This is a genomic window from Limisalsivibrio acetivorans (assembly GCF_000421105.1).
GTDB lineage: Bacteria > Chrysiogenota > Deferribacteres > Deferribacterales > Geovibrionaceae > Limisalsivibrio > Limisalsivibrio acetivorans.
This window is the reverse complement of sequence record NZ_ATWF01000001.1, coordinates 115,344-346,029: the sequence shown is the minus strand read 5'-3', so window position 1 is coordinate 346,029 and position 230,686 is coordinate 115,344. Positions and strand designations below refer to the sequence as shown.

The following is a 230,686-nucleotide window of genomic DNA, read 5'->3' as shown; positions in this document are numbered from 1 at the left end:
AAAAGATCAAGAAAGTCAGCTCTACTAAGAAGGATATAAAGGAGAATCTCTGGTCGAAATGCTCCCATTGCGGCGAGATTAGCTACTGCCAGGAGATTGAAGACAACTTTCAGTGCTGTCCAAAATGCGATTTTCATTTTCCCGTCTCAGCATTACAGAAGATCGGATTCATAACCGATGAGAATACATTCACGGAGTTTGACTCCGGCATCCGCTCACTGGATCCGCTGAAATTCCGTGATTCAAAGAAGTACCCCGACCGGATCAAGGCGGCTGTCAGAAAAACCGGAATAAACGATGCATTCATCTCCGGCGTTGGAGCTGTTAACGGGCGTGAGGTTAATATCGGCGCCTTCGAATTCGCCTTCCTTGGCGGAAGTATGGGAAGCGTTGTGGGTGAGAAGATAACCCGCCTTGTGGAGAACGGCATCCACCATGGAAGACACGTTGTAACCATAAGCTGTTCCGGCGGTGCTAGGATGCAGGAGAGTATACTCTCCCTCATGCAGATGGCAAAAACCTCCGCCGCCCTCACTAAGCTTAAGAAAGAAGGACTAGGTCATATATCACTGCTGACAGACCCCACCACCGGCGGAGTTACCGCAAGCTATGCGATGCTTGGGGATATTATTATTGCTGAGCCCGGCTCACTCATTTGCTTCGCAGGACCCAGAGTTATCGAACAAACCATACGCCAGAAGCTCCCCGAGGGCTTCCAGCGTGCAGAGTTCCTGCAGGAACACGGTATGGTGGACTTTGTCTCCCATAGAAGGGACTGGAAAAACAACATACACACCGTGCTGGATTTCTTCGGAAAACAGTAATTGAGTTCCGAAACACTCTTCGGTGAACATTACAGAGTAACAGGGGAGTTCAAAAACCTTGAGCTCACCCTCGGGCGCATTGAGACTGTGCTGGATATTCTCGGATTTGAGGAATCTTCTCTGGGTCATGTTATCCATGTAGCCGGCACAAACGGCAAAGGCTCCACATGCTCCTTCATCCGTGATATCCTTGAGGAACAGGGGTATAAAACCGCCCTATTCTCCTCACCACATATAGAAACGGTCCGTGAGAGAATTGTTCTGGATTACGATCTGATCTCAGTGGATGATTTCGACAGGATATTCAGCGGCATCAAAGACCTCTGCACAGAACACAACCTAAGCTATTTCGAGGCTTTAACCGTATGCGCCCTGCTCTATTTTGCGGAGAACTCCCCCGATTACACCATCCTCGAAACAGGACTCGGCGGAAGGTTCGACGCCACCAACATTATAGAAAACAAGACCCCGGTAATAACAACCATAGCCTACGACCACGCCGCATATCTGGGGAATACCATATTCAAGATAGCGTGGGAGAAGCTAGCCATAGTCAAAAAGAACTCACCCGTTTTCGTCGGCGCAAACACCGGTGATGTGGCTGATTTAATCCGCGTAAAGCTCCGGGATAAAGCTATCTTCATCAAGCCGTTCTCCGAAAACGAGAGACTTCCAAGACCCTATGATGCAAACCTCAGGCTTGCCGAGGCTGTCTGCTCACACCTGCTGAAAGAAGATGTCCTCTGCGAAGACCCCATACTCCCCATGTGCAGAATGGAGAGAATAGGCAACATAATACTGGATGGTGCCCATAACCCCAACGGACTTCTTAGCCTGCTCACCGGCATGGGTCCTCCTCCAGCCGTTATCGTTCTTTCTTCCACCGAAGAGCGGGATATTCTAAAGATGACAGCCATCGCAGAGCGATACTGCCGAAAGGTTATCCTCACCGAAATACCGGATAACGAGAGGAGCGTAAATCTCTCCAAACTCCCGTCGGGACCTTACACATTGATACCCGACTGCTCTAAAGCCCTTAATAAAGCGGTTGAAGTCGCGGGAAATGCTGATATACTTGTTTCCGGATCGCTCTATCTATGTGCTGCGGCTCGTAAACTTCTCTGGGAAAACGGCATTTAAATGAGACCCTTACTTCTATTCTCTCTACTCTTTCTGTTCGCTATATCTGCTTATGCAGAAAGCGTTACCCTTACGGCGGATACCATAACCAGCCCGGACAACAAAACCTTCAACGCCGAGGGGAATGTTGTGATCCTGCGGGACAACGCCACAATGAAAGCGGACAGGGTTAGATACAACAAGGAAACGGGCCTGCTCGAAGCCTTCGGTTCTGTAAGGGTTCTTGAGGGAAACAACCAGTTTACCTGCAACCGTCTCAAATACGATACAAACACAGAGAAAGGCACATTCTACGATGCTGAAGGGTTCGTTGAACCATTCCACAGGTTTCAGGCAGAGAAGCTGGAAAGAACGGGGGATGTTACCTACATACTCAACAAAAGCAGATTCTCCACCTGCTCCGGTCCTGTCCCCGATTGGTCCTTCACCTCCTCCTATGCAAGGATGGATATCGGTAAATACATAAAGGCAAACCACGCCGCCATGCGTATAAAGGATGTACCCATAGCCTACACCCCCTACTTCGTCTACCCAATTAAGAAAGAGCGTGAGAGCGGCCTGCTTATCCCGAAGATAGGTAGCTCTTCAAAGCGGGGAAGCTATCTGGGGCTTAAATACTTCCATGATATCGATGTAAACAAGGACTTCACCATCGGTCTGACCCCATACACCAGCGGACTTTATCAGATGATCGGCGAATACAGGCATGTGATAACGGAGAACGAGCGTGTATACCTGTACGGCGAATATATGGACGACTGGATGAGCGAATCCGATGAGCAGGACCGCTGGATGCTGTTTCAGGATACAAACCTTAAAACTTCCAAAAATACAGAGCTTTACCTTGATGTTAACTACGTCTCCGACTTCCGTTATCTGCGTGACCTTGGCGATCTTGAGATGCTTCAGAGCCAGACCCAATACGACAACCCGGATAACAAATTCTACGCCGAGGCAAAGTTTATCGGCAGATGGAAATACGCCGATGCCGCAGTTCGCCTCAAGAACGACATGCAGTATCGGGATTACGACGACAGCTACAAACGCACCGATGTATACCGCTCACCCAACCTCTACGTTAAGAAGAACCTCCGGTTCACAAACTTCGGTATCAACTACAGGGCAGACTTCGACCGTGTGCGCTATTCCGAATACCGCTACTATATGGATACAGAGAATTCACGCTCCATACAGCAGAAATACACCCGACTGCACGCCTCAACGGAGTTTTATGTTCCCATCAACATGCAGATCGCCACATTACGCCCTTCTATTACCGTTTACGCCACACACTGGAGCGACTTTGACAAAGAAGTGAGCGTAAAGGAGACTGGAGACCACTTCTACGCAGAGATCGAAGAGGATGGCGGGGTAATAAACCGCAGGCTATACAAAGGAGCGTGGCAGATTTCACTAAACGAGATTTACAGAAAATACGACAGCTTCAAACACTCCATATACAACACATTCCGCTACGAGGAGATACCCGAGCTAAACCATTCCGGCATACCGGATAGAATCCCCTATGACGAAATTGAGAAGAGAAAGCTATACACCTATACACTCAAAAACTACCTCAAAGGGGATGACTGGACCTTCAAAGGGGGCTTCGATCAGGGTTATGACCTCCACGAGGATCAGTCCCGGTTCACACCTCTCACAACAACAGCGGAAATGGAGTACGGCGAGGATATATACATCTACGCCAGGCACAAATACGACTACTACAGCAACGATACCGATTATCTGAACGAAAGGGTAGAATTCAGGCACGGCCTCTTCTTCGTCTCCGAGGAGTACACCTACGACAACAAAGAGGATGATGACGACTACGAGGAGGGGGATGAGAACACCTCCCTTGAATACTCCCTCGGTGTTACACTCCCGAAGCTTGATCTGAGGCTTTCCGCCAAGACCTCCGGATATAACAGGAACCTGAGCATCGGAGATCTGGACACAAAGACATACACCGTGGACGCCATATATAAATCCGACTGCTGGAATGCCGGGTTCACATTCATATCAAAGGACTATAACCCGCTGGATAAGGATGGACAGCGCTCCAGCACAGAACAGATTATTTATCTTACAATAACATTGAGGGGTCTGGGAACCTTCCGGAGCCCGGTTTCAACCATACGGAGCACAGATGAAGTTGACAACTTGGACTAATAAGGTTAAAGATAGCCGGATGAAAAACTGGACAGCTATTATGCTCCTCTTTCTGCTGATGAGCGTTTCCACTGCCCTTGCGGTAGAGATAGAGGGGACGGGCATCGCCGTTATCGAAGACGGCAACGTTAAAAAAGCAGAGGATGAGGCTTTCAACAAAGCCCTTAAAAATACACTCAACCGATTCTTCAACTCATCAAACAGGCCTGCGGGTGAGAATATCCCGGAGATAACCGAAGAGTTCTACCGCTTCATAACAAGCTACAGGATCCTTGAGCGAAAGGCGGAAGAAACAGAGGTGACCTACCGGATCATGGCGGATATCGACGATATCGCCATAAACAATATCAACTACTACATACGTGAGGCCACCAACAGCGCCGTATTTGAGATAACCGGCCTACCCGAGAACGAAGAGATGAAGGAGAGGCTCCTCTCTACAGCGAAAGAGCTCTTCGAGCAGAGACGCTTCACCACGAAGTATAACGACGACTTCCTTTCAGGGCTGCCCGATGTACCAAGCCCCGCAGACGTTATAGCCGCCTACTCCGCATCCCTCGCCCAGTATCTTTTTATGCTCAGCGTTAACACTTCCTTTGAAGAAACCGGAGATCTTGTGTACTGTACGGTAGAGCTTTTCACAAAGCCCTACTCAAGAAAAAAAGAGTTCAACACCATAAAGGTCGTCAGCAAGGCCGTTAATGAAAGCAGAATCTCCTGCGCCAACGAGGCGTTCCGCTCCTCGGCAGGGAAAACACTGGATTATGTTAGAAGGGAGCTAATCAAGGCTCCCGGTGTTAAAACAACGGACAGCAACTATGAAATCAGGGCTGTAAACTTCGGGAAATTCATACGGGTTAAGACCTTCATGGATTTCCTCAAGCGGAGGGAGATCATCTCGGACTATAAGATTCACACATTCTCCATAGATGAGGTCTCCTTTGAGGTGAAAAGCTTTTTCGACAGACCCCAGTTCATAAAGAACATCAGGGATCTACAAGAGAAACACAACTACTCCCTTGAAGATACCGAAGGGGAGTTCCTTCTCGACTTCACCTACCGCATTGAATAAGTGGGAAACCTATGATTGAACAGATTCTGGAAGATATCAAACCGTACCGCAAGGTTCTGATTCTAACGCACAACAACCCCGACCCGGATACCATATCCGCAGCGGCCGGCCTTAAGATGCTCCTTTACAAAAAGCTGCAGAAGCGATGTACCATAGCCTACCACGGCATTATCGGGCGTGCGGAAAACAGGGAACTCATAAAAACGTGCAAGATAGATATGCACCCATCATCCAAGCTGAACTTTGCCAGGTACGATTATTTCATCGTCGTAGACACCCAGCCCACCGCCGGCAACGTCATGATCCCAAAAGGCTATTTCCCAAACGTTGTCATCGATCACCATAACTTCCGTGCCCAGACCAAGCGCACCAAGATATATGACATCCGCCCGAAAACAGGGAGCACGTGCACCATCGTCACTGAATATATGAAGAAGCTGGACGTTATCCCCGATGCAAATATTGCAACAGCACTGTATTACGGCATGAAAACCGACACCTTCGGTTCCGGAAGAAGCAATACACAGCACGATATGGATATGATGGCCTATGTATTTCCCCACATATCCATAAAAAAACTCACCAAAATCGAGAACCCCGAACTCCCGAAATACTATTTCAAGACGATGAAGAAAGCGATCGAAGAAGCTGAGATACTTGACGACCTTGTATTCTGTAACCTTGGCGATGTTCGCAACGCTGATCTCATAGCGGAAACAAGCGACTTTGTTCTCAGAATGCGGGATGTTAAGTGGTCCTTTGTCATCGGAAGGATAGATGACTACTGCTTCTTCTCCCTTCGATGTAAATCCTCACGCCGCCTTGTAGGGCGTATAGCCACAAGTATCGTGAGAGGGCTCGGAACTGGCGGCGGACATATGAAATCCGCCGGAGGGCAGATAAGTCTCGAAAAAAGAACCTACGAAGAAGCGGTTACAGAAATAAAGAAGAGGCTCCTTAAAAGAATCGGCATTACGGGTACTGAACCTAAAAGGATTTGACTTGTCGCATTTAAAGGATATATTTTAATAGAGATTCCAGTTAAGGAGGAAGCAATGAAATACGTATGCAATGTTTGCGGATGGATCTACGACCCCGAAAAAGGCGATCCGGACGGCGGTGTTGAGCCAGGTACCAAGTTCGAAGATATACCCGAAGACTGGGTATGTCCCGAGTGCGGAGTAGGCAAAGACAACTTCGACCCGATGGACTAATCAGTAAAGAAATCCCAAGGCCGCTGTTAAGGCGGCCTTTTTTAATACCCACATACATGAATATACGTTATTAAACCTAATGGCGGACACGAATCATCTTTTTTTAAATTGAACATATGGATAAAAAATATTATTGTGTTCAGATAAGATAATAAGAACAGTTCAGAATATAGAAATCAGGAGGACTTTATATGGAGTCATTTAAGATTAAGGAAGATGTTTACTGGGTGGGGGTACGAGACCCTGAGCTCGAGGTTTTCGATGTTGTAATCCCCACCGAGCATGGAACCACCTATAACAGCTACCTTGTAGTGGGCACTGAAAAGAAGGCACTAATCGAGGCAAACAAGCTCGACTTCAAAGATAAATATATTCAGGCCATCGAAGAGATCTGCCCAGTTACGGATATCGACTATATAATCCTCAACCACAACGAGCCGGACCATTCCGGTTGCCTCCCCGTTCTCATAGAGAAAAACCCTGATATAGAGGTTATATACTCCAAAACGGCAAAAACCTTCGTCGAAAACATCGTAAATGATGAATTCAACGGCAGGGCTGTTGGTGATGAGGACGTTATTGATCTTGGCGGAAAAACGCTCAGGTTCTTCCACACACCATTCCTCCACTGGCCGGACACCATGTTCACCTACCTCGTGGAGGAGGAGATACTCTTCCCCTGCGACTTCCTCGGCGCACACTACAGTTGCGAAGAGCTTTTCAATGATAAGCTCAAGAATAAGGAAGAAGCGATGGAGGCCTTCAAGTTCTACTACTCCATGATCATGCGCCCCTATAAGGAGCATATCCTTAAAGCACTCAAGAAGATAGAGGATATAAAGATTGATATGGTATGCCCCTCCCACGGCCCCATTATCCGTGAGGATGCGTCAAAGTACATCGAATGGTACAGAGAACAGGCAAACCGCTACTACAAGAACATGGAGCAAAGGCAGGTTGCAGTGGTTTATGCCACGGCCTACGGCAACACAAAGAAGCTTGCCGAGGAGATCAAATCCGGTATTGAGGAAACTGGCCTTAAAGCAGTTATGCTTGATGCGGCGGCACTCCCTGTGGAAAAGATTATCGATGAGATTGAAATATCCCACGGTGTTCTCATCGGCACGCCTACGCTTAATGCAAAGGCTCCCAAACCTATCCTAAACCTCATCGCATATTTCGTTGTGCTCAACCTTGTAAACCGTCTTGCCGGAGCCTTCGGTTCCTATGGATGGAGCGGTGAAGGCGTTAAGGTGACAGAAGATATCATGAAAACCATGCGGATGAAGATACCCCAGGCCGCTTTCAAAACGAAGATGACCCCCTCCGAAGAGGAGCTAAAGGAGGCATACTCATGGGGACGTGATTTCGGTATGGCCGTTCTAGAAAACTGATAGATTAATAACCAAAGGCCCTTCGTTATGGCGGAGGGTCTTTTTTTCTTTTCAAATACACCGGAAGGAATTACATTATTATAGAATCCATCTGGAGGTTTGTACCTTGAAAAGATTACTGTTTATTATCGTTATGTTCATCGCCCTCCCCCTTTTCGCCGAGGAGGATGTTGTTATCGAATCCACCTACGATGTATACTCAGATAATGTGCATCTCGGCTCATTCACCTTCAAGCGCTCCAGAGAAGATGGCATAGTCCGTCACGAAAAAGTAATAAACGTAAAAAAGAAGGATATGTTCAACGAGATCAGCTTCTTCCTTGAGGAGAAAAGCGTCTTCGATGAAAACGGTCTTCTCCGCTACAGCGGAAGCCTCAGGCTGGATGGTGATGAACGCTCTGTTACAGCAGAACGTGAGGGCGCAAACTACTTGGTTCAGTCCAATCCGGGCGGTTCAAAGACACTCAAGCCCGATGAATACGACAGCCTCAGTGTGGGTACACCCGGCAGTGAACTATGCGGAACGGGCAAAGCAAAGGACTACAGAATATTCAAGCTCGAAGAGTTTAAATTACTAAACTACACATTCAAACATATCAAAAACGAGTCTGGCCGACTAGGATCCGATTTCACAACTGTCTGCATGCTCACATTTATCAGTGAGGTAAACAAGGGCGCTATCTGGATAGCAGAGGATGAGCTGGGTTTTGTGCCAATCCGCCAGAATGTTACTGATGAGCAAGGACGTTTCTCAGCCGTGCTGAGGGACTACAGCAGACGGCAGACAGGGGATTGATATATTTTATGCTTATAATCTAACTCAGACGCTAGTTTTTGTATTTCATATTCGATAATGAAAATTAACGAAGGGTAATCTTCAGAGAAAACTTCCCCTTAGTCTTATTCTTTACATCGTCGAATACGAAATAATTCACAGATTAATGTTTTCCGCTAAAACACGCCATATCTTTAAGCGCAATTTATTCCTAATAAGGGTTTTTGAGGGGTGCGGGTAACTTTGTTCCCTAAAAAGTTCCCTGCGTTTTTTTGCTTTCATACTAATATTCGAAATAAGTCACATATTTATGTGTTTCGTGCTAAAGCACGCCATACTTTTGTCGCAAAAGTATGCAAAACTATTCCCTCAGGGTTTTCCAGCCCCCATTGTTACTCATTTATATTCATAAATTCGTAAGTGATGGCGGTGCCCTCATTTCACTCTTTTTCCACCTGAAGTTTTGCTGATGCTGAGGAGTGTAAACGCATATCATTCATGAATGTATTCAATATTTAAGATTACCTCGTCTGTCACGTGCGGCCAAAACTTCCGGGCGGTTCCAAAAGAGCTTATTCGGCTGTAAAACATTCGGGGAAGATTAAGAGGGTTATTAGCTAAACAGATTATTGGCTACTAGTCACCTGCTTAACGAAAAACCGCTTCACGTCTCACGTTGTTTTCTCTCAAGTGTAAACGTTATAGCTACCGATTAAATCTATGGAATTTCCCAGATTAATTAAGTCCAACACGGATGTTGGCTCTGTAGGCGAAAGGAAGAACAGCTCTGCTGATCTGACGCAGCCGGAAGTGCGAGAGGGCAGGGTTTCCCTGCCCGAACAACAATGGGATTTCCATGGATGGTAAACTCCATAGATAAAATTAAGACTAAGGGGAAATTTTTAGGGAAAACTTTCCCCTTAGGAACCCCTTAAAAACCCATTTAGAAAAAAAATTTGAGGTTGATGTATAAAAGGCTCCCATGGATGGGAGCCCTGAAATATATTTTATTAAGCTCCGCTTCATAAAATATATGGAAGTAAGCGAAGCGAAGGCTTTGCCAAGCGTAGCAGCAGGGAAATTCTCAGGATGATGAATTTCCCAGATAAATCAAAGGCTTCCATGGATGGAATTTTTCCCAAATCATATTAAAAGCTAGGCGGCGTACCCACCCAAAAAGCCTTTGCGGGCTTATCATTCCGGTTTCTTATCCTATGAGGAAGGTTTGAACTGAAGTATATGGACTCACCCTGTTTGAGGTTATGCTCCTCGTTGCCGATAACAACACTCATCTCACCCTCAAGCACGTAGCCGAATTCTTCACCGATGTGCTGATAGCTCTCTGAGCCTGTTTCGCTGTAGGGGTCGAGCTCGATAATAATCGGCTCAAGCTTCCTGTTAACCAGCTTGGATGCGGGGAAGGTCATAGTTATACTTTTGTTTTTAAGTACGTTATAGTCCTCGTACTTAAAGATGTTAACAATATTTCGTTCGTCTTCGAAGAGCTCGCTTATGGTTGTGCCGAGTGCATAGCATATTTTTTTAAGGGATGCGATAGAGGGGGAGTTCTTTCCATTCTCAATCTGGCTTATAAAGCTCTTGGTAAAGCCGGTTTTCTGGGAAATATCCTCGAGTGTCATCCCCAGCTTCTTACGAATCTCCCTGAGTTTTGTTCCATAGCCCATTTGCTTCCTCGCTATATTCATTTTTCTTAATTTATATTATATATTAAAACATCGTGATAAAGTCAAGTTTTTCGTTAATTAAATGCAAACTTTAATAATGAGGATACTAAATGCTTTACAATGATTATTACTTTAACAGATGGACTATTTTGTATAGTGTGTTATTTTAATTGAGATAATTCATTTATGAGAATGCGTTAATAACGCATACATGCTAGGAGGTTAAGTGATGGATAACATCATCAGGAGACTTGATAAGGGGCCCGAATACGGCGAACGTGTTTTTGTTGCTGACAATGCCGTTGTCATTGGAGATGTGGAATTAGGGGACGACAGCAGTGTATGGTACAGCGTGGTTATCCGGGGTGATGTGGAGAAGATCTCCATCGGGAAGTGCTCCAATGTACAGGACGGTTCTGTGATCCATGTCACGAAGGATACCTACCCCACAGTATTGAAGGATTTTGTAACCATAGGCCACTCCGTAACCCTTCACGGATGCACCATTGAGAACAACGTCCTAGTGGGCATCGGCTCCGTTGTTATGGATGACGCCGTTATCGGCGAAAACAGCATAGTTGCCGCAGGCAGTCTTGTCCCTCCGGGAAAGAAATATCCCGCAGGTTCGCTGATAATGGGTAGCCCGGCCAAGGTTGTTAAGGAGCTGAGTGCGGAGGATATAAAGGGGATTCGTGACTACGCCGACAGGTACGTTATGTATAAGAACATATATCTCGACCGCCGGAAATAATTATACCTTAAGAGCGTTAATAACCTTCCATGAGAGAACATAGCGGTTCTCTTCCCCGATGAGGGAGAAGAACTTGTCGTAATCCGCTGAATCACGGAAGAGATAGCGGTAGAAACAGTCCGAGGAGAAAAGGGCCATGACCTCACCAGGGTCGGTGTCCATGATAACCTCTTCCTGCTTCACGTTAACAAAGAGGTTTGAGATCGTGTTAAATACGGTTTTGTGCCATCTAGATAGCTTCTCTGCGACAGGGATACCTGAGCCGGCGCTATATGCCGCAAGCATATCCTTACCTTTCATGTTGTAGAGACCGGGATAAACCGCTATAAGCACCCTCCCCCCAACGGAGAGGCAGCCATGGATTGAGTACATAACGTCGTGTATCGGCTGGAACCGGAAGGAACCGCCCAGGGATACTATGGTGTCTGCCCGCATCCTCCTGATAGTGTAGGAGAGGTTCCTATCTATACGAACAGCTTCTATGCCGGGATAACAGATAACCTTCATGTCCGATACCGATCGGACCTCATGAACCCCTCTGTTGTCGACCATGTGCCGTGCTGTCACAAAATCATTGAATGAAAGATCAAGAACCTTCCCCGAACCGATATTGAGCAGGCTTTCAAGGCCATCCATCAGTTTGTAGTATGTAAGGTGTGCGTCTTCCATGCTAGTGTAGCTCAACCTTGTCTCCTCGCCCTACTTTTGCTTTACACAGAACAAGTAATAATATATTCTGAGAACGTCTTTTCGGGCAGACTTCATCAATAAACTGTAAACTGTCATATTTAGGATAGTAGCATAAGCCCGAAATTTCAACTCAAGAGGGAAAGCTAAAAGAGCATGATCTTGGAAAATGTCTTAAAAATGGTTGAAAACCAGAGGGATGAGGTGGAGAAGGAGCTTCTTGCCAACCTTGACTCCGATGTTCCGATGGTTAATGAAGTAGCGTCATACGTATTCGAGAGCGGCGGTAAGCGTCTTCGCCCCGTTTTTCTCGTTTTATCGTCCCTCCTCTGCGGGTATAATGGACCCCGTTCCATAGTGCTCAGCGGCGTAGTGGAATATATCCATACCGCAACCCTTCTCCATGACGATGTTATCGACGGTGCGAAATACCGCCGCGGGAGAAAGAGTGCAAACAACGTCTTCGGAAATGACATAACGGTTCTCTGCGGGGATTTTCTCTATTCCAGAGCTTTCATGAACCTTGTTAAGGATGGCAGCCCTGAGGTGCAGATGATTCTGGCAGTTGCCGCCAGAACCATGAGCGAGGGGGAGGTCTTCCAGCTTGTAAAAACCGCAGATATAAAGATAACCCTTGATGACTATCTTAAGATAATAAACAGCAAAACCGCCATACTCTTCTCCAGCTGTTGCGAGATCGGAGCGATACTTGGCGAGGCTGGCAACGATAAACAGGTCGCACTCAGAGAGTTCGGCAAGAATCTGGGGATAGCCTTCCAGATGAGTGACGACATCCTAGACTACCTTGGTGATGAGAGTAAAACAGGTAAAAAGCCCGGAACGGATCTGAACGAAGGGAAGATAACCCTCCCCGTAATCCTTCTTATTGAATCTGCCACAGAGGCAGAGAAAAAAGAGATAAGAAGTATAATTGTTTCGGACAAAACCACCGATGAAAACCTTGACTACATCACGTCACTGATGAAAAAATACGATGTAAAGAAGAAGTCGGAAGAGGTTGTGGACAGGTATACTGCCCTCGCCAAACAGAATCTGGACATGTTCCCCGAGAGCGAATACCGCAGGGCCCTTGAATGCCTTGCGGATCACATGATAAAAAGGGAAGAATAATGAATATCGAGGCTCGCTGGTATGAAAAGCGGGCCGACGGCAAGGTTGAATGCGGCCTTTGCCCGCACCGCTGTGTTATTAGCCCCGGTAACGGCGGTATATGCCGCATACGTAAAAATATAGACGGCCAGTTTATGCAGACCGCCTACGCCGAAGTTGCAGGCGCCGGCGTTGACCCCATTGAAAAGAAGCCGCTCTATCACTTCCACCCCGGCTCGCAGATCCTTAGTGTTGGAACAAACGGGTGTAACCTCACCTGCCCCTTCTGCCAGAACTGGAACATAAGCACATCAGAAACTGAGCGGAACGAAACCTCTGCGGACTATCTTGTTAAAACAGCCAAACGTGAAAACAGTATAGGTGCAGCGTACACTTACAACGAACCGCTTGTGTGGTACGAGTTTGTATACGACTGCTCTGTGCGCTTTCGTGAAGCTGGTCTTAAGAATATCATCGTAAGCAACGGTTTTATCAATGAGGAGCCTATGAGGGAGCTTGCCCCTCTTATCGATGCAGCAAATATTGATCTTAAGGGCTACACAGAGGATTTCTACAAAGGGATCTCCGGCAGGCTCGAGGACGTTAAACGAACCATCAGGATCCTGCACAGCTGCGGGGTACACCTTGAGTTGACAAACCTTGTCATTCCCGGGCTTAACGATGATATGGCAACATTCACACAGATGATCGATTTCATAGCCGGAATAGACAAAAGGATTCCCCTGCACCTGTCCAGATACTTCCCGAACCACAAATCTAAAGAGCCCGCAACACCGACAGAAACTTTGCAGACCATGAAGGACAAGGCCCTGAAAAAGCTTCACTACGTATACCTGGGCAATGTTCCGGGAAATCAGGATACCTTCTGCCCCTCCTGCTCAAGGATACTTGTTAACCGTTCAGGCTACCGCACACAATCATACATCGGAGAGAATATATGCCCGCATTGCTCGGCAGAACTCTACTTCTCCTTCTAATAAGCATAACGATATTATCCTGCGCAGATGAACCGGAGAAAAGGATCTTTTATGCTCTCGGAACACTGGTTGAGATCCGCTCGGAAAATGGGATGCAGGATGCCGTCAAGGCAGCCGCAGACACTGTTAACACCCTTGAGAATCGAATAACATCCTTTGAGGACAATTACACAGTTGCAGAGGACGGCGCTTTCATAGAAACCTCTGAGAACTGGCGCATCCTATTCGACTACGCCGCAGAACTGAGCAAGCTTTCAGGCGGCAGGTTCGATATATCCACCGGCGGACTTGTTAAGTTATACGGATTCCCGGAGGGTCCCTACCGTGTTCCATCGGAGAATGAGATTGAGCACGCACTCACAAAAACGGGGATAAAAGCGGAGCTGCTCACAAGGGATAGGATTGTAAAGGTCAGCGAAACAACCATAGATACAGGGGCATACTCCAAGGGCTTCATTGTGGATAAAGCAGCAGAAGCAATGATGGAAGCTGGAGAAACCGCAGGGATTGTAAATGCCGGCGGTGATCTATACGCCTTCGGCGAGAAGAATAGCGGCAAATGGCGCATAGCTGTCAAACACCCCGACGATCCGGAAAACATCCTTACCACTGTTCTTCTCAAGGACAAAGCCATAGCCACCAGCGGCGATTACGAACGTTTCTTCGAGCGTGACGGAGTAATATACCACCACATCCTCAATGCTAAAACGGGAAAACCTGCCAGGCTTTATAAAAGTGTCAGCGTGATTGCAGAGAGCTGTATGGAGGCGGATGGCCTTGCAACGGTGTATTTCCTTCTCCCCCCCGAAGAGGTTGAAATCCTTTGTGAGAAGCTGGATACCCCGGTAATGCTTTACAAGCATGATAGAACCGCAATTAAGCTCTGCGGCTGGGGGAGATTTGAAACCTAGGATAGCCGATGCCCTGGTTATAGCGATCCTTCTTATATTCGCCATATCCCTGCGAGGCATCTTCACAGGTGATGGAGCCCCCAGCATCATTTTAGTCACAGAGAAAGATAAACGCACCCTCCCCTTTCATGACAGTACGTATGACCTGACCGATGAAATCGGAAATCATGTTATCCTGGAGGTCAATAACTCCAGAGTTCGCTTCATAGAATCGGACTGCAATGCGAAGGTCTGCATACGCACAGGGTGGATAAGCGGATGCGGTGAGGCGGCGGTCTGCGCACCGAACAAGGTTGCTGTCTATATAGAGTGCAGTGACGGGGCAGAGGCTGATGCAGTATCAAGATAGGATCGCCCGCATAGGTGTTTACGCTGCCCTGACGCTCGTTCTGGGTGTTGTGGAAAACATGATCCCCCTGCCGTTACCCGGTGTAAGGTTGGGGCTTTCAAATATAGGCATAATGCTCGCCATCTGGGTTCTTGATGCTCCGGCAGCCTTCACAGTGGCTCTGATAAAGAGCGTTCTGGTCCCCCTGCTCACAGGGAATATGATAGTGAAACTCTCCATAGGTCTCCCCGCCACAATGGCGGCGGCTTTTTTCATGCTGACATATCACAAATTTTGCGTTAAATACATAAGTCCGGTAAGCATGGGAGCACTGGGCGGATTTGTCCATATCTGCATACAGTTTGTTATGGTGAATACGCTCTATATCAGGAGCCATGCACTCTACGCTCTGCTTCCGTGGTTTGCCGTTATTGCAGTGCTGACCGGAACCGTCACAGGTTACCTGACTCTCAAACTGCTCGAACACGCAGAAAATTCTACCGAGGTTGCCTAATATGTATCAATCAATAATTCTCGCCAGCGGCTCCCCCAGAAGAAGGGAACTCATGAGCAGGCTGAATATCAACTTCCAGTACGTAACAAGCGATGTGAAGGAAGAATTTAACGATAGTGACCCCTTCGGAGATCAGGCAATGAAGGTTGCCGCCATGAAGGCCTACAACGTAAGCAACCTTTATGACGATGCCTTTATCATAGCCGCAGATACCATCGTAATTCATGAGGGTATTATGTACGGAAAGCCCAAAAGTGGCGATGATGTACGTAATACTCTGCGCAAGCTTAGCGGCAACGAACATGAGGTTATCACAGGCGTTGCCCTTATAAACAAGCGTGAGGGATTCTGCGAACGCTTCTACGAATCCACAAAGGTATTCTTCAGGGATTTCACCGATGACTTTATAGACTGGTATATCGAAACCGAAGAGCCCTTCGATAAGGCCGGCTCCTATGCCATACAGGGTAAGGGATGCCTTATGGTCAAACGTATAGAGGGGGACTACGACAACGTTGTGGGCCTTCCTGTAAGCGAACTGTTCCAGAGGATGCTGAAGCTGGGGGTTCGTCCCGGAGGTCTCCATGAGTTTTGAAAACCTGCCTAATATTCTCTTCTCAAACGCTTCGAAAAGAGGAGGGAAGCCCTTCCTGCGATATGAAGGTGAAAAATACACCTACGATCAGATAAACAAGCTTACCAACCGCATAGCATCAGCCCTTATGACTAAAGGTGTTTCAAAGGGGGACAGGGTATGCTGTCTCCTTGAAAACTCGCCGGAGTTTATCATAAGCCTCTTCGCTGTAACTAAATGCGGAGCGGTATTCGTACCCGTAAACACCTTCCTTAAGAGGGATGAGGTGGCATACATCCTCAACGACAGCGGTGCGAAATACCTTATAACATCACCCGCCTTCCACGAGGCCGCCTCAGGCATCGAAAAAGAGGCTGAGAACCTCAAGGGTATAATGAGCTATGAGGAGACCGGCTTCCGTTCGGAGAACCTCTACACCCTGTCTGCGGATTTCTCCGATAACGATGTGGAAACGGGGCTATCGGGTGACGATACGGCGGTTATCATCTATTCCTCTGGAACAACAGGACACCCCAAGGGGGCTGTACTCAGCCACAGCAACCTTGTGTCCAATGCGGATGCTTGTCTTAAGCGATTCAAGGTAAAGCGAAACGACAGGTTCCTACTGTTTCTTCCGGCGTTTCACTCCTATGCACTCATGACATGCGTAATCCTCCCCCCCTACTGCGGAGCATCGATTATTATACTTAAAGGGGTTCAGGAGCTTAAGAAGAAGAGCTTCAAGAAGGTTCTCATATTCCAGCGGCCCACCTTCTTCCTCGGCATTCCCCAGGTGTATATCGCACTTAACAAATCGAGCATGCCCGCATGGTTCAGGAAGTTCGTTTACCCTATCCGCCTCCATGTAAGCGGCGGTGCCCCACTGCCCGAGGAGATCATAGAAGGCTTCAGCGAAAAGTTCGGTAAGCCTATCATCGAAGGCTACGGCCTTTCAGAGGCTTCCCCCGTTGTTTCCGTAAACTTCACAAAGAAGCAGAAGCCCCTCTCCGTTGGTCCTGCACTAGACGGCGTTGAGGTTAAGGTTGTGGATGAGAGAGAGATGGAGCTCCCCTTGGGCGAGGTTGGCGAGCTTATCGTGCGGGGTCCGAACGTGATGAAGGGTTACTGGAACATGCCCGGCCTCACCAACGAAACCATCCGCAACGGCTGGCTCTTCACGGGCGATCTTGCAAAGATCGATGAAGAGGGCTTCATCTATATCGTGGACCGGAAAAAGGATCTCATCCTTGTTAAGGGTATGAACGTTTACCCCAGAGAGATAGAAGAGGTTCTGCACCGCTATGAGGGTGTGGAGGCGGCAGCTGTCATAGGCATACCAGACAGACACAGCGGAGAGGTCCCCGAAGCATACATAAAGCCGAAGGAGGATGCTGAACTAGATCCTTCCGCCATTAAGAAGTTCCTCAGGGAGCGTCTGGCGAACTACAAGATACCCAAACATGTAATAATAAAAGAGGATCTCCCCCTCACTGCCACAGGAAAGATCCTGAAACGTGAGCTAAAGGCTGAGGTTCTCGAAAAGATAAGAAACAAAAAAAACGAAAACCAGTAATGACCTATTACGATGTACTCATCCCCGTACCCCTTAGCGGTACTTTCACCTATGTCAGCACCACCCCACTGAAACGGGGGATGCGGATTAAGGTTCCTCTGGGCAGGCGTGTTCTGCCGGGTATTGTTCTCCGGGAGAACAAAGAGCCTAAAGAGGGGATTAAGTACAAAGAACCCATAGAGATATACGACAACGAGCCCGTTTTTAATGACGGGCTTTTAACCCTCTTTGAAAGGATGGGTGAGTACTACGCCTCCTCCCCGGGGCTTGTCATGCAGGGATGCATATCAAAGAATATAATCACCTCCCCCATAAGCCCTCAGATTCCGCAGCCCGTTGATGTGGAATGCGAGCTGGAGCTGAACGAGGAACAGCAGAGGATATACGATGATATCTCTGCTGATATGGATTGCTACAGTGCCCACCTTGTCCACGGTGTAACCGGAAGCGGCAAAACAGAGGTCTTCATTGAGCTCGCCAAAAAGGTCATGGCGGAGGGGAAGAAGGTTATCTACCTTGTGCCGGAGATCTCCCTCACACCCCAAATGGTAAGCCGTATATCTGCCAGGCTCGGATTCAAGGTACTTTCATATCACAGCAAGCTTACCCCCAAACAGAGGCGCGAGTCATTCTGGAGCTTCGCCAAAGGCACATTCAAATTCCTCATAGGGGCGAGAAGTGCCCTCTTCGTTCCGGCGGAGGATATAGGCCTCATCATCGTGGATGAGGAGCACGAAACCAGCTATAAGCAGGAGGAAGCCCCCGCCCACAACACAAGGGACATGGCTGTTCTTTATGCCAGCATCCTTAAGGTTCCCGTGGTGCTGGGGAGTGCCACCCCCTCCCTTGAAAGCATGCACAACGTGAAAGAAGGCCGATACAAGCTCCACAGACTCAGGCTCCGCCATGCGGCAGAGATGCCGCAAATCGAAATCGTAGACCTTAAGGAGAGCGACCTTATAGACAACATCATCTCCGAGCGGCTCTACGATGAACTCTCCGCAACTCTGGAGCGTGGGGAGCAGGCGATCCTGCTTATAAACCGTAAAGGCTACTCCCACACCCTTTACTGCCGCAACTGCGGCAATATTGTCCACTGCCCCAACTGCTCCGTGGCGCTTACATGGTACAAATCCCGCAACAAGTGCAAGTGTCATTATTGCGCCGAGGAGTTCTTCCGTCCGGTTTGCACATCATGCGGAGACAGCGACGTTACAGACTACGGAGCCGGCACAGAGAGAATAAAGGAGATCCTTGAGGAACTTCTGGGTGAAAAGGTTCTGCAGATGGATACAGACAGTGTCACCTCCCTGAGCAAGCTGGATAAGATGCTGGACAGCTTCGGCAAGGGGGAATACAGGGTTCTTGTGGGAACACAGATAGTGGCAAAGGGTCTGCACTTCCCGAATGTAACCCTTGCCGGTGTACTTAATCTGGACAACGTTTTCTCCCTCCCCGACTTCAGAGCGTATGAGAGGGCCTTTCAGCTCCTTACCCAGCTTTCCGGCAGATCCGGAAGGGGTGCGGGGAAAAACGGCAAGGTTATAATACAGACAAACAATCCGGAACTGGATCTGTTCCGCATTGTACGAGATGACCCGGACTCATTCTACGACAAGGAACTCGCCAAACGTGAGGCCTTCGGATATCCTCCATTCACTAAGGTAGCAAGGCTTATCTTCTCCCATACCGATGAGGGGAAGACAGCAAGAATGGCAGACATTATCAGAAACGAGATAGGGGGTAAACTATCGAACCTGAAGGTTCTGGGACCCTCCCCTGCTCCGGTAAGCAAGATTAAAAATAAGTACAGGTACACCATTCTCATCAAGCACCATGATGGGGCAAGCCTTAATAGTATTCTCAAAAGAGCCATAGTGGCCTTCATGGAAAAAAAGACAGAAAGCACGATGATCATGAAGGTAGATAGGGATCCGGTCTTCTTTATGTAGCTTTTTTTCTCAGATCACGAAAAAAATCCTTCATCATCCCCCGAATCTCCTCAGCGAACAAGCCGTAGCGGTAGTTAACCCTGTGGTTAAGCCCCTCTATGTCGAAGGTGTTGGCAAGGGTCACAACCCCGCCGAATTTTGGCTCCGATGCTCCAAATACAACGTTTCGTATCCTCGAATGTATGATGGCGCCGGCACACATGAGGCAGGGCTCTATGGTTACATACAACGAACAACCGTCCAGCCGCCAATCGCCGTTGTGTTTGGAGGCGTCCTCAATGGCAAGGATCTCCGCATGGCTGGTGGCGGTTTTTGCAACCCATTTGGAGTTGCGCCCACGTCCGATGATATCACCATCCTGCACCACGACAGCACCGATGGGTACCTCACCCTCCAGAGCTGCCTCCCTTCCAAGCTCGATGGCCTTCTCCATAAAGAAGCGATCCTCCATTGAAAACTCGAAGCTCATTCCAGCTCCATCCTCACCAGACCGGTGAATACAACGGCGGCGGTCTCCGCCTTAAGGATAGGCTTAAAGGGGGATACGGATCGAAAACCCTTCCCCTTAAGCATTTCCGCCTCCTCAGGTTCAAAGCCCCCTTCCGGACCGATAATCATGGCCACATCGCGGGATGTAAGCCCGAGCCCCCTGCTCTCCCCTTCCCTTTCATAGAAGAGGAGCCTGTCTGCATTATCCGCTTCGATATCTTCGATACGGCACGGCTCATGGATTACGGGGAGGTGCTCGTTCTCACTCTGCAAAACGGCCTTAAGGCTTATATCACCGAAACGTGCGAGGGTTTTATCCTTTAGCTCCCGAAGGCTTCGTGAGCTGTAAACTGGAATAATCTCCGTTGCTCCCAGCTCCGCATACTTCTCAACGGCGAAATCCATATACTCCCGCTTAAGGGCGCATTGATATACAGATAAACGGTATCCAGGCTTAACTACTGGGCGTTTAGAGGTTATCGATATGAAGGATTTACGGTTCTCCATACGCTCAAGCACACCCTCGCAGAAACTGGTAGGGGTAAGTATGCCAAGGGGCTCCCCCTCCTTTGCTCTAAGAACATTCTTAAGGTAGTGGTGTATATCATCGGGGAGCTGGACGCTTCCCGAAGGATCTTCATCAATGTATATCCTTTTCATTCCCTGTTTCTCACACTCATGAATTCATAATCACCCTCATCATCTATGAGGGCAGCCGAAAGAGAATAGCCGTAAACACACCCTGTATCAAGGTTTATGGAGCATATTTCTCCGCAATCGTTAATGTTTGTGTACGGGGTGAATGGGTCAACCCCTGTGCCCAGTTTGAGTACGGGCGTGTGGCCGTGCACGAGGGTATAGCCGAAATATGGGGTTTTACGGCTGTCCGTGTTCCTTGACCATATGAAGGCAAAATGATCGATGTTTGAATACTCCTCCACCCGGTGGTTATAACCGTTTCCGTCACCGATGCCAGCATGGCTGAAATGGTAGTTCCGCCTGGGAAACTCATACCCCGTGCTTATTATGCACCCTTCGAGGAAGTCCATATAGGGCTCGAAATAGGGACGTACGGACTCCCGCACATCCTTCCCCATGGCAAGATCCATGTCGAACTTTCCCCCTGTGAAGGAGGAGATAGTCGTTTTGCCGCCGTTTGCCATATACTGTCCCGGCGGATACATCCAGCCACCGTTAAGCCAGTCAAGAAGCATATCCTCATGGTTACCTCTAGTTACGCTCACCCTTCTGTACCTCTGCATCTCCATGACGAAGTCGACAGTTTCTTTATCGCCGGGCCCTCTGTCCATGAGATCACCAAGGAATATGTACTCATCAGCACCATGACGCTTCTCAATATCGTTTACGAGGGAATCCAGTGTACGGATGCAGCCGTGGACATCGCCGATTACTGCGAGCATAGCCTGAACCTCGCTCCGGTCCATTCGTTGATGGTAACCCGCTCCTCCAGCTCATATCCAGAAAGATCCGCCTTTGAAAGAAACTCCTCCATCTCGGATACAAGGATGCCCGAATATATTATAAACTCAGGCTTACGTGAGGTTATCTCATCGTTGATGCTCAAAAGGACAGAGCTTATGATGTTTGCGATAATAACATCGGCCTCCCCTCTAAACCCCTCTAAGGTTCCGGCCCACACCTCGGAGTTTTTAACACCGTTTCTCTCGATATTCTCAAGGGCGTTCGGTATCGCCTGGGGATCGATATCAAAGGCGTACACCTTATCCGCACCGCAGATCGAAGCGGCTATGGCGAGAATCCCGCTTCCGCATCCTGCATCCAGAACGGTTTTCCCCTTCACAACAGGCTCCGCAAGGCTTGCAGCTATGCGTGTTGTAGGATGGGTTCCCGTACCGAAAGCGAGTGCCGGATTTATCAGTATACCAAGCCCCTCCGGTCTGTCCTTCTCATCGAAGTAATAGCCTATACTCTCCGTGAGCATACCGGGACGGAGATACTCCTTCCACTTCTCGTCCCAGCCGGTGTCATCCACATCCTTCGCCTCGTAACGGGCTCCGAAACGTTCAAAAACGGCGGAGAGATCCTTCCCTGCATAAACGACAAAACTGCGTCCATCCTTGAAGTCCTCCTCAATAACCGCCAGACCGTCATCCTCCAGAAGGTTGACAAGCTCTTCATTATCATCGAAAAATCTGTATTCATTCATGTTATTACTATAACATAAAGCGTATGATTATTAATAGAGGGCAGATGTGAGACTATCCGCAAAATGTGCAGAGCTCTTCGATTTCTCCCGCCGGAGGGGAAAGGAGTTCATCAAAGAGGGGAAGATTTCCGTTAACGGGAAGACCGTAAGAAAGGATATCGAGATAGAAGGGGATGAGGATATCCGGGCAGAGCTCGACTATCGCAGTGAAGGAAACCCCGCAGGGGAGTTCATCATTAAGCAGAATGAGCAGACGCTCTTCCTCTATAAGCCACCATTCATGCACACAGAAAGACATACCCCGGAGGATCCTCCGGTTCTGGAGGATCTGGTCCCTGAGGGATACACGCTCATCAGTAGACTCGATTACGAAACGGACGGAGTCATAGCCGCAGTCAGAAGCGGCCTGAGCCCGAAACATATCCATAAGAGATACATAGCCTTCGTAGGAGGAAGCTTCCCAACCTCACTGGTTATGGAAAACAGGATCGATGCCCGTAAGCGAAGGAAGGTAAAGGTCCTTGATGAGAACGGGGGGAACAGAACGTTTTTCTCGTTGAAAGACTCCCATGATGGCTTCTCACTAATCAGTGCAGAGCTTGCCCACGCCTCGAGGCATCAACTGAGAGCCTATCTCGCCCATGTGGGCTTCCCCATACTTGGTGATAAGCTCTACGGCGGCGCAGATTTTCCCCGTATGATGCTCCACTGCGCATACACAGAGATAGACAGAGATTGTGCAGACTCGTCAAAAGAAGCTGATTTTATTGAATATTTCAAAACCAGAGCTATGATTTAAGTATAGATGCTGGAAATGCCCCAAAGGCAAGGAGGAACGATGTTTAAGCCCAAGAATATTATAGTACCTACAGATTTTTCCGAATGCTCCGTCAATGCCCTCCGTCAGGCGAAGGAGTTTGTTGAGCAGTTCGATTCGGAGATTACCCTGCTTTATGTAAAGTCCAAAGAAGCTAGCGAGCTCCCCCTCTACTTTCTTGATGACGACAAGGTGGATGAGATCAACAAGCATATGGACGAGCATATAGAGCACGAGCTTGTACGAATAGCAAAAGAGGTTTTCGGTGAGAATGGCTACAAACCGAAGCTTGAAGTCGCCCACGGGGTATCTTACGAGGAGATTATCAAGTATGCGGACAAAACTAAGGCTGATCTCATCGTTATATCGTCCAAGGGTAAAAGCGCCATCGAAGGCTTCTTTTACGGCAGCACTACGGAAAAAGTTGTCAGAAAGGCTCATTGTTCAGTTTTTATAGTGCGAAAAGTGCTCGACTAACACAAGGTTTTAATCACCGGGTTAACATACTATAAACCACAGTTATAAAAAGACAAAGTTCACAAACAAGCCCATCATATATTACTGATATGGTGGGTTTTTTAATGTATTGATCAAATTTTTTAACTAATATAGTTATTGTAAATATCGTTCTGTTATGATAACTTTTTGACATAATTCAATCTAGGAGGACAGTTATGTTTAAAAGGTTTTTTACAGCGGCTGTTATGATTGCTGCGCTCTGCACAGCACTTGTTGCGGTACCTCAGGTTTCTTCTGCTGCGGTTTACAAGTTTTCCGGAGGTCCCTCCGGCGGTACTTTCATGTACTATGCAAACGGTATTTCCCAGTATGCCAAGAACATGGGCTTCAAAGTACTTGCGAGCGCATCCAACGGTTCCGTTGAGAATGTGAGGCTTGTTAACGGAAACAGGGCTCAGTTCGCTGTTGCATACTCCGGCGATACATACCTTGCCAGAAACGGCAAACTTAAGGGTGATAACTCCAAATACGAAGATGTTATGGCTCTCGGATACTTCTACGGCGCACCCGCCCATCTTATCGTAAGAGCCAATTCCGATATAAATACTCCCCAGGATCTTGAAGGCAAGAGAGTTGGTGTCGGCGGTGCAGGATCCGGTGCTGCGGCTAACGCTGAGCGTTTCTTCGGCGTTCTCGGACTCTGGGACAAGATGAAGCCCCAGTTCATCGGCTACCGCAACGCTGCGGCTGCTTTCAAAAACAAGCAGCTCGACGCTTTCTGGGTTTTCGCCGGATATCCCAACTCCTCCGTTATAGAAGCGGCTCTTCAAACCAAGGTAAAAATCCTTGACATCTATGACGTAGCACAGAGTGGCGGCGTTCTTGACGAGTACCCTTTCCTTGCAAAGGTTACCATCCCCGCAGGAACCTACAAAGGCCAGACAGAGCCCGTTCAGACCTTCCAGGGTAACGCAATCTGGATAGCCAACAAAGACGTTCCCGCAGATGTTGTATACGACATGGTTAAGGCCGTTTACAGCGAGAAGGGAATGGAGCACATGATCTCCATCCACAAGTCCGCTAAGGCTATGAGCGTTGAAGGCGGTCTTACAGGTATAGTTACCCCCCTTCACCCCGGTGCTGAGAAGTTCTGGAAAGAAGTGGGCGTACTTAAGTAAGAGAAATAGAACGAATTTCAAATAGTGTTATGGCGGCAGGGCTTCTCTGCCGCCTTTTTGGTGCATAACTGCCTTTTTGCTGGAGGAACATGTGTACAATAATCTAAACAAAATCGAAAAGATTATTTTTGATGCCGCTTCGCTATTTCTTGTAATATTCTATTCCTATTCTGCGCTCATTAGTCCGGCGGCAACCCAATATCATAGAGGTGTGTACGTATTCGTTACCTACATACTCGTTTTTCTAATGTATAAATCAAAAAACAGGATCATGCGTGTTTTCGATTACGTTCTCATAGCCGGCTCCATGGGCTCCATAGGCTACTGGATGGCAAACTTCGAGGCGCTGAACTACCGTGCGGGCTCGGAGACAGCAGCGGACTTATGGATATCTGTTCTCGGCGTTCTCATCGGTATCGAGGTAGCCAGACGTGCTGTGGGTTTTGTCTTTGTAATCATCGGAACATTCATGCTTATATACGGCGTTTTCGGGGCATACTTTCCAGGCGATCTCGCCCATCCAGGGGGGGATTTCCTCTACATATGCTCCATTGCGTTCCTTAAGAACGACGGGGTTTTCGGCATCATGGCAAACGTTCTTGCCACCTATGTTCTCCTCTTCGTAATCTTCGGTGCCTTCCTTGAGCGTTCGGGGGCACAAAAATTCTTCATCGATCTCCCCCTTGCGGCTGTGGGGCATAAAACGGGTGGACCCGCCAAGGTTGCCGTTGTTGCCAGCGCACTCTTCGGTTCCATATCGGGCAGCGCCATCGCAAACACCGTGTCAACGGGTGCCTTCACCATCCCTCTTATGAAAAGGGCAGGATTCAAGCCCCATGTGGCCGGTGCTGTGGAGCCTGCGGCTTCCATCGGCGGGATGTTCATGCCTCCTATTATGGGTGCCGGCGGCTTCATCATGTCCGAGTTAACCCAGATCCCCTATCAGAAGATCATGCTTGTGGCGATATTCCCCGCAATGATGTATTTCTTCAGCGTTTTCGTCATGGTGCATTTCGAAGCTAAAGTACAGAATATCAAGGGTGAAAAGACTGCCGAGACACCGTGGTCTATTATAAAAACAGGTTGGTACTACGCCCTCCCCCTCGTGATAATAACCGTCCTTATGATAATCGGCTACGATGCCGGCTTCGCCGCCGTTGTGGGTATAGGCACATGTATCGTGATAAGCTGGTTCGACCGTGAAACGAGGATAGACCATGTCGGCTTCCTACAGGCTTCAAGAAGGGGAACGGAATCGAGCCTCAAGATCGGTGCAACCGTGGGGATTATCGGCATAATCATCTCCATGCTCACTTTCAGCGGCCTTATCCTCACCTTTGCTGATATTGTTATCAAGCTGGCAGGGGGAAGCCTGTTCCTTACAATACTGCTTATCGCTCTGGCATCCCTTGTTCTCGGCATGGGTGTACCCGTTACAGCGGCGTATCTCATCACAGCGGTGGTGGCTGTGCCTGCGCTAACCCATCTGGGCGTTAATCTTATTGCCGCTCATATGATCGTGTATTGGCTGAGTCAGGACAGCAATATTACGCCCCCTGTTTGTATCGCAGCCTTTGCAGGGGCGACAATTGCTGAGGCCCATATGTGGAAGACAGCCTTTAACGCCTTCAAATTTGCAAAGTTCCTCTATCTGGCCCCCTTCCTCTTCGGCTATGTTCCGGAATTCACCCTGAACGGCTCAACGATGGATATAGTTAAGGTATTTATTGTTATCGCAATAGGTACATTCCTCTATTCATACTTCCTGAGCTTTGCATGGTATTCCCAGATCAGAAACAAGTTCTCCAAAGCCTAATAATCAACCGGCCGGGAAAATTTCCCGGCCTTTTTTTATCTTTGTTGATCCGCATCAATTAAAATACTTGATTTCAAGATATATTTAGTCTCAGATTAAACGAAACGGAGATGAGACTATGAACTTCAGAACAAAAACAGTTAAAGAAATAATAGATATCTTCCCAGAAACCAGAGAGGTTTTCGTGTCAAACGGGTTCCCTCAGTTTACAGAGGATGCAAAGCTTGAGAGTTTTGGTAAGTTCCTCAAACTCGAGACAGCCCTCAAAACCAAGGGCTACGATATCGATACCTTTGAGAACCTTCTTCTCGAAAGGATTGAGGAGATCAGAAACGTCGCAGACGTTACCCTTAAAGAGGCTCGTACAGGGGGAAGCTACAACCTGAGCGGTCTTCTCCCCTGCCCTGTCCGCATTCCTGTACTTGAGAAGCTGGACGCCTTCCTTGAGGAATCGGATGTGAAGGTGGACTACAAGCTTGAGGCGGCCTCCGTTGGTGCGGACTGGATGGCAGAGGATATAAGAAAAGCCGACTCGGCTGATGAGCTGAGCGATGTTTACCTCTCCGCCGGATTCGAGCTATTCTTCGGCAGAAGGTTCCGCAACCTCGTCAAGGATGACTATAGAAACCTTACAGATAAGCCGATGAACTCTGATTTTGATGGGCTCGGGCTGGAGGATCCCGAGGGTGTATTCTCCATGGTCTCCGTGGTTCCCGCAGTTTTCATGCTTAACCTTGAAGAGCAAAATGGGCTTCCCGAACCAAAAAGATGGAGCGATCTCCTTAAGCCCGAATACGAAGGGAAGGTTTCACTCCCCGTTGGTGACTTCGACCTGTTCAACGCCATCCTGCTCAACATATACAAGGAGCACGGCGAAGAAGGGGTACACGCCCTCGGTAGAAGCATGGTTAGCTCCATGCACCCGGCGGAGATGGTCAAAAATGCCGGCAGAAAGACAGAGGAGAAGCCCTTTATCACAATCATGCCCTATTTCTTCACCAAGATGCTCATGGGCGTTAAATCGAAGAAGGTTGTTTTCCCCGAAGACGGCGCAATCGTAAGCCCCATCTTTATGCTCACAAGGGATAAAGAGGACCTTAAGCCCTTGGCAGATGCAGTATTCAGCAAAGAGATCGGGGAGATCCTCTCCCACAGGGGCCTCTTCCCCTCGCTGAGTGAAGAGGTTGACAACCGCCTCCCCGAGGATGCACGATTTAAGTGGATCGGCTGGGACTACATACTCGAAAACGACACCGATGCAGTAATCGACAGGGCTATGGAAGCCTTCAACCGAACAGTAGGAGCAGCATAATGAGATTTATAACCGTATCAGGCCCCCCTTCCTCGGGCAAGACATCGATTATCCTGAAGACCATCGATGCACTGCAGGACAGGGGGATAAAGACAGGCGTTGTTAAGTTCGACTGCCTCGCCACCGATGATGACCTGCTTTATGAAAAGAAGGGGATCCCTGTACGCAAGGGGCTCTCCGGCGCACTCTGCCCCGACCATTTCTTCGTAAGCAACGTTGAAGAATGCGTCCAGTGGGGGATAAAGCAGGGGGTAGACCTCCTTGTAAGCGAGAGTGCAGGGCTATGCAACCGATGCTCCCCCCATATCAAGGAGATCACAGCCGTTTGCGTTATCGACAACCTAAGCGGGGTAAATACCCCCAAGAAGATCGGGCCGATGCTGAAATCCGCAGATATCGTCTTAATAACCAAGGGGGACATAGTTTCCCAGGCTGAGCGTGAAGTTTTCGCTTCAAGGGTTAAAACAGTTAACCCCTCCGCTACCATAATGCATGTCAACGGAATCACCGGGCAGGGCTCCTTCGAGCTCTCCACCCTCTTCACAGGGGGGGAGGACATCGAAACCCTCAAGGGTAAGATGCTACGGTTCTCTATGCCCTCTGCACTCTGCTCATACTGCCTCGGTGAGCGCAGAATCGGCGACAGCTACCAGATGGGCAACGTAAGAAAGATGGATATGGAGAAATAGATATGAATGCAGAACGACTTAATATAAATGAACACCCATATATAGCAGACTTCCTCGAAGGGTTCGGTCTGCGGATAGAGGATAAGGATACCACAGCAGAGGAGATCTTCAACGCCCTCACAGAGCAGGAACTTGAGGATCTCGGTCTTGAGCAGGAGAGCTTCTTCGCATCCCTTAACGAATATGTAAAGGATATCGAGGAATTGAGCAGGGATGAGGGTTTCCGTGTGGACAGCATCACCCTTATCGGCGGCCACGACAAGAGCGGAACGCCGGAGGATGTTAACCTAACCATAAATAAAGGGGAGATCATCTGCATCGTCGGCCCCACAGGATCCGGAAAGAGCCGCCTCCTCGCAGATATAGAATGGCTTGCGGACAGCGACACCCCCACAGGAAGAGGCATCCTTGTTAACGGTGAAAAACCGGATAAGTCCCTCCGCTTCTCCCTTGAGCATAAACTTGTGGCCCAACTGTCCCAGAACATGAACTTCGTCATGGACCTTACCGCAGAGGAGTTCGTGCAGATGCATGCAGAGAGCCGCCTGGTAGAGAACCCGGCGGAGAAAACAGCATATATTATTGAGAAGGCAAACGAACTTGCGGGTGAAACCTTTACACCGGACACCCCCGTAACCTCACTCAGCGGCGGACAGTCCAGAGCCCTCATGATAGCAGATACTGCCTTTCTCAGCCTCTCCCCCGTTGTTCTCATTGACGAGATCGAGAATGCAGGCATCGACCGCAAAAAGGCTATGGATCTCCTTGTTCAGGAGGAAAAGATCGTTCTAATGGCCACCCACGACCCGATCCTTGCACTCATGGGCTCAAAACGGATCGTTATCCGTAACGGAGGTATAGCCGAGGTGATTGAAACCACCGATGAGGAGCTGGAGAGCCTAACATACCTCAGAAAATTGGATGACCTTCTCCTGGAGATGAGAAACACCCTCAGAACGGGGGGCAAACTCAAACCCAGTAAAGAATCATTCTCCATTGACATATAGTAATACTTGTTGAGTCCGCTTTCTGCTGTTATATTGATCATATAAACAAAGGAAAAATACTATGTATTCAGCAGGAAACACCCATTTTGCTTCACCAGACCGAAGCACGAAGCAGGAAATCGAGAAGAGCTTTAATCAGATAATGGAGATGCCTTTCTTCCGAGAGCTGATGGATAATCTGTCCGAAACTGTTGTTATCCTTGACGAAAACAGACAGATAGTCTTTGCAAATAAACAGCTTCTGCGTCTGCTCGGGTTCGAAACCCATAACCTTATCCTGGGGATGCGCCCGGGCGAGGCTCTGGAGTGCAGGAACGCCGTTGACGACAAGGACAACCCATGCTGCGGAACAACGGAGCGGTGCAAGGAGTGCGGCGCAGTTAAGGCTATACTCACAGCCCAGACAGGGGCTTACGGTAACGAGGAATGCCGTATACTCACAGAGAAGGGAACGGCTATGGATCTCCTCATAACCACCAAGCCCCTTAACGTTAATGACCGCTACTACACATTCTTCACAGCAACTGACATCAGCGATAAAAAACGCAAAGCGGTTCTTGAGCGCATGTTCTTCCATGATGCTATTAACCTGGCCGGCGTTGTCCTCGGAATGAGCGAGCTGCTTAAGGATGATGAAGAGATTAAAGACGGTGAGTTGGTAAGTATTATATACGACTCCGCAAACGCCCTTGTGGATGAGATAAACAGCTATAAACTACTGACACGTGCTGAAAACAATGATCTGGATCTTAATATCAGCGAGCTGAACTCCTTTGATGTGATAAGAGAGCTCGCCTCCTTCTATTCGAAACACAAGGTATGCTTCAATAAGCGGCTCAACCTGGATCTTTCCTCCGAGCAGATTATACTTGAGAGTGATAAGACCATTTTAAGGCGGATACTCGGCAATATGATAAAGAATGCCCTCGAAGCAAGCCTCGAAGGCGAAGATGTAAGCATCTGCTCCTCCCTTGGCGAGGACGGAAAGAGCGTCATATTCTCTGTACATAACAAAGGAGTCATCCCCAAAAAGGCCCAAACTCAGATATTTCAACGCTCCTTCACCACTAAAGGGAATGGACGTGGTGTTGGTACTTACAGTATGAAACTTCTAACGGAGAAGTATCTCAAAGGAAGGGTCAGCTTCACATCAGGCGAAGACAACGGAACCACCTTCTATGCGGAGTTCCCCATACAAAACACCTGCACCCTCCAAAAGCGTTCCTGAAACTTCTCTGCGGGAATAACCTTGTGACAGAAGCCCTTTTCGAACAATAGGATAAAACAGAATATATATAAAAAAAGGCGGACCCGAAGGTCCGCCTTTATAGTTTTATAAACGCTTATTAAGCGGTTTATTTGTCTTCTACGGAGCAGTCCATCTTCTCAGCAAGCTGTCTGTGGATGCTCATCCTTCTCTTAAGCTTCTTCGCTGCAATCTTGGCAAGCTCTTCAGCCTTTTCAGGATACATCTTCTTAACAACCTTGAATCGGTTCTCGGAGTTCATGAACTCCTCAAGCTCGATTGTGGGCTCCTTACTGTCGATGGTAAGCGGGTTCTCGCCAGCCTCAAGCTTCAGAGGATCGAAGCGGTAGAGGGGCCAGTAGCCTGCGTTAACAGCTCTCTTCTGAGCATCTACACCGGAGGTCATATCGATACCATGGGCGATACAGTGGCTGTATGCGATGATAACGGAAGGACCGTCGTACTTCTCTGCCTCGATGAATGCCTTGATACACTGGGCGGGGTTCGCAAGGGATACCTTGGCGACATAGATATGACCGTAGGTCATGGTGATCATGCCGAGGTCCTTCTTCTCGGGAACCTTACCGGAGAAGGCAAACTTAGCCGCAGCACCGATGGGGGTAGACTTGGAAGCCTGACCGCCGGTGTTGGAGTACACCTCTGTATCAAGAACGAGAACGTTTATGTTCTCTGTGGTAGCGAGTACGTGGTCAAGACCGCCGTAACCGATATCGTATGCCCATCCGTCACCGCCGAGTATCCATACGGACTTGGCAACGAGGTAGTCTGCAAGGCTCTCAAGGTTTCTTGCATCCTCGGAATCGATGGACTTAAGGATATCCTTAAGCTTTTCAACCCTTGCTCTCTGGGCCTCAATCTGAGCCTGCTCAACCTGCTCGGCGTTGAGAATCTCGTCGATGAGTGCGGCATCAAGCTGGTCCTTCATCTTTTCGATGAGCTCAACAGCGTTCTCCTTGAACTTGTCCACGGCGAGTCTCATACCATAGCCGAACTCTGCGTTATCCTCGAAGAGGGAGTTTGACCAGGTAGGTCCTCTGCCGTCATCCCTTACAGTGTAGGGCGTTGTGGGGAGGTTACCGCCGTAGATGGAGGAACATCCTGTGGCGTTTGCGATATAAGCCCTGTCACCGAAGAGCTGGGAAAGGAGCTTAACATAGGGGGTCTCACCGCAACCAGCACAAGCGCCGGAGAATTCAAAGAGATGGGGCGCAAACTGGCTACCCTTAAGGGTGGTAAGCTTGTATTTATCGAGGGGGAGCTCAGGGATGGTAAGGAAGAAGTCGAAGTTCTTCTTCTCTCTTTCTCTGATGTCCGCCTGATGTACCATGTTGATCGCCTTAACGCTGGGGTCTGTCTTACTCTTAGCGGGGCAGTTGTAAACACAAGCGCCGCAACCTGTACAGTCTTCGGGAGCGAGCTGTACGGTGAACTTCATGCCCTTGTACTCTTTGCCTCTGGCGTCGGAGGACTTGAACTCTGCAGGGGCCTTATCAAGAACAGCGGGATCGTAGATCTTGGTTCTGATAGAGGCGTGGGGGCATACGAAGGAACATATACCGCACTGGATACAGAGCTCTTCAACCCATTCGGGGGCGTTGATGGCGATGTTACGCTTCTCGTACTTCGCAGTGTCCGTGGGGAACGTGCCATCCACGGGGAGTTTGGAGACAGGCACTTCGTCACCTCTGTTGGCAACGAGAACGCTTGTAACCTCTTTAACGAAGTTTGAAGCATCGGGGTTGGTGGTGCACTCGTTCACAAGGGGGAAGGGAATGCAGTCATTCTCTTTAACGCCCATTGCGCCGACACCTGCGTAGTCAACCTCCTCAAGGAGAGTTTCACCAGCCTCAACAGCCTTAAGGTTCATGTTAACAACCTTGTCGCCATATCTGCCGTAGGACTTATGGATAGCGTCCTCAATGGCTTTTTTGGCTTCTGCAAAGGGGAGAATCTCAGACTCTTTGAAGAAAGCAGTCTGGAGGATAACGTTATATCTGGGTCCGAGGCCGATCTCGTTAGCCGCTTTAACAGCGTTGATAACAAGAACCTTGGCCTTCTTGCTTATTATCTGCTTCTGAACTACTTCGGGGATGTGCTCCCAAACCTCATCCTTGCCGTATTCGCTGTTGATGAGGAAGGTTCCGCCCACCTTGAGGAACTTGAGCATGTCGTACTTCTCAAGGAAGGAGAAGTTGTGGCATGCAACGAAGTCCGCTTCCTGGATAAGATAGGAGCTCTTGATGTCCTTCTTGCCGAAACGGAGGTGAGAGGTTGTCATGGAGCCTGCCTTCTTGGAGTCGTATACGAAGTAGGCCTGAACGTTGTTCTCTGTATTCTCGCCGATGATCTTGGCGGAGTTCTTGTTTGCACCAACCGTACCGTCGGAGCCGAGGCCGAAGAACATAGCATTGTAAACTTCGTCCTGGGGTGTGAGCCAGTTGGCGTCGTAGTCGAGACTGGTCTTGTTGAGATCGTCCTCAATACCTACGCTGAACTGGTTCATGGGCTCGTCTTTGTCGAGGTTGTCGAAACATGCCTTAACCATAGCGGGGGTGAACTCTTTGGAACCGAGACCGTAGCGGCCGCCAACGATTACAGGATAGCCGTCGAACTTGAATGTACCCTTCTGCATAGCTTCGCCTATGGCTGTACGAACATCGAGGTACATGGGCTCGCCAATGGAGCCGGGCTCTTTGGTTCTGTCGAGAACACACATCTTTTTAACTGTTTTGGGAAGAGCATCGATGAAAGCATCAAGGGGGAAGGGTCTGTAAAGCCTTACTTTAAGGATACCTACCTTCTCGCCCTGGGAAGTCATATGCTCAACCGCTTCCTCAGCAACATCCGCTCCTGAACCCATGATGATGACAACCTTCTCGGCATCAGGTGCACCAACATAGTCCATAAGCTTGTACTGCCTTCCTGTAAGTCCGGCGAATTTATCCATCTGCTCTTGTATTATGGCGGGGAAATCTGCGTAGTATTTGTTTACTGTCTCGCGGCTCTGGAAAAATACGTCCGGGTTTTGAGCAGTACCTTTGATGGTGGGGTGGTCAGGACTGAGAGATCTCTCTCTGTGCTTGCGCACAAGCTCGTCGTTAACCATGAACCTCATGTCTTCAATGGTAAGCTCTTCTGAAGTGCGTACTTCGTGGGATGTTCTGAAACCGTCGAAGTAATGGAGAACGGGGATCCTTCCCTCAAGCGTAGCGGCCTGGGAGATAAGAGCGAAGTCCATAACTTCCTGGGGGTTGTTGGAGCAGAGCATGCTCCAGCCAGTCTGACGGCACGCCATAACGTCTGAATGATCTCCGAAGATGGAAAGAGCGTGGGAAGCAAGCGCCCTCGCACTCACATGGAATACTGTGGGTGTAAGCTCACCAGCGATCTTGTACATATTGGGGATCATGAGAAGAAGTCCCTGAGATGCTGTGAAGGTGGTTGTGAGTGCGCCTGCGCTCAGAGCACCGTGTACAGCACCGGAAGCTCCGCCCTCGGACTGAAGCTCAACTACCTTGGGGATGGAGCCCCAGATATTGGCCTCGCCTTTAGCGGTTTTCTCATCCGCAATCTCTCCCATTACAGAGGAAGGTGTGATGGGATAGATCGCAATGACCTCATTCGTGGCGTGTGCAACATGAGCGGCGGCTGTGTTGCCGTCAATGTTGACCTTTCTGCGTGTAGCCATTATTCCTCCTTTAAAGAATGTTATACGGCATCTGCGACAATCTGAAATGAAACCCGGAATAGCAATTTTTGAAAATATCTAACTTTATAACAACTATTCTAAAACACGTCAACGCTTTTATATGGCGGACTCCAGTTAATTAAACGTATACATATTAACGCCTTATTAACCGTAACTAACGTTATAATTGATTTTACGCACAGTTGACGTATAATCCGAATATGGAAAATATCATCAGAAGCTTGGGGCGTTTCTTAATAAACATCGCAACCTTCTTTTATGACTACACCAAATTTACAACCAATGTTCTAAAGGTGGCATTGAAGCTGAAAATATTCAATCCTGCCATCAGTTTGGTGTTCATTCGACAGATATACTTCACCGGAGTGCAGATCCTGCCGATGTATTCCATCGTCTCCCTAGTTTTTGGAGTAATCCTCGTAGGCGGACTTACGCAGGGGATGGACATACTCGGTGCACCTGATCAGGTGAGCCGTATCATGGTGATCATAGTTCTTAAGGAGCTTGCACCCCTTGTCACCGGCATACTTCTGGCTCTGCGTTCCTCAACGGCTGTCATAGCCGAAATATCATTAATGAAGGTTCACAGGCAGATAGACACCCTCGAATCGCTGCGGATAGACCCCTACGAGTACCTCTATCTCCCCAGAATTGCATCCGGTCTGGTGAGCATGGTGATCCTTTCGACCTTCTTTGTGTGCATCACGGTTGTGGGTGGCTACCTTATCCTGAGCATCACTCAGGAGCTGTCCTTCGACTACATGATAACAAACATTTACGACAACCTCGATTTCAGAGATATGGTGGTATTCCTCATTAAGGTTTTTGTCATCGGCTACGTTATAATGTCCGTGCCCATCTTTACAGCCACACAGGTTAAAAACGCCATAACCGAGATTCCGGTAGCTCTTCTTCGGGGCATGATGCGCCTTTTTTATGCACTTATTATGGTTGAGCTCCTCGGGCTCCTTGCGGGGATATATCTATGAAGCCGAATACACTCATATTCTACGAAAGTATCGAAGAACGGGACAGGTGGCTCCATACCCTTGAGGAAAAGGCAGAGAATGTCCGTATCGGCATCGTTACAAACCACCTCCCACTTGTGGGCAACCTCTCGGTTTTTGAAAACGTGATCCTCCCCTCAAGCTATCATTTCGGCCTGAGCCAGAAGGAGGGGCGTAAGATGATAGATAGCGATCTGAGAAGGCTCGGCATCGAACACACCCTGGACCACCGCCCCGATCAGCTTGATGACTATCAGCGTTTCCTTGTGAAATATCTACAGGTGCGCTACCTGAGGCCCAGCTGGATTATTATCATAAGCCCCCGCAGGATGTACGCTGCTGAATACGAGGATAGGTTCAGAGAATTTTTACGTTGTGAAGAGCTTGATAATGCTGTTATTATTGATCATGTCAGTCACAGGGAGCTCTTTGACGAGCTTCTGCAATATAAGGAATCAGGATTTGATGAATGGCTCAAGGTAAATTTAGGCACCTAGAATTCAAGGTGGGCATATTTGTGCTTACGGCGTTGCTGCTTATAACAGTACTGCTTGTCACCTTCTTTATTAAGAAGCGCATCTTCGTGCCTAAGATAGAAGTGTATATAATGTCCGAATCGGGTGAAGGGGTCTCCAAGAGCATGCCCATCAAGTACGCCGGCTTTAATATATCAAAGGTATATGATGTTGAACTGCGGGATGACGGCATGGTTGTTCTGCACACCCGCATACCCAAGAAATACACCAAATGGATCAAGAAGGACTCCGAAGCAAAACTGACAAGCCAGAACGTTATCGGAAGCAACTACATTGTCTTCACAGGCGGCTCCGGCAAATATGGAGATATCGAAGAGGGGGAAACCTTCCACCTCATACGTGAAGGGGGCTTTCAGGAGATAGCGGAGCAGGCAAAGCCCGTTATTGAAGACCTTAAGAAGATCGTTGCCAATATCGCCAGCATCACCGAAACTGTAGAGAAACAGAACCAAAACCTCGAAAAATTCTTCGGCGGCCTCGGGGATGTAGGGGATGATCTCCACAATAAAACCGGCTCCGTAGGCTACCTTGTGCGAAGCGACTACCTCAAGAACGAGGTTACCGCAGTCATGAACCGTGTGGAGGATCTCCAGGAGAACATCCACGAGATATCACTTAAGCTCGATAAAACTGTTAGCGATGCAAACTCCACCGTAAGCAACGTGAACAGCAAGGTAAGCCGTACAGATGAAACCATAACACTGCTGAACAACGCTGTGGAATCGTTCCGTAAAGGTGTGGAGGCTATCCACGCCGCTGTGGAGAGTGCCCAGCCTGCCATAAACAATACAAACGAAGTTACCGGCGACATCGCCGAGAGTACCGATAACCTCACCGCTATCAGAGCCGAGGCGGACGAGATACTTCGCTCCACAAATATAATGCTGAATAACCTTCAGCAGAGATGGCCCTTTGATGACGGATCAAAGCCCGAAACCGATAAGAAGCTGAGGCTGCCGTGAAAAAACTGCTTGTCATATCCGCTGCTCTTTTTTTAATCGCATGCTCGGGCAAGAAGACATCACCCGAATACAACAGCGCCGTACATGAGTACAGCAGCTTTGTGGAACGCTATTTGAGAGGTAGCTTTAAGGCTGCGGACTTCGCTTTCTATAAATCGGTAGATGCCTTTGTCAGGCTCGATTCATTCTGCAACGCATCCAGAGTATATATAGGACGCTACGTCATAGAGGCGAAACGGGGTAAGGATGAGCTGCTCAATTCAGCGTCAAAGTATGCATCCCTCGACAACTGCACAGTGGAGGAGAGAATAATATCCTTCCTCTCCGGGGATAATGTAACCGGAGAGCTCCCCCAGCCCTACTCCGGCATAAAGGATCTTCATGCATCGAATCCCTCCCCTTTAGAGAGTTACGCATCCAAAGAGGACACCCCGCCGGAATCGGCGAGCAGAATATACAGAATGCTCGCCCGGCATTACACCGGTAAAGACACCAAAAAGGCAGAGGAGATGCTTGAATCAGCCCGCCGTATCGACAGCTACAACGGCTGGACATTGAACCTTTTTAGGGATAACATTCTATTGGCTGATATCTATGAGAAGGCAGGCAGGGATAATAAACACCTCCTCGAAAGAGCAAGGCTGCTGGAACTGAAACTGGATAATAATTAACCACCTACTGATTAATTATTAACCATCACACCTCCTCTTTTATAAACGGAGCAGCAGTTTTTTTCAGCTGTCTTCAGCCTGCATGACAGCCATTTCAGGCCGCATTTTTTTATGAACAGCTCATAAAAACGGCATTTCAGGTATAAACCGCAGTACCAGGGTGTATAAAGATAACGCTTAAGCGCCCTGCGGTTATGGAAAAACATATTTTGGCATTATGTTTGCATTAGTGTGTGAAGCGGAGGTAGACGTTGAAAAAAATCGAAGCAATCATCAAACCGTTCAAACTGGACGATGTTAAGGAAAAGCTTACCGAAGTCGGAATCCGGGGTATTACTATCTCCGAGGTTAAGGGTTTCGGACGGCAGAAAGGACACACAGAGCTCTACCGTGGAGCAGAGTACGTTATTGACTTCATACCCAAAATAAAGATCGAAGTCGTACTCCCCGATGAAATGGTGAGCCAGGCTGTGGATATTATTATGGAAACCGCAAAAACAGGCAGGATCGGCGACGGTAAAATATTCATAATGCCCATCGATGAGATTATCAGAATCAGAACAGGAGAAACGGGTGAAGAGGCTCTGTAATGAGCTTTTCCCCCAGAAATACACAGGAGGACTGAATGACCGCTAAAGAACTTATGCAGCTTGTTAAGGACCAGGGAATCAAGCTTATTGACCTTAGATTTGTAGATTTCCTCGGTACGTGGCAGCACACCACTGTACCCCAGCATCAGATCGATGAGGAAACAATAGAGGAAGGATTCGGATTTGACGGATCCTCAATCAGAGGATGGCAGCAGATCAACAATTCCGATATGATCCTGCTCCCCGATCCCGACTCAGCTTTTGTAGATCCTTACGCTGACATCCCCACACTCGCTATCATGTGTAATATCTACGACCCCATAAGCAAAGAGCCCTACACCAAAGACCCCAGAAACGTTGCTAAGAAAGCAATCGCATACCTTAACAGCACTGGTATCGCCGATACAGCATTCTTCGGCCCCGAAGCTGAGTTCTTTGTTTTCGACAACATACAGTACGACTACAGAAAGAACGAAGGTTTCTTCTTCTTCGACTCCGTAGAAGGCGACTGGAATACAGGTGCAGACGAAGGCCCCAACCTTGGCTACAAAGTTAGACCCAAGGAAGGATACTTCCCCTGCCCCCCCACTGATACACTTTACAACCTCCGTGGCGAGATGGTTATGATCATGGAAGAGCTTGGTCTCACCATCGAAAACAGCCACCACGAAGTTGCCTCCGGCGGACAGTGCGAGATCGATATGAGGTTCGCTCCCCTCGTAGAGCAGGCGGACAACCTTATGAAGTACAAGTACGTTGTTAAGAACACTGCCCGTGCATACGGCAAGGCTGCAACATTCATGCCCAAGCCCATGTTCGGCGACAACGGTACTGGAATGCACGTTCACCAGTCACTCTGGAAGGACGGACAGCCCCTCTTCGCTGGTGATGAGTACGCTGGCCTTAGTGAAATGGCTCTCTATTACATCGGCGGTATCATCAAGCACGCTCCCTCTATCGCAGCCTTCACAAACGCTGCCACTAACTCCTACAAGCGTCTTGTACCCGGTTTCGAAGCACCCGTTAGCCTTGCTTACAGCTCCAGAAACAGAAGTGCGTCCATCAGAATCCCGATGTACTCATCTTCCCCCAAGGCAAAGCGTGTTGAAATCCGCTTCCCCGACCCCGCTTGTAACCCCTACCTCGCCTTCACCGTTATGATGATGGCTGGTCTTGACGGAATCCAGAATAAGATCGATCCCGGCGAGCCCATGGACAAAAACCTCTATGACCTCGACCCCATCGAGCTTGCTAGCATTCCTCAGATGCCTACATCACTTAAGGAAGCTATCAACGCACTCGAAAAGGACCACGAATTCCTTCTTAAGGGCGACGTTTTCACTGAAGACGTTATCTCAAGCTGGATCGAGTGGAAGAGAGAAGAGGAGATCGCTCAGGTGGATATGAGACCTCACCCCTACGAGTTCCTTCTCTACTTCGATTCCTAAGCATAGGATTAATCAAAACAGTTCAAAGGGTGTCCTTCGGGGCACCCTTTTTTATTTGATAATACCTGCAGTGCGGGCTAAAATTCAGTATGATAAGAATAACAATTATATGCGATAACTATGTCGATATGCTTGGCCTCACAGCGGAGCACGGCTTTGCGGCCCTTGTGGAGAAGGACGGGCACTCCCTTCTTTTTGACACAGGACAGGGTAAAACCCTCCAGAACAACCTCTCGGAACTCGGCTTTGAGGGCAGAGTGTTCGACTCAGCGGTTATAACACACGGTCACTACGATCATGCAGGCGGTCTTGTTGAGGCTCTCAGGCAGGGTAAACCTCTGGCAAAAACCTTATACGCCCACGAGTATATATTCGATAACCACTGCCGAACAGAAAAAGATGGAAGCACAACCTTCATAGGTTTCGACAGCACACCCGAAGAGGTATCTAAGCTTTACCGTCTCTCACTTAACAGTGAAAAGACCGAGATCGCACCCGGATTCTACCTCTGCGGACAGATCCCCAGATACTACGATTTCGATGCGGATAAGCGACTGATTGCAGAGATAGACGGCGAAACCGTCAAAGACCCCTTCAGGGATGAACAGTTTCTTGCAGTTGAAGACAAAGGAAGGCTCGTTATCCTCACAGGATGCACCCACTCCGGCGTAATGAACCTTGTGGACCATGCACAGAAGCTCTTCCCCGGGAAAAGAATAACAAGCATCATAGGCGGCCTGCACCTCTTTAAAGCCAACGACGAGCAGATATCAGAGGCAATAGACTACCTCAAAGGGGAAGATATTGGCACAATACTCACCGGACATTGTACCGGTATTCCGGCCTATGCTAAGCTTAAACAGACCTTCTCAGATCGAGTTGAGATGACAAAGGTTGGGCTGGTGGCGGAGTTCTGATTTAATCTATGGGATTTACCATTAAATTTGGGAAATTCATCATCCTGAGAATTTCCCTGCCGCTTCGCTCGGCAAAGCCTTCGCTTCGCTTACTTCCGGCTTCGTCAGACCAGCAAAGCTGTTCTTCCTTTCGCCTACAGGGCTTCCATCCTTGGAAGCCAGACTGTTCCTATCCATGTATTTGGGAAATTCATCATCCTGAGAATTTCCCTGTCGCTTCGCTTACTTCCGGCTTCGTCAGACCAGCAAAGCTGTTCTTCCTTTCGCCTACAGGGCTTCCATCCATGGAAGCCTGTTGCGTATCAACCTTAATAATTATCTTTCAAATGGGTTTTTGAGGGGTGCGGGGAACTTTGTTCCCTAAAAAGTTCCCTGCGATCTTTTCCTTTCATGCTCTAATTAGAAATTAGCCACTAATTTATGTGTTTCGTGCTAAAGCACGCCATACTTTTGGCGCAAAAGTATGCAAAACCTTTCCCTCAAGGTTTTCCAGCCCCCATTGTTACTCATTTATATTCATAAATTCGTAAGTGATGGCGGTGCCCTCATTTCGCTCTTTTTCCACCTGAAGTTTTGCTGATGCTGAGGAGCGTAACCGCATATCATTCATGAATGTATTCAATATTTAAGATTACCTCGTCTATCACGTACGGCCAAAACTTCCGGGCGGTTCCAAATTTAATCTATGGAATTTACCATCCATGGAAATTCCATTGCCGCTTCGCTCAGCAAAGCCTTCGCTCCGCTTACTTCCGGCTTCGTGAATTGTGCAAAGCTCAATTCAGCTACGCCTACAGGGCTTTCATCCATGAAAGCCTGTTGAGTAGCAACCTTAATAGTTATCTAAAATGTGAGTTTTTGAGGGGTGCGGGGAACTTTGTTCCCTAAAAAGTTCCTTGCGATCTTTTCCTTCCATGCTCTAATTAGAAATAAGCCACTAATTTATGTGTTTCGTGCTAAAGCACGCCATACTTTTGGCGCAAAAGTATGCAAAACCTTTCCCTCAAGGTTTTCCAGCCCCCATTGTTACTCATTTATATTCATAAATTCGTAAGTGATGGCGGTGCCCTCATTTCACTCTTTTTCCACCTGAAGTTTTGCTGATGCTGAGGAGTGTAACCGCACTTCATACATTAAAGTGTTCGACATTTAATATTAACTCATCTGTCATATGCGGCCAAAACTTCCGGGCGGTTCCAAAAGAGTTCATTCGGCTGTAAAACATTCGGGGAAGATTAAGAGGGTTATTAGCTAAACAGAATATTGGCTACTAGTCACCTGCTTAACGAAAAACCGCTTCACGTCTCACGTTGTTTTCTCTTACGTGTAAACGTTGAAGCTACCGATTAAATCTATGGAATTTCCCGTCCATGGAAATTCCATTGTTGTTCGAGCTGGGGAACCCCGCTCTCTCGTACTTCCGGCTACATCAGATCAGCAGAGCTGTTCTTCCTTTCGCCTACAGGGCTTCCATCCTTGGAAGCCTGTTGCTTATCAACCTTAATAATTATCTTTCAAATGGGTTTTTGAGGGGTGCGGGGAACTTTGTTCCCTAAAAAGTTCCCTGCGATCTTAGCTTTACTAATCTATGGAATTTCCATGGATGGTAAATTACATAGATATATTAGAAATAAACTTTACCCACACCTTCCGGTTGCGTGGACCATCAAACTCGCAGAAGAAGATTCCTTGCCATGTTCCAAGGAGCATCTTTCCATCCTCGACCATTATAGTCTCACTGCAACCCACAAGGCTTGATTTAATGTGTGCATCGGAGTTCCCTTCCATGTGCGAAAAGCCCCAGTTTTTCGGGATCTTATTATTCAGGAAAGATGTTATATCGGCGGGCACATCGGGATCCGCATTCTCATTAACGGTGATCGCCGCTGTGGTGTGCGGTGTCCAGACGGCCAAAAGGCCGTCCTTCCACTCATTCTTTCTTATCAAACGCTTAAGCTCTTTTGTTATATCAATGAGCTGAGAGCGTGAGGATGTTTGAACTATTATTTCTGTCAAAACTTAACAACCTTCGCTTCCACGATTCCATCAACATCAATAAGATCCTTCAGGGCTTCATTGCTGACCTCGTTGTCAACAGATACGAATGATACAGCCATTCCCCCCTTCATACGGGAGAGCTCGAAGCCTGCGATGTTTATGCTGTGTTCGCCGAGAACGGTACCAACCCTTCCGACGATGCCGGGCTTGTCGTGGTTTTTGAAGTATATGTATGTACCTTCGGATACCATATCAAGGTAGAACTCATCGAAGACAACCACACGGCCGAGACCGTCGGGGAATACCGTTCCTCCGACAACCTTCTCCTCTTTGTCTGTGGTGGCCTTTATAACGAGAAGATCGTTGAACTTGCCGTAGCTGGATGTTCTTGTCTCCACAACATCAATGTTCCTGTCCTTCGCTATGAAGGATGCGTTTATGTATGAGACTGTCTCACGAACACTGTGCTCAAGGTATCCCCTTAGTGCGGCAACGGTGAAGGGCTGATAGTTGAAGGGGATATCGAAGGTACGTTCGAAAAAGTCCTCCTCGAACTTGGAGCCGACCATGGTGACCTCGATCTTCTCCACCCTTCCCTTGATAACCTGTGCAACAAGGTGCCCCATGTGCTCTATCATCTCGAAGTATTTCTGCATCTCTATGCTGAGCTGGGACTTCATAAAAGGTATGTTAACGGCATTCTCATAGGAACGTCCGTGCAGGGCGTTATCGATCTGCTCGCAGATAAGTATGGCAACATCCCGCTGACCTTCGCTTGTGTTTGCACCGATATGGGGGGTAACAAATATGTTATCAAGCTCAAGAAGTTTATGATCGCCAAGGGGCTCATTCATAAACACATCCACAGCAGCAGAAAAAACCTTGCCCGATTTAACAGAATCGTAGAGATCGTCCTCGTTAACAATCCCCCCTCTGGCGCAGTTAACGATAACGACATCATCCTTCATCTTGTCGATATGCTCTTTTGTGATCATGTTTTTGGTTTCGTCGGTGAGCGGAGTGTGGAAGGTGATAACATCCGCCTGCTCAAGGACTTCATCCAGGCTCTCACAAAGGGTAACCCCAAGGCCTTCCGCCCTGCTCTTCTTGATGTAGGGGTCAAAGGCGACGACCTTCATGCCGAAACTCTTGGAGCGGATAGCAACGTTTCCGCCTATCCTTCCGAGGCCGACAATACCGAGGGTTCTTCCGTAGAGCTGGATACCCATAAATTTTTTGCGGTTCCATTCCTTGTGCTTAACGGAGTTGTTTGCAGCCGGAATCTTACGCACAGCGGCGAGCATCATGCCCATTGTAAGCTCTGTGGCGGCGAGGGTATTTCCTGTGGGGGCATTCATTACAATGATCCCCTTCTTGCTTGCCGCCTCAATATCAACGTTGTCAAGACCCACACCAGCACGCCCGATTATCTTGAGCTTTCCGGGATTCTCAAGCAGATCCTCGGTAACTGTGGTTCCGCTGCGTGTTATAACTGCATCGTAGTTGCCGATAATCTGCTTAAGATCCTCGGCGTTGATGTCCGCTTTGATATCTACATTGATATCGCCGCTCTCCTCAAGGATTCGCACACCCTGTTCGGATATGTGTGCGGTGATGAGAACATCGAAATTTGCCATCTAGTTTTCTCTCCTCTGAGTTAAAAATGTTAAGAAAGTTTCCTTTTCCCCGCAAAAATACTGAAAGTAAGTGGACAGATTATCAAAACTGCTGGTAGTAAGCAATAGTATCCTTGAAAATCCGCAGGAACAATCTATAATACTGGGACAAATTTATTTTCGGAGTAATCAGATGGCATTTAACGATCTTCTAATAAGAACACTCGAAGGACAAAACAGCGGCAGACCCCCCATATGGCTCATGAGACAAGCTGGCAGATATATGGCGGAATACCGTGAGATAAGAAGCAGGGTAAGCTTCCTTGAGCTCTGCAAAACCCCCGAACTAGCCTGCGAGGTAACACTCCAGCCCATCGAGGCCTTCGGCCTTGATTCAGCCATCCTCTTTTCGGACATCCTCGTACCCATCGAACCGATGGGTGTGAACCTCGATTTCAAGCCCGCACCCTACATAGCAGACCCCGTCCGCACCCTTGCGGATGCCGAGCGCATGAAGGTTGTTAACCCGGCGGAGGATCTCAAGTTTATCATGGATGCCATCAAGCTTATGGTGAGCAAGCTGAACGTTCCGCTCATAGGCTTCTCCGGCGCACCCTTCACCCTTGCATGCTATATGATCGAAGGTGAAGGCTCCAAGAACTTCCTCGAAGTTAAAAAGATGATGCACAATGAGGAGAAGGCTTTCCGCATGCTCATGGAGAAGCTCGCCGAAAGCACAGCCGCATACCTTCAGGAGCAAGTCAAGAACGGCTGCCCCGTTGTTCAGATGTTCGACACATGGGCGGGAATCGTATCCCCCTATGAGTACGAGGAATTCATATACCCCTATGTTAAGCAGGTCGTGGACTCCGTAGAAGGGGCACATTTCATATACTTCGCCAAGGACAGCTCCTCATTCTACCCCGTTATCAAACAGCTTAACTGCTCCGCCCTCGGAGTGGACTGGAAGATAACCCTTGAGCAGGCGGACAAGGCTCTGGACAGCAAATTCACGCTCCAGGGGAACATGGATCCCGCCCTCCTCTTTGCGGACAAGGCGACGATCACGAAATACGCAGAAAAGATCCTCGCAGAGGGCAAAAACATCAAAGGGCATGTCTTCAACCTCGGCCACGGCATTATGCCGAAAACACCCGTTGAGAATGTTAAGCACCTTGTGGATCTTGTAAAATCCTCTGATTGACAATGAAGGATCTTCTATTTGCCATGTATATGGGAGGGCCGGACAGCATAGAGGCTATCCGCCCCTTCCTTAAAAACCTCTTTTCAGACCGGACTATCATCGACTTCAAGATCGGAACCGTCCCCCAGAATATCCTTGCGGGGATAATCGCAAAGAGCCGCTCCAGAAAGGTGGCCCCCCTTTACGAAAAGATGGGTGGTTCCTCCCCTCAGCTTAGGCATATGGACTCCGTTCTTAATAAGCTGAAGGAGCTGTATGCAAATACCAAGGGGCAAGAACTCGATGTTGAGATAGGGATGTGCTACTACCACCCCTATATAGAGGAGTCTCTGGAGAAACTGAACGGCAGGGAATACAACCGTGTATACCTGATGACCATGTATCCCCAGGCCTCCTATACAACCAGCGGCCTCTGTTTCAAGCGCTTCGATGAACACCTTCCAAAGGTTAACCTCAAAGGAAACTTTAAACGGATAGACCACTGGCATCTAAACAGGGATTACAACATCTGCCTTGTCAAACGCATAGAGGAAGCAGCCGAAAGACTGGGCAAGCCTGTACAGGAGTGCCACATACTCTTCTCCGCACACTCACTCCCCGAATACACTGTTAAGAAGGGGGATGTCTATACACGCCATTTGCGTGAGCAGATAGAATATATCACAGGGCTTCTTAAGACGGAGAAATACTCCGCCGCATTCCAGAGCAGAACCGGCCCCGTCAAGTGGCTGGGACCGGAGACGGACAAGGAGCTGGAAAGGATCTACGAGCTTAATATCGACAATATAATCGTGGTTCCCATATCTTTCGTTTCGGACCATATCGAAACTCTCATCGAGCTGGACGAAGAATACCTTGCAGACTTCAAAAACCGTGGTATGAATATTGTTCGAACGGAGAGCCTCAACGATTCGGATGATTTCGCCGAAGCTCTCCTGAGCGTTTTAGAAAACGTATAGGGAGACCTATGGAAAAACTGAAAACATTTCTGAACATGATAAAGGTGGAGCATACGCTCTTCGCCCTCCCCTTCGCCTTTACAGGGATGCTCCTTGCTGCGGACGGGCTCCCATCTGTAATGACCGTTGTATGGATATGCGTAGCCGTTCTCGGTGCACGCTCCGGCGCCATGGGCTTTAACAGGATTGCAGATGCCAAAATAGACGCCAAGAATCCCCGTACAGCTGGACGTGATATACCTTCGGGAAAGATAAGCATGGGTGAGGCAACGCTCTATACGGTGATAAGCTTCGGTGTATACCTCTTTGCCGCCTGGATGCTGAACCCGCTCTGTCTGATACTCTCACCCATACCGTTGTTGATATTTATCCTGTATTCCTACACAAAGAGGTTCACCGCCCTCTGCCACATCGTCCTAGGCGTCGCCCTCGGCATTGCTCCCATTGGTGCATGGGTCGCTGTTCGCGGTGATGTTAGCTTCGGAATAGTACTTTTGGGGCTTGGTGTAATGGCATGGGTGGCTGGCTTCGATATCATCTACGCATGTCAGGACATCGATTTTGATCGTAAAGAGGGACTCCACTCGATCCCACGCTATCTGGGCATTGAGGGTTCGCTTATCCTTGCCCGCATAATGCATATGGCGGCCTTTCTCCTCTTTCTTTATACAAAGTATTACTTCGGCCTTGGTTGGCTATATTTTGCGGGGATCCTCATATCCGGCGCCATCATGGTATACGAACACAGGCTCCTGAAACCTGAAGATCTTTCCAAACTCGGTATGGCTTTCTTCAACCTTAACGCTTACATTAGTCTTACAGTGTTCATCTTTACGGCACTGGACGTATTCTTCATATCCGGAGGTTAGGTTTTGCGAAAGGTTTTTCTCGGAATAACCGGAGCGAGCGGTGCGCTTTACGGCCTCAAAACCGCCGAGGAGCTCTCCCGCAGGGATGATACAGAGCTTCATGTCTGCGTAACACCGGACGGGTATACAAACATACGCCTCGAGACCGGTGAGGATGCCTCCGAAGAATGGCTTAAAAACCGTTTTGATGCAGAGATTTATGACTATCGTGACTTCGCCGCCAGCGTCTCAAGCGGCTCCTTCAAGGTTGATCATTACGTCATAGCACCCGCCAGCATGGGATCTGTGGGGCGTATCGCCTCGGGGGTCAGTTCAAACCTTATAGAGAGATGTGCGGATGTGGCCATGAAGGAGCGGCGTGATCTTGTCGTAATGTTCCGGGAAACCCCTTTGAACGATATACACCTAGAAAACCTGCTTAAACTTTCCAGAGCCGGAGCGGTTGTAATGCCCGCCGCACCGGGGTTTTATCATAATCCCCAAAATTTAGATGACCTCGCCTCCTTTATGACAGGGAAATTATTTGATATACTCAATATAGAACATGAGCTTTTTGACAGATGGGAAGGATAAAGGCTGTCTGCAAACACTGCGGCATAGACCTTTATGTCATTTTGGGCAGAAAGGCCGCCTGCCCGGGGTGCAAAAGACCCTACACCATGAGAAAGGATGATATTCGAACAGCCGGAGGACTGGTTATAAGCGATCTGGCGGTTGAGGATGTCAAACTCGGGGTGAAAAAGGGGCGGTTCCTGTCAGGGGATAGTATATGCTCACGCTATACGCCTTGGATGAGGATAGATGATACGCCTTTTGCACCGGGTAAAAGAGAAGAAAAGAGGGCAAAGCCCCCCGTTTGGATGTATACTGCTCTTGTGCTTTCGATACTTATAAACCTTGTGCTGTTTGGGATCATTTACTTTCAGCACATGAGAATAGAAACAATTACCCGCTGATAATTCAGGAGGAATGCTATGGACAACGAAAAAAAGAATGAAGAGAACGTTCAGAAAGAGGAACAGAAGCCGGAAGAAGCTGTAATAGATGAAGATGAGATAAGAGCGGATGAAGAGGGCATGCACATGCCCGAGGATAATATAGCAGACAAAGATAAGGAGGATTCCGCAGAGGAGACCTCCGAAGAGGATAAAAAGGAGGACGGGGATTCAGCAGCATCCAAAGCCGCCGCAGCCGGTGAAAAGGTTGGCGACTGGTTCATGGACAGCCTCGGCAAAGGTAAGGAAGAGATCTTCCGATTCGCCAAGGTAACCCGGGTTAAGCTTGAGGTTGTCTCACTCCGCAAGAAGAAAGAGGAAAGGGTTAAACTCCTCGGCAACCGTGTCCTTGAACTCATTAAGGACGGAAAGCTGGATGCAGACCTTGTGGAGCCTGAATTCACCATGATAACCTCCATAGACAAAGAGATCGAAGACAAAAACAGCGAAATAGAAGAGTTGAAAGCAACACTTGGGGATATACCCGCACCCGGAGAGGAGCTAAATAAGCAGAAGGCTCTCTCAGCGGATTCAATACCCCTCGAAAAGAACGAAGAGGAAGAGGAAGAAAACAAACCGGAGAAGCCTTGATGGTTACAGACAGCGACACACTGAAAAAGATACTGGATTCGATTAGGGATTTCCCCCCTATCCCGCAGACTGCATTCAAGGTTATCCAGATCCTCAAGGATCAGGAGTTCCATGTAACAGACCTTGTGCACTGCATATCAAAGGATATGGGGCTCACAACGGAGATCCTGAGGCTTGCAAACTCCGGCCTCTACAATCCTTCGAACCAGATAACAACGCTCAAACAGGCTATAACCTATCTGGGAATGAACACAGTTAAAGACCTTGTTATATCCCTCAGCTCAAAGAGCCTCTACGGCTCCGGAAACCTGCGTCTTCTCGAGCAGAAGCTTTGGGAGCATTCACTCACAACGGCTATCACCGCCAGACTCACTGCTCTCAGAGTTGATAAAAAACTTGCCGAGCAGTGCTTCATACTCGGCCTGCTCCACGATCTCGGGCAGCTTATACTGGGCAAAGAGGTTCAGGAGTACGAGAGCATTGTGGCAGAGGCCTACAACAAAGAGCTTGATCTGCGTGAGCTTGAGAGTGAAAAACTCGGCTTCGACCATACAGAGGTGGGCGGTCTCGCCCTTGAGAAATGGGAAATGCCCGCTGTTTTTGTGGACGTTGTACGGTGGCACCATGAGCCGGAAAAAAGCTCCAACGAAACACTGGCACATCTGATTTGCTTCGCAAACAACCTTATAAAGTCTAAGCATATCGGAATCAACAACCATTACGATGAAGAGAAGTTTAACCGCTCCATGGAGCACCTTGATCTGACAGAGGAGGACGCAGATGAAATCGAATCAACACTGCTCGATATTTTCGAAAAGGAGAAAGAGCTTTTTAAGGTTTAGTCTCCTTGCAGTGATGCTCCTTGTAATCAGCGGATGCATCGGTGAGAAGTTCGATTTTCGCACCGGCAATCAGCTTAATGAGGACTATACATACTCCGTAAGGGATGAGTATTTCAGGCTTTTTTACAACGTGGCTAAGGTAGGGGATTCCACCGTTATCATGGCCAGCGTAAAGAACGTGGGAAGGGTGTATATGAACAACCTCTCCTTTGAGGTCACCGAGTGCTGCGACCTTGGCAGGTTCAGCAAAAAGTCCCACAAATACGTTAACCTGGGAAGCCTTAAGATGATGCGTGTGAAGGAATTCCGCCTGACTATACCGGATCAGCAGACCAAGCGTATAGTCCTCAAATATGATTTCACACCATCCGATGAACAGCGTTTTCTTAATCCGGAAACGAACACGGCAACCCCCCCTCCCCCACGGGAAAACATAAGTGGAGAAATAACCCTCTTACTTGGCAAATAGATTTCATAGACCATAATTATAAATCGGCAGGCGGCTTCTCAGGGAGCCGCTTTTTCTTTTCCCTCCTCTCGAATGTATGCCTATTCAATTAACCAAATAATAATCACGATTTACCGGGCATTATCCGATATCAAGTGATAAGATTAGTATTATACGATAACAGGGGCAAAAAACTGACACCAGCTGCTCAACCTCCTCTATTAGCATGGGAGGGGAAAGTTGCTACAGCGAAACACTTTCACCCGTGGTTCACACTCCTGAGCCCCCTGTTCTTCAGACCACCGTCCTGGATAGGCTTTATGCATATCTTAAAATGTTTACTTTACATTGATACCAGATATGCTGACCGATCACCATTCTGGACTCCTGCTCACTGCGTTTCTCCTCCTCTGACTAACAGACAGCATAAGCAACAGTAATATAACCCGTAAACATATGGCATAGTTGTTATAATCGGCCTCATAGAACATATTTATATTTTCACTGGATACTGTATACAGTATTCGCTTTTCACAGGAGTGGAGATGAATGAATGAGCCGTATTTTGATCCGGGGTTAATATATAAGATCTCTTGTTAACCCGACACATTTTTAACGTCAGCTCGTTTCCTATAGCTTCATAAGCGGCTATGTAAAAAGTAAAAATTATCCAAATACCTTTGTATCCAGATTTTCAGATCCCTTACAAAATTTAATATAATGTCAAATACAGAATATATACTGTTAAATTCAAACCCCCTATTGATTAGGAATTAAATTTTCTTAAACTTTTTATTCCATCAATAAAAGAGAACACATTATTGATTTTATGAGGGTTTGAGACACATAACCAACAAGATTGTATACAAAACCCCCGCCAAATGCGATTTATTGCAGTTGACAATTATAAAACGGTATACTATTATTCATTTCAAGAAAGCAGTTAACCGAGAATTTATAAGTTAACTGATCAAGGTAGTAAACACTATAAGGAGGTTACTATGGCAGAGAAGGAAAAGATTTTGGATGTTTCTTTCTTCAGTCCCAAAAGGGCGCACGTTAAGGCGGAGGTAAAAGCAGCCACCATCGTTATCGTGCTTTGGGCATTCGTATGGATGACAACACCCTTTCTTATTAAGCTTACCGGCGATGAGAGAGGTATCGGCCCCCTCACAGAAGCTTCGTTCCTCGGCTTCCCTCTTCACTACTGGCTTGTGGCTCAGGGAACCACTATAGGATTCGTTCTTCTTTGTGGTCTTTTTGTAATTCTTTTTAACAAGTTCACCAAAGCTGCCCATTAAGGAGATGTCTATGAGAAAGTTTTTTATCCCTACTCTTATACTGGCTCTTATGGCGGTTACGGGCACTGCTTTAGCAGCAGGTGAAGAGCTTTTCGAGCTTGAGAAAGGCTTCAAACTCGTTCCCGCAATCATCATGGTTGCCTTCATCGGCCTCTACCTCACAGTAGGCTGGATGATGAAGGTTAAAACAACAGAAGGTTACTGGGTGGCCGAAAGAAACATCGGCTCTGTTGGTAACGGAATGGCTATCGCTTCCGACTGGATGAGTGCCGCGTCTTTCATGGGCGTTGCCGGTCTTCTTTATCTTAAGGGCTTTTTTGGCCTCGGCTACATCATCGGTTGGACAGGCGGATACGTTCTGCTGCTCTGTCTTACAGCTACCCAGCTCCGCAGATTCGGTAAGTTCACCATCCCCGAGTTCCTCGGCGACAGATACAACTCACACGGTATCCGTCTTATCACTGCGGTTGTAACCGTTATCATCGCTATCACATACTCCACTGCACAGTTCAAGGGTATCGCACTCATCTCCGGATGGATATTCGGTATGGGTTATGTGGGTTCAGTTTTCTTTGCAGCCGGTATCGTACTTGTCTACATGCTTATGTCCGGCCAGAAAGGTGTTACCAAGAACCAGCAGATCCAGTACGTGGTACTTATTACAGGTTTCCTTCTTCCGCTTTTCATCATCTTCAACAAGATTGGCGGCGAGATAGGCTCCCCCGGAATCCTCCCCCAGATCGAATACGGCCAGATCATCACCGGCGGCCTTATTCAGGGTCAGGGCGGCGGCGGAGAGTGGGCTCAGAACTACACCACTCCCTGGCACCACGGAACTTTCTATCAGTTCTTCGCACTCGCATTCACCCTTATGGTTGGTACAGCAGGCCTTCCCCACATCCTCGTACGTTTCTACACAGTTACTGACGAAGAGGTGGCAAGAAAGTCAGTTGTATGGGGACTTTTCTTCATCGGTATCCTGTACTGGTCATCCCCCGCATATGCGGCGCTTGGTCAGTTCTTCAACCCCGCCGGCGGTAAGCCCGTTGCAGACGTTATCATCCTCTCCGCACCTGAGCGTGCAGGGCTTGGTCTCTTCTTCATGGGTTATCTCGCATCGGGTGCCCTTGCGGCAGGTCTCTCTACGGTTGCAGGTCTTATGGTTGCAGGTGCGGCGGCTATCGCCCACGACTGGTACGCTACCATCTTCAGACCCGATTCCTCCGAGAAAGAGAAGCTCCTTGCAGCTCGTGTTTTCACAGCTGTACTCGTATGCTGTGTTATTATCACAGCCCTTAAACCACCAGCCCTTATCGCACAGATAGTTGCAATGGCCTTCGCCATCGCAGGCTCCTCGATATTCCCCGCCATCGTTCTTGGTGTTTGGTATGGTAAGTCCACCAAGTACGGCGCAATGGCAGGTATGCTTGTGGGTCTCATCGGTGCAGTTGTTGCAATGATCGGCTGGATCAACGAAGTGCCCTTCTTCAGCTCCACGGGAATTATGCCTGCGACAAGTTCGGCACTCATACTCGCACCCCTTAACTTCATCACGAATATCATCGTCTCCAACGCTACGGCGGGCATGGTAACGGATGAAGACATAGCTTCCGGAAACGAAGTTATCAGGGCTATGCACAGTATTAAAGATTAACCACCCTTCTCTTAAATGAGCGTTTGGAGGGGGAGCTTGCTCCCCCTCTTTTTTAATCTCAATTAATGTTGCTAAAATAGCGTTTTACATTATCATTAGTTAAATACGGAGGTGCCATAATGGATACCGCAAAGATTGAAAAGTCTATAAAAATCAGGAAAATACTCGGCAACCTCGCTGTGGGCCTAGCTCTCATGTGTATGCTGGCAGATATACTCACCACCAGAAACATCTTCACCCACGTCGGCGAGCTGATGCTTATAAGCCTCCTCTCCTTCGGATTTGCCATATTCATGGACTATCAGGTAAAACGCCTGAAAAGACAGCTTAAAGAAGTTACTGCATGCTGAACAAAGAGATTATCGATCTCTTACAGAATTTCTTCCTCTTTCGGGGTGTGGACCTCGAAAGGCTTGAGATGGTCACAGGAAACTCCCAGCTTATAGCTCTGGAGAGCGGTGACGTTATCTTCCATAAGAACGAAGCCTATCAAAAAGGTCTTTATATGCTTGCCGAAGGGAAGGTGAGCCTTGCCGCAGACTATGAACATGGCGAGGTTACCCTCTCCCCCGGCGATTTTATCGGACTATCCACCTTTCTTGCTAAATCAAGATACACAGTAACTGCCAAATGCGTTGATGATTCAACGCTTATCTTCTTCCCCGAAGTCTGCATATATAAGCTTATGAGCGATTACGAAGACTTCAAGGAGAAGCTCCAACAGCTTATCATAGACCGGCTCAACAATCTCAGCGGACACAAAACGGATTCGATACTACATTCAACCTACAAGTCCGTAGGAACATACATGACATCACCTGTTATGAAGGTGAACTGCTCCACAACCATAGTGGACGCATGTCAGGTTATGTCAAACCACAGGATAGGCTCCCTCGTCGCAGTGGATGACAGAAACAAGATTGCAGGGATACTCACATCTAAAAACGTTATACATAAGTTTTTCAACAACTTCGAAGAGAGCCTGAACAGACCGGAGCTTGAGCGGTACGTGAATGACGACCCGGTGGCTGTACCTCCGGAATTTCCACTCGTATCAACCCTTCACGAGATGCGCAAGAAGAATCAGGACTACGCCGTGGCTGTTAAAAACGATGAACCCATAGGCATCATCTCAAGTAAGGATATCCTCAGGATACTTTTCAGCGATTCATCCATATACGCCACCAGTATAGATGAAGCCGAAAGCGTTGACGATCTAAGGGAGAACTTCCGTTCGCTCTATAGAACAGCAGAAAGCCTCATGAACAGCTCCAAGATGACATCAGAGATACTCCCCATCATCTCGTCCATGCACATAAACATCATGAAAAAACTATACGATGTCACTGCGGAGCAGTTCCTCGAAAAAACGGGCAAGGATATCCGCACAATTAAGCACGCTATTATCGTAATGGGGAGTGCCGCCAGAAAGGAGGCTATGCTCGATCCCGATCAGGATAACGGATACGTTTTCCCCGACAGCATAAGCGAAGAGGATAGAGCTTCTCTCAATGAGTTCGCAGTTCATTTCTCCGACAACCTTGACTACGTTGGCTATGAGTACTGCAAAGGCGGTATTATGGTCACAAACGAAGAGATGGCCAACACCCTCAGCGAATGGAAGGAGCTCATAGGTGACTGGATAGACAACCCCGGCGAAAAGGGTATACGATGGTCGTCCATTATATTCGACCTCACAACGCTGGTGGGTGAAGACAGGCTGGTTTGGGAGCTGAGACAGTTTATCCTCGACAAGATATCAAAGAAGCCCGCCTTCCTCCTCCAGATGCTCCAAAGCGACGCAGGGCTTAAGATACCCCGCTCCATCTTCGGCAAATTCATCGTAGAGAAGGAGGGTGAGCATAAGGGGATGATAAACCTTAAGCGTGCTGCCCTCTCCTTCATTGTAGATGTAACAAGGGCGTTCAGCCTCTTTAAAGGTCAGCAGGATCTTAACACCATCGAAAGGATGGAACACCTAGCAAGGGCCCATGTCCTCAGCGAAGAGACCCACGACAATATCCAGAACGCATACGAGGTTGTTACCGATATACTCCTGAGCAACCAGATTGAGATGGCCAAGGAGGGGAAACAGCCGGATAAATTCGTGGACCCCCATAAACTGTCGTTATATAATCAGGAAAAGCTCAAAAACGCACTATCGCAAATATCTAAATTCCTCTCCACTGGTCTCCGTTATTTCAGCGGCTCCCCCTTTTAGTATCAAGGCTTTATAATTTACCCTTTTCCTGTTGCCCTACGTTAAACAATCGTGTTATTTTATTAACATCCTACAGAGGTGAATCATGGTGCTCGACAATAGACTATATGAGGTTTGCAAGAATTTTCCCCGTGAAGCCATAACAAAGGATGAGTATGACAGGCTTCTTGAGCTATCAAAGGATCACGAGGCTGTGCATAAATACATAGCTGAAAATTATCTCCTTTGGGAAGAGAACTTTACCAAAACATTCTCCGGCAGTGGGAACAATTTCAGGTTCTACGAAGGGGGTAAGCTCTACCCGGTAAAGAATATTCTCCGCAAGCATCTGGGCACAACCAAGATGAATAAGGCGGCTCTTATCTGGAAAGGTGCGGACCACTCTCAGATGGTTTATACCTACCAGTCACTTTATACAGAGGTGGTAAAATTAGCCTCCGCCCTTCGCAAGCTGGGTGTTAAGAAGGGGGACAGGGTTCTTCTGCATCTACCTAACATACCAGAACTAATTATAGCAATGCTCGCCTGTGTGAAGCTCGGCGCTGTTCATATCGTCTACCACATCAGCTACTCCACCGATTCCCTCGCAGACAGGATAAAGGACTGTGAACCCAAGATAATTTTCACCTCGGACGGAGCCCTCACAGGGAACGAACAGAAGCTTAAAAACAAGCTCGATTCGGCTCTCGAGATAACAGGGTATGAACCTAGACACTGTATAGTTGTAGAGCGTGTTTCCAAACGTGTTCACATGAAGCCTATACGAGATATCTGGTTCCACGATCTCATCAGCCATGAGCATTTTTCCGATGCAAAGCGTATGGATTTTGAAATTCTGGACGCTGAGGATCCGATGTTCATGCTCTATACATCCACAAACCTAAAGGAACCCAAGGCCCTGGTGTTCCCCGTTGCCGGCTTCCTCCTCTGGGCATACTACACATACCTTCTCCTGTTCGATGCCAAGGATACGGACACCTTCTGGTGTACTGCAGATATAGCATGGATCACAGGGCACTCCTATGTGGTCTATGGCCCTCTGATGGCTGGAGATACCGTTCTCATATTCGAAGACACTATCGACATGGATAATGCCGAGCGCTTCTATGATGTATGTGACAAGTTCTCTGTAAATAAGATATACACACGCCCGTCCATCCTGAAAACGCTCATGAACGCCGCCCAGAAAAAGAAGAAATTCCGCAAGCTGGACACCCTTGAGCTTATCGCAACGGGTGGTGAAAGGATGGATGACGATCTGCGTGAATGGTCAGCTAAGAATCTCGCATCATACAGGGCTGTAATGTTCGATATATACTCCATAACAGAGGCTGGCGGTGCACTCTCTTCCGCACTGCCCGGCTTTATATGTGCAAAAACCGGAACAGTGGCCCAGCCTATTCCCGGTGTTCCCATTAAGCTGGTCAACAGCACCACAGGGAACACGGTTGAGGAACCAAACACCCAGGGAGCTCTGATGATGGACAAACCCTTCCCTCCACTCTGCCGCACAATATACGGTGACAAGAACACCTATAAAAAAATCTACTGGAAAACCCATAATGATGTTACATACTTTAAAACAGGTGACGGCGCAGAGCTTGATGAGGAAGGAAACCTCACACTCAAAGGGCGGCTGGACGATGTACTCCATGTGGATGGCAAGCGTTTAAGCCTTATTGAGATTGAGGAGGCGATCAAAACCCATGAAAACGTCAACGACTGCGCCGTTGTAAGCATTCCCGATGAAAAAAGGGGGGATGCGCTTATAGTTTTCTCTGTCCTCAAGAAGGAGGTGGACGAAAGCTACCATGACACCACAGTGCGAGAGCTCAGGGAGAGGATAATCGAAGAGATCGGGGAGGTTGCACTCCCCAGCGAAATAAGATTTACAAGAACTCTTCCCAAATCACCCGATGGTGTGATATTAAGAGACCTGTTGAAAGACATAGCCATGCAGATGTAGCTGGAAAAGGAGCGAAACAAAGTGAAGATCAAAGAGATTATGACCACCGGAGTTGTCACAGCCAAGCCGGAGGAAACCATAAAACAGGTTATCCTCAGGATCAGAAGCAAGAACATATCCGGTTTGCCTATAGTTAATTCAAACGGCAAGGTTATCGGGGTTTTTAGTGAAACAGATGTAATGAAGGCTCTGCCCGATATTCTTAACGATGCAGAGGCGATCCCGATGATCGATGTTAAGGAAATCTCCGATCATCACGTACGCATGCTTATGTCCGAACCCCTCTACACCCTCACACCTGAGGATGAGGTTAAGGAAGCGGCAACAATAATGCTCGAAAAATACGTACACCGTGTACCGATTATTGAGAACGGAAAGCTCGTGGGGATCGTATCCCTCGGGGATATCCTCAAAGCATATACAGGAAACTAGCCGAACATTCTGTTCAGCCCCTCGCTAAAGGGGGGCTTTAGTATACCCTTCTCGGTTATTATCCCTGTTATGAGCTCCGCCGGAGTAACATCAAAGGCGGGGTTGCGAACCTTTACACCCTCGGGTGCTGTCCTGCGCTCACCGAAGCTTGTAACCTCCTCATCCCCGCGCTCTTCGATCACAATGGACTCACCATCCGGCGTTTCCATATCTATGGTTGATGAAGGGCAGGCGACATAGAAGGGTATCCCAAAATGCTTCGCTAAAACAGCAACGCCCAGCGTCCCTATCTTGTTAGCCACATCACCGTTTGCAGCAACCCTGTCGGTTCCCACGATAACCAGATCAATCTCACCGCTGTTCATCATGAAGGCGGCCATATTATCCGTTATAAGCGTGACATCAAGACCAGCCTGCTGAAGCTCCCACGATGTCAACCTTGCACCCTGGAGAAGCGGACGTGTCTCATCGGCAAAGACACGGAAGCTAATGCCGTTGGAATGCGCTGTATACATCGGGGATGTTGCCGTACCGAACTCGCTGGTCGCCAGTGCGCCTGCGTTGCAGTGGGTCAGAACACCCATACCGTTTCGGATAAGCCCTGCCCCATGCTCCCCTATGGAGCGGCAGATGCTCTTATCCTCCTCGTGAATATAAACAGCCTCCCTCTCAATAAGGCGGAAAAGATCTTCGCCGCTGGACTCCCCTGCACTCTCAGCACAGCGAACCAGTCTTTTGAGTGCCCAGCTGAGATTAACAGCAGTGGGGCGGGAGCTGTTAAGATATTCTGCATTATCCCTAAGCTTGCCCATAAAGTCTTCAAAGGAGTATCCTTTTTTATCCCGCATAGATACAACAAGACCGTACGCACCAGCTATACCTATGGCGGGAGCTCCCCGCACTTTAAGTCTTTTTATGGAGTCGTAGACCTGTTCAATACCTGTCTGCTCCTCCTGTTTAACCTCAATGGGGAGAAGTGTCTGGTCGAGAAAGAATAACCGTCCGCCATCATAGGTTACGGTTCTAGGCAGTTCCTCGGCACTCATGGAAATCACCTCTGTGGATATTTATAAATCAGTGAACACTATATCATCAGATGGTAAGCATCTCTATCTTTTCTCTGCATTCTGCGGATAAATCCTCCAGGAGTACACCCGCATGGGCTCCATCCGCCCAAACCACGAGACCTGAGATAGGGCCTATATCAAGTGTATCAAACCTTGCCACACGCCCTGCACTGCTCTTGCTCTCGTCATCGATATTGTCATAGGATGCAACTGAGATCCTCATTCCCGGAGAGAGCAGTCCCTTATCCCTCAAACGAAGACCTTTGGAAGATATATCAACCGCCCTCATCGGTGTGTACATCTCCTCACTGTCCTCTTTTTTCACAAAAAGCTCTATGCGTATCTCCGTACGTGCAGAGTCTCTTCTTTCCTTGTCAGGGCTCAAAATCACTCCATTAAAAAAAATATTATTCAGCATACCCGCTGGTAAAACGATATATGCATATCGCATACTGTCAATAGCATCGGAATTTTCCAGCGTATCGGGAAACCGCACCTTGTATATCCTTCATGAGTATAATACCAGCAATTCCTCTGTTTGTCCTGCGACATTAAGTGCCTATATTCCGGGCAGTGCCGCATAAAGGGTCATATGCTATTATTGATATTATATCTCAGTTTACACAATAAGGAAGGGGGTTTAGAATATAATATCATTCTAAGAAGCGAACAACCTTATCGAAGATGCCGTGGGCATTGTTTCGTGGGGCTAAACCTGCGTCCAGTATTGTTAACTCTGTCCGTAACAACATATCCCTACCAATCGGCAGTCTTAAGTAATTATTCTTATGAATTTTTTACCACACGTTGATCTTTTTTTAATCAGCTAGTGCTTAAATTTTACTTATCATTGATAAAACTATGATTTATAGAGATTAATAAAATATTGACAGATTCCAGATTTATCCGGTATCTTTTAACTGTGCTTAAATTATTATTTTTTTATGGAGGATCGTATGAAAAGAATCGGTATTATCACACTCGCACTTCTTTTTGCTCTTGCCGTAACTCCTATTGTTCAGGCAAGGACATTCGTAACCATCGGTACAGGCGGCGTTACAGGCGTTTATTACCCCACCGGCGGTGCAATCAGCCGTATCATCAACAAGAAGTCCAAAGAGTACGGAATCAAGGCCACCGTTGAATCAACGGGCGGGTCTGTTTATAACATCAACGCAGTTCTCACCGGCGACCTTGAGTTCGGTATCGCTCAGTCCGACAGACAGTATCAGGCTGTTCACGGTACTGCAGAGTGGCAGAACCGCGGTGCTCAGGAGAAGCTTCGCTCTGTATTCTCCATCCATCCCGAATCCATCACTCTTATAGCTGCAGCAGACAGTGGAGTAACCGATGTTAAAAGCCTCAAGGGCAAAAGAGTAAATATCGGTAACCCCGGTTCCGGTCAGCTCCAGAACTCTAAAGACGTTCTCGGCGCCTTCGGTCTTTCAGAAGAAAGCGTAGATGCAGAGTATGTTAAGGCTGTTGAAGCTCCCGGTCTCCTTCAGGACGAAAGACTCGACGCTTTCTTCTACACAGTGGGCCACCCCAACGGTAATATCAGCGAAGCTACTTCCGGCAGGATTAAGGTTTCCCTTATCCCCATAGTAGGCTCCCCCGTTGATGAACTTATCGCAAAGCACCCCTACTACGCTAAGTCTGTAATCGACATAAAGAACTACCCCACAGCGATCAACGAAAAAGACGTTGAGAGTGTCGGCGTTAAGGCTACCCTCGTAACCTCCGCAGACGTTTCCGATGATGTTGTTTACGCTATCACAAAAGAAGTTTTCGAAAACTTTGAAGAATTCAAGAAGCTCCACCCCGCTTACTCCGTACTTACGAAGAAAGACATGCTCGCCGGTATGTCCGCACCCGTACACCCCGGTGCTCTTAAGTACTACAAGGAATCCGGTCTCGTTGAGTATGTCAACAAAGACCTCATAAAGTAAGCTTATTTAATTAATCCAACGAAAGGGGGCTCCGATGGGGGCCCTCTATTTTTTTAAGGGGATGATATGAGCAGGAAGATTAAATCAGCAGAGGAGATTCTTAAGGAAGAATCGGGGGAACTGAGGTCGCTCCGCAACCATGAGAAACTGATAATTGGAGTTATCGCAGCATCATGGGCAATATTCCAGCTTTCCCTTGCTAGCTGGCTAATTCTTGACAGCACAAAAACACGGGCAATCCACCTCGCTTTCGCTTTAGCTCTGCTTTTTCTTAACGTACCACTACTGAAAAGACCACGTAAAGGTCTTAAGTTTTTATCGACATTGGACAAAATACCTGTGATAGATTACCTTTTCGCCATCGCAGGCGTACTCGCCTCCCTCTATATCGTTTTCGACTGGGAAGGTCTGGCCATGCGTCAGGGTATGCCGATTCAGCGTGACATCATCATAGGTCTGGCATTGATAGTTCTACTCCTCGAAGCAACAAGACGCTCCATAGGGCCGGCTCTTACGATAATCGCACTTATTTTCACAGCCTATGCCTTCGCAGGGCCTCATATGCCCGGCGTCCTTGCCTTCAAAGGGGTTTCGCTCACTAAATACCTGAACCAGATATCCCTTTCTACCGAAGGAATATACGGAATACCCCTCGGTGTATCCGCATCCATCGTTTACCTATTCGTTCTACTCGGCGCCATGCTGGACAAGGCCGGAGCAGGTAAATTCTTCATAGACCTTGCGCTGTCACTCCTCGGTAAATACAAAGGAGGACCAGCAAAGGCGGCCATCGTATCGAGCGGATTCACCGGCCTCGTATCCGGTTCCAGTATCGCAAATATCGTAACAACGGGAACCTTCACAATCCCTCTCATGAAAAAGGTGGGCTATCCGGCTAAGAAGGCCGCGGCAACCGAGGTTGCGGCGAGTACCGATGGACAGCTGATGCCCCCTATCATGGGTGCAGCGGCTTTCATCATCGCAGAGTACGTGAACGTCCCATACATTCAGGTTGTTAAGGCGGCGGCAGTTCCCGCATTTGTCTCGTATATTGCACTCTTCTACGTTACACACCTGGAAGCAAGCAAACTCGGGATGAAGGGGCTCCCCCCGGAGGATGTACCCAGCTTCAAAGGCACACTAAAGAACGGTTTCCACTATCTGCTCCCCATAGGCATGCTGGTCTATGAGCTTGTCGTACTGAGACATTCGCCTGAAAAAGCAGCCTATAACGCTATCCTCGTTCTTATCCTGATCATCTTCGCACAAGAGGTTAGAAAACAGTTCCTCGTCGGTGACAAAAACGTTGCACAGGCTCTTAAGACAGGACTTGCTATAGTATTCAAGGGCTTCATAGCAGGCAGCCGTAACATGGTCTCCGTTGCACTGGCAACGGCCTCTGCGGGTATCATCGTGGGTATTGTGAACATGGGTATCGGAGGAATGATCACCATGATCGTTGAAACCCTCTCACAGGGCAACGTTTTCCTCCTTCTGCTTATCACAGCCATCGCCAGTTTGATGCTCGGTATGGGTCTTCCCACAACGGCAACGTATATAGTTATGGCATCGCTAACAGCGCCAATCATCGTACAGCTAGGCGGGCTATACGGCCTTATGGTCCCCCTTATGGCGGCGCACCTCTTCTGCTTCTACTTCGGTATCCTTGCGGATGATACGCCACCAGTGGGGCTTGCCTCCTATGCGGCGGCGGCCATTGCGGACTCGGAACCGATCCCCACAGGTCTGCAGGGTTTTGCATACGACATGAGAACGGCGGTCATCCCCTTCATGTTCGTTTTCAACCCCGACCTTATCCTGCACAACATATACAGCTGGCCCCAGGGTATATTGATCTTCCTTATGGCTGTGGGTGGAGCCTTTGCCTTCACCAGCGCCGTACAGGGATGGTTCATAATCAGGAACAGATGGTATGATATACCTCTGCTCCTCTTTGCATCCCTCATCCTCTACCACCCGGGATCGCTGATAAGCATATTCAACAAGCTGAATATAAACTTCTTCGGCTTCGATGATTCCCAAAGATACTATATGTACCCAGTTGGTCTCGCAATTATACTTCTTGTATACCTTATCCAGAGGGTCAGGATGAAGAGCGAACCGCAGTTAGCATAATTGATATGGGCGGGTGGTTCACCCGCCCTTTTTAGTTACATGATTATTGACTAATCAAGCTGTTGGGAATATCTAAGAACTTAACTAAACTATGAGGAAAGACATGAATACCAATCAACAACCGGACATCCATCTTAACCTTAACGTCAGAGGCCTCCCCGTTTCTGCCACACTTGCCATAAACGAACGAAGTAACGAACTGCTCAAGGAGGGGCGTCAGGTATATAAACTTGGCCTCGGCCAATCCCCCTTCCCCGTCCCCCAGCCCGTTGTGGATATGCTTAAGGTAAACGCCCACCAGAAGGACTACCTCCCCGTTAAGGGGCTTATGGAGCTTCGCAACACCGTTGCGGACTACTATAGACGTACTCAGGGTCTGGATTATTCCGGCGAGGATATCATAATCGGCCCCGGTTCGAAGGAGCTCATGTTCATCGTTCAGCTCGTATACTACGGCGATCTTATGATCCCCACACCCAGCTGGGTATCCTATGCACCCCAGGCACAGATTATCGGCCGTCAGGTGAAATGGATAGATACCACCGAGAGTAACAAATGGCTCATCACCCCCGAAGAGATCGATAAGGAGTGCAGTAAAGACCCCAGCAGACCAAGGATCCTGATACTTAACTACCCCAATAACCCCACAGGCTATACCTACGGTCCCGAGCAACTGGAGGCTTTGGCAGAGGTCGCCAGAAAATACAAGATCGTAGTCCTCTCCGATGAGATTTACGGTGAACTCCACCATGAAGGCAAGCATATCTCCATAGCACGCTACTACCCCGAAGGGACTATCATCTCCAGCGGTCTCAGCAAATGGTGCGGTGCGGGTGGATGGAGGCTTGGAACCTTCGCCATACCCAGAACACTTCGCTGGCTTCTGGATAAGATGTCCGTTGTGGCTAGTGAAACCTATACAGCCACAAGTGCACCGATACAGTATGCTGCTGTCAGCGCATTCAAAGGTGGACTTGCGATAGAGAACTACCTTTGGCAGTCACGCCGTATCGTAAAGGCTCTTGGAACATGGTGCGCCGATATGCTTATCGAAAAGGGTGTTGGCGTGGAAAGACCTATGGGTGGTTTTTACCTGTTCCCCGACTTCGAGCCGCTCAGAGAAAAGCTTGAGAAGAAGGGTATCTATACTTCATCTGAACTGTGCGAAACGATACTTAATGAGGCAGGGGTTGCTATGCTTCCCGGCTCCGAGTTTGGCAGACCGGAAAAGGAGCTCACAGTAAGGCTTGCCTATGTGGACTTCGATGGAGCAAGGGCAATAACCGCTGCAGAACAGATACCCTCAGAGGAAGAGCTGAACGGCGAATACCTGAGAACCTATTGCGGCAACGTTGTTAAGGCGATCGAGAAGGTCTGTGACTGGATAGGGTAAGGGTTATGTGGATAAGCTTTCATGGACGAAAGCTCGCTTGTGTAAGTGAGAAGGAAGTCTCTTTCTTCGAACGGCAGAAAAATTTCCATGGATGGAAAATTATTCAGATAGATAAAGGAGTTTTTGAGGGGTGCGGGGAACTTTGTTCCCGAAAAAGTCCCCTGCAATCTTTCCTGGATTCAATAATTAAGTGCAACTTTTAAGTAGTGGTCAAAAGAGGTCAGGTGCGTTAGCATCGTAGCTCTTTAACCACCACGTCAAAGGAGCACCGAATGAAGAACTATACACACCTGACCCGTGAACAAAGGTACCAGATTTATGTGCTGAGGAAAACCGGACATTCTCAGACGGACATAGCTGATTTGCTTAAAGTACATAAATCTACCATCAGCCGAGAGTTACGCAGAAACACAGGAGGTCGTGGTTATCGCCCAAAGCAAGCTCATCGCAAAGCTATTGAACGAAGAATGGACAAGGTCCCAAGACGGATTGCACAAACTGAATGGTATTTTGTTGAACGTCTTCTGCGTGAAGACTGGAGCCCTGAGCAGGTGAGCAATTGGCTAAATCAAAATTATGGAATAAACGTAAGTCATGAGCGTATCTACCAGCACATTCTTGAAGATAAAAGTCATGGTGGAACACTTTATACTCACCTGCGTTGCCGAAGAAAACGCAGGAAGCGATATGGTGTTTATGAACGCAGAGGAGAGATACATGGCAAGTTAAGCATTGAGCAGCGTCCAAGTATTGTAGAAGAGAAAGCGAGATTCGGAGACTGGGAAGTGGATACAGTTATAGGAAAAGGGAACAAGCAGGCGATTGTTTCTCTTATTGAGCGGAAGTCTTATCTGACACTTATACGCAAGGTAGAAAGAAAGACTGCTGTACTGGTGACAAAAGCGGTTATAGAAATGTTGAAACCGATATCACACCTAGTCCATACAATCACTTCCGATAACGGGAAAGAGTTTGCAGGACATGCCGAAATATCTGAGATACTAGGGGCTGAATTCTACTTTGCTCATCCATATGCTTCGTGGGAACGCGGAATAAACGAAAATACAAACGGACTCATTAGGCAGTATGTACCAAAGAGTAGGATGCTTGAAAGTGTTGATGATATAGAGATTCAGAATATTATGCAGAAACTAAACAACAGACCAAGAAAAGCAACTGGATATAAAACTCCTAACCAGATACTATTCTCTATAGACCCCGTTGCACTTGCTAGTTGAATTCAGGTTTTGCTTTCATACTTAAATTAGAAATAAGTCACTTATTTATGTGTTTCGTGCTAAAGCACGCCATACTTTTGGCGCAAAAGTATGCAAAACTATTACCTCAGGGTTTTCCAGCCCCCATTATTACTCATTTATTATCATAAATTCGTAAGTGATGGGGGTACCCTCATTTCGCTCTTTTTCCACCTGAAGTTTTGCTGATGCTGAGGAGTGTAACCGCACTTCATACATTAAAGTGTTCGACATTTAATATTAACTCATCTGTCATATGCGGCCAAAACTTCCGGGCGGTTCCAAAAGAGTTCATTCGGCTGTAAAACATTCGGGGAAGATTAAGAGGGTTATTAGCTAAACAGAATATTGGCTACTAGTCACCTGTTTAACTAAAAACCGCTTCACGTCTCACGTTGTTTTCTCTTTAGTGTAAACGTTATAGCTACCGAATTTAATCTATGGAATTTCCCATCCATGGAAATTCCATTGTTGTTCGAGCGGGGGAACCCCACTCTCTCGTACTTCCGGCTACGTCAGACCAGCAAAGCTGTTCTTCCTTTCGCCTTCAGGGCTTCCATCCCTGGAAGCCTGTTGAGTAGCAACCTTAATATTTCCCTCAAAATGGGTTTTTGAGGGGATTCTAAGGGGAAAGTTTTCCCTAAAAATTTCCCCTTAGTCTTAATTTATCTGGGAAATTCATCATCCTGAGAATTTCCCTGCCGCTACACTTGGCAAAGCCTTCGCTCCGCTTACTTCCGACTACGTGAATTGAGCAAAGCCCAATTCAGCTTCGCTTTCAGGGCTTCCATCCATGGAAGCCTGTTACGTAACAACCTCAAATGTATGATTAGCATAAGCTTTCATGGACGAAAGCTCGCTTGCGTAAGTGAGAAGGAAGTCTCTTTCTTCGAACGGCAGAATAATTTCCATGGATGGAAAATTATTCAGATAGATAAAGGAGTTTTTGAGGGGTGCGGGGAACTTTGTTCCCGAAAAAGTTCCCTGCAATCTTTTGCTTTCATACTAATATTCGAAATAAGTTTCTAACCCCTATGTCTTGCGCTTATGCGCCACATACTTTTTAGAAAATATGCAAAGCTATCATCAGGCGTTGCTTCTTTTCGGCATAATTAATGCCCTGAAAATCGCTATGATAAAAAGACACAGAATCGCAGTGCCCACGAGGAAAAAACTCTCCCTTGGTGTAGTAAGCCCTGTAAAACTTCCGATAAAGTCCACTGCTATGGGTGAAAGGAACTGTCCCAGAAACAGCATACATGTTACTAGTGACATAGCCGTAACGCTTCGCCCTTTTCCGGCGGCGTTCTGAGCATTCAGATATATGAAAGGCATCGTCAGCCCCATCCCTGTTCCGGTGAATATCACGGACAAAAATACATAGTATACCGCCGGAGCAAATGTTAGCCCATAGACACCGGTTACCATTATTATCAGAATGAACGGCGCAAAGAATCTGCCGAATTTCCAAAATATCTTCTTAAAAAGCATACTCGCTATAAAAGCCGAAAAGAGTGCAAAGGATATGAGGAAACCCGTTATGGATGCATTACCGAATCCGTTTTCCGACATATATATCGAAATATTAGTAGGTATAGTATAAAAAGCGAGCATCTGGCCGAATGCTGCTACCGCCCATAGATAGACCTTAACAGGGATACGCTCTTTCTGCCTCTGCCCGGTCTCAACCTTCGGTGGTTCATGGAGAAACAGGATGACAAGGATAAGTATAACAATGGAAAGCCCGTATACACCGAAGGAATGCCTCCAGCTTATCATAGCCAGAAAGCCTGCGCTGAATGTAGCCAATACCCCGCCCAGGTTTGATGCGGCGGCTGAGTTTCCGAGCATCTGTGCCTTTTCATCGCCATCAAAGAAATCACCGATGAGCCCTGTGGAAAGGGGCATGAGAAGTCCCACAGCGATACCCAGAAGGCTCCTGAAGAAATGAAGTACATGGATGGACTGGGCAAAGCCGCCGCCAACACCGCCAATGGCATACAAGGACAGGCTCACTATCAGCATCCACTTCTTCGAAAAACGTCTGCTCAATCTGCCTGAAAAGAGTGAAAAAGGAATAATGAACACTGCGGGAATGGTAAGCACAAGCTTTACCGTGGTCTCCGATGCATCGGGAAACGCAGCGGCAATATTAGCAATTGCAGGGGCAACGGCAGCTCCTGCCATGATTGTAAGCAGTGACAGAGAAAGAAGGGTCAGTTTAAGCATTAACTATCTCTTATGCTCATTTTTCGCACTCTCCCCAACCTTGTGCAGAAGCCTGATCAGCTCGTCCCGTTCGTCCGGGGAGAGGCTTTCAGCGAGAATCTCCGTCCAGCCGTGGAGAACCTCCATGACCTGCGGAAGTATCTGCTCCCCCTCCTCCGAAAGGTAGACACGCTTAATACGCCTGTCCTCCTTATCCGCCTTGCGCTCAATATATCCAAGGGATTCAAGCTTTGCGAGGGAGCGTGTTATCGTTGTTTTATCAAGCATAAGGTGCTTGGCCAGCTCATCCTGGGAGAGGCCCCCCATATGAGAAAGCTCAGCAAGATAAACAGCCTGCCCGGAACCGATACCGAGCCTTTCCATCTCCCGGACATAGTATGCCTGGGAATACCTGTGAATTAAGCCTACCCATCTTCCGATGGAGCGTGAGGGTTCTATCTTTTCCATATAAGAATTATACACAGAACAGTTGTATGAGCAACAATATAATTATTAAATCAAAAAAAAAGGCTTCTTGTAACTGGAAGCCTTTGACATTAATTATTCATCCTTCGGGAGTTTTGTTACGTGGACACTTATGGGGGAGTTCCGAAGCATCTTCTCCGCCGTACTTCCGTACAGGAAGCGTTTCATCCCCCTGTCTCCGTGGGAACCTATCACAAGGAGGTCATATCCCCCCTCTTCTATCTCAAAGAGTCCTTCTATGTACGGTGTACCCCTTCTTATGGCTGATTCCCAGTCTACCTCTTTAAGGGATGGTATCCTTTCCTCGAGGGCTGTAAAACCAGCTTCTATCTCTTCATCTATCCTTTTGCGTATGTTAGAATACTCATCTTCATTTACATATAGCTCCATATGCGACTCGTCATGGGCTATATGAAGCACCTTAAGCTTAGCACCAAACTTTGCGGCAAGCTTAGCCGCAGTGTCCACAGCCTCGTCTGAATCGGGTGAGAAATCCGCCATGACGAGCAGGCTATTGTAGTCCATGTCCATCCCCCTTATATCTCGGAAAATACCTTGAAAAAAATGGTAAGTCCGCTTTTTCTTATTTAAGAGAATTATAACAAAAACAACGTTTCAATGTCCATGAAAGATGCTGGACAAAAGGTCATACCTTGTACTATTCTGTAGGGTGTTTATTTATTGAAGCTATTATTATAAAGTCAGAGGTGGTTTATGAAAAGCGTTTATGTGGTTGAAGCTCTGAGAACGCCATTTGGTTCATACGGTGGTGTTCTTGCAGGCGAATCCGCACCCAAGCTCGCATCCGCTGTTATGGCTGAGATCCTCAAGCGTACTGGTCTTCCTGGTGAGGCTGTGGATGAGGTTATCATTGGCCAGGTTATCCTCGGCGGAGCGGGACAGGCTCCCGCAAGGCAGGCTATGAGAGGGGCAGGAATCCCAGATTCCGCCCATGCCATGACCATTAACAAGGTATGTGGAAGCGGTCTTAAGTCTGCCATGCTCGGTGCAGGTCAAATTATGCTCGGCGAGGCAGAGATAGCTGTAACCGGCGGTATGGAAAACATGTCAAAAGCACCCTATGCCCTTGATAAGGCAAGGTTTGGCTATCGGATGGGGAATGCTCCCATGCTGGATCTCATGATCCATGACGCACTGGGCGATCCCTACACAGGCAAGCTCATGGGCGAGATTACAGAAAAAGTTATCGAAGACAGGAAGATCACCCGTGAGGAGCAGGACGAATACGCTCTGCGCTCCTATAAGCTCTCACAGAAAGCAGTTGAGGAAGGGATCTTCGATGATGAGATAGTTCCCTACACTATCTCCGGCAAGAAGGGTGACACCGTTGTGGATAAGGACGAAGAACCCTTTAATGTTAAATTCGAAAAGGTTCCCCAGCTTCGCCCCGTATTTGCGAAAGACGGAACCATAACAGCGGCAAACGCATCCACTATCAGCGATGGCGCCGCTATACTCCTGCTCGCCTCCGAGGAGGCTGTCAAGAAATACAACCTTAAGCCCAAGGCAAAGGTTGTTTCCTATGCCACAAACTCGATCCATCCGGACCGCTTCCCCGAAGCACCCGTGGGCGCCATTGAAAAGGCTGTTAAACAGGCTGGTCTTACCTATGACGATATAGATCTCTACGAGATAAACGAGGCCTTCGCAGCTGTTCCGCTTATGGCGATAAACGATCTCGGACTTGATCCTGAGAAGGTGAACGTGAACGGCGGCGCTGTTTCAATCGGTCACCCCGTCGGCTCAAGCGGCGGCAGGATTGCTGCAACTGTTATCAGAGAAATGAAGGCAAAGGACCTTAAATACGGACTGGCAACACTCTGCATCGGCGGCGGTGAAGGTGTTGCGATGATATTTGAGAACGTTAAATAACTTACTTCGGAGTAATACACTATGAACAAGATCTATCCCGATGCTAAATCAGCACTCGAAGGACTTATTGACGACAACATTACCCTCGCTGCAGGCGGATTCGGCCTCTGCGGCATCCCTGAGAACCTTATCAACGCCCTCGTTGAAACGGGCAAAAAAGGCTTTACAATCGTGTCTAACAACGCAGGCGTTGATGATTTCGGTCTCGGCCTTCTGCTCAAAACACGCCAGACGAAGAAGATGATCTCCTCGTACGTGGGTGAGAACGCAACCTTCGAAAAGCAGTTCCTTGACGGTGAGCTTGAGCTTGAGCTAACACCACAGGGAACACTTGCCGAAAAGCTTCGTGCAGGCGGCGCAGGCATCCCCGCTTTCTTCACCAGAACAGGATACGGAACCAACCTCACAGAAGGTAAAGAGGTTCGTACGTTCGGCGACAGAGAGTATGTTATGGAAGAGAGCATCACCGTTGATGTTGCCCTCGTTAAGGCATGGAAGGCGGATAAGAAGGGTAACCTCATCTACCGCAAAACCGCTCAGAACTTCAACCCTATGTGCGCAAAGGCCGCTAAGGTGACCGTTGCCGAGGTTGAGGAATTTGTGGAAGTGGGCGAGATCGATCCCCACGATGTCCACACACCCGGCATATATGTAGACAGGGTTATCAAAGGCCCCAGCTACGAAAAGCCCATCGAGCAGAAGACCGTCGCAGGCTCAACCACCGTTAAGGGATTCAACGAGAAACGTGAGTGGATGGCCAAGCGCATCGCAAAAGAGATCGAGGACGGTTACTACATGAACCTCGGTATCGGAATGCCCACGCTCATCGCAAACTACGTTCCCGAAGATATTGACGTAACACTCCATGCGGAAAACGGTCTTCTCGGCATCGGACCCTTCCCCACTGAGGACAACCTCGATGCAGACCTCATCAACGCCGGCAAGCAGACGATCACAGCCGTTAAGGGTGCAAGCTACTTCGATTCATCCGAATCCTTCGGTATGGTAAGAGGCGGTCACATCGACCTTTCCGTACTCGGCGGCATGCAGGTTTCCCGCTTCGGTGACCTTGCAAACTGGATGATCCCCGGCAAGATGGTTAAGGGACCCGGAGGCGCCATGGACCTCGTTTCCGGCGTTAAGAAGATCATCGTTATGATGGAGCACACCTCCAAGAACGGCGATCCCAAGATACTCAACGAATGCGACCTCCCTGTAACAGGAAAGAACTGCGTTGACATGATCGTTACCGATCTCGGCGTGTTCACCGTGGATGCTGAGAAGGGTATTACCCTTGTAGAGCTTTCACCCTGGTCCAGCGTTGAGGAAGTTAAGGAGAAAACAGGCTGCGAAGTAACTATTGCAGTTTGATTTTTTCATAGACAGCAGGATAGCGTAAAGGGGAGCTGAGGCTCCCCTTTTTTTATTTATCCTTTTTAAACAGGTTCTGTATCTTCTGGGAGTATTTCTTTTCTATGGCGTGTCGTTTCTTCTTCAGGGTGTTGGTAAGCTCTTCCCCCTGCTCAAAGTCCTTCTCAAGGAAAAGGATGCTCTGTATCTTCTCGTAGGGTTTAAAGCCCTTCTTCGGGTGCAGCAACTTATTCATCTCACGCTTAGCGGCCTCTATAAGGTGCGCATCCCTGAGGCTTTCGGTCATATCATTCTTAAACTCGCCTATGGATGAGAAGTGCTCCTTTATCTTCTCCATATCGGGGATAACAAGTGCGCCGAGACCCTTTCTATCCTGCCCCACAAGTACGGCATCCTTTATAAACGGTAGCTTCGTAATTGTGGATTCGATACGGCTTGGGTCGATATTCTCTCCGCTCGCAAGGACGATAATCTCCTTGATGCGCCCGGTAATAACAAGCTCCCCTGTAAGAGTGAGCTTACCCAGATCACCCGTACGGAAATAGCCATCCTCAGTAAAGGACTTCTCGTTCTCCTCATCGTTGTTGTAGTAGCCGGGGAAAACCTGATCACCCTTAACCTGTATCTCACCCTCTTCACCATTCGGGAGGGTGTTCCCTTCCTCGTCCACAATACGAAGCTGGGTATCGTGCACAGGGGGTCCGAGGGTTCCGAATACCTCACAGTTAAGCGCACGCCCTGCAATGGCAGGTGCGCACTCTGTCATCCCGTATGCGTTGATAATCCTGATGCCAAGGGCATCGATCCACTCATCAAGGTATGGGGGGAGACTTCCACCGCCGCTGATGGCAAGACGCATCCTCCCGCCGAACTTGTCCTGAACGGCGGAGAGCTTCTTTGAGGCAAGCTTATTAGGTAAATACAGACCCATGAGGGTGAAACGTGCCTTGAGCCTTTCCTTAAAACGTTCAAACGCACCCTTCTCCTCAAATACGGGGAGATGGTTTTTAAGAAGCCTTGAGTTCCTCTTGTATGTGGAAGAGACGTTTACCAGGGTATCAAAGATACGCTTCTTCTTTTCACCCTGCTTCTCGATGGCGTTGTTCACCTTTATATACAGCGATTCCCAGAGGCGGGGCACCGTTGCTACGATTGTTGGTCTGTACTGCTCCAAGTCCTGGGAGAATGTTTTTATAGTGGAGTAAACCGTACAACATCCGCCGGTTAAGGCCAGATATTCCGCCGCTCTCTCAAAGATGTGCCACGTGGGCAGGATGGAGAGCCAGATATCATCGGAGCGAAGATCGATTATCTCCGGCAGATTCTCAATATTATACAGAAAGTTCTTGTGGGTCAGGATAACACCCTTGGGCGTTCCTGTTGTTCCGGAGGTGTAGATGAGAGTGAAAACATCATCAACGGTAAGCTCCTCCCTTTTGGAACGGAAGTGCTCAATATCCTGATCGCTTATCCCCCGTTCTGTTAGGATATCGTTATAGGCGTAAACCTTTGTAAAGAGCTTATGAGCCTTCTCGGACTCGATGATAAAGATCGACTTAATTTCCTTGTTGCCGGAAACAACAGCATCCTTGTGCATCTCGTAGAGTTTTTCGGTCTCAAAGATAAGGTATTCGCATTCAGAATGCTCAACGATGTACTCAAGCTCCTGGGTCGGTGTATCGCTCCCCCTCGGCACGCTCACAGCTCCGAGGGATACAAGGGCGAGATCGGTAACGATCCATGCGTAGCGGTTATCCGAAAGCAGAAGGACCTTGGAGCCCTTCTTCATCTTCTTATCCTCGAACGCTTTAGAGAGTATCAGCACATCATAGAAAAGCTTCTCGTAGCTGACCCTGTGTTCCCCTTCGGCTGAGCGGTATACGAAGGCTGTGTTGTCCTTGTTTTTATCAACTGACTTAAGAAATGCATCAAATACGCTGGTGGCAGACATCTATATCACACCTTGATTATTTTTGACTCATAGGAGGCGAATTATAGTGTTTTTCGATGAGAATGGGAAGAAAAAAAGGAGCCCGAAGGCTCCTTTTCGTTGAAGATTATATAGACTGAACTTCTTTAATTTCAGGGATCTGCTCTTTGATCCTTCCCTCAACGGCGTGCTTAAGGGTCATGGTGCTAAAGGGGCAGCTTCCGCATGCGCCTGTAAGCTGGACCTTAACGATGCCGTCATCTGTAACGCCGAGAAGATCAATATCTCCGCCGTCAGCCTGAAGAGCGGGTCTAACCTGCTCAAGAACTTCAGCAACTTTTTCTTGAAGTGTCATTTAGTTTCCTCCCTCGGGATTATCCTTCTTTATATTTTCCTTCATTTTATCTACGATTGAAGGGTCTTCGCCTTTTCTTTCATAGTAGTCCTTAAGTGCAGCCTCAATAGCCTCTTCCGCCATAACGGAGCAGTGTATCTTCGCAGGGGGAAGACCGCCGAGTGATTCCACGATGGACTGGTTTGTAAGGGCGAGAACCTCTTCCACCCTTTTACCCTTGATAAGCTCGGTTGCCATTGAGCTGGATGCGATAGCCGCACCGCAACCGAAGGTCTTGAACTTAACCTCTGTTACGATACCGTCATCGTCGATATCAAGGAATATCTTCATAACATCGCCGCATGCGGGGTTTCCCACCTCGCCCACAGCGTTAGCAGATTCTATCTCCCCCATGTTTCTGGGGTTCATGAAATGATCCATTACCTTTTCGCTATATGGTCCTTTAGACATAGTGTCCTCCTAATCATTCCTGTTGTAAGCGGGCGACATCTCGCAAAGCTTCTTTACGATGCCGGGGAGTTCATCGATAACCTTATCCACCTCTTCCTCTGTCGTATACTTCGACATGGTGAAGGTTATGGAGCCGGCGCAAACATCATCCGGTACGCCCACCGCTGTAAGCACGGGTGAGGCCACCAAATCCTCCTCATCCTCAGCGAGGATATTGGAGGAGCAGGCGGAACCGCTCGCCGCATATATACCTTTAAGGGAGAGCCACATAAGCAGTGATTCACCCTCTATATACTCAATCCAGAAGCTCACATGCCCCGGAAGTCTCCGGTCAGGATGCCCTGTAAAGTGTAAAAAGTCAAACATATTTGAAAGTGCTTCCCAGAGCTTCTTCTGGAGCCTTTTCATCTCTGGAACGTAGTCATCCATCTCTTCTCTGGCGATGCGGGCGGCTTCCCCCATCCCTACGATGGCGGCGACGTTCTCCGAACCGCTTCTGAGACCGTTCTCCTGATGCCCGCCTTGAAGGACTGAGACAAGCTTGACACCTTCACGTACATACAGGGCGGCCGCACCTCTGGGACCGTAGAAGTTCTGGGCCGCTATGCTGAGGAGATCGCAGTTAAGCTCGTTTACATCGATCTTAACATGACCCGCTCCGTCAACAGCATCTATATGATAGAGAACACCTTTCTCACGGCATACCTTGCCGATCTCATCACTGTACTGCATCGTACCGATCTCGGGATTGCCGAACATGATAGATACGAGTGCGGTGTCCTCACGGATAACGCTTTTAAGTTCTTCGATGTTGATAAGACCCGTTTCATCCACCTTAAGCTTGGTTATCTCATACCCCTTGTTGAGATAGTCTATAAGGGGGTTTTGGATGGAGAAATGCTCCACCTCGCTGATAACTACATGCTTCTTGTCCTTGCGGGAGGGATGATTAAGCGCACCCTTAAGAGCGAGGTTATTCGACTCCGTGCCGCAGGAGGTAAAGACAATCTCATCCTCCTTAGCGCCAAGAAACTCCGCCACCTGCTGTCTTGCAAGTGCCACAGCCTCAAAGGATTCCCTGCCGAGGGGGTAGAAATGTGCACTCGGGTTACCGTACTGCTCCTTAATAAAGGGGAGCATCTTTTCAACAACTCTTTCGTCCGGCCTGGTTCCGGCTGCATTGTCCAGGAATGCCATAATCTAAACTCCTGTAGCTTCTTTCACACCTGCAGCGGCCTGAACCGCCACAACTTTAATGTAATCGCCGATAAGGGTAACCTTCCCTTCGGCTGTTTTAATCATACCGATGCCTTCGCTTTCTGCCGCCTCGGCAATGCTTTCACCCTTAAACTGGTAAAAATCCTCACCGGGCTCAAAGTAGCTCTCTCCAACAGTGACAAGATCCGCCATGAAAATGGTGGATACGGGGAGTATTCTCGCATCAACGTACATCCCCGTTCTCTCGCTCATGCTCTTAACATAACCGGATAAAAGCCCTTTGCCTTGACCCGGATCAACTATAACGTTGAAGGCGAGCCTTTCATCAAACACCTTCGACTTATGCTGGGTGAAGGAGAAGAGCTCCCTTGTCTGGCTGAGAAGATCATCTATGCCGTTCTTGCCGAAGGCCGCCGCCGGAAGGGACACGCTCATAAAAGCGGAGCGCCTGTCACCCTTAACGTGGTAGGCGACATACTGCAGTGGCTCACGTATTATATAAACATCGTCGTCATCGCCATCGAAGATCCCTGTGAAATCAACGATGGAGGCATCCAGTTTAGCTATCGTCTTCTTGGCTGAGCCGGGGTCGCTGAGAACAACCATTATATCCTCATCGGAAAGCTCATCTATGCTCTTGGCAGAGATCTCCGGCCTGTCCGAAGCGATAAGGGGGAGATACTCCGGCATACTGTACACCGTGTACCTGAAAAGGGGGAATTCGTCCTCAAGCTTGTCAAGAACCTCCCCGAGCAATAAGGAATCATTGGCGAAAACCGCCACTGAGAAATCTGTCATAATTCACACCGTAAATGTCTCTTTAAAAATAGAATTGAGTTGAACAAAACGCAAGAACTAATTCAATTTTTCGTACACAAGCTTACCTTCATCGTTAACAGTAAACCTGAGATCCTTGGCAGGTTTGCGGAATCCGCCAAGACCGCGGATGTCTCTGCTTTTATGGCTAACGGTAACAACGGAGGCGTTACCCACATCCATGACGAAATATTCATTAAAAGTAACTACTCTGTCGGAGTTCTTTTCTGCTATGAAGTCGTACTCCTCTGCGCCGTCGACATCCATATGAACCCAGCAGGTATCTGCAAAACGGAGTACAACCTTGTTTCCACTCAAAGCCGCCTTTTCTTCATCATCAAGCGCTTCCGGGGCCTCGGGGGGAGTCTCCTGAACTGTATCTTCAGGCTCAGCCTCAGCGGTTTCCTCCACCACAGGCTCAGCCTCTTCAACCGTTTCAGTTGCCTGTACCTGCTCATCAGCCAGCTCGGTCCCCTCGGAGGCGCTCTCGTTGTCTGCCATGACTGCAGATTCTCCAGACTCCGGCTTGGGCTCCGGTTCGGCATCCTCTTCCACCGGACCGCCGGCATTTGAGCCAACGGGAGCCTGCTGGGAGGATTGAACCTCGGAATCGCCGTTCTTAACGATGGAGATATAGAGATAAGCACCCGTAATTCCGAGTATAAGCACGACTATAAGGGGGATAACAATACGCAGACTGCTTCTTCTTGGAACCTCTTCCTGTGTTACTGGGGATGTAACGCAGCTGAAGCCTCTGCTGAAGTCATCACGGCAGCATTCTGCATGGAAGAGGTCGTCAACGATCTCCGCATCGATACCAAGATACTTTGCATAGGTACGGACAAAGTTATGGGCGTGTATATAGGAGGGCATATCGCAGTACTTCCCCTCTTCCAACATCTTCAGAATGTCTTCGCTTATGCGGGTATCCTGCGTTATTCTGTCGTAGGTAACCCCGCCTTGCTCTCTTGTGGTACTAAGTAGTTCGCCTAGTTTACTCATTTATCAACCCGAGTTTCCTCATAAGCTCCTCTGCTCTATCGGCCTCTTCGGAGGTCGGAGCCTCTTTGATAACCTCTTTAAGAACGGGAACCGCTTTTGCGTATTTTCCTCTTTCAAAATAAAACTCACCAAGGCGCATCTTGAATTCAAGGCTTTCGGGGATCATCTCCACTGCCTTTTCAAGGGTTTCTGCGGCCTTGTCATAGTTAGAATCCATGGCATAGGACTTAAACAGAAGCTCGTATGCGTTTGCATACCTTCTGTTTATCCTGAGTGCCTTGTTAAGATACTCCGGCACCTCATCGTATCTCTCTGCGTTGTAAAGCGCATTTGCAGCATTTGTAAGTGCCACTATCTGATAGGGATAGCCGGGATCGTTAATAACCCTATCCCATTTTTTTAAGGCTTCGTCAAGCTGTCCTCTGCTGGCGAGGGCTGTGGCAAGGGCATTAAGGTATTCGCTCTCTCCCGGATTATGGTCCAGTGCTTTACGGACATAAACCTCCGCCTCGCCGTATCTTCCACGTTTAAGGAAGAAGAGCCCGAGGGCGTAGAGGTAACGGTCATCGTCGGGAACAAGCTCCACCGCTTTTTTAAGCTCACGGTAGGCGTTGTGATCAGCCAGCGTGTTGAGGTAAGCTATACCCATTTTGTAGTGGGATTCCGCCTGGGCGTATACCTCATCGGGAACACTTGTTTTAGCCTTGCCCTCCTCCGGGGAAGGAGCTTCCTTGCCTGCGCATCCGCCAAGGATGAGTGCTGCTGAAATTACAAAAAGACTAACTATTTTTTTCATATATCAGCCTCAGACCGAGCAGAGTAAGCTCGGATTCGTATCTGTTTATGTATTTCGAACCCTCCATGAAAACACTTCCAAGGCCGCCAGTGGCAACAACGGGAACATCCGCCCCGCCGAAGGCTTCGTCTCTGACCCTTTCCAGAATGCCGTCCAGCATGGAAAGGTATCCGTAATATATTCCCGACTGCATCGAATGTATAGTGTTATTTCCTACCACCTTTTCAGGTTTTTCTATTTCAACCTCCGGCAGTTTGGCCGTTTTCGCATGGAGAATATTAGCCGAAAGCTTAACACCGGGACAGATTATTCCACCGATGTACTCCCCTTTTTCGCTGATAACATCAAAGGTGGTCGCTGTACCGAAATCCACAACGATAACTGGCGCACCATACTTTTCCCTGGCGGCAACGGCGTTTACGATCCTGTCCGCACCAACCTCCTTAGGGTTCTCCATCTTAATAGGGACGCCGGTTTTTATCCCGGAGGCTACCACCATAGGCTCAACGTTGAAATACTTCGTAGAGAGCTTGGAGAATGTGTATATAAGCTGGGGAACAACACTTGCTATGATAACCCCTTTCAGCTTATTCCTGTCCACCTTGCGGGTATCCATGAGTAGCATGATGGTGGAGGCATACTCATCAGTTGTTTTCAGAGAATCGGTTTGTAGGCGGAAGTTGCAGCAGAGCTCATTACCGTCATATATGCCGAGAACAATGTTGGTGTTTCCTATATCAATCGCTAAAATCATATCCAATATCACCAGTCACTATTTCCGAGACTCCCCCGGAATCATCCCTCACCCGAAGAAAACCAGCAGGCGCAAGCCCCAGCTCGGTGAAGGTTTCACGTTTTCCATTTTTGTGCACAGTTATTCTTTTGTCAAGATTGGCTGAGTATTCTTTCCATTTTGTTTCGATATCGAGCCTTCCATTGGTAAAATCCTCCCAAATGCGCTCCATATTCTTCATAAAGAGGGCAAGTAGCTTTTCCCTGCTGAAGCTTCTTCCTGTAAGTATAAAGAGAGAGGTTGCCGTCTCGGTTATATCCTCTGGAAAAACCTGCATGTTAACGTTTATGCCAATCCCGAGTATAAGCTTATCAAGCCTCGCACCCGTAACCGAGGTTTCCATGAGCATCCCCGCAACCTTTCTTCCATGCACCGTTATATCATTCGGCCATTTCACCTTTGCAGGAACCACAGTGGAGAGTGTATCCGAAAGGGCAAATCCGGCGGCGATATTCAGGGGGAGTATCTTTGATACATCTATGGGGGGAAGGTTCAGGCTGAAATATAGATTTCCCGAATCGTCCGAGTGCCATGTTCTACCGCTGCGCCCCCTGCCCGCTGTCTGCCGCTCGGCTGTGACGCAGGTGTATATATCCGGATCGTTATCGAGGATATACTGGGTGGTGGAGTCCGTCTCCCCGAGGAAGACAGCATTCCTTCCGAAGCGCTCCGTCTGCAGATTTTCGAGATAGGTCTTCTCAGACAGCATCCAGAAGCCTCTCCGCCCTGTTCATAAGCTCATCCACATCGGTACTCTTGAAAACGACATCAACATTCATGAAATCATCGGTATCAAAGAGCATATCGGGATTTGCGGTATATATAATTATAGGAACATCGGGGGATTCCGCCTTAAGCCGCTGGAGAACCTCTTCCCCGAGGATTTTCGGTATGTTCAGATCAAGCACAACGATATCCACATCAGCCTCGTTGAAGCTGACAAGCCCCTCTTCACCGTCCGATGCGGTTATAACGTTGAAGTTTCTGTCGCAAAACTCATCCCGCAGCAGAAGTCTCAGGCTTTCATCGTCGTCAATAACAAGCACTGTTTTCAAATCTTACTCCTAAACACGTTTATATATCTCTTTTTCTATGAAAAAATCTACAATCTTAGGGTCTAGCCCCCCCTCTGCGGCGTTGCTCCTCATAACCTCTACGGCATCCTCGGGCATCATCGCCTCCCTGTAGGGGATGGTATCGTTTGTAAGAAAATCATAGGCATCGGCAACGCCCATAACCCTGCTGAATATATGGATCTCCCCACCCTCCCTGCCGAAGGGATAGCCGTTGCCGTCCATCCTTTCGTGGTGGGAGCAGGCGACTACTGGAACATCCCGGAGTTCTTTTGTCCATGGAATCTTATTCAGTATATCAAATCCGTTTTTAACATGCCCCTTTATCATATCCAGCTCACCCTCCGTATGTACACCCTCCTCAACACAGAGGCACTCGTACTCATAGGGTGTGAGCAGGGGGAGCTCGTTTCCATCCGCATCGGCGAAATAGAAGTTTGAGCAGTAGTCAATGGCCTGTTTGATGGACTCACTCAGCTTACCTGGCTTGTTCGCCTTGATAACAGCCTCTTCCAGAGCGTTTATCTCCTCATACCGCTCATCCTTGTTGAGCATCAGGCATGCCTTGGCGAGGGATAGACGTGTTTTTACTGCGCTGAACTGTTCGGAGGAGAGCTTCTCCATCCGGTTAAGCACAGATTCGCGGACACTGAGCTTGCCGAAATCGTGGAGATAGCATGCGTAACGGAGGATCTTCTCCTTGAGGCGGTTCATGAAGAAATCGGGGAACTCATCGAGATCCTTGTGCATCTCCTGGGCGAGGAGTGATGTTATGGAGAATACCCTCGCCGTATGCCCGGCTGTGCAGGAGTTTCTATTGTCAATGGCTGTGGAGGTAGCTTTGATAAATCCCTCAAGCATCCTTTCGATGTTGTCGTAGAGAAGGCCGTTCTCTAGGGCGAGGCTCACTATACCGGTAAGGGAGCCTGCGATCTTCTCGTCGTTTTCATTGAAGGGGAGAACGATTCTTCCAACGTTTTCAAGTGTCAGCGGAACCTCGTATCTCTTTTTATTTATGAACTGCAGAACTCCGGTGAGCTGATCGTTCAGGTCTGTTATGGGGTATACGATCATGGATTTGGTACGGTAGCCGGACATCTTGTCGAAGCTTACATTGAAGTGGAAGGGGTATTCATCCTCCAGATGATAAACATCCTTAAGCCTGAGTATCTCCCTTGTTTTTGCCACATAGCCGGCAATACTTGTTTCGTCGGCGGCTATGGAGAATTCCTTGAAGGGGAGATAAACCGAATCGTTCTGGGTATATTTGAATATAAGCTCGTTTGTATCCTCATCATATATAAAGATGCTTCCCGCATCCGCACCGAGCATCCCCCGGAGCCTTTTGAGAATAGTTTCAAGCAGAACATCCAGATCCCTTATCCGGACAAGGGTATACGCCAGTTCGAGAAAGCTTTCGTTGGTCATTTACGCATCCTTTTACTTTGGGTCTTATAAATTAAGGAAGTATAGCAGTTTTAAGCGGATATCAAAACAGAACTTATACAAAAAATAACGCAAAAAATCCATAAAAAGAATGAGTTTCACAACTATCCTCTGAAACCCTATTACCCCTTGCGGTGAGGGGAATTTATATGATATTTTCGTCACTTGACTATTAAAAGAGTACCTATCGGAGGATTTAATGAAATACAACCCCGCTGATATCGAAAAGAAGTGGCAGGAGAAATGGGAGAACGAGAAGGTTTTCCGTGTTGAGGCAGACAGCAGCCGAGAGAAGTTCTACTGCCTTGAGATGTTCCCCTACCCTTCGGGCAAGATACATATGGGGCATGTACGCAACTACGCCATCGGTGATGTTATATCACGCTATATGTTCATGAAAGGGAAGAACGTTATCCACCCCATGGGCTGGGATGCCTTCGGTCTACCCGCAGAGAACGCCGCCATTGAAAACAAGGTTCACCCCGATAAATGGACCAAATCAAATATAGATTACATGAGAGCCCAGCTTAAAAAACTCGGCCTCTCCTACGACTGGGACCGTGAGATAGCCACATGCGACCCCGAATACTACCGCTGGGAACAGCTTATCTTCATAAAGATGTACGAGAAGGGGCTTGTTTACAAGAAAACCTCCCTCCTCAACTGGTGCGATTCCTGCAACACCGTCCTTGCCAACGAACAGGTGGAGGAAGGGCTCTGCTGGAGATGCAGCAGCGAGGTGGAGAAGAAAGAGCTCCCCGGATGGTACTTCAAGATTACTGACTACGCCGATGAACTCCTCGACTGCACAAACGAGATGGACGGATGGCCCAAGAAGGTTCTCACAATGCAGCAGAACTGGATAGGCAAGTCCTACGGTGCGGAGATCGACTTCAAGGTGGAGGACTTCGATGAGACCATAAACGTCTTCACCACACGCCCCGACACACTCTTCGGCGCAACCTTCATGTCCCTCGCCCCGGAGCACCCCATGACAAGGAAACTCCTCGCAGGAACCGAACAGGAGGAGGGGGGAATCGCCTTCATCAATGAGATCCTCAAAGAGGACAAGATAAGCCGTATGGCGGATGACAAAGAGAAGAAGGGCTACTTCACGGGACGATACGCAATCAACCCGCTAAACGGCACCAGAATGCCCGTATACATAGCCAATTTCGTACTGATGGACTATGGAACTGGTGCCGTAATGGCCGTTCCCGCCCATGACCAGCGTGATTTCGACTTCGCAAAGGTTTATGACCTCAACATCAAGGTAGTTATCATGCCCGAGGAAGGGATCGACGCAGATAATATGGAAGAGGCATACACAGGCCCCGGAAAGCTCGTTAACTCCGGCGATTTCAACGGAATGGAGAATGAGGACGCCAAGAAGGCGATAGTAGACTATCTGGACAACAACAAGATAGGTAAGAGCACGGTAAACTACCGCCTCAAGGACTGGCAGATATCCAGACAACGCTACTGGGGAGCACCGATCCCCTTCATAAACTGCGAAAAGTGCGGCTCTGTCCCCGTACCGGAGGACCAGCTTCCCGTTAAGCTCCCCACGGATATGGACTTCAGCGGTCACGGCAATCCCCTTAAGAGCATGGAGAGCTTCTGGAAAACAACATGCCCGAAATGCGGCGGCGAGGCTGAGCGTGAGACAGACACCATGGATACCTTCGTGGAATCCTCATGGTACTTCCTCCGCTACTGCTCACCCCAATGCGATACCGCACCCTTCAAGAGTGATGAGGCAAATTACTGGATGCCAGTGGATCAGTACATCGGCGGAATCGAACACGCCATCCTCCACCTCCTCTATTCCAGATTCTTCACAAAGGTTCTAAGAGACCTCGGATACATAAACTTCGATGAACCCTTTGACAGACTCCTTACACAGGGGATGGTCTGCAAGGAGACCTATAGATGCGAGGAACACGGCTGGCTGTTCCCCGAAGAGGCGGAGGACGGAAAATGTTCCCACTGCGACAGCCCTGTAACCGTTGGCCGTGTGGAGAAGATGTCGAAATCCAAGAAAAACGTTGTGGACCCCAATAAGCTCATTGAGCAGTACGGTGCAGACACGGCGAGGCTCTTCATTATCTTCGCCGCACCCCCGGAGAATGAGCTCGAATGGAGCGATCAGGGTGTTGAAGGATGCTTCCGTTTCCTCGGAAGAGCCTGGAGACTGGTGCAGAACAATATCGGGCTGTTCAAGGAAGAGCTCGAGGATTACAAGGTGGAGGGGCTCGTTAAGGAGATTCTCTTCCACACCCATGTAACCATAAAGAAGGTGACCTCTGACATAGAGAAATACCACCTTAACACAGCCGTTGCCGCTCTCATGGAGCTGGTGAACAACCTCTACAAGATAGAGCCTAAACTGAGTAGCTCTGCTGAGAAGAAGGCGTTCCGTGAGGCTATCGAGGCCCTTGCCGCCATGCTCGCCCCCTTCACCCCCCACACAGCTGAGGAGATATGGACGCAGATGGGGAACGATGTACTCCTCTCCGCCTCCGACTGGCCGGCATACGTTGAGGAATACACCAGACAGGATGAAATAACCGTTGTCGTTCAGGTGAACGGCAAGGTAAGGGCACAGCTAAGCCTCCCCCGGGATGTGGACAAGGAAACAGCCTTCGAAGCCGCCTTTGCCGATGAGAAGATACAGAGCTACACCGAAGGAAAGAATATCGTTAAGCAGATCTTCGTTCCCAACAAGCTGGTAAACCTGGTGGTTAAATGATAAAACGCCTTAGGGGTGCAGGGCTTCTGCTCTGCATCCTTATAATCCTCTCCTCCTGCGGATACCGTATCGCCGGCCTTGGTTCCGGCACATCCAAGTATGCCTACACGCTGGCAGCTGTGAATAACCGCACCGCAGAGCCGGATCTTGAGAGGATTATAGAAGATAAAGCGGTAAGCTTCTTCAGTGCCAGAGGAGCCCTCGGCGGCAAGGACCGAAAACGCTTCAACATGGAGATAAGCCTAGACCGCCTGAGCTCATCCTCCAACATCGTCACCGAAACAGGACAGACAGGCACTTCCTCCATGGCTGCCCTCATCGAGATCAAGCTGAGCGACGGGGAAGAGGTTGTTTACATTGAGGATTATTCCGCAAAAACCACCTATGACATAACCTCAAGCATCAGTGAGAACAGAATAAGACGTGAAGCCGCCATTGAAGAGGTTATCGGAGAGGCACTCCAGGATTTCTACGATGAGTACGAATCAAAATAACGCAAAGCTAATATTCATTGGCTCGGACGACTTCATAGAGAATAGTGTCCAAAGCCATATCGCAAAGCTGGAGGACCCCGATGAGGAGGTCTACTTTGCCGATGAAATGGATATAGAGGAGTTCTTCGCCTACGTATCCACCCCTTCCCTGTTTAACCCCACAAAGGCCGCTGTTGTGCATTCTGTCCATAAGCTCAAGAACCCTAAAGAGTTCATTGAGCAGTGTACACGGGCTATCGAGACCTGCATACTCCTCACAGCGCCCATTGATGCGGCGAAAAAGATAGAGAAGATAGCCGGTGAATTCAAGATTAGCGTCGAAAAGAAGATGAACAGAGAGGCGCTCACACTCCAAACCCAAAAGATCTTCGAGGATAAAGGGCTCCCCTGTGACTACGCCTCGGCGGAGGAGATCCAGATAATCTTTGGCGGCGACATGAAACAGGTGCGAAGCGAAGCGGAGAAGCTCTCACTGTACTTCGCTTACAAAAAGCCGAAGGACAGCCGGGACCTCCTCGCCCTTATCACATCCGAGAAACAGGAGAACGTATTTGCATTCATGGATTACTTCGCCCAGCGGAACAAGAAAGGGTGCCTGCGAACATTGGAGAACCTGTTTAAAGGGGACGAGAACCTGAACATCCTGTATGTCCTTTTGGGACGAAGGATGAAGCAGGTCTATCTGGAAAAGAAGCTCCCCGGCACAGTTAAGGTGCAATATTTTATCCTGAAGAAGCTGAAGGCGGATACAGCACGCTGGAAGACGGAGGAGCTCTCAAAGATGGCCGGCACCATCGCAGAATACGATTACAAGATAAAAACGGGGCAGCTCGAGATTAAAGCCGCCCTCATCCAGCTTACACACCGGCTCTGAGAAGCCCTTTATCAAGAGGAAGAAGCCTTACCGAACGTTTCTCTTTGTCGAAATCCGTCCTGTAACACAAAGCCTTAACACCGTGGTCCAGTGCTTTCTCGAAGGTTCGGCAGTAATCCGGATCGATATCCGATGCACAGCGGAAGTACGGCCTGTCCGCCTGACAGGTATATAGGATATACGCCTCATAGCCCTCATCCACAGCCTTCATTAATACCTCAAGATGCTTCTTTCCCCGTGTTGTGACAGCATCGGGAAACATACATGCATCATCATCGAAATAAGTGGAGTTTTTCACCTCCACCAGTGCCTTCCCCCGTTCGTTCTCCACGAGGAAATCGATGCGCCCCTCTTTGTACGTAAACTCCCTGCGGACTTTTAGCACATCCCCCAGTTCGGAAATCTCGCCATCATTGATGGATGCCTCCACGATACGGTTCGCAAGATGGGTATTCACAAGGACCCAGTCGCCGGATATGTTGATTGCCTCCAGCGTGCAGGGGAGCTTCCTCTTCTTATTCTCGGATACCGTATAAAGAACAGGGCTTCCTTCGATTTGAAGGTTTTTCATTGACCCTGTGTTCGGATTATGGACGGCAAAGACCTCTTCTCCTGTGTCCACATCAACGAAGAACCTTTTATACCTGCGGATAAATTTTGCTTCATACATAAAAGGATAAATATACATGGAAAAAATTTTGCCGTTTTTTCTCTTGCATTGCAAGGCTTTTTCGAATAGAGTGTTTTTTCCCCTTTACACATCCCCTCTCATGGATTAACTTTTCCAACGTTATGAAAAATGATATAATAGTACAAAGCCGGATATCCGGCGGACAAAACCTTTTTGTAAAAGCGGAGACAGCTTTGAGACCACTGGCATATACCATTACGGTACTGCTTGCAACATTTATGCTCCTCAACGCCGGTTTCAGCTATTATGTCAGCAGTTCGGTTACCGAACTCGATGAAGAAGCTCAATACCTTAACACCATCATCAACGCTAAGGAGCTTCAGCTTGAAACGGAGAAACAAAAGGCAGCTTTCTCAGCCAAGGTGCTGGACATCCATGCGATTCTGTCCAACTTCCCTGTAAACTACAGCAAGATAGGCCTTATGGACTTCGCATACCTCATCGCCTCCGAGGCAGAAAAGCACGATATTGACCCCTATCTTATCCTTGCGCTCATCAAAACCGAAAGCTCGTTCAACAAGCGTGTCATATCCCATAAGGGTGCTGTGGGCCTTATGCAGCTCCTCCCCGGCACAGCATTTTACATCTCCAACAAAACCGAAGGGCTCACCCTGAACAAGGCAAAGGAGCTTTTTGATCCGGAGATGAACGTTAAGCTGGGGGTAAGCTACTTCTCGTACCTGATAAACAAGTACAACAATGTGAAATACGCCATTATTGCCTACAACTTCGGCCCCGGCAACATGACCAGAAGGCTCCGCTCCGGCTCACCTCTCCCCAGCTTCTATTACAACAAGGTGATGAAGAACTACCGCCTTATGATGAGCTACAGCAGCAGAGCATAAGACCGGAATATGCCCGAATCCCCCTTTGAAAACATCCGCATCCTACTCTCCGAAACCGAAGGTCCGGTTAATCTCGGTATGACAGCCCGTGCCATGGCAAACACGGGCTTTAATAACCTTCGTTTCAGCGGCTCCCTTGGCGGCGATGAGGAGGATGTGCGCAGATACTCGCTCCACGCCTATCACCTTATAGAATCAGCCTCCAAATGCTCATCCTTCGAAGAGCTTATCCAGGGCTCCGACGTTCTTATAGCTCTTACTCCCAGAAATCCCTGGAATGACGGGCACAGCATAGGTATTGATGAATTCCCCCATATTGTGTACAGGTGCACACAGAAAGGACAAACCGTGGGGCTGCTATTTGGCAATGAGGCAACGGGACTTCTTAATGACGAAGTGGCAATCTGCCGATACCGCCTCCCCCTCCCCTCCTCAAAGGATTACGAAAGCCTTAACCTTGCGCAGGCTGTGCTCGTTGTTCTATGGGAGCTTCGCAGAAAACTTACCGATAGAATAAACATTGATTCAACCGAACAGAAACTTGCGGGTGGCGATGAGAAGCGTGTTTTCCTTAATAAACTTAGAACTCTGCTCCTTGAATCGGAATATCTGGACGGGCAGAACCCGGAGATGCGCTGGCGTGAGATAAACCTGATATTCGAATCAAGGGATTTCACCGAAAGGGAGATGAGCCTGCTCACCTCCTTCACAAATAAGGTGCTCAAGGAGCACAGAGCGGCGAAAAAGGACTAAGATCCCTTCTTCTCACACTCCTCAATAAAGATTCCAAGATCCACAACCTCCCCCTTTCTCTTCATATAATCGTTAAAGGCGGCAATCCTAGTGATAACCTCTTTATCCATTATATGCTCCATACGGCAGGCGTTGTCCTCCGCCTTATCGGGATCTATTCCGAGGGTCTTTTCCAGAAACTCGGTAAGGGTTGTGTGGCGGAAATGGATCTCCTCCGCATAGCTCTCACCCTTTTCTGTAAGGGTAATATAACTGTAGCGGTCGTAGTTTATATACCCCTTCTCCGAAAGCTGCTTAAGGGCGTTTGTAACGGAGGACATCTTAACATCCAGCTTCTCGGATATCTCTTTGGCTCTGGCAACCTTTGCCTGGCTGTTCTCATTCTGGAGAACGAGGATAGCCTCCAGATAATCCTCCATACTGCCCGATAGTTGTCTGCTTTTCATATTATATGCTCCAAAAAAACTTAGCCTTTCTATACTTTCATCTAACAAAGTTTATTACATCTTCTGGAAATATAAAAGTGAAAATTATATCCTGAGCGAACACCACTGCAAAGAGGATGCAGTATTTGACATTTATTTGACATATAAATCACATGGTTATCACAGTGGTGGAATATCGTATGCTGAGCAAAGGGGAGGTGATCCGCAGTGCTTCATGCACAAATATTGCTTTTTTCTGTACACTTCTTAACACACCCCTTCTCTGCGAACCCCGCAGTAAATACAGCTATGCCCCGACATAAACAGAATTCTACCGCAAACATACATACTAAAACGAAGGAATCTGGACATCCCCCCTTCTTCCCGAGACAGCTATGTGGCATAGCCCCTTTTAATTCTTCCAATAACAGTTCCTTCGGTGCTAAAATGAATCTAGATGCACCGAAAGGTAACTAATGATGCAAGGGATCGGTGAACAGCGGGAGGAAGGTGACTTGAGTTCATCCAGTGTTATTCTGAGCGTAAAGAATCTGGAGTTTTATTACGGCGATAAAAAGGTTTTAAAAAAAATATCCATGGAGATAAACCGCAACAGCGTAACGGCTCTCATAGGCCCCTCCGGTTGCGGAAAAACCACGTATCTCCGTTGTTTCAACAGGATGCACGACCTTTACCCGAACACATCCTACGGCGGGAGCATACAGTTTAATGGTAAGAACCTCTTCGGGGAGGCTTTTGAGCTCACTAACCTAAGAAACCTTATAGGGATGGTTTTCCAGAAGCCGGCACCCTTCCCCATGAGCATTATAGAGAATATCGCCTACGGCCTTCGGCTTAAAGGGATCGAAAACATGACAGAGATACAGGACAGAGCGGAAAAATCCCTCAAACAGGCCGCCCTTTGGGATGAGGTTAAGGACAGGCTAGAGGAGAACTCATCCAGCTTGTCCGGCGGACAGCAGCAAAGGCTTGTTATCGCAAGGGCACTCGCCGTTGAGCCTGAGGTTCTGCTTTTTGATGAGCCCACCTCCGCTCTGGATCCAAGCTCCACATCGAAGGTGGAGGAGCTACTGGGGGAGCTTAAAGAGGACGTTACAATAATCATCGTCACCCATAACATGCAGCAGGCCGCCAGAACAGCGGATTACACTGCCTTCATGTACGAAGGGGAACTGATAGAATACAATAAGACCGACAGTATATTTAATACGCCCGAAAACAGTCTCACCGAGGACTACATATCGGGCAGGTTCGGCTAGGAGTTTTTAATATGTCACAACACGAAATCGACAACATTCAACTTAAATCTCTCATAGCAGAGATGGCGAAGGTTACAACGGAAATGATCCAGAATTCCATCAAAAGCCTTGTGGAAAGGGATTCTGAGCTTGCAAAAAAGACTATAAACATGGACGAAAAGGTGGACCAGCTTGATATAGATATCGATGCCATATGCCAGAGGATCCTCGCCCTTTATGAGCCTAAGGCCATGGATCTTCGCTTCGTGCTCACAGCTTCAAGGATCATAGTAGATCTCGAGCGTGTGGGGGATTACTGCGTGGATATATGCTGTGACATCATCCGTATAAACGAGATCCCCCAGATCAAGCCCTATATCGACCTACCGAAGATGGGCGAGGAATCTATTGAAATGCTGAACGATGCAGTTAACGCCTATTTCAACAGGGATGTGAAATCCGCCTTTGATGTTATCAAGCGGGATGATTATATAGACAGCCTCCATGCACAGATTCTGCGTGAGCTACTCACCTATCTGGCTGAAGATATGAGAAAAACAACCGGTATTGTGTCTCTTATGCAGATAACCAAAAGCTTCGAGCGCATAGCCGATCATGCCACAAATATATGTGAACTTGTATACTTCATGGTGGAGGGCAAGATTGTCCGACACCAGAGAATTGAGGAAGGGGAATGATAAAAATACTTGTTATCGAAGACCATGAGGAAATGAGCGACCTGATCAAGTTCAACATGGAGCAGAAAAACTATGAGGTAATCTGCTCCGCCGATGCAAACGACGGGCTTATCCATATGGAAAACTCGAACCCGGAGGTTATCCTTCTGGACCTTATGCTTCCCGGGCTTAAGGGTATGGATTTTCTTGGGATTGTCCGCAACAATCAAAAGTATGCCCACATACCGATAATCATCATCTCCGCAAAGAATACGGAGAACGATATTATCAAGGGTCTTGAGTCGGGTGCGGATGACTATCTGACCAAGCCCTTCAGCATGAATATTCTGGCGGCAAAGATCAAGGCTATACTCCGCAGAAGCCCCGCCATTGAAAACAAGGTTATCTCCGAGGCGGGTATCATCATAGACACCGTAAACTACACCGTTCGGGTGGATGATGAGGAGATTACGCTCACAAATAAGGAATACGAGCTCCTTGTAACCTTTCTCCGCAACCCGAAGAGGGTTTTCACGAGGAACCAGCTCCTCAATGCTGTCTGGGGTTATGACTCCGATGTGTATTCCAGAACGGTGGATACCCACATTTCCTCCCTGCGCAAGAAGCTGGGGGATAAGGGGAAGATAATAAAATCCGTTCCGAAGATAGGGTACCGCGCTGATACATGAAATCGTTTGTTAACGTATTTCTTATCATATTTTTGCCCATTGCGCTGATACTCCTGCTAACCTTCCATTTCTCCAGCAATTCAGCTATGGAGAGTGCGGAGAGACAGCTGCTGATGGAGATGCAGAGTAAATGGAATATACTTGCCACAAAGCAGTTCGATTCGAAGTTCGACCGCTACACAGTGGCGCACATTCAGGAGATCAGCAAGAATACCCAGCTTCGCATAACCTTTATAAGTAACGGTGGAGACGTCCTATACGACTCCCGTACAGGTAAAAACGGCTCATACATTAACCCCTTATCACAGCCGGAGATAGAGGGCGCCGAAGATGGGGATTTCGCCTACGACATACGTGAGATTCCCGGCAGTCACAAGAAAACATTCTATCTGGCAAAGCGGTATAGTGACGAAATGTACCTGCGCATCGCCTACCCCATGACATATCTCGAAGCCCTGCAGTCAGAAACCCTCGCCCAGAATGTGCGTATATTCCTGTTTGCATTCATTATTGTGGCCGGAATAACCCTCTTTATGGCGAGGCGTGTCTCCGTTCCCATGAGCAAGCTGAGCTACATTGCGGACTGCGTTGAGGCTGGCGAGAAGGATATCGACTTTCCCGTTTTCAAAGACAAAACCATGTCCAAGGTAGCTGCGATTTTTGCAAGGCTCTACAACTCCATGGAGAAAGAGCAGACCCTCCTTGAGAATGAGCGTTCCAAGCTGAACCACATCTTCTCCATACTGGACGAGGGGATCATCCTTCTGGATCTGAACAACAGCATAAAGCACTATAACACTCAGGTGGAGCATCAGCTGGGGTGTGTACTTGAGATAGACAAAAACATTCTAAGCGTTGTTAACGACTTCGATGTTATCAACTTCATCAGCGAGGTGATAAACATCAAGGAGGATACGAGGCTTCAGACCACCTTTCGCAAGTCCACCTATGAGGTTTTCATAAAGATCCTTGAGGACGAAAAGCTCATTGTTCTCTATAATATAGACGAGCGTAACAAGTATGAAACATTCAAGGCGGAGCTCATCGGCAACATAACCCACGAGCTCAAGACACCCCTCTCCATGATTATGGGATACGCCGAAACGCTCCGGAATAATGTAGATATAGACAAGAAGAATCTTGAGAAGTTTCTCGGGGTTATCCACGGCAACTCAAAGAGGCTGAACAACCTTATCAATGATATTTTGGAGCTCCACAGGCTTGAGCAGACGGGTGATCATATCCTCTCCGAGCCGATGGATGTAAAAGCTGTTTTCGAGGAGCTGGAGGAGCGTTACAGCCATTACACAGTAAAAACGGTTTTCACCACCACAGTGGAGGAGATCGGCATAATCCGTGAACATTTTATAACCGTTGCCACGAACCTTGCGGACAATGCGCACAAGTATTCTAGCAGTGAAACCATTGAGGTAAGCGTTGAGCGGATCGGTGACGAGGTTGAGCTGAGGGTTATAGATGAGGGCCCCGCCATCCCGCCGGAAGAGAAAACACGCATATTCGAAAGGTTTTACACGGTCAACAAATCCAAAAACCGCAATCAGACAGGAACGGGGCTCGGTCTGAGCATAGTTAAACACATAGCAACTATCTACGGCGGCTCCGTAACCCTCGCCTCCAACTCCAAGGGGGGCAACACCTTCCTTGTGACACTTTTCGAAAGGGAGGTCGCACAAATCGAGGAGGAGTAGTGCTAACTATTAATCAACCTGTCAAGACCCTCTATAAGTACATTAAAGCTTTTTGACCTATTTGAACCGTCAAGTTTTAAAAATCTACTAATTTCACGTGAGCCTTGTATTTTTTGATAGGATTGATTTGTTATTCTTTTCAATATAACACTTGGTTTTTCTATAATATCAGGATTCCTGTAACTGCTTTTTGCCTGTAACTTTGATAAACCATTTATTGACAGTCCTTTTTCAACAGCTTCAAGATCTCCCAAATAGAAAGACTCAAGCTCTCTACACGCAATTCTTACAATTGAACAACTATCAAGATTATACTTTTCAAGATACTGTAAGTACTTTGACTTTAGCTCAACACAGTCATCATGATCTTTATCTCGAAACAATAAAAACAGGGTGTCAGGTTTTTTCCAATTCTTTAGTTTTCCCTCAATATTTTTATCAAAGTCACCTTTTCCTTCAAACACAATAATCTTAGGATCTACTTTTTCAGTGAACAATTTCTTAATAATACATGAAAGCATCTCTTCTGCAGACTGCTCTTCAACAAAGCATGCTAAAGTTTTCATAAAGGGTCTGCCCCTCCGAAAAAGCCCTGCTTCCACAAGTAACCCATTTTGTCACCATCATTCATATAAGCACTCACTTGCTCGTCTTCTTTCGCTCTCTTTATAGTTGTATAGCCATCCCTTTTTTCAAGCCAAAAAACTTCTTCTAACTCAGCAGCATTAAGAAAGTCTGGTGAATGGGTAGATACAAATACTTGACCACCTCTAGCTGAATATGCTCTAAATTCTTCAGCAAGCTCCATTAAAAGTTTGGGGTATAATTGATTTTCTGGTTCTTCAACACAAAGTAATGGATGAGGATTAGGGTCATAAAGTAGAGTTAGATATGCTAACATTTTAATCGTTCCATCAGAAACATATCTTGCCAAAAAAGGATCCTCAAATGATCCGTCTTGAAACTTTAAAAGTACCCTCCCTTCTTCACTGGTCTTCGATTCCACATTGCTTATTCCTGGCACTCTTTTCTTTAATAAATCAAGAATTTTATCAAAAATATTCTTATGATGATTATACAAGTACTCAATTACAAGTGAAAGGTTTTCACCCTCTCTGGATAATTGCTCTGCGTATCCCGCATCCTGCTCGGTTCTTGCACGGTTTATATGGAAATCTGACACATGCCAATTCTCAATCAAGTTACCAAGCGCAACAACTGCTGGAAACCTTTCAAATTGTGCTAACCCTTTTATTGCAAGAATGTCAGGCGATTTAAGTGACTGCTCTTCTCTTTCTAAATCATTGACATCATTAACTGATTCAAGTTCATTCGTTACAGCTCGCCCTGAACCATTTGAAAAGTCTAGAAAATGCCATGGCTGCCCACCACTCCCTCTTCTATACTTTAATATTTCTCTCTCTACAAATGCTTTACCATTTTTCTCATTAATTTGAAGAAAATATGTTGTTAGCGGCCCATCTGATTTATCACGGAATTTCAATTCTATAACAATAGGATCTTTTGTTCCTCTACTTCTAACTTCTTTAATCCCTTTACTTCCTCCAAGCTTTGAAAGTGCTGTATTAACATTGCCGTTCATAGCCTCTCTCAGAAATGCGAATACACTGAATATTGTGCTTTTTCCGCTTCCGTTAGCTCCAACTACAACACATAATCTGGGAATATGCTCCATTTTAGCGTCTTTAAATGCTTTGAAGTTTTTCAAGATTATTGACTCAATCTTCATAGTATTCTCGCCTCTAAGAATAGTATTGTTGTAACAATAATAAAATCTTATACCACTAGAATTAAAAGTTCAATAACTCTCGTTATAGCTCACATCCCGCATACCCTCGGGGCGCCATGCGGGAGATATAACCCCCGCACCACGGCGGGTGCAGTTAAGCATCGAGCCAAAAGATAACGTCTGGGAGCCGAACTTCTCGTTTATGCTGTCCATCGCATCATAGATATCCGCCCAGTTCCGCCCCTCGTCAGAAACGTTCTGGAGCGTTACGCAGTTCGTCACCAGCTTAGACAATGAAACACCCAAAAGCCTTATCGGCTCGCCGTTCCATATCTCATCAAAGACCTCCATCGCCGTCTCAAAGATATGATGCGTGGCAGACGTAAAGAAAGGGATCATGTGCATCTGCCTGTGCGTGCTCATATCCGTATAACGCACTGCAACGCTTATCGTCCGGCCGGAATATTTGTTTTTCCTCGCACGGGATGAAACCATCTCCGAAAGCTGGAGTATATAGTCAGAAGCCGCCTCACGGCTCCGTATATCCCTCGGCAGGGTCATGCTGTGCCCTATGGATTTCGCCGGCGGATCATCATCGTCTATACCCTTGGGATATTCACCATGGGCAAGACGGAAAAGGCGTGTGCCGTTTATGCCGAACATCTCCACAAGACGCTCCTCACCCAGCTCACGAAGATCCCCGGGAGTAAATATACCCATATTGGCAAACCTTTTCGACAACCTGCGACCTATCCCCCAGAAATCCTTTAGCCTGAACCCGTCCACAAAGTCCAGCACATCATCCTCCGGCACATGATAGAAACCATCCGGCTTATTAACGCCAGTGGCCATCTTTGCCACAAACTTGTTAGGACCCGAACCAACGGAACAGGTTATATCAAAGCTCCTCTTAACAAAGCTCTTTATCATATAGGCCGCATCCTCCGGCGAATAGCCCGTTCCGGTAAGATCCAGAAAAGCCTCGTCGATGGAATATGCCTCAACATCGGGGGTTATCGTCTTGAGGAAGTTATATATCTCCTTGCTGACATACGTGTATTTCCTCGTCCGACCCACAACAACCTCAAGCCATGGGCAGGCCTTCAGCGCCTCATACTTCGTCATTCCCGTTTTAACGCCGTACTCCCTCGCCTCATACGAGGAAGTGACCACAACAGTGCGCTCCTTCGAACCGATAACAGCAATCGGCTTCCCCCTGAGCTTCGGGTTCGATGCCTGCTCCACCGATGCAAAAAAAGCATCCATATCCATACAGAGTATCATTGTTCATCCATCGCCACTAAATACCAGCACATATCCATGGTGCTGAAAAGGATTTCGAAGATGTTAAAGCCGTCGCTCACAGTGAACTTATAACGCATATCACCCCCCTCTCGCTCCTTCCAGCGGTAGCAGATCTCCTTTATAAGCACCTTCTCGCCGTGCAGACCAAACCATACGGGCTTCGGCCAATGCCCCTCAAAGACAGCGCCGACACGGATCTTCTCGTTAAGGTTCAGGATCATAGCTACCCTCCACCAACCGGACTACCATAACCAAAGAACCCACTGTCTCAAACTCATCATACTCCCCCACAGGTATAGGCTCGAAATCCTCATTGGCAGGAAGAAGAAACACACCCTCGGGACCCTTGCGGAAGGTTTTCAAGGTTACTTCGCCGTTCAGACGAAATACACCTATCTTCCCGCTGTTCACCACAGGAACAGGGCGGATAAGAGCGAAATCACCATCCAAAATCCCCTTGTCCTTCATACTCTCACCCTCTACCTTCAAGAAAAAACAGTCACGATGAGCCTTGTCCTTAAGGGATATATAGCCCTCAATGTTCTCCTCCGCAGTTACAGGAACACCAGCCTGGATACGCCCCAAAACAGGAAAAGAACGACCCCGTAAAAGCTCTATGCCCCTCGCAGTTCCACTGCCCCCCCTGCGGATAAAACCACGCTCCTCCAAACGATCCAGCATCTTCTTGACGCTGGCCGTGGACGAAAGACCTAAACCGCCGGCGATCTCACGAACAGAAGGAGAATAACCGTACGTGTCGCTGAAATTCTCAATGTAATCCAAAAAACGCTTCTGCTTCTCTGTGGGCTCGCCCATATCTGCACCTCTTAATTAATTTCTAATAAAGGAAAAATCCATGGAAGGCATTTTTTCCAAATATATTAGGGGAACTTTTTGGGAACAAAGTTCCCCTAAAACCCCTCAAAAACTCATTTTTTAGTTATAAACATCTATGTACAAAACATTTATCATACCAACACAAACACATCTAAATATTCCCCCATACTGCCTAAAAACCCATTTCGCCATTTCCCACGCTTCCACGGATGGAAGCGCTGGAGGCGAAACTGAAGTGGGCTCTGCCCAATTCATGCAGCCGAAAGTACGAGAGAGCAGGGTCTCCCTGCTCGAACAGCAGGAAAAAATCCATGGATGGAATTTTTTCCACATAAAACCATACACCCCCATTCCGCCCTCACTCCCGCTTCCACGGATGGAAGCGCTGGAGGCGAAACTGAATTGGGTTCTGCCCAATTCATGCAGCCGGAAGTACGAGAGAGCAAGGTCGCCTTGCTCGAACAACAGGAAAAAATCCATGGATGGAATTTTTTCCACATAAAACCATACACCCCCATTTCGCCCTCACTCCCGCTTCCACGGATGGAAGCGCTGGAGGCGAAACTGAATTGGGCTCTGCCCAATTCATGTAGCCGAAAGTACGAGAGAGCAAGGTCGCCTTGCTCGAACAGCAGGAAAAAATCCATGGATGGAATTTTTTCCACATAAAAACACGAACGCCTGTTCGCCTACCCGTAATATATACCCCAAGACCCGCATTGTCAAAACTAAATTCGATGGACGAATAAAGACCAAAATAGTGATTTAATGAACATTTGTAAAAAATTGATAAATATTATTGATTTTTGTGATCATTGCTATTGTGTCGAAAAAAATTATCGGTATATTTAAAGGATGGAACGTATGTTTATACCTCTGAGTGAAATTGTGCTCTCCCTCTCCGGAGCTATAGATCTTATTAGCCCGGAGGTGGCGAACCACCACAAGAAGGTGGCGTATCTAGCCACAGAATTGGGCTATGAGCTCGGGTTCCGGAGTGAGCAGATCAACAACCTTATGATAGCCGGAGCTCTTCACGACATAGGCTCAATCTCACTGAGTGACAGACTGGATACCCTCAAATTCGAGCTGGACAACCCCAATGAGCATGCCGAGCTGGGCTACCACCTACTGAACACCTTCCCTCCGTTTGCTAAGATTGCCTCATTTGTGAGACACCACCACAGAACATACGAAGAGAAAGGAGACAGCGTCCCTTTAGAGAGTCATATCCTCCATCTTGCTGACAGAGTTGATGTTCTGATACGGGGGGATGAATATATCCTCAACCAGACTGACTCCATACACAGAAAAATTATGGACAGAAAGGGCACTACCTTCCACCCCGATGTAGCCGATGCATTCAACAGGATAGCCCATAAGGAATACTTCTGGCTCCATACCCAATACAGCCACATCGATATGAAGCTCAAAAAGATCGCCAGCCAATACAAGGTTGAGATGGATCTGGACGAACTTATGGGGCTTTCAAGAATGTTCAGCAAGATGATAGACTTCCGGAGCAACTTCACAGCAACCCATTCCAGCGGCGTGGCAGAAACAGCGGAGGCGATAGGCGAGGTTTGCGGGCTATCAAGAATACAGTGCAAGCTTGTGAAGATAGCGGGATACCTCCACGACATCGGCAAGGTCGCCGTTCCCCCGGAGATACTCGAGAAGCCTGAAAAGCTTACCGCAGAAGAGTTCAACATAATAAAGAGCCATACGTTCCACACCTATAATATCCTGGACCCCATAGAAGCGCTTGACGTCATAAAGCTCTGGGCATCTTTCCACCATGAAAAGAACGACGGAACGGGCTATCCCTTCCACCTTGAACGAGATGAACTCCCCCTTGGCTCAAGGATAATAAGCGTAGCCGACATTTTCACTGCCCTGGCGGAGGACAGACCTTACAGGAAAGGGATGTGTAACCTTGAGCTTCGAAATACCATGAAGGAGCTTGTGGCAGAGGGCAAGCTGGATAATCTTGTTTATCAGAGACTTGAGGAGAACTTCCACGATATAAACACACGCCGTTTTCAGGCTCAGGAAATGGCAAGAGCGGAATATGCTCAAATTACTCAGGTTAACGTGGAAAGCGCCTAGGGAAGCTCCGTACACCCGAAGTTTATAAAGGTGAACACACCCGGTTCCTTAACCTCTCTGACAATACCATATTCTGCGCCGACCTTATCCGCAGCTTCGCTAAGCTCTATCCTTCCTGCAACGTAATCGGGCAGGGTCTTTGAAAGGTATATGAGCGCATCGTAGCGATACTTCATGATCTCTTTGGCGGACTTGCTGTCAAGGGTTTCAGCTTTCATATCCCCTTTGCAGGCGTAATCGATACCGTTGAAGCTTACGGGTATGCTAAGCCCTTGAAAATGGACTGTGTTCGCCTCACCTTCGCTGAATTTTTCAACCTTGGTGAAGGAGCCGCCCCCCATAGCTTTCTGGATGTCTTCTATATCGTCCGCGTCGGTCTTTTCAAGCCCTTTGTATACAAGAAACCCTGCGATCAGGAATATAATTAATGAGAGTGCGAAGTATCTTACAGAAACCATTCAAATGCCTCTATTTGCCGTTATTTTTGAGCTTATCAAGCTCGTAGTGTTTAATCTTTCTATGGAGATAGGTCCGCTCAATATCAAGGACACGGGCGGATTGGCTGATGTTCCATGAATTCGCTTTAAGAACGTTAAGGATATAATACCTTTCGAAGTTTTCCTTTGCGTGCTTGAGGGGGTAGCTGAACTCAACGTCGTATTTTGTAACCCGCTCCCTGTCGCCGAGGAGGAAGGAGGGCGCATCCTCCACATCAAGCTCATCCCCTTCGGATAGAACCACCATACGTTCGACTATATTCTTAAGCTGGCGAACGTTGCCCGGCCATGAGAAGTTGAGGAAAACATCCATAAGGCTGTTGTTTATGACCTTCAGTTCCATACCGTTAAGCGAGCAGGCTTCCTTTATGAAAAAATCTACCAGAAACGGGATATCATCGGTTCGCTCACGCAGAGGCGGCACAACAAAGGGGACCACGTTAATCCGGTAGTAAAGATCCTCCCGGAAGTTCCCAGCTTTTATTTCCTCCTCAAGGTTCTTGTTTGTAGCGCAGATAAGGCGGAAATCGGATGTTACGAGCTCATTTCCTCCCACCCTTGTGAACTGGTTTGTTTCAAGCACACGCAGGAGTTTCGCTTGAGAGGACAGCTCCATATCACCTATCTCATCAAGGAAGACGGTTCCCCCGTCCGCTACCTCAAGCTTACCTGTGGTTCTGGCGTGGGCCCCTGTGAAGGCTCCCTTTTCATGGCCAAACATCTCGCTTTCTAGAAGATCAGAGGGGATAGCGGCGCAGTTTATCTCCACAAAATTGTTTTTGCTCCGTTTACTGAGCATATGAACAAGCCGTGCCACATGCTCCTTTCCCGTTCCGTTCTCTCCTGTGATAAGTACCCAGGCGTTTGTGGGGGCGATCTTCTCTATCTTCTTCTTAAGCTCCACCATCTCTTTGCTTGCGCCGATGATGTCGTATTTCTTAAGCAGATTAAACTTGTACTCACGCAAATCGTGCAGAAGACCCAGCTTATCCTCAAGGTGCTTAATTATGAGGATAATACGGTCAAGGGAGAGGGGTTTCTCAAGGAAATCGTAAGCACCTAGGCGTATCGCCTCCACGGCGTTTTCGATATTCCCGTGACCGCTTATCATAACAACCTCGATCTCGGGGAAATACCGCTTTATCTCCTTAAGCCCCTCAATACCGTCGTGATCGGGGAGCCATATGTCCAGAAACACAAAGTCGTACATCTGTCCTTTAAGTTTCTCAAACCCCTCTTTAAAGGTTAGAGCATAATCAACCTCGTACCCTTCATCCTCAAGGATACCTTTTATAGTAAGGCAGATATTCTTTTCATCATCAATAATTAAAGTTCGTACCATCTATGCCCCTTTCGGCAGTTCTATTATGAATCGGGTGTACTCACCCTCTTTGCTCTCTGCGGTTATCCTCCCGTTGTGCTCCTCGATAATCTTCCGCACGATGGCAAGACCGAGCCCTGTTCCATCCGGTTTTTTGCTGAAATATGGAACAAAGATCTTGGAGATGTCCTCGGACGGGATCCCCTTCCCACTATCAGTAAAGGTTATACGGTACATCCCCCCCTGCTCAGCAGAGGTTATGGTTATGCTCCCCTCCCCTTCGATGGCTTGGATGGCGTTGTTCATAAGGTTGAAGAACACACGCTTAAGCTGATTTCTATCGGCGTTCACCTTTGAAGGTGGTGCGCAGTCTATCTCAAAGCTTATATGCGTGTGGGACTGCTCGTAGAACTGGAGTATCTCATCGAAGAACCCGCAGAGGTCAAAGCTGTCCTTGGCAAGCTCGGGGAGCCTTGCAAACATATTGAACTCGTTCACCATATTCTGGAGCTCGTTAACCTCGGTTATTATAGTCTCCATACTGCTGTTTACAAGCTCCTTATCCGAATTTTCAGAAAGACTTGTGCCGAGGCGTTTTTTAACCCTCTCCGCTGTGAGCTTAATAGGAGTGAGGGGATTTTTGATCTCATGGGCGATGCGTGTGGCGATCTCCTTCCAGATAGTCATCCGCTGATAATGGACGATGTCGGTGATATCGTCCAGAACCATAACAATATTCTCTACGGAGCCGTCCTGACCGTAAAGCTTGGTGATATTGGCGGTGAAGGTTCGTATCTCTCCGTTGAGCAGAAGCTCGGTCTGATAATGATATATATGCTTATTGGAGCGGAAAAACTCCTCCATCCTGACGGCAACCTTCTGCTCGAACTCAATGGGGTTCTGCTCGATAACCATCTGGGCAAGGTCGTTTGATTTAAGCGGGTTCATGTTGCCATCATAAAGCACAATGGCGGATTTAACGTTCTTGAAGATCGTATCGATGTACTGATTGTCACGGGCGATCTGCATAAACATCTCCGCCAGTTTCTCATTCTTAAGGTTAAGCTCCTCGTTATGCTCCTTGAGCCTTTTCACCATGTCGTTGAAGGATTTGGTAAGGAAACCGATCTCGTCATCCCCCACGGATTCCAGGTTAACATCCAGATTACCCCGGGAGACGTCCAAAGAGGCCTCTGCGAGCTTTTCCAAAGGCTCAGTGATACCCCTTGAGAAGATAAGGCTACCCCATATGCCGGCGAAAACCACAAGGAGCGTCATAAGGATTAGCAGGATCTTGTATGAGTTTTTCACAGGCTCTGCGAAGAATTTAACCTGAGAGTAATTGTTATAAGAATCTAGGATCTTGGAAACCTTTTCCGCCTCGTTGGATGGCACCTTTCTATACAGGAACAGCCCACCCACAACGATGTTCTCGTTGGTTTTTGAGGAGATGGGATGTCCGACCCAGTAGATCTGGTCGTATCCAAAGAATTCGTATCTCGCCACCTGCTTCTTGCTCAGTATCTCTTCCACAACATCGTCGTTAAGGAAGGAAAAGAAGAAGAAACTCCCCTTCTCCTCGGAACTCAGCTTCACCTTCTGGTTATTGTAAACGGCGATGCCGTCAATCTGGTTCCGCTCGATGTAGTCTTTGATAAACTCCTGCAGCTCCTCCTTCTTATTGCTGAACATGAAGCCTCTGGAGGTAATGAGCTGGGAAAGTATGTCGCTCTGCTCAATAATGTCCTGCTCGAGCCTGTTCTGATACTTCTGCATAAGGTCGATGGAGCTTTTCAAAGCCTGCTCAATCTGGGCATCGAACCATTTATCGATACTGTTGTTTATGACTGTGCTTGAGAACGCAAAAACGATGAAAACAGGGATAACGGCAAGTATAACGGAGAAAATGACCAGCTTGCTCTGGAGCCTCGTCCCGAAGATATTCCGTTTTCGGTCCACAAGAAGCTTTCCGAGGTTTCGGAAAATGAGTATGAACACCACGAGCAGTAGAATGATATTAGTATTTATAAGAAGGAAAATGGAGATATTGGAATACCAGGGGAAACCGGTATTGACTATATTGGAGCCGACAAGGAGGTTCACCACAAGAAGGGCGGCAACAAGCAGAGAATACATGAGTATTCTTCTTATGGTGTATCTTCCTTTACCTGTCAAAATCTCCTCCGGGGCGGATACAGCACCCGGCTGTTACTTTTTATCGCTGTCCTCGCCAAAATCCAGATCCGAGAGGAGATCCGCCGAACCTGTGTTTTTCTCAGGCTTTACCTCCTCTTCATCTCCGGTATAGTTATCGAAGTCGAGATCGTCAATGGTGGAGGGGGAGTTTTCCTCTTCTTTCTCCTCTTCAGGCTCGGGCTCAGAGGGTTCAAGATCTCCGAACATGTCATCTATGGATGAGGATTCCTCACCCTTGTCAGAGGAGCCGAATATATCATCCTCCTCCGGTTCGTCATCGGCAGAGAGCATACCTAGGTCAAACTCTTCATCCTCGGGTATTTCAAGCACTTTGTCCTTAGGGGGCTCAGGCTTAGGTTCGGGCTTTTTCTCTTCTTCCTGAAAGGAGTCAAGATCCAGAACCTCTTCCTCAACCTCCGGCTCATCATCGCCGGCGCCGAAGGAGTCGAGCTCCAGCTCTTCCTCCGCAACGTTGGCATCGCCGTCATCGTCACTACCGAAGCTGTCCAGCTCAACCGTTCCCACCTCAACGTTTTCATCGGAAGAATCATCGCCGAAATTGTCCAGAGTCAACCCTTCGGGCTGTTCGGAGCCACCGCTGTAGCTGGACAAGGTAGATTCGAGCATCTCTCTTGTTTCGGGGTCATCCATACCTTCATCATCGTCGAAGTCGGAAATAACACCCGCCGCAGGTGCAGTATCCAGAGGCTCAGGACCGGAACTGGCCGCACCATATATCTCATCTGCGATCTTCTGCGCCTTCTCCGTTTCACCAGCCTTCTCATAGGCCTCACGGAGGATATCCATTACCTGATCCTTTATGTCGTAGGCATGGGCTTTTACGACTATTTCATATACCTTTTCCAGTATTTCATGATTCTCTATGTCGGAAGTACGTTCCACCACGGCTTTAGCAAGGTCATACTCGATATCATCCTCAGGAAGTGCCGCCACCTCTGCAGTGAGGTTCGCCACCATATCCATATCCTGATTCTCCCGTGCGATATCCAGAAGTCTGCCGTAGATGTCTGCACTCTTATACTTCTGCTTAAGGCGAACAAGGAAGGGGACGAGCTGTTCGCTGTCCACTTTTTCGCATATGAGCTCATAGAACTCTTTGTCGAACTTCTCCTCAAGCTTCTCTGCGGAGATGTCTGCAACATGGCTGAACCTGTCCGGTGCGCAGAGGATATAGTCATCTATGCGGTCTATGTAGAAGGTTCTGTCCACACCGTATTCAAGGGCCTTGTCCACGAATACAACGGGGTAGTCGCCGGTGAGCTTCTTCAGAGCAAGCGCCTTCTCGATGGCTGTTGTTATATCCTCTTTGGAGCCGGCACGTTCGATCCTGCGGAGGAGCTCAGCAACATCGGCAGGGTTCTTCATGTCGATCTCAAGCATACGGCGGAGAACACGGGAGGCCTCGGTGGGCTTGCCCTCTGACTCGTAATTAGTGGCGATATCCTCGAGCAGGTCCATCATCTCACGAACGAGTTTCTTGCGGCCGTATATCTCAGCAAGCTTCTCCCTGTACTCAACCTCTTCGGGGTAAAGCCTTATAATCTTCTTTGTCAGAGCGAGAGCTCTGTCCACAAAGCTCTCCCCTTCGAATTTTTTCAGCAGTTTGTTAAAGGTTTCCAGAGCCTTCTTCTTATCACCAAGCTTGTGGTAGGTGTCGCCCAGGAGGTTCAGAATCTCAAAGTTCTCCTTGTGAACCTTAAGAAGATTCTCGCAGATCTCGGCTGCCTGCTTGTACTTCTTCTTGTTGTACAGGTCCATTGCGTCCTGAAAGGTCTGTTCCTTTTTGCTGAAAAGTTTCATCATCTAAACCCGGCTAATTTATGAATTTGCGGCCTGTAAAGGAGAGCCGCTCCCTTTTTATACATTATAGCCTGTATTTTATCAATTGTCTTGAAATCCAGAGAGTTATCCACACTCTGCAGGAACATTCCAGTGCAGAACACCCCGCTTAGAAGTCCGGCGGCAAACTCGAAGTCCTCATCAGTATTGTTTATATCTGCTATGAGTTTAAGGTAATACAACTCGCCGGGTATCTCGTTGAGTATATCAAGGAGAGCGGGTAAACGCTCGTCCCACCCCTCTTCACATATTTTAACATCTATACTGAGCATATCAAAGAGTTCTGCCGATTCGGGGATAAGTTCATGATTAAAACCGGAGGTCTCCAGCATAAGGAGTGCGTTTTCTCTGAGGATCGAGGCTGTCTCAAAGAGGAATTCCTTCTGCTCTAGGGGTTCTCCCCCTGTGAAGGCAACGGAGTGAAACTCCCCCATCTCCCAGCGGTCCTGAACGAGCTCCGCAAGCTCGGAGGCAGAGATCGGGTTCTCCACCTCAAGACCGCCGAAGTCGAAGGTTTCCCCGGCCTCATAGTCCGTATCGCAATAGGAGCAACCCGCAGAACAGCCGGCAAAACGTATGAATATCTGCCTCGCTCCGCTGAAGAGTCCCTCACCCTGTATGGAGGCAAATACCTCTTTTATATAGCCCTTACTGCTCAAAGTATTCCGCCGCTGAGTTATCGCTCTCCCACACGACCACACGCTCCACCATACCTCCGAAGGTCTCCTTCAGCTTCATGTATATGTATCTGCACATGTTCTCGCTCGTGGGGTTAACACTCTTAAAATAATCGAGATCGTTTATGTACTGGTGGTCCAGCTCATCCAGAACATCCTTAAGACGCTTCTTGAGCACCTTGAAATCCACCAGCATACCTATATTGTCAAGCTCCTCACCCGCAAGATACGCCTCCACACGCCAGTTATGCCCATGGAGATTCTCGCAGTCACCCTCATATTCACGAAGGTTGTGGGCGGCTGAAAAACTTTTTATAACCCTTACTCTGTACATCTTATAAGCTCCTCTGTCTCGTAGTCCTTAAGCTCCCGCCATTTACCGGGCTCAAGCCCCTCAAGATCCACCGGACCGATACGGACCCGCTTAAGGCTGATAACCCTGACGCCGAAATGGCGGAACATCATCCTCACCTGACGTTTCTTACCCTCTGTGAGAACTACCCTGTATCTCCTCTCCCCGGTTCGTTTGGCACGGCAGGGGCGGTACTCCGCCTCTTCGGTCTTTAAACCCCGGCGCATCTCCTCTTCGGCCCCCTTTGGGAGCTCCTTCGTAGTGGTTACATGGTACTCCTTCTCCACCTTGAACTCCGCCCTCTGGAGGCGCAGGATAAGATCGCCGTCGTTTGTGAGTATGATAAGCCCTTCGCTGTCGTAATCAAGCCTTCCCGAATAGGGGAGCTTGTATCTTGCAAGTCGGGGCCAGTTATCGAGGGTCTTCTTCCCCCCCTGCCCTTCTCCGTAAGCTGTTAAAACACCTTCGGGCTTGTAGAAGGCGAAGTACATCTTGTCCTTTGTGACCTCTTTATAGCCCTCAACCTCGACATCGTCCTTATCGGGGTCCACCTGCAGACCCATCTCTTCGGTAACTTCCCCATTAACACGAACCTTTCCAGCGGCGATGAGCCTGTCCGCCTCACGCCTGGAACATCCGTGTCTGGAGGCAATATATTTATTAATCCTTATCATTTAACCTGCTTGAGCTCCTGCCACTCCCTGAAGGTGGGGAGTTCGGATAGATCGTTCATCCCGAAATATTCGAGGAACTGCTTTGTTGTGCTATATAAAAGGGGTCTTCCGGGGACCTCTTTTCGTCCTATTACCTTTATCATATTCCTGTCCAGCAGATAGCGAACCGTACCGGAGGAGTTAACCCCCCGTATCTCGTCTACCTCTATCCTTGTTACCGGCTGTTTATATGCGATTATTGAGAGGGTTTCGAGGGATGCCCTGCTGAATGTCTCGGTCTTTTCACCGAAGTGGGGTCGGAGCTCCTCCACCAGACTGCTCTCGGTAACCATCTGGAAGCCACCCGAAACCATGCGTATGCGCAGGCCGGTATCCAGCTCGTTGAACTCCTCGGCATACTCAAGAAGCCTGTTTTCAAGGTTCACAGGCTCCAGCATACTCCGGAAAAACCTCTTATCCAGAGGCTCACCCGAAAGGAACAATGCCGAATAGAAAAGCTTCTTCTCCTTATCCCTCTCCATCTTCTTCAACCCCCTTCTCTATGAGGATATCCCCGAAGTTCTCCTGCTGAATAGCCACGGCAACGCGCATCTTAACAAGCTCCAGAACGGCCAGAAGTGATACGGCAACCTCCTGCCTGCTATGGCAGTTCTCCAGAATATCCGTCCAGAAGAAGCGGTATTTGCTAAAAACGAGGGTGCGGATCTTCTCCACGGTATCTTCAAAGCTGATAAGACTGCGCTCCACAACCATATTTGGTTCAGTCTCTTTATTGAGAACCTCAAAGAATGCACAGGCAAGGCGGAAGGGGTCCTCCGGTTCCTGGGCCTCCTTGGGGATATATATGCTGTCGCTTCGCATGAGGCTTTTTCCCGCCTCCTGTTCCTTCTCACGGATAAGATCCGACACGTCCTTATAGAAGCTGTATTCCACAAGACGCTGGGTAAAAAGGTATTTCTCCTCCTCCGGATCCATATCCTCATCGAAGAAGCTGTCTCTGGGGAGAAGCATCCTTGATTTGAGGTAGATAAGGTAGGAGGCCATGTTGATAAACTCTGCCGCAACCTCGATGTCCAGTTTCTCCATCTCGTTGATCACGGTGATAAAACTCTCTGTTATGAACGCAATGGGGATGTCGTAGATATCCAGTTCATTCTTGTAGATAAGATGAATCAGAAGATCAAGCGGGCCCTCGAAATTGTCGAGGGAGACATCCAGCAGCTGGCTCATATACGGATGGCACTCCTCACACGCTCCATCATGGCGGCGGCTTCATCGTTCGCCCTCTTCTGGGATTCGGCGAGGAACTCATCGGCGTTGCTGATCTCCGCCTCGTAGTGCTTCCTCCTATCCTGAATAGGCTCCAGAAGCTCCATGACGTGCTTTATAAGTATTTTTTTACATTCCATACAGCCGATTCCGGCGGTGGTACACCCTTCTGTAATATACCCCCTCTCCTCCTCGGTGGAAAAGACTTTGTGATAATCGAATACGGGGCATATCTCCGGATTGCCGGGATCGGTCTTTCTCATGCGGTTCGTATCGGTTTTCATCCGCTTGAGCTTCGTTTCAACCTCTTTAAGATCCTCGGATAAGGTTATGGCGTTGCCGTAGCTTTTGGACATCTTGCGCCCATCCAGACCGGGGATCTTGGGGGTTTCGGTGAGAAGCCCCTTCGGCTCAACGAAAACATCTGTGCTGTAAAGGTGATGGAAGCGGCGCACAACCTCACGGGAGATCTCAAGGTGGGGCATCTGGTCCACGCCCACAGGAACGAAGTCAGCAGAGTACATAACGATATCCGCCGTCTGCAGAACGGGATAGCCAAGAAAGCCCAGGTTTGAAAGGTCCTTGTCCGACACCTCCTGTTTAAGCTCCTTATAGGTGGGGCACCGCTCCAGCCAGCCCACGGGGGTAATCATAGAAAGCAGGAGGTTAAGCTCTGCGTGGTAGATATTCTTCGACTGCACAAACATGGTGCATTTATCGGGTGAAAGCCCCACAGAAAGCCAATCGAGAAGGAGTTCCCTCCTGAGCTCGATGATATCCTCGGGGTTTTCGTAGTTGGTGGTTAATGCGTGCCAGTCCGCCACAAAGTAGAAGCATTCATGCTCGTCCTGGAGCTTGACCCAGTTTTTGAGGGCTCCGAAGTAGTGTCCGATATGAAGCCTTCCTGTGGGGCGCATTCCGCTGAGAACTCTTTTCATTATATATATCCTCTTTTATAGAAGTAGTTGATAGCAAAATCTTATTACCGGCAGAACCGTTCTGTCGAATACGTTTGTGAGAAATAGTGCAAGTATTATAAAGAAGCCGTACTGCTCCGTCTTTGCAAAGGCCATTGCCTTGTCCATGGGGAGAAAGTTGAACAGGATCCTTCCGCCGTCCAGCGGCAGGATCGGTATCATGTTGAATATGGCCAGCGCCACGTTTATCTGCACCGAAAGCCGGATCATTATATACAGAGGATAGATCACCTGAAACGCCGTGGAACCCTCCTGAACGGGGATAAACTCGATAAGACGAAGTAGTATAGCGGAGATAACAGCTATGATGAGATTAGAAGCAGGCCCGGCAAATGCCACAATCGCCATGCCGTATTTTTTGTTTCTCAGATTGCCGAAATTCACCGGAACGGGCTTCGCCCAGCCGAAAAGCCTTGTAATCAGCAGAAATAGGAGCCCGAATATATCTATATGGGCAAAGGGGTTAAGGGTTAGCCTTCCGGCGTTCTTTGCTGTATCGTCACCCAGACGATAAGCCACAAAACCATGAGAAAGCTCGTGCACTGTAATTGCGAAGAAGAAGGGCACAATGGCCAAAGCCATGAACCGCAGGTATTCGGTAAGGTTAAAATCCATGAGGGAGAAAATAGCAGGAAAGCGGGTTTTAGTCAATTTATATGCATCTGGTATAAAAACAGATCCCAAGCGTGTTTGACATGGGATAGCTGTCTGTTATACTTCGGCATAACAGTGAGGAGGTATTAATGATGAGGAAGTTACTTTTATTGCTGCTTGTAGCGGCTCTCCCCCTGACAGCTTTTGCCGAACCGAAGGCGGTTGTGGGCTCCAAGATAGATACCGAGGGTGCGCTTCTCGGCAACATGATTATCCTCGTTCTTGAGGAGCACGGTTTTGAAACCGTTGACAAAACCGAACTCGGTCCAACAAATATCATACGTAAGGCTATCAAGACAGGCCAGATAGATATCTACCCCGAATATACGGGCAACGGCGGATTCTTCTTCGACCATATCAATAAGAACGTCTTTAAGAATGCGGATGAAGGATACAAGGCAGTCAAAAAAGCTGATCATGAGAAAAACGGTCTGGTCTGGATGACCCCCGCTCCCGCAAACAACACATGGGCGATAGCGTCCCGCAAGGACCTTGCAGAGGAGCACAACCTTGAATCTCTGGAGGATCTTGCCAGATATATGAACAATGGCGGCGAGGTAAAGCTTGCCGCATCAGAGGAGTTCGCCAGCAGACCGGACACCCTCAAGGCCTTCCAGAAGGTGTACGGATTCGAATTCTCCGGCGATGAGCTTCTGTTACTCTCAGGCGGAAACACCGCCCAGACCGAACAGGCCGCCGCCCAGAGGATAAACGGCGTTAACCTTGCCATGGCATACGGAACCGACGGTGCACTCGCTGCACTCGGCCTTGTGGTTCTCAAGGACACGAAGGGTGTTCAGCCCGTCTACGAGCCTGCACCCGTTGCCACCGAGGAGTTCTACAAGAAATACCCCGAGGTGGAGGACTACCTCGCACCGGTATTTAAATCGCTCAACGGCGAAACCCTCCAGAGGCTGAACGCAAGCATCGCACTGGAAGGTAGAGGCTCCAAGCAGGTGGCCGAAGAGTACCTTAAGAGTAAAGGATTCATTAAGTAATGATGAAAATAGGCCTGCCGGGGGTTCTCATATCCCTGGCGGGGCTGTTCTTTTCGGGTTTTCTCAACGAGAAGCCGAACAGGCTCATGGCCGGCGAGGATGTCGGCTGGACTGAGATTGTAAACACAGCGGGGATGCTGACTGTTCCGTCTCTACTGATTCTCTCCCTTCTGATTCTTATACCTGCGAAGAGATCCCTTAGAATAATCTCAGCAATCATAGCCTCCACCGTTCTTTTCATTCTCATAAAACAGTCCGGCGACTACGCTTCAGCGGTAAGAGGTGCAAACAGCATAGCAAGGGTATCCCTCTCCGGCGGGTTCTGGTTCACCGCACTGGGGATATACATCCTGTTGCTGAGCATATACACATCTGCAGAAAGCAAAGTCGCCCGCATAGCACCCGCTCTCTTCCCACTGGCGGCCGTCATAATACCGTTGTACACAGGCTATGCGGATGATCTATCCATCATGATCGAGTTTGCCGGTCGAAAGAGCCGCTTCTACAGCGAGGTGGTGAACCACATATACCTCGCAGGGGGCTCCGTGCTCACAGCGGTTATCATAGGAATCCCCGCCGGTATAGCCGCCTTCCGGTACAAAAAAGCGGGCGAACGGATATTCGATGTGCTCAGTATAATCCAAACGATCCCCAGCCTCGCCATGTTCGGACTTCTCATCGTTCCCATGGCGTTTATCGGAAACCGTTTCCCCGAACTGGGAAAACTCGGCATATCCGGCATAGGGTGGGCCCCCGCCTCCATAGCTCTGGTGCTTTACGCCCTGCTCCCCGTTGTGCGGAATGTATATGCGGGGCTGGTGTCACTGGAAAGCGGTGTACGTGAGGCGGCCAGAGGTATGGGGATGACCCAGAAACAGATACTCATAAAGATAGAGATGCCCCTGACCCTCCCCTTGGTGATAAACGGGGCGAGGGTGGCCCTTGTGCAGTGTATCGGCAACACAGCAGTTGCCGCACTCATCGGCGCAGGGGGGCTCGGCATATTCATATTTCAGGGGCTTGGGCAGTCCGCAGTGGATCTTATCCTGCTAGGCTGTATCCCCACCATCGCCATTGCTGTTGCGGCGGATCTGATTATGCAGTTCCTAGGAAGTGCCGCAGGGAGGTTGAGAGTTGATAAAACTGAGTGAGGTGTTCAAGGACTTCGGGGAAACAAGGGCTGTGAACAGCCTTAGCCTTAATATAGAGAAGGGGGATTTCTGTGTACTCATAGGCCCCTCGGGATGTGGAAAATCCACCACACTGCGGATGATAAACCGTATAATTGAACCCAGCGGCGGAACCATCGAGCTGAACGGCGAGGATATACGCCATAAAAACCCCGTACTCCTCCGCCGTAACATAGGCTACGTAATCCAGAGTGTGGGACTGTTCCCCCACATGTCTGTGCGTGACAACGTAGCCGTTGTACCCAAACTGCTGAAAACAGCGAAGAACGAGATAGATGAACGGGCGGAATATCTAATGGGCCTTGTCGGGCTTGAGCCCTCCGAGTACCTTGATAAGTACCCCTCCCAGCTCTCCGGAGGGGAGGCGCAGAGGGTGGGCGTTGCAAGAGCCCTTGCCGCGGATCCCGAGATACTCCTTATGGACGAGCCCTTCGGAGCCCTCGACCCCATAACAAGGGAACATCTCCAGCGCAGGCTCACCAAGATACAGGAGGAGCTGAAAAAGACCATCGTCTTCGTCACCCACGACATCGACGAAGCTATTCGCCTTGCCACAAAGGTTGCGATCATGAAGGATGGAAATCTCGTTCAGTTCGACACTCCGGAGGATATACTCACCAACCCGGCAAACCGCTTCGTTAAGGAGTTCATCGGAACGGATCGAGCCCTTAAGCGTCTCACAAGGAAGAAGGTTTCTGAGTTTTCCAAGGCACCCAGAGATATCGAACGGTCGGATCGTGTGAGCGAGCTGGCGGAAAAATACCCTGAAGGAACATACCTATGGGTAACAGACAGTGAGGACAGGCTCCTCGGCTGGATGCGGATGCCAGACGAGAAAAACGGCTACACCGCCGAAGAGCTTATGACATCCGCACCAGAGAGTGAGTTTGCCGTATCGCCCGAAGACGACCTTAAAGAGGCGCTCTCAAAGATGATGTGGCACGGCGTAAAGACCCTCCCCGTTGTGGAGGGTGACAGGGTTGTGGGTGAGCTTCATCTGGGGGATGTTATATTCGATGCATAGAAACAGAATAATCGCCATAACCCTTTTTGCAGCGGCACTTATAGCATTCGCCTCGTTTCCCGAGATTCTAAGGGGATTCTTTCGTGCTGTGGAGCAGGAGAGCGAGACGATCATATACAACCGCACACCGCTTATCAAGCTGTTGTGGCAGCATATATACCTCGTCGGGATATCGAGTGCCCTTTCCGTTGTTGCTGGCGTATCGGCGGGAATATTCGTGACTAGACCCTTCGGCAGAGATTACCTCCCCATGGTAAACACCCTCGTTTCTCTCGGTCAGACATTCCCCCCAGTTGCGGTGCTGGCCGTAGCCGTTCCCTTTGTGGGCTTCGGAGCGAAACCGACCCTTATCGCACTGTTCATCTACGGCCTTTTTCCCATCGTCCGCAACACTATTGCCGGGATAAACGCCATAGAACCCGCACACCTTGATGCGGCGAAGGGGATGGGTATGAACGGTATGCAGAGGCTTTTCATGGTGGAGCTTCCCATATCTGCGGGGGTTATCATGGCGGGTGTTCGAACATCGGTAATAATAAACACGGGAACGGCAGCCATAGGAGCCACCATTGGCGCCGGCGGGCTCGGGGCACCGATCGTATCGGGATTAATCAGCGACAACTTCGCCTTTGTGATACAGGGGAGTGTCTGCGTATCCCTCCTGGCGATCATCCTCGACCGGCTGATGCTCACCTTCGAGGAGAGGTTCTAGAGCATAACCACGAAGCTGATGAACCAGTTCAGTTCGATCTTATCTATATCCTTCTGCGGGCACTTCGTTTTTAGATAATGGACAGTACGGCTGGTTGTGCATGGGTAACGATGGTTCGCCAGAATATCCTCGTATATCTTAAGAGCAGCGAATCTATCCCCCTTTCTGTCGAGATACATACCCTTGAGGAGCTTCATAGTACCTTCACGGTAGTTGTCCACCTTGAACTCAAGAGCTTTGTCAATATAATCCAGAGCTTTGTCGTACTCCTCCATAGTGGCGAGGCATACCGATGTGAAAAGCGGAAATGCGAACTCACCACCGTAATTATCCGCAAGATCCCGCATACGCTCTGCGATCCTTGAGCAGTCCCTCGTCTCGGTGTACTCATACCCAAGCTCAACATACTTTTTGGATGCATCACTCTGTTCGAACTTCGGCTTATGGATTTTGACGGGCTCTGTGCCGCCGCTGAAAAGGTCTGTAAGGCTGTATTCGTATATCTCTCCGTGGGGGGCCGGTGTTGTGCCATTACCCACGCATAAGCTGTCCGAACCGTAATCGAATACGGCGGATGATATGGTGAAGGCGTTTGATATGGTGCTCCCCGCAACGGAGCGTCTCTTCTGGCCGGCATCGTAATCATCGCCAATGATAGTGAAGGAGTTTGGTGCATCAAGCTTACGGCGGCATTTTTTGAGGAGCTCCTCAAGCCTTGTCTTTCGGTAGTAGTTGTTCTGGACCCAGGCGTAGGTTGGGACAAACTCATCCTCACGCATATTCGTCCGGCACATGTTCACATAGCCGAAGCTGTCCGCAGTAACATCCTTAAAAATACTACCTTTTCCATTCATCTCAAACAGAGCCGTTTCACTGGTCTTAGCATCGGATAGCATAATCCCCCATCCGCAGGAGGTCTTTCTGCTCTTAAGAACCTCCGCTGCCTCCTCTATGGAGGAAGCCTTGCCCAGAACCTCCGAAACAAGGCTTAGAACAGGCTCACCCTTAAGGGATACCTCACGGCTGAAAAGAACATGGAGGGAAACGGCTATCCCCGCCTCGTTTATGGATGTGAGTCCCGGAAGATACAGACCATCTGCTGTGATTGTTATGCTTGCGTATCTCTCTTTGGGCCTTGAGACAATGATGGCGTGGTCCCTCGTCCACGATTTTCCGCCGAAGAAGTCAAGGTTGCGTCCATGGAGCAGAGTTCCTTTTCTGGAGCCTTTCTCCTTTGCTGTGAAGCTGGTGCAACCCAGGTATACCTGGGGTATGCTTTTCATCATGGAGGTTCCTTTACCCACCATATAAAGCATCGTGTCGGGATAAGCGAGGCTTCGTACAGCATCCGAAGGGGAAATCCCAAGGAGATCGGCATACTCCCTCCAGAGCTCCTTGTCGAAGCTATTGAACCGGTTGCCGATAAGGCCTGAAAACTTCCTGAGAGTAAAGACACCGATACGGCCTATAACGCCTGTGCCAACAATACCCCCCAGAACACGGCGGGGGAAGTCCACAAAATAATCTAAGGTTTCTCTATGCTCGATGGAGGAGAAAAGATCCTCCGCCATCTCTTTCGGCGTACCTTGTGCATGAATAACTTTCATTCTTAGCTGAAATACTTCTCCACTAAAAAGTTCACATAATCTACATCAGAGGAATAGGTTATCTTTATGTTCTCAGGGACAGACTCCACCCACTGTACCTTCCGTCCCGCCATCTCAACGGCCTGGGCCTCATCGGTAACGGGTGTTCTGCTCCGCTTTGCGTCCATCAGTGCGGCTATGAGCATACCCTGCTCAAAGACCTGGGGGGTGTGGCTCAACATAAAACGGTTTCGATCCACCGTCCCCTGAATACCGTCCCTGCCAAGCACCTTAAGGGTATCCCTCAGCGGCACTCCGCATATGCAAGCACCCGTCTGCATAGCCTGCTCTATGGTTTTATTCACAACCTCCAGGGGCACAAAGGGGCGAACGGCGTCGTGCACTAGCACGTACTTGCTATCCGCCTCGATAACGCAGTTCAGAACAGTATCCGAACGCTCTTCCCCCCCTTTTACTACCAAGAGGTTGTCTATACCCGCTTCGGCGGCGTTTTGCTCTATGGTCTCGAAATCATCCTCACTGCCGCCGATGATAAACCTGTCGAAGCTGTATGACCTCTTTAGCATAGTGAGCGTATACCACAGGGCCGGCTTGCCATTAAAAAGGTGGAACTGCTTCTTCGTTTCGCCGCCAAAACGCTTTCCCACGCCGGCGGCGGGGATAACCGCTGTTACGCTCAATTCTTCACCTTGGTGAATATGATCCTGCCCGATTCGGTCTGCAGAAGGCTTGTAACAACAACCTGAACGGTATCGCCAATAAGCTTTCTGCCGTGGTCGACAACGACCATTGTTCCATCATCCAGATAGCCGACACCTTGGCCATGCTCCTTCCCCTCCTTCACCACGGTTATGGTAAAATCCTCACCGGGAAGGATATTCTGGCGCATCGCCATGGCAAGGGTATTCATATTGAGCACACGGATATTCTGGATCTCCGCCACCTTAAGCAGGTTGAAGTCCGTTGTGATGATCCACGCCTTCAGATTCTTCGCCAGAGCAACGAGCTTTTCATCCACAGTGCCGATGTCGGTGAAGTCGGTCTCGGTAATCTCCACCGGAACGATGCTCTGCTCCTGCAGCCTCTTAAGGACGTTAAGACCCCTTCTCCCCTTCTGTCTGCGCAGGTGGTCGTGGGAATCAGCGATGTTCTGCAGTTCCTTCAACACAAAGGTGGGGATTATAAGCCCACCCTCCATGAAGGAGGCATCAACGATATCCGCAATACGGCCATCGATGAGTGTCGAAGTATCAAGCACCTTAGGCATGGCAGGATATTTGACAATCTTAGTCTGCTTTGTGCGCATCTTAAGCGTGAGAGCCTCAAACATCCAGTGGCTCTTGAGTCCGAGGATTATACCAAGGTATAGCGTAAAGAAATAGAAACCCAGCTTGATCGCTTCGTTGGCAAACACCGTATCGAAGGTGAGGGTTATCAGATAAGCTATTCCGGTGAAAAGAACACCGCCTACAGCGGCTCCGATGAGCTTGTAGCTCTTAAAATCGTTAAAAAGACTCTCGATAAAATATATAGAAAAAATAATTACGATGGAATAGGTTATCGAATGATAGATATCGATCCCCATAGTCTCACGCAGGGCTATGAACACCCCAAGGATAAATAATGAATAAAGAAAACGAAATAACCACATAATCACCTCAGCCAATCATTTTTTGAAGGGCTTCAAAGTCCTCCTTTCTACCCAGAGCGATCAGAGTATCCTTCGCCTTGAGAACAGTATCCGATCCGGGATTATATATAAACGCTCCGTTAGCTCTTCTTACTGCTATAACAATTATACCAACGTTTCTTATCTTGGACTCGGATAATTTCTTGTTAGTCATATCCGAGTTCTCTTTCAGCACGACCTCCTCAACCTCAATCCCGTAGTTGCCGTGTCCGAGGGCCAAGTCCATGAATTCATGGACGTGGGGCTTGGTTACGCTGTTTGCGATGCTCAAACCGCCGATTATGTAAGGGGAGACGACCCTGTCCGCTCCTGCCCAGAAGAGCTTTGAGTACGCCTCCTCATCGGAGGATTTGGCCACCACATAGAGTTCCTTGGCAAGCCCCTTGGCTGTTAGAACAATATATACGTTCTTAACATCCGAATCCACCACGGTGATAAGCCCCTTGGCATCGGTTATACCTGCATCTATGAGTGAATCCTCTTTGGTGGCATCGCCGTGGATATAGAGGTATCTGTTCTCTGTCATCTCCTCTATACGATCCTCGCCGATATCGATGATAACGAAGGGCACACCTGATTTATAGAGCGATTCGCAGATGGTTTTCCCCATTCTGCCGTATCCGCAGACAATATAATGATCCTTAAGCTTAGAAATCTCAATACTCATTCTGCGCCTCACAAAAATCTTCCCCAGCTCTCCGGCAACGATATAGTCCATAATCTGGGTGGCTGTATAGGCCAGTGTACCTGTACCCAGCAGAATCAGGACTATGGTAAAGGTCTTACCTTCATTGGAGAGGGGAATTACCTCACCGTAACCGACTGTGGTTACGGTTATTATCGTCATATAAAGAGCATCAAGCGGACTGGCACCCTCCACAACGGCATAGCCCACAGTTCCTGTCAGGATAGTCCCGATCATCAGGAACGTTGCTATGTATATAAACCTTGTGGAGTCTACCTTCCGCATAGTGTCACACCAGGTGCGCCAGCCTCATCAGCATCTCACGAAGAAAATAGATTACCATTATGAGGATAATAGGGCTTATGTCGATCATCCCGAGGGGGGGTATGATCTTCCTGAAAGGCTCCATAATCGGATCTGTAACAGAGCCTATAAACTGAACAACGGGGTTAGCCGGATCAGGGCTTACCCAGGACATAAGAGCACGGAAGATGATAAGCCATACATAGATCTGCAGCATCTGCGCCAGGGAAACAAGCCCTCCCGACACAGCCGCCCTCACCGATTCCTCTATCATTACATTGCCGGACTGGGCGAAATAGAAACTGAGCTGGACGAGGCTGTCCAGAACGAGGAATGCGGCAAAAAGAAGAAGCATCGAGGGTATTATGATAAGGTTACCGGGGGTTTTAAAGAATGTTCTGGCTGTTTTAACCCAGGGGAGCGCAAGCCTGTAAAAGAATGTAGAATAAGCTGAAACGCCGAAACGGTTCACAGTGCTCCCCACAAGGAGTGCTATAAAGTAAAACAGAAGCAGAAATTTGAGCATATCATCAAAGGAATACGCCATGGTGTAGGTGAGGCTTCTCCCTGTTACACCGAGGAATATAAAACCCTGTAGAATTGTAAAACCCAATATTATCAGTGGAGTAAGCCTGTCCGACTGCTTTTTGGTCATCTTAAGCGACTTCGTAAAAACCGGATCAAGAACCGATGAGGCCGCCCTGCCGAGGGGGTTAAAATGAAGCTCCTGCCTTGTCATAACAGAATACAAAAGTACAACCGCAACTGCGATCTTTATCAGAATACTTATAAGTCCAATCATTATTTCACCTTGCTGTAGTCACGTTTTCCGAAGAGAGCCGTACCCACACGCACAAGTGTGGAGCCCTCCTCCACTGCTATCTCATAATCACCGCTCATACCCATACTAAGGATAGAGAGGCCGTAGCTATCTTTATATTTATCATAGAGTTCCCTTGTCTTTGCGAAGTGAACCCTGTTCTTTTCATGGTCATCCACAAGCGGTGGCATCATCGTAAGACCGCAGAGGTTGAGGTTCTCAGCTGCTGCGGTTTTATCGAGAAGCTCGATCAGTCCGTCGATGGATACCCCCGACTTGTCAGGATCCTCTGCAACATTCACCTGCACCAGAACATCCTGAACACGCCCCTCTTTCGCGAAATGCTTCTGCATCTCCTTGAGCAGAGACAGCCTGTCCAGCGAATGTATAAGAGCAAAATTGTCCTTAAGATATCTTACCTTATTGGTTTGCAGATGCCCAATAAAATGGAGCCGAAGCCCTTCATAATCCCTGAAATAATCCGCCTTTGCCACCGCTTCCTGTATCCGGTTTTCGCCGAATTCCCTGTGTCCTGCGGTGTAGGCTTCCTCTATCATACTCTCAGGAAAGGTTTTGCTCACAGCAAGAAGGGTAACATCATCACTTCTGCCCCCCCTTTCCCTGGCTTCCTCGATCCTTTCACGAACATACTTTACATTCTCAGCAAACAATGTTCCTCCTCATAACAACGGAAAGGAGCCTCCCTGTTCCTGCTCTATCCCTTCTATACGAATAGAGATACGGCGCAACATAGGTGCACTTGTTCACATGAACAGCACCCCATGCGTTGGCATCCTTAAGGATTGTCTCGATAACCTTTCTTATGGAGAGATTAAGTCCGCTACCCGTATCGATGATGGCGGAAGTGAACCCCTGTTCACGGAAAACCGATGCCACCTCTTCGCCAACCTCGTAATTCTCAGCAGAGATACCCGGCCCTATGACGGAGTTGATGATCCTGTCACCCCGCTCCTCGAACATACTTATGCACTTCTGCACTATGCCTGCAGCAACGCTCCTCCACCCGCAGTGAAGGTTTGCGATATGCTCCCTGCCGATGAGGTGCAGGTTATAGCAATCCGCAGTGAGTATGCCGAGGGGGATGTCCCGTTCGGATGTAATAAGGCCGTCACCCTTTGAGAACATAACATCCAGTCTGTTCCTGCCGGTAACCTCGTGGATAGTACTGCCATGAACCTGGGAAAGGGTTACAGCCTCGGGTATCCCCCATGCATCCTGCAGAAGAACACGGTTACGATAGACATCCTCCGGCTCATCACCCACATGGAAGGCTGTGTTAAAACCGGAATAGCTCCCCTTGCTGTATCCGGTGTGCCTCGTTGTTGTAAGGCTCAGAATATCTTCGGGGAGTCCGGCGGGTTTAAGCACCTGAACCCCCCTGATGCTTGAAAGCATACGCCTATCTTTCCCTCAGCTTCGCAAGGAGTCTGAGAATCTCAAGATAGAGCCATACAAGGGTAACCAGAAGGCCGAAGGCCGCATACCATTCCATATGCTTGGGTGCGCCCATCTCAACGCCGGTTTCGATGAAATCGAAATCCAGAACGAGGTTCAGTGCCGCAATGATAACTACCACCACAGAGAAACCGATGCCCATGGGCGTTGCGGCGTGGATGAAGTTCATTCCGCCGCCGAAGAATCCCATAACAAGGTTAACGAGGTACAGGATTGCGATGCCACCCGTTGCGGCGAATATCCCGAGCTTGAAGTTCTCCGTAGCCTTGATGAGCCCTGAGCTATATGCAAGCAGAAGCGCCACCAGAACAGCCACGGTGAGAAAAGCCGCCTGAATAACTATGCCGGGGTACTGTGCCTCGAATATTGCTGATACACCGCCAAGGAGAAAACCTTCAAACATCGCATAGAGCGGAGCGGTTATATGCGCTATGTTCTGCTTGAACACGGTTACAAGAGCCGTAATCAGGCCGCCGATGAGCCCAATCATTACATAACCCTGTACAGCTGCCGCATTCTCAGGACTGAAGGTTGTCCAGGGGAAATATCCCGCTATAAGGACGATTGCCACAAGTATAAAGCACTTGTTTACTGTTCCCTGCAGGCTCATTTTATCTTCTGAGGTCCTGCTTCTAGGGGTGCTAACCCCTTCGCCGGAAGCCTGCTGTGCTCCGGCTCCTCCCCTTGCTGCTGCGGCCTTCTTGAAGGCCTCTTCGGTAAGCATAGGATTCGATGTTCTACCCATTGCCATATTTATTGCCACCTCGTTTTATTTTATTTTCAGTATACGAGAATATACCTTATCCACAGTCTCTTCAAGAATAATCGAACTTAGCCTTTCCATAGAAACGTTCAGAGTATATATTTATGAAAAACAAACCAGTCAGGAGTTTTATTTATGGGCGTATTTTTAACGATTCTTGCCCTTGCCGCAGGTGCCGCTGTCATATTCTACCTTATACCCCAGAAAAGGGAAGAGTCTCCGCAAACAAATAATGCCACAGACGATAAACCTGCTGAGATTCAGAGGGAGCAGAAACTCCCTGCGGATGTTTCCGAACGTATCAAGAATACACCATTGCGAACCTGGCCCGAGGGGCACACCCCCATGGACCACAACGATGTATCCCCCGACGTTATGGCGAATATAGACACTCTCCTCGGGTCCACCACAATATCTATGAATGTGAGCACAAAGCTCATCGAACTGCTCGGAGATCAGATGTCCAGTGCAGAGAGCATAACGAAGGTAGCCTCCACCGATGCCGTATTGAGCGCAAAGATACTCGCCATAGCAAACTCCTCATACTTCAATATAAAGAACGAAGTAACCTCTCTGCACAGAGCGATACTCCTTCTCGGTTATAACAACGTGAAGAATCTTGTAGTGAGAGATCTCATCGGCGAGATTATGCCTAGCAAAGAGGAGATAGGGCTCGGTGAAAGGCTGTGGGTTCACACCATGGCCGTAAACGCATGCGCCAAATATATCACAGAGAACTATATCTCCGAACGTTCCGACGATATGACCACAGCCGCAATGATCCACGATCTCGGCAGACATTACCTGCACCTCCTCCCCCAAAGGGGCAAATGGGACCACGATGCCCCTGTGCTGATAAACGAGGAGAATGTCTATGGTATAAACCATGCTGTGCTCGGCTATCTGGTATGCCAGAAATGGAAGGTACCCGAATCAGCCGCCAAAGGTGTTCTGTACCATCACCATCCCCTCGCCGCTCCTCCAGAAAAGATTCCATACCCCGCAAGGCAGAAGGCCGCTCTGACTGCCGTCTCAGATACACTTGCCAACTTGCTGGGCTTCGGCTCTGAACCGGAGAACACATACGCAGTACGGACAGAATATCTACAGCTACTCAGACTGAACACGAACATTTACAAGCTTGTTACACCACAGCTTGTGCCTGAGATAAGAAAGTCTGTTCATGTGATCAATAGTTTTATCGAGCACAAATGAGCCGTCGGAATAGTGTTCTGTTACACTGTATTCCATTAAGGTCGACAGAAGGGCTGAACAGGTGACCAGCTTTTAGTAGCACTGCATAATTGCCGAGATAAGCTTTCCCGCAAATAGTTACCTCCAGGCATTCAATACTGTGCCAAACGAATCTAATCGAATCAATTATGGGATCGGCTTGCAGTAGTACCGCATATTTGCCGAGATAAGATAATCATTAAACCTTCAATCACAGCATATGTGGATCGTACATTACAAAACATGTTGCATATTTGTTCATATGCGCATTTACCAACTATTCATCCGTGCTATTAACCGTAATCTCTCTGTCGATAAACTGTGTAAACACCAAAGAGGCCACAGAAAGAACCACAGCTGATATAAACGGAATCCTGTAATCCAGCATCCAGAGCGCACCGCCCAGAACAGGTATGACCACGGCGGCGATGTGGTTTATAGTAAAACCAACGGCCATGCTCGGTGCGATATCCCTGCTATCCCCTATCTTATGGAAGAACGTTCTGATGGCTATATGGAAATTGAAGAATATATGATCAAGTATATACATAACCGCCACTACCATCTTGCTGTCTGTGAAGGCATAGGCGCAGAAGATCCATATCAGGCTGAAATACTCAACACTGAGAACCTTCCTTTCACCGAAACGGTTTATCGCCCTTCCTATAAGCGGGTTAGCGAAATAGTTTACGGCGTTGTTGAGCACGAAGAGAGCTGTTATCTCAAAGGCGGAGAACTCAAACTTTATGACCATAAGGAATACTGCAAAGGCTACAAATATCTGCCTTCTGGCTCCGGCAAGGAATGTCAGCAGGTAAAACAGCCAGTAACGCTTACGGAATATCATCTTTTTATGTTGAATCGGCATATCCTTGTTTGTGGGGTCGAAAAAAAGTGTGCCGAAGCCTATGAGAACTATGGGTACACCGAGGATAAGGAATATCTCACGATACTCAAATACCTTAAGCAGGCCCATGACGGCGAGCCCCACAAGTATGCTCGTTCCGGCTGCAATACCCTTAAGCCTTCCGAAAACAAGCGGAGCCTGAGCCTTATTGAAATACTGCAGGGTAAGCGACTGGTTGATGGTCTCGTAGTAATGGAAGCCGAAGGACATTATAAGCGTGGTAATTATAAGGCCGTAAAAGCTGGGGAGAAACCCTGTCAGCAACACGCCGAGACCGGACAGGATTACCGAAAGCGATGCGATACGATGCTCTGGAATAAGGCGGATAACGAAGATAACAAGCAGGGCAAGGAACCCGGGAACCTCTCTGACAGACTGGATAATCCCCATCTGATAGCCATTTATGGAGGCAACCTCCACGGCGAAATTGTTGAACATCGTCCGCCAGCCCTGAAAGACGGAGATGTTCGCAACGGTGAGGATAAAAAGGAACAGGTACATCCTGTTTTTAAGGTTCATGCCGCCGCCTCCGGAATCGATTGTATTTTATACCACGATAATACAAAGACGGCTATATACAGTTAGAAAAAATATTTAAATAACAGTTACTCGTCGGGGAACCTCTTTTTCATCTCTCGGAGAAATATCTCATAATCCTTTGAAGAATATAGGCATAGAACGATATGAGAGGGATAGTTACCCCCCTTCTCGGCATAGTCACCAACAGCAGAAACGATAATCTCAGCTGCATCCTCAAGGGGGTATCCGTATACACCTGTAGAGATTGCAGGGATCGCTATGGAGCTGACACTGTTACCGGCGGCAACATCCAGTGCCGAGGCAACGGCGGAATAGAGATTTTTAGAAGGCTCAGGGTCCTGATTATAGCGGGGGCCCACGGTGTGGATCACATACTTCGCCTTAAGGTCACCGCCCCCTGTGATAACGGCTGTTCCAAGCTCTGCACCGCCGATTTCATCACACTCCCTCTGGATGGAATCACCACCCTTCGAACGAATAGCTCCTGCCACACCAGCCCCGAGCTGTAGCTGACTGTTTGCCGCATTTACCACAGCCTCGGTACTCATCTCTGTTATGTCGTCCTGTACAACCTGAATCCTGACGCCCTTTATCTCTTTATCGAACATAAACCACCTCCGATAGTTGAGAGTACAGGCATAGCCGGATGATGGAAAACCTAGCCTGCTGTATGCTCCAGCCAACGGTTATAGAGCCTCATGAATACGGGGTGGTACTCCTCATCCTCGTTAAAAAGAAGGTAGCCGAATGTCTCCTCCAGCTTCTCCTCGGGTATGGGGGCAAACTCCCCTTTCCCTTCGGCATAAACCGTTCCCTCTGCATCAATAATCTTACCGGCTGCACCGTAGAGGATCTTCCTTCTCTCGGTGAAACGGGTAACAACACGCAGATCCGTTTCCGCAGGCGTGTTTCGCCTGTACTTTATCTCAAGGTTGCGGGTGAACAGCATATAGTCCTTGGAGCCGTATATGAAAGCCGCCCACCCCATTGTTTCATCCAACAGCGCAGTAACTATACCCCCATGGATAACATTCTTGTATCCACAGTATTTCAGGGGGATATTTATATCCGTGTAAACCGTTTCGTCCTCTGCAAAAAACCGGGTATTCAGCCCGAACCTGTTCTCTTCACCGCATATAAAGCATCCGGTGGAATGGGGTAAACTGTATCTTATGCCCATTTTATCTGATTTAACTCGAACCTCTCCTGTAAGAATTCATGCTTCGGCAGTGCAGCGAAGGCGACCTTCATCTTACCCGCTTTCTTAATAACATCCTTGGTGCTGAAGCTGTAGAGATCCCCTTCCTGGGAATCCAGCTCGAGCTCAACGAACTCAGGGTCAACAAACTCACCACTTTCACCGTCATATTCAACAAGTGCACATACCGAAATATGTTCAGAGTTGATCTTATCCGTCTTTACCTTCGCTGTAAAGTGCACATCTGCACCCATCTTCATCTCTGAGGCATCAACTGCAGTATCAACAAAGCTCAGGCTGTCCCATCCACTGAGAAGTGTATCCTTCCACTCGATGAACTTCTTAGCCTCTTCGTATTTGTTTGCCCTGAACGCACGGTTCAGTTTATGCAGTCTGGCATAGTATTTATCGGTGTAATCCATAACCATGCGTGATGTATTGAAGAATGAAGCGCAGGTCTTTATCGCCTGCTTCATCATCTTCGTCCACTCCCTGGGCACATCCGCCTTATCTCTGGAGTAGAACATGGGGATTATCTCACTCTCGAGCTTGTCGTAAAGCTCCATGCTCTCCACATGGTCCTGATAGCTCTCTTTATCGTACTGTTCGCCTGCGCCGATGGCCCAGCCGTTCTCACCGTTGTAGCCTTCGTCCCACCATCCGTCGAGGATAGAAAGATTCAGTCCGCCGTTGGCAGCGATCTTCATACCGCTAGTTCCGGATGCCTCCATCGGCCTGCGGGGGGTGTTAAGCCATATATCAACGCCGTGGGCGAGGTATCTGGCGACTTCGATGTCGTAGTCCTCGATGAACACGATCTTATCCCTGAACATCGGCTTACGGCATATGTGAAAGATCTTCTTGATGATCTCCTTGCCCCCGTTGTCCTTGGGATGAGCCTTACCGGCGATGATAATCTGCACAGGTCTGTCGGCGTTATTCAGTATCTGGTGAAGCCTCTGCTCGTCCATGAAGAGCAGATACCCCCTTTTATATGTGGCGAAACGCCTTGCGAAGCCTATGGTGAGGCAATCAGGATTAAGGACTTCATCCGCCTTAAGGAGCTCTCCGGATGTTCCTCCCCTGTGGAGTATCTGTTTTTTAAGATGCTTTCTTGCAAATACTATAAGCTTCTCACGCTGACGCTGTTTTGCGCTGAAGAGTGCGGCATCGGGTATCGTGTCCGCATTCTCCCATACGCTGAAATCGTACGGTTTGTAGTACCAGTTTTCGGAGAGGTAGCGGTTATACAGCGCCTTGAAGTCCTCTGATATAAAGGTGGGGAGGTGTATACCGTTTGTAACATGCCCCACAGGTACAGAGTTTGTGAGGGCATTGGGCCAGAGGTTTTTAAACATCTTACGCGATACATCACCGTGGAGCTTACTTACCCCGTTTCGGTAGGTACTCAGCTTAATCCCGCAGATCGCCATTGCAAAACCCTCGCTCTCGTCGAAGGGGTTCACACGGCCGAAGCCCATAAGCTGGTTAAGGTTAAAGCCCGCATCCTCGAAGAGGGGACCGAGGTAACGCTGTATCTGATCCGTTCCGAAGACGTCAAAGCCTGCGGGAACGGGTGTGTGCGTGGTAAAAAGAGTACTTTTGCGTACAACCTCCGCCGCTGTACGAAGGTCGATACCTTCACTTACATACTGACGTATACGCTCGAGGGTAAGGAAGCTGGGGTGCCCTTCGTTTATATGGTAAACCGAGGGTTTCTCACCCATAGCCCTGAGAGCTCTGTAGCCTGCAACACCGAGGATAATCTCCTGGCGAAGTCGCATGCTCGTATCGCCACCGTAGAGCTGTCCGGTAACGTGCCTGTCGTGGGGGCTGTTCCCCTCCACATCGGAATCGAGGAGGACAAGCCTGATGGTTCCAACCTTCATAACCCAGACACTCACACGCACCGTGCGGTCCTCTATCTTCACATCCACAAAAACATCTTCCCCTTCGGGGGTTTTCGCCCTTTCGAGGGGCATGTTGTAGAACTCGTTATACGGGTAGTATTCCTGCTGCCATCCGTCGGAATTGAGGTACTGATGGAAGTAGCCGTTGCGGTAGAGGAGACCCACGGCCACAAAGGGTATACCGAGGTCGCTGGCGGATTTGCAGTGATCACCTGAAAGAACGCCTAGACCTCCGGAATAGAGTTTCACGGATTCGTGTATGCCGTACTCTGCAGAGAAATAGGCAACGAGCATATCCTCGTCCTTATGCTCCTTATACTTCTGCTCGAACCACTTCGGGAGACTCATATACTCCTGAAATAGCCTGTACTGCTCCTCAAGACGGGACATAAAAACAGGATCCTGCTTAAGCTTCTCGTAGTCGTCTCGGGTAAGGCTTCCTAGTACTGTCATCGGGTTGTGCTTGGACTTCTCCCAAGCATCGGGATTTATGGTCTTAAAAAGCTCCCTTGCGTCGTGGTTCCAGCACCACCAAAGGTTGTATGCCATATCCTCGAGCGGCCTGAGCTCTTCGGGAAAATCGGGAAGTACATTGAATTCATTTATTTTCATGGATAGACCCCCATATGCGTTAGTCGGCGGGAACAATAATCAATTCATATCCGCACAAGTCTATTTTAACACAGGAGGGGAAATAATTTAACCCGTAGAGGGGGTAAATGTAGGAATCAAATAAATATTTGACTATTTCACGCCGGAGTGACCGAATCCTCCGGAGGCTCTGTCCGTATCCTCAAGGGTCTCCACATGCTCGAAAACCGCCCTCTCGGTCTTTGCAAAAACCATCTGGGCTATCCTGTCCCCCTTTTCATATACAAAAGTCTGGGCGGAATTGTTCATAAGAATTACGCCTATGTCGCCTCTGTAATCGGAGTCTATGGTTCCGGGGGAGTTCAAAACAGTTACACCGTGCTTCAAAGCAAGGCCGCTTCTGGGGCGGACCTGCCCCTCGTACCCTTTGGGTATCTCCATCTTCAACCCCGTCGAAACGAGCTTCCACTCTCCGCAGAGTATCCTCCCCTCTTCCGCTGCACGGAGATCAACACCAGCAGAGCCGCTGGTTGTGTACGAGGGTATATGCTCCTCACCTTCACTGCTTACTATTCTGACGGTAAAAGAAGACATCTGGAACCTCCATCGGCAAAAATTTGTTCAGAGAGCGAGTTTACATCATCAAGGGTTACAGATTCAATACCTTCGCGAATCTCATCCCTTGAAACAAGCCTGTTGTAGTGGAATATATGGCGGATATTGGCGAACATCCTGCTTCCGGCGGTTTCTGTGCCGGAGAAGAAGGAGTAGAGCATCTGGTTTCTGGCAAGCGTCAGCTCATCCACGGTTATACCGTTTCTTGATATCTTTTCGATCTCACGCCTTATAAGCTCATCAACCTCATCGAAACTCTCCTTTTCGCACCCACAGAAGACAGAGATTGACCCCCCTGTGGAATAGAGGCCGACATCCGATTCGATGTTGTAGCACAGCCCCCTCTTCTCCCTGATTTCCTGAAACAGACGGGAGCTCATAAGGCCTCCGAGGATCATGTTGAGTGTTCCTAGGGCGTATCTCCGACCGTCCGTTGCGGGGAAGGCGGGGTACAGATACTGGGCGTATAGATGCTCCGAGGAGCTCTTTTCAGAGTGCATGAAAGCTGTATATTTAGCCTCCGCTGGAAGGGTGTTCATCTCACCTGTGCCCGGGTCTATTCCCTTCTCTTCAAGGATACTGATTATATCACCGCTCGTCACATCACCAGCTGCACTGATTATGCAGTTTGCGGGGGTGTAATAGCTTCGATAGAAGTCTCGAAGTGTACCGGGGCTGAGGGCTGAGACCTCCTTGGCGGTGCCGGATATCGGCATTGCCAGAGGGTGGCCATTAAAAAGGAACGATTCGGATATCTCGTCCAGGTATTCCTCGGGATTGTCCTTGAGAGAGGCTATCTCGGTGAGTATAACCTTCTGTTCATGATAGAAATCCTCATCCCGCATGAGGGGATTAAAGACTATATCAAGGAGGATTCGGAGAAATTCGGGGAAGTTTTCCGAAAAACCGCTTATGTAGTATGAGGTTTGTTCCTTTGTTGTAAATGCGTTCAGGTAGCCGCCCAGCTTCTCCGTCTCACGGCTGATCTCCTCGGCACTATGGGTCGGAGTGCCCTTAAATACCATATGCTCAATAAAATGGGAAACGCCGTTGATTGAGGGTGGTTCGGATGTGCTTCCGTTTCTAAAAGTGATACAGACAGAAACAAGGCCGCCAGAGGCGACCGTTTTGTCTGTTATAATCGGGATTTTACCAAAGGATGCAAGTTCCGGCTTCATAGATAAGGATTAAAGGCACACGTTATAGTGTGCCCTTTATCACAGAAGTACCTTGCGTGAAATTTTATGTCTGCCGTTCTGGTCCTTACCCTGGTACTTAACATCCACTTCGTCGCCTACCTTGAGGTAGTCTGCGATGCTCTGGATGCGCTCATTGCTGTACTGGGAAACATGGAGAAGGGCTTCAACGCCGGGAATAAGTTCCACGAATGCGCCGTAGTCCATGATCTTCTTCACCTTTGCGGTGTAGACCTTGTCATCTTCCAGTTCCTGAACGGTTTCGTTTATGCGGGCTATGGCTGCATCGATGGACTCTTTGTCCACTGCAAATACGTTAACCACGCCTTCGTCGTCGATATCTATCTGTGCACCGGTGTCATCCACGATGGAGCGGATGTTTTTACCGCCGGGGCCGATGAGAAGACCGATCTTCTCGGGATTGATCTTCATGGAGATATATCTGGGTGCTGTTTCGGAAAGCTCTGCTCTGGGCTCTGCAAGGCATTCCTTCATCTTGGAGAGGATGTGGAGCCTTGACTCCTTCGCCTGAGAGAGTGCTTCAACAAGGAGATCCCTTGAAAGACCTTCGATCTTGATGTCCATCTGGAGTGCTGTGATACCGTCTTCGGTTCCAGCCACCTTGAAGTCCATATCGCCGAGGTGGTCCTCAGTTCCCATAATATCGCTGAGTACGGTGTGTCTGTCCCCTTCCTTGATAAGACCCATGGCAACACCTGCCACAACGCCTTTCACGGGTACACCGGCATCCATGAGGCTGAGACATCCGCCGCAGACCGAAGCCATGGAGGAGGAGCCGTTGGACTCAAGGATCTCGGAAACAACCCTGATAGAATAGGGGAATTCCTCTTCATCGGGGAGGATGGGGAGGAGTGAACGCTCAGCAAGGGCGCCGTGGCCAATCTCTCTTCTGCCGGGAGCTCTGAGGAAACCTACCTCACCCACGCAGAAGGGGGGGAAGTTGTAATGAAGCATAAAACGCTTCTTGGAGCTTCCTTCGATGTTGTCCAGCATCTGAGTATCGGTTTTAGTACCGAGGGTAGCCGTCACAAGACCCTGTGTCTCTCCTCTTGTGAAGAGTGCGGAGCCGTGGGGCATAGGGAGAAGGTCCACTTCGATATCAATGGGGCGGACATCCTTGGGTCCTCTGCCGTCGATACGCTCACCCTTACCGAGGGTGAATTCACGGAATACCTTCTTCTCCACAGAGTGCCATACCTCTTTGTAGAGGGATTTCTTCTCTGCGTACTCTTCGCCGAGGGTTTCCTCGAGCTTTTCGAAGTAGCTGTCCCTGATTTCATCAAGTGCAGCATACTTATCAAGCTTACCGGGGATAACGAGAGCATCGTGTATCTTCTGACCAAGCTCCGCTTCCGCCTCTGCGATGAGGTCCTTGGGAACGGAGAAGTCTTTGTACTCAAACTTATCCTTACCGACCTGGGAAGTAAGCTCCCTTTGAACAGCGATGATCTTCTTGATGTTTGCGTGGGCAAACTCAAGGGCTTCGATAACCTCATCTTCGGTTACCATATTCATGCCCGCTTCAACCATGTTAATGGCATCGTCATTACCGCATACGATAATGTTCATGTCGAGTTCGTCGAAGATCTCGTAGGAGGGGTCGATAATAAGCTCGCCGTCTTTCTTACCCACACGCACACCTGCGATGGGTCCGTTAAAGGGTATGTCGGAGATCATGAGAGCCGCACTGGCGGCATTGGTTGCGAGCATATCGGGCATGTTTTTACCGTCGAAGGAAACAACGGTGCAGATCACCTGGGTTTCATTCCTGAAACCGTCGGGGAACATAGGCCTGAGGGGCCTGTCGATAAGCCTTGATGTAAGAGTTTCCTTATCGGAGGGTCTGTTCTCCCTCTTGAGGAAACCGCCGGGTACCTTACCTACAGAGTAGAACTTCTCAATGTAGTTAACTGTAAGGGGGAAGAAGTCCGCAGTGTCGGAGGCTTCTTTTCTGCCGGTTGCTGTAACGAGGATAACTGTTCCGCCCTGGCGGATCCATATGCTACCGTTAGCCTGCTTAGCTTTCCAGCCTGTTTCAAATACTATCGGTTCAGCTGTTTCACTAAGCTGAACCGACACTTCATAGGTCTCTTTTTCCATAAAAATTACTTCCTGATTCCTAAGGCCTCGATCAGTGAGCGGTATCTCTTGTAGTCCTTCTTCTTCACGTAGTCGAGAAGCTGACGCCTCTGGCTAACGAGGAGAAGGAGTCCGCGTCTGGAGTGATGATCCTTGGGATTTTCTTTAAAGTGTTCAGTGAGGTAGGTTATTCTTTCCGTAAGTATAGCTACCTGCACTTCGGGTGAACCTGTATCGTTCTCGTGTGTTTTAAATTTCTCAATAATACCGTTTTTCTTTTCCTTATCAAGTGCCATTCCTTTGATACCTCCACAAGTTAAGCCTGAATATATAACAGATCGTATTTCAAAACACAAGGGTAATTCATGCTTTTAAACGAAAAAAAGGACAGTCCGCTCCCCGCTACTTCGGGGCGGATGGTCCATGAAAAACCGAATGTGCTTATTCAGTCATTCTTACCTATCACTTTTACTATCTTTAAAGGAGAATTGCCAGCATTCTTTTTCAGAGCAAAAGCGAGGATCTTTCCCGCTTCATCCTCTATAAAACAATGCTCCCCCTCGGCCAAATCCGAAGGAAATGTGCTGTAGTTCTCCTCTTTTATGGAAACCCCGTTGAGCACAAGCCTTGCAGCATAAGCATCCACAGTGGCTCTCGGCCAGTTCAGCATATCCCAGACCGGCGTAACAGCTTCCTCCGCCCTCCCCTCTTCCTTAAGCTCTTCGAGCCTTTCGAGGGTAACGGACTCCTTCGCTGTAAGCTTCCCGTTCGCTGTTCGTATCAGTCCACTCATCCTTGCATAACAGCCGAGCCGAAGACCTGCCTCGTGGATGATGCTCCTTATATAGGTACCCTTGGCGCATCGAACCCTGATAACGCATCTGGGGTAGCTGTATTCCATCAGTTCAATGGACCTAACGCCCATAACACGCCTGCCCGCATCCTCGATCTCACCCTTGCGGGCCAGCTCATAGGCACGCTTGCCGTTCAGCTTAACTGCGGAGAATGCGGGGATAGGAAGCTCCACATCACCGGTAAGCTCAGCCAGCACAGCAAGAACATCATCCTCCGACGGGACAATGCCCTTCTCCTCCGCTGTTACCTCACCCTCGGTGTCGTAGGAATCGGTGGCGAAGCCCAGCTCCATCTCACCGACATACTCCTTTTCCACATCCATAAGATAGTTTACGAACTTGGTGGCGTTGCCGATGCAGATAGGGAGAACCCCCTCTGCGAGAGGGTCGAGTGTTCCGAGGTGACCGGACTTCTTAACCTTTAATACCCTGCGGAGCCTGTCCACAGCCTTAAAGGAAGTCATCCCCTTCTCTTTGTATAGATTAACTATCCCGTTCATCGCCGGAATCATCATCCTTTATTTCACGTATAATGCCGTCAATATATTCGCCGTATTCCCCTGATTCATCGATATGAAAGGAGAGCTTGGGTATCTTCTTGAGGCGAATCTTCTTGGCAAGCCGGTGGTTTATAAAACCGGCGGAGCGCATGAGCCCGCGCAGGATACCCTTTTTGTCGTCCTTCTCAAAGGTGGTGAAGAAAACCTTCGCATAGCTTAGATCACGGCTCACATCTATGGTTGTAACAACAACACTGCGCACCTTCGGGTCCTTCACCTCAAACTGTATGATACGGGAGATCTCCTCCTTGAGGAGCTCCGAAACCCGCTCTATTCTGTGCATCTAAAATATCTCCTCGGAAATGCCCATAACCTCCACCTCAGGGTAGGATTCCACAAAATCCATAACCTTGGAGAGCTGCCTCTCCACATGGTTCCTTTTGGAGGAAAGGGTAACAATGCCGATCTCCGCTCTGTTCCAGAGATCGGCTGAACCGACTTCACTTACGGCAACATTGAACCTGTTCGATATCTTCCGTTTAAGCCCGGAGATTATCTTTCTCTTATCCTTCAGCGAGAAGGCCTGCTCCACGCCAAGGATAAATACAACGGAACCTATTACCATCCGTGTCCTTATTCGGCAGGCTTGACATCGTCAAGGGTACGCTTCTCTTCCACTACACGATAGCTTTCGAGGATATCCCCTTCCTTGATGTCGTTATATTTTTCGATACCCACACCGCACTCATAACCGGCAACAACTTCCTTCGCATCATCCTGAAAACGCTTGAGGGAGTTTATCTTGCCGTCGTATATAACGATGGAGTCCCTGATAATCCTTATGCTGGAGTTCCTTGTAATCTTACCTTCAAGAACATAGCAACCAGCGATTTTGCCCATCTTCGGAACGGAGAATACCTGACGAACCTCAACCTGACCCATGATCTCTTCCTTCGTATCGGGATCAAGGAGACCCTCAAGGGCCTGCTTAACATCGTCTATGATCTTATAGATTACAGAGTAAAGGTTAATCTCAATGCCCTCGTGCTCCGCCTTCGCCCTTGCCTTAACATCGGGACGAACGTTGAAGCCGAAGACGAGTGCGTTTGAGGCGGCAGCGAGAATGATATCGTTCTCAGATATTCCGCCAACGCCAGCATGGATGATATTAACCTTAACCTCGGGGTTAGAGAGTTTATTCAAAGATGACTCCAGAGCCGCTAGTGAACCCTGAACATCCGCCTTGATAACAAGGTTAAGCTCTTTGAGCTCACCCTCTTTAATCTTATCGAAGAGATCCGCAAGGCTCACTTTGGATTTCTCCATCACATGCTCCTCGCGGTTCTTGTCCTTACGGAATTCTGCAATCTGCTTTGCGGTTCTCTCATCGGAGGTTACCTGGAAGAGCTCGCCGGACTGGGGAACGTTGGAGAATCCCATAAGCTCAACGGGCACAGAGAGCCCCGCCTCTTTAACGGAAGCACCTTTGTAGTTGAACATAGCCCTTACCCTGCCGTACTCCTCGCCGCATACGAAGAAATCGCCCTTGTTGAGCGTACCCTTCTGGACAAGGACAGTGGCTACTGCACCCTTCTGCTTATCGAGCTTGGACTCGATGATGATACCCTCAGCGGGTCTGTCGGGGTTACCTTTAAGGTCAAGAACCTCGGCCTCAAGGAGAACCCTCTCAAGCAGGTCTTCTATGTTGATCTTCTGCTTGGCGGAGATCTCCTGGAACTGGTGCTCACCACCCCACTCCTCGGAGATGATCCCGTATTCGGAGAGCTGGTTTTTAACCATATCGGGGTTGGCGTTTTCTTTATCTATCTTGTTAACAGCCACAACCAGACGAACACCTGCCGCCTTGGAGTGGTCTATGGCCTCTTTTGTCTGGGGCATAACGCCGTCGTCCGCCGCAACAACGAGGATAACGATATCGGTAACCTGCGCACCCCTTGCCCTGAGCGACGTGAACGCCTCGTGACCGGGTGTGTCAAGGAAGGTGATGCTTCCGTTATCAAGCTCAACCTCGTAGGCACCGATGTGCTGGGTGATACCCCCAGCTTCGCCGTCTGCAACAGAGGTACTGCGCAGTGCATCGAGGAGGGATGTCTTACCGTGGTCAACGTGGCCCATAACGGTCACGATGGGTGAGCGGGGAACAAGATCCTCTTCGCTCTCCTCTACTTCGGGGAGGAAGTCCTCCTCTGTTACAACCTTTTTAACAACCTCGATGCCGTATTCCTCACCGAGGATCTGAGCCGTATCCGAATCAACAGCCTGATTAACAGCCGCCATAACTCCAAGCCCAAGGAGCTTACGTATAAGCTCTGTAGCCTTAACGCCCATCATCTTGGCAAGTTCGGAAACAACAATATTCTCGCCTATTTCAATTCTGGATGGTCTAACGATAACCTTCTCCTCTTGATCCTGTTTCTTCTTTTTACGCTTCTGATTACGCCCCTTGTTCTGCGGGGGTCTCTTGTTAAAAACTTCCTTATCCGCTGTGGGCTTTCTGGAGGCCTCCAGCTTCTTACCCTTGGAGGGAGTCGATGTTTCTGTTGTTTCCTTAGCTGTCTCCTCTTCGGTTTCAGCCTCGGGAGCAGCAGGTTCCTCAACGATACCCTTTTCCACCTCTTCCTCAAGGCTGAGTATATCGAAGCCCTCTTCAATCGTTTTATGGAACGACTTGGGCTTATCCGTTGTACCCTTCTTAGCCTTGCGCTTCGCTTCAGCCTTTTCGGGTTTATCCTTTACGGTTTTGCGCTTTTCATCCCCTTTGGCCGGTTCCACAGGTTTGGGGGAAGCTTCGGGCTTGGGCTGGGGTCTCTGGGGCCTGTCCTGAGTTCTCTCATCCCTTCTGGGGGGCCTTTCATCACGCTTTCTGTCCTCCCTGCCTGTCTGTTCCTTTGCCGGAGCCTGCTTTTTAGCAGGTTCCTTTGGTGCAGGTTTGGGCTTCTCCTTCTTTGGAGCGGGACGCTGTATCGCTTTATCATGGGAACTGAGGGGTTTACTTTTCTTCTCCTCAGGTTTTTCTACTTTTTCTGCGGGCTTCTCAGCAGGTTTTTCCGCAGGCTTTGGCTCTTCCTTTGCGGGAGTATCAGCGGGCTTTTCTGGCTGAGCGGCCTCTGTCACCTGCTCCTGCTTAACCTCAGGCTTCTGCTCTTCGACAGGTTTGGGGGTCGGCTCTTCGCGCTTGGGCTCTTCATTCTGCCTGGTGGCCGCATCCTTCTGCATCTGCTCCCTGTCCTCATCCACCTTCTGGATGGTCTTTTCAAGGGCACGCTTACGGTTCAGAAGCTCTTCACGGGAGATCTTCCTGGGCTGGGAGCTTGTATCCTGCGATTGGCTGCTACCATCCTTGTTGATCTTGACCTCCCTCGCCTTGGGGTGTCTTTTATGGCGCTCAAGCGCTTTCTGAAGGAGTTCCTGCCGTCTGTTAAGCTTAAGATGCCTGGGATCGACACCAACCGAACGAACCATCTCCTCAGAGAGATCATCCTCGGTGGTAACGCTGTGTCCATCCGCATTAAGCTTTTCAACAAGCTCTTCCTTTGAGATATTAAGTTTCTTCGCTACATCTGTTAATTTGAATCCTGACATATATTACACCCCGTTAAAGCCAGCGTTTTACTCTGCTCATCGTTTTGAGAACACCGGAAAGAGCCTCTGCAAGCCCTTCTTCCGAAACTGTGTATGCGGCTCTGAGAGGTGAATCCACCTCTTCGGCTACCTTCATCTTCTCCGGCAGCACCGCAGTTTTTACACCGGTTTTCTCTGCAAGCTTTCTGATATTTTTAACTGTGTCCTCTGATGCATCCACAGGGATGAGCAGAAGTTTTGCTTTTGCAGATTTTATTATAGTCTCGGCAGAACTGCTGCCGTCCGCTATCGATCTTCCACCCCTTGCGTTACGCATAAGGGTAAACAGATACCTCTCATGGGCATCGTATACCATCCCTAAAAGCTCCGAAGGCTCCATTCTGGGATGGGGGGATTTAAAAGCCTTGGAGAAAAGTCCCTTTCTGGCACTCTTCTCAACACACCCCTTATTTATACATACATATGCGCCTCTGCCGGGAAGCTTACTCTTAAGGTCGAAGTATACCTTCCCCTCACCATCGGAAACGAAACGGAAGAATTCTGACTTATCCCCTTCCTTTCCGCAGGCGATACAGGTGCGGTCGTTTATACTAATCCTCTTCTCCCGCTTCCTCTTCTTCGACGGAAGCATCCTCGTCATCGAGGTCTACATCTTCGGGAACTTCATCCTCAAAGATCCCCTCTTCCTCAAGTTTGGAGGCGAGGTAATCGATGGCCTTGTTGATAACCTGAACGGCCTCGTCCTCTTCCAGCTCGAGATATGCAATTATCTCATCCACGGAGGAGTTCGAAAGCTTCTCGATATCATCTATTCCGGCCTCAATGAGCTTTGATATATCCTCATCACTCAGACCTTCGAGGTTCTCAAGGTTATAAAGAACGTAGAAGTCCTTGAGCTCCTGTTCCTGGGCTGCGAGACGCTCCTTTCTGATCTCGGCGTACTCGCTCTCCTTAAGAACATCAAGCCTCCACTCGGTGAGCCTTGCGGCGAGGCGAACGTTCTGCCCCTTTTTACCGATGGCGAGGGAGAGCTGATCGTCGGGAACAACAACCTCGATGGTATTCTCGTCCTCAAAGACGTTGGTAAGAACAACATCCGCAGGGGAGATAGCATTGCACACGAACTTCACCGTATCGGGTGACCACTCCACAACGTCGATCTTCTCACCCCTGAGCTCGTTGCTGATGGAGTTGATCCTTGAACCCTTAAGGCCAATACATGCGCCTACGGGGTCGATGTTGCTGTTCTGGGTATAAACGGCAACCTTCGCCCTGTCTCCGGGCTCTCTGGATACGGACTTAACCTCGATGATACCTTCGAAGACCTCGGGTATCTCAGCCTCGAAGAGCTTCTTCATGAACTCCGGATGGGTTCGGGATAGGATGAGCTGGGGCCATCCTTTTATGGTCTTTATATCAAGGAGGAGCGCACGAACATAATCCCCTCTGTTAAAGAAATCACCGGGGATCATCTCCCTCTTGGGAAGAAGAGCCTCTGTTTTACCTATATTAATGATAAGGTTATCACGATCCGCCTTAAGGAGTACACCGTTCACAACCTCGCCTATCCTGCCCTGAAAGTCATCAAGGACAACCTGCTTCTCCGCATCACGAAGCTTTTCGAAAAGCTTCTGCTTCGCAACCAGAGCAGCCTGACGGCCAAGATCCTCAAGGGTTGCGGGTATCATAATTACATCACCAAGCTCTGCACCCTCCTTATAGGCCTGTGCATCATCGATGTGTATCTCATACCATTTGTTGTCTACCTCTTCGCAGACCTCTTTGGGAATGCTAATCTCTATGCTTCCCTTCTCAAGATCCACCTCCACATCCGGCTCAAGATATTTACCTATCTTTCTGCCTATGGCTGCGGTTACGGCCTCTTTCAGAGCCTCGGAAAGGATATCTCTGGATATTCCTTTCTCCCTTCCAAGTTCATCTGCGACTTTCGCAAGCTCCTTGATCATTGTTCCTCCTAAATCTCTATCTCTAGCCTTGCTTTGGAGATGTTGTCAATTTCAAGGGCAAACTCTTTGCTCTCCTTATCCACGTAAATAAGGACCGAACCGTTATCAACACCGTTAATCCTTCCGGTGTAGTTTTTACGGCCGGTTTCATCCTTAACCTTCATGGTTATCTTGCAGAGTTTGCCTGTGTATTTTTCGAAATCCCTTTCATTTCTGAGCGGCCGGTCCAGCCCCGGAGTGGATACCTCTAGATTATACCGCTCGTAGGGAATGATGTCTTCTTTATCTAGAATTTCGGATAGATCCCTGCTGACCAGGGCGCATTCCTCAAGCCCCGGGGTTTCATTGTCCCTGTCGATATAGATCCGGAGCACTCTCCCACCGCGTTCACTGCGGAAGGTAATGTCGAACAGCTCCACCCCGTGCCCTTCTGCAACGGACACTGCGGCGGCTCGCACTTTTTCAATAATCTCTTTATCTCTTGATACTGCCATAAATTCTCACAAAAAAATTGGTGGGTTTTCAGCCCACCGGATGAAACATTAACACAAGCACATAGGCAAAGCAAGGGTTTTTACGTATGAATTGTCCGCAGGATCCCCGTTTTCAGAGGATTAGGGGCTAGAGGGGGAAGATTGTGCCTCCGGTGCTTTGTACACCCTCCATTAAACGAAGGGGCATATCCGCATCGGAACAGCTGTGTCCGCCGAGATGGATCCCCGGCTTAATCCGGTGACCGTGGAAATCGCTTCCTGCAACGGGGAGCATACCCTTACGCACGGCAAGATCCAGGAAGTCATCGGTCTTTTCCCCATCGTGATATGATGAATACGCCTCGATCCCACGAACACCCTCAACAGCCAGCTTTGACGGCTTATCCTCAGGATACTGACCGGGGTGGGCTATGCACAGGAAGGAATCATCCCGCAGTGTTTCCACCGTCTTCATATAGTCGAGCAGAGGGGCATCAACATACGCCCTCCCCCCTCTGAAGAAGTAGTCGAAATAGAAATTCGTATAGGGGCTGTCAGAACGTTCACCCTCGAGGTAGGGCTCCAGTTTGTCATGGTTTTCAGGATACTCCGCAAGCGCCTTAAGAAAGGTTACGCCAGAGGGGGTCTTCCCCTGCGCCATCTCCATGAGCCTGTCCAGATCTATGGAGAAACCGAGGCTTCGCATCTTATCAACCCTCAGCTCCGCCTGCCTTCTCCTGTTACCTTCGAACTCCGAAAGAAGCTCAAGGAGACCGGAATGGGCCGTATCAACGCCATAGGATATAAGATGGATCTCGACATCCTCAAAGTTCGTGGAGAGCTCTATCCCGGAAACGAAGTCAATCTTACGGCATCCTTCATCACCGGCAGACTTAAGGAGATCGGTAACACCTGCTACGGTATTGTGGTCTGTTATGGAAAAATGGGAGAAATTCCTGCTGCGGAGGGCGTTAAGCACCTGGAAAGGTGACAGAACGCCGTCCGAGCTGAAATTTGTATGGATATGAAAATCGAAGTTTCTGAAATCAGCTCCCGAAGCCTGCATCGAAGGCCTTCAGGTTGAGTTCAACGGTCTTGGGCGGAACCTTTTTGCTGACAACCTCCTTCCAGACCTCCTGCTCATAATGCAGAAGGGAGGCGAGCTTGCCGAGGAGCACCATCCCCGCAACCTTTGGATTACCTATCTTCTGGGCCATCTCCATGGCGTCCATCTCGAAAACGGTGCTGAATCTATCCTTAAGATCTGCAACCTGACTCTCGGGATAGTTTTCATCACCGGAGGCCACCGAAGGGGGGTATATCTTATAACGGTTCAGTATAAGCACCGTTTCATCGTTAACATACTCGGGATAACGGAGGAACTCCATATCCTCAAATGATAGGATTATGTCTGCTCCTTTCAGCGGGAGAACGGGGGAACTTACCCTCTTGCCGATTCTCACATGGGAAACAACGCTTCCACCCCTCTGAGCCATGCCGTGTATCTCGCTCTTCTTAACATCGGAACCACCGGCAAGGGCTACCTCGCAAACAATATCGCTGGATAGAACCGTACCCTGTCCGCCGACACCGACCATAAGTATATCGTAATCTTTCATTCTATGACTCCCTCTGATGTATGGCATCGAACCTGCATACGTTGGAGCAAAGCTCGCAGCCCGTGCAGAGTGTTTCGTCTATAAATGCCTTCTTCTCATCCTTCTTCCAGAGGATTGCCGGACAGCCAAGCCTTGTGCAGGCTGTGCAGCCGCAGCAGTTGTCCTCATCCACATAGAAAGGAGGCTTCATTACGCTCCTGTCCGCAAATATGCAGGGACGGTTTGTGAGGATAACGCTCACCTCGTCCTTAGCCGTCTCCTCTTTAAGTGCATCAAGGCAGTCCTCCACATTGAAGGGGTCCACTGTACGGATGTTGTTAACCCCCATCGCCTTAAGAAGAGCGGGGAAGTTAACCTGTGGTGCAGGCTCTCCTTTAATGTTACAGCCGGAGCCGGGGTTCTGCTGGTGCCCTGTCATACCTGTAATACGGTTATCAAGGATAACCACAGTGGAACAGCCGGAGTTGTATACGGAGTTGAGAAGACCGGGGAGCCCTGTGTGGAAGAAGGTGGAATCACCAATAACAGCCACAGACTTCTTCGCAAGCTCACCCTCGGTGGCTCTGTCCATTCCATGGGCCATGGGGATGCTTGCCCCCATGCAAACGGTGGAGTTTATCGCATTAAGCGGGGGAAGAAGTCCCAGTGTGTAGCATCCGATATCACCGGCGGCGAAAAGCTTAAGCTTGCTGATCGCATAGAAAACGCCCCTGTGGGAGCATCCGGGACACATGTTCGGAGGCCTTGCGGGGAGTACTCCGGGATCGAAGGCGGGCTCGGGGCTTTCTGTGCCGAAAAGTTCCTTGACCCTGTCCGTAGAAAGCTCGCCGCAAATATCTCGTTCAAGGGGTTGAACCTCAACACCCGCCGCCTTAAGCTCTGTCTCGAGGAAGGGATCAAGCTCTTCCACAACATAGAGCTTATCAACCTTTTCTGCAAAACGCTTTATCTTCTCCATGGGCAGAGGCCACACCATCTCAAGCTTGAGGACGGAGGCCTCGGGGAGGGCTTCCTTAACGTACTGATACGTTACACCTGCGCAGACGATGCCTATCTCTTCGCTGTTCATCTCCACAGGGTTCATGCAGACCTTACCCTCATCGGCGCATCTTGCGATCTTCTCCAGACGCTTCTCAACAAACTTATGCCTCTGACGGGCGTTTGCGGGAACCATAACCCATTTCTTTATGTCGTTCTCTGGCTCAAATATGGGCGGGGTATGCCGGGGCTTTATCTGAACCACAGATTTACTGTGGCTGAGCCTCGTGCATGAACGCACAAGTACCGGAGTGCTGAATTTTTCTGAAAGCTCAAGTCCTCTGGCGATGAAATCCTTCGCCTCCTGGCTGTCTGCGGGCTCAAGCATAGGGATCTTCGCAAAACGGGCGTAATGCCTGCTGTCCTGCTCGTTCTGGGAACTGAACATGTTCGGGTCGTCCGCCACAACGATAACAAGTCCGGCATTAACACCTGTGTAAGACACGGTCATGAGCGGATCCGCCGCAACATTAAGACCCACATGCTTCATACAGGTCATCGCACGCTTGCCAGCGAGGGAGGAGCCTATGGCTACCTCAAGGGATACCTTCTCATTCGTTGACCACTCGCTGTATATCTGCTCATACTCCGCCACATGCTGGGTTATCTCCGTACTGGGAGTTCCGGGATAAGAGCTGACAACCATAACACCCGCTTCATAAGCACCGCGGGCAATAGCTTCATTTCCGCTGAGAACCTCTTTCATATTAACCTTCCCATCTATTAACCATGTCATAGAGTTTGTTTTCGGGATATTTCTCGCCAAATTCTGCCAGAAGTGCTGCCTTATCACCCTCATCCGCCTCAAGAACGGCTCTGTAGTACCAGAGGGGTTCCTGTGCTGCGCTACCGATGTAGCTGGAGGGATTTATATTTTCAGAGCCGAGATCGTAGGCGTATCCATCGGCAACACCAGCAAAATCGCCTCCAACCCTGGAAAGGGTGTTAAGAGCCTGATCTGTTCTACCAGTTATCTGATAGACTTCTGCTGCTCTCAAATATATATAGTCGCTTGCCTTCTCCTTGGAGTTTGCAAAGGCGAGGAACTCTTCCACTGTGGCCTGACCTGTTCCTGAAGTCAGTGCAAATTCAACAGCACCAATCTGCTCGTTTACCATCTGTGCCTTGCTGTCCATCATCTGCTTACCCATGTAAAAGAGAAGGAAAGCCACAAGCAGACCCCCCACAACGAGAATCACTTTCTTGTAGTTGTTCTGCAGAAACAGCTCGACCCTATCTATCGGAACCTCTTCTACTGTGTTTTTCTTGCTTTTAGCTGCCAATTGAATCCTCCAAAGCTTTTTTAAAAATCCTTTCATTATTCTTCATCACAGTGCCTGCCTCCTCAGAGGAGAGGCCAGCGCCCATGAGTATATTAAACGCCGCTTCCGGTGAAACAGAATCGCCGGGAGCATGAAAGTCGTTATTTATCACCAGACTGCATCCGTTTTCAAGAGCTGTTTTAGCCACATGTCCATTAGTTATGCTGTGCCCCCTTCTCGTGGTTATCTCAAGGTTCACACCGATTTTAGCCGCTCTTTTGACTTCCTCCGGTGATATGAGCCCGGGGTGGGCAAGGATATCAATCCCTGCATCGATAGCCGCAATGTTCGTACCCGGCTCCACCGGCTCGGTGAGAGTTTCACCATGGACGATGACAATATCCGCACCATTACGCCTTGCTGTCTGGGTGAGCCTGTCCATTGATGCGGGGAGGATATGGGTCAGCTCCACACCTGCAAGAACCTTGAACTCGGGTGATTGTGAGTTAAACTGCTCCTTAAAGCGAAGAAGATTCTCAAGGATAAACAGCAGATTGGAATCATCGGCGTGGTCTGTGAACGCAATGCCTCCGTATCCGGCTGCCCTAGCCCTTCTTGCCGATTCGGCGGGGATAAGCGACCCATCGCTGAAAACTGTATGTGTATGAAGATCAAACATCATAATATATATACCGTTCCTGCCTTATTTATCAACTATTTTGATCAAGAAACCTGCGTACTATGTCCACAACCTCAAAGGGGTCGTCCACCACAGGCACCAGATCCACATCCTGCTCAGTTATGAAGCCTTCGTCAAGCATTCTTCCCTCTATCCAGTCGCGAAGGCCCTTCCAGTAGTCGCTACCCACAAGGATCACGGGGAAAGGCTTTATCTTCCTTGTCTGGATAAGGGTTAGTGCCTCGAACATCTCATCCATGGTTCCAAAACCTCCGGGCATTATCACGAAGGCTTTGGAGTACTTAACAAGCATGACCTTACGGACAAAGAAGTAATTCAGCGAGACACTTATATTGGTATACGGATTGGGTTTCTGCTCGAAGGGGAGCTCGATATTTACACCCACAGAACGCCCTTCCTTCTCGTAGGCACCCCTGTTGGCGGCTTCCATTATACCGGGTCCGCCTCCTGTCATAACGGCTATACCCTCATCGGCAAAAAGCCTGCCCACTTTCCTCGCCAGCTCATAGTTATAATCACCCTCACGCACCCGGGCGGAGCCGAAAACGCTTACACAGGGGCCTGCCTTGGAGAGGGTTTCAAAACCATCAACAAATTCAGCGAGTATCTTAAATATTCGCCACGTATCGCCCACCTTCATCTCATCTATAAGATACTGCAGGCTGTTAAGATTCATTTGTTCGGACAAATCAGAAACTCCTAAATGTTAATGTTTGATGACAGCTTCCATACAAGATAATGAGACCAATATCATCCTTTTGTATGCCTGCTCAGAATAAATTTATATCATAGGGGTATTATAGTAAACCTTAAAGTTGAAAACAGATCACGGCAGAAAGAAAACAATATCAGACAGACTGTCTATAAACGCTAGGTCATTTTCTGACTGCTCAGTTCAATTTCCTGTTGACCACATTATTATTGGGAGTATACTTACATTCCTGAAATCTGGAGGATTCTACAGACCGCTTATTGGCTTTGTTTTTCAAAAGATAGCTTGAGAATAGGGCAAAAGGTGGTAAAAATGATTTGCAGGTCCACTTATTACTATGCGACCAGCAATGTAGCATTGCTTATTATCCAGCAGTCTTGCTTTTTCGCGGGCAGGTCTGTTTAAAATTCTTATATCTACATCGAGGAAACTATGAAGAGAACTACAGCCGTATTATTAACACTGCTTTTAGCAGTTATCTCTCTCAGCGCATTTGCAGAGGAGAAGCAGGAGCAGAAACAACAGCAGCAACAACCCCCCGCTAATGTGGTTACCGCAGTGGTGGAGAAGGGTCTGATGTCCCCCACTGGGGAGTTTGTTGGGACCGTATACTACCCCGAGCTCTCTTCCGTATCCTCCCAGAGCTCCGGCATCGCCGAGTCCATAAGCTTCAAGGAGGGGGAAGAGGTTAAGAAGGGAACCGTTATGGTGCGCCTTAATGATGATCTCCTACGTAAATCCATCGAAGTGGAGAGGGCTAATCTGGAGTATGAAAAAACCCGTCTTGAGCAGTATGAGCGGGACTTCAACAGGGTTAAGAGCCTTTATGAGCAGAACTCGGTTTCCGAGCAAACCTTCGACGATAAGAAATACGCCGCTGCCGCCCAGAAAAAGGTGGTAACCGCCAAGGAAGCCTCACTCGCAAAGCTAATGACCGAGCTTTCACAAAAGAGTATAGAGGCACCCTTCACAGGAACCGTCGTGGAGAAATCCGTGGACAGGGGTGAGTGGATAAACACTGGTAGCATGATAGGCTCCCTCGCGCGGACAGACTATGTCGATGTGATAGTAAACGTTACGGAATCCGTTGCAGGGGTTGTTCAGTCGGGCATGGGTGTTTCGCTCAGTATCGGCGGCAGAAGCTACAAAGGTGAGGTGGAAACCGTTGTTCCGAGAGGAGATGTCAAGACTCGTACATTCCCCGTTAAGATAAATGTAACCAATGACGGAACCCTCATTGAGAGCATGCAGGCAAAGGTTATACTCCCTACCGGCCCCAGTATAGAGGCGCTCATATTCCCCAGAGACGGAATCACACCCGCCTACGGCAAAACATTCGCCGTGGCCGTTGTTGACGGAGCCGCACAGCAGATGCCCATAGAGGTTGTGGGGTATAGGGATAAGATGGTTGGCGTTAAGTCACCCGCACTCCAGCCCGGCATGAGGGTTGTGATCGAAGGAAACACACGTGTGCGCAACGGTCAGCCTGTAAAGGAAAAAGACGGTAAATAATATATGGATTTAGTTAAACTTGCGATAACAAAACCGGTTATGATCACCGTCGGGGTGATCCTGATACTGATATTCGGTCTGCTCGGATTGAGCAACATGCCCTATCAGCTCAGCCCCTCGGTGGTTAAGCCGGAGATAACCGTTACAACAACATGGCAGGGTGCAACACCCTACGAGGTGGAGAGCGAGATCATCGAGGAGCAGGAGGAGACCCTCAAGGGTATCCCGGGGCTTATCGAGATGGAATCCACCGCATACAACAGTATGGGTGAGATCTCCCTTAAGTTCCGCCTTGGAACGGATCTGGACAACGCCCTTCTGCGTGTTTCAAACAAGATCAATGAGGTTCCGAGCTATCCCCAGAACGTGGACAAGCCTGTCATCAGTGCCACCGGTGCGGCGACTTCCCCAGTTATATGGATGATTCTCAAACCTCTGGAAAATGCGGAAACACAGCATATCGATACATACAGAACATTCTTTGAGGACGAGGTTAAGCAGAATCTGGAGCGTGTTACCGGAGTGGCGGATCTTTTCGTCTTCGGTGGAACGGAAACCCAGATGGAGATATCCGTCTTCCCCGAAAAACTAGCCGCATACGGACTCACCTTCGATGATGTAATACGGACCATACAGGCGGAGAACCAGAACACCTCTGCCGGTACACTCGGTTTGAGCCGTAAAAACTACAGGATCCGTACGGTTGCGGAGTATGGCTCTGTGGTGGATATAGAGAATGTTGTCCTCCTCTCCGACGGTCAACAGAGGGTTTTCCTGAAGGATGTGGCCGATGTCGCCCTCGATTACGAGATCAATGACAACGCCATGCTCCACAACGGCGAAGAGGGTATCGTAACAGGTGTTGAGCCCGAGCCGGGCACAAACGTCCTCGCCCTCACCGATAAGATGGAGGCAGTGGTAAAGGGGCTGAACGGCGGCATACTCAAAGAAAATGGTCTTTACCTCGACTGGGTTTACGATCAGCGCCCCTACATAAACAGCGCCATCGACCTTGTTAAGCAGAATATCCTCATCGGAGGTATCCTCGCTGTCATAGTACTGCTAACCTTCCTCCGAAGCCTTACTTCAACGGTTATCGTTGCCACGGCGATACCGATTTCCGTTATCGGAACATTTATGTTCATGAATTTCTTCGGAAGGAACATCAACGTTGTGAGCCTTGCGGGGATCTCTTTTGCTGTGGGCATGCTTGTGGACAACGCCATCGTTGTTCTGGAGAATATCGACCGTCACAGGAACATGGGCAAAACAGCGTTCAAAGCATCCTACGACGGAGCAAAAGAGGTTTGGGGAGCTGTTTTTGCATCCACCACAACCACCATAGCTGTTTTCCTCCCCATCGTTTTCCTCGAGGAGGAAGCGGGACAGCTTTTCAGAGATATCGCCATCGCCGTTACCTCTGCGGTTATAATCAGCTTCTTTGTTTCTGTTCTGGTTATACCGATGCTGTCGAACCTGATACTGAAACATAAGAAGATAAAAGAGAAGAAGGATAGCAAAAACCCCCTTGTTATGCTTGGCAAAGGCTTTGCATCCCTCGTACTCCCGCTGGTTAAGCTCTGCACGCTTAACTGGATGACAAGGATAGTGACAACAATCATCCTCGTGGGATTCGCATTCTCCAGTGCTTATATACTGATGCCCAAGATGGAGTACCTTCCTGAGGGTAACCGTAACCTTATTCTGAACATCTTCGTTCCACCGCCAGGGCTCTCCTACGAGCATAGATACGACATCGGTGAAGAACTTTACGAAAAGACCAAACCCCTTATGGGACAGGACCACAACGGCCTCCCCGGCGTGGAACAGCTCTTCTATGTGGGAGCGGACAGGATTATGATCACCGGTGCTGTGAGCATACATGAAGACAGAGCGGGCGAGCTTATCCCCTTCTTCCAGAAGGCGATAACGAGCTTCCCCGGAATGTACGGCGTTTCTATGCAGGCGAGCATCTTTGAGCAGGGTATCGGCGAAGGACGAAGCATAAACGTAGATATAAGCGGTGTTAACCTCCAGCAGATATCCGGTGCGGCGGGCATGATGTACGGCATGATAAGCCAGATGATCCCTGGTTCACAGATACGCCCTATCCCTTCCATCGAGCTCACCTACCCCGAGGTTCAGGTTGTTCCCGACAGGGAAAAGCTGAGAGCGGCAGGGCTTAACTCCAGCTCCCTCGGCACAATGGTCGATGTTCTTATGAACGGAAGAACCGTCGGTGACTTCAGTCGTGAGGGGAGCAAGAAGATCGATCTTGTGGTTCAGTCCGCCAATAACGTAATAGAGACTCCCGAAGATATCAAAAACAGCCTCATCGCCACTCCTGCGGGGGGTATTGTGCCTATAATGAGCGTTGCAGACTTCCAGAGCACAACGGGTATTCCGCAGATACGTCACATCGAACGAAAGCGTACCACCACCCTGCAGGTAACCCCGCCGAAGAGCATGCCCATTGAGGAAGCTATGGGGATCATCTCCCAGCAGGCTGTCCCTGCGGTTAAATCCAAGGGGATGCTGAACGGACTTGAGGTAAACCTCAGCGGTACGGCGGATAAGCTTGTGGAGACCAAAAACGCACTGCAGTGGAACTTTGTACTGGCCTCTGTGATCATCTATCTGCTTATGTCCGCACTGTTCGGTAACTTCATATATCCGCTAGTGATCATCTTCACCATCCCGCTGGCCGCTTCGGGCGGATTCATTGGGCTTAAACTGGTGAATTTAACCATGGGCTCCCAGCCGATGGATATCCTTACGATGCTGGGCTTCGTTATCCTTATAGGAGTCGTGGTGAACAACGCTATTCTCATCGTGCACCAGTCTCTTAACAACATCAGGGACCACTCCATGTACTATAAGGACGCTGTTCTTGAAGCGGTGCGCACAAGGCTCAGACCGATATACATGAGTGCATTCACCAGTATCTTCGGTATGCTTCCCCTTGTTATCAGCACTGGTTCCGGCTCGGAGCTTTACAGGGGGCTGGGAAGTGTTGTTCTTGGTGGTTTGGCACTGTCGACGGTATTGACGATATTCCTTATTCCGTCTCTACTGATGTTTGTAATCAAATTTGAAAAAACCGATAAAGAGGAAGAAAATGCGTAGAATACTCCTTAGCCTCGCCCTTGTCCCCGTTGTTGCATCGTCCGCATATGGACTAACCATCGATGAAGCGGTGGAGAAGGCACTGGCAAATAACCATGAGATCAAGGAATACAGATTCTTGAGTGAGCAGGAAAAGAACACTGTGGAGGCCAGCAGGGCTCCTTATAAGCCTGGGATAAGCGCCGGATACGGCTACTCCCGCACAAGCAGGGATGAGAAGTACGGCGAGCAGGAGAACTCCTCCGCCGATATAACCATCAGCTACAACGTATACAGCGGTGGAGCCAAGGATATAAACCTGCAGTCTGCAAAGGAGAAATACCAGGCACAGAAGCACTATGAGAAGAGTGTGGAGGCGGATCTTATCCTTGATGTAAAAACTGCCTACATCAACATCCTTAAGGCTAAGAAGGATATCGAGGTTGAGAAAGAAGCTGTACAGCTCCTTGAAAGACAGCTCAAAGATACAAGGCTCTCCTTTGAGGTTGGTGTTGTGGCAAAGAATGAGGTGCTCAAGGTAGAATCAGAGCTTGCCTCCGAGCATCAAAAGCTACTTGTGGCCGAAAGCAAGTTAAGGACTTACATGCATGAGCTTGAGTCATACATTAACGAGGATATCTCAGAGAACGACGAGTTTGTTGACATAAGCGGCGTTGAAAAGAAGAAGCTCGACGAGAAAAAGCTTTATTCAGAGCTGACAGAGAACAGGAGTGAGCTCAAGTACCTCGATGGTCTTGTGCAGTCTTCGGAACTCGGTGCAAAGTCCACCCTTGCCGGTGACCGCCCCAGAGTGGATGTATCCGGTGCATATAAGACATATGGCGATGACTTCGTCCCTGCTGACAGAGACTACACCTACGATGACGAGTTCGTAGTTTCTGCCAGCGTTTCATGGAGCATCTTCGACGGCAACAGCAGAAAGAACACCGCCGCCGCCCAGAAAGCCTATGCAAACTCTCTCCGCCAGAGACTACTTAAAACAAAGACGGATCTTAAGTATGCCCTCAACTACGCCCTTGAGCAGTATGAGCTTGCTGTGAGCAGCCTTGAGGTTTCGGAGAAAGAGGTTGAGTACGCTGAAGAGAACTACCGTATAACCGAGAACCAGTATAAGCAGAGGGTATCCACCACCACCGACCTTCTCGATGCCAGAACATACCTTACAAGGGCAAGAAACAACTACAACAAAGCGCTCTACGATATGTATAAGGCAATGGTCGAGATAAACAGAGTAGTGGAAAAGGAAGTTTTCTAAGGAACTGATATAATTAGTGATATAAACGAAGCCGGCTCATTGGGCCGGCTTTTTTATGGTTGAATTTAATAAGTATTGGTTGATGAACTTTATCCCTGATACTTAAGTTGGGATACCGGAGAAAGCCAGCAGGTTGTCACGCCATAGCCACCATCTCAGTCTACACAGACAAAGTGACCAGAGCCGCCAGAGGAATCTATGGTGTATCTCGTCCTGCACCACCAATCCAGCACCACCAGTTGCCTTAGTTGATTACATCACCAAGCTTGAAGATGGGTAGATACATGGCGATAATAACAAAGCCCACGGCTCCACCAACGAAGATCATCAGAAAAGGCTCGATGAGCTTTGTGAGACCCTCAACGGCTCTATCCACTTCGTCATCGTAGAAGTCTGCAATCTTTGTAAGCATCTGATCGAGTGAACCTGTCTCCTCACCAACTGCTATCATCTGGATAACCATAGAGGGAAACACGCCGGACTTCTCAAGGGGTTCAACGATGGTTTTACCCCCTTCGATATCCTTCTTGCTCTCAAGGAGAGCCTTTTCAATAACCTTGTTACCGCTGGTCTTCGCCACAATATCGAGCGAATCCAGAATGGACACGCCACTGTTGAGGAGCGTACCGAAGGTTCTGGAGAATTTGGCAACGGCAACCTTACGGATAAGATCCCCGATCTTAGGTATTCGAAGGAAGAACTGGTCCATCTTGTACCGCCCCTGCGGAGACCGGGAGTATATCATTTTCAATGTAATGAATGAAACTATCAGCGTGGCAAAGATCAATCCGCCCCCGTACCATTTCGAAAGGAAGTCCGAAAGGGTTATGGCAAACTGGGTAAGGGCGGGGAGCTCGCCTCCGAAATCCTCATACATCTCCTTGAACTTGGGGATGATGAAAACCATAAGACCGTAAACAACGAGAACGGCAACGACAAGAACCACCGTAGGGTACATCATTGCTGATTTTACTTTTCGTCTGAGTGAAATAGCTTTTTCGAGATAAATACCGAGACGGTCTAGGATCGTGTCAAGCAGACCACCTGCCTCACCAGCGGCAACCATGTTCACATAAAGCTCGCCGAAGTCATATTTATACTTCATGAGGGCTTTGTTGAACTCTGACCCTGTTTCGATATTACCTTTAACGTCCACGAAGATGTCCCGCATCTTCTTTTTATCTGCCTGGGTTGCGATGATGTCGAGGGCTTTAACGATGGGAAGACCCGCATCCACCATAACGCTCATCTGCCTGGTGGATATGAGAATATCGTCATCGGTTATCTTTTCGGGGAGCTTGATTTCAATCTTGCTGAAATCCTTCTTTACCTCGCTGACAGAGATCTTCCGGCTTTTGAGGATATTCTCAGCCTGCTCCTTGTTGTCCGCCTCTATTGTACTTGTAATGGGCTGTCCGTTAGTATCAACGCCTTTGTACTTAAATACGGCCATTATCTATTACCTCTTTCTCGGGCCTCTGCCGCCGCTTCTATCGATGAGTGCCCGAACCTCATCGGGATAAACAGCTCTGTTCACCGCATCATCATAGGATATATGACCTTTTGAATAGGCATCAAAAAGAGACTGGCTCATGGTCTGCATGCCGTGCTCCGCCTGACCGGACTGCATCATCGAATAAACCTGATGGAGCTTGTCCTCACGTATGAGGTTCCGGATTGCGGAGTTAGGGACCATAACCTCACAGACAAGCGCCCTTCCTTTGCCGTCCTTTTTCTGGATAAGCTGCTGGGATATAACACCTTCCAGAACAAAGGAAAGCTGTGCCCTGATCTGGGGCTGTTGGTGCGGGGGGAAAACATCAATAATACGGTTGATTGTCTGCACGGCACTGTTCGTATGGAGAGTACCGAAGGTAAGGTGTCCTGTTTCGGATATGGTAAGGGCGGCCTCAATGGTCTCAAGGTCCCTCATTTCACCGATTAGTGCAACATCGGGATCCTGACGGAGGAGATACTTAAGCGCATGTTTAAATGACTGGGTATCCGCATGGAGCTCCCTCTGGTTCACAGTGGAAGTTTTATGAACGTGCACGTATTCTATGGGGTCTTCTATGGTAATTATATGGTGTGGTTTTTCTGTGTTTATCTTATCTACCATAGAGGCAAGCGTGGTCGACTTACCGGAACCTGTGGGTCCTGTTACAAGGATGAGGCCTCGTGACTTTTCGCATAGGGAGCTTACAACCTTCGGGAGCCGGAGTTCATCAAAGGTGAGGATCTTATAGGGGATGCGGCGAAAGGCCGCGGCAACGGCGCCCCTCTGCATGAAGAAGTTTGCCCTGAAACGGGAAACACCCTTGAGCCCGAAGGAGAGATCAAGCTCCCAGTCCTCTTCAAACCTCTGTTTCTGGCTTTCCGTGAGGATACTGTAGCAGAGCTGTTTTGTTTCAGCCGGTTTGAACTGCTCCCCCTCAATACGGACAAGCTCACCGCTCACCCTGTAGGTAGGGGTTGTTCCCACGGTTATGTGCATATCACTGGCATCGATCTCTATCATCTTGCTAAGCAGTTCCTGCAGGCTGTACATAACACTCACTCCTTAAGCTTATCAGTCTTCGAAGGTAACCCTTACAACTTCCTCAACGGTGGTCATCCCCTTCTTTATCTTCTCTAGCCCGCTTCGACGGAGGGAAACCATACCCTCGGCCAATGCGGTTTTCTTTATCTCACTTGCGTTTGCTCCCCTAAGTATACAGTCTTTTATCGCTTCTGTAACTTCCATTACCTCATAAAATGCGAGACGCCCCTTGTAGCCGGTTCCGCCGCATACGTCACAACCCTTGCCCTTCTGGGGCTTAAAAGTGCCCAGTTCATCCTTTTTGAAGCCGATTCCGAGGAGGGCATCATCGGGCATATCGATCTCTTCGGCGCACTCCTTGCATAAACGTCTTGCCAGACGCTGGGCTAGGATAAGGTTTGTGGAGGAAGCAACAAGGAAGGGCTCAATACCCATGTTAAGAAGACGATTAACGGTACTTGGCGCATCGTTGGTATGGAGAGTGGAGAGAACGAGGTGACCTGTGAGGGCTGCTTTAATGGCGATCTCACCCGTTTCGTAGTCCCGTATCTCACCAACCATGATGATATCGGGGTCTTGACGGAGGAAGGAGCGAAGGGCGGCTGCGAAGTTGAGGCCGATATCCTCCTTCATCTGTACCTGGTTGATTCCGTATATGTTGTATTCCACCGGATCCTCGGCGGTCATGATATTAACGTCGTCTGTGTTAAGGCGGCTGAGTGCTGAATAGAGCGTTGTGGACTTACCGGAACCGGTGGGCCCTGTTACAAGAACCATCCCGTAGGGACTTTCGATGGCCCTGACTAGCCTTTCAAGTGATACCGCCTCGAATCCGAGCTTCTCCATGTCGAGCTGGAGATTCCCCTTATCGAGCAGACGTATAACCACTTTTTCACCAAACAGGACGGGGAGGGTCGAGACACGCATGTCCACGGTTTTCGAACCGAGCTTAAGCTTTATACGCCCGTCCTGGGGCAATCTTCGCTCCGCAATGTCCAGATCTGCGAGGATTTTTAGTCTGGAGATAACAGCATCCTTAACGCTTCTGGGAGGGCTCATGAACTCCCTGAGAACGCCGTCCACCCTGAGACGTATACGGAACTCCTTCTCGTAAGGCTCGATGTGTATATCCGATGTGCCTGTTTTTACAGCTTCGTTAAGGATATGGTTAACCAGCTTAACAATGGGGGTGTCCTCCACCTCCCTTCTGAGCTGGTCAAGGGCTACATCCGCCTCTTCGGCACTTTCGATCTCAAGATCACCCATGTCGAAGTCGGTCAGTTCATCCAGAACATCCTCGGAGCTCTCCTCCTCGTCCTTCTCCTGACGTTTCTTGATGAAGGTGTCCATGGAGGATTCCACCGTTACATATGGTTCCATATTGAAGCCGGAAACGAAACGGAGTTCCTCCAGAGCATAGGCATTAGAGGGATCTGTAATGGCGACCTTAAGGGTTTTCCCCTCCCGGGCGAAGGGTACTACGTTGTATTTTTTACAGAGATCGGTGGAAAGGGCGTCCACAGCGGACTGCTGAACCTCAACATCGGCAAGGTCAACATAGGGAACTCCGTACTGCCTGCTGAGAAGCTTTGCAATGGTGTGTTCATCAACATATCCAAGCTCGATGAGGATGGAACCAAGCCTGCCCCCTCTTCCCATTTGGCGTTCGAGGGCTTTTTCCAGCTGTTCCTCTGTGATGACATTCTCTTTAATCAGCATGCTGCCGAGTTTGGTCGGCTTTCTTCCGGGATTCAAATATCCGCTCCGGTTTTTGTTTTTAAATCGGCTAAATGTATGGGAGCATTAACGCCCGTCCATATGTAAAAGGCTCTGTGCGCCTGATGTACCAGCATAGGAAAGCCGTTAACAAGCTTGCAACCCCTCCCTTCGTATGTTTTGAGAAAGGGGGTTACCCATGGTTTATACTGAAGATCAACTGCGGCAGAGCGGCAACCTATGTTTGTCATATCAAGAAAGCTCCCTCCGTCAAGACCGAGGGATGTTGCATTTATGATAACATCAAACTCACGTTTGTTTCTCATGTAATTATAATCAGAGATTTCTGCATTGTCAAAATTAAGAGACTTCAAAACCTTATGTGCTTTTTCGAGATCCCTGTTTAGCACCGTGAGATTAACTCCCCTCTTCTTCTTAAGCGAGAGCAGAACAGCGGTAGCAGCACCGCCGCACCCGAGCATGAGCACATCTGCCCCGTCCACCGCAACATCTTCCAGTTCAAGGGTTTTATCGAATCCATAAACGTCAGTATTAAAGCCTTTGAGCGAGCCATCCTCGAAGAGAACCGTGTTAACAGCCCCTGCTTCCTCGGCCAGCGGGTCCAGGGAGTCCATGAGATCATGCACCGCAACCTTATGCGGTACAGTGACATTTACTCCACGGAAGTTTTTTGAGCGCAGGAAGGCGAAAAGCTCGGGAAGCTTGTCCGCATTCTTCTCCTCGAAGCATGTGTAGCCGCCGTTAATGCCGGAGTTATGTAGAAATGAGGTCTGTATAAGGGGTGAGAAAGAATGGGATAGAGGATACCCGACTAACCCCAGATTAGTGTACATCGATCCTTTCCACAGATACATTCTTATGTACAGGCTCTAGGAGACCGGCGGAGATAACGTACTTGATCCCCTCATCTATGGTTATATTAAGCTCAAAGACCTCTGACTCCGGAACAATAAGTATGAAACCAGAGGTAGGGTTGGGGGTTGTGGGGACAAAAACACTGTAGTTCTGCTCCCCGGTCTTCTCATTAAAGAAATCGGATGTATCCTTTGTTATGAATCCGAGGCTGTATACCCCTTTGCGAGGGTATTCAATCATAACAACTTTCTTGAAGTTGGTTCCGCTTGTGGTGGATATGGCGTCCACAATCTGGCGTATCACCCCGTACACTGTTTTAACAAAGGGGATTTTGGAAACAAGCTGTTCTATGGCTCCGAGAAGCTTTTTTCCCGCATAGTTCTTTGCGAAAAGACCTATGAACAGGATCGCTATGAGTATGACAATAAAGGATATTATCTTAACAATATACGGAGGCACAATGATATCGTACTTTATAACCAGAAGGTCAAAGTATGGGAGCAGAAAGCCGGAGAACTTAACAAACACAAACCTGATGAAGTAGAACGTTACAAACAGGGGGAGTGTTGCAAGTATCCCGGCGAAGAATGCGTTTCTGAGAAAGATTCTAAACCGTTTCATATTAAGAAAGAATACGCCTCTAACATCGTATTGTCAAAGAAGTTTAGATGTTTGGGAGAAAATATTTTTATCTCTCGCCACCGCTTCTGTAAGGATGTCTGAATAGCTGACGCTCAAGGAGCCTGTCATAGGAGGTCCACCCCTCTTCCACTTCCTCTTTGTTGAATATAGAGTAGAAGGTATTCATCTTTGCATCGATATCATCGATGTGGTGCAGAATCATCGCCTCAACGGTTTTGGGAACCTGGGGAGAGCCGAACTCCAGATAGCCGTGATGGCTTGCCACAAGGTGGGACACGAGGTCCTTAACATCATCGGGGAAGTTATCGATACCGTCCGCTATGGAGCGGAAGAGCTGTATACCCTGTATGAGATGCCCCATGAGCTTGCCGCTATCTGTGTAGTCGAAACCGGGGGCCGTTTTAAGCTCGTAGATCTTGCCTATGTCGTGAAAGAGTGCGCCGAAGATCAGGTGTTCAATATTTGCCTTGTTCTTATAGTATCTTCCCATCATCACAGCGATCTTGGTAACGCTTAGTGTGTGTTCTAGGAGTCCATTGATGTAGGCGTGGTGCACACTCTTTGCGGCGGGGCTCTTCATGAAACGCTCCATGAGCTCCTCATCTGCAAAGAATTTGTCGAGGAAGGCGGTGAGGTAGTCGGTTTTAACATACTCATAAACGATGCGCTTCAGCTCCTCAAGCATAGCCTCGGCATCGAGCCCGCTTCTGGGAAGAAAGTCCGAAGGGTCTGCACCTTCACAGAGGCGCATCATATTTATTTTGAGCTGGGTTTGACCCGCATACTGCTGGAGCCCCCCCTCAACATGGACGATAAGCCCTACCTCGGGTTCGAAATCGAGCTTATTGCTGTCAAACATGATAGAGTTGTACTGAGTGCCCTCTTCGTCCACCATAACGGCTTTGATGAAGGGTCTCCCGTCTCTGGTCACGTTCTTGTTCAAATCGGTCATCATGTATTCTTTGCTTACCTGCATTTCCATTATCTACCGCCAACTGTTATTTCGGGTATCCTGAGCGTAGGCTGTGCATCGGAGACGGGTGCGCCCTGCCCCCCTTTGCCACATGTGCCTATGCCGAACCCTAAGTCACTTCCAACCATATCTATACTTTTCATAACCGCAGGGCCGTTCCCTATGAGGGTGGCATTGCGTACCGGGGAGGCTATCTCCCCCCCTTCTATGAGATATCCTTCTGTTACCTCGAAGACGAAGTCTCCGGTCACTGTATTCACCTGACCACCCCCCATGTCCTTCACAAAGAGGCCTCTGTCCACGGAGGAGACGATACTTTCAGGGGGTGTTGTACCCGGTTCTATCAGTGTATTGGTCATGCGGACGATCGGCCTGTGTCTGTAGCTTTCACGCCTTCCGTTTCCGGTTACAGCCGAGCCGGTCTTCATAGCATACAGCCTGTCCCTCATGAATCCCTTGAGGATCCCGTTCTCAATAAGCACGGTGCGTCCGGCGTCGCTCCCCTCATCGTCGAAGGGAATGAAGCCCCTTCTAGATTCAAGGGTTCCATCATCCACAACGGTTATAAGATCCGAGGCCACCTTTTCGCCGATGAGCCCCTGATAAACACTCATACCCTCTTCGGCCAGATCCGCCTCAAGCCCGTGCCCAACAGCCTCATGGACCATGGTTCCCCCTGCGCTGGAGGAGAGGATAACGGGCATGCGTCCGGCGGGTGCGCTCCCCGCCTCAAGGTTCCTGAGAGCTCTGCCTGCGGCTGTTTCGCCAAGGGCCTCTATATCAACACCCTCCAGACCTTCCATACCGAAGGCGCCGCCGTAAGGCTCAAAGCCTGTCTGAATGATGTCACCCGAAGCGGCTGAAACATGGGCAAACATCGTAACCTGCGATGTATCCGCACTCCGGTCTGCACCTAGGGAGTTCACCACACGTATGCGCCGCCTGTTCTCACCATAAACCGAGCGTACCTGAATAATCCTGCTGTCGGTTCTGGCCACTTTTTCGATCCTGCGGGCGTAGTCTACCTTGAGGGCGTTATCCGTATCTGCGGGATCCAGCCTGTAGCACCTTACCGATTCGGTGGTGGAAAAAGCGCAGTCCGTCTCTTCACCTTTACCGGCAGCTGCCATAAGCCTTTCCGCAACCTCATTAATGGATGTTCTATCCATACCGGATGTATGGGCGAAGTAGGTTTTACCATTCTTTATTATCCGTAGCCCGATGCCTGCATCATCCTCCCTGTTAAGGGAGTCGAGCCTGCTGTTTTCGAAAACTGCGGAGAATCTGGAGCTTTCCTCTTCGAATATATCTGCGTAATCGCCGCAGGATGCCAGCTTTTTTGTTATTTCATGGAGGATGCCGTTATCTACCAACGGTCGATCTCCTCACTGAGTTCTGTGGAAATATTTCTGATTGGTATACCTTCTTTATTAAGGGCGTTAATCACATCGAGGAGACGTTCATAAACATCCTCGGTGGAGTACATAACCATCCTTCCGGAAGATGAATCCACTGTTCTGACAATGGCAAGACCCTCATAGGAATCTATAAGACTGTTCAACAGGAGGATATTCCGCTTATCCACCTCGCACCGAACCCTAACCGTACGGGTCATTATCGAACTCCATCAATCTTACGCTTACACCTTTGAGGTTATTAAAGAAGGGCTCAAGATCAAAGCGCGCCGAATCCTCGAAGAAAACCTCGCTGAAACCGGCCGAGCTGAGCTTCTCCTTAAAATGCTCAGGGTTTTTCATGACATTCTCAAAATCAAGGAGAAAGAAGCCCTCCTCGGTAAAAAGCCCGTTCTTCTTTATAAAGAGACCCTCGGTTCTTATAAACTCAAGCTCCTTTGGTGAAACGGAGGAGAGAACCTCATTGAGAAGGCCGTAGCTGAAAAGGTCGAGCTTTGCGCTCATCCCTCTGCATTTGAGGTTTGAAACATCATAATCGATGAACGCCGGAAAGAGATTCCTGTTATGGAGCTTAACCTTCTTTCTGGGCAGCATCCTCACCGTCCGTAAGCTTGTATGTTTTGCGTATATTCTCAAGCATCCCGTTTACGAGGGACGCTATGCCGTCATCACCGTATTTCTTGGAAATGGAGACGTAGTCATTAACCACTGCATAGTAGGGGGATTCACCCAGAAACAGCTCGTATATGCCAAGCCGTAGGGCGTTCTTCTCTATTTCCCCAAGACGGTCGTAGTTCCAGCCTTCCCGCAGGAACTCCTCGATCATCACGTTGTGCTCCTCCACCTTCTCTGAAGCACCCTGGAAGAGTGTATCGGCGAACTCACGCTGCTCACTCTTCACCTCTCCAAGGGGTTCCCAAAAGGTAGAGGGAATCGACTGTGCGTCCTCTCCGGTCATGCAGTAACGGTACATCATCTGAAAGGCGTATTCCCTCGCCCTGCTTCTGCTTCGAAAACGTTTATCAGGCAAGGTCTGCATCCTTAAGGAGGTTAACCATCTCAAGGGCGGACATGGCCGCCTCGGCCCCCTTGTTTCCACTCTTTGTGCCGGCTCTTTCCACAGCCTGTTCGATGGTGTCGGTGGTTAAAACACCGAAGATCACCGGAACGCCGGAATCGTAGGAGGCCTTCGCAACGCCCTTTGAAACCTCAGCTGAGACGTAATCGAAATGGGGTGTGGAACCTCGGATAACAGCACCCACGGTGATAACCGCATCGTAACGCCCGCTTTTTGCAAGCTTATGGGCGAGAAGGGGAATCTCAAAGGCTCCGGGAACCTTGAAGACCTCTATATCATCATCGGCCGTATCGTGACGCACAAGGGCATCCACCGCTCCGCCGATGAGGCTTTTTGTTATGAAATCGTTGAACCTTCCGGCCACGACTGCAAATTTCAGTCCCTGACCGCTGTATCTTCCTTCCCTGAGTACCGCCATAGCTTCCTCCTAGATATTCAGGTCGTGCCCCATGCGGGCTTTCTTTGTTTTAAGGTATTTCTCGTTGTGGGGGTTCATGCAGCTGTCGGTCTGCACACGCTCCACTATCTCAAGTCCGTAGCCGGAGAGGCAGCGGATCTTCTTGGGGTTGTTCGTAATAAGGCGCATCTCACGAACACCGAAATGGCGCAGGATCTGTGCCCCGAAACCGTAATCCCTCAGATCCTCCTGGAACCCGAGGTGCAGGTTCGCTTCGATGGTATCCATCCCCTCATCCTGCAGGTGGTAGGCGTTAATCTTATTCAGAATGCCGATTCCCCGCCCCTCCTGGAACATATAGAGCAGGATTCCTCTCCCCTCTTCCTCAATGAGCTTCATAGCCTCATGGAGCTGGGAGCGGCAGTCGCAGCGGAGTGAACCGAAGACGTCACCTGTGAGGCATTGGGAATGCACACGCACCAGAACGGGCTTCTCGCCGCCTAGCTCCCCCTTTGTGAGAACCACAGCCTCCTGACCGTCCACAACGCTCTTATAGCCGAAGATGTTGAACTCACCCATGGATGTGGGGAGATTCGCGGGGCTTGTCTGTTCGATGAGCTTCTCATGATCCATACGGTATGAGATAAGATCGGCGATGGTGATTATCTTGAGGTTGTGCTCTTCGGCGAACTCGTCCAGCTGGGGCATTCTTGCCATACTGCCGTCGTCGTTCATGATCTCGCAGATAACGCCTGCGGGCTTAAGCCCGGCCGACTTCATGAGATCCACAGACCCCTCGGTCTGTCCTGCACGAACCAGAACACCGCCGTCTCTTGCTCTGAGGGGGAAGATGTGTCCGGGTCTTGCGAGATCTGCCGCCTCGGAGTTATCATCGATGGCGACCTTTATCGTCTGCGCCCTGTCATAGGCGGATATACCGGTGGTAACCCCCTCCTTAGCCTCAATGGAGACTGTGAAGGCGGTTCCGAAACGGGCTGAGTTGTTGTCCTCACCCACCATAAGGTTAAGACCAAGCTTGTCGCATCTGCTCTCTGTCATAGAGAGACAAATGAGCCCACGCCCATATTTTGCCATGAAGTTAATTGCTTCAGGAGTAACATACTCCGCAGGAAGGACGAGATCACCCTCGTTCTCCCTGTCCTCGTCGTCGACGAGTATTACCATTCTGCCGTTTTTAAGATCGTCGAGAGCCTCTTCGATCGTGGCAAGATGCTTATATGTCATTAGGTAGAAACCTCCGAATCGTTTCAAAATGGATTATTAAGGTCCAAGTCGAGTAATTTACCAGATAATGTATCGTTACCGCCACCCTTTTTCAATAACTTCTCAAGATAGCGTGCTATCACATCAACTTCAAGGTTGACCGCATGGGAGCGGGCTCTGTCCGAAAGGGTAGTCTCCTTATAGGTATGGGGGATAACCGCAACATCAAAGATGTTCCCCCGAACGGCGGAGGTGGTGAGGCTTATACCGTCCACACATATGGAACCCTTATCGGTTATGTAACGGGATATCTCCTCGGGGAAGCGGATGGAAAGGAGGTAGGATTCGCCCATAGGCTTTATATCCTCCACGATACCCAGCCCGTCCACATGTCCGCTCACAAGGTGTCCGCCCAGGCGTGTGTTAAGTGTCAGTGCACGCTCAAGGTTTACCCTGTCACCCGATTTTACGTTTTTGAGGGAGCTGTTCTCGAGGGTGGCAAAGGAAAGATCCGCAGTGAAGCCGTCATCGGAGATCGTGGTCGCAGTGAGACATACACCGTTAACAGCTATGGAATCACCGGTTTTTGTATCCTCCAGCACCCTGGAGCAGGAGATGGAGAGTACGGCGGAGTTACCCCCGCGGCTTACGCTCTTTATCCTTCCAGTTTCCTCTATAATTCCCGTGAACATCTATTCCTCAGTTTCTCCGTTAAATCGAGAACGTATTTGCGGTAGTCTGTGAAACGTCCATGGACGAGAAGATCCTCGCCGAAACGCTTTATCTCGGGGTCTATCATCGGATAGGCATCCGCTACGCTTGATATCCCCTCGCCACCTATGCAGGTTACGGCATCACGACCGCCCATAACCTTTAATGCTATAAAGAAATTGCCTCTATCTATCAGTTTCGAATCGAAGAAGGCTCCAGCGGTTTCGCCACCCCCTTCGATTAATACATTCATTATACCGAGCTTCACAAGCCCCTCTGCAAGGGCATCCATATTTATGTACCTGCCGTCCATTCCGGGACGGAGAACTGTTCCCCCTTTATCGATAACGGCCTCGGAGATCTTACCACCCTCAGGGGATGTTACATAGACAAGCTTTTCAGGTGTTTCGTTCAAAAGCCTGCACCCCAGAGGGAGCCTGCCGGAGGGGTCCATAACGATCTTAAAGGGCTCCTCCGCATCGAAGATATGATCCCGCACGGTCAGTGCCGGATCATCCGCTATAACCGTATTAACGCCAACCAGGACAGCATCGGAAACGCTTCTGAGGTAATGCACATAAGCCCTTGCGGGGCTTCCGGTTATCCATTTAGATTCACCCGTTCTGGTGGCAAGCTTGCCGTCCAGAGTTGAGGCTGTTTTAAGGGTGAAGTAGGGTTTGCCTGTAAGAGTAAGCTTGGTGAAATCCTCTATAACAGCGGCGCAAAGCTCTTCACGGTAACCGAGAAAAACCTCTAAACCAGCCTCCATAAGCTTCTCAAGCCCCTTACCCGCATTAACAGGGTTCGGGTCCACAACACCCACAAAGACACGCTTTATGCCGGACTGGATGATCCTGTCCGTACAAGGGGGGGTTTTCCCCTGATGGGAACACGGCTCCAGCGTTACGTAAAGATCCGCTCCCCTTGCGAGTTCTCCCGCCTCGTTCAGGGCGTTTACTTCTGCATGGGCTGATCCGTATTCCTCGTGGAACCCCCTTCCGATAACTTCGCCGTCCTTAACAACGATGGAGCCTACGATGGGGTTTGTCTTCGTTGCGCCTCTGCCGCCAAGGGCGAGCTGGACGCATTCATCCATTATATCAAGGGGATTTACCGTTCTTCGAGCCAATCCTGCTCTCCTCTCCTCTTATTATTCTGCCAATATTGGACTTGTGCTTATATATAACAAAGCCGGCGATGAGCACCGTGAAAATCTTCATGGAGAGATCCGGCTCCAGAACCAGAACCGCACCCGCAAGGGCGGCGGCCGCTGTTATGGAGCTGAGGGAAACCATTCTGGATGCGAGCAGTACGATACCGAAGACCACCGCCGCTACACCGAGTGAAACAGGCGCCATGGCCAGAAACACACCCACAGCCGTCGCAACGCCTTTCCCCCCTTTGAAGTTGAGGAAAACTGTATACGTATGCCCGCCGATAACGAGAACAGCCGCCGCCAGAGTTATTTCCGGCCATACGGACTGAACAAGGTATACCGGCACAAAGCCCTTGAGCATATCCACTGCGAATACGGAGATGAAGCCGGCCTTTCCCATCACACGGCCGGCATTTGTAGCTCCCACGTTTCCGCTTCCCACCGTGCGGATGTCTATACCTTTAACGGCCTTAACGATAACATAAGCGGTGGGGATGGAGCCGATAAAATAGCATAAAAGAAGTGCGGCGTATTTCATTTCACAAACATCCTGTGCAGAAGGGAACGCTTAACCCCCACAGCGTCTGACTCGCAGACCTCATGGCAGCAGAAGCATTCCACGCATTTATCATGGTCTATGCTGAAAAGCTCACCTTCGGATATGGCATCCACAGGACAGCTTTTCACGCAGAGCCTGCATTTTATACATTTTTCGCCGATAATGACAGGCTTAACATAAACCTGCTCGGCCAGATACTTCTTAAGGAAACCGGGGAGGATATTGCGCATCTTGGAGATGGGTCTCTTTATACTCGACCCCTCCGGCACATTCTCAGCCGTCACCTCTATAGAAGAACTGTCGTAGCCGTTTTCAACAGCGGCGGCATTTGTAAGGCAGAAGCCCTCCTCAAAGCCCAGTAACCTTGTAACAGCGATATCCAGAGCCACGGCATCGTCCGATGCGGCCATAATCCCCGTATCCTTTGCCCTTCCTCTGGAGGGTCCGTCACCCTCATGGGCGGTAATACCGTCCATGATGTTGAGCATGCGCCCTTTGAAAAAGGTGAAAAGGTCGTATATATTTGCGGCAAGATCGCTGTCCACGGGATGCTCCCTGTGATAGCCAACCTTTGCAGTTCCCGGCACAAGACCAAACATATTCTTGACGGCAAGGGTGAGCCCCGTGAGGGAGTGGGTTTTAAGCTTGCAGACGTTTACTATAAGGTCCGCTCTGTCGCCTATGGAGGCATAGACCCTACCCTCCCTGCTGGATGGAGCGGAGGATTCAAAGCGTACGGCTTCGATTCCATGCTTCTCAAGAACGGGTGTCATACAGGTTTTATCAAGGACGATATTGTAGTTCTTAAAGTTTGCACCGGGACTGTCGCCAAGAACGATCTCTGCATCGGTGAATTTCCTGAGCTCCGTGATCACAGCATCCACAACCGCCGGATGGGTGGTTATAGCTCTATCAGGCGGTGCGGCAAGGAGAAGGTTAGGCTTAACGAGGATAAGTGAACATTTCCTGAGCCTTTCAGCCGAAGGGGCAAGGTAGTCATAAATAAACCTGTTCAGGGATTCACTGCCGTAGGAATCTACCCCCTCAATCAGTACTCTGCTCATCCTCTTTTCCGTAATAGCTGTTGAAATACTGCACCGCAGAATAGACGGAGAGTACGAGGGATATGTATACGAGGATCTTTCCGATCATCATGATATCTACGCCGAAAAGCTCGTTTTTGAAGATGATCATACCCACACCAACCATCTGGAAGGCTGTTTTCCATTTGCCCATCTTTCCGGCGGCGATTATCACACCTTTGCTGGAGGCAACGTTGCGAAGGGCTCCCATGGCGAAATCACGGGCAAGGATAAGCATAACAACTGCACCCTCAAGGCGCCCCATCTCAACAAGGGCTATCATCGTGGCGGCAACAAGTATCTTATCCGCAACGGGATCGAGGATCTTCCCCAGATCCGTAACAAGGTTGTACTTCCGTGCGATATATCCGTCCACATAATCCGTAAGGGCGGCGATGGTATAGAGAATGCAGGCGATAACATTGAAGTAGCTTTTATCGTAATAGAGGATCACAAGGAATACCGGTATGGCGAAGATCCTCAGTATTGTCAGTTTATTGGGAAGATTAAGCTCTTTGGACATTTCGGACATGGCTTCTCTCCATTTGATATAGGTCTGCGATTATAACGGACACATTCGATTTTGCCAGACTTTTTTGTCTAGCTGAAGTATACACCCTCTCCGCTGGTCTTGATGAACTCCATAACCATCTCCTCAGCAAGGGGTGAGGTGCGGCAGGTTTTAAGCTCCTCCACAAGCTCACGGCACTTCGCCGTATCAAGCTGTTTTATGAGCTTCTTAGCCTTAAGGATATGCGCAGGGCTCATGCTGAGATGCCTGTAACCTAGCCCCAGCAGAATGGGGATGTACTTCGGCTCGCCTGCGATCTCGCCGCATACGGAGCATTCAACCCCTTCCCTCTTTGCACTCTCGATAATATTGAAAAGCAGGTTCAGTACTGCGGGATGCGCCGGTCTGTAAAGGTATGCAACGTATTCGTTATTCCGGTCTATGCCAAGGGTGTACTGGATGAGGTCGTTTGTGCCTACACTCATGAAGTCCACCTCCTTTGCTATCATATCGCTGATGATCGCAAGGGAGGGGAGCTCCATCATAACACCGAGCGGAAGGTCATCACGGTAGTCCGCACCCTCCAGCCGCAGGGATTCCGCCGCCTCGGCAAAGGCCTCCTTCGCCCGCAAAAGCTCATCCATGCCGGATATCATGGGGAACATAACCTTAACATCGCCGTAAACGGCACTGCGCATGATAGCCCTCATCTGTTTGATGAAAAACTCCCTGAAACGCAGGGAATACCTTATGGCACGAAGTCCGAGGACAGGGTTCTGCTCATCGGGATGGGGCATCTTTCCGGAGAGTTTCTCACCACCGAGGTCGAAGGTTCTAACGGTTATGGGCTTGCCGTTGTTCAGCTCCACGGCCTCTTTAAGTATCTCAAACTGCTTCTCCTCGCTTACGTCTCCGTGCTGGAGGTAGATATATTCCGTTCTGTAAAGACCTATACCGGCGGCATTGTTCATGGTGGAGAGGTATATCTCATCGTTAAGCTCGATGTTTGAGTAGAGGAACACGTCCCGCTCATCCAGGGTCTTAACCTCTGCATCCCTAAGCTTCTCAAGGGATTTTATGTATGCGTGATATCGTTCCTCTTTGCGTCTGTACTCCTCAAGGGTCTCCTCATCGGGGTTAACGATTACCAGCCCCTCAAAGCCGTCGATGATGACAGTCTCACCGTTCTGAACAAACTCGGTGACACTGCCTATACCCACAACGGCCGGAAGGCCGAGGGATTTTGCGAGGATCGATGTATGGGAAACACGGCTCCCCAGATCGGTGGCAAAGCCCTTTATCTTCTGGCGCACCATATGCGTTGTGTCCGAGGGGGATAAATCATGCGCAACAACAACAGCCCCATCTTGAACACTCTCGAGCCTGTCATACTCATGCCCTGTAAGAAAACGCAGAACCTTCTGAACTATATGGTGAATATCGTTTTTTCTTTCCCTGAGATACTCGTTATTAGACGCTTCAAAGGACGCCATAAGGTTCTTTCCCGCCAGATTCAGGGCGTATTCGGCGTTTACCAGATTCTCCGATATAATGCGGCGGCTTTCACCAGCCAGCGTTTCATCCTTCAGGAGCATCAGGTATACGTCGAATATCAGTGAATGGCTTTCGCTCAAATCATCCATGCTCATAGACTTAACGTCTTCCATGTAGGCTATGGCCTTATTGAAGGCCTCACTGAGACGCTCAATCTCCATGTCTGTCTCCTCCTCCGTGATAGTGCGGCGCATAACGCTCACGTTCTCACGATCGAGGAGGTAGCATGTTCCTATGATGATCCCTTCAGAGGAGCCAATCCCTTTGATCTCTTTCACTTTTCCTCTCCAAACTTATCCGAGACAAGACCACAGATGGCATCAAGTGCCTCTTCTGCATCCTCTCCGGCGGCGATAACCTCGATACTGGTCCCCTTTTGGGCGGCCAGCATCATAAGGCCCATAATGCTTTTGCCGTTCACCTCTACGCCGTCCTTCTTAACCTTTATCTCCGAGCTGAACTTCTCCGCAACCTTAACAAAGCCCGCCGCTGCTCTGGCATGGAGCCCAAGCTCGTTGATAATCTCTATACTCCGGTTACCTTCGGACATCTAAACCCCCATAGTAAAAAAGATCAATCCGCTGATCATTAGATTTATAACCAGACCAAGCACAATATCCACCCGTTTGCCTATGGCTATCCCGAGAAGGACATACCCCGCCCCCAGAAAGAAAAGGTCGACATTAACATCAACCTCCGTCCGGAAGAGCGCCGATATAAAAAAGCCGAGTAAAAAAACCGAAAGCATATCGAAACGGACAGGCCATCGGTTGAACTTAATCCTGTTGAACCATGTTATAACCTCCTTGCCGAGGCTGTGGCCTATATCAAGACCCATCAGCAGAAAGGAGAGATGAAAAGTGTTAAAGAAAAGCAGGTATACAAGAACACCGATAAGAGGGTTGTAAAGACCTGCCAAAGCTGCAAGAACAAATGCCAGCGGCCGGAGGGAGTGCCCGAAGAAGCTGTCCCCGAGTGCGCCGAAGGCGGATGAGTAAGCCTTCTTCATGAGATCCGGCTTAGAGTTTTCCTGATACTCCTTAACCCACATTCCAAGGACGAAGTTGACCAGAAATGGGTGGGTGTTGAAGTACTCCCTCTGTTTCTGGAAAGTTTCCTCATCGATGCCGAGATCGTTTGATCTGTTCAGATCCCGAAGAAGCCAGCAGAAACCCGTTCCCTGCATGTTTTCATGGTTGAGCGATGCATGATAGTACAGGCTCTTAAAGAGTGCGGAGCTTCTTTTCATATAAGCACCCACCCTGCGGCAGCTCCCGCAACGAAAAGCATATATTTGACTGCACTGCTCCCCGAAAGGAAACGAAGAAGGAACCCGCTGAGGAACATGAAGGTGAACACCAGATATGGTGTAAAATTATCCTTGCATGGAAGAAAGTTTGTAAGCTGATCATAAACGAAGAAGATAACAACAAAAGCCAGATTGTATACAACCATCCCCTGAAAGAAATGTATGATAAGCCCGGAATGGATAAGCTTTGAGGCGCTAAAACGCTCCCCCTTCTTAAGCTCCCGCAAATAAAGGGCTTTATTGAGTTGTCTACTTATCTGTTCGGAATAGGTCACAGGGAACATCACCACTAGTATGAGAAGAAGCCCGAGGATATAGTTGCTCATGCTGGTGACCGCATGGAAGGAGATTAACAGGCTCGCCGCATAGGCACCGAAGCTGTCGTCCTTCGTTATCCTTGTTCCCACAGGAACATCCACAAGCCCTATAATCTCAAACAGAAGTCCCGCAAGGAAACACTCCAACACGTAGCCGTACATGGAGCCTATAACAACGGAGACTACTATGGGGCGGGAGATCATCAGGTTGAATCCTGCTCCCCTGTCTACGGTTATCAGCCCCGAATAGACGAGAAGCAGAAACATCTTCATGAGAGACCGCCCCTCAACAGACGAGAGAAGTTGCGTATCTCAACGCTGGGCTCCCATGGGACCTTGTGGATATAAACATCCACCTTGTTTCTGATGATGCTGACCATCTCGATCTCCGAGAGGTCAAGAAAAACGGTATTGGATACCTCCACCTTATGCTCACGGCTCGCCACACAGCCTATGTTCACATATATATCGCTGTCGATAAGCTCCATGCATTTGTAGAGGTCGTTAACGGATTCGAGCAGAACAAGGAAGAACTCCTTTCCATGCTCCTCTTTGGTAAAGCTGTCTATGAAATCATCAAGGGATTCAATTTCAAGTTCGCATCCCGGCGGGAGGGAACTTTCGAAGATCATCTTCTGGAGGGCGTCTCCGGCCACACGATCACTGACTACACTGACGTGGTGGATCTTGTAATACTTAATCCAACCCTCAATGACCTGCCCGTGGATCAGCCTGTCGTCTACCCTGAAGATAATCTTTTTCATGAACGGTCTTTAAGCAGCTCTCCAGCAACTATTATGCTTTCACGCCCCGATTCTGCGCATTCGGAGCACATCATTCGCAATGACTTATTCTCTTTTCTAACGCTGAAAGCCTTAATAAGCAAGGGTAAATTAATCCCTGAAACAACCTCAACGTTTCTGGAGCCCAGATAGGCCATCGCAATATTGGAGGGGCTTCCTCCGAACATATCCGTAAAAACGATGGCCCCGCTATCCTCATATTTGGATATTACACTCTCGATCTCATCTGCAATATCCACAAGGGAGGAGCCGTTCTGCATTGCGATAGTCTCAACACCATCCTGCGCTCCGACTATCATCTCCGCAGTACGGAGGAGCTCCGCACCAAAATTTCCATGCGTTACTAATATTATGCCAATCATCAGATCACCTGTCCATATCTCTGTGCTTAGTTATTACTTTAAAGTTAGTCTTTTTATTCAGATACTTCGAGATAAATTCCACAATAGCCACGGATCTGTGCCTTCCGCCTGTGCATCCTATGGAGATGGTGAGAAAGCGTTTCCCCTCATCAATATAGTTTGGTATCAGGAAGTTAAGCATCCCTTTAAGCTTCTGCAGAAACTTCTTCGTCTTGCTGTCCAGCAGAACATAATCCGCAACCCTTTTGTCCTTGCCGGTGAAGTCCCGAAGTTCATCCACAAAATGCGGATTTTTCAAAAATCTTACATCAAATAGGAGATCCGAATCAAGGGGTACTCCGTATTTAAAACCAAAGGACTGCACTGTTATATTTAGAGAGGGTCCCTCGGCGTCCCTGAAATACTCCTCAAGATACTTGGCAAACTCGTGGACGTTTGTCTGGGAGGTGTCGATTGTGAGATCGGATATATCCCTGATCTCCTTAAGGTTCTCACGCTCCTCCCTGATGGCGTCCACAAGGTTCTCACCCAGCGGATGGGTTCTTCTCGTCTCCTTGTAGCGGCGGATAAGTATCTCATCATCGGCGTACATGAAGATAACCTTGGCGTTGTAACTCTTCTTGAGCATCCGGATTATCTCATACGCCCTTGCGCTATCCCTGCTTCGGGAGTCGATTATGAGGGCAACCTTGCTGACCTCCATATTCAGGTCAAAGACCACCTCCACAAACTTCTCAAGGAGCACAAGGGGGAGGTTGTCTATGGTGTAGTACCCGAGATCCTCAAGGACATTTGCCGCAATGGATTTACCCGCACCGGAAAGACCTGTGAGCACCACGAGGGAGATATTATACACTACTCCTCCCCCCGGTCCATGATGTTTCGCATTATGATCTCTTCCTCAAAGGTTTCGTAATCACTCTTTCTCCCCGGGTTTATCCGCTTCATAAGCCTTTCGGAGAAGTCTCTGGCGGAATCGTAGCCCATAAGCTTAAGCAGGTGGTTCCTTGCCGCAACCTCTACGATAACAGCCATATTGCGCCCCGCTGTGATGGGTAGGATTATCATGGGGAGCATTGTGTCGAGGAGTTCGTAGGTATTACGCTCGAGCCCGAGCCTGTCGTAGCCCTCGGCCTCGTCCCAGTCCACAAAGCGGATAACCATCTCGACCTTCTTCTTCTGTCGTATAGCCGTAACGCCGAACATATCCTTAATGTTGAGGATTCCCAGTCCACGTACCTCAAGGTGATGGCGCAGAAGGTCGTTACTGCAAGCAACAAGGTAATCCTGCTTCTTGCGCACAGTAACGGCATCATCCGCCACCAGCCTGTGCCCCCGTTTGATGAGCTCAACAGCACATTCGCTCTTGCCGATACCGCTACGCCCCAGTATAAGCGTACCGATTCCGAAGACATCCATCATGACACCGTGGGTGGTTGTCTCGGGTGCGAGGCGTTCACTTAGATAGGCCGTTATCTCCTCTATTGCCTTCGAGCTGACAAGATCGGTTCTCAGGAGTGGTATGTCATGCTCCCTCACGGCGGAGAGAAGCTCTTTAGGAATGTTAAGGTTTTTGGTAACCACGAAACAGCAGAGCCCCCGCCTTGCGAGATTGCTGATGGAGAAAGCTCTTTTTTCTGAGGATAGAGTTTTAAGGTATGATATCTCTGTATTTCCCAGAATCTGAACCCGGCCCCCGTGTATATGTTCCGTATACCCGGCGAGACCGAGCCCCGGTTTCTGGATTCTGAAACTTGTTATATATCTTTCCCGTACCTGTCCTTTTCCGTAAATCAGTTTGAGTCGGAGAGGCTTAGCCTGCTCTGAAAGAAGTTCAGAAACGGGTATTCTGTCCATTTACAACCCGGCATCCTCTTCGGCAAGGATGGAGCATACCTCGGCACTGCTGCCAGCGGCCAGAGCTTTTTCCTTGAATCCGGAAGCCTTGATCAGTCTGCTGATTCTTGCGAGGGTCTTAAGGTGCAGGTTCATCTGCTTCTCGGGTGCGAGGACAAGGAAGAAGATCTTAACATCCCTTCCGTCCGATGAATCAAAGTCCACCCCTTCTCTGGAGAGGGCAACAAGGATGATTATATCATCAATGTCCGGAAGCTTCGCATGGGGTATGGCAACCTCTTCGCCGACACCCGTACTACTCAGCTTCTCCCTTTCCAAAAGGGCATTCAGGGTCTTATCCCTGTCCTTCAGAAGGTTTTTGCCGTCAAGGTAGTCCACAAGCTCCTTGAGGATATCGTCCTTGGTTCCTGCTTTCAGAGAATCCAGCACCCGCTCTTCGTCGACATATTCCGCAAGCGTCATCAAATAACCCCTAGGACTCTATGAGTCCGATATTGCCGTCGTCCCTCTTGTAAACAACGCTGATCTCGCCAAGCAGAGCATTGCGGAAAACAAAGAAGTTCTTATTCAGAAGATCCATCTGCATAACGGCCTCTTCAACATCCATGGGCTTAACGGGGATATCCTTGGATATGATGATTCTGGGGGTTTCCTCATCGAAGCTCTGGGTGTCGAGAACGTTGAGCTTAAGGGGCTCTCTGAAATCCTTGTCCATGAGCTTTCTGCTCTGGAGCTTTTCCTTGTATTTAACAAGCTGCTTTTCGATCTTGTCCACTGCAAGGTCTATGGAAGCATAAAGATCCTCGGATCTCTCAAGGCCCTTCATAAGAACACCGTTGGCACTTATGAGAATATCAACGATATGGACATTCTTTTGAACCTCAAGGGTTACATTTGCCTCGGTGATTTGGTCGAAATATTTTGAAAGTTTGGTAACCTTCTTCTCCGCATAATCCCTGATTGCATCAGTAAGTTCGATGTTTCTTGCGGTTATTTGTACGTGCATGTTACCTCCTGGCTCGTTTTCTCTGTGATTTTGTGGGGATAGATAGCTCATCCCTGTATTTGGCGACGGTACGCCGTGCAATTTTTATACCTTTTTTCTGTAAAATTTCCACAATTTTCTGATCGCTGTAGGGGCTCTCCTTCGGTTCCTGCTCCACTATGGAGTTTATCATCTCCTTGATGCTGTCCGTGGAGACATCCCCGCCGGAGGAATCGAGCCCTTTAACGAAAAAGGACTTCAGCTCAACAACCCCCTGGGCGGTCATAGCATACTTACCCGAAGTAACCCGGCTTACAGTGGACTCATGCAACTCGGTAACCTCGGCAATATCCCGCAGTTTCAGCGGCTTGAGGTGTTTCGACTTGTTCTCGAAAAACTCCCTCTGTGCTTCTATGATAGCACGAACTACACGATATATCGCCTTTTGTCTCTTATTAAGGCTCTTAATCAACCATACAGCATTTTTAACCTTTTCCTCAAGATACTCTTTGGTTTTGGCATCAACATCCTTGGTCTGGAGCATCTTAAGGTAATAGGCACTGGTGCGCAGAGAGGGCATCCCCTCCTCGTTGAGCACAACATCAAACTCCTCATCCTTGCGCACGATATATACATCCGGAACCACATGATGGTTCGTCCCCTTCTGGAAGGAGAGCCCAGGACGTGGGTCGGTTTTGCGCATGAGGAATATTAGGTATTCGAAGGTATCCTGCTCGATGGAGAGCTCCTGCAGGATCTCGTCATACTGGAAGGAGCAGAGCTCCTGCTCGTAGTTTTCAAGGAGCTCAGCTATAAACTCAATATATACAGGCTCGGTACCTAGACCCTCCAGCTGGGAGGCGATGCACTCCTTAAGGGTGGAACTGGCTATTCCGGCAGGCTCAAAACCCTTGATAACCTCTAGAACATCCTCTACCTCCCGTTCACTGCAGTTCATAACCGCGGCGATCTCCTCCACCGGGGTAACGAAGTAGCCGTTTTCATCCAGACTTCCGATGATGTATTCACCGATATCTTCGGCACGCTCACCAAGACCGCATATGCGAAGCTGGAACATGAGGTGGTCATGGAGGCTTTCCGATCTGCTGACAAACTTCTCAAGGTCATAACCCTCATCGTCGCTGGGGTTATACTGAACCTCACCGCTGTCACGGTAGTATTCATCCCAATCCACCTTGAGGAGTTCGTCACTCAGCTTGGTATCCTTCTCTTCGGGCTCCTTCTCACTCTCCGGGGTTCTGTCCTCCCCCTCCTGATTCTCTTCCAGAACGGGATTCTCTTCTAGGTAGCTTCCAAGCTCCTGAACAAGCTCAGTTATAGGCATCTGCAGGATAGAGAGGGACTGCTTCATCTGCGGAGTGATCAGCAGCTTCTGTGAAAGTTTGGCCTGTAATCCCAGGTTCAGTTTACCAGCCATCAGATTTCAAAATCCTTGCCTAGATATCGATTTATAACTTCCTCGTTCCTGATTATATCCGCAGGGTTTCCATGGGTCAGAACGTTCCCGTCCGCTATGATATACGCCCTGTCGGTTATTCTAAGGGTCTCACGCACGTTATGATCCGTTATCAGAACACCCAGCCCCATCTCCTTGAGGCGGAAAATCATCTGCTGGATATCCGCCACAGATATGGGGTCGATCCCTGAAAAGGGCTCATCCAGCATTATGATGTCCGGCTCACCTGCGATGCAGCGTGCTATCTCCACCCGCCTGCGCTCCCCTCCGCTGAGGGCATAGCCGGGTGACTGGGCGACCTTCTCCAGACCGAAATCGCCGATAAGCTCCTTTGTGCGTGACTCTATATACCCCCTGTCGCTGAACTTAAGCTCGAGGGAGGCGTATATATTATTATAAACACTCATTTTACGGAAAACAGAGGCCTCCTGAGGGAGGTAGCCTATCCCGCTCCTGCTGCGGACATGTATGGGGCTTCTGCTTATATCCTTTTCGTTCAGGTAAACGGAGCCGCCGTCGGACTTTATGATCCCTGCGATCATATAGAAGGTTGTGGTCTTGCCCGCACCGTTCGGTCCGAGAAGCCCTACGATCTCCCCCCTTTCAACGTTAAGGGAAACACCGTTAACCACCCTTCTCTTCTTAAAGGATTTTCTGAGTTCCTCGGCTCTAAGGCTCACTCCTTGCTTTCCTCCGCAGGGGAAAAGATAATCTTAACCCGGTTTTCCCCGCCGCTGTCCACATTGAGTTCCCCGGTTTCAGAGTTCATAACAACCTTCTCACCCTCGAGATAGTTGTCCGCCTGCCATATGCGTACATTACCCGTCAGGATCACACGGTTTTCCCGAACGAAGATCTCCGCCCTTTCTGATATGGCACGCATATCCTCGCCGTTTATCCTTACGTTTCCGGTGGAGACAACCCTGTCAACGGCAGAGGTGCCCTCAAGATAGACATCAGAGGCTTCCGAACGCATCTCCATGCCGTTACCCTTCATGTACACGTTACCCCTGAACTCAGAGACGCTTCTGTCCCTGTAGTGGCGCATACTGTCCGCCTCAATGCGAACAGGCCCTGCGGCAGTGCTGTTGTCCTGCTGTGTTTCAGCCGCCGCTGCGGGAAGCGTCAGAAGAACCGCCAGAAATACTGTTCTCAACACCGTATATAACGCTGACATTTCCATCAAACTCCGTGATGCCTTCTTTGGTTTTCATAAGTGATCTGTCTGATCTTATTACGTTTTGACCCTGTCTGTAAACAACATCATTTTCAAGGAGGCCTTCACCCTCCTGAAAGTCGTATAGAAAGCGGCCGTTATCACCCGTTTCAAAGCTCACACCGTCCGCATGGCCGGTGATCCGCCCCTCGGACTCGAGCCCCTCATTCTCAATATATACGCCCTTTTCCCCCTCTGCGTAAAAATCTGTCTCTTCGGAGGAATAGTCAATATCAAAATCGTTCAGCAACAGGCTGTTGTTATCTCTATATACCTGCGCTGATGCGGCGTTTATTATATAAGTACCGGAACCCTCGGCCTTTGACATGGAAAAGTCGTTTATAAGGAAGACGTTCTCCTCCGGGGCGCTTCGGGTGCGGTTAAGCTCCCCTTTGGGTGAAAGGAATATATATACTGCGGCTGTTATAACCCCTGCGATCAGAAGGAGGCGAGTATATCGTCCCACACGCCGCACCTTTTTAGTATTTCCTCAATAAACTCCCGAACAGCTCCACCTCCGCCGGGGAGGGTTGAAACGTAGTCTGCAGTGTCCTTAACGTAGTCCGGAGCACCGCAAACCGTTGCAGATAAACCGGCTGCACGGAGCATACCCATATCGTTAATGTCGTCCCCCATGGCGGCGCACTCTGTGCTTTTGATGCCAAGCTCGGCGATTATCTCCTGAAAGAGCCTCTCCTTGTCCTTAACACCGGTATGAATACGCTCTATGCCGAGCTCCTTGGAGCGGAGATCGGTAACTATGGAGTGTCTGCCGGAGATAACTATAACCTCGATGTCCGCCTTCTGGGCGAGTTTTATTCCGAGACCGTCCTGCACGTTGAAGTGCTTGGTCTCCTCCCCCTTCTCGTTGTATATGATCTTGCCGTCGGTGAGGACACCGTCAACATCAAGGAAAAGAGCCTTTATCATGCAAGTCCCGCCCTGAGCAGGTCGTGAAGATGGACTATACCATCCGGTTTCCCGTCATCATCAACAGTAAGCAGGCTTGTGATGGAAAACTCCTCCATAACCGCAAGCGCCTTGGCAGCCATGGCGGTCTTTTTGATCTTCTTGGGTCCTGGGGTGTAGACCTCGCTAACGTTGCGGGAGAATATATCCTTGTACTTCTCAAGTCCCCTACGCAGATCGCCGTCGGTAAGTATCCCTATGAGAACACCATTTTCATCTACCACAGCGGTACAACCGAAGCCCTTTGTGCTTATCTCAAGCACAGCCTCGGACACCTTCGTATCGGGTGTTACCATCGGCACATTATCACCGGAATTGAAGATATCCTCCACCTTGAGAAGAAGCTTTTTGCCCAGTGTTCCTGAGGGGTGGAAGACTGCAAAATCATCCTGGTTGAATCCCCTCTTCTCAAGGAGTGCTACAGCCAAAGCATCACCAACGGCCAGAGCAGCTGTGGTACTCGCTGTAGGCGCAAGGTTGAGGGGGCATGCCTCCTTCTCCACGCCAGCATCGATGGAGCAGTTGCTCTTTCTCGCCAGTGTGGAATCCTTCTTTCCCACAATGGAGACAAGGGGGATATTGAAGCGCTTGATTATGGGGAGTATATCCAGAATCTCCCTTGTTTCGCCGCTGTTTGAGAGGGCTATTACCAGATCACCCCGAACAAGCATACCCAGATCACCATGCACACCTTCGGCAGGATGCAGGAAGAGGGATGGTGTTCCGGTGCTGGCAAGGGTTGCGGCAATCTTCTTGCCTATGAGGCCGGATTTACCCATTCCGGTAACAACAACCCGACCTTCGCAGGCGTATATAAGATCAACAGCCTCAACGAAGTTTCCGTTAAGGCCGTTCATAATCTTCTCCAGGGCGTCTATCTCTGTCTGTATAGTCTTTTTACCCGTTCCTAGGAGATCCATATTCTACAGCGCCTCTTCGGGTTCGGAGTTCTCAATCTTCTCCTGCTTAAACCTGTACGAAGCCTTTATGAAGCTCTTGAAAAGGGGATGGGGCTTTGTGGGCTTTGATTTGAACTCCGGATGGAACTGACATCCGAGGAACCATCTGTGGGTTTTAAGCTCGAAGATCTCAACGAGGTCGTTCTCAACGTTAAGACCTGTAACATGGAGCCCACCCTTGCGGAAGTCCTCTTTATAGTCGTTGTTGAACTCGAGCCTGTGGCGGTGTCTCTCGGCGATGTTCTCCTCACCGTAGGCACTGCTCGCCGTGCTGTTTTTCTCGAGACGGCAGTTGTATGAGCCTAGACGCATAGTCCCGCCGAGGTTCTCTATATTCTTCTGGTCCTTCATATAATCTATTACAGGGTGAGGAGTTTCCTGATCGAACTCCACACTGTTAGCATCCTCAAGCTTGAGTACGTTTCTCGCATACTCGATTACCATACACTGTAGGCCGAGGCATATTCCAAAGAGGGGTATATCTTTAATTCTGGAGAAGTTTACAGCGTTTATCTTGCCCTCGATACCCCTGTCGCCGAAACCGCCCGGTATAAGCACACCGTCCAGATGATCAAGGAACCTGCCCGGGTTTTTGACCTCAAGATCCTCTGAATCGATCCACTCAACATTAACCTTCAGCCTGTTGCCGATACCACCGTGCATAAGGGCTTCGCTGATACTTATGTAGGCATCCTTAAGCTCCACATACTTGCCCACGACGCCGATATTAACCGAATCCTCGGGCTGTTTGATGTGATAAACGATGTCCTCCCATGTGCTGAGATCGCTCTCCTTCTCCTCGAGCTGTAGCTTCTTGAGAACAAGGCGGTCTATACCCTCCTTAGCCATCTTGTGGGGTACCTCGTAAATGGTGCCGACATCTATGGCGTTTATAACGGAGCTTTGGGATACGTTGCAGAAGAGGGCTATCTTCTTCCTGTAGCTCTCATTAAGGGGGTATTCCGAACGGCACACGAGGATATCCGCCTGTATACCGATCTCACGGAGGATCTTAACGGAGTGCTGGGTGGGCTTGGTTTTAAGCTCGCCAGCCTTCTTCATATACGGGACAAGGGTTACGTGGGTGTATAGAACGTTCTCCTCCCCCTCATCGAAACGGAACTGTCTTATAGCCTCCAGGAAGGGGAGACTTTCGATATCGCCCACAGTACCGCCTATCTCCACCATAACAATGTCGTAGTCCTCCGATCCTGCACGGATGTTGGACTTAATCTCATCGGTTATGTGGGGGATAACCTGCACTGTCGCTCCGAGGTAGTCCCCTCTTCGCTCCTTATCGATGACGGACTTATATATCTTGCCCGTGGTGTAGTTGTTGTGGCTCGATGTGTTCCCGCTGAGGAAACGCTCGTAATGCCCCAGATCCAGATCCGTTTCTGCGCCGTCTTCGGTTACGAAAACCTCGCCATGCTGGATCGGGCTCATAGTACCCGGATCCACGTTAAGATAGGGGTCGAACTTCTTTATGGTGACCCTGTAGCCTCTGGACTCGAGAAGTGCGCCCAGAGATGCCGCTGTAATACCTTTTCCGAGGGAGGATAGCACTCCGCCTGTAACAAAAATATACTTAGCCATTATTCAGTCCTTTATAATATTCCTCAGCTTTTTTCAGATCCTCCTCCGTATCAACGGAGATGGGCCTGTATGTTGTTTTTATAACCCTGATGCGCTCGCCGGATTCCATCGCCCTTAGCTGTTCCAGCTTTTCGGCGGATTCCATGAGAGCGGGTTCAAGGGAGGCGAACTTCTGCAAAAAGTCCTTCCTGTAACCGTATATCCCTATATGCCTGTATCTGTCCACACCTATTACGTCCCTGTCATAGGGGATGGGCAAACGGGAAAAATACAATGCAAATCCGTCCCTGTCCATAACAACTTTGACGGAGTTCGGATCACCCGGATCCTCGCCCTCTGCAAAAAGAACGCAGGCGGTGTTCATATTAACAGCACTGTTAGCCTCAAGGTCGTCTATGAGAGCATTGATAAGCTCGGGATCTATGAAGGGTTCATCACCCTGCACATTTATTACTATATCATCATCTACGTATTTTGTAACCGCTGCCGCCCTGTCCGTACCGGAAGGGATTGAAGGATCGGACATGGAAACCTCAAGCCCTTCCATACTCTCACATACAGAGAGGATCCTCTCATCATCAGTGGCAACGATAACCCTGTCCGCTTTGGAACGAAGGCACCGCTCCGCAACATGAAGTATCATAGGAACTCCGCCGATCTTTGCCAGAGCTTTTCCGGGAAAACGGGAGGAGGCGTACCTTGCGGGAATAACTACAGCACTCATATATTTCCTCTTTAGAAATGGTATTGTCTTACAGGATAAGGAGAACTACCGGATAAGGCTGACAGCGACAGCATAGTCCCTGCCATGGGATATGGATACCTCGATATCCTCTCTGCGTTCACCGCAGATATACACCAGCGGCTCTCCTCGTTCTCCGCTGAGTATCTCTATATCATAAAACCATGTGGATCCCAAACCGGTTTTTAAAGATTTCGCAATGGATTCCTTTGCAGCGAACCTTCCGGCAAGGTAGGAGATGGAGGATTTTTTTCTGGTCAAGAAGACCTCTTTCTCCCTTTTGGATAGGATTTTATCAATAAACTTGTCGCCAAAACGCCCGTGGGCACGCCGGATCCTGTCCAGCTCTACAATGTCACAGCCCAGCATCGCAGGTTATACTCCGGCGTGGTGGGCGGCACGATCTATGACATTGCGCATGTCACGAACGGCACGCTCAAGGCCTGTGAAAACCGCTCTGGATATTATGGAATGGCCAATATTGACCTCATGCATCCCCCTTATGGAGACAACATCCTGAACGTTCCAGTAGTCGAGCCCGTGCCCTGCATTCACGATGAAGCCCGTATTCATGGCAAACTCGGTCGCCGTGGTGAGCTTGGTTAGCTCATCCCTTCTCTCGAAGCCCTTCGTATCCGCATAGCGGCCGGTATGAAGCTCAATATATTTCGCACCCGTCTTAAAGGCGGCGGCGATCTGCTCCTCGTCAGGGTCTATAAATATGCTGACATCGATCCCCCGCTCCATGAGCCTGCGCACCGTGTATGTTACTGTATCGAAATTGGATACAACATCCAGCCCACCTTCTGTGGTGAGCTCCTGACGCTTTTCTGGAACCAGGGTGCAGGCATCGGGGAGAACATCAAAGGCAATATCGATGATTTCGTCACTGCACGCCATCTCAAGATTGAGGCGAGTATTTATCGTATCACGCAGAAGCCGTACATCACGCTCGTTTATATGCCTTCTATCCTCACGCAGGTGTACGGTTATTCCATCCGCACCGCCCAGCTCCGCCAAAAGCGCCGCCTGAACGGGGTCAGGCTCGTGCCCTTTCCTTGCCTCACGAACGGTTGCCACATGGTCTATATTAATGCCGAGCTTTATCATATCAGCCAGCCCTCTCTATCTCTTTCACTGCCGCCTCGCCTATCTCATCGGCGAAGCCCTCTATATCCCCTCTGTCTGCACCCTCTACCATTACACGAAGCTTGTTCTCCGTTCCGGAGTAGCGCACAAGCACCCTCCCCGTTCCGGCAAGCTTATCCTCAACGGAGGCTATGAGCTTCTTTGTGGAGGGTAGCTCGGAGATTGGAACCTTTCTGTCAACATACACGTTCTTAAGTACCTGAGGATACAGCTCAATAAATCTCTTGAGCTCGCTGAGAGGGCGACCCGTTCTCTGCATAACCTTGAGCACCTGCAGAGCGCTTATGAGGCCGTCTCCGGTGGTGTTATAGTCTGAGAAGATGATGTGTCCGCTCTGCTCGCCGCCAAGGTTGTAGCCACCCTCACGCATCCTCTCGAGGACATACCTGTCCCCCACTCCACAGCGCACAACCTGTACTCCCACGGAGTTCATAGACTTTTCAAAGCCGTAGTTGCTCATAACGGTCGCCACCATGGTGGACTTGTTAAGACGCTCCTCCGCTTTCATCTGCCTGGCGCAGATCCCCATGAGGATATCGCCGTCAACGATCTCTCCGTTCTCATCGCAGAATATAACCCTGTCCGCATCACCATCGAAGGATATACCCACATTCGCATCACTGTTTTTAACCTTGTCTGCAACGTTATCCGCATATACAGAGCCTACATTGTCGTTGATGTTAAAGCCGTTCGGCTCCACACCGATGGTCTTAACATCCGCACCGAGCTCTATCATCGTCATCGGAGCAACCTTATAGTTGGAACCGTTAGCGCAGTCCACCACCATCTTCATACCCTTCAGGTCTATGTCCTTGTCGAAGGTGTTCTTGGCGAACTCCACATAACGCCCCACAGCGGTATCGATGCGGTAGGCCTTCCCTATACGATCCTCATGTATGGATACCTCGCCACCTTCGATAATCTCCTCGGTACGTTTCTCTATACTCAGCTCAACTTCGTCGGGGAGCTTGTAGCCCTCTGAGGAGAAGAACTTGATACCGTTATCCTGATAGGGGTTATGGGAGGCGGAGATGACAACCCCCGCATCCGCCCTCAGGCTTCTGGTTATGAATGCAATGGCGGGGGTGGGGAGAACTCCCACAAGGATCGCATCAACACCCATGGAGCATATGCCGGATACCAGAGCGTTCTCGAACATATAGCCCGATATCCTGGTATCCTTGCCGATCACTATTCTATGTACTTTTTTACCGTTCTTAAACTGCTGAGCCGCTGCCTGCCCGAGCCTGAGAGCAAAGGAAGCGGTCATTGGAAAGACGTTCGCTTTTCCACGCACTCCGTCTGTTCCGAAATATTTTCTCATCTGGAATCCCCTTCATCCTTCTCAACCATGAGCCGGACTCTGGTGGGCTGTATGCTGAGTATCTCAAAACCTTTGAACTCCCTGTAGCTTACCTCTTTAAGGTATTTACCGGCGGAATCCGTTTCGCTCATGTCTACGAAGAATTTGAACTTATCATTTATATAATCGCTAACGAGGAGATCGTTTCGACCTCGAACCTTGACTGTGACATTGTCTGTCACCTCGGCACTGAAGCCTTCGGGAAGGTTAACAGGTGTAACCTTTATATCCTCCACGGTCTCTTCAACGATATTTTCCTTAAAACTTACAACAACCTCGACCTGTTCAGGGTAGAATGATTTTACTCCGTCCGTCTCCTTCATGCCGATGCTGTATGTTATACTGCTGCTCCTGCCGGAGATATTAACCGGAAGGGTCTCCACAGAGCTTACCGCGGTGAGTTTCTTACGTGCACCCTCGATTTCAACGGTTTCAGGAAACACAGATATTGTTCCCACCTTGAAGCCTGGATGGGGATCGCCGATGAAAGTCGGTATGACCTCCACAGACTTCTTGATAAGTGTATCCACTGTGATGCTTATACCTTCGGGCTCCACACGTACTATCTGCATACCGGGGGGAATCTTTATCTCGCTCTCGTCAAGGCGATGGTAAGTATCACCAGGATTAAGCTTGGAGACATCCACCTCAATGGCGATGCCGTTATAATCGATATTCTTTACTGTGGCTCTCGGAGCCTTTGCAACGATGGTTACGTGGCTGTCATCTGTCACAGCTACGTAGTCCTCCTGCATATTCTTCAGCTTCACCGGAGCGTAAACGCTGAACTCCTGATATTCGCCGCTGACAAGGCTGAACCAGAGGGCAAGAGCGATAATAACTGAGAGTATCTTCAAGTGAATATTCTTTGTCATTTCTTCTTACCGTTCCTCTTCTCGGGTTCGTAAAGCTCCTTGAGCCTGACCTTAAGCTGCTCCGCATCCAGCTCCTCGGAGAGTACACCGTTGTGGGCTATGGTTATAGAGCCTTTCTCTTCGCTGACTACAACACATACAGCATCGGTCTCCTCGGTTATGCCGAGTGCCGCCCTATGGCGTGTTCCGTAGTTGTTTCCTATATCGGTTTTCTTACTAAGCGGCAATATGCAGCCCGCCCGCTCGATAAGGCCGTCTTTTATTATTACGGCTCCGTCATGGAGTGGTGAATACGGGATAAAGATGCTTATAAGCATCTCCTTGGATACTATGGCATCGATGGGCTCACCTGTCTCAATATAATGGCTCAGGTTTGTATTGCCTTCCAAAACCACTAGTGCGCCGATCTGCCTGTTTGCAAGGATACTCGCCGCCCGCACAAGCTCATCGAGCACTTTAACCGTTGATTTATTGGGGTTTCCCAGTACACGGGTTTCACCAAATACTGCCAGAGCTCTTCGTATCTCAGGCTGAAACAGGACTATCAGGGTGATAAAAAGGTAACCTGTGAAATTGCTCAACACCCATGTAGTGGTGCGCAGTCCCATGTATTTAGAGAAGAAAGATATGAGGACAAGGACAAGAACGCCGGAGAGCATCTGGAGTGCTCTGGTTCCCCGAATGAGCAGAAGAAGACGGTATATCACAAAGGATATGATCGCAATGTCCACAATGTCGTAAAGGGTTACCACAGGGATAAAGTCAGGCATTCGCCTCTGCTCCTTTGATCATATCTGCAACTGTTAACATATCCCTTGTTTCGGGTATGTCGTGTGCCCGTATAATATCTGCTCCGCCGAGAACTGCGGCGGTCTCTGCGGCGAGTGTGCCGGCAAGCCTGCTTTCGCCCTTAACAACCCTGCCTATCATAGACTTTCTGGAGACACCCGCAAGAAGGGGGAGCCCCCATGATTTAAACTCACCGATATATTTTAGAAGTGCGTAGTTATGTTCAATTGTTTTGCCGAAGCCAAAGCCCGGATCCAAAATTATGGATTCTTCACTGATACCAGCTTTTAGTGCGGTCTCAATGGACACCTCAAGGGAGCTCTTAACCTCGTCCAGAAGGTTGTCGTAACTGGGGTTATCCTGCATCGTACCCGGTTCCCCTTTCATATGCATAAGGCAGACTGCCGCCCCGTGCTCCGCACAGACCCCGGCAAGATCCGGATCGTAGTTAAAACCGCTTATATCATTTATAATATCGGCTCCATTCTCTAAAGCCTTAGCAGCTACAGAACTTTTTACTGTATCCACCGAAACTGTCATACCCGCTTCTTTCAACTTGAGCAGTGGAGAAAGGATCCTCTCGATCTCTTCTTCCGCAGAAACCTGCTCAGCGCCGGGGCGGGAGGATTCTCCGCCGATATCCGCTATTTCAACATCATAATTGATGAACTCTTCAATTCTTTTATTAAGATTGTCGGGATCAAGATAAACCCCTCCATCGCTGAAAGAATCGGGTGTAAGATTAATAATGCCCATTAGGAGGGTTTTATCCAGTGATATTTCACCGCTTCGATGGATTAATCTTTTGATAGATGTTTTATTCAGCTGTTCGCTTATTCTTCTTCCGGCTTCTGCCAGACCGAAGGGCTGTTTCAGTAGTCTTTCACTCAGGATGCGTAAACCGCGGCGGGAACCGAGCAGCAGGACATCTGTGGCATCCACCGTGCAGTTGATACACCCTCTGCATACCGCCGCATCAATTCCAGAGGCGAGTGCCTCTTGCTTGATTATGTTACCCTGCCCCGGAGTAAGGCTATAGAGCTTATAAACTGCGGAAACGCCCTTATCCCGCATGGATAGGGCGTAGGGGTCGACCCCGATTTTCCGCAGTTCGTATTCTATTCTTTCTTTTTCAGGTTTTAGTTCACTTAGCCTCAACTTCTTCTGCTTCTTTGTTCGATTCGGATGATTCGGTCTTCTCTTCATCCTGCTTCGCGGATTCTTGCTTCTCGGATTCCTGCTTCGCGGATTCTTGCTTCTCGGATTCCTGCTTCTCGGGCTTAACAGGGTTTCCATTGTTCGGAACTGCATTCTCGCCTGAAATATGCTTAACAGGTTTGAGCATTTCCTCATCTATCTCGCCGGACTCAATCCTTTGCATGAGATCTTCTATCTCTTTACCATCAATGGTTTCTTTATCAAGTAGCAGTCTTGTTGTGGCATGGAGAAGCCCAATATTTTCCTTAAGTATGGTATAGGCGGTGTTGTGCCCACCCATAACAAACTGCTTTATCTCGTCATCTATGAGAACAGCTGTGGTCTCGCTGTAATCCTTTGCGCTTCCAAGGTCTTTACCGAGGAACACCTGCTCATCCTTCTTGCCGTAGGCCAGAGGTCCCATCTTCTTGCTCATACCCCAGGAGCAAACCATCTTGCGTGATATGTCCGTGGCACGTTCTATGTCGTTACCGGCACCGGTGGTGAGCCTGTCGTAGATAAGCTCCTCTGCACAGCGTCCACCCATAAGTACAGCCAGCATAGCCTCCATATATTCCTTGGAGTACATGTGCCTGTCATCCTCGGGGAGCTGCTGGGTAATACCAAGAGCCATTCCCCTCGGTATGATGCTCACCTTATGAACGGGATCCGCCTCCTTAACCATCTTGGCAACGATGGCGTGACCAGCCTCATGGTATGCGGTGGTTTCCTTCTCCGCATCCTTGAGCACCATGCTCTTACGCTCCTTACCCATCATAACCTTGTCCTTCGCCTCTTCGAGGTCCTCAAGATCCACCTTCTCCTTATCCTTCCTTGCGGCGATAAGGGCGGCCTCGTTAACAAGGTTTGCAAGCTCTGCACCAGCAAAACCGGGGGTACCCTTGGCGACGTTTGTGAGATCCACATCATCGGCCAGGTTCACCGTACCAGTATGCACCTTAAGGATCTCAAGGCGTCCGTTCATGTCGGGTCTGGGTACAACAACCTGCCTGTCGAAACGTCCGGGGCGAAGCAGAGCGGGGTCAAGTACATCGGGGCGGTTGGTTGCCGCAATGAGGATAACACCCTCGTTGGATTCGAATCCGTCCATCTCCACAAGGAGCTGGTTAAGTGTCTGCTCACGCTCGTCATGCCCTCCGCCAAGGCCTGCGCCTCTGTGACGGCCGACGGCGTCGATCTCGTCCATGAAGATGATGCAGGGGGCATTCTTTTTACCCTGCTCGAAGAGGTCCCGCACCCTTGAGGCACCGACACCCACGAACATCTCCACGAAGTCCGAACCGCTTATGCTGAAATAGTTTACGCCTGCCTCTCCTGCGACCGCTCTGGCGAGAAGGGTTTTACCCGTTCCGGGAGGCCCCACAAGGAGCACGCCCTTAGGTATCTTACCGCCGAGTTTCTGGAATTTATGGGGATCCTTGAGGAATTCGATAATCTCCTCAAGCTCTTCCTTCGCCTCTTCAACACCTGCTACATCCTTGAATGTAACCTTCTGCTGGTCTTTGGTTAGAAGCTTGGCCTTGCTCTTTCCGAAGCTGAAGGCCTTGCCTCCGCCGCCACCCTGCATCTGGCGCATGAAGAAGATCCATACACCGATGAGCAGAAGCATAGGAAGCCACGAGATAAGCACCTGCATGTACCAGGGGCTCCTGTCTGGCGGCTTTGCGGTAATGCGGACGTTGTTTTCCTGCAACATGCTTACAAGGTTGGGGTCATCGGGAGAATAGCTTTCGAACTGCCCCCCTTCGATGAACACTCCTGTGAGCTTGTTCTGCTTAATGGTAACCGATTCCACTTCCCCCTTCTGCACCGCCTGAACGAAGTCGGAATAGGATATATCTTTCAGGACGCTCTGGGTTTCTGAGATAACATTGAACAGAAACACCATAATAAAGGCTATAACAAGCCAAAGCGCCATATTCTTATAGAGATTGTTGTTCATTACTCCTCCACGCCGTCGAATTTAACAATCGATATGTTTTTCAGGTTCCTGTATTTGCCGTCGTAATCGAGGCCGTAGCCCACAACGAACTTATCAGGTATCTCAAAGCCGATAAAATCGGCCTGGAAGTCTTTTATCCTTCTTGAGGGTTTGTCAAGAAGTGCGCATACACCTACAGAATCAGGCTCACGAACCTTAATAACATCGCTGAGATAGTTGATCGTATAGCCTGAGTCTATGATGTCTTCGACTATGAGCACATGGGTATCCTTGAGGGGTCTGTCGATATCACAAACGAGCTGAACCGATCCGCTCGATTTTGTGCTTGCCCCCCTGTAACTGGATACAGTCATGAAAGCTGTTTCAACTTTTGGTTCATGAAGTTCCCGCACAAGATCCGCCATGAAGATGAAGGACCCCTTGAGAACACCGACAATAAGCAGTTCCTTCCCGGCATAGGCTTCATTTATACTTTTGCCGAGCTCTACAACCTTTGCACGAAGCTCCTCTTCCGAGATAAACTCCGCAAGGGTATGTTTCTTCACGTCTCCTCCAAAGTAATATTTATAGGGAAACCACAGCCTTCCCACAAGCTTTTTTGAGGTTTTCCCGGTATTTTTTTAAAAAATCTCCGACCATTGTAAAACGATGGGTTATAGGAATTCGCTTACTTTTTCATCAGGAGAAGTCCAGGTGTATATTATCATTACAGAAAATATTTTCAACAAATACAATCCCTTCTTCGCTTTCGCACAGGATCAGCCTGTCCCTGTCAAAAAGAGGGAGCCTTCTTTCCGATAGAATATCCTTGAGCTTTTTAGCTCCAAGCCTGTCACCTGCACGCCTGTTTCTAAGCAAAATCCGCTTCTCTGTCAAGGATTCTGAAAAGGTGGCAACAACATTTCTCGAAGGTACTTCGATGCTTTTTACACCTGCAGGCTTCACGATCTCAAAATCTGAGATCATTCCAGAGTCAAAGAGCCTTATCACACCGCAGGAGACCTCGAAGATAAATCCGTCCGGCATATTAAGCCTTCTGGAATCAGAACCGGATAGAAGTGATAGAGCATCATTGATATGCCTTCTCTCTGCACGGAAGCGGTTGATAAACATGTTTCGAAGAAACTGCCTTTTTTCGTAGTTTCTCAGATGGTTGAATTCCTCAAGTTCAGCCGTATCCCCGTTCTCGGCAGTCCTTGAGATAACGGGCAACTGCCTGTTCACCTCATCGCTAATGGCGGAAGCATCCTCCGCCAGACCTAGAATATTATCAATGTACTCAGGGTGTTCATCCTCCAGCACCTTTAAGATGCTCCCCCTGATCCAGTTGCGCATGTAGCGATTGTCATCATTGGTTTCATCGTAGATGTGCGAAACGGAGTTATCGGAGTTATATGTATTCACTTGTTCAGTTGATATGCTGAGCATTGGACGATGGAGCCTTTCACCACCGGAGAACACACCGAGACTGAAAACCGAAGCTCCCTGAAAAAGCCTTATGAAGACGGATTCCACAGCATCGTTCTTCGTATGTGCGGTGAGTATCAGATCAAGCCCGTTTTCATCCAGAACCCTTCTCAGTTCTCTGTAGCGAAGTTCTCTCGCTGCATGCTCGGGGGAGAGTCCCCTTTCCCTGGCGAAAGCTGGTACATCGACCTCACAGAGATAAAACGGTATGGAACGCTCAATGCAGAAGCTGCGGCAGAAAAGGGCGTCCGAAACGGCGTTGTCGCCCCTTATGCCGTGGTCAACGTGGCATGCGGAAACATCATAACCACGACAGCAAAGGTAATGAAGAAGCGATGCGGAGTCCTTTCCACCGGAGAAAGCAACGAGGAGACGTTTATCCTCGTGCTCTATCAATTCTCTTTTTAATATATCTTCAAATGATGAAGTCATCCTGCTTCTTGTATATCCCCTCGAAATCCTTCTTTTTATCGGAGAAGCCGTCACGCTCAAGGAGCCCGTAAGCGTACTGCTTCCCCTCCTCAACACCGGGCTGGTCGAAGGGGTCTACGTTGTAGGCAAGGCCTATGACGGGCACGATGAACTGATAGAGCATGAAGAGCTGTCCAAGTGTATGCTCATCAAGGACATCGATACTTATTTTAACGGAGGGTCTCCCTGTGTTTTTAAGGGCAGCCTCGGTGGCCTTAAGCTCAATGTTGCACAGCTCGCCCATACTGTGCCCGCTGAGGTAGTCGTATGCCTCGAATCCACTATTAATAGTGCGGTCACTGTCGTGGTTTTCCACCTCAATGAATGTAACCACCTTATCTTTGGGACCCTCCTTGAAAAGCTGCAGCAGTGAATGCTGGTCCACAACACCCACCGAACGCAGGGGTGTGCTTCCAAACAGAATCTCTTTACCGTCTCTGTCGTAACGCTTTCCTATACTTTCCCCCCATAGCTGGCAGTACCAGTCGGAGAAAGAGGACAGTCTTGATGTATAGGGCATCAGAACGCTGATGTTCAGACCCTTATCCATGTAATACATATAGATTGAGGCCAGAACCAGAATCTTCTCATAATCCGAGTCGCTGACGGTTCCTGCACCTTTGAGAAGCCTGTCTATATCAACGCCGAGGATAGCCGCAGGAACAAGCCCCACCGAACTCAAGACCGAATATCTGCCACCCACGCTCGGTGGAACCTCAAAGGTTTTAAGTCCCTTCTCAGCGGATATCCTCCTGAGAGCACCCTTGTCGGGGTCGGTGATGGCGCATATATGCCTGCGCACATCCTTGACATCCTTATCAAGCCATTCATATATGATGGAAAAATTTGATACAGTCTCTACGGTGCTCCCCGATTTTGTCACAACACAAACATAGGTGTCCTCGGGCTGGCACATGCGGAGTATGGTGGCGAGCTTTGAAGGGTCAACGTTGTCCGCAACCCAGAGCCTGGGCATGCTTCCACGCTCGGCGTAGGACTGGGCGTTGTAACCGTAAGGGAGCAGAGCGTTTGCAACCGCTTCAAGACCGAGGGATGAACCGCCGATTCCGATAATGATCAGATCGTTGAAGGTTCCCTTAATCTCCTTGGCGAAGTCCTTAATCTCAGCAGTATCCTGACCGGGGAGGTTCATAAAACCTACATCACCCTTATCCTTCAGCTCAATGAGGCGTGAAAGCCCCTGTCTCGCCTTCTCCTTGTACCTATCAAAGTCGGTATCTGTAAGTCCGCCGTCGATATTCACTGCGGCGGCGTAGTTATAGTCGATCTTTATTCTGTTCATCGCATTCCTCCAGAAAGCGTATGGCATCATTAAGACTGCGCACCCTCTCTACCCCATCAAGGGCATCGAGGAAGGCCTTACCGTAACTCTTGCTCAGAAGCCGTCCGTCCAGAACGACCCAAAGACCCATATCATCCTCATGGCGGAGGAGCCTTCCCACCGCCTGCTTGAAGTATATCACAGCTCTAGGGAGAAAAAAGTGCATAAAGCCGCTCCCTTTCTCCGCCTGAACCCTGTCCGCTTTTTCCCTGAGGTAAACGTCATCGGGGTATTCGAAGGGGAGCTTATCAAGGATAACACAGGACAACCCCGTATGGGCAAAGTCGACACCTTCACGGAAAACATTGCAACCTATAAAGATGCCCCCCTCCCGGGCCTCCTTGCCGTAAACATCCGAGCTCCCCTGTACGAAGAGTTTTTTATCGGGGAGATGGCTGCTAAAAAGCTCCTCAAGCTCACCCACACGGCGCAGAGAGTTGCATATGATAAGCAGGGAGCCCTCAACCCTTGAAGCAAGGGAGAGATAGAGCCCGTCCGCACCCCCGTTGTCCGGCGTTACACCTCTTGGGACGAAGAGCCTCCCCTTCTCGGCAAAATCGAAAACGGCACCCATCCTTTTTGTGCGCACCTCTTCCTTATGGTAGCCGAGCTCGTTCAGGAAGTAACCGAAGCTCTCCCCAGCCGTAAGCGTTGCACTTATGAAAACAGGTGACAGACAGCTGTTTTTTATACCTTTTCGGAAGATCTCCCCTGCTGTGAAAGGAATATACTTAACGCTCACCGAGCCAGGACCGGCATCCACAAACTTAACGCCGTCCTCACCTTTGCTGATCGGCTCAAGCTTCTTCTTAAGCTTCTTGAACGTGTCCGCAACTTCGGTTTCCTTAACACCTTCGAGCATTGCAAAGGCTGTGTTCAGGAATCGGTCTATGTCGTCCTTGCGCTCCTCGTATCTGCTTCTGCTCTCTCTGGTATCCATGAGCAGTGCGTTGTAGGATGCCTTGGCCGCATCTATCTCTTTCGGACTGAACTCGGTTTTGTTTTCTGTGATAAGCCCGAGGAAGTTACGCAGGTTTATCTCGCTCCCCGCAAAGAGGGGGAATATGTCGATGAGGCCGTGGGCCTCGTCGAAGATTATATGATCAGCAAACTCAAGGACAGATGCATGTTCACTCTCGCTCTTGAGTGCTATGTCGCTTGCGATAAGATGATGATTGGTGACAACAATGTCAGCGGCGTTTGCCAGCTCCCTCGCCCTATAGAATGAGCAAACGCTGTGGAAGGAACAGTTTGAACCCATACACTGGTAGCTGTCCGCCGTCATTCGTTCTATTATCTCACCGCCGAAGCTGCTGTAGGGGACCTCGATGATGTATTCTCCCTGCACGCTTTCGAACCAGTCTATTACATCGGGGTAGAAATCTGGGCTCGAGTGGATATGACGGAAGTAGCGGTTATGGCATATATAGTTGCGCCGCCCCTTGAGGTGATGAACATCCACCTCCCTGCCGAAAAGCTTTCGCACCGTTTCTATATCCTTATTAAGGATCTGGCTCATGAGCTGTTTCGTTTTTGTGGATATAACAACCCTGCGCTCCAGCTCGAAGGCGGGTATTAGGTATGACAGGGTTTTGCCCGAGCCTGTGGGTGCTTCCACAGCCGCCGGGAAGTAGTCATCCATGCCCTTAAAGATAAATTCGGCCGCCTCGGACTGCCCCGGCCTCGCACGGAACGAGGGGAGGAGTTTGGGGAGGTATTCGGCTTCGGTGAAATAACGTGAAATAGACATAACGCAAATGTATAGCACATTCTTGAGGGGTAAGGGAATTGTTTATTGCTCTCATATCCCGGGGAATCTTTCTGTTCCGGCTTGGGGCACAGGGTTGGCTGTTCAGATGATAACTGCACTTAAAACAAGCAGGCAAAAGTATTTGTGATGACTATCCTTACAGGGTAAATTATCCTTAAACATATCTCTTTTTTAACGGTCTAAATTCTGATAATATTATCGGCTGTGTGGAGAATGGAATGTTCAGAAAGAATCTACTATTTTTCTTAATTATTGGCATAATTACCGTTTTCGGCCACAACTGCAAGGCGGACTCCAAGACGGAAAGGCTTGCTCCACCGGAGGAAAAGCTTGCTTCGGAACGGGCAACACCCGTTGTTCGGGCCGTGCAGAAGGTGGAGAAGAGCGTTGTAAACATACGTACCGAAAAGACCGTCGAGAGACGCATAAGCCCTTTCATGAACGATCCTATATTCAATGATCCCTTCTTCGAAGATTTCTTCGGTATGCGAAAGCGTAAATACAAGACCCAGTCCCTCGGTTCGGGGGTTGTTGTAGACCGGAAAGGAACCATCGTAACAAACTACCACGTTGTTGAGGCGGCAACGAAGATCTTCGTTATATTCAGTGATGACACAAACTACGAGGCGGAGGTCATCGGCGGCGATAAGTCACTGGATCTTGCCATACTTAAGATTAAGGATGCAGACAAAAGTTTCCCCTTTGCAGAGCTAGGCACAAGTGAAGATCTTATGCTCGGCGAAACGATAATAGCCATGGGCAACCCTTACGGGCTCAACAGCTCCGTAACAACAGGCGTTATCAGCGCAACCCAGCGTGTTATGAAGATAGGGGACTATTATGCACCCTTCATCCAGACCGATGCACTCATCAACCCCGGAAACTCAGGCGGACCTCTCCTTAATATCAATGGAGATATAATAGGCATTAACTCAGCCATTTACAGGGAGGCCCAAGGTATCGGCTTCTCCATACCCATAGACACCGTGAACAGGGTTATGCCGGAGATACTCGAATACGGGCGTGTACGCAGGGGCTACCCCGGCTTTACGGTTATAGACGTCACCAGGGGTGATGACATTAAGCTCATGGTGGAAAAGGTTGATGACGGCTCGAATGCTGATAAAATCGGTCTTGAGCCGGGTGATGAGATTGTACGTATTGGTGGAGTTCCCGTCTCCTCCGCCGAAGCTATGGGGCATCTTCTCAGAAGCTATCCCCCCGGCTCACCCCTTGAGATAGCTATCCGCAGGAATGGTGAGGACTACCGCGGAAAGATCCTCATGGAGGAAAGACCCGAGGACTACGGTCTCAAGTGGCTGAAAGAGAAATACGGGATTGTCATCAGGGAAAAGAAAGGCTACCTTACCGTGAGCCAAAGCAGGGACTCAAACTATATCAGAAATGGCGATATTCTTGTCGCCGTTAATAATAATGAACTTAACAGCCTTGGGGATCTTAACAGGCTCCTCACAGAGAATGAGGGTAAATCCTTCATACTCACAGTTTACAGAGGGGACAGGCTTCTCAGGGTGAAGGTAAACCCATAAACAATTCAGGAGAACCGATGAACAAAGCACTGCTCGTTCTAACAGACGGAACCGTATTTGAGGGAAGAAGCTTTGGTGCAGAAGGCACCAGCGAAGGGGAGGTTGTTTTCAACACCTCCATGGCCGGCTATCAGGAGATTCTCACAGACCCCTCCTATGCAGGACAGATGGTTGCAATGACCTACCCGCTCATAGGGAACTACGGCGTTAACGAAGAGGACTTCGAGTCCATACGCCCCTTCCTCTCCGCATTTATCGTGAAGGAATACAGCAAGGTTCATTCAAACTACAGGGCGACCTCGAGCCTCGGCGATTTCCTGAAAAAGCACGGTATCATAGGCATCGAGGGGATAGACACGAGGATGTTAGTACGCCATATCCGAGAGCAGGGCTCCATGAACGGTATCATAAGCACGGAAACCGATGACATTGAAGACCTTAAAAAACGTGCAGCAGAGATCGAGGATATCGTCGGCAAGGATCTCGTTAAGGATGTTACCTGCAAAGAGCCCTACGAGTGGCGCCAGACAGCCTGGAGCATAGACAACGGCTACGGCGAGACGGACGGAAGCCGCATGCACATCGTTGCCGTTGACTTTGGCATAAAACAGAACATACTCCGCTATTTCGCAGAGCTCGGCTGCAGGGTTACGGTGGTTCCCGCAACCACAACCATTGAAGAGATCGATGCGCTCAACCCGGACGGCGTTTTCCTCAGCAACGGCCCCGGTGATCCTGAACCTGTAACCTACGGTATCGAGCTCACGAAACAACTCATAGGGAAATACCCCCTCTTCGGAATATGCCTGGGCAATCAGATCCTCGGCCTCGCCCTCGGGGGCAGGACATATAAGCTCAAGTTCGGCCACCACGGCGGCAACCAGCCAGTGAAGGATCTCGAAACGGGCAAGGTGGAGATATCCGCACAGAACCACTGCTTTGCAGTTGATATCGACAGTCTCGGGGATCAGGTCGAGGTTACGCATATAAACCTTAACGACAAGACCGTTGAGGGTCTGCGCCACAGAGAACACCCTATATTCTCCGTTCAGTACCATCCGGAGAACGGACCCGGGCCCCATGATGCAACCTACCTTTTTGAACGCTTTGTAAAGCTTGTGGAGAGCAGCAGATAGGATGATTCTGCGTATAATCGTTCTTGTAATAACACTCGCCTTTGCAGGCTCCTTCCTTGCGGGGTGGTGGATTACGGAGAATGAAAAATTCCTGAAAAACAATAACGTTACGATAGAGCTGGATATACCCAAAAACGGTACATTCAACGAGGTCTACGATCGTGTTTTCAAGCATATGGAAACGCCCCCTTTCTTCCGTGAGTATCTTATTTACGTCAAAAAGGCGGACAGAAGGATCAAATACGGCTACTACAACGCCGAGGGCACAAGCCTTAAGGAGCTGATGGAGGCTATCTACAAGGGGGCTCAGTCCACCATGAAGATAACCTTCCCCGAGGGGTACAACATCCACGACATGGCCAATGTTATTGAAGAGAAGAAGATGGCCGGCGCCGAGGAGTTCCTGAAGGCATGCCTTGACGATGACTTCATCAAAAAACTTACCGGATACGATGCCCCCACCATAGAAGGTTTCCTCTATCCGGACACATACTACTTCGCACCCTACACAAAACCGGACTATATAATCCGAACCATGTACGCCAACTTCAAGGACAACCTTCCCGAGAATTTCGGCGAAAAGGTGGGGAGATACGGGCTCAGCGAGTATGAGGGAGTTATCCTAGCCTCTATTATACAGAAGGAGACATACAGAATCGAGGAATCGAAGCTGGTGGCCTCCGTCTTCTACAACAGGCTCAAGCGGGGGATGCGTCTGCAGGCGGATCCCACAATAATCTACGGGAAATACGCCGAATTCGACGGCAATATCCGAAAAAGTGATATAAAGGATGATACAAACCCATACAACACCTACCAGATAAAAGGACTGCCCCCTACCCCCATATCAAACCCCAGCAGACAGGCCCTTGAGGCTGCAGCAGAGCCGGCGGATACCCGCTATCTCTACTTTGTAGCCACCAAGGAGGGGAAGCACGTCTTCAGCAAATCTTACAGGGAACACAGGCGCAACGTATACATCCACCAGAAGAAACGCTAAGCATAAAAAGCCTTGATTTTTCAGCCGTCCGCTGTAGGCTTTAACTTTGAAGGAGACAGAAATGAGAACAGCGACAATAGATATTGGCTCCAACGCGGTACGACTCCTCATTGCGGATGTTGAGGACGGCAAAATCACAAATTATCTTCAGCACGGCAGACACATAACTCGCCTCGGCGACAAGATGGGGCAAACAGGGAAGCTTTCAGAAGAGTCCGTTGTTAGAACCCTGAAAGCTCTGCAGGAATTCGGCTCCACTATCATCGAATACGACTGCAAAAAGCTTAAAACCGTTGCCACCAGTGCAGTGCGTGAGGCGGAGAACCCCGAGCTTCTTATTGATGCAGCCAAGGAGATGGGCTTTGATATCGAGGTTATCGACGGCCACACCGAGGCCTCCCTCATATACAAGGGCGCCGTATCAGGTATTGAAACCGAACACCAGAACACACTCCTCTTTGATATAGGAGGGGGATCCACAGAGTTTATCTACGCCAAGGCAGGTGAAAAACCCGCGGCACTCTCCGTTCCCCTCGGTGTTGTTAAGCTTGCGGATCTGTACGACTTCTCCGGCCCCTGCATCGAAGAACACATGGATAAGATGAAGATCCCGATATACAACGTGATTAGCGAAGTGAACAAACATATGAACTGCGAGCCGGAGATCTTGATCGCTAGCGCAGGAACACCCACCACCCTTGCTGCCATCGACCTCGAGATGGAGGAATACGACTGGAAACAGGTAAACGGCCACGTCCTCACCCGTGAGGCGATTGGCAGTATATTCGAAAGACTCAGCACCGTAAGCGGTGAGGAGCGTCTGAAGATAAAAGGCATGGAGGAGGGAAGGGAGGATCTGATAATCCCCGGAACCCTCATAACCATGGAGATGATGGATATGTTCGGCATGGAAAGGCTAACTGTATCCGATTTTGGGCTCAGGGAGGGTCTGGCAATTGCCGTTTCTGAATTATAGCATCCTCGCCACACCCCTAGTTACGGGATTTGTGGGTTACGTTACAAACTGGCTCGCCATCAAGATGCTCTTCCGCCCCCATAAGAGGAAATGGTACACCCTCGGATGGCAGGGTGTAATCCCCCGCAAGCGTGCCATGCTCGCCGAGAAGGTGGGCGGTCTTGTGGGTGAAAAGCTCATCGGCGAAGAGGAGATCGTTAGGGCTGTTAAATCCGAATCGGTTCAGAACGCCCTTGCCTCCACCATCGAATCGGAACTGACCGACTACCTCAGCCGAGACTGGGGCACCGTGGCGGAGATACTCTCCAAGCTTGGCCTCCCCCCTGAAACATTAGAAAAAAAGATCCGTGAAATCCTTGATGATGAGCGTGTGGAAGCGGCGGTGAAGTCCGCCATTGAGGAGATAGCCTCCGGTGCTGTGGACAGAGTTGCGGACATGCGTCTGAGCGAACTCATCGGGGATGGGGAAAACCTGAAAAGCCTCGTGGAGAACGCCGTTAAATCGGGGCGCTGGCAGGGGATGGTTATAAACGAACTCTCCAACAAGCTCAACAACCTCGTACTCTCCGGCAAATCTATTGCGGATCTTCTACCCGACAAGGTTTTATCATCCGTACCAGGCTTTTCAGAGTATATAACCGACAGGGGTGTGGACTTCCTCGACAAGCTCCTTCAGGAGCCCGAAACAAGGGCGAAACTATCCAAAAAGCTCGTTAAGCTCAAGGACAGCCTGTTCACCGGAAGCGGGTTCGACCAGCTCAAGCACGGTTTTGTGAACATGTTCCTCAACGAAGACAGTATAACGGATCTGGTTAATGACCATCTCCCCAGCCTAGTCAAAAGCATAAGACAGGATGAGGCTCTGAAAGGGAAGATATGCAAAGGCATTGAAGACAAGATTAACGAGTTCCTCAAGAAGCCTCTCTACACCCATGCCGGCAACATCGGCTTTGAGACCGTCTATGAGGTTCGCGGTGAATACGTGGGGATGCTGAGAGAGTATCTTTGCTCCGAAAGCTTTGTGAACCGCATAACAGACACCGTAAAGGGGATGATAGACGAGGATCCGGACAGAACCGTGGGCTCTGCGGCGAAGAGTATGGGGTTTGACCTCAGCGACGGTTCCCTCGCAAAGCTTGCAGCAGATACCGTTATCTCCGGTGGAAGCTTCAAGGAGAAGCTTCCTAAGACCATCGTAGGCATGACAGAGAAGATTCACATCAGGGGGCTCTACGACCACATCCCTAAGAAGGCCTTCCTCAACATAAAGACAAAACTCAGGGATGAGATAAACACAGTAATGGAAAAGAACGTTCCCGGAATGCTCAGGGCTGTGGACCTTCCAAAGATAGTAGAACAGAAGATAAATACCCTGAATCTCTACGAGGTGGAGGACCTTCTCTTTGACTTCATGAAGGACCAGTTCCGCTGGATCAATATCCTTGGTTTCTTCCTCGGCTTCTTCTTCGGGTGTGTACAGGTACTGATTATCCATCTCATGGGATAACACTCATAGAAGACTATCTGGTAAAACCCTATTATCAAATATGAAACTTTTTTTTACTTGTATACTTTGAATTTCTGGTGCATCTTGTGTTTGTGTGGTTTCAAATCATTTTACACTTACTAATGACTATTTAGAGCGTTAATTTGAGCGCATAGGGTGCGGTGTTGGCAGATATTGATATATTTGACATCATACAAAACGAGCGGGTTATTACAGAGTTCCAGCCGATCATCAGCCTCAAGGAGCGTAAGATGGTCGGAATCGAGGCTCTCAGCCGAGGCGTTAAGCCGGAGTGCGGCTCTGTAATTCCACCTGTCACCATGTTTGAGAAGGCAAAGGAGAACAACTGCCTCGTTGAGCTGGACAGGCTCTGCCGCAGAACCGCTGTGAACAACTTCTGCCGCATAAACAACAGAGATGACCTCATTCTCTTTGTAAACCTTGATGCTTCGATTCTCGACCTCATAGAGGACACGGGCATGTCTTGGACAAAACGCTTCGCCGACGAGGCCGGTGTGGACTGCCGCATGATAGCCATAGAGATAGTTGAATCCAAGATAGACCGTAACGAATTCTTGAGCGACTTTGTCTCCAGACACCGTGATTACGGCTTCTTTGTAACCCTCGACGATTTCGGAGCATTCCATTCAAACCTCGACCGCATCATTAAATCAAAGCCCAACATCATAAAGATAGACCGCTCTCTCATCGCAGATATGAACCGGGACTACTACCGCCAGAGTATAATAAAATCTATCATAGACCTCTCCAAGAAGATCGGCTCCCTCACCCTGGCAGAGGGTCTAGAGACCGAAGAGGATATCGTAAAATGCTACGAGCTCGGTGTGGACCTTTTTCAGGGGTTCTACTTCTCCAAGCCTGTGAACGACTTCACCAAGCTGAATAATTGCTGCAGTGATAAGATAAACCACATATCAAGCCAGATTCGAACCCACCTCAGCTCCATCATTGAGAACAAACAGAAGCAGCACAAAAGGTTCGAAGAGATAACCGAAATTATCCTGAACGGCATAAACAACAAGCCCGCAGAACTACGGCAAGGGTTGATGGAAGAGATGGTGCGCAGCCATCCGGAGATCGAATGTTTATTCTTCCTTGATGCCAACGGCATACAATCCACAGAGACAGTATGCTGCGAAAACGTTGTCAAAAAAGCTTCCCATAGGCTTTTCAGCCCTTCCGGCGCAGGCTCCGACCACTCCCTGAAGGATTACTACTACTTCCTCAAACAGCTCAGCATAAAAAAATTCTACACCGACCCCTACATTTCCCTCGCAACCGGGGAGCTTTGCAGAACTATGTCCATGATTTTCAAATCGGGTGAAGAGGAGGAGATCCTCTGCATCGATTTCATAGACCGCTCCCCCGGAACCGCCCACCCCAAAGCAATGCACTGAACATGAGCAGTTTTCACACTGTGTTTTTCAGCTTTACTTTCTATCATCTAGAGGCTAAGTTAGCCATCGATGAAGGTTAAGGATTAATGGATAATAACGATTTCCAGATTGACAGGATCATTGAAAACGAGGATATAATCACCGATTTTCAGCCGATTGTATGCCTCAAGAAGAAGAGGATCGTGGGTCTTGAAGCACTCAGCCGCGGCTACTGCCGTGAGAATGACGAGATCATCCCCCCTTTTCGCCTGTTCTCCCGGGCTAAGGAAACCGGCAATGACACCAAACTGGACCGACTCTGCCGTAAAACAGCCCCTGAATTCAACTAGCAAGTGCAACGGGGTCTATAGAGAATAGTATCTGGTTAGGAGTTTTATATCCAGTTGCTTTTCTTGGTCTGTTGTTTAGTTTCTGCATAATATTCTGAATCTCTATATCATCAACACTTTCAAGCATCCTACTCTTTGGTACATACTGCCTAATGAGTCCGTTTGTATTTTCGTTTATTCCGCGTTCCCACGAAGCATATGGATGAGCAAAGTAGAATTCAGCCCCTAGTATCTCAGATATTTCGGCATGTCCTGCAAACTCTTTCCCGTTATCGGAAGTGATTGTATGGACTAGGTGTGATATCGGTTTCAACATTTCTATAACCGCTTTTGTCACCAGTACAGCAGTCTTTCTTTCTACCTTGCGTATAAGTGTCAGATAAGACTTCCGCTCAATAAGAGAAACAATCGCCTGCTTGTTCCCTTTTCCTATAACTGTATCCACTTCCCAGTCTCCGAATCTCGCTTTCTCTTCTACAATACTTGGACGCTGCTCAATGCTTAACTTGCCATGTATCTCTCCTCTGCGTTCATAAACACCATATCGCTTCCTGCGTTTTCTTCGGCAACGCAGGTGAGTATAAAGTGTTCCACCATGACTTTTATCTTCAAGAATGTGCTGGTAGATACGCTCATGACTTACGTTTATTCCATAATTTTGATTTAGCCAATTGCTCACCTGCTCAGGGCTCCAGTCTTCAAGCAGAAGACGTTCAACAAAATACCATTCAGTTTGTGCAATCCGTCTTGGGACCTTGTCCATTCTTCGTTCAATAGCTTTGCGATGAGCTTGCTTTGGGCGATAACCACGACCTCCTGTGTTTCTGCGTAACTCTCGGCTGATGGTAGATTTATGTACTTTAAGCAAATCAGCTATGTCCGTCTGAGAATGTCCGGTTTTCCTCAGCACATAAATCTGGTACCTTTGTTCACGGGTCAGGTGTGTATAGTTCTTCATTCGGTGCTCCTTTGACGTGGTGGTTAAAGAGCTACGATGCTAACGCACCTGACCTCTTTTGACCACTACTTAAAAGTTGCACTTAATTATTGAATCCAGGGCCATCAGAAATTTCAAAAAGCTTAAAAACGTAAAGGATGTGGTTCTGTTCGTTAACCTCGATGCATCCATCCTTGACGGCAACAGAGGGATAAGCAAATACTGGACGAAGCATTTCGCCGAGGAGGAGGGGCTGGATTTTCGTTCCATTGCCGTTGAGATTGTTGAATCGAGGATCGAGAACAATGAGAACCTCACAGAGATTATCGAAAGCTACAAAGCAACTGGATTCTTTGTGGTTCTTGATGATTTCGGCGCACTCCATTCAAACCTGAACCGTATTGTTCTGGCCAAGCCGGATATCATAAAAATCGACCGCTACCTTGTTGATAACGTCAGTAACGATTATTACCAGCAGAGCATCATCCAGTCGATCATAGACCTCGCCAAAAAGATAGGCTCCCTGACACTGGCGGAGGGACTGGAAAACGAGGAGGACGTGCTTAAATGCTATGAGCTAGGCATAGATCTCTTCCAAGGCTACTATTTCGCCACACCCCAACCCTTCACCGAAGAGGTTGAAGAGAAATGTGTCAACAAGCTCCATTTCATATCCCACAAGGTTAAGCACCATATAATAAATACAATCAACCACAACCAGTCCCAGCAGAGCAAGCACGAGGAGACTATGAACTTCATCGTGGACAACCTTTCCGGCATGCACGTTGGTGATTATTTTACCCATCTGGAGAGGATCGCCTGCGAGCTGAACGAGGTGGAGTGCATATACCTGCTGGACAGCCGCGGGATACAGCTCGGGCCGACGGTGTGCAACAGAACAGTCTGCGATATGAAGGAACAGCGGCTTATCTTCAAGCCGGCAGACAACAGTGCTGATCATTCGCTGAAGGACTATTACTACTACGTGAATCACCTTAACATTGACCGCTTCTACACCGACCCCTACATATCCCTCGCCACAGGATACCTCTGCCGCACCCTATCCCAGAGGCTTCAGACCTCCACGGGAACGTACATCCTCTGCGTGGACTTCATCGATAAGAAGCTCAGGAATATCTAAAGAACGGGGCCCAGAGTCCTGCACATCCCCTCGAAAATCTTAATGGCAAAGGGGCGGTTTTTGACATCGCCGTAATCAAGCTTGTCCGAATTCTCAAGGTAGAAGCGGATGAGCTTATCCGTCTCATTGGCAAAATCCCCCGAATATGCCGCAATATTAAGCTCGAAGTTAATACGGAAGCTCCTGCCGTCCATGTTGGCAGAACCCATAATAACAAAATAGCCGTCCACAACAACGATCTTGGCGTGGAGCATCATCCCCTTTGTCTCGTATATCTCAACACCATTCTCCAGAAGCTCCTCATAGTATGAACGTCCTGCGGCAGCGGCTATAGGCTGATTATTCTTACCCGGCAGAATTACCTTAACCTTTATCCCGAGGGCACTGATATTCTTAAGAGTCTCCATAACAGGCTGGTCTGGAACGAGATACGGGGTTACGATAACCACAGAATCCTTGGCACGGTTAAGGGTGGTAAAGATTGTGTTATATATATGATGCTTGGCGAGATGCGGGCCGGAGGGTATTATCTGCAGGGCGGTTTCTCCCCCCTCCTGTTCCTCGTGTGTGAATATATCCGTTATATCCTCACCCGAGGCAAATAGCCAGTCCTCGGCGAAAAGCTCCTCCATGGAGCGCACTGCATCGCCGGAGAAGCTGAGGTGGGCATCGTACCACTTCCTGCTTCCGTCACTGTCGCCGGAATACTCCTTGCCTATGTTCATCCCCCCTGTGTAGCATATAGAACCGTCAATAACTGCTATCTTTCTGTGGTTGCGAAAGTTTACACGGGATATCGTCTTAAGCCCGAGGGGTGGATGGAACACGGTAACGTTAGCTTTACTCTCTTTCAACCTTCTATAGACCTTGGAGAATGTGAAGAAGAAGGAGCCCAGACCGTCTATAAGCAGGTATACCTTAACCCCCTCCTCCGCTTTTCTTATGAGAAGGTTTGAGAAATACCTGCCGGTTTCATCATTTTTAAATACATAGTACTCGATAACGATGTACTTTCGTGCTTTCTTTATACTCTCTGCCAGGCGAACATACTTCTCCCCGCCGTCCGGGATAAGCTCCAGATTGCAGCAGAGCTGGGGGGGTATCCCTGTAACACGCTCCACAGCCTCTCCCAATCCGCTTTTATCAAACTCTTCGCTGTGGCTGTAGAACTGCTCGACTTCAAGGGTCTTGTACTCACTGAACTTCTCGTCCACCATACGACGCAGGCGTGGGTTTCCGAACAGAATATACAGAAAGGCTCCCACAAAGGGAAATAGAATAACGGCCATAAGCCAGGCGAAGTTGGCCCTGGCCTCCTTCCGGCCGGACAGGATAACAAGAACAAGGATAATGGATATAATCTCCCCGAGATGCTGGAAGACTATGTTGAAGATTGTCAGCATCGGCTCCCCTGAACCAACCCCTTATCACGGCTTAAGCGTTCAAGGAGCTGTATAAAATCGTTCTTTGATATATCCCAGACGGGCGCAATAAGCGTATCGCCGGCGGCATCCCCCATAAGCCGGGAGACAACGATATCGGAATGAAGCTCCGCCAGACATTCCAAAAGCATCTCCGCATACTCCTCCGGTGTGCTGAGCTTAAGCCCGCCTTCAGCGTAAAGCTTCGCCAGGGGCGTTCCCTTAACGACATGGAGGTGGTGAAACTTAACCGAATGCACCCCCATATCCGAAACAAGCCTAGCACTCTCTCTCATATCTGCAATTGTATCACCAGGAAGCCCAAGGATCAAATGAGCACACGTTCCAATACCTCGTTCACGGCATCTTTCAACGGTATCAATAAACTCACGCACGCCATGCCCCCTGTTCATCCATTCCAGAGTTCTATCATTGCCGGACTGCAGACCAAGCTCAAGAACAACCTCATAGCGTTTATCAAGCTCCGCCAGATAGTCAAGGATCTCATCCGATACCACATCGGGTCGTGTGCCTATGTGGATTGCATTTATCCGTTCATCTATGAGGGATTCCTCTATCCTGCTCCTCACCGTCTCCAGATCGCCGTAGGTATTCGAATAGGACTGGAAGTATACGATGAAGCTGTTTATACCCTTCTTTTCGAGTTTTTCGATGCGGGAGCGCACCTGTTCTGCTATCCCCCCCTCTTCGGCACCGGAGAAGCTCTCGTTACTGCAGTATATACATCCCCCTGTGCCGGAGGTTCCGTCACGGTTCGGGCATGTAAAGCCGGCCTCCACCGGAATCTTCCATGTTTTCTCCCCGAAACGTTCCCTGAGATAGCTGTTCAGGCTTCTATAGATCATATTTTCTCCCGATTTTGTGGGCATTTTCTTTAAGGTTGTAATATTATGAAGAATATTCTAGATTGTGTAAATTTAAAATCGGAGGAGACAATGGCTCTAAGTTCCGAGCTTATGGAAGTTCTTGCCTGCCCCAAGTGTAAAGAAGGGGTTAGAGAGTCCGGCGACGGTAAATACATCGTCTGCGACAAGTGCAGCCTGCTCTATGAGATAAGGGAGGATATCCCCGTTATGCTCATCGACGAGGCTGAGAAGGTAGAGGACACAAGCGGGTACTGATTATGGAAATACTCAGCTCGGCCCAGATGGGTGAAGCGGACAGATACACCATCGAGGAGATCGGCATACCCTCTGCGGTTCTCATGGAGAATGCGGCGAGAAGCGTATACGAGTTCTTCGAATCACTCGATATAGATAAGGACAGTATAGCTGTTGTCTGCGGCGGCGGAAACAACGGCGGCGATGGCCTCGCCCTCGCCCGTCTCCTTATAAACGCAGGCTTCGATACGGATATATTCCTCGCCTCAAACCCCGAAAAGCTCAAAGGGGATGCGAAGCTGAACTACGACATCCTTACAAAGTACCCTGCAAGGATATACGAAATAGATGAGGAGCCCTCCTTCCCCGTATACGATGTAGTCTTCGATGCCATCTTCGGCACAGGTCTGTCCCGTCCGGCGGAGGGGCGTTACACAGATATTATCGAAGCGGTGAACATCTCACCCGCCTTCGTTATCAGCATAGATATCCCGAGCGGCCTATACGGCTCCAGCCATCAGGTTCCGGGTACTGTAATTAAGGCAGATGCCACGGTTACCTTCTGCCGCCCGAAGATCCCCCACTGCATGTTTCCCGCAAAGAAATACTGCGGCGAGACGGTTATTACCGACATATCCATCCCCGACTTTGCTGTGGACAAAACCGAATGCTCCACATTCCTCATATCCCCCTTCAACCTCCCTCTTTTCCCCCCGAGGGAACCGGATGCACACAAGGGGAGCTACGGACACGCCCTCATAATGGGGGGCTCAACCGGAAAATCAGGAGCCGCTGTTATAGCCTCCCTCGCCTGCGCAAGGACAGGGGCCGGTCTCACAACCTGCATGCTACCCGGCAAGCTCAACGGCATTCTGGACAACCTCGCACCCGAGATAATGAGCCATCCCGTGGGGGATACAGACTATTTCGATATTAAGCACTTCGACGATGCCATCTCCACTGCAGGGGATAAAACCGTAATCGCCGCCGGACCCGGCATAGGAAGGGAAAAATCCATAGGTGACTTCCTCAAGGCGATGATATTCAGTACAAAACAGCAGATAGTAATAGATGCGGACGGACTCTGGCACCTTGACAGCCAGACCCTTGAAAAGTTACGATTCCGGGCTATATTGACACCCCACATCGGCGAATTCGCAAAGCTCACCGGCCTCAGCAACGAAGAGGTACTCGAGAACAGGCTTGAGCTTGCTGGAAAGTTTGCTGTTGAGAAGGGGGTTACCCTTGTTCTCAAGAGTGCAGACACCTTGATAGCCCTTCCCGACGGCCGTGTTTTTGTGAACAGTACGGGAAGCCCCGCCCTCGCCAAAGGGGGTAGCGGAGACTGCCTCGCTGGGATAATAACCGGACTCCTCGCACAGGGCTTCAGCCCAGAGGATGCCGCAAAGCTCGGTTGCTGGGCGATGGGGCGAACGGCGGAGATACTCGCCGAGGAAACAAGGGAGAACCACATACTCACAGGAGACATAGTTGACAACCTCTGGGCCGCTTTCAGCGAACTCGACTTTCAGGACTGAATCACCCGAAGAAACGGCGGAACTTGCCGCAAAACTGATAGATAAGCTCAAGGGGAGAACCGTTTTCCTCAACGGCGGGCTGGGTGCAGGTAAAACAACCTTTGTTAAGGCCTTCGCCGCAAAAACCGGATGCGGTTCGGACAGCTCAAGCCCAACGTTTACCCTGCTCCAGAGATACGGCGGAGAGGAGCACACCGTGCTACACTACGATCTCTACCGCCTCGAACACCCCGAAGAGCTTGAAACCATCGGCTTCTACGAGAGCATCGAAGAGGAAGGTACAAGATTCATCGAATGGGCGGAGAAGTTCCCCCTTGAGGATGAGCTTGAGGACTATATAAGAATAAGCATTAAAAACCCCGGCGGAAACGTTCGGGAATTTGTCATAGAAGAGGATTGAATGACACCCAAATACTGCCCCTACTGCAGTGAAACAAGGCTCGAGGAACTGCAGCCCACAGAGGTTGCCATAGACAACGTTATCTGGACCATATACCACTACGAGTGCCAGTTCTGCGGCGAGATTTTCGACCGCATAGTCCCCGAAGGGGAGCTTGAGTGGGAGGCTATGGACGAGGACGACATTATGGAGAGTGATGATTATGGCCAAGGATACCAGCACTGACATTTTTATGCACCTCTCCGAAGAAGAGCTTAACAAGATTATGCTCCTCAAAAGCGGCCTTGAGGACCTGAACCTCATAGTTCAGGAGATCGAAAACACCTACAATAAGCTGAGCACCGAAGAACTGCCCGAATCAGAAACCAACTACCACCGATACCGGCTTAAAACACTGGAAAAGCTCCTGGCGGATATAAACGGCAAAGTTAATGACGCCCTGGATCAGACGGTGGATAAATCTAAACTATCTTAATACCGGAGTTATTGATGTCGAGGGATATACCAACACGTATCGATCCGGCTGAGTACGAGTCGGAAATCTACAAAAAATGGCTGGACGAGAAGAAGTTCCACGCCGATGAAACATCTGATAAGCCCCCTTATTCCATTGTAATACCACCCCCAAACGTAACCGGCTCCCTTCATATGGGGCATGCGCTTAACAACACACTTCAGGATGTTCTTATACGCTTCCACAGAATGGATGGATATGAATCGCTCTGGATGCCCGGAACGGATCATGCAGGCATCGCCACCCAGAACGTTGTTGAAAAACAGCTCGCCGCCGAAGGTAAATCCCGTCACGATATAGGCAGAGAGGAGTTCATACGCAAGGTATGGCAGTGGAAGGAGGAATCTGGCGGACAGATCATAAACCAACTTAAGCGCCTCGGCTGTTCCTGCGACTGGGAGCGTGAGCGCTTCACCATGGATGACGGACTCAGCGATGCTGTTCGCAAGGTATTCGTAACACTCTACAATGAAGACCTGATATACCGCTCGGACTACATAGTGAACTGGTGCCCCAGATGCCACACCGCCCTCAGCGATCTTGAGGTAGAGCACGAGGATCTGGACGGCGCATTCTATCATATCTACTACCCCGTAAAGGGGAGCAACGAGCGTCTCGTTGTGGCCACAACACGCCCCGAGACGATGCTTGGTGATACCGCAGTTGCCGTACACCCCGAGGATGAGCGATACGCCCATCTCATAGGGGGAACCGTTATCCTCCCCCTTATGGAGCGTGAGATACCTATCATCGCCGATGAGTATGTTGACATGGAGAAGGGGACAGGTGCGCTAAAGGTTACTCCCGCCCACGACCCCAACGACTTCGAGATAGGACGCAGACACGACCTTGAAACACTCTCCGTAATGGACGACAGCGGTGTAATAAACGAAAACGGCGGCCGCTTCAGCGGGCTCGACCGTTTCGATGCCAGAAAGCAGATCGTTCAGGCCCTTGAGGGTGAGGGACTCTTCCATAGCAAGGAACCGGTCAAGCACAGCGTCGGGCACTGTTACAGGTGTAAAACCGTTGTGGAACCCGCCGTATCGAAGCAGTGGTTTGTCAAGATCAAGCCGATGGCGGAGATGGCTATCAAAGGGGTTGAAAGCGAAGATATAAAGATATACCCCGAGAACTGGAAGAAGACCTACTACGAATGGATGTACAACATCCGTGACTGGTGCATCTCACGCCAGATCTGGTGGGGGCACAGGATCCCCGCATGGTACTGCGAATCCTGCGGCAGAGTTATCGTAAGCATGGACGACCCCGACAACTGCCCCGACTGCGGAAGCGACAAACTCGAGCAGGACAGCGATGTTCTGGATACTTGGTTCTCCTCCGCCCTCTGGCCCTTCTCCACCATGGGATGGCCCGAGCAGACGAAGACCCTTGAGAAGTTCTACCCTACCTCATGCCTCGTTACAGGCTTCGATATCCTCTTCTTCTGGGTGGCCCGGATGATAATGTCCGGCTACAAGTTCATGGACGAGAAGCCCTTCAAGGAGGTCTACCTCCACGCCCTTGTAAGGGATGAGCACGGGCAGAAGATGAGCAAATCCAAAGGGAACGTTATCGATCCCCTTGTTATCATAGACAAATACGGTGCAGATGCCTTCCGCTTCACCCTCACAGCCTTCGCCGCCCAGGGGCGTGACATCAAGCTGAGCGAGGACAGGATCGAGGGCTACAGAAACTTCCTGAATAAGATATGGAACGCCAGCCGTTTCATTATGATGAACCTCGATAAGGAAAATGAGTTCCCCGCAGAGAGTGAGCTTGAACTTGAGGATAAATGGATCCTCGACAACCTGCGCAGAACCGCCGAGCAGACAGCAGAAGCTATAAGAACCTACGACTTCAACGAGGCCGCAGGGAGCATATACCAGTTCTTCTGGCACCAGTTCTGCGACTGGTACATCGAGTTCATCAAACCCAGAATATACAGCGATGAACGCAAAGGAGCCGCCCTCGGAACGGCAAAGTACGTCCTTGAGAAATCCCTCGCCATTCTCCACCCCTTCATGCCCTTCGTTACAGAGCATATCTTCAGGATGCTCACAGGCAAAGACTCCATCATGAACGAGGAATGGCCCGTTGTGGAATATACCTACACGGCAGAGGCGGAGGAGACGGAGTACATCATCGAATTCATCAGCATGGTGAGAAACATACGTGGTGAATATAACGTTCCCCCCGCTTCCAGAATCGAAGCGATGGTAAAAACATCCAAACCTGAACTTAAGGATCTTTTCAAGCGCAACGAATCGCTTATTATGAACCTGGCCCGTCTCGAATCCCTCGGCTACACCGATACGGACCCTGAGAATGCCGCATCGAACATCGCCGGAGACTTCGAGGTGTTCGTCCCCCTCGCAGGGCTTATTGATGTTGATGCAGAGATCAAAAAGCTTGAGAAGGAGAAGAAGGCCGCCGAGAAGGATCTTAAGGTATACGGCGGAAAGCTCCAGAACGAAGGATACTTGAGCAAGGCTCCCGAGCATGTTATCGAAAAGGACAGAAAGAAGCTCGCCGAGACCGAAGCTCTTATGGAAAAGATAAACGAAAACCTTGAGAGGCTAAAGAAGTTATGCTGATAAACGGTTACACAAAAAGGCTGATACAGCTGGCCCTTGATGAGGATATCGGAACAGGCGACCTCACAGCCACCGCCTTTGAATCCTTTAAAACACAGGCAACGTTCAGCTTTATCGCAAAGCAGGACTGTATAATCTGCGGAACCAAGGTTGCAAAAGAGGTGTACTACACCCTCGACCCCGTTGTTAACGTGGAGTTCTTCGTGGAGGACGGGGAGAGGATAACCGAACGTAAGGTTATCGGTCAGGTAACAGGGCCTGCCTCGTCTATCCTCACCGGTGAGCGTACCGCCCTGAACTTCATCCAGAGGCTCACGGGTGTGGCAACCAACACTGCAAGATACGTGGAGGCTCTGAGCGACACCAACATAAAGATCCTCGACACAAGGAAGACAACCCCCGGCTGGAGAAGGCTTGAGAAATACGCCGTTAAAACAGGGGGAGGATGGAACCACCGCCTCGGTCTCTTCGACGGCGTTATGCTGAAGGATAACCATATCGATGCCGCAGGTTCTATAACAAAGGCGGTCGCCAACGTTCGAAGGTTCATCCCCACAACTGTAAAGGTTGAGATCGAAACAAGGAACCTTGAAGAGGTTCGTGAGGCTGTGGAGGCTGGTGCGGATATCATCATGCTTGATAACTTCAAGCGTGAGACCATTCAGGACGCCATAGACATCATCGACGGCAAGGCAAAGGTCGAGGTATCCGGCGGTATAAGCCTTGAGTATCTCCCCAAGCTCAAGGGTATGGCCATCGACTATATCTCCATCGGTGCGCTGACCCATCAGGCTGTGGGCGTTGATATAAGCCTTAAGATGAGAGGATAATACCTTGAGGAAGGTTCGCCTGCTGGACCCCAGAAGCCTTATCATATACATTCTGGTGGCGGGATCCTTCCTTCTGCTCTGGCAGAGCAGATACAACAACGCAGCTCCCGAGGGTACCAGGGTTCAGAACTTTGAGCTCAGTACCCTTGACGGTAAGCGCTTCAGTACCTCCGAGATAAATCAGCCCATACTGCTGATCTTCTTCAACACAAAAACCTTTCTTACCAGTAATATATTCCCGAAACTCTACCTTAAAAGAATGAGCGAGCTTAAGCTCATCGAAAGAGCGGGCTACATGGAGGTTATCGTCCTCCTTGACGTGGAGCAGAGTGAGGAAAAAGTGCTGGAAGTGCTATCGGAGAAAAAATACAAAGTGCTTGAAAATACCGTCTATTTAGGTAATACTGAGCCTTTAGCAGACTATTTAGGGGTTAATAGCTGGCCCCATTTTTTTCTGCTTGATGAAGACAAAAATATTATTTACCAGGACAAGGTTCCTTCTATTGAGAAGCTAGTGCGTATTTTAAAGGGTGTATGATGCAAGATTTCTTTAATATCCAGGACATAGAAGAAGAATACGATGTGGTAGTCCTCGGCGGGGGTCCGGCGGGGATGACAGCGGCTATGTACGCTGCAAGGGACGATCTTAAAACCCTCGTTCTTGAGAAGCAGTTCCCCGGCGGACAGGTGGCTATCACCGAGTTTGTGGAAAACTATCCCGGATTCTACGAAGGGATTATGGGAGCAGACCTCTCAGAAAACTTCTATAAGCATGCAGAAAAATTCGGCGTTCTCATCCGCTCCGGCGAGTGCCTGAGCATCGAGATGGACAAGGAGTACAAGATACTCAACATAAAGAATATGGACAAGCCCATAAGGACTAAATCCATTATCCTCTGCCTCGGAGCACACTGGAAGAAGCTCGATGTTCCGGGTGAGAACAAGTTCTACGGAAGAGGGGTGTCCTTCTGCGCCACATGTGACGGTTCCTTCTATAAAGACAAGGAGATCGCTGTGGTTGGCGGTGGTGATTCCGCCATCGAAGAGGGGCTGTACCTCACAAAGTTTGCCAGCAAGGTGACAATCATCCATAGGCGTGATAAGCTCAGAGCTGCAAAGATTTATCAGGACAGAGCCTTTGCCAATGACAAGATCGAGTTCCTCTGGGACAGCGTTGTTACCGCTGTGAACGGCGAACAGCAGGTTGAGTCGCTTAGTATCAAGAATGTTAAAACCGAAGAGGAATCCGAACTAAAGATAGCGGGAGTGTTCGTATTTATAGGACAAACCGCAGATACCGAACTGGTCAAGGAACTTGTTAAGCTCGATGAGAGCGGGTTCATCGTTGCGGACGAAAGCACGGAAACCAGTGTTCCAGGGATCTTTGCTGCGGGCGATGTCCGCTGGAAACCGTTAAGACAGATAACAACCGCCGTTTCAGACGGCTCCGTTGCCGCCAAAGGCGCCCAAAAATACATCGGGGAAACCTTCGGCGAATAGAAATAAACAAGGGGAATTTCAAAATGCGTAAACTTATTCTATCTCTTATCGTTTTTGCTCTTGCCACAACCTTCGCCTTTGCCGAAACAAAGGTTAGCAGGATAAGCATAGCCAAGGATATTGAGAACAGAGAGCCGGCAAAAACAGGCACTGAGTTCAACGCCGGATACCACAAGCTCTACTGTTTCACAGAGATAGAAACCGATGAATACCCCACCGAAGTAACCCATATATGGATCTATAAGAAAAACATAGAGGCAGAGGTTAAGCTTAATGTGGATTCACCCAAGTGGAGAACCTACAGCTCCAAGCTTATCCTCCCCGAATGGGTCGGCGAATGGAAGGTTGAGGTATACTCCAAAAGCGGCAAGCTCATTGATTCCATAGATTTCACCATTAATGAGCAGTAGCAGGAGAGTATCCTTCATACCCACCCCCGTGGGAAACCTTGGCGATATAACCTATAGAGCCGTTGAAGCACTCAAAAATGCGGATATCCTCTTCGCTGAGGATACCCGTACGGCATCCAACCTTCTCAACCATCTTGGAATCAAACTCAAAGTAGAATCACTTCATAAAGATAACGAAAACAAAGCAGCCGAAAGGCTCATTGAACTATATGAGGAAGGGCGCAGGATTACCGTTGCGAGCGAGGCGGGAACACCATGCATCTCCGACCCGGGCGGGTTCCTGACATCAAGACTCGTTGAGGAGGGAATACCCTTCGAAGCACTACCCGGCGCCACAGCATTCATACCCGCCCTACTCCTCAGCGGCTTTGACACTGGAAACTTCTATTTCCACGGCTTCCTCCCCCACAAAAAGGGTGCGAGAGACAAGGAGATAGAGGGGTTAAAAGACTATAAGACCACCATAGCCTTCTACGAATCCCCCCATAGGGTAAAAGAAACACTTAAGGCTCTCCTTAAGAACTTCCCCTTCCCCATAGCAGTTTGCAGGGAGATCACCAAGCTTTATGAGGAAACAGTATTCATAAGTTCTGAGGATGATATTGAGGGGCTCACGATCAAGGGGGAGTTTGTTATCGTGGTGAACAACAGGGCGGAAGATGAGGAGATGGTAACAGATGCCGAGGATATGTGCTCAAGATTCCTCAAAGAGGGGCTCTCCTCAAAGGACACACTAAGAGCAATGAAAGCCCTTGGCTACAAGAGAAACGAGGCGTATTCAGCCATTCAGAAGGTTGTAGAGGACACTGCCGAGGAAGAATAGGTTCAGCGTGCCCAGAACAGCTGCAAGGATCCTTCTCTTGCGCTTTATGGTTTTCTCACTGAGCTTTGCGATGCTCTCATGGAGCTCCTTGTCCACCCTCCCCTTAACATACTCAACGAAGCTTTCGAAATCCCTGTAGAATGATGAGATAAATACGAACTTCTTAGGATCGGACAATATCACGATGATCCGCATCTTTAGCTTAATTATGCCGATCTCCTCAAGATCGGTGAGGTTTATACTCTTCCTCCCGTAGATTGTAAAAAGACGTACAGTATCACCGTCCACCTCTATCCGGCGGAAGAGGAGAGTGATAAAGTTGAATATAATGAATATGTTTACCACAGCTAAAACAGCACCCTTCGCACCGTTTAAGCCTATGAGGGCATGGGATGCACTGAAAAGAAGACCACTCAGGACAAGTGCACCGGAGAGGAATAAAACCCTTCTGCTAACTCTATAAACCGTCAATTTCTAACTCCAGAGGCAGCCTCAGAAGGAAGTTGCCGTTTTTTGATTCCATATTAAGCAGTTCGTTGTATACGTCTCGGATATTATCATTTTTAAGCGACACCATCAACCGCATTGCAGGTCCCCTGAAATCTTCGGGGTAGTCGTTCATGTATGCCTCGATATAGTTAAGTAGACGCTGGTCATTAAAGTTCAGCAGGAAGTAGAGCATCTTATAGTAATCGTAGTACCTGTCCTCGTAGCCGAGGTTCTCAAGGGCGGCGAAGGACGCCTCTGCGTTAACAAAGTCCTCAAGCCAGATGAAGTAGTAGAAGGATGCCTTGTATAGCTCGGGGTAACGGAAATCCACCTCGGTGAGCTGTTGAAGGTAGCCAAGGGCATCCTGAGGATTCTCAAGGAAGACGTTGTAATAGAAAAGCTCCTTAAGGATAACCTTATCCCTCTCGTACTCCTCATCATCGATCTGAACAAGCTGGTTGTGCTTCTTGAGGTAGATATAAGCACGCATAAACCTGTGGAAACGATCCTCGGCCGGTTCAGGACTGCTGTTCACCTCTTTTTCATTCAGTATATCAAGAAGATTCTTAAGCTCCGCACCACGGAATATCCTGTCCTTCTCCAATACATCAAGGGTCTCGTACCCGCTTCCTGAGATATACTCCGCAAGGGCAAGCATCGCATTAAGAAAGCCGTCGCGCTCATTCCGCCGCTCGAGCTCCTCCACAGCACCCCTGGAATCCCCTGCACCCATCTGGGCTAGGTATTTGGTGTAATAGATTATATTGGGAACCTTCTCCCTGTCGTCCTCAACCTGCGCCGCCCTGTCACGCACAAGATTATACTGCTGCATAGCATCACGCTCACTCCCACTATCCTTAAGGCAGACGGCCTTGCCGAGGTATGCGGGGAAGTTATAGCGATTCTGGAGAATGGAGTTGTCGAAGAACTCCAGCGCTCTCTCCTTATCGCCGAGACTAAGATGCACAAGGCCGATGTTGTAGAGTGTATAGGGGTTTGTGCCCAGCTTCTCGTTCGCCATCTGGAACTCGCCGAGGGCATCCTTGTATCGATACTTCAGGAAAAGCTCAACGCCCATGTTGTTATGCTTGATCCCCTCGGAGAAGCGCACAGATTTCTGCAGTTCCTCAAGGGCGAGAAGCTTGTCGTCCTGCTGTAGGAGTTTATAGCCGAGTGCCACAAAGTTCAGCATCTCATCAGGCTCAATCAGCAGAGGATAAAGCACCGCGGAGAGCATCTGCTCAAATTCCCCCTCGAACCGGTAGGCGAAGTTCATATCCTCCAATACAGGATCAAGATGCACCGCAACCTCTGGATGCCTTGTTATCCGTCTCCCCTTCTCAAGGGTTTCGCTTATATGGTTTCTGAGTGCGCTGAGATCCCTCGTGTTAAAAAGGCTCACCGTCTTATACCAGAAATACTCAGGCTTCGAGGTATCCATATACTCAACGTTGCGCAGGGCATCTTCATACTCGTTGTACTTCATAAGAATATATGTGCGGTACATGAAATAGTCCGGCGACGTGTTCGGGGAAACACGCTCAATGACCCCTGCGGCAGGAACCATACGACCCTCGTATATATGGTACATAGCCTTTGCTAGGTTTACCCAGTCCGATTCCGGCCGACTGAATATCAGCTCCCTGATACCGGACGGCCTGCGGTTGTATATGAGGGAGTGCCTTGCATAGAGGTAGAGGAGCCTGTCGTCATTAAGACGGTTAAAGCCGCCGTAGGCAAGCCTTCCCGCTGTTTCTATATCGTTGAGAGCTATAAGTATATCGTAATATGTTAGGTAAAGCGCAGGATCCTCGGGATGCGCCTTGATAAGGGAGGCCATAACCTCTTTGGCACGAAGGAAGTCACTGCTCCGGTAGAGCGCCTTGGCATAGCGGTGGAGATACTCCTTTGTGGGGCTGATGAGTGTGAGCCTTTCGAGGGCTTCCGCCTCGGAGAGATAGTCTTTCAGTCTGTTATAGTTCATCGCAAGGAGGTTGAGTGCCTCCTCCGTCTCCTGGAAACCGAGGGCCTTTCGCAGGTGGTCCACCGATGCGGGGTATATGCCCATCTTATAGTACGCCTTGGCCAGGTTGAAATAGTCCGTATAATTCTTATAGTCAAGCCCTTCCAGTATCTTTATACCGCTCTCGAGCTCGCCGATGCTCATAAGGAAGTAGGCGTAGTTGGACATTACAAACTTCGAACGTCTGTCTTTCTTGATCGCCTCATCATACAGCATGGTCGCCCTTGCTGTCTCCCCACGCTTGAGATGGATGTTTGCCATATTAACAAGAAGCTTGGCGGATGCCGATCCTTCCAGAAGCTCGGAGATATACTGCTCAGCCTCCTCAAGCTGGCCCGTCTGTATGAGCACAACGGCAAGGTTAACATAGGCCTCGGTGAACTCGGGATCCTCTGCAACCGCCCTTCTGAAGTATTCCTCACTTTTTTCTATATCGTCCAGAAGATAGTAGCTGACGCCGATATTATAGAAGGCCACCGAACGGTTCAACTTAAGCCCTTCTTCGTAAAGCTCAATCGCTTCCTCAAAGTTCCCTTCAAGGAAGAGCCTGTTACCTTCGGCAATGCCGGTATCGTCCTCGGCAACTGCGACGGAGGATATAGGCACAGCCTCAGTGTAGTTATCCTCCAGAAGCTTAATGGGCTCCTCATCGGAGCAGGAGATAACGGATAGGGCGATAAATGACAAAAATATCACCAGCACCAGACTGTATATCCTTAAGATCCCTTTCGGGCTTTCTATGGCATTCCCCTTGCGGCTCTATATAAACCCGCATTTTAAGCGCATTTCACGACTTTGAGCACACCCCAAAAAGGCACAGCTCACCATAGCGGCCCATCTTTATGTAATACACCGCTATCATTAAAATCGTCAGGAACATTTAAAAGTTAAAGACTTTTAATTCAAATAAAAAAAGGCGGAGTTTCTATTCTCCGCCTTTACCATCTATAGCTTCGTTTGCCAGTTTATCGGCAACCTTGTTTTGTGCTCTGGGAACATGCCGGAAATCTGCCGGAACCCCTTTGAGGGTATCTGTTATCTGATCCTTTATCTCCCGCAGATGCTCCTTCTTAACCTTGTACTCCCCCTTCATCTGCTTGACCACAAGCTCCGAATCAAGGAAGAAGATCAGCCTCTCCGGCTTAAACTCAAGGGCAGACTTCGCCGCCTCAAGGAGGGCTGTGTACTCGGCAACATTGTTGGTGGTTTGCCCTAGAGGGACCCGCCCCTCACGCAGGCTTACGCCGTCGTCGCTGTATATAACGAACCCGCCCCCCGCAGGTCCTGGATTACCACGGGAGGCTCCGTCAGAGTAAATATGGAGCTCCATCTACTCTTCGTCGTCCTTATAGTACAGGAAGCGCTGGCAGTGGGGGCACTGGAGGAGCTGCTCCTCTTTCCGGACATCAACATAAAGCTGCGGCGGAACCTTGATGTAGCAGCCTGTGCAGGTTTCATCTATGGTACGCACTATTGCCAGGTTGTCCCTCGCATTACGAACACGCTCATACTTTGAGAGAACGCTTCTCTTAACCTTGGATGCGAGGTCTTCCCTCTCCTTAAGCTTCTCTTCAAGCTCTGTGGAGAACTCGGAATCCTCCTCCTTCTTCTGAGCCTGCTTTTCTTTGAACTCCTTCTCAAGGGTTTCCTTCTGCTCCTTGAGCTTATCGAGCTCCTCTTTGTCACTCGTTACCGACTCATCGAGCTCCAAAGCCTTGTACTCACTCTCATTGATGGTTTTCTTAAGAACATCCATCTCTTTGAGAACGGCTTCGTATTCTTTATGATTTTTTACTTCGGGGAGTTTCTTCTGTGCTTTTTCAAGGAGTGCTTTGTTGTCTTCGGCGTGCCCTTTAAGGGTGTTTAATGTTCTTGATTCTGATTCGTACTTGGTTTTGAGCTTTTCGTAATCCTCTGTTACCTTATCCAGCTCATCCTTTGATTTCTGAAGGAATTCAGGGATTCCCGAAACCTTTTTCTCCAGCTCTGCCACCCGGTTGTCCACCTTCTGGAGTTCGATAAGCTGTTCTGCTACATCAAGCATCTATCACCTCTTGTTTTTATTGGATTCTCTTCATCTATTAAAACCGTTTCTATTCCAAGTTCCTCTGCGGACTTATCCTTAAGATAATTCATAAAAATTCGCTCTGTGCCGTAATGTCCGGCGTCTATGATACATACCCCCGCCTCGGCAGCATCGAGGGCATCATGGTGCTTCATATCCCCTGTGAGGAGCACCTTTATCCCCTTAGCGGCGCATGCCTTCCACATGGATGCCCCGCTCCCTGTAACAACGGCGAAGGAATCTATCAGCATGTCCGTATCCGCCATGCTGTGACGCAGGTCCTTTATGCCGAGCTCTTTGGCTGTCATATCCATGAATTCACCAAGGGTCATGCTATTAGAAAGTGCGGCAACACGCCCAAGGCCCCACTCCTCACCCATATCAAGCTTGTATACATCGTAGGCAACCTCCTCATAGGGGTGTGCCTTCTCAACCTCTTTTATAAGCCTCGCCAAAGAGGATACGGGAACGATGGTCTCCATTCGGTATTCATCGGCCTGCTCAAGCTCCCCCTTCTTGCCGATGAAGGGGTCTGTCCCTTCGCCGGGGAGAAAGGTACCTGTACCGTTCACACGGAAGGTGCAGTGGGAGTAGTTGCCTATAAAGCCGCCCCCTCCTCTGTGCACTGCATCGATGATCTCCTGCTCATGTCCCTTGGGAACAAAAACAGCGTATTTGCAGTAGTCATCCCTACCCTCTTTAACAAAGATATCCTTCACCTCAGCCCCCAGAATTGAGCATACGTAATCGTTAAGGCTGTAATCGGCAACGTCCATAGAGGTGTGGCAGGAGATAATATCCAACCCGTTTCTAAGGGCAAGGATAGCCTTACGTCCCGCTCCAGTGGCGGGTGTGAGGCTCTTGAGCTTTCCAAAAAAAAGGGGGTGATGAGTAACAAGTAACTCACACCCCTCTTCGATAGCTTTGGAAATGACCCTTTCGCTTGGATCCAGAGCGAATCCGGCTTTTGTGATCATCCGTTCACCGTCTGTAAAAATCTGGTATCCGGAGTTGTCCCACTCATACTGCCGGCGGCTGCTGGATAGTTCTTTTAAAAAGTAGTCTGCGATATGTCTGTAGCTTTTTTCCATATTTTTTAAGTTTAAAAAAATGGGCCAACTAGGAATCGAACCTAGGACCTTCCGGTTATGAGCCGGAGGCTCTAGCCAACTGAGCTATTGGCCCGTTGAAACGAGAGATTTTTTTACTTAAATCTGACAAAAATGTCAACCATTAATATTACTTATTCCACAAAAGTTTTCAGGATCCGGCTCCTGGTGGGGTGGCGGAGTTTGCGAAGGGCCTTCGCCTCTATCTGGCGAATACGCTCCCTTGTAACGCTGAACTGTTTGCCCACCTCCTCAAGGGTGTGATCCGATTCACACTCTATTCCGAACCTGAGCTTAAGAACGTTTGCTTCCCTCTGAGAAAGTGTCTCAAGGATGTGCTGGGTATGTTCCCTAAGCTTGAGATACATAACCTCGTCAGCGGGGTTTATGGCGCTCTTATCCTCTATAAAATCACCGAGACTGCTGTCCTCATCCTCACCAATAGGTGTTTCGAGGGAAACGGGCTCCTTGGCGATCTTCATAACCTTCTTTATCTTCTCCACGGGGATATCCATCTTGGTGGAGATCTCCTCGGGGGTAGGCTCTCTGCCGTAGTCCTGCTGGAGCTGTCTGGTTATCTTCATCATCTTGTTGATGGTTTCTATCATGTGTACGGGGATACGTATGGTTCTGGCCTGATCGGCGATGGCTCTGGTGATGGCTTGACGTATCCACCATGTGGCGTAGGTGGAGAACTTGTAGCCCCTGCGGTACTCAAACTTCTCCACAGCCTTCATAAGGCCGATGTTACCTTCCTGTATGAGGTCAAGGAACTGCAGGCCTCTGTTGGTATATTTCTTTGCGATGCTCACAACAAGGCGGAGGTTTGCCTCTATGAGCTTGCTTTTTGCGTTCTCTGTCTCACGCTCGCCGAGGAGGAGCCCTTCGTAGATGATATCAAGCTCGGGCTTGTCGATGCCGAGGTTGCTGTACTCCCCCTGCATAGACTTCTTCGCCTGACGGTACTTCTTGATAAGGATCTTCTTCTCGGAGGGTGATTTCCCCGTTTTGTCGCAAGCTTCAAGTATCTGCTCTTCGCTAACCTCTGATACATCGCTGTAGTCCGTAACCTTTGCGATCTTGAGGAGCTTTCGCATCTCGCTCTCGGAGTCAACTATGCGGGAGTATTTATCCCGGATATCGTTGGCTATCTGACAGATGCGTGAGTAGTTCACCTTGATCTCAAGGAGCTTGGCGGTTATGTCGTCCACCGTGTCCTGAATATTGGAGTTTACCGAAAGAACATCGTCAAGGCTCAGCTTGCCCCCACGGATGCTCTTTGCGTACTCCATATTCTTCTTGAGCTTATCTATAATGTCTTCAAGTATAGAGATGAACTGGGCCTTCATCTGGGCCTCTTTGTCATCCTTATACTGCTTGATGGTATCCTCGTCCGCATCGTCGAAATCGATATCACTGCTGTCAAAATCGATATCTTCGTCAACATCGACAATGTCCTTGAGCCTCATGGAACCGTCCTTGATCTCCTCGGCGATCTCCATGATCTTCATTGCGGTATCGGGAAAAAGGAGCACACTGCGGATAACCTTCCCCTGCCCTTCCTCTATCTCCTTGGCAACGAGGATCTCCTCCTCTCTGTTGAGAAGCGGGATATTCCCCATCTCCTTGAGATACAGGCGCACAGGGTCATCCGTGCTCATTGAGTCTTCTACTTCGGATTTAAGGGCGGCGAGAACCTCTTCGTCCTCCTCCACTTCCTCTTCGTCATCTTCAGCGGCAAAGATGTTTCCTTTTTTGGTTCTGGAATCGATAACATCGATCTTGAGCTGCGCCAGCAGCATGAGGATTTCATCGAAAAGTTCCGCTGAACTGAGTTCATCCGGCAGCATGTCGTTAATTTCATCAAAGGTAAGAAAACCCTTCTCTTTACCGAGGGCTATAACCTGCTTTACTTCAGGTATTCTAATCTTTTTCGACATCTACCCTAAACCTCCGTATTCCTATCCACAATCTCATTGCGGATAAGTTTATCCTGTAGCTTCAAAAGCTCTATAATTTCGTCTTTGTTCTTCGCTGATGAGAGTTTTTTAGTCAAATCCTTGCGAAGTTCGGGCATGGCATTCCTGATAATCCTTTCCCTGTTCTCCATGGCGGCGCGGTAATGATCCTCCACACCCTCCTGCTGGACAAGCAGAGAAGCTAGATCCTCTCCAATTTCCTGATCATTGACAAGAACCTCGATATTACCACCCCTGTCGAATAATTCAACAACTTTTTGGAAGATTTTTTTCACAACCGGGTCGTGGAAAAAATCCTCTCTCAGATCCTCTATGAGCCTGTGCCCTACATCTTCGGGGAGTTGAGCAAGACTCGCGATAAATTCTCTTTCGCATATATATGAAATTCTTGATGTTTCCGTCTTCCTTAAAGTGGTCTTTGCTATGGAAAGATCAACATCTTTTTTCATTATATCAGCATCAACCTCAAAACGTGATGCGATCTGCTCAACATAGTGATCTTTTCTGTAGGGATCCCGAATCCGCATGACCTTTTCTTTCAGAGCCTCAAGGTATTTCATCTTCCGGTTGAAGTCCGAGGCCTTCCTGCGCATCATGTCAGCGGTGAATATAAGCAGATCCCGCTTATTTTCAAGCACCCTGTTAAAGGCGTCCTTTCCATTCTCAAACAGATACGTGTCCGGATCGCTCCCCTTGGGTAAAAAAGCCACATAAGGGAAGAAGTTTGACTCAAGGAACACGTCCAGGGATTTAAAGGCTGCCTTCGTACCGGCATCGTCACCGTCAAACAGAAGTATTATCTCAGATGCGTAGCGCTTCAAAAGGTTCACATGCTCCTTCGTCAGCGAGGTTCCCATTGTCGCAACGCTGTTGGTGAAGCCCTTTTCTTGCAGGCGCATAACGTCGAAGTACCCTTCGGTAACGATGCACACCTCGCTCTGCTTTATGGAAGCCTTGGCCATATCTATATTGTAAAGAAGCTCACGCTTTTTAAATGCCTCGGTTTCCGGGCTGTTCATATATTTAGGATTAGAGCCGTCCAGGGAGCGTCCGGAGAAACCGACCACCCTCCCCGTTATACTGCGGATAGGGAATGAGAGCCTGTTGAAGAACCGCATCCTCGCACCGTAGCGACCCTCCACAAAAAGGCCTGAGGAGTAGAGTATCTCACGTCCGTACTTCTTCATATATGGCTGGGGATCTATCTTCTGGGGAAAATATCCTATACCGAACTCCTCCGCAAGATCGCTCGAAAACTCCCTTTTCTTCAAATACTCCCTCGCCTCCTTCCCTTCGGGGGAGATAAGCCGGCGCTTGGTTTCCGTAAGTATCTCCTCATGAAGTGTTGCAATATCCCTCGACTTCCCCTGCTCTTCGCTCATGGTAACGCTTATGCCGTATCGCTCGGCCAGAAACATCACAGCATCGGGGAAGCCCAGATTGTGGAAACGGCTCACAAAGGTAAATATATTACCCCCCGCACCGCAGCCGAAGCAGTGGAAGAGGTTCTTTTCCGGGGTTACTGTAAAGGAGGGTGTCTTCTCAGAGTGGAAAGGGCAGAGCCCCTTGTATCTGGTCCCTGCCTTCTTTAGCTTAACGACCTCTCCAACGACATCGAGGATGTCTGCGGAGTCTAGGACTTCATCCACAACGGACTGGGGTATCATCATATGGCTGGATTATGCTCCTTTTTGTAAGAGTTTTGATAGAAAAGCGTAAGAAAAAGTATCGTCATAAATAACAATCCCGTTACATTATATTTTATAGACATGTTCCCTAATTTCAAATATATTTTGGCATGCTCAGTGTAAATAGCCTGAACGTCATTCTTGATAATAAGAAAAACTTTTTTCATATCCTCAGGGATGTGAGCCTCAACATGGAGCGTGGTGAGATCTTAGGCATCGGCGGTGAATCCGGGTCAGGAAAAACCGTTTTCGCCAAGACCCTTATGGGGCTCATATCGAACCCCGTAAAACGTGAATCGGGCGAGATTATCCTGGATGGCGAGCCCCTTTTTCGTGAGAACAGCTTCCGCAGGATACGGGGGAAGAAGCTCTCTATGATATTCCAGAACCCTACTGCCTCGCTTAACCCTGTCATAAAGATAGGAGACCAGCTCGTGGAGGCGATACGCACTGCGGACAGAGGAATATCCAAAACCGATGCCCACAAAAAAGCCTCGGAACTGTTGAAAACCGTCGAGATCCAGTATCCCGAGGAACGTATGAACAGCTACCCGCACCAGCTCTCCGGCGGAATGAATCAGCGTGTAATGACAGCCATGGCTCTGGCAAGCGAACCGGAACTTCTCATAGCGGATGAGCCCACCACAGCTCTGGATGTCACTATCCAAAAGCAGATTATGGAGCTCCTTCTTAAGCTGAACCGTGAGCGGGATCTTTCCATACTCTTCATATCCCACGACATCGCCCTCATGCAGCAGGTTGCCCACAGGTGCATAATAATGTACGCAGGGGAAGTTATGGAGGAGATAGACTCAAAGGAGCTTACGGAGAACCGGATGCGCCACCCCTACACATACAGCCTTAAAAGGTGCATACCCTCTCTTGAGAGTGAAGAAAAGGAGCTGTATACCATCCCCGGAACCATAGTAAAGAACACTGAGGACTACTCGGAAAGGTGCATATTCGCTGAAAGGTGCTTCAACAGGATAGACAAATGCACAAAAAGCAAGCCGGAACTCAGCCTAAACCGACCCTTTCGCTGTCACAACCCGCTCTAGACCTTGATCGTCTTCCATCTCCCCTTGCGGAATATCCCCACAAGGACCGATGCCTTTATGCAGGTTTCGGCGGTAGCCACCAGATAAACCCATATAATCGGAACACCAGCTGAAACGAGCAGGAACGCCGGAAGGATCCGGAAACCCCATATAGATATGACATTCACAACAAGGGTCGTCCTAGTATCGCCGGCACCCCTCAGTGCACCGCTCATAACGAAGAAAATCCCCAGCGGAATCTGGCTTATACCCATGATGCGCAGATACACGGATGCCTCGTTGATGGTTGTTTGGTCGTCGGTGAAGAGTGAGGCGAGGGTTCCGGGGAAGAAGAACATGGAAAGCCCCACAACGCCCATTACGAAAGATGCCGCATAGACAGCTGTTATGGCATCCTTCTCCGCATCGTCAGGGCGCAGTGCCCCTATATTCTGCCCAACAAGGGACATGGTGGCTATAATAAAGCCCACCCCCGGCATGAAGGCAAGCCCCTCTACCCTGAGGCCTATCTGATAACCGGCCAGCGCCTCTGTGCTGTATTTCGCGATAAGGGCCGAAAGAACAAGATACGATGGAAAAGTGAGCATCCTTTCCATCCATGTGGGAAAACCGACCTTGATCGCCCTTTTGAGGAGATCGGGGGCGAATTTCGGGGTAATAACGATCTCCTTTCGCACAACGCAGATGTATATGTATATGGAGAGCTCGACGCATTTAGTAAAGACAGTGGCCCATGCCGCACCCTCAACCCCCATCTCAGGCATGCCGAGGTTTCCGAAGATAAGACCGTAATCGAGTATGGTGTTAACAATATTGCCGAATATACCAATATAAAATGGGAGCTTGGTCTTACCGTAGGCGTTCAGGGAGCTGTAAAGCACCCCTTGCATAAAGAGGAGGGGCACTGTGAAGGAGAATATGGACATGTAGCTTGAGCCTATCGCCGCAACTTCACCCTTTATGCCGAGCATATTGAAGAGGAACGCCGCTTTTGTAAGCCCGAAAAGGAAAATGGGTATGGAAAAAACAAGGGCAAAGCCGAACATGTTGGCGGTAACCCTCCCCGCATCCTCGGGGCGTTCTGCACCCACAAACCTCGATACAAGGGCGTTTGTGCCAACATAGAAGAGGGACATCGCAGCGTATAGAAGCCCGATATACTGCATACCCACACCCACAGCGGCGACACTCATGGGGGAGATTCTTCCCACGAATATCATATCCACCATAGACTGGAGCATTCCCATCAGGTTGTGCATTGCGGCAGGGAAAGAGATCTTCAGTACTCGCCCTATCCTCTCCCTTACATAAGCTGGAACCAGAAAAGCCTCCTTGAAAAGAAACCCATATTAACACAAAACGGCTCTTGAAAAAGAGCAAAAAAAACCTTAACATAATCTTTTAAATAGAATGCAGTTTTAGTATTAATCATGAGTGAACCTTTGTTAATTTGGGGAAGATATGATTACGAAATTGTTCGGCAGAAAAAGTCTGGATGACAAACCGCAGGATCCCATCACACTCTATGTTAGAAAACTGTGTGAGGATGCCAGAAAGAATATAACGATGGATGATAAACTGGAGGATGCAGTATTCTCCGTTGTGGATACCGAAACCACCGGCCTTGATATCAACGAGGCGAGGGTTATAAATATCGCTGCGGTAAAGGTTCAGAACTTCAAGATTGTGGACTTCTACAACACCTTCATAAATCCGGAGATGCTCATTCCGCCCGAATCCATAAAATGGCACAACATCACCGACGACATGGTTCAGGACAAACCCTACGTTGAGGAGGTTCTTCCCGATTTCCTCAAATTCATCGGTTCATCGGTTATCGTAGGCCACCATATAAACTTCGACATCAAGATGATAAATAAAGAGATGCAGAACTGTTTCGGCTGTCAGCTTCACAACCCCTGGCTCGACACCATGCTCATATACTCCCGCTCCATCCTCAAAAAGGAGGACCACCACACCCTCGACCATCTATTCGATGTGTACAAGGTTACCTGCAACGGCAGACACACAGCCCTTGGCGATGCTCTGGCAACGGCGGAGGTTTTCACAAAGATGGTTTTCCAGGCGAATAAAACCTACGGAACCGTTAAGGAGCTTTCGGACAGCCAGAAATCCTTCGTAGGATAAATAATGTTCCCTCCACTCATGTTCGTTATACTGTTTGCCGAATAGGTGTATTGTATGTTTATATATGAGGCAGGCATTCTTCATAAGAGGGGTAAGCACAGATGGATACTTTCAAGAAAGATATTATAGACAGAATTTTCGAGCATTATACAAAGTTTTTCCTCCACCTGGCACCCCATCCGGGTCTTGTAATAGGAAACAGAGGGCTTGTGGGCGAAGAAAAGGAGAGAGGCATTGTCCTCGTGTTAGGCGAACAATCGTACAGAGACATGAGCGTCGAGGAGGAGTTCATCTCCGTGAAGATGAAGTTCGGCGGAGTTTGGGAGCAGGTTTTCATCCCTTACGAAGCGATCTCCGCCGCCTTCAACGATCCTGTCAGCCCCGAGTTCATGTTCAACTTCAAGCCTCTTCAAGAGGAGACTCCGGAGAAGGAGGAGAAGCACGAAGTTGAGAAAGAGGACAACGTTATCAAGCCGAAGTTCGGCAAGGACTAAAACCTTATTATCTCCGGCTTAACATCCTTAAATCGGGGCATTGTCATTCCGTAGTTCGCATTTATGTAAGTTGGATCGCATACAGTATACCTGTGGCCGCCGGCAAGGATATAATCACCCTCGGCATCGTTTTTGAAGCGTACGGCCGTTGCGATATGCCCGGGGTAGTCTAGCATAACAACATCAAGACCCAGAAGCTCACGCACAAGCCATGAGAAAAGTACGCTCCTGTCCTCGCAGTCCGACTCAGGATAATACATAAGCTCCTCGGGAAACATTACCTTTTCATGCCCGAACTGGTCCTGATCCGTTGCGTATTTAAACGAGGTCTGCACAAAACGCAGGATAACGTTTACCGCATCCTTCTCGTCCATATCCTTAATAAGATGCCCAAGCTGGCTTTTGAGAGGGTTCTTTGCCCATTCGGGAAGCCCTGCCCCTGCATATATACCCATATCCGCCTGGGGATGGTTTCTGAAATATTCAACGCTGTAGAGGCTGTAAGGAACGGTTATCCTGTAGTCCTTTCCTCCGTAGGAGAATTTCAGCTCCTTATTACGAAGATTTGCACCAAGCATGGGGTATCTCTTGAGGGTGAAGTCCATACCGCCCGAGGCGTCGGGGTAGCTACCTGAATACGTCTTAAGTGGGCCCACATCGTTGCTGAAACCGTCATATGAAAGGGTATAGAACCTTGTGCCCTTGTACGTAATGTAGGATACGCTGTAAAGCTTGTTGAGCGCAGGAACCATAAGATAAACGTTCCTGTCGTCGTAGCCCACCCTTGTGTTGTAGCCCGCTTTTGTGAGCATAAACCATACCAAAAGTGTTCTCGCCTGCTTGTCATCGGCTATCCGCTCCGCCGTTCTTCCGGCCAGCAGGAGAAAGCCCCAGTCGTTAAGGGCGAGTTTGTCTTTGTATGATTTAAGTGATTCCATGAGCGGTTCGTAGTCCGATGTGGCGGCATTTTTCCAGAATGCGCTGATCGACTGTTCGTTTATGGAAAGCCCCACACCTCTGCCCATACTGCTGTCGTATGGAATCTGAACCTTGTTTCCGAAGAAATCGTAGACAGCCTTCGGGCCAGTGACTGTGGGGGGAGTGTACGGTGCGGGAACGGGGGGCTTTGCGATCTCCGGTTCGGGACTAACTGGTTCGGTAACAACGGGCTCCGGAACCACAGGCTCCGCCCTGTCCGGCTCGGGAACTATGGGCTCCTCATCGGGAACATCGGCAACGGGGACATCCTCTATCTTCGGTTTCTCGATGAGCTTGTCGGGCTTTTCCGATTCCAGCTCCTCCCATTTCCCCTCGAGAAAGAGCATAAACTCACGGTCACGCTCATCCTTGAATTCCTGAAAAGCGGCCATCTCCGAACGGACAAAGTCCTCGAAGGTTTCTGCGCCTACAGTTGAAAGTGTAAGGATAAAAGCTGAAACAATAAATAAAGCAAGCCTGCCCTTCATAGTGCACCTCTCACACCCGACTAATGCGGTATGATCTATTCTATCCCATTTTTTTGATAGTTACAGGTATTATGCACTCAAAGAACAGGCCCGGGATCTATTTAAACTCTACGCCAACTATCTCGTATTCGATCTCCCCGCCGGGAGCCTGAACAATCGCTTCGTCACCAACCTTCTTGTTCACAAGGGATCTGGCAAGGGGGGACATAATGGATATGGTTCCCTGGGAGATGTTTGCTTCATCGGGGCCGACGATCTTATAGGTCTTTTGCTCCTCGGTGTCGATATTCTCAACGGTAACCGTGGCGCCGAAGATAACCTTGTCGCCGGCGAGCTTTGATACATCGATGATATCGAATCTGCCCATCTTATTCTCGAGCTCACCGATACGGGCCTCGATCATACCCTGTCTCTCTTTAGCGGCATCGTACTCGGCGTTCTCGCTGAGATCACCGTGTCCTCTGGCCTCTTCTATTGCGGCCACGACCTCACGCCTCTCAACGGTTTTAAGCCTCTCCAGCTCTTTCTTAACCTTGTCGTATCCCGCTTTTGTTATCGGAATTCTTTCCATTTCTATTCCTCCGAAAGTTTCCTACCTGTGACGAAGGAGTTAATATAGCCGTCCTTGAAGCGAATTTCAAGCTCATCCTCCAAGTGGACTTGTTTTGCTTTTTTTATCAGTCCCTTCGAAGTCTGAACCATTGCATAGCCCCGCTCCATGACCTTTTCAGGGTTCATGGCGGCCAGCTTGCCTTCTGCTACAACGAGTCTGTTTTTCCTTGTTTCACAGCTCTTTGACATCATATTACCAAGGGAGTACATAAGCCTGTCCAGCTTCGCCCTCCCCTTCTCAGCCTCATGGAGGGGCGAGCCCCCCTTTATCCTCATCTCCAGACCGGAAAGTCTGTTTTTTTCTTTATCAAGAGCCGCTTTCAGGGATGCAGGGAGTATATCAAACCCCCTGTTCACCCTTGAGCGGTATCTGTCTATAATTCTCAGCGGGCTCTTTTCACCGATCCTTGCAGTGAGCCCTGCATACCTCGCCTTCTCCGCTCCCAGAGCAGAGGTCATTGATGAAACAAGCGATTTCTCAAGATACTCAAGCCTCGAGCGTCTGTTTTGAAGTGCGTTAACCGGAGAACCCGCCGCCAGCCTTCTTCCAAGGGAATCGAGCCTCTGGGCGCTGTTCTGCATAGTGCGCTCCATGAGCTCCGAAAGCCTTCTGATACGCCTGTCCAGCTCACGTACAGCGTTTGCATACCCTTCACTCAGGACCCCTGCAGCGGCTGTGGGTGTCGCAACACGTATATCCGCCACGAAGTCACATATCGTAAAGTCACGTTCATGCCCGATGGCGGAGATACAGGGAACAGCAGTTGCCGCCATCGCTCTTGCGATCGGCTCCTCATTGAAAAGGGCAAGATCCTCCAATGAGCCCCCACCACGCATGAGAACAATCACATCGTATCTCTCTGTCATACTCCCCGCTTCTGTTACGGCTCTCGTTACCGGATTAACGGCGTCCTTCCCCTGTACGGGTACTGGCCATATATCCAGCTCAAAACGTCCACCCTCCTTGTCGGCGGTTACTATAAAGTCCTTAATAGCTGCACCTGTGGGGGATGTTATAACCGCTATGCGGGAGGGGATAGCGGGTATTTTCTGCTTACGCTCATCATCAAAGAGCCCCTCCGCCTCGAGTTTTCGCTTCATCTCCTCGAACTTCTGCCAGAAGAGCCCTACGGAGTCATACTCCAGCTTCTTTACGATAATCTGGTAATAGCCCTCAGGTTCGTAAACACGAAGCTCACCCACCGCCTGAACGGAATCGCCGTTTCTGGGCGTATAGCCACGGTTTGCCATGGCAGAGCCCTTGAACATAACAGCCTTGATCTTCGCTTTTTCGTCCTTGAGGGAGAAGTATATATGCCCCCGGGGGGAGGTTGAGAGACTGGTTATCTCGCCAGTAACAGCGACATGGCCGCTGAAGGTCCCCTCGAGGAGGCCCTTAATCGCTCCCGTTATCTCCGTTACTGTGTATTTCTGCATTTTCGTCAATAATATAAAGGTCCTCATCCGGTGAACGCATATGCAGTTCCTTCCTGATGAGAAGCTCAAGATACTCCTTGTCCTTCTTTATAAGCTCAAGCTCCTTTGAGAGCTCTTTAATCCTTACTTCCATATTATCTATGCGTCTTTCATATCCGTTTTTTATCTCTACGAGTTCACGATATTTAAGTATACCGTTGTGCCCGAAGAAGAGATACATCACAAGCGCAGTAAGCAGAGCCACATAAACAGCTGTTATCTTCATTTCTTACCCTTCTGCTCAATTATTCTCGCAGCCGAAACCTTTAAGGTGTTCGGTACATCCTTGGAGCGGGAGATATTCTCAACATCCTTCGGCATAAGCCTCCCCAAAAGCCCCATGCTTATATCAAGGGGTGTCTTCGGGTTCTGGGCCAGTGCGCTTACGATGGTATACTTCTTCATCCACTCCTTATTTAAAACAATCTCACGGATAATATGTTCACCCGTGTTCTTGTTTTTCGATATAAACTCAACCTCATCATCCGTAACCTTGGGGTTTCGGATAGCGGCTGTGGAGATCTGCTTATTCGGGCTTCTCATGAGGAGTGTCCTTGCGGACTTGTTCCCCTTCATGGCAAGCTTTATCTTCTGGGCGATGGTCATATCCTTAAGCTGGGCGTAAAGGTTCTGCTCGATCTCCTCCGCCGTTTCGCTCTGCTCCCTCCCCGCCTTCTCGCCAAGGGCATAGAGCATTGGCTCTGGAACAAAGGGGTTCTTCATAAGCCTTGCCGCCCTCCCCTCATCCTCAAGGGCAAATTCGTAGATCATACGGATCGTGTCTTCATCATTAGTGTCCACAAAGATATTAAAAAGATCCTCATCAAGGGGAACAACGGTGAGCAGAGCCTTTGTGAAACCCTCCACATTCTTCATCATCCGTATAAGATAAACAAGGGTTTCCCCCTGAAAAAGGGGATCCTCGGCCAGAGGGACAAAGAGAACCTTCCTCTCCTTGAGCCAGCGAAAAAGGGGTTTGAGAAGATTCCGCCTCTTCTCCAGAACCCAGTATACCCAGAGAGGCTCGTCCCCTTCGGGTACGGAGGAGGAGACAAATACCTCTTCCACCTTTTCATCGGGGAGGGTTCCGTCTAAGAATGAATCGGTCAGTCCGCTTCCTGTTCGGGATTTAAGCTCTTCCAACGATTTAGGTTCTCCGGTTATTATTATATCTAGGTTATTCTAACACATGAGAGGCAGCTTTCAAATTCGTGTGAGTCAAATTAAAAGTATATAAAACAAAAGCGGCTCCTTATAGAAAAGAACCGCCTGAACTACAGCATATTCGGTATTGTAAAGACAGACCTAGACCATCTCGATCTCTTCGATCTCCTCGGAAGGCTCAATGGTGGAAATGGCATGCTTATAGATCATCTTCTGGGATTCATCCTTAAGGATGATAACGAAGTTGTCAAAGCCCTTAACAAGCCCCTCAATCTTAACGCCGTTAACGAGATATACCGTTACGGGCACTCTCCGCTTTCTGATATGGTTTAGAAAAACATCTTGAATATTTACCTTTTTACTCATCAAAACGCCCCCGAAATAATAAGTGAATCTTTAACTAGTGAATATAACTGGTGTAGTAATCTTTTGCAAGTTAATCCTAATTATTTATACCCATTATTATATCAATATTCGAGCTGTCACCCGCAGGCAGAGGATAAACATCCATCCGCTTAAACCACGTAACCTGCCTTTTGGCAAAATTTCTGGTTTTTTTCTTAATCTCCTCAACAACAAAATCTTTTTCCAGATCACCGGCAAGCATTGAGGCTATCTCACGGTATCCTATCGCCTTGAAGGAATCGAGCTCGGAATGATAGCCCATGTCAAGAATACCCTTAACCTCCGCCTCCCAGCCGGCATCGAACATCCTGTCCACCCTTTCCTCAATACGGGCGTACATCCTCTTCCGATCGTCACTCAGCATGAAAACATCATATTCGAAGGCCCCCTTGCGGTGGAACTCTCTCTGGGCATCACGAACATTCATCCCGCAGTTCTCGTTTATCTCAAGACCACGGATAATCCTTGTAACATCGGCAGGCTCCACCCTTTCGGCAAAGCCCGGATCTATAGAGGCGAGCCTTGCATGCACAGTTTCAGAGCCCTTCTCCTCTATCTCACTGCGTATACTCTCCCGAAGCTCGTCATCCCTGCCCGGTCCGGTGAATATCCCCTTTATGAGTGTTTCAGCATAAAGCCCTGTACCGCCAGCGAT

231 protein-coding genes and 1 tRNA gene (2 of these 232 only partly in view) are annotated in these 230,686 nt (G+C 49.0%); 93 read left to right on the top strand and 139 right to left on the bottom strand.

The genetic code is table 11. From position 1 onward, the window contains the following. The 8 genes from accD to K300_RS0101630 form a co-directional block, all read left to right on the top strand. Positions 1-824, top strand: partial view of an acetyl-CoA carboxylase, carboxyltransferase subunit beta gene (gene accD / locus K300_RS0101665; protein ID WP_022849927.1) — the 3' portion only. Its footprint begins 25 nt before the window's first position; 824 of the gene's 849 nt are visible here — the last part of the coding sequence; its start codon lies off the left edge, out of view; its stop codon occupies positions 822-824. Next, on the top strand, positions 825-1,964 hold the full coding sequence (locus tag K300_RS0101660) for a bifunctional folylpolyglutamate synthase/dihydrofolate synthase (protein WP_022849926.1): 1,140 nt from the start codon (positions 825-827) through the stop codon (positions 1,962-1,964). It begins immediately after the preceding gene. Beyond that, the gene (locus K300_RS0101655) at positions 1,965-4,136 is read left to right on the top strand and encodes an LPS-assembly protein LptD (RefSeq protein ID WP_022849925.1); all 2,172 of its coding nucleotides are present in this window, start codon (positions 1,965-1,967) and stop codon (positions 4,134-4,136) included. A 19-nt stretch (positions 4,137-4,155) separates the two neighbouring features. After that, entirely contained in the window at positions 4,156-5,208 is a 1,053-nt protein-coding gene (locus K300_RS0101650) for a DNA polymerase Y subunit UmuC family protein (RefSeq protein ID WP_022849924.1), read from the top strand. An 11-nt stretch (positions 5,209-5,219) separates the two neighbouring features. Continuing rightward, positions 5,220-6,209 (top strand): DHH family phosphoesterase, encoded by a 990-nt coding sequence (locus K300_RS0101645; protein ID WP_022849923.1) that lies wholly within the window; start codon positions 5,220-5,222, stop codon positions 6,207-6,209. A 54-nt stretch (positions 6,210-6,263) separates the two neighbouring features. Further along, the gene (gene rd / locus K300_RS16465) at positions 6,264-6,422 is read left to right on the top strand and encodes a rubredoxin (protein ID WP_022849922.1); all 159 of its coding nucleotides are present in this window, start codon (positions 6,264-6,266) and stop codon (positions 6,420-6,422) included. Between the two features lie 191 nt (positions 6,423-6,613). Next, positions 6,614-7,816 (top strand): FprA family A-type flavoprotein, encoded by a 1,203-nt coding sequence (locus tag K300_RS0101635; protein ID WP_022849921.1) that lies wholly within the window; start codon positions 6,614-6,616, stop codon positions 7,814-7,816. A gap of 106 nt (positions 7,817-7,922) precedes the next feature. Beyond that, the gene (locus K300_RS0101630) at positions 7,923-8,612 is read left to right on the top strand and encodes a DUF6134 family protein (RefSeq protein ID WP_022849920.1); all 690 of its coding nucleotides are present in this window, start codon (positions 7,923-7,925) and stop codon (positions 8,610-8,612) included. 1,127 nt (positions 8,613-9,739) lie between these two features. On the opposite strand, the gene K300_RS0101625 is transcribed toward K300_RS0101630, so the two are convergent. Then, the gene (locus tag K300_RS0101625) at positions 9,740-10,276 is read right to left on the bottom strand and encodes a cupin domain-containing protein (protein ID WP_026836238.1); all 537 of its coding nucleotides are present in this window, start codon (positions 10,274-10,276) and stop codon (positions 9,740-9,742) included. Between the two features lie 229 nt (positions 10,277-10,505). On the opposite strand from K300_RS0101625, the gene K300_RS0101620 reads away from it, so the two are divergent. Next, a complete protein-coding gene (locus K300_RS0101620) occupies positions 10,506-11,027 on the top strand; it encodes a gamma carbonic anhydrase family protein (RefSeq protein ID WP_022849918.1) in 522 nt (173 codons plus the stop codon). Here the strand turns inward: K300_RS0101620 and K300_RS0101615 are convergent, their stop codons facing one another. Beyond that, on the bottom strand, positions 11,028-11,711 hold the full coding sequence (locus K300_RS0101615; protein ID WP_155827550.1) for a hypothetical protein: 684 nt from the start codon (positions 11,709-11,711) through the stop codon (positions 11,028-11,030). 159 nt (positions 11,712-11,870) lie between these two features. Between K300_RS0101615 and K300_RS0101610 the strand changes: the two genes are divergently transcribed. The 8 genes from K300_RS0101610 to priA are packed head-to-tail and all read left to right on the top strand — an operon-like array spanning position 11,871 to position 19,674. Next, positions 11,871-12,845 carry a polyprenyl synthetase family protein gene (locus K300_RS0101610; protein WP_022849916.1) on the top strand — a complete coding sequence of 325 codons (975 nt, stop codon included), beginning with the start codon at positions 11,871-11,873 and terminating at the stop codon, positions 12,843-12,845. Continuing rightward, a complete protein-coding gene (gene amrS / locus K300_RS0101605) occupies positions 12,845-13,822 on the top strand; it encodes an AmmeMemoRadiSam system radical SAM enzyme (protein ID WP_022849915.1) in 978 nt (325 codons plus the stop codon). Before K300_RS0101610 ends, amrS begins: the two co-directional genes overlap by 1 nt. Continuing rightward, positions 13,783-14,733 (top strand): FAD:protein FMN transferase, encoded by a 951-nt coding sequence (locus K300_RS0101600; protein WP_022849914.1) that lies wholly within the window; start codon positions 13,783-13,785, stop codon positions 14,731-14,733. The genes amrS and K300_RS0101600 overlap by 40 nt, the downstream gene beginning before the upstream one ends. Continuing rightward, on the top strand, positions 14,723-15,082 hold the full coding sequence (locus K300_RS15855; protein ID WP_022849913.1) for a NusG domain II-containing protein: 360 nt from the start codon (positions 14,723-14,725) through the stop codon (positions 15,080-15,082). The genes K300_RS0101600 and K300_RS15855 overlap by 11 nt, the downstream gene beginning before the upstream one ends. Next, positions 15,066-15,575 (top strand): Gx transporter family protein, encoded by a 510-nt coding sequence (locus K300_RS0101590; protein WP_022849912.1) that lies wholly within the window; start codon positions 15,066-15,068, stop codon positions 15,573-15,575. Before K300_RS15855 ends, K300_RS0101590 begins: the two co-directional genes overlap by 17 nt. Before the next feature lies 1 nt (position 15,576). Further along, the gene (locus tag K300_RS0101585) at positions 15,577-16,170 is read left to right on the top strand and encodes a Maf family protein (RefSeq protein ID WP_022849911.1); all 594 of its coding nucleotides are present in this window, start codon (positions 15,577-15,579) and stop codon (positions 16,168-16,170) included. Beyond that, complete coding sequence (locus K300_RS0101580) at positions 16,160-17,722, top strand: long-chain-fatty-acid--CoA ligase (protein ID WP_022849910.1); 1,563 nt, start codon at positions 16,160-16,162, stop codon at positions 17,720-17,722. The genes K300_RS0101585 and K300_RS0101580 overlap by 11 nt, the downstream gene beginning before the upstream one ends. Then, a complete protein-coding gene (priA, locus tag K300_RS14175; RefSeq protein WP_022849909.1) occupies positions 17,722-19,674 on the top strand; it encodes a replication restart helicase PriA in 1,953 nt (650 codons plus the stop codon). Before K300_RS0101580 ends, priA begins: the two co-directional genes overlap by 1 nt. Here the strand turns inward: priA and K300_RS0101570 are convergent. From K300_RS0101570 to K300_RS14165, 4 genes are read right to left on the bottom strand one after another with little or no spacing between them, the layout of a single operon-like run. Next, on the bottom strand, positions 19,667-20,143 hold the full coding sequence (locus K300_RS0101570; RefSeq protein WP_022849908.1) for a nucleoside deaminase: 477 nt from the start codon (positions 20,141-20,143) through the stop codon (positions 19,667-19,669). The two genes, priA and K300_RS0101570, sit on opposite strands and share 8 nt — an antisense overlap. Next, positions 20,140-20,823 carry an RsmE family RNA methyltransferase gene (locus K300_RS0101565; protein WP_022849907.1) on the bottom strand — a complete coding sequence of 228 codons (684 nt, stop codon included), beginning with the start codon at positions 20,821-20,823 and terminating at the stop codon, positions 20,140-20,142. The genes K300_RS0101570 and K300_RS0101565 overlap by 4 nt, the downstream gene beginning before the upstream one ends. Then, positions 20,820-21,608, bottom strand: a complete 789-nt coding sequence (locus K300_RS15850) for a metallophosphoesterase (protein WP_022849906.1) — start codon at positions 21,606-21,608, stop codon at positions 20,820-20,822. Before K300_RS15850 ends, K300_RS0101565 begins: the two co-directional genes overlap by 4 nt. Next, the gene (locus K300_RS14165; protein WP_022849905.1) at positions 21,572-22,351 is read right to left on the bottom strand and encodes a 50S ribosomal protein L11 methyltransferase; all 780 of its coding nucleotides are present in this window, start codon (positions 22,349-22,351) and stop codon (positions 21,572-21,574) included. The genes K300_RS15850 and K300_RS14165 overlap by 37 nt, the downstream gene beginning before the upstream one ends. 46 nt (positions 22,352-22,397) lie before the next feature. Here K300_RS14165 and K300_RS0101550 point away from each other — a divergent pair, with 46 nt between their 5' ends. The 8 genes from K300_RS0101550 to K300_RS14160 all read left to right on the top strand — a co-directional run bounded on the left by K300_RS0101550 (position 22,398) and on the right by K300_RS14160 (position 30,857). After that, positions 22,398-23,150, top strand: a complete 753-nt coding sequence (locus tag K300_RS0101550; protein WP_022849904.1) for a pseudouridine synthase — start codon at positions 22,398-22,400, stop codon at positions 23,148-23,150. Between the two features lie 39 nt (positions 23,151-23,189). Continuing rightward, on the top strand, positions 23,190-23,645 hold the full coding sequence (locus K300_RS0101545) for a universal stress protein (RefSeq protein WP_022849903.1): 456 nt from the start codon (positions 23,190-23,192) through the stop codon (positions 23,643-23,645). Positions 23,646-23,842: 197 nt separating this feature from the next. Then, positions 23,843-24,805, top strand: a complete 963-nt coding sequence (locus K300_RS0101540) for a TAXI family TRAP transporter solute-binding subunit (RefSeq protein WP_022849902.1) — start codon at positions 23,843-23,845, stop codon at positions 24,803-24,805. Positions 24,806-24,896: 91 nt separating this feature from the next. Beyond that, on the top strand, positions 24,897-26,621 hold the full coding sequence (locus K300_RS0101535; protein ID WP_022849901.1) for a TRAP transporter permease: 1,725 nt from the start codon (positions 24,897-24,899) through the stop codon (positions 26,619-26,621). Between the two features lie 118 nt (positions 26,622-26,739). Further along, the gene (locus K300_RS0101530; RefSeq protein WP_022849900.1) at positions 26,740-27,933 is read left to right on the top strand and encodes an ABC transporter substrate-binding protein; all 1,194 of its coding nucleotides are present in this window, start codon (positions 26,740-26,742) and stop codon (positions 27,931-27,933) included. After that, complete coding sequence (locus tag K300_RS0101525; RefSeq protein ID WP_022849899.1) at positions 27,933-28,622, top strand: GTP-binding protein; 690 nt, start codon at positions 27,933-27,935, stop codon at positions 28,620-28,622. Before K300_RS0101530 ends, K300_RS0101525 begins: the two co-directional genes overlap by 1 nt. A 2-nt stretch (positions 28,623-28,624) precedes the next feature. Then, the gene (locus tag K300_RS0101520; protein ID WP_022849898.1) at positions 28,625-29,629 is read left to right on the top strand and encodes an ATP-binding cassette domain-containing protein; all 1,005 of its coding nucleotides are present in this window, start codon (positions 28,625-28,627) and stop codon (positions 29,627-29,629) included. A 61-nt stretch (positions 29,630-29,690) separates the two neighbouring features. Then, positions 29,691-30,857, top strand: coding sequence for a sensor histidine kinase (locus K300_RS14160; RefSeq protein ID WP_022849897.1), 1,167 nt, complete (start codon positions 29,691-29,693; stop codon positions 30,855-30,857). Between the two features lie 127 nt (positions 30,858-30,984). Here K300_RS14160 and nifJ read toward each other — a convergent pair whose 3' ends face one another. Continuing rightward, positions 30,985-34,584 carry a pyruvate:ferredoxin (flavodoxin) oxidoreductase gene (nifJ, locus tag K300_RS0101510; protein WP_022849896.1) on the bottom strand — a complete coding sequence of 1,200 codons (3,600 nt, stop codon included), beginning with the start codon at positions 34,582-34,584 and terminating at the stop codon, positions 30,985-30,987. 221 nt (positions 34,585-34,805) lie between these two features. On the opposite strand from nifJ, the gene K300_RS0101505 reads away from it, so the two are divergent. The 7 genes from K300_RS0101505 to K300_RS0101470 all read left to right on the top strand — a co-directional run bounded on the left by K300_RS0101505 (position 34,806) and on the right by K300_RS0101470 (position 40,736). Continuing rightward, a complete protein-coding gene (locus K300_RS0101505) occupies positions 34,806-35,594 on the top strand; it encodes an MlaE family ABC transporter permease (RefSeq protein WP_022849895.1) in 789 nt (262 codons plus the stop codon). Further along, positions 35,591-36,109 (top strand): P-loop NTPase family protein, encoded by a 519-nt coding sequence (locus tag K300_RS0101500; RefSeq protein WP_022849894.1) that lies wholly within the window; start codon positions 35,591-35,593, stop codon positions 36,107-36,109. Before K300_RS0101505 ends, K300_RS0101500 begins: the two co-directional genes overlap by 4 nt. A 20-nt stretch (positions 36,110-36,129) precedes the next feature. Beyond that, the gene (locus K300_RS0101495) at positions 36,130-37,110 is read left to right on the top strand and encodes an MlaD family protein (RefSeq protein WP_026836232.1); all 981 of its coding nucleotides are present in this window, start codon (positions 36,130-36,132) and stop codon (positions 37,108-37,110) included. Further along, entirely contained in the window at positions 37,107-37,781 is a 675-nt protein-coding gene (locus K300_RS0101490) for a hypothetical protein (protein ID WP_022849892.1), read from the top strand. The genes K300_RS0101495 and K300_RS0101490 overlap by 4 nt, the downstream gene beginning before the upstream one ends. A 251-nt stretch (positions 37,782-38,032) precedes the next feature. After that, complete coding sequence (locus K300_RS0101480; protein ID WP_022849891.1) at positions 38,033-38,371, top strand: P-II family nitrogen regulator; 339 nt, start codon at positions 38,033-38,035, stop codon at positions 38,369-38,371. Positions 38,372-38,406: 35 nt separating this feature from the next. Then, a complete protein-coding gene (gene glnA / locus K300_RS0101475; RefSeq protein ID WP_022849890.1) occupies positions 38,407-39,819 on the top strand; it encodes a type I glutamate--ammonia ligase in 1,413 nt (470 codons plus the stop codon). An 89-nt stretch (positions 39,820-39,908) separates the two neighbouring features. Further along, positions 39,909-40,736, top strand: a complete 828-nt coding sequence (locus K300_RS0101470) for an MBL fold metallo-hydrolase (protein ID WP_022849889.1) — start codon at positions 39,909-39,911, stop codon at positions 40,734-40,736. A 39-nt stretch (positions 40,737-40,775) separates the two neighbouring features. Here the strand turns inward: K300_RS0101470 and K300_RS16650 are convergent, their stop codons facing one another. The 4 genes from K300_RS16650 to serA form a co-directional block, all read right to left on the bottom strand. Further along, positions 40,776-40,913: a hypothetical protein gene (locus K300_RS16650; protein WP_022849888.1), complete on the bottom strand. Its 138-nt coding sequence runs from the start codon at positions 40,911-40,913 to the stop codon at positions 40,776-40,778. 501 nt (positions 40,914-41,414) lie between these two features. Continuing rightward, positions 41,415-41,546: a hypothetical protein gene (locus K300_RS17025; protein ID WP_022849887.1), complete on the bottom strand. Its 132-nt coding sequence runs from the start codon at positions 41,544-41,546 to the stop codon at positions 41,415-41,417. Positions 41,547-42,347: 801 nt separating this feature from the next. Then, complete coding sequence (locus tag K300_RS0101455) at positions 42,348-42,752, bottom strand: secondary thiamine-phosphate synthase enzyme YjbQ (RefSeq protein WP_022849886.1); 405 nt, start codon at positions 42,750-42,752, stop codon at positions 42,348-42,350. Continuing rightward, on the bottom strand, positions 42,749-44,371 hold the full coding sequence (serA, locus tag K300_RS0101450) for a phosphoglycerate dehydrogenase (RefSeq protein ID WP_022849885.1): 1,623 nt from the start codon (positions 44,369-44,371) through the stop codon (positions 42,749-42,751). The genes K300_RS0101455 and serA overlap by 4 nt, the downstream gene beginning before the upstream one ends. A gap of 172 nt (positions 44,372-44,543) precedes the next feature. On the opposite strand from serA, the gene hemE reads away from it, so the two are divergent. The 14 genes from hemE to K300_RS0101380 all read left to right on the top strand — a co-directional run bounded on the left by hemE (position 44,544) and on the right by K300_RS0101380 (position 57,832). Next, the gene (gene hemE / locus K300_RS0101445) at positions 44,544-45,554 is read left to right on the top strand and encodes a uroporphyrinogen decarboxylase (protein ID WP_022849884.1); all 1,011 of its coding nucleotides are present in this window, start codon (positions 44,544-44,546) and stop codon (positions 45,552-45,554) included. Between the two features lie 2 nt (positions 45,555-45,556). Continuing rightward, positions 45,557-46,513: a ferrochelatase gene (gene hemH, locus K300_RS0101440; protein WP_022849883.1), complete on the top strand. Its 957-nt coding sequence runs from the start codon at positions 45,557-45,559 to the stop codon at positions 46,511-46,513. 8 nt (positions 46,514-46,521) lie between these two features. Continuing rightward, positions 46,522-47,382: a UbiA-like polyprenyltransferase gene (locus K300_RS0101435; protein WP_022849882.1), complete on the top strand. Its 861-nt coding sequence runs from the start codon at positions 46,522-46,524 to the stop codon at positions 47,380-47,382. 3 nt (positions 47,383-47,385) lie between these two features. Next, positions 47,386-47,955, top strand: coding sequence for a UbiX family flavin prenyltransferase (locus K300_RS0101430; protein WP_022849881.1), 570 nt, complete (start codon positions 47,386-47,388; stop codon positions 47,953-47,955). Further along, on the top strand, positions 47,943-48,338 hold the full coding sequence (locus K300_RS0101425) for a hypothetical protein (protein WP_022849880.1): 396 nt from the start codon (positions 47,943-47,945) through the stop codon (positions 48,336-48,338). Before K300_RS0101430 ends, K300_RS0101425 begins: the two co-directional genes overlap by 13 nt. 18 nt (positions 48,339-48,356) lie before the next feature. Then, positions 48,357-48,968: a hypothetical protein gene (locus K300_RS0101420; RefSeq protein WP_022849879.1), complete on the top strand. Its 612-nt coding sequence runs from the start codon at positions 48,357-48,359 to the stop codon at positions 48,966-48,968. Beyond that, positions 48,968-49,810, top strand: coding sequence for an HDOD domain-containing protein (locus K300_RS0101415; RefSeq protein WP_022849878.1), 843 nt, complete (start codon positions 48,968-48,970; stop codon positions 49,808-49,810). The genes K300_RS0101420 and K300_RS0101415 overlap by 1 nt, the downstream gene beginning before the upstream one ends. Before the next feature lie 13 nt (positions 49,811-49,823). Next, positions 49,824-50,279: a hypothetical protein gene (locus K300_RS0101410; RefSeq protein ID WP_022849877.1), complete on the top strand. Its 456-nt coding sequence runs from the start codon at positions 49,824-49,826 to the stop codon at positions 50,277-50,279. Between the two features lie 980 nt (positions 50,280-51,259). Continuing rightward, positions 51,260-51,559, top strand: coding sequence for a DUF4212 domain-containing protein (locus K300_RS14155; protein WP_022849876.1), 300 nt, complete (start codon positions 51,260-51,262; stop codon positions 51,557-51,559). Positions 51,560-51,569: 10 nt separating this feature from the next. Then, positions 51,570-53,213: a sodium/solute symporter gene (locus K300_RS0101400; RefSeq protein WP_022849875.1), complete on the top strand. Its 1,644-nt coding sequence runs from the start codon at positions 51,570-51,572 to the stop codon at positions 53,211-53,213. Positions 53,214-53,332: 119 nt separating this feature from the next. Beyond that, a complete protein-coding gene (locus K300_RS0101395) occupies positions 53,333-53,563 on the top strand; it encodes a hypothetical protein (protein WP_022849874.1) in 231 nt (76 codons plus the stop codon). Next, the gene (locus K300_RS0101390) at positions 53,557-55,434 is read left to right on the top strand and encodes a putative nucleotidyltransferase substrate binding domain-containing protein (RefSeq protein ID WP_022849873.1); all 1,878 of its coding nucleotides are present in this window, start codon (positions 53,557-53,559) and stop codon (positions 55,432-55,434) included. The genes K300_RS0101395 and K300_RS0101390 overlap by 7 nt, the downstream gene beginning before the upstream one ends. 85 nt (positions 55,435-55,519) lie before the next feature. Further along, entirely contained in the window at positions 55,520-57,400 is a 1,881-nt protein-coding gene (locus tag K300_RS0101385) for an acetate--CoA ligase (protein ID WP_022849872.1), read from the top strand. 21 nt (positions 57,401-57,421) lie between these two features. After that, on the top strand, positions 57,422-57,832 hold the full coding sequence (locus K300_RS0101380) for a CBS domain-containing protein (RefSeq protein WP_022849871.1): 411 nt from the start codon (positions 57,422-57,424) through the stop codon (positions 57,830-57,832). Here K300_RS0101380 and mtnA read toward each other — a convergent pair. Continuing rightward, complete coding sequence (mtnA, locus tag K300_RS0101375; protein WP_022849870.1) at positions 57,829-58,878, bottom strand: S-methyl-5-thioribose-1-phosphate isomerase; 1,050 nt, start codon at positions 58,876-58,878, stop codon at positions 57,829-57,831. The genes K300_RS0101380 and mtnA overlap by 4 nt on opposite strands. 46 nt (positions 58,879-58,924) lie before the next feature. After that, positions 58,925-59,284, bottom strand: a complete 360-nt coding sequence (locus K300_RS0101370; protein ID WP_022849869.1) for a PilZ domain-containing protein — start codon at positions 59,282-59,284, stop codon at positions 58,925-58,927. 571 nt (positions 59,285-59,855) lie between these two features. On the opposite strand from K300_RS0101370, the gene K300_RS0101365 reads away from it, so the two are divergent. The 4 genes from K300_RS0101365 (at position 59,856) to K300_RS14150 (ending at position 65,615) form a co-directional block, all read left to right on the top strand. After that, the gene (locus K300_RS0101365) at positions 59,856-60,848 is read left to right on the top strand and encodes a TAXI family TRAP transporter solute-binding subunit (protein WP_022849868.1); all 993 of its coding nucleotides are present in this window, start codon (positions 59,856-59,858) and stop codon (positions 60,846-60,848) included. 66 nt (positions 60,849-60,914) lie between these two features. After that, positions 60,915-62,984, top strand: coding sequence for a TRAP transporter permease (locus tag K300_RS0101360; RefSeq protein ID WP_022849867.1), 2,070 nt, complete (start codon positions 60,915-60,917; stop codon positions 62,982-62,984). 103 nt (positions 62,985-63,087) lie between these two features. Then, positions 63,088-64,377, top strand: coding sequence for a pyridoxal phosphate-dependent aminotransferase (locus K300_RS0101355; RefSeq protein WP_022849866.1), 1,290 nt, complete (start codon positions 63,088-63,090; stop codon positions 64,375-64,377). A gap of 272 nt (positions 64,378-64,649) precedes the next feature. After that, positions 64,650-65,615 (top strand): IS30 family transposase, encoded by a 966-nt coding sequence (locus tag K300_RS14150; RefSeq protein ID WP_022849865.1) that lies wholly within the window; start codon positions 64,650-64,652, stop codon positions 65,613-65,615. 1,104 nt (positions 65,616-66,719) lie between these two features. Here the strand turns inward: K300_RS14150 and K300_RS14145 are convergent. The 3 genes from K300_RS14145 to K300_RS0101335 all read right to left on the bottom strand — a co-directional run bounded on the left by K300_RS14145 (position 66,720) and on the right by K300_RS0101335 (position 68,852). Continuing rightward, positions 66,720-67,862 (bottom strand): MFS transporter, encoded by a 1,143-nt coding sequence (locus K300_RS14145; protein ID WP_022849864.1) that lies wholly within the window; start codon positions 67,860-67,862, stop codon positions 66,720-66,722. 3 nt (positions 67,863-67,865) lie between these two features. Then, entirely contained in the window at positions 67,866-68,309 is a 444-nt protein-coding gene (locus tag K300_RS0101340; RefSeq protein ID WP_022849863.1) for a MarR family winged helix-turn-helix transcriptional regulator, read from the bottom strand. 93 nt (positions 68,310-68,402) lie between these two features. Further along, entirely contained in the window at positions 68,403-68,852 is a 450-nt protein-coding gene (locus tag K300_RS0101335; protein WP_022849862.1) for a universal stress protein, read from the bottom strand. Positions 68,853-69,041: 189 nt separating this feature from the next. On the opposite strand from K300_RS0101335, the gene K300_RS0101330 reads away from it, so the two are divergent. Together K300_RS0101330 and K300_RS0101325 are read left to right on the top strand one after the other, a co-directional pair. Then, entirely contained in the window at positions 69,042-70,220 is a 1,179-nt protein-coding gene (locus K300_RS0101330) for a thiolase family protein (protein ID WP_022849861.1), read from the top strand. Between the two features lie 21 nt (positions 70,221-70,241). After that, the gene (locus K300_RS0101325; RefSeq protein WP_022849860.1) at positions 70,242-71,591 is read left to right on the top strand and encodes a 3-oxoacid CoA-transferase; all 1,350 of its coding nucleotides are present in this window, start codon (positions 70,242-70,244) and stop codon (positions 71,589-71,591) included. Positions 71,592-71,643: 52 nt separating this feature from the next. Here K300_RS0101325 and K300_RS0101320 read toward each other — a convergent pair whose 3' ends face one another. The 11 genes from K300_RS0101320 to K300_RS0101270 all read right to left on the bottom strand — a co-directional run bounded on the left by K300_RS0101320 (position 71,644) and on the right by K300_RS0101270 (position 81,452). Further along, a complete protein-coding gene (locus K300_RS0101320) occupies positions 71,644-73,542 on the bottom strand; it encodes an AMP-dependent synthetase/ligase (protein WP_022849859.1) in 1,899 nt (632 codons plus the stop codon). Between the two features lie 106 nt (positions 73,543-73,648). Next, a complete protein-coding gene (locus K300_RS0101315; protein WP_022849858.1) occupies positions 73,649-73,876 on the bottom strand; it encodes a NifU family protein in 228 nt (75 codons plus the stop codon). Then, complete coding sequence (gene nifU / locus K300_RS0101310; protein WP_022849857.1) at positions 73,877-74,326, bottom strand: Fe-S cluster assembly scaffold protein NifU; 450 nt, start codon at positions 74,324-74,326, stop codon at positions 73,877-73,879. Positions 74,327-74,335: 9 nt separating this feature from the next. Next, positions 74,336-75,523, bottom strand: a complete 1,188-nt coding sequence (locus K300_RS0101305; RefSeq protein WP_022849856.1) for a cysteine desulfurase family protein — start codon at positions 75,521-75,523, stop codon at positions 74,336-74,338. A gap of 3 nt (positions 75,524-75,526) precedes the next feature. Continuing rightward, positions 75,527-76,342, bottom strand: coding sequence for an aspartate-semialdehyde dehydrogenase (locus K300_RS0101300; protein WP_022849855.1), 816 nt, complete (start codon positions 76,340-76,342; stop codon positions 75,527-75,529). Between the two features lie 57 nt (positions 76,343-76,399). Next, on the bottom strand, positions 76,400-77,362 hold the full coding sequence (locus K300_RS0101295) for a helix-turn-helix domain-containing protein (protein ID WP_022849854.1): 963 nt from the start codon (positions 77,360-77,362) through the stop codon (positions 76,400-76,402). Beyond that, on the bottom strand, positions 77,355-78,158 hold the full coding sequence (locus K300_RS0101290; protein ID WP_022849853.1) for a tetratricopeptide repeat protein: 804 nt from the start codon (positions 78,156-78,158) through the stop codon (positions 77,355-77,357). The genes K300_RS0101295 and K300_RS0101290 overlap by 8 nt, the downstream gene beginning before the upstream one ends. Beyond that, positions 78,142-78,912, bottom strand: coding sequence for a type III pantothenate kinase (locus tag K300_RS0101285; protein ID WP_022849852.1), 771 nt, complete (start codon positions 78,910-78,912; stop codon positions 78,142-78,144). The genes K300_RS0101290 and K300_RS0101285 overlap by 17 nt, the downstream gene beginning before the upstream one ends. Continuing rightward, entirely contained in the window at positions 78,896-79,660 is a 765-nt protein-coding gene (locus K300_RS0101280) for a biotin--[acetyl-CoA-carboxylase] ligase (RefSeq protein ID WP_022849851.1), read from the bottom strand. The genes K300_RS0101285 and K300_RS0101280 overlap by 17 nt, the downstream gene beginning before the upstream one ends. After that, the gene (locus K300_RS0101275; protein ID WP_238320653.1) at positions 79,650-79,997 is read right to left on the bottom strand and encodes a response regulator; all 348 of its coding nucleotides are present in this window, start codon (positions 79,995-79,997) and stop codon (positions 79,650-79,652) included. Before K300_RS0101275 ends, K300_RS0101280 begins: the two co-directional genes overlap by 11 nt. 18 nt (positions 79,998-80,015) lie before the next feature. Then, positions 80,016-81,452 carry a GAF and HD-GYP domain-containing protein gene (locus K300_RS0101270; RefSeq protein ID WP_022849849.1) on the bottom strand — a complete coding sequence of 479 codons (1,437 nt, stop codon included), beginning with the start codon at positions 81,450-81,452 and terminating at the stop codon, positions 80,016-80,018. A gap of 217 nt (positions 81,453-81,669) precedes the next feature. Here K300_RS0101270 and leuS point away from each other — a divergent pair, with 217 nt between their 5' ends. The 3 genes from leuS to holA are packed head-to-tail and all read left to right on the top strand — an operon-like array spanning position 81,670 to position 85,590. Beyond that, entirely contained in the window at positions 81,670-84,222 is a 2,553-nt protein-coding gene (gene leuS / locus K300_RS0101265) for a leucine--tRNA ligase (protein WP_022849848.1), read from the top strand. Then, on the top strand, positions 84,219-84,716 hold the full coding sequence (locus K300_RS0101260) for a hypothetical protein (protein WP_022849847.1): 498 nt from the start codon (positions 84,219-84,221) through the stop codon (positions 84,714-84,716). The genes leuS and K300_RS0101260 overlap by 4 nt, the downstream gene beginning before the upstream one ends. Continuing rightward, positions 84,697-85,590 carry a DNA polymerase III subunit delta gene (gene holA / locus K300_RS0101255; protein ID WP_022849846.1) on the top strand — a complete coding sequence of 298 codons (894 nt, stop codon included), beginning with the start codon at positions 84,697-84,699 and terminating at the stop codon, positions 85,588-85,590. The genes K300_RS0101260 and holA overlap by 20 nt, the downstream gene beginning before the upstream one ends. Here holA and sfsA read toward each other — a convergent pair. Then, positions 85,574-86,278: a DNA/RNA nuclease SfsA gene (gene sfsA / locus K300_RS0101250; RefSeq protein ID WP_022849845.1), complete on the bottom strand. Its 705-nt coding sequence runs from the start codon at positions 86,276-86,278 to the stop codon at positions 85,574-85,576. The two genes, holA and sfsA, sit on opposite strands and share 17 nt — an antisense overlap. Before the next feature lie 176 nt (positions 86,279-86,454). On the opposite strand from sfsA, the gene K300_RS15845 reads away from it, so the two are divergent. Continuing rightward, positions 86,455-87,126 carry a lytic transglycosylase domain-containing protein gene (locus K300_RS15845; protein ID WP_022849844.1) on the top strand — a complete coding sequence of 224 codons (672 nt, stop codon included), beginning with the start codon at positions 86,455-86,457 and terminating at the stop codon, positions 87,124-87,126. A gap of 9 nt (positions 87,127-87,135) precedes the next feature. Continuing rightward, on the top strand, positions 87,136-87,879 hold the full coding sequence (locus K300_RS14135; RefSeq protein WP_022849843.1) for an RNA methyltransferase: 744 nt from the start codon (positions 87,136-87,138) through the stop codon (positions 87,877-87,879). Here K300_RS14135 and K300_RS14130 read toward each other — a convergent pair. Continuing rightward, entirely contained in the window at positions 87,876-88,325 is a 450-nt protein-coding gene (locus tag K300_RS14130) for a metal-dependent transcriptional regulator (RefSeq protein ID WP_022849842.1), read from the bottom strand. The genes K300_RS14135 and K300_RS14130 overlap by 4 nt on opposite strands. 455 nt (positions 88,326-88,780) lie before the next feature. Here K300_RS14130 and pstB point away from each other — a divergent pair, with 455 nt between their 5' ends. Genes pstB through K300_RS0101210 form a run of 4 tightly spaced genes read left to right on the top strand, consistent with a single transcriptional unit; the run spans position 88,781 to position 92,638 of the window. Further along, positions 88,781-89,584, top strand: coding sequence for a phosphate ABC transporter ATP-binding protein PstB (pstB, locus tag K300_RS0101225; RefSeq protein WP_081646848.1), 804 nt, complete (start codon positions 88,781-88,783; stop codon positions 89,582-89,584). 11 nt (positions 89,585-89,595) lie between these two features. Further along, positions 89,596-90,261: a phosphate signaling complex protein PhoU gene (gene phoU / locus K300_RS0101220; protein ID WP_022849839.1), complete on the top strand. Its 666-nt coding sequence runs from the start codon at positions 89,596-89,598 to the stop codon at positions 90,259-90,261. Then, a complete protein-coding gene (locus tag K300_RS0101215) occupies positions 90,258-90,929 on the top strand; it encodes a response regulator transcription factor (protein ID WP_022849838.1) in 672 nt (223 codons plus the stop codon). The genes phoU and K300_RS0101215 overlap by 4 nt, the downstream gene beginning before the upstream one ends. Beyond that, the gene (locus K300_RS0101210) at positions 90,926-92,638 is read left to right on the top strand and encodes a sensor histidine kinase (protein ID WP_022849837.1); all 1,713 of its coding nucleotides are present in this window, start codon (positions 90,926-90,928) and stop codon (positions 92,636-92,638) included. The genes K300_RS0101215 and K300_RS0101210 overlap by 4 nt, the downstream gene beginning before the upstream one ends. A gap of 2 nt (positions 92,639-92,640) precedes the next feature. On the opposite strand, the gene K300_RS0101205 is transcribed toward K300_RS0101210, so the two are convergent. From K300_RS0101205 to lexA, 5 genes are all read right to left on the bottom strand, one after another. Beyond that, positions 92,641-93,204: a DUF4276 family protein gene (locus tag K300_RS0101205; RefSeq protein WP_022849836.1), complete on the bottom strand. Its 564-nt coding sequence runs from the start codon at positions 93,202-93,204 to the stop codon at positions 92,641-92,643. Then, positions 93,201-94,388, bottom strand: a complete 1,188-nt coding sequence (locus K300_RS0101200; RefSeq protein ID WP_022849835.1) for an AAA family ATPase — start codon at positions 94,386-94,388, stop codon at positions 93,201-93,203. The genes K300_RS0101205 and K300_RS0101200 overlap by 4 nt, the downstream gene beginning before the upstream one ends. Positions 94,389-94,457: 69 nt before the next feature. Continuing rightward, complete coding sequence (gene dinB, locus K300_RS0101195) at positions 94,458-95,672, bottom strand: DNA polymerase IV (protein ID WP_022849834.1); 1,215 nt, start codon at positions 95,670-95,672, stop codon at positions 94,458-94,460. Further along, positions 95,669-95,914, bottom strand: a complete 246-nt coding sequence (locus K300_RS0101190; protein ID WP_022849833.1) for a hypothetical protein — start codon at positions 95,912-95,914, stop codon at positions 95,669-95,671. The genes dinB and K300_RS0101190 overlap by 4 nt, the downstream gene beginning before the upstream one ends. Then, on the bottom strand, positions 95,898-96,509 hold the full coding sequence (lexA, locus tag K300_RS0101185) for a transcriptional repressor LexA (RefSeq protein WP_022849832.1): 612 nt from the start codon (positions 96,507-96,509) through the stop codon (positions 95,898-95,900). Before lexA ends, K300_RS0101190 begins: the two co-directional genes overlap by 17 nt. Positions 96,510-96,645: 136 nt before the next feature. Here lexA and K300_RS16790 point away from each other — a divergent pair, with 136 nt between their 5' ends. Beyond that, positions 96,646-97,032, top strand: coding sequence for a hypothetical protein (locus K300_RS16790; RefSeq protein WP_162139832.1), 387 nt, complete (start codon positions 96,646-96,648; stop codon positions 97,030-97,032). Positions 97,033-97,394: 362 nt separating this feature from the next. Further along, complete coding sequence (locus tag K300_RS0101175) at positions 97,395-98,639, top strand: HD-GYP domain-containing protein (RefSeq protein WP_202898555.1); 1,245 nt, start codon at positions 97,395-97,397, stop codon at positions 98,637-98,639. Here K300_RS0101175 and K300_RS0101170 read toward each other — a convergent pair. The 11 genes from K300_RS0101170 to K300_RS0101120 are packed head-to-tail and all read right to left on the bottom strand — an operon-like array spanning position 98,636 to position 109,077. Next, positions 98,636-99,097: a hypothetical protein gene (locus K300_RS0101170; RefSeq protein ID WP_022849829.1), complete on the bottom strand. Its 462-nt coding sequence runs from the start codon at positions 99,095-99,097 to the stop codon at positions 98,636-98,638. The genes K300_RS0101175 and K300_RS0101170 overlap by 4 nt on opposite strands. Before the next feature lie 10 nt (positions 99,098-99,107). Next, positions 99,108-100,478: a sigma-54-dependent transcriptional regulator gene (locus K300_RS0101165; protein WP_022849828.1), complete on the bottom strand. Its 1,371-nt coding sequence runs from the start codon at positions 100,476-100,478 to the stop codon at positions 99,108-99,110. Then, positions 100,479-102,632 (bottom strand): sensor histidine kinase, encoded by a 2,154-nt coding sequence (locus tag K300_RS0101160; RefSeq protein ID WP_022849827.1) that lies wholly within the window; start codon positions 102,630-102,632, stop codon positions 100,479-100,481. It lies immediately after the preceding gene. Positions 102,633-102,665: 33 nt separating this feature from the next. Continuing rightward, positions 102,666-104,477 (bottom strand): tetratricopeptide repeat protein, encoded by a 1,812-nt coding sequence (locus K300_RS0101155; protein WP_022849826.1) that lies wholly within the window; start codon positions 104,475-104,477, stop codon positions 102,666-102,668. Further along, positions 104,474-105,172, bottom strand: a complete 699-nt coding sequence (locus tag K300_RS0101150; protein WP_022849825.1) for a 7-carboxy-7-deazaguanine synthase QueE — start codon at positions 105,170-105,172, stop codon at positions 104,474-104,476. Before K300_RS0101150 ends, K300_RS0101155 begins: the two co-directional genes overlap by 4 nt. After that, positions 105,162-105,524: a 6-carboxytetrahydropterin synthase QueD gene (gene queD, locus K300_RS0101145; RefSeq protein WP_022849824.1), complete on the bottom strand. Its 363-nt coding sequence runs from the start codon at positions 105,522-105,524 to the stop codon at positions 105,162-105,164. The genes K300_RS0101150 and queD overlap by 11 nt, the downstream gene beginning before the upstream one ends. Continuing rightward, positions 105,512-106,216, bottom strand: a complete 705-nt coding sequence (locus tag K300_RS0101140) for a pseudouridine synthase (protein WP_022849823.1) — start codon at positions 106,214-106,216, stop codon at positions 105,512-105,514. The genes queD and K300_RS0101140 overlap by 13 nt, the downstream gene beginning before the upstream one ends. Beyond that, positions 106,213-106,737: an SMC-Scp complex subunit ScpB gene (gene scpB, locus K300_RS0101135; RefSeq protein ID WP_022849822.1), complete on the bottom strand. Its 525-nt coding sequence runs from the start codon at positions 106,735-106,737 to the stop codon at positions 106,213-106,215. The genes K300_RS0101140 and scpB overlap by 4 nt, the downstream gene beginning before the upstream one ends. Beyond that, a complete protein-coding gene (locus tag K300_RS0101130; RefSeq protein ID WP_022849821.1) occupies positions 106,724-107,446 on the bottom strand; it encodes a segregation and condensation protein A in 723 nt (240 codons plus the stop codon). Before K300_RS0101130 ends, scpB begins: the two co-directional genes overlap by 14 nt. Then, complete coding sequence (gene trpS / locus K300_RS0101125) at positions 107,443-108,423, bottom strand: tryptophan--tRNA ligase (protein WP_022849820.1); 981 nt, start codon at positions 108,421-108,423, stop codon at positions 107,443-107,445. The genes K300_RS0101130 and trpS overlap by 4 nt, the downstream gene beginning before the upstream one ends. A 15-nt stretch (positions 108,424-108,438) precedes the next feature. Continuing rightward, positions 108,439-109,077 carry a site-2 protease family protein gene (locus K300_RS0101120; protein ID WP_026836225.1) on the bottom strand — a complete coding sequence of 213 codons (639 nt, stop codon included), beginning with the start codon at positions 109,075-109,077 and terminating at the stop codon, positions 108,439-108,441. 128 nt (positions 109,078-109,205) lie between these two features. On the opposite strand from K300_RS0101120, the gene osmF reads away from it, so the two are divergent. Genes osmF through K300_RS14120 form a run of 4 tightly spaced genes read left to right on the top strand, consistent with a single transcriptional unit; the run spans position 109,206 to position 113,040 of the window. Continuing rightward, on the top strand, positions 109,206-110,114 hold the full coding sequence (gene osmF / locus K300_RS0101115) for a glycine betaine ABC transporter substrate-binding protein OsmF (protein ID WP_022849818.1): 909 nt from the start codon (positions 109,206-109,208) through the stop codon (positions 110,112-110,114). Further along, positions 110,114-111,265: an ABC transporter permease gene (locus tag K300_RS14125; protein WP_022849817.1), complete on the top strand. Its 1,152-nt coding sequence runs from the start codon at positions 110,114-110,116 to the stop codon at positions 111,263-111,265. Before osmF ends, K300_RS14125 begins: the two co-directional genes overlap by 1 nt. After that, positions 111,249-112,328: an ABC transporter ATP-binding protein gene (locus K300_RS0101105; RefSeq protein ID WP_022849816.1), complete on the top strand. Its 1,080-nt coding sequence runs from the start codon at positions 111,249-111,251 to the stop codon at positions 112,326-112,328. Before K300_RS14125 ends, K300_RS0101105 begins: the two co-directional genes overlap by 17 nt. Next, positions 112,321-113,040, top strand: a complete 720-nt coding sequence (locus tag K300_RS14120; protein WP_022849815.1) for an ABC transporter permease — start codon at positions 112,321-112,323, stop codon at positions 113,038-113,040. The genes K300_RS0101105 and K300_RS14120 overlap by 8 nt, the downstream gene beginning before the upstream one ends. On the opposite strand, the gene K300_RS0101095 is transcribed toward K300_RS14120, so the two are convergent. From K300_RS0101095 to K300_RS0101060, 8 genes are read right to left on the bottom strand one after another with little or no spacing between them, the layout of a single operon-like run. Beyond that, the gene (locus K300_RS0101095; RefSeq protein WP_040462996.1) at positions 113,037-114,647 is read right to left on the bottom strand and encodes a C45 family autoproteolytic acyltransferase/hydrolase; all 1,611 of its coding nucleotides are present in this window, start codon (positions 114,645-114,647) and stop codon (positions 113,037-113,039) included. The genes K300_RS14120 and K300_RS0101095 overlap by 4 nt on opposite strands. A 2-nt stretch (positions 114,648-114,649) precedes the next feature. Next, positions 114,650-115,327 carry a 2-C-methyl-D-erythritol 4-phosphate cytidylyltransferase gene (gene ispD, locus K300_RS0101090; RefSeq protein ID WP_022849813.1) on the bottom strand — a complete coding sequence of 226 codons (678 nt, stop codon included), beginning with the start codon at positions 115,325-115,327 and terminating at the stop codon, positions 114,650-114,652. Then, positions 115,324-116,298: a PIN/TRAM domain-containing protein gene (locus K300_RS0101085; RefSeq protein WP_026836224.1), complete on the bottom strand. Its 975-nt coding sequence runs from the start codon at positions 116,296-116,298 to the stop codon at positions 115,324-115,326. Before K300_RS0101085 ends, ispD begins: the two co-directional genes overlap by 4 nt. 7 nt (positions 116,299-116,305) lie before the next feature. Beyond that, positions 116,306-117,307, bottom strand: coding sequence for a potassium channel family protein (locus K300_RS0101080; RefSeq protein WP_022849811.1), 1,002 nt, complete (start codon positions 117,305-117,307; stop codon positions 116,306-116,308). Between the two features lie 4 nt (positions 117,308-117,311). Beyond that, entirely contained in the window at positions 117,312-118,127 is an 816-nt protein-coding gene (locus tag K300_RS16855; protein WP_022849810.1) for a YggT family protein, read from the bottom strand. Continuing rightward, entirely contained in the window at positions 118,127-118,816 is a 690-nt protein-coding gene (locus K300_RS0101070; protein WP_022849809.1) for a YggS family pyridoxal phosphate-dependent enzyme, read from the bottom strand. The genes K300_RS16855 and K300_RS0101070 overlap by 1 nt, the downstream gene beginning before the upstream one ends. After that, positions 118,806-119,534, bottom strand: a complete 729-nt coding sequence (locus K300_RS0101065; protein WP_162139831.1) for a purine nucleoside phosphorylase YfiH/LACC1 family protein — start codon at positions 119,532-119,534, stop codon at positions 118,806-118,808. Before K300_RS0101065 ends, K300_RS0101070 begins: the two co-directional genes overlap by 11 nt. 31 nt (positions 119,535-119,565) lie before the next feature. Next, the gene (locus K300_RS0101060) at positions 119,566-120,366 is read right to left on the bottom strand and encodes a Bax inhibitor-1/YccA family protein (protein ID WP_081646968.1); all 801 of its coding nucleotides are present in this window, start codon (positions 120,364-120,366) and stop codon (positions 119,566-119,568) included. 153 nt (positions 120,367-120,519) lie between these two features. Between K300_RS0101060 and K300_RS0101055 the strand changes: the two genes are divergently transcribed. After that, on the top strand, positions 120,520-121,599 hold the full coding sequence (locus tag K300_RS0101055; RefSeq protein ID WP_022849806.1) for an HDOD domain-containing protein: 1,080 nt from the start codon (positions 120,520-120,522) through the stop codon (positions 121,597-121,599). Between the two features lie 295 nt (positions 121,600-121,894). On the opposite strand, the gene K300_RS0101050 is transcribed toward K300_RS0101055, so the two are convergent. The 21 genes from K300_RS0101050 to K300_RS0100950 form a co-directional block, all read right to left on the bottom strand. Beyond that, entirely contained in the window at positions 121,895-123,043 is a 1,149-nt protein-coding gene (locus tag K300_RS0101050; RefSeq protein WP_022849805.1) for an MFS transporter, read from the bottom strand. An 86-nt stretch (positions 123,044-123,129) separates the two neighbouring features. After that, positions 123,130-123,672: a macro domain-containing protein gene (locus tag K300_RS0101045; protein ID WP_022849804.1), complete on the bottom strand. Its 543-nt coding sequence runs from the start codon at positions 123,670-123,672 to the stop codon at positions 123,130-123,132. A 50-nt stretch (positions 123,673-123,722) separates the two neighbouring features. Further along, the gene (locus K300_RS14110; protein WP_022849803.1) at positions 123,723-124,244 is read right to left on the bottom strand and encodes a PaaI family thioesterase; all 522 of its coding nucleotides are present in this window, start codon (positions 124,242-124,244) and stop codon (positions 123,723-123,725) included. Further along, the gene (glgP, locus tag K300_RS0101035) at positions 124,235-126,784 is read right to left on the bottom strand and encodes an alpha-glucan family phosphorylase (RefSeq protein WP_022849802.1); all 2,550 of its coding nucleotides are present in this window, start codon (positions 126,782-126,784) and stop codon (positions 124,235-124,237) included. The genes K300_RS14110 and glgP overlap by 10 nt, the downstream gene beginning before the upstream one ends. 132 nt (positions 126,785-126,916) lie before the next feature. Further along, a complete protein-coding gene (gene dut / locus K300_RS0101030) occupies positions 126,917-127,357 on the bottom strand; it encodes a dUTP diphosphatase (RefSeq protein WP_022849801.1) in 441 nt (146 codons plus the stop codon). Beyond that, positions 127,333-128,556, bottom strand: coding sequence for a M16 family metallopeptidase (locus K300_RS0101025; RefSeq protein WP_022849800.1), 1,224 nt, complete (start codon positions 128,554-128,556; stop codon positions 127,333-127,335). Before K300_RS0101025 ends, dut begins: the two co-directional genes overlap by 25 nt. 39 nt (positions 128,557-128,595) lie before the next feature. Then, positions 128,596-130,695, bottom strand: a complete 2,100-nt coding sequence (pnp, locus tag K300_RS0101020) for a polyribonucleotide nucleotidyltransferase (RefSeq protein ID WP_022849799.1) — start codon at positions 130,693-130,695, stop codon at positions 128,596-128,598. A 5-nt stretch (positions 130,696-130,700) separates the two neighbouring features. Next, positions 130,701-130,970, bottom strand: coding sequence for a 30S ribosomal protein S15 (rpsO, locus tag K300_RS0101015; protein WP_022849798.1), 270 nt, complete (start codon positions 130,968-130,970; stop codon positions 130,701-130,703). Positions 130,971-131,119: 149 nt separating this feature from the next. Next, positions 131,120-132,028 (bottom strand): tRNA pseudouridine(55) synthase TruB, encoded by a 909-nt coding sequence (gene truB, locus K300_RS0101010; RefSeq protein WP_022849797.1) that lies wholly within the window; start codon positions 132,026-132,028, stop codon positions 131,120-131,122. Then, positions 132,012-132,371 carry a 30S ribosome-binding factor RbfA gene (rbfA, locus tag K300_RS0101005; protein ID WP_022849796.1) on the bottom strand — a complete coding sequence of 120 codons (360 nt, stop codon included), beginning with the start codon at positions 132,369-132,371 and terminating at the stop codon, positions 132,012-132,014. The genes truB and rbfA overlap by 17 nt, the downstream gene beginning before the upstream one ends. After that, complete coding sequence (locus K300_RS0101000; RefSeq protein WP_022849795.1) at positions 132,372-132,653, bottom strand: DUF503 domain-containing protein; 282 nt, start codon at positions 132,651-132,653, stop codon at positions 132,372-132,374. It abuts the gene before it with no gap. An 8-nt stretch (positions 132,654-132,661) separates the two neighbouring features. After that, the gene (infB, locus tag K300_RS14105; RefSeq protein WP_022849794.1) at positions 132,662-135,631 is read right to left on the bottom strand and encodes a translation initiation factor IF-2; all 2,970 of its coding nucleotides are present in this window, start codon (positions 135,629-135,631) and stop codon (positions 132,662-132,664) included. Between the two features lie 13 nt (positions 135,632-135,644). Beyond that, entirely contained in the window at positions 135,645-136,271 is a 627-nt protein-coding gene (locus K300_RS15840) for a YlxR family protein (RefSeq protein ID WP_081646844.1), read from the bottom strand. After that, positions 136,222-137,598 (bottom strand): transcription termination factor NusA, encoded by a 1,377-nt coding sequence (nusA, locus tag K300_RS0100985; RefSeq protein WP_022849792.1) that lies wholly within the window; start codon positions 137,596-137,598, stop codon positions 136,222-136,224. Before nusA ends, K300_RS15840 begins: the two co-directional genes overlap by 50 nt. A gap of 8 nt (positions 137,599-137,606) precedes the next feature. Continuing rightward, complete coding sequence (locus K300_RS0100980) at positions 137,607-138,092, bottom strand: ribosome maturation factor RimP (protein WP_022849791.1); 486 nt, start codon at positions 138,090-138,092, stop codon at positions 137,607-137,609. Positions 138,093-138,219: 127 nt separating this feature from the next. Beyond that, a complete protein-coding gene (locus K300_RS0100975) occupies positions 138,220-139,137 on the bottom strand; it encodes a PHP domain-containing protein (RefSeq protein ID WP_022849790.1) in 918 nt (305 codons plus the stop codon). Beyond that, entirely contained in the window at positions 139,118-139,690 is a 573-nt protein-coding gene (locus tag K300_RS0100970) for an indolepyruvate oxidoreductase subunit beta (RefSeq protein WP_022849789.1), read from the bottom strand. Before K300_RS0100970 ends, K300_RS0100975 begins: the two co-directional genes overlap by 20 nt. Before the next feature lies 1 nt (position 139,691). Further along, on the bottom strand, positions 139,692-141,434 hold the full coding sequence (iorA, locus tag K300_RS0100965) for an indolepyruvate ferredoxin oxidoreductase subunit alpha (RefSeq protein ID WP_022849788.1): 1,743 nt from the start codon (positions 141,432-141,434) through the stop codon (positions 139,692-139,694). A gap of 1 nt (position 141,435) precedes the next feature. Beyond that, positions 141,436-142,011 carry a hypothetical protein gene (locus K300_RS0100960; RefSeq protein WP_022849787.1) on the bottom strand — a complete coding sequence of 192 codons (576 nt, stop codon included), beginning with the start codon at positions 142,009-142,011 and terminating at the stop codon, positions 141,436-141,438. Continuing rightward, a complete protein-coding gene (locus K300_RS0100955; RefSeq protein ID WP_022849786.1) occupies positions 142,001-142,669 on the bottom strand; it encodes a histidinol phosphate phosphatase domain-containing protein in 669 nt (222 codons plus the stop codon). The genes K300_RS0100960 and K300_RS0100955 overlap by 11 nt, the downstream gene beginning before the upstream one ends. Positions 142,670-142,700: 31 nt before the next feature. Next, positions 142,701-143,366 carry a TIGR00730 family Rossman fold protein gene (locus K300_RS0100950; RefSeq protein ID WP_022849785.1) on the bottom strand — a complete coding sequence of 222 codons (666 nt, stop codon included), beginning with the start codon at positions 143,364-143,366 and terminating at the stop codon, positions 142,701-142,703. A 468-nt stretch (positions 143,367-143,834) separates the two neighbouring features. On the opposite strand from K300_RS0100950, the gene K300_RS0100945 reads away from it, so the two are divergent. Genes K300_RS0100945 through K300_RS0100935 form a run of 3 tightly spaced genes read left to right on the top strand, consistent with a single transcriptional unit; the run spans position 143,835 to position 149,295 of the window. Continuing rightward, a complete protein-coding gene (locus tag K300_RS0100945; RefSeq protein WP_022849784.1) occupies positions 143,835-144,914 on the top strand; it encodes an efflux RND transporter periplasmic adaptor subunit in 1,080 nt (359 codons plus the stop codon). Between the two features lie 3 nt (positions 144,915-144,917). Next, positions 144,918-148,040 (top strand): efflux RND transporter permease subunit, encoded by a 3,123-nt coding sequence (locus K300_RS0100940; RefSeq protein WP_022849783.1) that lies wholly within the window; start codon positions 144,918-144,920, stop codon positions 148,038-148,040. After that, complete coding sequence (locus K300_RS0100935) at positions 148,033-149,295, top strand: TolC family protein (RefSeq protein WP_022849782.1); 1,263 nt, start codon at positions 148,033-148,035, stop codon at positions 149,293-149,295. Before K300_RS0100940 ends, K300_RS0100935 begins: the two co-directional genes overlap by 8 nt. Positions 149,296-149,539: 244 nt before the next feature. On the opposite strand, the gene K300_RS0100930 is transcribed toward K300_RS0100935, so the two are convergent. The 46 genes from K300_RS0100930 to K300_RS0100705 all read right to left on the bottom strand — a co-directional run bounded on the left by K300_RS0100930 (position 149,540) and on the right by K300_RS0100705 (position 190,686). Next, positions 149,540-150,748 (bottom strand): type II secretion system F family protein, encoded by a 1,209-nt coding sequence (locus K300_RS0100930; protein WP_022849781.1) that lies wholly within the window; start codon positions 150,746-150,748, stop codon positions 149,540-149,542. Between the two features lie 6 nt (positions 150,749-150,754). Continuing rightward, positions 150,755-151,843 carry a type IV pilus twitching motility protein PilT gene (locus K300_RS0100925; protein ID WP_022849780.1) on the bottom strand — a complete coding sequence of 363 codons (1,089 nt, stop codon included), beginning with the start codon at positions 151,841-151,843 and terminating at the stop codon, positions 150,755-150,757. Positions 151,844-151,864: 21 nt separating this feature from the next. Further along, positions 151,865-153,553: a type IV-A pilus assembly ATPase PilB gene (gene pilB / locus K300_RS0100920; RefSeq protein ID WP_040463170.1), complete on the bottom strand. Its 1,689-nt coding sequence runs from the start codon at positions 153,551-153,553 to the stop codon at positions 151,865-151,867. Between the two features lie 32 nt (positions 153,554-153,585). Next, positions 153,586-154,404, bottom strand: a complete 819-nt coding sequence (aroE, locus tag K300_RS14095) for a shikimate dehydrogenase (RefSeq protein WP_051135277.1) — start codon at positions 154,402-154,404, stop codon at positions 153,586-153,588. Continuing rightward, the gene (locus tag K300_RS0100910; RefSeq protein WP_022849777.1) at positions 154,394-155,047 is read right to left on the bottom strand and encodes a DUF502 domain-containing protein; all 654 of its coding nucleotides are present in this window, start codon (positions 155,045-155,047) and stop codon (positions 154,394-154,396) included. The genes aroE and K300_RS0100910 overlap by 11 nt, the downstream gene beginning before the upstream one ends. Before the next feature lie 67 nt (positions 155,048-155,114). Further along, on the bottom strand, positions 155,115-156,050 hold the full coding sequence (locus K300_RS0100905; RefSeq protein WP_022849776.1) for a 3'-5' exoribonuclease YhaM family protein: 936 nt from the start codon (positions 156,048-156,050) through the stop codon (positions 155,115-155,117). Further along, positions 156,050-157,414, bottom strand: coding sequence for a TldD/PmbA family protein (locus tag K300_RS0100900; protein ID WP_022849775.1), 1,365 nt, complete (start codon positions 157,412-157,414; stop codon positions 156,050-156,052). Before K300_RS0100900 ends, K300_RS0100905 begins: the two co-directional genes overlap by 1 nt. Continuing rightward, the gene (locus tag K300_RS0100895; RefSeq protein WP_022849774.1) at positions 157,408-157,656 is read right to left on the bottom strand and encodes a DUF4911 domain-containing protein; all 249 of its coding nucleotides are present in this window, start codon (positions 157,654-157,656) and stop codon (positions 157,408-157,410) included. Before K300_RS0100895 ends, K300_RS0100900 begins: the two co-directional genes overlap by 7 nt. Further along, entirely contained in the window at positions 157,640-158,056 is a 417-nt protein-coding gene (locus tag K300_RS0100890) for a hypothetical protein (protein WP_162139830.1), read from the bottom strand. Before K300_RS0100890 ends, K300_RS0100895 begins: the two co-directional genes overlap by 17 nt. Then, entirely contained in the window at positions 158,028-158,486 is a 459-nt protein-coding gene (gene nusB, locus K300_RS0100885) for a transcription antitermination factor NusB (protein ID WP_022849772.1), read from the bottom strand. The genes K300_RS0100890 and nusB overlap by 29 nt, the downstream gene beginning before the upstream one ends. Continuing rightward, positions 158,479-158,952 carry a 6,7-dimethyl-8-ribityllumazine synthase gene (gene ribH, locus K300_RS0100880; protein ID WP_022849771.1) on the bottom strand — a complete coding sequence of 158 codons (474 nt, stop codon included), beginning with the start codon at positions 158,950-158,952 and terminating at the stop codon, positions 158,479-158,481. The genes nusB and ribH overlap by 8 nt, the downstream gene beginning before the upstream one ends. 9 nt (positions 158,953-158,961) lie before the next feature. After that, on the bottom strand, positions 158,962-160,176 hold the full coding sequence (locus K300_RS0100875) for a bifunctional 3,4-dihydroxy-2-butanone-4-phosphate synthase/GTP cyclohydrolase II (RefSeq protein ID WP_022849770.1): 1,215 nt from the start codon (positions 160,174-160,176) through the stop codon (positions 158,962-158,964). A gap of 23 nt (positions 160,177-160,199) precedes the next feature. Further along, positions 160,200-160,847, bottom strand: coding sequence for a riboflavin synthase (locus K300_RS0100870; RefSeq protein ID WP_022849769.1), 648 nt, complete (start codon positions 160,845-160,847; stop codon positions 160,200-160,202). Then, the gene (ribD, locus tag K300_RS0100865) at positions 160,829-161,995 is read right to left on the bottom strand and encodes a bifunctional diaminohydroxyphosphoribosylaminopyrimidine deaminase/5-amino-6-(5-phosphoribosylamino)uracil reductase RibD (RefSeq protein WP_022849768.1); all 1,167 of its coding nucleotides are present in this window, start codon (positions 161,993-161,995) and stop codon (positions 160,829-160,831) included. The genes K300_RS0100870 and ribD overlap by 19 nt, the downstream gene beginning before the upstream one ends. Further along, positions 161,967-162,560, bottom strand: a complete 594-nt coding sequence (plsY, locus tag K300_RS0100860; RefSeq protein WP_022849767.1) for a glycerol-3-phosphate 1-O-acyltransferase PlsY — start codon at positions 162,558-162,560, stop codon at positions 161,967-161,969. The genes ribD and plsY overlap by 29 nt, the downstream gene beginning before the upstream one ends. Then, positions 162,557-163,645, bottom strand: a complete 1,089-nt coding sequence (locus K300_RS0100855; RefSeq protein ID WP_022849766.1) for a DUF362 domain-containing protein — start codon at positions 163,643-163,645, stop codon at positions 162,557-162,559. The genes plsY and K300_RS0100855 overlap by 4 nt, the downstream gene beginning before the upstream one ends. Next, positions 163,626-164,195, bottom strand: a complete 570-nt coding sequence (gene pgsA / locus K300_RS0100850) for a CDP-diacylglycerol--glycerol-3-phosphate 3-phosphatidyltransferase (protein ID WP_022849765.1) — start codon at positions 164,193-164,195, stop codon at positions 163,626-163,628. The genes K300_RS0100855 and pgsA overlap by 20 nt, the downstream gene beginning before the upstream one ends. 68 nt (positions 164,196-164,263) lie before the next feature. Further along, positions 164,264-166,006, bottom strand: coding sequence for a phosphoenolpyruvate--protein phosphotransferase (gene ptsP, locus K300_RS0100845; protein WP_022849764.1), 1,743 nt, complete (start codon positions 166,004-166,006; stop codon positions 164,264-164,266). Beyond that, positions 166,003-166,278: an HPr family phosphocarrier protein gene (locus K300_RS0100840; RefSeq protein WP_022849763.1), complete on the bottom strand. Its 276-nt coding sequence runs from the start codon at positions 166,276-166,278 to the stop codon at positions 166,003-166,005. The genes ptsP and K300_RS0100840 overlap by 4 nt, the downstream gene beginning before the upstream one ends. After that, complete coding sequence (locus tag K300_RS0100835; protein WP_040462990.1) at positions 166,279-166,977, bottom strand: PTS system mannose/fructose/sorbose family transporter subunit IID; 699 nt, start codon at positions 166,975-166,977, stop codon at positions 166,279-166,281. Then, entirely contained in the window at positions 166,974-167,627 is a 654-nt protein-coding gene (locus K300_RS0100830) for a PTS sugar transporter subunit IIC (protein ID WP_022849761.1), read from the bottom strand. Before K300_RS0100830 ends, K300_RS0100835 begins: the two co-directional genes overlap by 4 nt. Continuing rightward, positions 167,624-168,118 (bottom strand): PTS sugar transporter subunit IIB, encoded by a 495-nt coding sequence (locus K300_RS0100825; RefSeq protein WP_022849760.1) that lies wholly within the window; start codon positions 168,116-168,118, stop codon positions 167,624-167,626. Before K300_RS0100825 ends, K300_RS0100830 begins: the two co-directional genes overlap by 4 nt. Further along, positions 168,115-168,519 carry a PTS sugar transporter subunit IIA gene (locus K300_RS0100820; protein WP_022849759.1) on the bottom strand — a complete coding sequence of 135 codons (405 nt, stop codon included), beginning with the start codon at positions 168,517-168,519 and terminating at the stop codon, positions 168,115-168,117. The genes K300_RS0100825 and K300_RS0100820 overlap by 4 nt, the downstream gene beginning before the upstream one ends. A 4-nt stretch (positions 168,520-168,523) precedes the next feature. Continuing rightward, on the bottom strand, positions 168,524-169,375 hold the full coding sequence (gene rapZ / locus K300_RS0100815; RefSeq protein WP_022849758.1) for an RNase adapter RapZ: 852 nt from the start codon (positions 169,373-169,375) through the stop codon (positions 168,524-168,526). Beyond that, on the bottom strand, positions 169,375-170,376 hold the full coding sequence (gene hprK, locus K300_RS0100810) for an HPr(Ser) kinase/phosphatase (protein WP_022849757.1): 1,002 nt from the start codon (positions 170,374-170,376) through the stop codon (positions 169,375-169,377). Before hprK ends, rapZ begins: the two co-directional genes overlap by 1 nt. Then, on the bottom strand, positions 170,377-170,838 hold the full coding sequence (locus tag K300_RS0100805; protein WP_022849756.1) for a PTS sugar transporter subunit IIA: 462 nt from the start codon (positions 170,836-170,838) through the stop codon (positions 170,377-170,379). It lies immediately after the preceding gene. A gap of 10 nt (positions 170,839-170,848) precedes the next feature. After that, positions 170,849-171,382: a ribosome hibernation-promoting factor, HPF/YfiA family gene (hpf, locus tag K300_RS0100800; RefSeq protein WP_022849755.1), complete on the bottom strand. Its 534-nt coding sequence runs from the start codon at positions 171,380-171,382 to the stop codon at positions 170,849-170,851. A gap of 1 nt (position 171,383) precedes the next feature. Beyond that, the gene (gene rpoN / locus K300_RS0100795; protein WP_022849754.1) at positions 171,384-172,799 is read right to left on the bottom strand and encodes an RNA polymerase factor sigma-54; all 1,416 of its coding nucleotides are present in this window, start codon (positions 172,797-172,799) and stop codon (positions 171,384-171,386) included. Then, positions 172,799-173,518, bottom strand: coding sequence for an LPS export ABC transporter ATP-binding protein (gene lptB, locus K300_RS0100790; protein WP_022849753.1), 720 nt, complete (start codon positions 173,516-173,518; stop codon positions 172,799-172,801). Before lptB ends, rpoN begins: the two co-directional genes overlap by 1 nt. Next, complete coding sequence (locus tag K300_RS0100785; protein ID WP_162139829.1) at positions 173,515-173,994, bottom strand: LptA/OstA family protein; 480 nt, start codon at positions 173,992-173,994, stop codon at positions 173,515-173,517. Before K300_RS0100785 ends, lptB begins: the two co-directional genes overlap by 4 nt. Further along, the gene (locus tag K300_RS0100780; protein WP_022849751.1) at positions 173,942-174,520 is read right to left on the bottom strand and encodes a hypothetical protein; all 579 of its coding nucleotides are present in this window, start codon (positions 174,518-174,520) and stop codon (positions 173,942-173,944) included. The genes K300_RS0100785 and K300_RS0100780 overlap by 53 nt, the downstream gene beginning before the upstream one ends. Next, complete coding sequence (locus K300_RS0100775) at positions 174,493-174,984, bottom strand: KdsC family phosphatase (RefSeq protein ID WP_022849750.1); 492 nt, start codon at positions 174,982-174,984, stop codon at positions 174,493-174,495. Before K300_RS0100775 ends, K300_RS0100780 begins: the two co-directional genes overlap by 28 nt. Beyond that, positions 174,981-175,943 carry a KpsF/GutQ family sugar-phosphate isomerase gene (locus K300_RS0100770; RefSeq protein WP_022849749.1) on the bottom strand — a complete coding sequence of 321 codons (963 nt, stop codon included), beginning with the start codon at positions 175,941-175,943 and terminating at the stop codon, positions 174,981-174,983. The genes K300_RS0100775 and K300_RS0100770 overlap by 4 nt, the downstream gene beginning before the upstream one ends. A 3-nt stretch (positions 175,944-175,946) precedes the next feature. Beyond that, a complete protein-coding gene (pyrG, locus tag K300_RS0100765) occupies positions 175,947-177,578 on the bottom strand; it encodes a CTP synthase (RefSeq protein WP_022849748.1) in 1,632 nt (543 codons plus the stop codon). Beyond that, complete coding sequence (gene kdsB / locus K300_RS0100760) at positions 177,571-178,302, bottom strand: 3-deoxy-manno-octulosonate cytidylyltransferase (protein WP_022849747.1); 732 nt, start codon at positions 178,300-178,302, stop codon at positions 177,571-177,573. The genes pyrG and kdsB overlap by 8 nt, the downstream gene beginning before the upstream one ends. Positions 178,303-178,347: 45 nt before the next feature. Beyond that, positions 178,348-178,689, bottom strand: coding sequence for a holo-ACP synthase (gene acpS, locus K300_RS0100755; protein ID WP_022849746.1), 342 nt, complete (start codon positions 178,687-178,689; stop codon positions 178,348-178,350). Between the two features lie 6 nt (positions 178,690-178,695). After that, positions 178,696-179,430 carry a pyridoxine 5'-phosphate synthase gene (locus K300_RS0100750; RefSeq protein WP_022849745.1) on the bottom strand — a complete coding sequence of 245 codons (735 nt, stop codon included), beginning with the start codon at positions 179,428-179,430 and terminating at the stop codon, positions 178,696-178,698. A 1-nt stretch (position 179,431) separates the two neighbouring features. Beyond that, positions 179,432-180,793 (bottom strand): phosphoglucosamine mutase, encoded by a 1,362-nt coding sequence (gene glmM / locus K300_RS0100745; protein ID WP_022849744.1) that lies wholly within the window; start codon positions 180,791-180,793, stop codon positions 179,432-179,434. Further along, positions 180,790-181,707 carry a CdaR family protein gene (locus K300_RS0100740; RefSeq protein ID WP_022849743.1) on the bottom strand — a complete coding sequence of 306 codons (918 nt, stop codon included), beginning with the start codon at positions 181,705-181,707 and terminating at the stop codon, positions 180,790-180,792. Before K300_RS0100740 ends, glmM begins: the two co-directional genes overlap by 4 nt. After that, complete coding sequence (gene cdaA / locus K300_RS0100735; protein ID WP_022849742.1) at positions 181,704-182,477, bottom strand: diadenylate cyclase CdaA; 774 nt, start codon at positions 182,475-182,477, stop codon at positions 181,704-181,706. Before cdaA ends, K300_RS0100740 begins: the two co-directional genes overlap by 4 nt. After that, positions 182,470-183,654 carry a dihydropteroate synthase gene (gene folP / locus K300_RS0100730; RefSeq protein WP_022849741.1) on the bottom strand — a complete coding sequence of 395 codons (1,185 nt, stop codon included), beginning with the start codon at positions 183,652-183,654 and terminating at the stop codon, positions 182,470-182,472. The genes cdaA and folP overlap by 8 nt, the downstream gene beginning before the upstream one ends. Beyond that, positions 183,641-185,656: an ATP-dependent zinc metalloprotease FtsH gene (ftsH, locus tag K300_RS14090; protein WP_022849740.1), complete on the bottom strand. Its 2,016-nt coding sequence runs from the start codon at positions 185,654-185,656 to the stop codon at positions 183,641-183,643. Before ftsH ends, folP begins: the two co-directional genes overlap by 14 nt. Further along, on the bottom strand, positions 185,656-186,201 hold the full coding sequence (gene hpt / locus K300_RS0100720) for a hypoxanthine phosphoribosyltransferase (RefSeq protein WP_022849739.1): 546 nt from the start codon (positions 186,199-186,201) through the stop codon (positions 185,656-185,658). The genes ftsH and hpt overlap by 1 nt, the downstream gene beginning before the upstream one ends. A 133-nt stretch (positions 186,202-186,334) precedes the next feature. Continuing rightward, positions 186,335-187,519 carry a tRNA lysidine(34) synthetase TilS gene (tilS, locus tag K300_RS0100715; RefSeq protein ID WP_162139828.1) on the bottom strand — a complete coding sequence of 395 codons (1,185 nt, stop codon included), beginning with the start codon at positions 187,517-187,519 and terminating at the stop codon, positions 186,335-186,337. 19 nt (positions 187,520-187,538) lie between these two features. Further along, positions 187,539-188,897, bottom strand: a complete 1,359-nt coding sequence (locus K300_RS0100710) for a hypothetical protein (protein WP_022849737.1) — start codon at positions 188,895-188,897, stop codon at positions 187,539-187,541. Then, positions 188,872-190,686: an ATP-dependent DNA helicase gene (locus K300_RS0100705; RefSeq protein ID WP_022849736.1), complete on the bottom strand. Its 1,815-nt coding sequence runs from the start codon at positions 190,684-190,686 to the stop codon at positions 188,872-188,874. The genes K300_RS0100710 and K300_RS0100705 overlap by 26 nt, the downstream gene beginning before the upstream one ends. Positions 190,687-190,925: 239 nt before the next feature. On the opposite strand from K300_RS0100705, the gene K300_RS14085 reads away from it, so the two are divergent. The 7 genes from K300_RS14085 to K300_RS0100670 all read left to right on the top strand — a co-directional run bounded on the left by K300_RS14085 (position 190,926) and on the right by K300_RS0100670 (position 198,623). Continuing rightward, positions 190,926-192,257, top strand: a complete 1,332-nt coding sequence (locus tag K300_RS14085; protein ID WP_022849735.1) for a trypsin-like peptidase domain-containing protein — start codon at positions 190,926-190,928, stop codon at positions 192,255-192,257. A gap of 17 nt (positions 192,258-192,274) precedes the next feature. Further along, on the top strand, positions 192,275-193,393 hold the full coding sequence (gene carA, locus K300_RS0100695; RefSeq protein ID WP_022849734.1) for a glutamine-hydrolyzing carbamoyl-phosphate synthase small subunit: 1,119 nt from the start codon (positions 192,275-192,277) through the stop codon (positions 193,391-193,393). A 1-nt stretch (position 193,394) separates the two neighbouring features. Further along, on the top strand, positions 193,395-194,393 hold the full coding sequence (gene mltG, locus K300_RS0100690) for an endolytic transglycosylase MltG (RefSeq protein WP_022849733.1): 999 nt from the start codon (positions 193,395-193,397) through the stop codon (positions 194,391-194,393). Positions 194,394-194,454: 61 nt separating this feature from the next. Further along, a complete protein-coding gene (locus K300_RS0100685; protein WP_022849732.1) occupies positions 194,455-195,369 on the top strand; it encodes a Ppx/GppA phosphatase family protein in 915 nt (304 codons plus the stop codon). Further along, entirely contained in the window at positions 195,350-196,876 is a 1,527-nt protein-coding gene (locus K300_RS0100680) for a DUF445 family protein (protein WP_022849731.1), read from the top strand. The genes K300_RS0100685 and K300_RS0100680 overlap by 20 nt, the downstream gene beginning before the upstream one ends. Before the next feature lie 164 nt (positions 196,877-197,040). Beyond that, positions 197,041-198,294 (top strand): EAL domain-containing protein, encoded by a 1,254-nt coding sequence (locus K300_RS0100675; protein WP_022849730.1) that lies wholly within the window; start codon positions 197,041-197,043, stop codon positions 198,292-198,294. Between the two features lie 86 nt (positions 198,295-198,380). Next, entirely contained in the window at positions 198,381-198,623 is a 243-nt protein-coding gene (locus tag K300_RS0100670; RefSeq protein ID WP_022849729.1) for an EAL domain-containing protein, read from the top strand. Here the strand turns inward: K300_RS0100670 and K300_RS0100665 are convergent. After that, a complete protein-coding gene (locus tag K300_RS0100665) occupies positions 198,616-199,581 on the bottom strand; it encodes an IS30 family transposase (protein ID WP_022849682.1) in 966 nt (321 codons plus the stop codon). The two genes, K300_RS0100670 and K300_RS0100665, sit on opposite strands and share 8 nt — an antisense overlap. A 76-nt stretch (positions 199,582-199,657) precedes the next feature. Between K300_RS0100665 and K300_RS0100660 the strand changes: the two genes are divergently transcribed. Beyond that, entirely contained in the window at positions 199,658-200,701 is a 1,044-nt protein-coding gene (locus K300_RS0100660; RefSeq protein ID WP_022849728.1) for an EAL domain-containing protein, read from the top strand. On the opposite strand, the gene cls is transcribed toward K300_RS0100660, so the two are convergent. Both cls and mnmL read right to left on the bottom strand, forming a co-directional pair. Beyond that, positions 200,698-202,104, bottom strand: a complete 1,407-nt coding sequence (cls, locus tag K300_RS0100655) for a cardiolipin synthase (RefSeq protein ID WP_022849727.1) — start codon at positions 202,102-202,104, stop codon at positions 200,698-200,700. The genes K300_RS0100660 and cls overlap by 4 nt on opposite strands. Then, complete coding sequence (gene mnmL / locus K300_RS0100650) at positions 202,098-202,988, bottom strand: tRNA modification radical SAM protein MnmL/YtqA (protein ID WP_022849726.1); 891 nt, start codon at positions 202,986-202,988, stop codon at positions 202,098-202,100. The genes cls and mnmL overlap by 7 nt, the downstream gene beginning before the upstream one ends. Positions 202,989-203,078: 90 nt before the next feature. Between mnmL and K300_RS0100645 the strand changes: the two genes are divergently transcribed. Genes K300_RS0100645 through rsmI form a run of 11 tightly spaced genes read left to right on the top strand, consistent with a single transcriptional unit; the run spans position 203,079 to position 211,855 of the window. Continuing rightward, positions 203,079-203,264 (top strand): Trm112 family protein, encoded by a 186-nt coding sequence (locus tag K300_RS0100645; protein ID WP_022849725.1) that lies wholly within the window; start codon positions 203,079-203,081, stop codon positions 203,262-203,264. Between the two features lie 2 nt (positions 203,265-203,266). Further along, positions 203,267-204,781, top strand: coding sequence for a bifunctional ADP-dependent NAD(P)H-hydrate dehydratase/NAD(P)H-hydrate epimerase (locus K300_RS0100640; protein WP_022849724.1), 1,515 nt, complete (start codon positions 203,267-203,269; stop codon positions 204,779-204,781). Next, the gene (tsaE, locus tag K300_RS14080) at positions 204,735-205,181 is read left to right on the top strand and encodes a tRNA (adenosine(37)-N6)-threonylcarbamoyltransferase complex ATPase subunit type 1 TsaE (RefSeq protein WP_022849723.1); all 447 of its coding nucleotides are present in this window, start codon (positions 204,735-204,737) and stop codon (positions 205,179-205,181) included. The genes K300_RS0100640 and tsaE overlap by 47 nt, the downstream gene beginning before the upstream one ends. After that, on the top strand, positions 205,182-205,406 hold the full coding sequence (locus K300_RS0100630) for a hypothetical protein (RefSeq protein ID WP_022849722.1): 225 nt from the start codon (positions 205,182-205,184) through the stop codon (positions 205,404-205,406). Beyond that, entirely contained in the window at positions 205,384-205,656 is a 273-nt protein-coding gene (locus K300_RS0100625; protein ID WP_022849721.1) for a hypothetical protein, read from the top strand. Before K300_RS0100630 ends, K300_RS0100625 begins: the two co-directional genes overlap by 23 nt. A gap of 14 nt (positions 205,657-205,670) precedes the next feature. After that, on the top strand, positions 205,671-208,292 hold the full coding sequence (locus K300_RS0100620; protein ID WP_022849720.1) for a valine--tRNA ligase: 2,622 nt from the start codon (positions 205,671-205,673) through the stop codon (positions 208,290-208,292). Beyond that, on the top strand, positions 208,286-209,122 hold the full coding sequence (nadC, locus tag K300_RS0100615) for a carboxylating nicotinate-nucleotide diphosphorylase (RefSeq protein WP_022849719.1): 837 nt from the start codon (positions 208,286-208,288) through the stop codon (positions 209,120-209,122). The genes K300_RS0100620 and nadC overlap by 7 nt, the downstream gene beginning before the upstream one ends. Before the next feature lie 4 nt (positions 209,123-209,126). Then, positions 209,127-209,660 (top strand): TlpA family protein disulfide reductase, encoded by a 534-nt coding sequence (locus K300_RS0100610; RefSeq protein WP_022849718.1) that lies wholly within the window; start codon positions 209,127-209,129, stop codon positions 209,658-209,660. After that, entirely contained in the window at positions 209,660-210,622 is a 963-nt protein-coding gene (gene trxB, locus K300_RS0100605; protein ID WP_022849717.1) for a thioredoxin-disulfide reductase, read from the top strand. The genes K300_RS0100610 and trxB overlap by 1 nt, the downstream gene beginning before the upstream one ends. A gap of 23 nt (positions 210,623-210,645) precedes the next feature. Continuing rightward, positions 210,646-211,032, top strand: a complete 387-nt coding sequence (locus tag K300_RS0100600) for a DUF2914 domain-containing protein (protein WP_022849716.1) — start codon at positions 210,646-210,648, stop codon at positions 211,030-211,032. After that, entirely contained in the window at positions 211,022-211,855 is an 834-nt protein-coding gene (gene rsmI, locus K300_RS0100595) for a 16S rRNA (cytidine(1402)-2'-O)-methyltransferase (protein ID WP_022849715.1), read from the top strand. Before K300_RS0100600 ends, rsmI begins: the two co-directional genes overlap by 11 nt. On the opposite strand, the gene K300_RS0100590 is transcribed toward rsmI, so the two are convergent. The 8 genes from K300_RS0100590 to dnaG form a co-directional block, all read right to left on the bottom strand. After that, positions 211,811-212,326 (bottom strand): hypothetical protein, encoded by a 516-nt coding sequence (locus K300_RS0100590; protein WP_022849714.1) that lies wholly within the window; start codon positions 212,324-212,326, stop codon positions 211,811-211,813. The two genes, rsmI and K300_RS0100590, sit on opposite strands and share 45 nt — an antisense overlap. Next, entirely contained in the window at positions 212,313-215,054 is a 2,742-nt protein-coding gene (locus K300_RS0100585; RefSeq protein ID WP_022849713.1) for a tetratricopeptide repeat protein, read from the bottom strand. Before K300_RS0100585 ends, K300_RS0100590 begins: the two co-directional genes overlap by 14 nt. A 238-nt stretch (positions 215,055-215,292) precedes the next feature. Next, entirely contained in the window at positions 215,293-215,697 is a 405-nt protein-coding gene (locus K300_RS0100580) for a ribonuclease HI family protein (protein ID WP_022849712.1), read from the bottom strand. Continuing rightward, positions 215,698-216,411 (bottom strand): zinc ribbon domain-containing protein, encoded by a 714-nt coding sequence (locus tag K300_RS0100575; RefSeq protein ID WP_022849711.1) that lies wholly within the window; start codon positions 216,409-216,411, stop codon positions 215,698-215,700. Then, a complete protein-coding gene (locus tag K300_RS0100570) occupies positions 216,399-217,523 on the bottom strand; it encodes a Nif3-like dinuclear metal center hexameric protein (RefSeq protein WP_022849710.1) in 1,125 nt (374 codons plus the stop codon). The genes K300_RS0100575 and K300_RS0100570 overlap by 13 nt, the downstream gene beginning before the upstream one ends. Positions 217,524-217,543: 20 nt before the next feature. Then, positions 217,544-217,617 (bottom strand) — tRNA-Ile (locus K300_RS0100565). Between the two features lie 58 nt (positions 217,618-217,675). Further along, complete coding sequence (gene rpoD / locus K300_RS0100560; RefSeq protein ID WP_022849709.1) at positions 217,676-219,481, bottom strand: RNA polymerase sigma factor RpoD; 1,806 nt, start codon at positions 219,479-219,481, stop codon at positions 217,676-217,678. A gap of 5 nt (positions 219,482-219,486) precedes the next feature. Continuing rightward, positions 219,487-221,190 carry a DNA primase gene (gene dnaG, locus K300_RS15835; protein WP_022849708.1) on the bottom strand — a complete coding sequence of 568 codons (1,704 nt, stop codon included), beginning with the start codon at positions 221,188-221,190 and terminating at the stop codon, positions 219,487-219,489. A 128-nt stretch (positions 221,191-221,318) separates the two neighbouring features. Between dnaG and K300_RS0100550 the strand changes: the two genes are divergently transcribed. Next, entirely contained in the window at positions 221,319-222,266 is a 948-nt protein-coding gene (locus tag K300_RS0100550) for an ABC transporter ATP-binding protein (RefSeq protein ID WP_022849707.1), read from the top strand. Here K300_RS0100550 and K300_RS0100545 read toward each other — a convergent pair. Then, positions 222,263-223,525 (bottom strand): MATE family efflux transporter, encoded by a 1,263-nt coding sequence (locus K300_RS0100545; RefSeq protein ID WP_022849706.1) that lies wholly within the window; start codon positions 223,523-223,525, stop codon positions 222,263-222,265. The two genes, K300_RS0100550 and K300_RS0100545, sit on opposite strands and share 4 nt — an antisense overlap. A 202-nt stretch (positions 223,526-223,727) precedes the next feature. Between K300_RS0100545 and K300_RS0100540 the strand changes: the two genes are divergently transcribed. Both K300_RS0100540 and K300_RS14070 read left to right on the top strand, forming a co-directional pair. Continuing rightward, positions 223,728-224,414 (top strand): 3'-5' exonuclease, encoded by a 687-nt coding sequence (locus K300_RS0100540; protein ID WP_022849705.1) that lies wholly within the window; start codon positions 223,728-223,730, stop codon positions 224,412-224,414. A 101-nt stretch (positions 224,415-224,515) separates the two neighbouring features. Further along, complete coding sequence (locus tag K300_RS14070; RefSeq protein WP_022849704.1) at positions 224,516-224,908, top strand: ClpXP protease specificity-enhancing factor SspB; 393 nt, start codon at positions 224,516-224,518, stop codon at positions 224,906-224,908. Here the strand turns inward: K300_RS14070 and K300_RS0100530 are convergent. The 7 genes from K300_RS0100530 to miaA form a co-directional block, all read right to left on the bottom strand. Next, positions 224,905-226,374 (bottom strand): hypothetical protein, encoded by a 1,470-nt coding sequence (locus K300_RS0100530; protein ID WP_022849703.1) that lies wholly within the window; start codon positions 226,372-226,374, stop codon positions 224,905-224,907. The genes K300_RS14070 and K300_RS0100530 overlap by 4 nt on opposite strands. A 97-nt stretch (positions 226,375-226,471) precedes the next feature. Beyond that, positions 226,472-226,945 carry a transcription elongation factor GreA gene (greA, locus tag K300_RS0100525; protein ID WP_022849702.1) on the bottom strand — a complete coding sequence of 158 codons (474 nt, stop codon included), beginning with the start codon at positions 226,943-226,945 and terminating at the stop codon, positions 226,472-226,474. Positions 226,946-226,947: 2 nt separating this feature from the next. Next, complete coding sequence (gene xseA, locus K300_RS14065) at positions 226,948-228,423, bottom strand: exodeoxyribonuclease VII large subunit (RefSeq protein ID WP_022849701.1); 1,476 nt, start codon at positions 228,421-228,423, stop codon at positions 226,948-226,950. Next, a complete protein-coding gene (locus tag K300_RS14060; protein ID WP_022849700.1) occupies positions 228,383-228,688 on the bottom strand; it encodes an FtsB family cell division protein in 306 nt (101 codons plus the stop codon). The genes xseA and K300_RS14060 overlap by 41 nt, the downstream gene beginning before the upstream one ends. Continuing rightward, positions 228,685-229,605, bottom strand: coding sequence for a hypothetical protein (locus K300_RS15830; protein ID WP_022849699.1), 921 nt, complete (start codon positions 229,603-229,605; stop codon positions 228,685-228,687). The genes K300_RS14060 and K300_RS15830 overlap by 4 nt, the downstream gene beginning before the upstream one ends. A 162-nt stretch (positions 229,606-229,767) precedes the next feature. Beyond that, the gene (gene hfq, locus K300_RS0100505; RefSeq protein WP_022849698.1) at positions 229,768-229,992 is read right to left on the bottom strand and encodes an RNA chaperone Hfq; all 225 of its coding nucleotides are present in this window, start codon (positions 229,990-229,992) and stop codon (positions 229,768-229,770) included. 76 nt (positions 229,993-230,068) lie between these two features. Continuing rightward, positions 230,069-230,686 carry the 3' portion of a tRNA (adenosine(37)-N6)-dimethylallyltransferase MiaA gene (gene miaA, locus K300_RS14050; RefSeq protein WP_022849697.1) on the bottom strand. Its footprint extends 282 nt past the window's final position, so 618 of the gene's 900 nt are visible here — the last part of the coding sequence; its start codon lies beyond the right edge, outside the window — the gene reads right to left on this strand; the stop codon is at positions 230,069-230,071.

What these genes read in the sequence shown, in the direction of transcription:
- K300_RS0101655 (WP_022849925.1), top strand. Translation starts at nt 1,965, where the DNA reads ATGAGACCCTTACTTCTATTCTCTCTACTCTTTCTGTTCGCTATATCT.
- K300_RS0101650 (WP_022849924.1), top strand. Translation starts at nt 4,156, where the DNA reads ATGAAAAACTGGACAGCTATTATGCTCCTCTTTCTGCTGATGAGCGTT.
- K300_RS0101645 (WP_022849923.1), top strand. Translation starts at nt 5,220, where the DNA reads ATGATTGAACAGATTCTGGAAGATATCAAACCGTACCGCAAGGTTCTG.
- rd (WP_022849922.1), top strand. Translation starts at nt 6,264, where the DNA reads ATGAAATACGTATGCAATGTTTGCGGATGGATCTACGACCCCGAAAAA.
- K300_RS0101635 (WP_022849921.1), top strand. Translation starts at nt 6,614, where the DNA reads ATGGAGTCATTTAAGATTAAGGAAGATGTTTACTGGGTGGGGGTACGA.
- K300_RS0101625 (WP_026836238.1), bottom strand. Translation starts at nt 10,276, where the DNA reads ATGGGCTATGGAACAAAACTCAGGGAGATTCGTAAGAAGCTGGGGATG.
- K300_RS0101620 (WP_022849918.1), top strand. Translation starts at nt 10,506, where the DNA reads ATGGATAACATCATCAGGAGACTTGATAAGGGGCCCGAATACGGCGAA.
- K300_RS0101610 (WP_022849916.1), top strand. Translation starts at nt 11,871, where the DNA reads ATGATCTTGGAAAATGTCTTAAAAATGGTTGAAAACCAGAGGGATGAG.
- amrS (WP_022849915.1), top strand. Translation starts at nt 12,845, where the DNA reads ATGAATATCGAGGCTCGCTGGTATGAAAAGCGGGCCGACGGCAAGGTT.
- K300_RS0101600 (WP_022849914.1), top strand. Translation starts at nt 13,783, where the DNA reads ATGCCCGCATTGCTCGGCAGAACTCTACTTCTCCTTCTAATAAGCATA.
- K300_RS0101590 (WP_022849912.1), top strand. Translation starts at nt 15,066, where the DNA reads ATGCAGTATCAAGATAGGATCGCCCGCATAGGTGTTTACGCTGCCCTG.
- K300_RS0101585 (WP_022849911.1), top strand. Translation starts at nt 15,577, where the DNA reads ATGTATCAATCAATAATTCTCGCCAGCGGCTCCCCCAGAAGAAGGGAA.
- K300_RS0101580 (WP_022849910.1), top strand. Translation starts at nt 16,160, where the DNA reads ATGAGTTTTGAAAACCTGCCTAATATTCTCTTCTCAAACGCTTCGAAA.
- priA (WP_022849909.1), top strand. Translation starts at nt 17,722, where the DNA reads ATGACCTATTACGATGTACTCATCCCCGTACCCCTTAGCGGTACTTTC.
- K300_RS0101570 (WP_022849908.1), bottom strand. Translation starts at nt 20,143, where the DNA reads ATGAGCTTCGAGTTTTCAATGGAGGATCGCTTCTTTATGGAGAAGGCC.
- K300_RS0101565 (WP_022849907.1), bottom strand. Translation starts at nt 20,823, where the DNA reads ATGAAAAGGATATACATTGATGAAGATCCTTCGGGAAGCGTCCAGCTC.
- K300_RS15850 (WP_022849906.1), bottom strand. Translation starts at nt 21,608, where the DNA reads ATGGACCGGAGCGAGGTTCAGGCTATGCTCGCAGTAATCGGCGATGTC.
- K300_RS14165 (WP_022849905.1), bottom strand. Translation starts at nt 22,351, where the DNA reads ATGAATGAATACAGATTTTTCGATGATAATGAAGAGCTTGTCAACCTT.
- K300_RS0101545 (WP_022849903.1), top strand. Translation starts at nt 23,190, where the DNA reads ATGTTTAAGCCCAAGAATATTATAGTACCTACAGATTTTTCCGAATGC.
- K300_RS0101540 (WP_022849902.1), top strand. Translation starts at nt 23,843, where the DNA reads ATGTTTAAAAGGTTTTTTACAGCGGCTGTTATGATTGCTGCGCTCTGC.
- K300_RS0101530 (WP_022849900.1), top strand. Translation starts at nt 26,740, where the DNA reads ATGAACTTCAGAACAAAAACAGTTAAAGAAATAATAGATATCTTCCCA.
- K300_RS0101525 (WP_022849899.1), top strand. Translation starts at nt 27,933, where the DNA reads ATGAGATTTATAACCGTATCAGGCCCCCCTTCCTCGGGCAAGACATCG.
- K300_RS0101520 (WP_022849898.1), top strand. Translation starts at nt 28,625, where the DNA reads ATGAATGCAGAACGACTTAATATAAATGAACACCCATATATAGCAGAC.
- K300_RS14160 (WP_022849897.1), top strand. Translation starts at nt 29,691, where the DNA reads ATGTATTCAGCAGGAAACACCCATTTTGCTTCACCAGACCGAAGCACG.
- nifJ (WP_022849896.1), bottom strand. Translation starts at nt 34,584, where the DNA reads ATGGCTACACGCAGAAAGGTCAACATTGACGGCAACACAGCCGCCGCT.
- K300_RS0101505 (WP_022849895.1), top strand. Translation starts at nt 34,806, where the DNA reads ATGGAAAATATCATCAGAAGCTTGGGGCGTTTCTTAATAAACATCGCA.
- K300_RS0101500 (WP_022849894.1), top strand. Translation starts at nt 35,591, where the DNA reads ATGAAGCCGAATACACTCATATTCTACGAAAGTATCGAAGAACGGGAC.
- glnA (WP_022849890.1), top strand. Translation starts at nt 38,407, where the DNA reads ATGACCGCTAAAGAACTTATGCAGCTTGTTAAGGACCAGGGAATCAAG.
- K300_RS0101470 (WP_022849889.1), top strand. Translation starts at nt 39,909, where the DNA reads ATGATAAGAATAACAATTATATGCGATAACTATGTCGATATGCTTGGC.
- K300_RS16650 (WP_022849888.1), bottom strand. Translation starts at nt 40,913, where the DNA reads ATGGATAGGAACAGTCTGGCTTCCAAGGATGGAAGCCCTGTAGGCGAA.
- K300_RS17025 (WP_022849887.1), bottom strand. Translation starts at nt 41,546, where the DNA reads ATGGATGAAAGCCCTGTAGGCGTAGCTGAATTGAGCTTTGCACAATTC.
- serA (WP_022849885.1), bottom strand. Translation starts at nt 44,371, where the DNA reads ATGGCAAATTTCGATGTTCTCATCACCGCACACATATCCGAACAGGGT.
- hemE (WP_022849884.1), top strand. Translation starts at nt 44,544, where the DNA reads ATGGCATTTAACGATCTTCTAATAAGAACACTCGAAGGACAAAACAGC.
- hemH (WP_022849883.1), top strand. Translation starts at nt 45,557, where the DNA reads ATGAAGGATCTTCTATTTGCCATGTATATGGGAGGGCCGGACAGCATA.
- K300_RS0101435 (WP_022849882.1), top strand. Translation starts at nt 46,522, where the DNA reads ATGGAAAAACTGAAAACATTTCTGAACATGATAAAGGTGGAGCATACG.
- K300_RS0101425 (WP_022849880.1), top strand. Translation starts at nt 47,943, where the DNA reads ATGGGAAGGATAAAGGCTGTCTGCAAACACTGCGGCATAGACCTTTAT.
- K300_RS0101420 (WP_022849879.1), top strand. Translation starts at nt 48,357, where the DNA reads ATGGACAACGAAAAAAAGAATGAAGAGAACGTTCAGAAAGAGGAACAG.
- K300_RS0101415 (WP_022849878.1), top strand. Translation starts at nt 48,968, where the DNA reads ATGGTTACAGACAGCGACACACTGAAAAAGATACTGGATTCGATTAGG.
- K300_RS0101410 (WP_022849877.1), top strand. Translation starts at nt 49,824, where the DNA reads ATGCTCCTTGTAATCAGCGGATGCATCGGTGAGAAGTTCGATTTTCGC.
- K300_RS14155 (WP_022849876.1), top strand. Translation starts at nt 51,260, where the DNA reads ATGGCAGAGAAGGAAAAGATTTTGGATGTTTCTTTCTTCAGTCCCAAA.
- K300_RS0101400 (WP_022849875.1), top strand. Translation starts at nt 51,570, where the DNA reads ATGAGAAAGTTTTTTATCCCTACTCTTATACTGGCTCTTATGGCGGTT.
- K300_RS0101395 (WP_022849874.1), top strand. Translation starts at nt 53,333, where the DNA reads ATGGATACCGCAAAGATTGAAAAGTCTATAAAAATCAGGAAAATACTC.
- K300_RS0101390 (WP_022849873.1), top strand. Translation starts at nt 53,557, where the DNA reads ATGCTGAACAAAGAGATTATCGATCTCTTACAGAATTTCTTCCTCTTT.
- K300_RS0101385 (WP_022849872.1), top strand. Translation starts at nt 55,520, where the DNA reads ATGGTGCTCGACAATAGACTATATGAGGTTTGCAAGAATTTTCCCCGT.
- mtnA (WP_022849870.1), bottom strand. Translation starts at nt 58,878, where the DNA reads ATGAGTGCCGAGGAACTGCCTAGAACCGTAACCTATGATGGCGGACGG.
- K300_RS0101365 (WP_022849868.1), top strand. Translation starts at nt 59,856, where the DNA reads ATGAAAAGAATCGGTATTATCACACTCGCACTTCTTTTTGCTCTTGCC.
- K300_RS0101360 (WP_022849867.1), top strand. Translation starts at nt 60,915, where the DNA reads ATGAGCAGGAAGATTAAATCAGCAGAGGAGATTCTTAAGGAAGAATCG.
- K300_RS0101355 (WP_022849866.1), top strand. Translation starts at nt 63,088, where the DNA reads ATGAATACCAATCAACAACCGGACATCCATCTTAACCTTAACGTCAGA.
- K300_RS14150 (WP_022849865.1), top strand. Translation starts at nt 64,650, where the DNA reads ATGAAGAACTATACACACCTGACCCGTGAACAAAGGTACCAGATTTAT.
- K300_RS14145 (WP_022849864.1), bottom strand. Translation starts at nt 67,862, where the DNA reads ATGCTTAAACTGACCCTTCTTTCTCTGTCACTGCTTACAATCATGGCA.
- K300_RS0101340 (WP_022849863.1), bottom strand. Translation starts at nt 68,309, where the DNA reads ATGGAAAAGATAGAACCCTCACGCTCCATCGGAAGATGGGTAGGCTTA.
- K300_RS0101335 (WP_022849862.1), bottom strand. Translation starts at nt 68,852, where the DNA reads ATGGACTACAATAGCCTGCTCGTCATGGCGGATTTCTCACCCGATTCA.
- K300_RS0101330 (WP_022849861.1), top strand. Translation starts at nt 69,042, where the DNA reads ATGAAAAGCGTTTATGTGGTTGAAGCTCTGAGAACGCCATTTGGTTCA.
- K300_RS0101325 (WP_022849860.1), top strand. Translation starts at nt 70,242, where the DNA reads ATGAACAAGATCTATCCCGATGCTAAATCAGCACTCGAAGGACTTATT.
- K300_RS0101320 (WP_022849859.1), bottom strand. Translation starts at nt 73,542, where the DNA reads ATGTCTGCCACCAGCGTATTTGATGCATTTCTTAAGTCAGTTGATAAA.
- K300_RS0101315 (WP_022849858.1), bottom strand. Translation starts at nt 73,876, where the DNA reads ATGACACTTCAAGAAAAAGTTGCTGAAGTTCTTGAGCAGGTTAGACCC.
- nifU (WP_022849857.1), bottom strand. Translation starts at nt 74,326, where the DNA reads ATGTCTAAAGGACCATATAGCGAAAAGGTAATGGATCATTTCATGAAC.
- K300_RS0101305 (WP_022849856.1), bottom strand. Translation starts at nt 75,523, where the DNA reads ATGGCATTCCTGGACAATGCAGCCGGAACCAGGCCGGACGAAAGAGTT.
- K300_RS0101300 (WP_022849855.1), bottom strand. Translation starts at nt 76,342, where the DNA reads ATGACAGATTTCTCAGTGGCGGTTTTCGCCAATGATTCCTTATTGCTC.
- K300_RS0101295 (WP_022849854.1), bottom strand. Translation starts at nt 77,362, where the DNA reads ATGAGTAAACTAGGCGAACTACTTAGTACCACAAGAGAGCAAGGCGGG.
- K300_RS0101290 (WP_022849853.1), bottom strand. Translation starts at nt 78,158, where the DNA reads ATGAAAAAAATAGTTAGTCTTTTTGTAATTTCAGCAGCACTCATCCTT.
- K300_RS0101285 (WP_022849852.1), bottom strand. Translation starts at nt 78,912, where the DNA reads ATGATTTTAGCGATTGATATAGGAAACACCAACATTGTTCTCGGCATA.
- K300_RS0101280 (WP_022849851.1), bottom strand. Translation starts at nt 79,660, where the DNA reads ATGCTGTCTGAGAAGACCTATCTCGAAAATCTGCAGACGGAGCGCTTC.
- K300_RS0101270 (WP_022849849.1), bottom strand. Translation starts at nt 81,452, where the DNA reads ATGACCAACGAAAGCTTTCTCGAACTGGCGTATACCCTTGTCCGGATA.
- leuS (WP_022849848.1), top strand. Translation starts at nt 81,670, where the DNA reads ATGAAATACAACCCCGCTGATATCGAAAAGAAGTGGCAGGAGAAATGG.
- K300_RS0101260 (WP_022849847.1), top strand. Translation starts at nt 84,219, where the DNA reads ATGATAAAACGCCTTAGGGGTGCAGGGCTTCTGCTCTGCATCCTTATA.
- holA (WP_022849846.1), top strand. Translation starts at nt 84,697, where the DNA reads ATGAGTACGAATCAAAATAACGCAAAGCTAATATTCATTGGCTCGGAC.
- sfsA (WP_022849845.1), bottom strand. Translation starts at nt 86,278, where the DNA reads ATGTATATTTATCCTTTTATGTATGAAGCAAAATTTATCCGCAGGTAT.
- K300_RS14135 (WP_022849843.1), top strand. Translation starts at nt 87,136, where the DNA reads ATGCCCGAATCCCCCTTTGAAAACATCCGCATCCTACTCTCCGAAACC.
- K300_RS14130 (WP_022849842.1), bottom strand. Translation starts at nt 88,325, where the DNA reads ATGAAAAGCAGACAACTATCGGGCAGTATGGAGGATTATCTGGAGGCT.
- pstB (WP_081646848.1), top strand. Translation starts at nt 88,781, where the DNA reads ATGATGCAAGGGATCGGTGAACAGCGGGAGGAAGGTGACTTGAGTTCA.
- phoU (WP_022849839.1), top strand. Translation starts at nt 89,596, where the DNA reads ATGTCACAACACGAAATCGACAACATTCAACTTAAATCTCTCATAGCA.
- K300_RS0101215 (WP_022849838.1), top strand. Translation starts at nt 90,258, where the DNA reads ATGATAAAAATACTTGTTATCGAAGACCATGAGGAAATGAGCGACCTG.
- K300_RS0101210 (WP_022849837.1), top strand. Translation starts at nt 90,926, where the DNA reads ATGAAATCGTTTGTTAACGTATTTCTTATCATATTTTTGCCCATTGCG.
- K300_RS0101205 (WP_022849836.1), bottom strand. Translation starts at nt 93,204, where the DNA reads ATGAAAACTTTAGCATGCTTTGTTGAAGAGCAGTCTGCAGAAGAGATG.
- K300_RS0101200 (WP_022849835.1), bottom strand. Translation starts at nt 94,388, where the DNA reads ATGAAGATTGAGTCAATAATCTTGAAAAACTTCAAAGCATTTAAAGAC.
- dinB (WP_022849834.1), bottom strand. Translation starts at nt 95,672, where the DNA reads ATGATACTCTGTATGGATATGGATGCTTTTTTTGCATCGGTGGAGCAG.
- K300_RS0101190 (WP_022849833.1), bottom strand. Translation starts at nt 95,914, where the DNA reads ATGATCCTGAACCTTAACGAGAAGATCCGTGTCGGCGCTGTCTTTGAG.
- lexA (WP_022849832.1), bottom strand. Translation starts at nt 96,509, where the DNA reads ATGGGCGAGCCCACAGAGAAGCAGAAGCGTTTTTTGGATTACATTGAG.
- K300_RS16790 (WP_162139832.1), top strand. Translation starts at nt 96,646, where the DNA reads ATGTACAAAACATTTATCATACCAACACAAACACATCTAAATATTCCC.
- K300_RS0101175 (WP_202898555.1), top strand. Translation starts at nt 97,395, where the DNA reads ATGTTTATACCTCTGAGTGAAATTGTGCTCTCCCTCTCCGGAGCTATA.
- K300_RS0101170 (WP_022849829.1), bottom strand. Translation starts at nt 99,097, where the DNA reads ATGGTTTCTGTAAGATACTTCGCACTCTCATTAATTATATTCCTGATC.
- K300_RS0101165 (WP_022849828.1), bottom strand. Translation starts at nt 100,478, where the DNA reads ATGGTACGAACTTTAATTATTGATGATGAAAAGAATATCTGCCTTACT.
- K300_RS0101155 (WP_022849826.1), bottom strand. Translation starts at nt 104,477, where the DNA reads ATGATGAAACTTTTCAGCAAAAAGGAACAGACCTTTCAGGACGCAATG.
- queD (WP_022849824.1), bottom strand. Translation starts at nt 105,524, where the DNA reads ATGTACAGAGTAAGGGTTATAAAAAGTTTTTCAGCCGCCCACAACCTT.
- K300_RS0101140 (WP_022849823.1), bottom strand. Translation starts at nt 106,216, where the DNA reads ATGATAAGGATTAATAAATATATTGCCTCCAGACACGGATGTTCCAGG.
- scpB (WP_022849822.1), bottom strand. Translation starts at nt 106,737, where the DNA reads ATGGAGAGGGATAAGGAGAAGAAGCTTTTCTATTCGGCATTGTTCCTT.
- K300_RS0101130 (WP_022849821.1), bottom strand. Translation starts at nt 107,446, where the DNA reads ATGAGCCAGCTGCTGGATGTCTCCCTCGACAATTTCGAGGGCCCGCTT.
- trpS (WP_022849820.1), bottom strand. Translation starts at nt 108,423, where the DNA reads ATGAAAAGAGTTCTCAGCGGAATGCGCCCCACAGGAAGGCTTCATATC.
- K300_RS0101120 (WP_026836225.1), bottom strand. Translation starts at nt 109,077, where the DNA reads ATGGATTTTAACCTTACCGAATACCTGCGGTTCATGGCTTTGGCCATT.
- osmF (WP_022849818.1), top strand. Translation starts at nt 109,206, where the DNA reads ATGATGAGGAAGTTACTTTTATTGCTGCTTGTAGCGGCTCTCCCCCTG.
- K300_RS14125 (WP_022849817.1), top strand. Translation starts at nt 110,114, where the DNA reads ATGATGAAAATAGGCCTGCCGGGGGTTCTCATATCCCTGGCGGGGCTG.
- K300_RS14120 (WP_022849815.1), top strand. Translation starts at nt 112,321, where the DNA reads ATGCATAGAAACAGAATAATCGCCATAACCCTTTTTGCAGCGGCACTT.
- K300_RS0101095 (WP_040462996.1), bottom strand. Translation starts at nt 114,647, where the DNA reads ATGAAAGTTATTCATGCACAAGGTACGCCGAAAGAGATGGCGGAGGAT.
- K300_RS0101085 (WP_026836224.1), bottom strand. Translation starts at nt 116,298, where the DNA reads ATGTGGTTATTTCGTTTTCTTTATTCATTATTTATCCTTGGGGTGTTC.
- K300_RS0101080 (WP_022849811.1), bottom strand. Translation starts at nt 117,307, where the DNA reads ATGCGGAAGGTAGACTCCACAAGGTTTATATACATAGCAACGTTCCTG.
- K300_RS16855 (WP_022849810.1), bottom strand. Translation starts at nt 118,127, where the DNA reads ATGATTGGACTTATAAGTATTCTGATAAAGATCGCAGTTGCGGTTGTA.
- K300_RS0101060 (WP_081646968.1), bottom strand. Translation starts at nt 120,366, where the DNA reads ATGGGTAGAACATCGAATCCTATGCTTACCGAAGAGGCCTTCAAGAAG.
- K300_RS0101055 (WP_022849806.1), top strand. Translation starts at nt 120,520, where the DNA reads ATGGGCGTATTTTTAACGATTCTTGCCCTTGCCGCAGGTGCCGCTGTC.
- K300_RS0101050 (WP_022849805.1), bottom strand. Translation starts at nt 123,043, where the DNA reads ATGAACCTTAAAAACAGGATGTACCTGTTCCTTTTTATCCTCACCGTT.
- K300_RS0101045 (WP_022849804.1), bottom strand. Translation starts at nt 123,672, where the DNA reads ATGTTCGATAAAGAGATAAAGGGCGTCAGGATTCAGGTTGTACAGGAC.
- K300_RS14110 (WP_022849803.1), bottom strand. Translation starts at nt 124,244, where the DNA reads ATGGGCATAAGATACAGTTTACCCCATTCCACCGGATGCTTTATATGC.
- glgP (WP_022849802.1), bottom strand. Translation starts at nt 126,784, where the DNA reads ATGAAAATAAATGAATTCAATGTACTTCCCGATTTTCCCGAAGAGCTC.
- dut (WP_022849801.1), bottom strand. Translation starts at nt 127,357, where the DNA reads ATGTCTTCTTTTACCGTCAGAATAGTAAGCAGTGAAGGTGAGGAGCAT.
- K300_RS0101025 (WP_022849800.1), bottom strand. Translation starts at nt 128,556, where the DNA reads ATGAAGCCGGAACTTGCATCCTTTGGTAAAATCCCGATTATAACAGAC.
- pnp (WP_022849799.1), bottom strand. Translation starts at nt 130,695, where the DNA reads ATGGAAAAAGAGACCTATGAAGTGTCGGTTCAGCTTAGTGAAACAGCT.
- rpsO (WP_022849798.1), bottom strand. Translation starts at nt 130,970, where the DNA reads ATGGCACTTGATAAGGAAAAGAAAAACGGTATTATTGAGAAATTTAAA.
- truB (WP_022849797.1), bottom strand. Translation starts at nt 132,028, where the DNA reads ATGAACGGGATAGTTAATCTATACAAAGAGAAGGGGATGACTTCCTTT.
- rbfA (WP_022849796.1), bottom strand. Translation starts at nt 132,371, where the DNA reads ATGCACAGAATAGAGCGGGTTTCGGAGCTCCTCAAGGAGGAGATCTCC.
- K300_RS0101000 (WP_022849795.1), bottom strand. Translation starts at nt 132,653, where the DNA reads ATGGTAATAGGTTCCGTTGTATTTATCCTTGGCGTGGAGCAGGCCTTC.
- infB (WP_022849794.1), bottom strand. Translation starts at nt 135,631, where the DNA reads ATGTCAGGATTCAAATTAACAGATGTAGCGAAGAAACTTAATATCTCA.
- K300_RS15840 (WP_081646844.1), bottom strand. Translation starts at nt 136,271, where the DNA reads ATGACGAGGATGCTTCCGTCGAAGAAGAGGAAGCGGGAGAAGAGGATT.
- nusA (WP_022849792.1), bottom strand. Translation starts at nt 137,598, where the DNA reads ATGATCAAGGAGCTTGCGAAAGTCGCAGATGAACTTGGAAGGGAGAAA.
- K300_RS0100980 (WP_022849791.1), bottom strand. Translation starts at nt 138,092, where the DNA reads ATGGCAGTATCAAGAGATAAAGAGATTATTGAAAAAGTGCGAGCCGCC.
- K300_RS0100975 (WP_022849790.1), bottom strand. Translation starts at nt 139,137, where the DNA reads ATGCAGGCTTCGGGAGCTGATTTCAGAAACTTCGATTTTCATATCCAT.
- K300_RS0100970 (WP_022849789.1), bottom strand. Translation starts at nt 139,690, where the DNA reads ATGAAAGATTACGATATACTTATGGTCGGTGTCGGCGGACAGGGTACG.
- iorA (WP_022849788.1), bottom strand. Translation starts at nt 141,434, where the DNA reads ATGAAAGAGGTTCTCAGCGGAAATGAAGCTATTGCCCGCGGTGCTTAT.
- K300_RS0100955 (WP_022849786.1), bottom strand. Translation starts at nt 142,669, where the DNA reads ATGTTTGATCTTCATACACATACAGTTTTCAGCGATGGGTCGCTTATC.
- K300_RS0100950 (WP_022849785.1), bottom strand. Translation starts at nt 143,366, where the DNA reads ATGAATCTTAACAGCCTGCAGTATCTTATAGATGAGATGAAGGTGGGC.
- K300_RS0100945 (WP_022849784.1), top strand. Translation starts at nt 143,835, where the DNA reads ATGAAGAGAACTACAGCCGTATTATTAACACTGCTTTTAGCAGTTATC.
- K300_RS0100940 (WP_022849783.1), top strand. Translation starts at nt 144,918, where the DNA reads ATGGATTTAGTTAAACTTGCGATAACAAAACCGGTTATGATCACCGTC.
- K300_RS0100935 (WP_022849782.1), top strand. Translation starts at nt 148,033, where the DNA reads ATGCGTAGAATACTCCTTAGCCTCGCCCTTGTCCCCGTTGTTGCATCG.
- K300_RS0100930 (WP_022849781.1), bottom strand. Translation starts at nt 150,748, where the DNA reads ATGGCCGTATTTAAGTACAAAGGCGTTGATACTAACGGACAGCCCATT.
- K300_RS0100925 (WP_022849780.1), bottom strand. Translation starts at nt 151,843, where the DNA reads ATGTACAGCCTGCAGGAACTGCTTAGCAAGATGATAGAGATCGATGCC.
- pilB (WP_040463170.1), bottom strand. Translation starts at nt 153,553, where the DNA reads ATGCTGATTAAAGAGAATGTCATCACAGAGGAACAGCTGGAAAAAGCC.
- aroE (WP_051135277.1), bottom strand. Translation starts at nt 154,404, where the DNA reads ATGTACACTAATCTGGGGTTAGTCGGGTATCCTCTATCCCATTCTTTC.
- K300_RS0100910 (WP_022849777.1), bottom strand. Translation starts at nt 155,047, where the DNA reads ATGAAACGGTTTAGAATCTTTCTCAGAAACGCATTCTTCGCCGGGATA.
- K300_RS0100905 (WP_022849776.1), bottom strand. Translation starts at nt 156,050, where the DNA reads ATGGAAATGCAGGTAAGCAAAGAATACATGATGACCGATTTGAACAAG.
- K300_RS0100895 (WP_022849774.1), bottom strand. Translation starts at nt 157,656, where the DNA reads ATGACCCGTACGGTTAGGGTTCGGTGCGAGGTGGATAAGCGGAATATC.
- ribH (WP_022849771.1), bottom strand. Translation starts at nt 158,952, where the DNA reads ATGGCGGTACTCAGGGAAGGAAGATACAGCGGTCAGGGACTGAAATTT.
- K300_RS0100875 (WP_022849770.1), bottom strand. Translation starts at nt 160,176, where the DNA reads ATGACATATAAGCATCTTGCCACGATCGAAGAGGCTCTCGACGATCTT.
- K300_RS0100870 (WP_022849769.1), bottom strand. Translation starts at nt 160,847, where the DNA reads ATGTTCACGGGAATTATAGAGGAAACTGGAAGGATAAAGAGCGTAAGC.
- plsY (WP_022849767.1), bottom strand. Translation starts at nt 162,560, where the DNA reads ATGAAATACGCCGCACTTCTTTTATGCTATTTTATCGGCTCCATCCCC.
- K300_RS0100855 (WP_022849766.1), bottom strand. Translation starts at nt 163,645, where the DNA reads ATGAGCAGAGTACTGATTGAGGGGGTAGATTCCTACGGCAGTGAATCC.
- pgsA (WP_022849765.1), bottom strand. Translation starts at nt 164,195, where the DNA reads ATGTCCGAAATGTCCAAAGAGCTTAATCTTCCCAATAAACTGACAATA.
- K300_RS0100840 (WP_022849763.1), bottom strand. Translation starts at nt 166,278, where the DNA reads ATGTCCGAAGGTAACCGGAGTATAGAGATTATCAACGAGCTTGGGCTC.
- K300_RS0100835 (WP_040462990.1), bottom strand. Translation starts at nt 166,977, where the DNA reads ATGAAAAGAAGCTCCGCACTCTTTAAGAGCCTGTACTATCATGCATCG.
- K300_RS0100830 (WP_022849761.1), bottom strand. Translation starts at nt 167,627, where the DNA reads ATGAAGATGTTTCTGCTTCTCGTCTATTCGGGGCTGATAACCGTAGAC.
- K300_RS0100825 (WP_022849760.1), bottom strand. Translation starts at nt 168,118, where the DNA reads ATGAAAAAGATTATCTTCAGGGTAGACGACAGGCTGATCCACGGGCAG.
- K300_RS0100820 (WP_022849759.1), bottom strand. Translation starts at nt 168,519, where the DNA reads ATGATTGGCATAATATTAGTAACGCATGGAAATTTTGGTGCGGAGCTC.
- hprK (WP_022849757.1), bottom strand. Translation starts at nt 170,376, where the DNA reads ATGGACAGAATACCCGTTTCTGAACTTCTTTCAGAGCAGGCTAAGCCT.
- K300_RS0100805 (WP_022849756.1), bottom strand. Translation starts at nt 170,838, where the DNA reads ATGACGCTTGCGGAATATGTCGACGAAGAGCGGGTGCTGGATTCTCTG.
- hpf (WP_022849755.1), bottom strand. Translation starts at nt 171,382, where the DNA reads ATGCACGTACAAATAACCGCAAGAAACATCGAACTTACTGATGCAATC.
- rpoN (WP_022849754.1), bottom strand. Translation starts at nt 172,799, where the DNA reads ATGGCTGGTAAACTGAACCTGGGATTACAGGCCAAACTTTCACAGAAG.
- K300_RS0100775 (WP_022849750.1), bottom strand. Translation starts at nt 174,984, where the DNA reads ATGATAAAGGCTCTTTTCCTTGATGTTGACGGTGTCCTCACCGACGGC.
- K300_RS0100770 (WP_022849749.1), bottom strand. Translation starts at nt 175,943, where the DNA reads ATGGATCTCCTAGGAACGGGTAAAAAGACTATACAGACAGAGATAGAC.
- pyrG (WP_022849748.1), bottom strand. Translation starts at nt 177,578, where the DNA reads ATGGCTAAGTATATTTTTGTTACAGGCGGAGTGCTATCCTCCCTCGGA.
- kdsB (WP_022849747.1), bottom strand. Translation starts at nt 178,302, where the DNA reads ATGAGTGCTGTAGTTATTCCCGCAAGGTACGCCTCCTCCCGTTTTCCC.
- acpS (WP_022849746.1), bottom strand. Translation starts at nt 178,689, where the DNA reads ATGCTGGGCTGTGACATTGTAGAGCTGGACAGGATCCGGCGTGCCCAC.
- K300_RS0100750 (WP_022849745.1), bottom strand. Translation starts at nt 179,430, where the DNA reads ATGATAAAGCTCGGCATTAATATAGACCATGTGGCAACCGTTCGTGAG.
- glmM (WP_022849744.1), bottom strand. Translation starts at nt 180,793, where the DNA reads ATGAGAAAATATTTCGGAACAGACGGAGTGCGTGGAAAAGCGAACGTC.
- K300_RS0100740 (WP_022849743.1), bottom strand. Translation starts at nt 181,707, where the DNA reads ATGACAAAGAATATTCACTTGAAGATACTCTCAGTTATTATCGCTCTT.
- cdaA (WP_022849742.1), bottom strand. Translation starts at nt 182,477, where the DNA reads ATGCCTGACTTTATCCCTGTGGTAACCCTTTACGACATTGTGGACATT.
- ftsH (WP_022849740.1), bottom strand. Translation starts at nt 185,656, where the DNA reads ATGAACAACAATCTCTATAAGAATATGGCGCTTTGGCTTGTTATAGCC.
- K300_RS0100710 (WP_022849737.1), bottom strand. Translation starts at nt 188,897, where the DNA reads ATGAACAGAATAAAGATCGACTATAACTACGCCGCCGCAGTGAATATC.
- K300_RS0100705 (WP_022849736.1), bottom strand. Translation starts at nt 190,686, where the DNA reads ATGTCTATTTCACGTTATTTCACCGAAGCCGAATACCTCCCCAAACTC.
- K300_RS14085 (WP_022849735.1), top strand. Translation starts at nt 190,926, where the DNA reads ATGTTCAGAAAGAATCTACTATTTTTCTTAATTATTGGCATAATTACC.
- carA (WP_022849734.1), top strand. Translation starts at nt 192,275, where the DNA reads ATGAACAAAGCACTGCTCGTTCTAACAGACGGAACCGTATTTGAGGGA.
- mltG (WP_022849733.1), top strand. Translation starts at nt 193,395, where the DNA reads ATGATTCTGCGTATAATCGTTCTTGTAATAACACTCGCCTTTGCAGGC.
- K300_RS0100685 (WP_022849732.1), top strand. Translation starts at nt 194,455, where the DNA reads ATGAGAACAGCGACAATAGATATTGGCTCCAACGCGGTACGACTCCTC.
- K300_RS0100670 (WP_022849729.1), top strand. Translation starts at nt 198,381, where the DNA reads ATGGATAATAACGATTTCCAGATTGACAGGATCATTGAAAACGAGGAT.
- K300_RS0100665 (WP_022849682.1), bottom strand. Translation starts at nt 199,581, where the DNA reads ATGAAGAACTATACACACCTGACCCGTGAACAAAGGTACCAGATTTAT.
- cls (WP_022849727.1), bottom strand. Translation starts at nt 202,104, where the DNA reads ATGCTGACAATCTTCAACATAGTCTTCCAGCATCTCGGGGAGATTATA.
- mnmL (WP_022849726.1), bottom strand. Translation starts at nt 202,988, where the DNA reads ATGATCTATAGAAGCCTGAACAGCTATCTCAGGGAACGTTTCGGGGAG.
- K300_RS0100645 (WP_022849725.1), top strand. Translation starts at nt 203,079, where the DNA reads ATGGCTCTAAGTTCCGAGCTTATGGAAGTTCTTGCCTGCCCCAAGTGT.
- K300_RS0100640 (WP_022849724.1), top strand. Translation starts at nt 203,267, where the DNA reads ATGGAAATACTCAGCTCGGCCCAGATGGGTGAAGCGGACAGATACACC.
- K300_RS0100630 (WP_022849722.1), top strand. Translation starts at nt 205,182, where the DNA reads ATGACACCCAAATACTGCCCCTACTGCAGTGAAACAAGGCTCGAGGAA.
- K300_RS0100625 (WP_022849721.1), top strand. Translation starts at nt 205,384, where the DNA reads ATGGCCAAGGATACCAGCACTGACATTTTTATGCACCTCTCCGAAGAA.
- K300_RS0100620 (WP_022849720.1), top strand. Translation starts at nt 205,671, where the DNA reads ATGTCGAGGGATATACCAACACGTATCGATCCGGCTGAGTACGAGTCG.
- nadC (WP_022849719.1), top strand. Translation starts at nt 208,286, where the DNA reads ATGCTGATAAACGGTTACACAAAAAGGCTGATACAGCTGGCCCTTGAT.
- trxB (WP_022849717.1), top strand. Translation starts at nt 209,660, where the DNA reads ATGCAAGATTTCTTTAATATCCAGGACATAGAAGAAGAATACGATGTG.
- K300_RS0100600 (WP_022849716.1), top strand. Translation starts at nt 210,646, where the DNA reads ATGCGTAAACTTATTCTATCTCTTATCGTTTTTGCTCTTGCCACAACC.
- rsmI (WP_022849715.1), top strand. Translation starts at nt 211,022, where the DNA reads ATGAGCAGTAGCAGGAGAGTATCCTTCATACCCACCCCCGTGGGAAAC.
- K300_RS0100580 (WP_022849712.1), bottom strand. Translation starts at nt 215,697, where the DNA reads ATGGAGCTCCATATTTACTCTGACGGAGCCTCCCGTGGTAATCCAGGA.
- K300_RS0100575 (WP_022849711.1), bottom strand. Translation starts at nt 216,411, where the DNA reads ATGCTTGATGTAGCAGAACAGCTTATCGAACTCCAGAAGGTGGACAAC.
- K300_RS0100570 (WP_022849710.1), bottom strand. Translation starts at nt 217,523, where the DNA reads ATGGAAAAAAGCTACAGACATATCGCAGACTACTTTTTAAAAGAACTA.
- rpoD (WP_022849709.1), bottom strand. Translation starts at nt 219,481, where the DNA reads ATGTCGAAAAAGATTAGAATACCTGAAGTAAAGCAGGTTATAGCCCTC.
- dnaG (WP_022849708.1), bottom strand. Translation starts at nt 221,190, where the DNA reads ATGATGATACCCCAGTCCGTTGTGGATGAAGTCCTAGACTCCGCAGAC.
- K300_RS0100550 (WP_022849707.1), top strand. Translation starts at nt 221,319, where the DNA reads ATGCTCAGTGTAAATAGCCTGAACGTCATTCTTGATAATAAGAAAAAC.
- K300_RS0100545 (WP_022849706.1), bottom strand. Translation starts at nt 223,525, where the DNA reads ATGCACAACCTGATGGGAATGCTCCAGTCTATGGTGGATATGATATTC.
- K300_RS0100540 (WP_022849705.1), top strand. Translation starts at nt 223,728, where the DNA reads ATGATTACGAAATTGTTCGGCAGAAAAAGTCTGGATGACAAACCGCAG.
- K300_RS14070 (WP_022849704.1), top strand. Translation starts at nt 224,516, where the DNA reads ATGGATACTTTCAAGAAAGATATTATAGACAGAATTTTCGAGCATTAT.
- K300_RS0100530 (WP_022849703.1), bottom strand. Translation starts at nt 226,374, where the DNA reads ATGAAGGGCAGGCTTGCTTTATTTATTGTTTCAGCTTTTATCCTTACA.
- greA (WP_022849702.1), bottom strand. Translation starts at nt 226,945, where the DNA reads ATGGAAAGAATTCCGATAACAAAAGCGGGATACGACAAGGTTAAGAAA.
- xseA (WP_022849701.1), bottom strand. Translation starts at nt 228,423, where the DNA reads ATGCAGAAATACACAGTAACGGAGATAACGGGAGCGATTAAGGGCCTC.
- K300_RS14060 (WP_022849700.1), bottom strand. Translation starts at nt 228,688, where the DNA reads ATGAAGATAACAGCTGTTTATGTGGCTCTGCTTACTGCGCTTGTGATG.
- hfq (WP_022849698.1), bottom strand. Translation starts at nt 229,992, where the DNA reads ATGAGTAAAAAGGTAAATATTCAAGATGTTTTTCTAAACCATATCAGA.